This is a genomic window from Tenacibaculum sp. SZ-18, from assembly GCF_002813915.1.
Classification (GTDB): Bacteria; Bacteroidota; Bacteroidia; order Flavobacteriales; family Flavobacteriaceae; genus Polaribacter.
Genome location: NZ_CP019335.1, coordinates 604,388 through 835,073, shown reverse-complemented (window position 1 = coordinate 835,073; position 230,686 = coordinate 604,388). Strand labels below are relative to the sequence as shown.

Annotated in this window: 192 protein-coding genes, 9 tRNA genes and 2 rRNA genes (2 of these 203 cut by a window edge); 91 read left to right on the top strand and 112 right to left on the bottom strand. The window is 31.5% G+C overall.

What is annotated here, in order from left to right; genetic code table 11:
* Together BTO06_RS03745 and BTO06_RS03740 are read right to left on the bottom strand one after the other, a co-directional pair.
* On the bottom strand, window positions 1–1,133 hold the 5' portion of the coding sequence (locus tag BTO06_RS03745; protein ID WP_100924023.1) for a M36 family metallopeptidase. Its footprint begins 2,680 nt before the window's first position; 1,133 of the gene's 3,813 nt are visible here — the first part of the coding sequence; its start codon is at window positions 1,131–1,133; the stop codon falls past the left edge of the window.
* 160 nt (window positions 1,134–1,293) lie between these two features.
* Window positions 1,294–2,919, bottom strand: coding sequence for an ABC transporter substrate-binding protein (locus tag BTO06_RS03740; RefSeq protein ID WP_232731508.1), 1,626 nt, complete (start codon window positions 2,917–2,919; stop codon window positions 1,294–1,296).
* A 557-nt stretch (window positions 2,920–3,476) separates the two neighbouring features.
* Between BTO06_RS03740 and BTO06_RS03735 the strand changes: the two genes are divergently transcribed.
* Complete coding sequence (locus BTO06_RS03735; RefSeq protein ID WP_100924022.1) at window positions 3,477–4,742, top strand: S8 family serine peptidase; 1,266 nt, start codon at window positions 3,477–3,479, stop codon at window positions 4,740–4,742.
* 81 nt (window positions 4,743–4,823) lie between these two features.
* On the opposite strand, the gene BTO06_RS03730 is transcribed toward BTO06_RS03735, so the two are convergent.
* On the bottom strand, window positions 4,824–5,324 hold the full coding sequence (locus BTO06_RS03730; protein WP_100924021.1) for a GNAT family N-acetyltransferase: 501 nt from the start codon (window positions 5,322–5,324) through the stop codon (window positions 4,824–4,826).
* A 40-nt stretch (window positions 5,325–5,364) separates the two neighbouring features.
* Between BTO06_RS03730 and mtaB the strand changes: the two genes are divergently transcribed.
* The 4 genes from mtaB to BTO06_RS03710 are packed head-to-tail and all read left to right on the top strand — an operon-like array spanning window position 5,365 to window position 9,101.
* Window positions 5,365–6,699, top strand: coding sequence for a tRNA (N(6)-L-threonylcarbamoyladenosine(37)-C(2))-methylthiotransferase MtaB (gene mtaB / locus BTO06_RS03725; protein ID WP_100924020.1), 1,335 nt, complete (start codon window positions 5,365–5,367; stop codon window positions 6,697–6,699).
* A gap of 38 nt (window positions 6,700–6,737) precedes the next feature.
* A complete protein-coding gene (locus BTO06_RS03720; RefSeq protein WP_100924019.1) occupies window positions 6,738–7,472 on the top strand; it encodes a DUF6438 domain-containing protein in 735 nt (244 codons plus the stop codon).
* A gap of 3 nt (window positions 7,473–7,475) precedes the next feature.
* Window positions 7,476–8,138 carry an alpha/beta hydrolase gene (locus BTO06_RS03715; protein WP_100924018.1) on the top strand — a complete coding sequence of 221 codons (663 nt, stop codon included), beginning with the start codon at window positions 7,476–7,478 and terminating at the stop codon, window positions 8,136–8,138.
* A gap of 21 nt (window positions 8,139–8,159) precedes the next feature.
* Window positions 8,160–9,101, top strand: coding sequence for a lytic transglycosylase domain-containing protein (locus tag BTO06_RS03710; protein ID WP_100924017.1), 942 nt, complete (start codon window positions 8,160–8,162; stop codon window positions 9,099–9,101).
* A gap of 65 nt (window positions 9,102–9,166) precedes the next feature.
* Here the strand turns inward: BTO06_RS03710 and BTO06_RS03705 are convergent, their stop codons facing one another.
* The 5 genes from BTO06_RS03705 to BTO06_RS03685 form a co-directional block, all read right to left on the bottom strand.
* Window positions 9,167–11,020, bottom strand: a complete 1,854-nt coding sequence (locus tag BTO06_RS03705) for a DUF349 domain-containing protein (RefSeq protein WP_100924016.1) — start codon at window positions 11,018–11,020, stop codon at window positions 9,167–9,169.
* Window positions 11,021–11,131: 111 nt separating this feature from the next.
* Window positions 11,132–11,890 (bottom strand): shikimate dehydrogenase family protein, encoded by a 759-nt coding sequence (locus tag BTO06_RS03700; RefSeq protein ID WP_100924015.1) that lies wholly within the window; start codon window positions 11,888–11,890, stop codon window positions 11,132–11,134.
* Window positions 11,868–12,878, bottom strand: coding sequence for a DUF368 domain-containing protein (locus BTO06_RS03695; protein WP_100924014.1), 1,011 nt, complete (start codon window positions 12,876–12,878; stop codon window positions 11,868–11,870). The genes BTO06_RS03700 and BTO06_RS03695 overlap by 23 nt, the downstream gene beginning before the upstream one ends.
* Window positions 12,879–12,900: 22 nt before the next feature.
* Complete coding sequence (locus tag BTO06_RS03690; protein ID WP_100924013.1) at window positions 12,901–13,830, bottom strand: DUF368 domain-containing protein; 930 nt, start codon at window positions 13,828–13,830, stop codon at window positions 12,901–12,903.
* Window positions 13,814–18,235: a translocation/assembly module TamB domain-containing protein gene (locus BTO06_RS03685; protein ID WP_232731507.1), complete on the bottom strand. Its 4,422-nt coding sequence runs from the start codon at window positions 18,233–18,235 to the stop codon at window positions 13,814–13,816. The genes BTO06_RS03690 and BTO06_RS03685 overlap by 17 nt, the downstream gene beginning before the upstream one ends.
* Before the next feature lie 187 nt (window positions 18,236–18,422).
* Between BTO06_RS03685 and tsaD the strand changes: the two genes are divergently transcribed.
* Window positions 18,423–19,451 (top strand): tRNA (adenosine(37)-N6)-threonylcarbamoyltransferase complex transferase subunit TsaD, encoded by a 1,029-nt coding sequence (gene tsaD, locus BTO06_RS03680; protein WP_198517128.1) that lies wholly within the window; start codon window positions 18,423–18,425, stop codon window positions 19,449–19,451.
* 54 nt (window positions 19,452–19,505) lie between these two features.
* Here the strand turns inward: tsaD and BTO06_RS03675 are convergent, their stop codons facing one another.
* The 3 genes from BTO06_RS03675 to BTO06_RS03665 all read right to left on the bottom strand — a co-directional run bounded on the left by BTO06_RS03675 (window position 19,506) and on the right by BTO06_RS03665 (window position 21,572).
* Complete coding sequence (locus BTO06_RS03675) at window positions 19,506–20,120, bottom strand: thioredoxin family protein (protein WP_100924011.1); 615 nt, start codon at window positions 20,118–20,120, stop codon at window positions 19,506–19,508.
* Between the two features lie 6 nt (window positions 20,121–20,126).
* Window positions 20,127–20,690, bottom strand: a complete 564-nt coding sequence (locus tag BTO06_RS03670; RefSeq protein ID WP_232731506.1) for a TlpA family protein disulfide reductase — start codon at window positions 20,688–20,690, stop codon at window positions 20,127–20,129.
* A 99-nt stretch (window positions 20,691–20,789) separates the two neighbouring features.
* Window positions 20,790–21,572 carry a S1/P1 nuclease gene (locus BTO06_RS03665; RefSeq protein ID WP_100924010.1) on the bottom strand — a complete coding sequence of 261 codons (783 nt, stop codon included), beginning with the start codon at window positions 21,570–21,572 and terminating at the stop codon, window positions 20,790–20,792.
* A 116-nt stretch (window positions 21,573–21,688) separates the two neighbouring features.
* Here BTO06_RS03665 and BTO06_RS03660 point away from each other — a divergent pair, with 116 nt between their 5' ends.
* The 10 genes from BTO06_RS03660 (at window position 21,689) to BTO06_RS03615 (ending at window position 32,172) form a co-directional block, all read left to right on the top strand.
* Entirely contained in the window at window positions 21,689–22,549 is an 861-nt protein-coding gene (locus BTO06_RS03660; RefSeq protein WP_100924009.1) for an SPFH domain-containing protein, read from the top strand.
* Window positions 22,550–22,557: 8 nt separating this feature from the next.
* Window positions 22,558–23,025 (top strand): hypothetical protein, encoded by a 468-nt coding sequence (locus tag BTO06_RS03655; RefSeq protein ID WP_100924008.1) that lies wholly within the window; start codon window positions 22,558–22,560, stop codon window positions 23,023–23,025.
* A 2-nt stretch (window positions 23,026–23,027) separates the two neighbouring features.
* The gene (locus BTO06_RS03650) at window positions 23,028–23,186 is read left to right on the top strand and encodes a DUF4177 domain-containing protein (RefSeq protein WP_100924007.1); all 159 of its coding nucleotides are present in this window, start codon (window positions 23,028–23,030) and stop codon (window positions 23,184–23,186) included.
* Between the two features lie 10 nt (window positions 23,187–23,196).
* A complete protein-coding gene (locus BTO06_RS03645) occupies window positions 23,197–23,703 on the top strand; it encodes a hypothetical protein (protein ID WP_198517127.1) in 507 nt (168 codons plus the stop codon).
* 79 nt (window positions 23,704–23,782) lie between these two features.
* Complete coding sequence (locus BTO06_RS03640) at window positions 23,783–23,950, top strand: Arc family DNA binding domain-containing protein (protein WP_100924006.1); 168 nt, start codon at window positions 23,783–23,785, stop codon at window positions 23,948–23,950.
* Window positions 23,951–24,035: 85 nt separating this feature from the next.
* Window positions 24,036–27,242, top strand: a complete 3,207-nt coding sequence (locus tag BTO06_RS03635) for a VPS10 domain-containing protein (RefSeq protein WP_100924005.1) — start codon at window positions 24,036–24,038, stop codon at window positions 27,240–27,242.
* A 53-nt stretch (window positions 27,243–27,295) separates the two neighbouring features.
* Complete coding sequence (locus BTO06_RS03630; protein ID WP_100924004.1) at window positions 27,296–29,218, top strand: S9 family peptidase; 1,923 nt, start codon at window positions 27,296–27,298, stop codon at window positions 29,216–29,218.
* A gap of 80 nt (window positions 29,219–29,298) precedes the next feature.
* Entirely contained in the window at window positions 29,299–29,958 is a 660-nt protein-coding gene (locus BTO06_RS03625) for a DUF2490 domain-containing protein (RefSeq protein WP_100924003.1), read from the top strand.
* Between the two features lie 36 nt (window positions 29,959–29,994).
* On the top strand, window positions 29,995–31,389 hold the full coding sequence (locus BTO06_RS03620) for a DUF819 family protein (RefSeq protein ID WP_100924002.1): 1,395 nt from the start codon (window positions 29,995–29,997) through the stop codon (window positions 31,387–31,389).
* A 66-nt stretch (window positions 31,390–31,455) separates the two neighbouring features.
* Window positions 31,456–32,172 (top strand): DUF4369 domain-containing protein, encoded by a 717-nt coding sequence (locus BTO06_RS03615; protein WP_100924001.1) that lies wholly within the window; start codon window positions 31,456–31,458, stop codon window positions 32,170–32,172.
* A 950-nt stretch (window positions 32,173–33,122) separates the two neighbouring features.
* Here the strand turns inward: BTO06_RS03615 and BTO06_RS03610 are convergent.
* The 5 genes from BTO06_RS03610 to BTO06_RS03585 all read right to left on the bottom strand — a co-directional run bounded on the left by BTO06_RS03610 (window position 33,123) and on the right by BTO06_RS03585 (window position 39,825).
* Window positions 33,123–33,737: a hypothetical protein gene (locus BTO06_RS03610; RefSeq protein WP_100924000.1), complete on the bottom strand. Its 615-nt coding sequence runs from the start codon at window positions 33,735–33,737 to the stop codon at window positions 33,123–33,125.
* Window positions 33,738–34,136: 399 nt separating this feature from the next.
* Window positions 34,137–35,507: an RHS repeat domain-containing protein gene (locus BTO06_RS03600; protein WP_100923998.1), complete on the bottom strand. Its 1,371-nt coding sequence runs from the start codon at window positions 35,505–35,507 to the stop codon at window positions 34,137–34,139.
* An 892-nt stretch (window positions 35,508–36,399) separates the two neighbouring features.
* A complete protein-coding gene (locus tag BTO06_RS03595; RefSeq protein ID WP_100923997.1) occupies window positions 36,400–37,287 on the bottom strand; it encodes a tyrosine-type recombinase/integrase in 888 nt (295 codons plus the stop codon).
* Window positions 37,284–38,210, bottom strand: a complete 927-nt coding sequence (locus BTO06_RS03590; protein ID WP_100923996.1) for a tyrosine-type recombinase/integrase — start codon at window positions 38,208–38,210, stop codon at window positions 37,284–37,286. Before BTO06_RS03590 ends, BTO06_RS03595 begins: the two co-directional genes overlap by 4 nt.
* A gap of 88 nt (window positions 38,211–38,298) precedes the next feature.
* Window positions 38,299–39,825, bottom strand: coding sequence for a hypothetical protein (locus tag BTO06_RS03585; protein ID WP_100923995.1), 1,527 nt, complete (start codon window positions 39,823–39,825; stop codon window positions 38,299–38,301).
* 143 nt (window positions 39,826–39,968) lie between these two features.
* On the opposite strand from BTO06_RS03585, the gene BTO06_RS03580 reads away from it, so the two are divergent.
* The gene (locus tag BTO06_RS03580) at window positions 39,969–40,304 is read left to right on the top strand and encodes a helix-turn-helix domain-containing protein (protein ID WP_198517101.1); all 336 of its coding nucleotides are present in this window, start codon (window positions 39,969–39,971) and stop codon (window positions 40,302–40,304) included.
* Between the two features lie 466 nt (window positions 40,305–40,770).
* Here BTO06_RS03580 and BTO06_RS03570 read toward each other — a convergent pair whose 3' ends face one another.
* From BTO06_RS03570 to BTO06_RS03555, 4 genes are all read right to left on the bottom strand, one after another.
* A complete protein-coding gene (locus tag BTO06_RS03570; RefSeq protein ID WP_100923993.1) occupies window positions 40,771–41,952 on the bottom strand; it encodes an RHS repeat-associated core domain-containing protein in 1,182 nt (393 codons plus the stop codon).
* Between the two features lie 946 nt (window positions 41,953–42,898).
* A complete protein-coding gene (locus BTO06_RS03565) occupies window positions 42,899–43,786 on the bottom strand; it encodes a tyrosine-type recombinase/integrase (RefSeq protein WP_100923997.1) in 888 nt (295 codons plus the stop codon).
* A complete protein-coding gene (locus tag BTO06_RS03560; protein WP_100923996.1) occupies window positions 43,783–44,709 on the bottom strand; it encodes a tyrosine-type recombinase/integrase in 927 nt (308 codons plus the stop codon). The genes BTO06_RS03565 and BTO06_RS03560 overlap by 4 nt, the downstream gene beginning before the upstream one ends.
* Window positions 44,710–44,797: 88 nt before the next feature.
* Entirely contained in the window at window positions 44,798–46,324 is a 1,527-nt protein-coding gene (locus BTO06_RS03555) for a hypothetical protein (protein WP_100923995.1), read from the bottom strand.
* A gap of 143 nt (window positions 46,325–46,467) precedes the next feature.
* On the opposite strand from BTO06_RS03555, the gene BTO06_RS03550 reads away from it, so the two are divergent.
* Window positions 46,468–46,803, top strand: a complete 336-nt coding sequence (locus tag BTO06_RS03550) for a helix-turn-helix domain-containing protein (protein WP_198517101.1) — start codon at window positions 46,468–46,470, stop codon at window positions 46,801–46,803.
* Between the two features lie 466 nt (window positions 46,804–47,269).
* Here BTO06_RS03550 and BTO06_RS03540 read toward each other — a convergent pair whose 3' ends face one another.
* The 26 genes from BTO06_RS03540 to BTO06_RS03415 all read right to left on the bottom strand — a co-directional run bounded on the left by BTO06_RS03540 (window position 47,270) and on the right by BTO06_RS03415 (window position 72,743).
* Window positions 47,270–48,451, bottom strand: a complete 1,182-nt coding sequence (locus tag BTO06_RS03540) for an RHS repeat-associated core domain-containing protein (RefSeq protein ID WP_100923993.1) — start codon at window positions 48,449–48,451, stop codon at window positions 47,270–47,272.
* Window positions 48,452–49,080: 629 nt separating this feature from the next.
* Window positions 49,081–50,910: a DUF885 domain-containing protein gene (locus tag BTO06_RS03535; RefSeq protein ID WP_100923992.1), complete on the bottom strand. Its 1,830-nt coding sequence runs from the start codon at window positions 50,908–50,910 to the stop codon at window positions 49,081–49,083.
* A gap of 72 nt (window positions 50,911–50,982) precedes the next feature.
* Window positions 50,983–51,291 (bottom strand): DUF3467 domain-containing protein, encoded by a 309-nt coding sequence (locus BTO06_RS03530; RefSeq protein ID WP_443081486.1) that lies wholly within the window; start codon window positions 51,289–51,291, stop codon window positions 50,983–50,985.
* Between the two features lie 55 nt (window positions 51,292–51,346).
* Window positions 51,347–55,618: a DNA-directed RNA polymerase subunit beta' gene (rpoC, locus tag BTO06_RS03525; protein ID WP_100923990.1), complete on the bottom strand. Its 4,272-nt coding sequence runs from the start codon at window positions 55,616–55,618 to the stop codon at window positions 51,347–51,349.
* 100 nt (window positions 55,619–55,718) lie between these two features.
* Complete coding sequence (gene rpoB, locus BTO06_RS03520; RefSeq protein WP_100923989.1) at window positions 55,719–59,528, bottom strand: DNA-directed RNA polymerase subunit beta; 3,810 nt, start codon at window positions 59,526–59,528, stop codon at window positions 55,719–55,721.
* Between the two features lie 245 nt (window positions 59,529–59,773).
* Window positions 59,774–60,148 (bottom strand): 50S ribosomal protein L7/L12, encoded by a 375-nt coding sequence (rplL, locus tag BTO06_RS03515; RefSeq protein WP_100923988.1) that lies wholly within the window; start codon window positions 60,146–60,148, stop codon window positions 59,774–59,776.
* A 46-nt stretch (window positions 60,149–60,194) separates the two neighbouring features.
* A complete protein-coding gene (gene rplJ, locus BTO06_RS03510) occupies window positions 60,195–60,710 on the bottom strand; it encodes a 50S ribosomal protein L10 (RefSeq protein ID WP_100923987.1) in 516 nt (171 codons plus the stop codon).
* A gap of 21 nt (window positions 60,711–60,731) precedes the next feature.
* Window positions 60,732–61,424 carry a 50S ribosomal protein L1 gene (rplA, locus tag BTO06_RS03505; protein ID WP_100923986.1) on the bottom strand — a complete coding sequence of 231 codons (693 nt, stop codon included), beginning with the start codon at window positions 61,422–61,424 and terminating at the stop codon, window positions 60,732–60,734.
* Window positions 61,425–61,442: 18 nt separating this feature from the next.
* Complete coding sequence (rplK, locus tag BTO06_RS03500; RefSeq protein ID WP_100923985.1) at window positions 61,443–61,880, bottom strand: 50S ribosomal protein L11; 438 nt, start codon at window positions 61,878–61,880, stop codon at window positions 61,443–61,445.
* 68 nt (window positions 61,881–61,948) lie between these two features.
* Window positions 61,949–62,497, bottom strand: coding sequence for a transcription termination/antitermination protein NusG (gene nusG, locus BTO06_RS03495; protein ID WP_100923984.1), 549 nt, complete (start codon window positions 62,495–62,497; stop codon window positions 61,949–61,951).
* A 3-nt stretch (window positions 62,498–62,500) separates the two neighbouring features.
* Entirely contained in the window at window positions 62,501–62,692 is a 192-nt protein-coding gene (secE, locus tag BTO06_RS03490) for a preprotein translocase subunit SecE (protein WP_100923983.1), read from the bottom strand.
* A gap of 17 nt (window positions 62,693–62,709) precedes the next feature.
* Window positions 62,710–62,782: transfer RNA gene (locus BTO06_RS03485), tRNA-Trp, on the bottom strand.
* 61 nt (window positions 62,783–62,843) lie between these two features.
* The gene (tuf, locus tag BTO06_RS03480) at window positions 62,844–64,031 is read right to left on the bottom strand and encodes an elongation factor Tu (protein ID WP_100923982.1); all 1,188 of its coding nucleotides are present in this window, start codon (window positions 64,029–64,031) and stop codon (window positions 62,844–62,846) included.
* Window positions 64,032–64,094: 63 nt separating this feature from the next.
* Window positions 64,095–64,167: transfer RNA gene (locus tag BTO06_RS03475), tRNA-Thr, on the bottom strand.
* Window positions 64,168–64,180: 13 nt separating this feature from the next.
* Window positions 64,181–64,253 (bottom strand) — tRNA-Gly (locus BTO06_RS03470).
* Window positions 64,254–64,276: 23 nt separating this feature from the next.
* Window positions 64,277–64,359, bottom strand: a tRNA-Tyr gene (locus BTO06_RS03465).
* Window positions 64,360–64,397: 38 nt separating this feature from the next.
* Window positions 64,398–64,471, bottom strand: a tRNA-Thr gene (locus BTO06_RS03460).
* Window positions 64,472–64,565: 94 nt separating this feature from the next.
* The gene (locus BTO06_RS03455; RefSeq protein WP_100926699.1) at window positions 64,566–64,874 is read right to left on the bottom strand and encodes an HPF/RaiA family ribosome-associated protein; all 309 of its coding nucleotides are present in this window, start codon (window positions 64,872–64,874) and stop codon (window positions 64,566–64,568) included.
* A 5-nt stretch (window positions 64,875–64,879) separates the two neighbouring features.
* Window positions 64,880–65,767, bottom strand: coding sequence for a tyrosine-type recombinase/integrase (locus BTO06_RS03450; protein WP_100923981.1), 888 nt, complete (start codon window positions 65,765–65,767; stop codon window positions 64,880–64,882).
* Between the two features lie 79 nt (window positions 65,768–65,846).
* Complete coding sequence (rpsU, locus tag BTO06_RS03445) at window positions 65,847–66,044, bottom strand: 30S ribosomal protein S21 (RefSeq protein ID WP_100923980.1); 198 nt, start codon at window positions 66,042–66,044, stop codon at window positions 65,847–65,849.
* Between the two features lie 137 nt (window positions 66,045–66,181).
* Entirely contained in the window at window positions 66,182–67,558 is a 1,377-nt protein-coding gene (locus BTO06_RS03440; protein WP_100926698.1) for an alpha-amylase, read from the bottom strand.
* A gap of 184 nt (window positions 67,559–67,742) precedes the next feature.
* Window positions 67,743–68,900 carry an acyl-CoA dehydrogenase family protein gene (locus BTO06_RS03435; RefSeq protein WP_100923979.1) on the bottom strand — a complete coding sequence of 386 codons (1,158 nt, stop codon included), beginning with the start codon at window positions 68,898–68,900 and terminating at the stop codon, window positions 67,743–67,745.
* Window positions 68,901–68,930: 30 nt separating this feature from the next.
* Window positions 68,931–69,806: a helix-hairpin-helix domain-containing protein gene (locus BTO06_RS03430; RefSeq protein ID WP_100923978.1), complete on the bottom strand. Its 876-nt coding sequence runs from the start codon at window positions 69,804–69,806 to the stop codon at window positions 68,931–68,933.
* Between the two features lie 11 nt (window positions 69,807–69,817).
* Entirely contained in the window at window positions 69,818–71,422 is a 1,605-nt protein-coding gene (locus tag BTO06_RS03425) for an alanine/glycine:cation symporter family protein (protein WP_100923977.1), read from the bottom strand.
* Window positions 71,423–71,520: 98 nt separating this feature from the next.
* Window positions 71,521–72,525 carry a potassium channel family protein gene (locus BTO06_RS03420; protein WP_100923976.1) on the bottom strand — a complete coding sequence of 335 codons (1,005 nt, stop codon included), beginning with the start codon at window positions 72,523–72,525 and terminating at the stop codon, window positions 71,521–71,523.
* Window positions 72,522–72,743, bottom strand: a complete 222-nt coding sequence (locus BTO06_RS03415) for a PspC family transcriptional regulator (RefSeq protein ID WP_100923975.1) — start codon at window positions 72,741–72,743, stop codon at window positions 72,522–72,524. The genes BTO06_RS03420 and BTO06_RS03415 overlap by 4 nt, the downstream gene beginning before the upstream one ends.
* A 117-nt stretch (window positions 72,744–72,860) precedes the next feature.
* Between BTO06_RS03415 and uvrA the strand changes: the two genes are divergently transcribed.
* Complete coding sequence (gene uvrA / locus BTO06_RS03410) at window positions 72,861–75,683, top strand: excinuclease ABC subunit UvrA (protein WP_100923974.1); 2,823 nt, start codon at window positions 72,861–72,863, stop codon at window positions 75,681–75,683.
* Window positions 75,684–75,809: 126 nt separating this feature from the next.
* Here uvrA and BTO06_RS03405 read toward each other — a convergent pair whose 3' ends face one another.
* A complete protein-coding gene (locus BTO06_RS03405; RefSeq protein WP_100923973.1) occupies window positions 75,810–76,607 on the bottom strand; it encodes a tetratricopeptide repeat protein in 798 nt (265 codons plus the stop codon).
* Window positions 76,604–77,164 (bottom strand): RNA polymerase sigma factor, encoded by a 561-nt coding sequence (locus BTO06_RS03400; RefSeq protein ID WP_100923972.1) that lies wholly within the window; start codon window positions 77,162–77,164, stop codon window positions 76,604–76,606. The genes BTO06_RS03405 and BTO06_RS03400 overlap by 4 nt, the downstream gene beginning before the upstream one ends.
* A 103-nt stretch (window positions 77,165–77,267) precedes the next feature.
* Here BTO06_RS03400 and BTO06_RS03395 point away from each other — a divergent pair, with 103 nt between their 5' ends.
* The 3 genes from BTO06_RS03395 to BTO06_RS03385 all read left to right on the top strand — a co-directional run bounded on the left by BTO06_RS03395 (window position 77,268) and on the right by BTO06_RS03385 (window position 83,266).
* Entirely contained in the window at window positions 77,268–77,687 is a 420-nt protein-coding gene (locus BTO06_RS03395) for a hypothetical protein (RefSeq protein WP_100923971.1), read from the top strand.
* A 2-nt stretch (window positions 77,688–77,689) separates the two neighbouring features.
* Window positions 77,690–80,383, top strand: coding sequence for a CHAT domain-containing protein (locus BTO06_RS03390; protein ID WP_100923970.1), 2,694 nt, complete (start codon window positions 77,690–77,692; stop codon window positions 80,381–80,383).
* 180 nt (window positions 80,384–80,563) lie between these two features.
* Complete coding sequence (locus BTO06_RS03385) at window positions 80,564–83,266, top strand: CHAT domain-containing protein (RefSeq protein WP_100923969.1); 2,703 nt, start codon at window positions 80,564–80,566, stop codon at window positions 83,264–83,266.
* 272 nt (window positions 83,267–83,538) lie between these two features.
* Here the strand turns inward: BTO06_RS03385 and BTO06_RS03380 are convergent, their stop codons facing one another.
* Entirely contained in the window at window positions 83,539–86,001 is a 2,463-nt protein-coding gene (locus tag BTO06_RS03380) for a hypothetical protein (protein WP_157811720.1), read from the bottom strand.
* Window positions 86,002–86,272: 271 nt separating this feature from the next.
* Between BTO06_RS03380 and BTO06_RS03375 the strand changes: the two genes are divergently transcribed.
* The 3 genes from BTO06_RS03375 (at window position 86,273) to BTO06_RS03365 (ending at window position 92,432) form a co-directional block, all read left to right on the top strand.
* Window positions 86,273–86,980, top strand: a complete 708-nt coding sequence (locus BTO06_RS03375; RefSeq protein WP_100923967.1) for a TIGR00730 family Rossman fold protein — start codon at window positions 86,273–86,275, stop codon at window positions 86,978–86,980.
* A gap of 304 nt (window positions 86,981–87,284) precedes the next feature.
* Window positions 87,285–89,861: an aminopeptidase gene (locus BTO06_RS03370; RefSeq protein WP_232731505.1), complete on the top strand. Its 2,577-nt coding sequence runs from the start codon at window positions 87,285–87,287 to the stop codon at window positions 89,859–89,861.
* Between the two features lie 117 nt (window positions 89,862–89,978).
* Window positions 89,979–92,432, top strand: coding sequence for an alpha-ketoacid dehydrogenase subunit alpha/beta (locus BTO06_RS03365; protein ID WP_100923966.1), 2,454 nt, complete (start codon window positions 89,979–89,981; stop codon window positions 92,430–92,432).
* Window positions 92,433–92,511: 79 nt separating this feature from the next.
* On the opposite strand, the gene BTO06_RS03360 is transcribed toward BTO06_RS03365, so the two are convergent.
* Both BTO06_RS03360 and BTO06_RS03355 read right to left on the bottom strand, forming a co-directional pair.
* A complete protein-coding gene (locus BTO06_RS03360; RefSeq protein ID WP_100923965.1) occupies window positions 92,512–93,273 on the bottom strand; it encodes an SH3 domain-containing protein in 762 nt (253 codons plus the stop codon).
* A 66-nt stretch (window positions 93,274–93,339) separates the two neighbouring features.
* Entirely contained in the window at window positions 93,340–94,632 is a 1,293-nt protein-coding gene (locus BTO06_RS03355; protein WP_100923964.1) for a DUF2851 family protein, read from the bottom strand.
* 212 nt (window positions 94,633–94,844) lie between these two features.
* Here BTO06_RS03355 and BTO06_RS03350 point away from each other — a divergent pair, with 212 nt between their 5' ends.
* The 4 genes from BTO06_RS03350 (at window position 94,845) to BTO06_RS03340 (ending at window position 97,657) form a co-directional block, all read left to right on the top strand.
* Window positions 94,845–95,477, top strand: a complete 633-nt coding sequence (locus BTO06_RS03350) for an NAD(P)H-dependent oxidoreductase (RefSeq protein ID WP_100923963.1) — start codon at window positions 94,845–94,847, stop codon at window positions 95,475–95,477.
* A 93-nt stretch (window positions 95,478–95,570) separates the two neighbouring features.
* Entirely contained in the window at window positions 95,571–97,013 is a 1,443-nt protein-coding gene (locus tag BTO06_RS03345) for a sodium:solute symporter (protein ID WP_100923962.1), read from the top strand.
* Complete coding sequence (locus BTO06_RS18650; RefSeq protein ID WP_198517126.1) at window positions 97,006–97,170, top strand: hypothetical protein; 165 nt, start codon at window positions 97,006–97,008, stop codon at window positions 97,168–97,170. Before BTO06_RS03345 ends, BTO06_RS18650 begins: the two co-directional genes overlap by 8 nt.
* Window positions 97,160–97,657 (top strand): cupin domain-containing protein, encoded by a 498-nt coding sequence (locus BTO06_RS03340; protein ID WP_100923961.1) that lies wholly within the window; start codon window positions 97,160–97,162, stop codon window positions 97,655–97,657. The genes BTO06_RS18650 and BTO06_RS03340 overlap by 11 nt, the downstream gene beginning before the upstream one ends.
* A 34-nt stretch (window positions 97,658–97,691) precedes the next feature.
* Here the strand turns inward: BTO06_RS03340 and BTO06_RS03335 are convergent, their stop codons facing one another.
* From BTO06_RS03335 to BTO06_RS03325, 3 genes are all read right to left on the bottom strand, one after another.
* Window positions 97,692–97,949, bottom strand: coding sequence for a DUF6952 family protein (locus BTO06_RS03335; RefSeq protein WP_100923960.1), 258 nt, complete (start codon window positions 97,947–97,949; stop codon window positions 97,692–97,694).
* A 1-nt stretch (window position 97,950) separates the two neighbouring features.
* Window positions 97,951–98,259: a thioredoxin family protein gene (locus BTO06_RS03330; protein WP_100923959.1), complete on the bottom strand. Its 309-nt coding sequence runs from the start codon at window positions 98,257–98,259 to the stop codon at window positions 97,951–97,953.
* An 85-nt stretch (window positions 98,260–98,344) separates the two neighbouring features.
* Window positions 98,345–98,986 carry a peroxiredoxin gene (locus tag BTO06_RS03325; protein ID WP_100923958.1) on the bottom strand — a complete coding sequence of 214 codons (642 nt, stop codon included), beginning with the start codon at window positions 98,984–98,986 and terminating at the stop codon, window positions 98,345–98,347.
* A gap of 291 nt (window positions 98,987–99,277) precedes the next feature.
* On the opposite strand from BTO06_RS03325, the gene katG reads away from it, so the two are divergent.
* The 9 genes from katG (at window position 99,278) to BTO06_RS03275 (ending at window position 109,779) form a co-directional block, all read left to right on the top strand.
* Window positions 99,278–101,482 carry a catalase/peroxidase HPI gene (gene katG, locus BTO06_RS03320; protein WP_100923957.1) on the top strand — a complete coding sequence of 735 codons (2,205 nt, stop codon included), beginning with the start codon at window positions 99,278–99,280 and terminating at the stop codon, window positions 101,480–101,482.
* A 626-nt stretch (window positions 101,483–102,108) separates the two neighbouring features.
* Window positions 102,109–102,798 carry an ATP-binding cassette domain-containing protein gene (locus BTO06_RS03315; RefSeq protein ID WP_100923956.1) on the top strand — a complete coding sequence of 230 codons (690 nt, stop codon included), beginning with the start codon at window positions 102,109–102,111 and terminating at the stop codon, window positions 102,796–102,798.
* A gap of 19 nt (window positions 102,799–102,817) precedes the next feature.
* Window positions 102,818–103,324: a DUF6702 family protein gene (locus BTO06_RS03310; protein WP_157811719.1), complete on the top strand. Its 507-nt coding sequence runs from the start codon at window positions 102,818–102,820 to the stop codon at window positions 103,322–103,324.
* Between the two features lie 12 nt (window positions 103,325–103,336).
* Entirely contained in the window at window positions 103,337–103,915 is a 579-nt protein-coding gene (locus BTO06_RS03305) for a HupE/UreJ family protein (protein WP_100923954.1), read from the top strand.
* Between the two features lie 225 nt (window positions 103,916–104,140).
* On the top strand, window positions 104,141–105,820 hold the full coding sequence (locus BTO06_RS03300) for a PhoX family protein (RefSeq protein WP_100923953.1): 1,680 nt from the start codon (window positions 104,141–104,143) through the stop codon (window positions 105,818–105,820).
* A gap of 15 nt (window positions 105,821–105,835) precedes the next feature.
* Window positions 105,836–107,038: a GTP-binding protein gene (locus BTO06_RS03295; RefSeq protein WP_100923952.1), complete on the top strand. Its 1,203-nt coding sequence runs from the start codon at window positions 105,836–105,838 to the stop codon at window positions 107,036–107,038.
* A gap of 17 nt (window positions 107,039–107,055) precedes the next feature.
* On the top strand, window positions 107,056–107,685 hold the full coding sequence (locus tag BTO06_RS03290) for an ABC transporter ATP-binding protein (RefSeq protein ID WP_100923951.1): 630 nt from the start codon (window positions 107,056–107,058) through the stop codon (window positions 107,683–107,685).
* Window positions 107,682–109,352, top strand: a complete 1,671-nt coding sequence (locus tag BTO06_RS03285; protein WP_232731504.1) for an ABC transporter permease — start codon at window positions 107,682–107,684, stop codon at window positions 109,350–109,352. Before BTO06_RS03290 ends, BTO06_RS03285 begins: the two co-directional genes overlap by 4 nt.
* Complete coding sequence (locus BTO06_RS03275; protein ID WP_100923949.1) at window positions 109,342–109,779, top strand: hypothetical protein; 438 nt, start codon at window positions 109,342–109,344, stop codon at window positions 109,777–109,779. Before BTO06_RS03285 ends, BTO06_RS03275 begins: the two co-directional genes overlap by 11 nt.
* A gap of 2 nt (window positions 109,780–109,781) precedes the next feature.
* Here the strand turns inward: BTO06_RS03275 and BTO06_RS03270 are convergent, their stop codons facing one another.
* The 5 genes from BTO06_RS03270 to BTO06_RS03250 all read right to left on the bottom strand — a co-directional run bounded on the left by BTO06_RS03270 (window position 109,782) and on the right by BTO06_RS03250 (window position 114,869).
* Window positions 109,782–110,945, bottom strand: coding sequence for a sigma-54-dependent transcriptional regulator (locus tag BTO06_RS03270; RefSeq protein ID WP_100923948.1), 1,164 nt, complete (start codon window positions 110,943–110,945; stop codon window positions 109,782–109,784).
* Between the two features lie 92 nt (window positions 110,946–111,037).
* Window positions 111,038–111,502 carry a hypothetical protein gene (locus tag BTO06_RS03265; RefSeq protein WP_157811718.1) on the bottom strand — a complete coding sequence of 155 codons (465 nt, stop codon included), beginning with the start codon at window positions 111,500–111,502 and terminating at the stop codon, window positions 111,038–111,040.
* A 264-nt stretch (window positions 111,503–111,766) separates the two neighbouring features.
* On the bottom strand, window positions 111,767–112,591 hold the full coding sequence (locus tag BTO06_RS03260; protein ID WP_100923946.1) for a mechanosensitive ion channel family protein: 825 nt from the start codon (window positions 112,589–112,591) through the stop codon (window positions 111,767–111,769).
* A gap of 18 nt (window positions 112,592–112,609) precedes the next feature.
* A complete protein-coding gene (locus BTO06_RS03255) occupies window positions 112,610–113,935 on the bottom strand; it encodes an ABC transporter permease (RefSeq protein ID WP_100923945.1) in 1,326 nt (441 codons plus the stop codon).
* Window positions 113,936–113,939: 4 nt separating this feature from the next.
* Window positions 113,940–114,869: an ABC transporter ATP-binding protein gene (locus BTO06_RS03250; RefSeq protein ID WP_100923944.1), complete on the bottom strand. Its 930-nt coding sequence runs from the start codon at window positions 114,867–114,869 to the stop codon at window positions 113,940–113,942.
* A gap of 298 nt (window positions 114,870–115,167) precedes the next feature.
* On the opposite strand from BTO06_RS03250, the gene BTO06_RS03245 reads away from it, so the two are divergent.
* The 6 genes from BTO06_RS03245 to BTO06_RS03220 all read left to right on the top strand — a co-directional run bounded on the left by BTO06_RS03245 (window position 115,168) and on the right by BTO06_RS03220 (window position 124,265).
* A complete protein-coding gene (locus BTO06_RS03245; RefSeq protein ID WP_100923943.1) occupies window positions 115,168–115,626 on the top strand; it encodes a MarR family winged helix-turn-helix transcriptional regulator in 459 nt (152 codons plus the stop codon).
* 19 nt (window positions 115,627–115,645) lie between these two features.
* Window positions 115,646–118,054 (top strand): 3-hydroxyacyl-CoA dehydrogenase/enoyl-CoA hydratase family protein, encoded by a 2,409-nt coding sequence (locus BTO06_RS03240; RefSeq protein WP_100923942.1) that lies wholly within the window; start codon window positions 115,646–115,648, stop codon window positions 118,052–118,054.
* A 3-nt stretch (window positions 118,055–118,057) separates the two neighbouring features.
* On the top strand, window positions 118,058–119,248 hold the full coding sequence (locus BTO06_RS03235) for an acetyl-CoA C-acyltransferase (RefSeq protein ID WP_100923941.1): 1,191 nt from the start codon (window positions 118,058–118,060) through the stop codon (window positions 119,246–119,248).
* A gap of 28 nt (window positions 119,249–119,276) precedes the next feature.
* Entirely contained in the window at window positions 119,277–121,088 is a 1,812-nt protein-coding gene (locus BTO06_RS03230; protein ID WP_100923940.1) for an acyl-CoA dehydrogenase family protein, read from the top strand.
* Window positions 121,089–121,282: 194 nt separating this feature from the next.
* Window positions 121,283–122,029 (top strand): LytTR family DNA-binding domain-containing protein, encoded by a 747-nt coding sequence (locus BTO06_RS03225; RefSeq protein WP_100923939.1) that lies wholly within the window; start codon window positions 121,283–121,285, stop codon window positions 122,027–122,029.
* 148 nt (window positions 122,030–122,177) lie between these two features.
* Complete coding sequence (locus BTO06_RS03220) at window positions 122,178–124,265, top strand: DUF2306 domain-containing protein (protein WP_100923938.1); 2,088 nt, start codon at window positions 122,178–122,180, stop codon at window positions 124,263–124,265.
* A 98-nt stretch (window positions 124,266–124,363) separates the two neighbouring features.
* Here the strand turns inward: BTO06_RS03220 and BTO06_RS03215 are convergent, their stop codons facing one another.
* Window positions 124,364–124,822, bottom strand: a complete 459-nt coding sequence (locus BTO06_RS03215; RefSeq protein ID WP_100923937.1) for an Lrp/AsnC family transcriptional regulator — start codon at window positions 124,820–124,822, stop codon at window positions 124,364–124,366.
* A 159-nt stretch (window positions 124,823–124,981) separates the two neighbouring features.
* Here BTO06_RS03215 and BTO06_RS03210 point away from each other — a divergent pair, with 159 nt between their 5' ends.
* Window positions 124,982–126,130, top strand: a complete 1,149-nt coding sequence (locus tag BTO06_RS03210) for a histidine decarboxylase (RefSeq protein ID WP_100923936.1) — start codon at window positions 124,982–124,984, stop codon at window positions 126,128–126,130.
* A gap of 83 nt (window positions 126,131–126,213) precedes the next feature.
* On the opposite strand, the gene BTO06_RS03205 is transcribed toward BTO06_RS03210, so the two are convergent.
* The 5 genes from BTO06_RS03205 to trxB all read right to left on the bottom strand — a co-directional run bounded on the left by BTO06_RS03205 (window position 126,214) and on the right by trxB (window position 130,490).
* Window positions 126,214–127,035 carry a DUF4097 family beta strand repeat-containing protein gene (locus BTO06_RS03205; RefSeq protein WP_100923935.1) on the bottom strand — a complete coding sequence of 274 codons (822 nt, stop codon included), beginning with the start codon at window positions 127,033–127,035 and terminating at the stop codon, window positions 126,214–126,216.
* A gap of 4 nt (window positions 127,036–127,039) precedes the next feature.
* Window positions 127,040–127,954 carry a hypothetical protein gene (locus BTO06_RS03200; protein WP_100923934.1) on the bottom strand — a complete coding sequence of 305 codons (915 nt, stop codon included), beginning with the start codon at window positions 127,952–127,954 and terminating at the stop codon, window positions 127,040–127,042.
* 90 nt (window positions 127,955–128,044) lie between these two features.
* Complete coding sequence (locus tag BTO06_RS03195; RefSeq protein ID WP_100923933.1) at window positions 128,045–128,836, bottom strand: HEAT repeat domain-containing protein; 792 nt, start codon at window positions 128,834–128,836, stop codon at window positions 128,045–128,047.
* A 3-nt stretch (window positions 128,837–128,839) separates the two neighbouring features.
* Window positions 128,840–129,388: an RNA polymerase sigma factor gene (locus BTO06_RS03190; RefSeq protein ID WP_157811717.1), complete on the bottom strand. Its 549-nt coding sequence runs from the start codon at window positions 129,386–129,388 to the stop codon at window positions 128,840–128,842.
* A gap of 154 nt (window positions 129,389–129,542) precedes the next feature.
* A complete protein-coding gene (gene trxB / locus BTO06_RS03185; protein ID WP_100923931.1) occupies window positions 129,543–130,490 on the bottom strand; it encodes a thioredoxin-disulfide reductase in 948 nt (315 codons plus the stop codon).
* Window positions 130,491–130,641: 151 nt separating this feature from the next.
* Here trxB and BTO06_RS03180 point away from each other — a divergent pair.
* Window positions 130,642–130,716, top strand: a tRNA-Pro gene (locus tag BTO06_RS03180).
* 81 nt (window positions 130,717–130,797) lie between these two features.
* Here the strand turns inward: BTO06_RS03180 and BTO06_RS03175 are convergent.
* A complete protein-coding gene (locus tag BTO06_RS03175; protein WP_100923930.1) occupies window positions 130,798–131,151 on the bottom strand; it encodes a winged helix-turn-helix transcriptional regulator in 354 nt (117 codons plus the stop codon).
* 100 nt (window positions 131,152–131,251) lie between these two features.
* Between BTO06_RS03175 and BTO06_RS03170 the strand changes: the two genes are divergently transcribed.
* From BTO06_RS03170 to BTO06_RS03055, 24 genes are all read left to right on the top strand, one after another.
* Window positions 131,252–131,845, top strand: coding sequence for an NAD(P)H-dependent oxidoreductase (locus BTO06_RS03170; protein ID WP_100923929.1), 594 nt, complete (start codon window positions 131,252–131,254; stop codon window positions 131,843–131,845).
* A gap of 4 nt (window positions 131,846–131,849) precedes the next feature.
* Window positions 131,850–132,488: a peroxiredoxin-like family protein gene (locus tag BTO06_RS03165; RefSeq protein ID WP_100923928.1), complete on the top strand. Its 639-nt coding sequence runs from the start codon at window positions 131,850–131,852 to the stop codon at window positions 132,486–132,488.
* Window positions 132,489–132,610: 122 nt separating this feature from the next.
* Complete coding sequence (locus tag BTO06_RS03160) at window positions 132,611–132,988, top strand: hypothetical protein (protein ID WP_100923927.1); 378 nt, start codon at window positions 132,611–132,613, stop codon at window positions 132,986–132,988.
* A 949-nt stretch (window positions 132,989–133,937) separates the two neighbouring features.
* A complete protein-coding gene (locus BTO06_RS18370; RefSeq protein ID WP_157811716.1) occupies window positions 133,938–134,087 on the top strand; it encodes a helix-turn-helix transcriptional regulator in 150 nt (49 codons plus the stop codon).
* Window positions 134,088–134,300: 213 nt separating this feature from the next.
* On the top strand, window positions 134,301–134,846 hold the full coding sequence (locus tag BTO06_RS03150; protein WP_232731503.1) for a phytase: 546 nt from the start codon (window positions 134,301–134,303) through the stop codon (window positions 134,844–134,846).
* A 387-nt stretch (window positions 134,847–135,233) separates the two neighbouring features.
* Entirely contained in the window at window positions 135,234–135,458 is a 225-nt protein-coding gene (locus BTO06_RS03145; protein WP_100926696.1) for a hypothetical protein, read from the top strand.
* Between the two features lie 43 nt (window positions 135,459–135,501).
* The gene (locus tag BTO06_RS03140) at window positions 135,502–135,975 is read left to right on the top strand and encodes a glutathione peroxidase (RefSeq protein WP_100923924.1); all 474 of its coding nucleotides are present in this window, start codon (window positions 135,502–135,504) and stop codon (window positions 135,973–135,975) included.
* Window positions 135,972–136,433, top strand: a complete 462-nt coding sequence (locus tag BTO06_RS03135) for a TspO/MBR family protein (RefSeq protein ID WP_100923923.1) — start codon at window positions 135,972–135,974, stop codon at window positions 136,431–136,433. Before BTO06_RS03140 ends, BTO06_RS03135 begins: the two co-directional genes overlap by 4 nt.
* A 1-nt stretch (window position 136,434) precedes the next feature.
* Window positions 136,435–136,902 carry an SRPBCC family protein gene (locus BTO06_RS03130; protein ID WP_100923922.1) on the top strand — a complete coding sequence of 156 codons (468 nt, stop codon included), beginning with the start codon at window positions 136,435–136,437 and terminating at the stop codon, window positions 136,900–136,902.
* Complete coding sequence (locus BTO06_RS03125) at window positions 136,895–138,193, top strand: cryptochrome/photolyase family protein (RefSeq protein WP_100923921.1); 1,299 nt, start codon at window positions 136,895–136,897, stop codon at window positions 138,191–138,193. The genes BTO06_RS03130 and BTO06_RS03125 overlap by 8 nt, the downstream gene beginning before the upstream one ends.
* A 134-nt stretch (window positions 138,194–138,327) precedes the next feature.
* The gene (locus tag BTO06_RS03120) at window positions 138,328–139,158 is read left to right on the top strand and encodes a universal stress protein (RefSeq protein ID WP_100923920.1); all 831 of its coding nucleotides are present in this window, start codon (window positions 138,328–138,330) and stop codon (window positions 139,156–139,158) included.
* Window positions 139,159–139,232: 74 nt separating this feature from the next.
* A tRNA-Thr gene (locus BTO06_RS03115) sits at window positions 139,233–139,306 on the top strand.
* An 89-nt stretch (window positions 139,307–139,395) separates the two neighbouring features.
* The gene (gene udk / locus BTO06_RS03110) at window positions 139,396–140,001 is read left to right on the top strand and encodes a uridine kinase (protein ID WP_100926695.1); all 606 of its coding nucleotides are present in this window, start codon (window positions 139,396–139,398) and stop codon (window positions 139,999–140,001) included.
* A gap of 2 nt (window positions 140,002–140,003) precedes the next feature.
* The gene (locus BTO06_RS03105; RefSeq protein ID WP_100923919.1) at window positions 140,004–140,321 is read left to right on the top strand and encodes an FtsB family cell division protein; all 318 of its coding nucleotides are present in this window, start codon (window positions 140,004–140,006) and stop codon (window positions 140,319–140,321) included.
* The gene (locus tag BTO06_RS03100) at window positions 140,321–141,667 is read left to right on the top strand and encodes a methylmalonyl-CoA mutase subunit beta (protein ID WP_100923918.1); all 1,347 of its coding nucleotides are present in this window, start codon (window positions 140,321–140,323) and stop codon (window positions 141,665–141,667) included. The genes BTO06_RS03105 and BTO06_RS03100 overlap by 1 nt, the downstream gene beginning before the upstream one ends.
* Window positions 141,660–142,337 carry a hypothetical protein gene (locus BTO06_RS03095; RefSeq protein WP_100923917.1) on the top strand — a complete coding sequence of 226 codons (678 nt, stop codon included), beginning with the start codon at window positions 141,660–141,662 and terminating at the stop codon, window positions 142,335–142,337. The genes BTO06_RS03100 and BTO06_RS03095 overlap by 8 nt, the downstream gene beginning before the upstream one ends.
* On the top strand, window positions 142,330–142,992 hold the full coding sequence (locus BTO06_RS03090) for a hypothetical protein (RefSeq protein ID WP_100923916.1): 663 nt from the start codon (window positions 142,330–142,332) through the stop codon (window positions 142,990–142,992). Before BTO06_RS03095 ends, BTO06_RS03090 begins: the two co-directional genes overlap by 8 nt.
* The gene (gene scpA / locus BTO06_RS03085; RefSeq protein ID WP_100923915.1) at window positions 142,985–145,048 is read left to right on the top strand and encodes a methylmalonyl-CoA mutase; all 2,064 of its coding nucleotides are present in this window, start codon (window positions 142,985–142,987) and stop codon (window positions 145,046–145,048) included. Before BTO06_RS03090 ends, scpA begins: the two co-directional genes overlap by 8 nt.
* A 2-nt stretch (window positions 145,049–145,050) precedes the next feature.
* Window positions 145,051–145,929: a phosphatidylserine decarboxylase gene (locus BTO06_RS03080; protein ID WP_100923914.1), complete on the top strand. Its 879-nt coding sequence runs from the start codon at window positions 145,051–145,053 to the stop codon at window positions 145,927–145,929.
* Window positions 145,930–146,037: 108 nt separating this feature from the next.
* Window positions 146,038–149,196: a cytochrome c biogenesis protein CcsA gene (gene ccsA, locus BTO06_RS03075; protein WP_100923913.1), complete on the top strand. Its 3,159-nt coding sequence runs from the start codon at window positions 146,038–146,040 to the stop codon at window positions 149,194–149,196.
* Window positions 149,197–149,244: 48 nt separating this feature from the next.
* Window positions 149,245–149,760, top strand: coding sequence for a hypothetical protein (locus BTO06_RS03070; protein ID WP_100923912.1), 516 nt, complete (start codon window positions 149,245–149,247; stop codon window positions 149,758–149,760).
* A 59-nt stretch (window positions 149,761–149,819) separates the two neighbouring features.
* The gene (locus tag BTO06_RS03065) at window positions 149,820–151,712 is read left to right on the top strand and encodes a polysaccharide biosynthesis protein (protein WP_100923911.1); all 1,893 of its coding nucleotides are present in this window, start codon (window positions 149,820–149,822) and stop codon (window positions 151,710–151,712) included.
* 41 nt (window positions 151,713–151,753) lie between these two features.
* The gene (locus BTO06_RS03060) at window positions 151,754–152,524 is read left to right on the top strand and encodes a polysaccharide biosynthesis/export family protein (protein ID WP_100923910.1); all 771 of its coding nucleotides are present in this window, start codon (window positions 151,754–151,756) and stop codon (window positions 152,522–152,524) included.
* A gap of 10 nt (window positions 152,525–152,534) precedes the next feature.
* Window positions 152,535–154,946 carry a GumC family protein gene (locus BTO06_RS03055; RefSeq protein ID WP_100923909.1) on the top strand — a complete coding sequence of 804 codons (2,412 nt, stop codon included), beginning with the start codon at window positions 152,535–152,537 and terminating at the stop codon, window positions 154,944–154,946.
* Between the two features lie 47 nt (window positions 154,947–154,993).
* On the opposite strand, the gene BTO06_RS03050 is transcribed toward BTO06_RS03055, so the two are convergent.
* Window positions 154,994–155,737: a tyrosine-protein phosphatase gene (locus tag BTO06_RS03050; protein ID WP_100926694.1), complete on the bottom strand. Its 744-nt coding sequence runs from the start codon at window positions 155,735–155,737 to the stop codon at window positions 154,994–154,996.
* Window positions 155,738–155,882: 145 nt separating this feature from the next.
* On the opposite strand from BTO06_RS03050, the gene BTO06_RS03045 reads away from it, so the two are divergent.
* Entirely contained in the window at window positions 155,883–156,734 is an 852-nt protein-coding gene (locus BTO06_RS03045; protein ID WP_100923908.1) for an N-acetylglucosamine kinase, read from the top strand.
* Here BTO06_RS03045 and BTO06_RS03040 read toward each other — a convergent pair.
* Together BTO06_RS03040 and gldJ are read right to left on the bottom strand one after the other, a co-directional pair.
* Window positions 156,727–157,986, bottom strand: coding sequence for a UDP-N-acetylmuramoyl-tripeptide--D-alanyl-D-alanine ligase (locus BTO06_RS03040; protein WP_100923907.1), 1,260 nt, complete (start codon window positions 157,984–157,986; stop codon window positions 156,727–156,729). The two genes, BTO06_RS03045 and BTO06_RS03040, sit on opposite strands and share 8 nt — an antisense overlap.
* Before the next feature lie 87 nt (window positions 157,987–158,073).
* A complete protein-coding gene (gldJ, locus tag BTO06_RS03035; RefSeq protein WP_100923906.1) occupies window positions 158,074–159,783 on the bottom strand; it encodes a gliding motility lipoprotein GldJ in 1,710 nt (569 codons plus the stop codon).
* Between the two features lie 184 nt (window positions 159,784–159,967).
* Between gldJ and porU the strand changes: the two genes are divergently transcribed.
* From porU to BTO06_RS03005, 6 genes are all read left to right on the top strand, one after another.
* Entirely contained in the window at window positions 159,968–163,348 is a 3,381-nt protein-coding gene (porU, locus tag BTO06_RS03030) for a type IX secretion system sortase PorU (protein ID WP_100923905.1), read from the top strand.
* A gap of 39 nt (window positions 163,349–163,387) precedes the next feature.
* Window positions 163,388–164,485, top strand: coding sequence for a type IX secretion system outer membrane channel protein PorV (gene porV / locus BTO06_RS03025; RefSeq protein WP_100926693.1), 1,098 nt, complete (start codon window positions 163,388–163,390; stop codon window positions 164,483–164,485).
* 69 nt (window positions 164,486–164,554) lie between these two features.
* Window positions 164,555–165,037 (top strand): cytidine deaminase, encoded by a 483-nt coding sequence (gene cdd, locus BTO06_RS03020; RefSeq protein WP_100923904.1) that lies wholly within the window; start codon window positions 164,555–164,557, stop codon window positions 165,035–165,037.
* 226 nt (window positions 165,038–165,263) lie between these two features.
* On the top strand, window positions 165,264–166,325 hold the full coding sequence (locus tag BTO06_RS03015; RefSeq protein WP_100923903.1) for a 3-oxoacyl-ACP synthase III family protein: 1,062 nt from the start codon (window positions 165,264–165,266) through the stop codon (window positions 166,323–166,325).
* A 49-nt stretch (window positions 166,326–166,374) separates the two neighbouring features.
* Entirely contained in the window at window positions 166,375–167,910 is a 1,536-nt protein-coding gene (gene guaA, locus BTO06_RS03010; RefSeq protein WP_100923902.1) for a glutamine-hydrolyzing GMP synthase, read from the top strand.
* Window positions 167,911–167,959: 49 nt separating this feature from the next.
* Entirely contained in the window at window positions 167,960–169,825 is a 1,866-nt protein-coding gene (locus BTO06_RS03005) for a LysM peptidoglycan-binding domain-containing protein (protein WP_100923901.1), read from the top strand.
* Between the two features lie 59 nt (window positions 169,826–169,884).
* Here the strand turns inward: BTO06_RS03005 and rfbB are convergent, their stop codons facing one another.
* The 34 genes from rfbB to BTO06_RS02835 all read right to left on the bottom strand — a co-directional run bounded on the left by rfbB (window position 169,885) and on the right by BTO06_RS02835 (window position 201,777).
* On the bottom strand, window positions 169,885–170,934 hold the full coding sequence (gene rfbB / locus BTO06_RS03000; protein WP_100923900.1) for a dTDP-glucose 4,6-dehydratase: 1,050 nt from the start codon (window positions 170,932–170,934) through the stop codon (window positions 169,885–169,887).
* Between the two features lie 4 nt (window positions 170,935–170,938).
* Window positions 170,939–171,790, bottom strand: coding sequence for a dTDP-4-dehydrorhamnose reductase (gene rfbD / locus BTO06_RS02995; RefSeq protein WP_100923899.1), 852 nt, complete (start codon window positions 171,788–171,790; stop codon window positions 170,939–170,941).
* Window position 171,791: 1 nt separating this feature from the next.
* Window positions 171,792–172,346, bottom strand: a complete 555-nt coding sequence (rfbC, locus tag BTO06_RS02990; protein WP_100923898.1) for a dTDP-4-dehydrorhamnose 3,5-epimerase — start codon at window positions 172,344–172,346, stop codon at window positions 171,792–171,794.
* A gap of 2 nt (window positions 172,347–172,348) precedes the next feature.
* Window positions 172,349–173,224 (bottom strand): glucose-1-phosphate thymidylyltransferase RfbA, encoded by an 876-nt coding sequence (gene rfbA, locus BTO06_RS02985; RefSeq protein ID WP_100923897.1) that lies wholly within the window; start codon window positions 173,222–173,224, stop codon window positions 172,349–172,351.
* Between the two features lie 65 nt (window positions 173,225–173,289).
* Window positions 173,290–174,426: an aminotransferase class I/II-fold pyridoxal phosphate-dependent enzyme gene (locus tag BTO06_RS02980; RefSeq protein ID WP_100923896.1), complete on the bottom strand. Its 1,137-nt coding sequence runs from the start codon at window positions 174,424–174,426 to the stop codon at window positions 173,290–173,292.
* Window positions 174,416–175,180, bottom strand: coding sequence for a formyltransferase family protein (locus BTO06_RS02975; protein ID WP_100923895.1), 765 nt, complete (start codon window positions 175,178–175,180; stop codon window positions 174,416–174,418). The genes BTO06_RS02980 and BTO06_RS02975 overlap by 11 nt, the downstream gene beginning before the upstream one ends.
* 2 nt (window positions 175,181–175,182) lie before the next feature.
* The gene (locus BTO06_RS02970; RefSeq protein WP_100923894.1) at window positions 175,183–175,512 is read right to left on the bottom strand and encodes a hypothetical protein; all 330 of its coding nucleotides are present in this window, start codon (window positions 175,510–175,512) and stop codon (window positions 175,183–175,185) included.
* Window positions 175,499–176,104: a sugar transferase gene (locus BTO06_RS02965; RefSeq protein WP_100923893.1), complete on the bottom strand. Its 606-nt coding sequence runs from the start codon at window positions 176,102–176,104 to the stop codon at window positions 175,499–175,501. The genes BTO06_RS02970 and BTO06_RS02965 overlap by 14 nt, the downstream gene beginning before the upstream one ends.
* Before the next feature lie 12 nt (window positions 176,105–176,116).
* Window positions 176,117–177,322: a glycosyltransferase family 4 protein gene (locus BTO06_RS02960; RefSeq protein ID WP_100923892.1), complete on the bottom strand. Its 1,206-nt coding sequence runs from the start codon at window positions 177,320–177,322 to the stop codon at window positions 176,117–176,119.
* Between the two features lie 29 nt (window positions 177,323–177,351).
* Complete coding sequence (locus tag BTO06_RS02955) at window positions 177,352–178,215, bottom strand: glycosyltransferase family 2 protein (protein ID WP_100923891.1); 864 nt, start codon at window positions 178,213–178,215, stop codon at window positions 177,352–177,354.
* The gene (locus BTO06_RS02950; RefSeq protein ID WP_100923890.1) at window positions 178,208–179,476 is read right to left on the bottom strand and encodes an oligosaccharide repeat unit polymerase; all 1,269 of its coding nucleotides are present in this window, start codon (window positions 179,474–179,476) and stop codon (window positions 178,208–178,210) included. Before BTO06_RS02950 ends, BTO06_RS02955 begins: the two co-directional genes overlap by 8 nt.
* A gap of 83 nt (window positions 179,477–179,559) precedes the next feature.
* Window positions 179,560–180,690: a hypothetical protein gene (locus tag BTO06_RS02945; protein WP_100923889.1), complete on the bottom strand. Its 1,131-nt coding sequence runs from the start codon at window positions 180,688–180,690 to the stop codon at window positions 179,560–179,562.
* A 4-nt stretch (window positions 180,691–180,694) separates the two neighbouring features.
* Window positions 180,695–181,819: a hypothetical protein gene (locus BTO06_RS02940; protein WP_100923888.1), complete on the bottom strand. Its 1,125-nt coding sequence runs from the start codon at window positions 181,817–181,819 to the stop codon at window positions 180,695–180,697.
* On the bottom strand, window positions 181,816–183,006 hold the full coding sequence (locus tag BTO06_RS02935) for an oligosaccharide flippase family protein (RefSeq protein ID WP_100923887.1): 1,191 nt from the start codon (window positions 183,004–183,006) through the stop codon (window positions 181,816–181,818). Before BTO06_RS02935 ends, BTO06_RS02940 begins: the two co-directional genes overlap by 4 nt.
* A complete protein-coding gene (locus BTO06_RS02930; protein ID WP_100923886.1) occupies window positions 182,990–183,529 on the bottom strand; it encodes an acyltransferase in 540 nt (179 codons plus the stop codon). Before BTO06_RS02930 ends, BTO06_RS02935 begins: the two co-directional genes overlap by 17 nt.
* Window positions 183,526–184,581 (bottom strand): nucleotidyltransferase family protein, encoded by a 1,056-nt coding sequence (locus tag BTO06_RS02925; RefSeq protein ID WP_198517125.1) that lies wholly within the window; start codon window positions 184,579–184,581, stop codon window positions 183,526–183,528. The genes BTO06_RS02930 and BTO06_RS02925 overlap by 4 nt, the downstream gene beginning before the upstream one ends.
* Window positions 184,582–184,589: 8 nt before the next feature.
* Window positions 184,590–185,492: a methionyl-tRNA formyltransferase gene (locus BTO06_RS02920; RefSeq protein ID WP_232731502.1), complete on the bottom strand. Its 903-nt coding sequence runs from the start codon at window positions 185,490–185,492 to the stop codon at window positions 184,590–184,592.
* A 5-nt stretch (window positions 185,493–185,497) separates the two neighbouring features.
* Window positions 185,498–186,652 (bottom strand): LegC family aminotransferase, encoded by a 1,155-nt coding sequence (locus BTO06_RS02915; RefSeq protein ID WP_100923884.1) that lies wholly within the window; start codon window positions 186,650–186,652, stop codon window positions 185,498–185,500.
* 1 nt (window position 186,653) lies between these two features.
* Window positions 186,654–187,841 carry a UDP-N-acetylglucosamine 4,6-dehydratase gene (locus BTO06_RS02910; protein WP_100923883.1) on the bottom strand — a complete coding sequence of 396 codons (1,188 nt, stop codon included), beginning with the start codon at window positions 187,839–187,841 and terminating at the stop codon, window positions 186,654–186,656.
* A 4-nt stretch (window positions 187,842–187,845) separates the two neighbouring features.
* Entirely contained in the window at window positions 187,846–189,168 is a 1,323-nt protein-coding gene (locus BTO06_RS02905; protein ID WP_100923882.1) for a UDP-glucose dehydrogenase family protein, read from the bottom strand.
* A gap of 3 nt (window positions 189,169–189,171) precedes the next feature.
* Window positions 189,172–189,603 carry an adenylyltransferase/cytidyltransferase family protein gene (locus tag BTO06_RS02900; protein WP_100923881.1) on the bottom strand — a complete coding sequence of 144 codons (432 nt, stop codon included), beginning with the start codon at window positions 189,601–189,603 and terminating at the stop codon, window positions 189,172–189,174.
* 83 nt (window positions 189,604–189,686) lie between these two features.
* Window positions 189,687–190,727 carry a non-hydrolyzing UDP-N-acetylglucosamine 2-epimerase gene (wecB, locus tag BTO06_RS02895; RefSeq protein WP_100923880.1) on the bottom strand — a complete coding sequence of 347 codons (1,041 nt, stop codon included), beginning with the start codon at window positions 190,725–190,727 and terminating at the stop codon, window positions 189,687–189,689.
* Window positions 190,728–190,731: 4 nt separating this feature from the next.
* Window positions 190,732–191,700: a Gfo/Idh/MocA family protein gene (locus BTO06_RS02890; RefSeq protein ID WP_100923879.1), complete on the bottom strand. Its 969-nt coding sequence runs from the start codon at window positions 191,698–191,700 to the stop codon at window positions 190,732–190,734.
* Window positions 191,701–192,981 carry a nucleotide sugar dehydrogenase gene (locus BTO06_RS02885; RefSeq protein WP_100923878.1) on the bottom strand — a complete coding sequence of 427 codons (1,281 nt, stop codon included), beginning with the start codon at window positions 192,979–192,981 and terminating at the stop codon, window positions 191,701–191,703.
* Window positions 192,982–192,990: 9 nt separating this feature from the next.
* Complete coding sequence (locus tag BTO06_RS02880) at window positions 192,991–193,974, bottom strand: SDR family oxidoreductase (RefSeq protein ID WP_100923877.1); 984 nt, start codon at window positions 193,972–193,974, stop codon at window positions 192,991–192,993.
* 98 nt (window positions 193,975–194,072) lie between these two features.
* Window positions 194,073–194,150: transfer RNA gene (locus tag BTO06_RS02875), tRNA-Val, on the bottom strand.
* Between the two features lie 55 nt (window positions 194,151–194,205).
* Window positions 194,206–194,280 (bottom strand) — tRNA-Val (locus BTO06_RS02870).
* 70 nt (window positions 194,281–194,350) lie between these two features.
* Complete coding sequence (locus tag BTO06_RS02865) at window positions 194,351–195,562, bottom strand: bifunctional folylpolyglutamate synthase/dihydrofolate synthase (RefSeq protein WP_100923876.1); 1,212 nt, start codon at window positions 195,560–195,562, stop codon at window positions 194,351–194,353.
* Window positions 195,563–195,566: 4 nt separating this feature from the next.
* Window positions 195,567–196,436, bottom strand: coding sequence for an energy transducer TonB (locus BTO06_RS02860; protein ID WP_100923875.1), 870 nt, complete (start codon window positions 196,434–196,436; stop codon window positions 195,567–195,569).
* 3 nt (window positions 196,437–196,439) lie between these two features.
* Window positions 196,440–196,835, bottom strand: a complete 396-nt coding sequence (locus tag BTO06_RS02855) for an ExbD/TolR family protein (RefSeq protein ID WP_100923874.1) — start codon at window positions 196,833–196,835, stop codon at window positions 196,440–196,442.
* Entirely contained in the window at window positions 196,835–197,536 is a 702-nt protein-coding gene (locus tag BTO06_RS02850) for a MotA/TolQ/ExbB proton channel family protein (protein WP_100923873.1), read from the bottom strand. Before BTO06_RS02850 ends, BTO06_RS02855 begins: the two co-directional genes overlap by 1 nt.
* Before the next feature lie 110 nt (window positions 197,537–197,646).
* Window positions 197,647–199,179 (bottom strand): sodium/proton antiporter NhaB, encoded by a 1,533-nt coding sequence (nhaB, locus tag BTO06_RS02845; protein ID WP_100923872.1) that lies wholly within the window; start codon window positions 199,177–199,179, stop codon window positions 197,647–197,649.
* 14 nt (window positions 199,180–199,193) lie between these two features.
* Complete coding sequence (locus BTO06_RS02840) at window positions 199,194–200,420, bottom strand: Glu/Leu/Phe/Val dehydrogenase dimerization domain-containing protein (protein WP_100923871.1); 1,227 nt, start codon at window positions 200,418–200,420, stop codon at window positions 199,194–199,196.
* A gap of 271 nt (window positions 200,421–200,691) precedes the next feature.
* Window positions 200,692–201,777: an anhydro-N-acetylmuramic acid kinase gene (locus tag BTO06_RS02835; protein WP_100923870.1), complete on the bottom strand. Its 1,086-nt coding sequence runs from the start codon at window positions 201,775–201,777 to the stop codon at window positions 200,692–200,694.
* A gap of 94 nt (window positions 201,778–201,871) precedes the next feature.
* Here BTO06_RS02835 and BTO06_RS02830 point away from each other — a divergent pair, with 94 nt between their 5' ends.
* The 13 genes from BTO06_RS02830 (at window position 201,872) to BTO06_RS02770 (ending at window position 215,845) form a co-directional block, all read left to right on the top strand.
* Window positions 201,872–203,014 carry an acyl-CoA dehydrogenase gene (locus BTO06_RS02830; protein ID WP_100923869.1) on the top strand — a complete coding sequence of 381 codons (1,143 nt, stop codon included), beginning with the start codon at window positions 201,872–201,874 and terminating at the stop codon, window positions 203,012–203,014.
* Between the two features lie 403 nt (window positions 203,015–203,417).
* Complete coding sequence (locus BTO06_RS02825; protein ID WP_100923868.1) at window positions 203,418–205,244, top strand: phospholipid carrier-dependent glycosyltransferase; 1,827 nt, start codon at window positions 203,418–203,420, stop codon at window positions 205,242–205,244.
* Window positions 205,231–205,956, top strand: coding sequence for a glycosyltransferase family 2 protein (locus tag BTO06_RS02820; protein ID WP_100923867.1), 726 nt, complete (start codon window positions 205,231–205,233; stop codon window positions 205,954–205,956). The genes BTO06_RS02825 and BTO06_RS02820 overlap by 14 nt, the downstream gene beginning before the upstream one ends.
* Window positions 205,957–205,997: 41 nt before the next feature.
* Window positions 205,998–206,420, top strand: a complete 423-nt coding sequence (locus tag BTO06_RS02815) for a hypothetical protein (protein ID WP_100923866.1) — start codon at window positions 205,998–206,000, stop codon at window positions 206,418–206,420.
* 139 nt (window positions 206,421–206,559) lie between these two features.
* Window positions 206,560–209,700, top strand: coding sequence for a VPS10 domain-containing protein (locus BTO06_RS02810; protein ID WP_100923865.1), 3,141 nt, complete (start codon window positions 206,560–206,562; stop codon window positions 209,698–209,700).
* A 16-nt stretch (window positions 209,701–209,716) separates the two neighbouring features.
* Window positions 209,717–210,286 carry a hypothetical protein gene (locus BTO06_RS02805; RefSeq protein WP_100923864.1) on the top strand — a complete coding sequence of 190 codons (570 nt, stop codon included), beginning with the start codon at window positions 209,717–209,719 and terminating at the stop codon, window positions 210,284–210,286.
* A 611-nt stretch (window positions 210,287–210,897) separates the two neighbouring features.
* Window positions 210,898–211,977, top strand: a complete 1,080-nt coding sequence (locus tag BTO06_RS02800; protein WP_100923863.1) for a glycoside hydrolase family 53 protein — start codon at window positions 210,898–210,900, stop codon at window positions 211,975–211,977.
* A gap of 112 nt (window positions 211,978–212,089) precedes the next feature.
* Window positions 212,090–212,620 carry a molybdopterin adenylyltransferase gene (mog, locus tag BTO06_RS02795; RefSeq protein ID WP_100923862.1) on the top strand — a complete coding sequence of 177 codons (531 nt, stop codon included), beginning with the start codon at window positions 212,090–212,092 and terminating at the stop codon, window positions 212,618–212,620.
* 1 nt (window position 212,621) lies between these two features.
* Window positions 212,622–213,137, top strand: coding sequence for a GNAT family N-acetyltransferase (locus BTO06_RS02790; RefSeq protein ID WP_232731501.1), 516 nt, complete (start codon window positions 212,622–212,624; stop codon window positions 213,135–213,137).
* A gap of 13 nt (window positions 213,138–213,150) precedes the next feature.
* Window positions 213,151–213,840: a hypothetical protein gene (locus BTO06_RS02785; protein ID WP_100923861.1), complete on the top strand. Its 690-nt coding sequence runs from the start codon at window positions 213,151–213,153 to the stop codon at window positions 213,838–213,840.
* 129 nt (window positions 213,841–213,969) lie between these two features.
* Window positions 213,970–214,815, top strand: a complete 846-nt coding sequence (locus BTO06_RS02780; RefSeq protein WP_100923860.1) for an alpha/beta fold hydrolase — start codon at window positions 213,970–213,972, stop codon at window positions 214,813–214,815.
* Window positions 214,816–215,310, top strand: coding sequence for an RNA polymerase sigma factor (locus BTO06_RS02775; protein ID WP_100923859.1), 495 nt, complete (start codon window positions 214,816–214,818; stop codon window positions 215,308–215,310).
* Window positions 215,300–215,845 carry a hypothetical protein gene (locus BTO06_RS02770; protein WP_100923858.1) on the top strand — a complete coding sequence of 182 codons (546 nt, stop codon included), beginning with the start codon at window positions 215,300–215,302 and terminating at the stop codon, window positions 215,843–215,845. Before BTO06_RS02775 ends, BTO06_RS02770 begins: the two co-directional genes overlap by 11 nt.
* A 46-nt stretch (window positions 215,846–215,891) precedes the next feature.
* On the opposite strand, the gene BTO06_RS02765 is transcribed toward BTO06_RS02770, so the two are convergent.
* Window positions 215,892–216,674 carry a tRNA pseudouridine synthase A gene (locus BTO06_RS02765; RefSeq protein ID WP_100923857.1) on the bottom strand — a complete coding sequence of 261 codons (783 nt, stop codon included), beginning with the start codon at window positions 216,672–216,674 and terminating at the stop codon, window positions 215,892–215,894.
* A 182-nt stretch (window positions 216,675–216,856) separates the two neighbouring features.
* Between BTO06_RS02765 and BTO06_RS02760 the strand changes: the two genes are divergently transcribed.
* Window positions 216,857–218,020, top strand: coding sequence for a pyridoxal-phosphate-dependent aminotransferase family protein (locus BTO06_RS02760; protein ID WP_100923856.1), 1,164 nt, complete (start codon window positions 216,857–216,859; stop codon window positions 218,018–218,020).
* A 212-nt stretch (window positions 218,021–218,232) separates the two neighbouring features.
* Here BTO06_RS02760 and BTO06_RS02755 read toward each other — a convergent pair whose 3' ends face one another.
* The 8 genes from BTO06_RS02755 to BTO06_RS02720 all read right to left on the bottom strand — a co-directional run.
* Window positions 218,233–219,411, bottom strand: a complete 1,179-nt coding sequence (locus BTO06_RS02755) for an acetate/propionate family kinase (protein WP_100923855.1) — start codon at window positions 219,409–219,411, stop codon at window positions 218,233–218,235.
* A gap of 3 nt (window positions 219,412–219,414) precedes the next feature.
* Window positions 219,415–221,511, bottom strand: a complete 2,097-nt coding sequence (pta, locus tag BTO06_RS02750) for a phosphate acetyltransferase (protein WP_100923854.1) — start codon at window positions 221,509–221,511, stop codon at window positions 219,415–219,417.
* A gap of 60 nt (window positions 221,512–221,571) precedes the next feature.
* Complete coding sequence (locus BTO06_RS02745; RefSeq protein WP_100923853.1) at window positions 221,572–223,974, bottom strand: glycoside hydrolase family 31 protein; 2,403 nt, start codon at window positions 223,972–223,974, stop codon at window positions 221,572–221,574.
* 111 nt (window positions 223,975–224,085) lie between these two features.
* Window positions 224,086–225,999, bottom strand: a complete 1,914-nt coding sequence (gene glgB, locus BTO06_RS02740; RefSeq protein ID WP_100923852.1) for a 1,4-alpha-glucan branching protein GlgB — start codon at window positions 225,997–225,999, stop codon at window positions 224,086–224,088.
* 15 nt (window positions 226,000–226,014) lie between these two features.
* Window positions 226,015–227,289 carry a glucose-1-phosphate adenylyltransferase gene (locus BTO06_RS02735; protein WP_100926690.1) on the bottom strand — a complete coding sequence of 425 codons (1,275 nt, stop codon included), beginning with the start codon at window positions 227,287–227,289 and terminating at the stop codon, window positions 226,015–226,017.
* 10 nt (window positions 227,290–227,299) lie between these two features.
* Window positions 227,300–228,706 (bottom strand): glycogen synthase, encoded by a 1,407-nt coding sequence (locus BTO06_RS02730; RefSeq protein ID WP_100923851.1) that lies wholly within the window; start codon window positions 228,704–228,706, stop codon window positions 227,300–227,302.
* A 218-nt stretch (window positions 228,707–228,924) separates the two neighbouring features.
* Window positions 228,925–229,033 (bottom strand): 5S ribosomal RNA (gene rrf / locus BTO06_RS02725).
* A gap of 99 nt (window positions 229,034–229,132) precedes the next feature.
* A 23S ribosomal RNA gene (locus tag BTO06_RS02720) occupies window positions 229,133–230,686 on the bottom strand; it runs 1,234 nt beyond the window's last position.

Below are 230,686 nucleotides of genomic sequence, written 5' to 3'. Positions count from 1 at the left end.
TGAAAGTTACCACTTGCCTCATCAAACCCGTATTGATACCAAACATCATGCATAATATTATTCCAATAGAATAAATTAGTAGTAGATGCATTTCTATAGTTCGCAGGAGACTGGTTTAGGTTAACTGGAAAATCAAAATCTAAACCAGCGCCTCCGCTTGGAGAAGCTCCGGTTCCGTTATTTCCATTTGCATCTTCTTGTGCCCAAACATTATTACCTCTTGTAATATTATATTCAGCACCAGAAGCACCATTTGTATCGTGCCACCCGAAAGGAGACGCCGTTAAATTAGCTGGATCATTAACAATTGTTCTTCCTCCGTCATCTGGATCAGATAAAGGCATCGCATAAACATTGTAAGAATCAGGAGCAACCATGATTGATTTAGGACCAAATGGAATTCTAGTATTTTTTTCTACATAGTTTGTAACTTCTTTGTGATTATTACTTTCTCCTTTAACATGAGTGTGTTCTACTTCTCCAAAATTACAAGAGATTACCCAGTTGTCCTCTGCAATTATTTCACCTGAAGAAATATCAATATAACTATGCCACCAATTTTGCCCACCTTGTTCATAAAGGTTAATATTCCAACATAACTTTAATTTATTATCCTGAAATATGTAGACCTTCTGAGCTGTGATTGGTTCATTATCCTCGGTAATTCCAGAATTCATGAATTGTATCATATCATCTCCACTATTCGACTTCTTAGAACTACGTATTAAATTTGCAGAAGCCTTTAATCGATGTTTAGCTATGACAGATTGAATAGCTGCTTCGGGAGTAATACCAGATGTTTTCGCTGAATTAAGCTTTGTTTTAATTGCTGGAACAAATTGATCCAACTTAAAATTTACTTTTCCATTGAAAACAGACATATTATACGTACCGTTAATAATTGGAATATTATTATGATACTGAGTAATATAATAATGTGTAAGACCTTTTTTCAAAGAGGAAGCCGTACTCGTAACTTTCCACTCTGAAAAATCAATAGAAGCATCAGTACTTCTTTTTTTCAGACCGTTAAAATGATTGTTAATAACACCCATGTCTTTGGGTGTTGAAATTTGACATAAGATTGATTGTGACAACAGAAAAGCTGCCATCAGTAGGAAGGGTTTTTTCATAATAGATTGATTTTTAATGGTTTTTGGAAAGTTAAAAAAATCTTAAATTATACAATATTTAACTTAAAAAATTAACAAAAACATAAATAATGTTAATATTTATAACAAAAACACAAAAAAAACATTAAAAAAGTTTAAAAAAATAAGTTTTACTCATTCTCTATTTTTTTACGTATTTTAATGTTAGTAAATCAATTGGATTAATTCCTAAGCCTTTTACATTCTTTTGAGTGAACCTAATAACTTGATCATAATACAAAGGAATTACCGGAGCTTCATTTATAAGAATACTATCCATTTTTTGATACAATGCAACTCGGATATCTCGATTTACTTCTTGTATCGACTTTTCGTATAATTTATCAAATAGATCATTGGAGAAATGCGTATAGTTAGGTCCATTTGGTGTGAAGTTCTTAGAATAAAAAAGTGATAAATAATTTTCACCATCAGGATAGTCTGCAATCCAACTCGCTCTAAATATCGGCAGCTTTCCATTTGCTTTTCCTTGACGCAATGTTGATGGAGGTATTACATCCACTTTCACTTTTAAACCAACAATTGCTAATTCTCTCTGCATAAATTCACATAAATCTAAATAACTACTATTTGTTGTAATATTTACCTCCACTTTATCCAAGTTATTGTCTTTTTTATATTTCTCAACTAAAATTTTAGCCTTTTCTGGTTGGTACGTATAACCTGACTGACCATTAAATGAAGGCAATCCTTTTGGGATAAAACCATTATTTGCTGGTGTTCCAATGTTGTTCCTGAGGAAGGTGATCATCTTATTACGATCAAAACCATAATTAATAGCTTGTCGAATTTCTTTTGATTTAATCACATTATTTTCCTGTCCTCCTAAAAAGAAGCCCAAATATTCTGTATTCAAATAAGCACCTTTTTGCATCACAATATCATTACTGTATTTTTCAACTAAATCACCTGATGTAGTTAGTAGTTCATCCTTATAGGAGGGATCAACGCTTTTCATAAAGTCAAGATTACCCTGTATAAACTGAAGAAATTCACTCTGTTTATCAGGGAGAAATGTAATTGCAACAGATTCCAAATACGGTAAATAATTATCTAAATCATCTTTTTCGAAATAATTATTATTTTTTCTAAAAACAAGTTTTGTGTTCTCCACCCATAGTTTAAACTTAAATGGACCAGTTCCTACAGGGTTTGATCTAAAGTCTTTGCCATAGAATTCTACTACCTCTCTGGGGACCACTGAACAATATTTCATACTTAATAATCCTAAGAATGCTGGAAATGGACGTTTTAAATCCATAACAAATATTGAATCATTCTCTGCTTTAAAAGTTTCAACATTCTGAAGAACCCAAGCTCCAGGAGATGCAACACTTTCACTTATTAATCTCTCGAAAGAATATTCAAAATCATAAGCCGTAACCTTTCTTGTTTTTTTCTTACCAAATAACTTATGCTTATGAAAAAACACATCTTTCCTCAAATAAAACTTATATCGCCTTCCATCGCTACTTACCTTCCAATTCTGTGCTATACTTGGTTGAACATTCAATGAATCATCTAATTGAACTAAACCATCATATAACTGATTTACAGCCCATATATTTCTTTGATCACGTGCAAAAGCAGGATCTAGAGAAGTAATATTGGAATGTTCATTGTACCTAAAAACTTTATCATCAGCAAATTCAGTTTTCCTTGAACTACACGAATTAAAAATAACCATGAGTAGTAATGCTATTTTAAAAATAGAATTTTCAGCTTGAGGCTTCATAATATAACCCATAAACAGTCTTCTTTTAACCGACTGATGTAAATATAATGGTTTAATAAATGAATTTAAATATCCATATCCATGACAGAATACCTTTTAAAACATATTTACAAAAAACGGGATATCTGAAAAACATAAATCCTTAATATTTATGTTAATTTTTTAACAAAAATTAAAATACTGTTAAAAAAACAACAAATTGAAATAAAACTAACATAATGTTAAAAAAATACACTTTAATCAAAAAAATAGCAATTAAATAAAAAATTAAACAAAAAATAAACGGTTTTACCACTAAAAAAAACTGTTAACAGCACTTGTTTTTTGTTAAATTTATGTTAATTTATGTTAAAATATTTAAATTATTTTATTTAACTTTACCTAAAAAAAGTAACCATCAAAATATTCTGAAGCATGGGACTTTACTAAAGCAACAGTGTTGCTTTTATTTTTATAAACCATTCTTTTTATCACTTTTATGACACTAAAAAACAAACACTTACAAAATCAGACATGTTTTTTATATGTTCTAAATCTCTAAATTTGCCCTAACAAATAATTAATCAACCATGAAAAATTTAATTAAATTAACATTGAGTGCATTAACTGCTGCACTAGTAATTACCTCTTGTCAAAACGAGAGTAATGATGTCAACACTGATCAAAATATCGAGGCTACAGCCAGCGATGGAAGTATTATTCCAGGTCAGTATATCGTTGTTTTCAACGAAGGAAAAGTTACACCCGCTTCACGATCATTGTCACAAACGAAATTTGTTAGTAGAGAATCGAAAGCAAAATCTGTTGATAACCTTTCCGAGGTATCTATTCGAAAAATGAATGATGTTTTAAGTACACATAGTTTAGATTCAAAAAAAGTTCTTCACTATTACACTACTAAAATTTCAGGAATGGCAATAAAATTATCGGATGCAGAGTTTGAAGAATTAGCCAAAGATCCGAACGTTGATTTCATTGAACATGACAGAGTTGTAGAACTTCCTAAATTTAAAATTGAAGGAACATTACAACACAGTGATGCGCAAAAAATGGCACAACAAACACCATGTGGAGTCTCTAGAGCCGGAGGTTTTGCAAATGGATCTGGAAAAAATCAATGGATTTGGGTAATTGATAGTGGAATTGACTTAGATCATCCAGATTTAAATGTAGTAACAAACTCAACTTACGCGAGATCTTTTGTAGGAGGAAGTGCAAACGATTGTAATGGTCACGGAACACATGTTGCTGGAACTGCTGCAGCAATTAACAACGGAACTGGCGTTGTTGGAGTTTCTGCGGGAGCTAGTGTAGTGCCTGTTAGAGTTTTCGGATGTAGCGGAGGAAGTAGTACATCTACAATTTTAGCTGGAATAAATCACGTTGGTAGATATGATATTCCTGGCGATGTTGCCAACCTTAGTTTAGGTGGATATTTTGGTTCAGGTTGCTCTAGTCGTTCATCTTACAGAAGCGCACTACAAAGTTTAGGTAATGCAGGAACGTATGTTGCCATTGCTGCTGGAAATAGTAGATCTAATGCTGCTTTTTATGATCCTGCTTGTATTAATGGAAGTAGAATTTATACAGTTGCTTCAATGACTTGTAATCGTTCTTTCTCTTCGTTCTCTAATTACAATATGAATCCGATTGATGTTATAGCAACTGGAAGTAGTGTATTAAGTACATACTTAAATGGTGGTTACGCAACATTGAGTGGGACATCTATGGCTTCTCCGCACGTTGCTGGTATTATGCATGCCAGAGGAAGCGGACCACGATCATCAGGATCAGTTTCTTATCGAGGTGAATCTTATCCAATAGCTGTAAGATAATTTAGGGTTATCGAATTGATATTTAATTAACATTATACCACTTACTCTACGGAGTGAGTGGTTTTAATATTTTAATTTTCACTAAAGGTTTAAAACATATTTTGTTTCAGGTAAACCAATATCATGACTCACGAATTCTTTTATTTTTTGAAAACCATATTTTAATAGAATTTTCTCCGAAGCTTTATTCTCTTTAACCACGTTTCCTATTAATTTTTTTATTCCAATTTCTTGGCAATAATTAATTAATCCACCGCATGCCTCTGTTGCATATCCATTACCCCAGTATCGTTCGATAAATCTATATCCTATTTCATCATTTCCTTCTTCATCTTTAACTAATGCCACAGTTCCAATAAACCTAGAGTTTTCTTTAATTACTATAGCATAAATCCAAAAATCATTAATTGACTTATCATACTTATTAATTAATTTCTGCAACTCATTTTCACATTCTGATAGTGTTTTTACATCACCTGTCGCATATTGTAATACTTTTGGATTACTTTCTAACTCAAAAAAAGATTCTAAATCTTTCATTAACAACTTTCTAATAACTAATCTTTCTGTTTCAAAAATCATTTTCAATATTGTACTTTTGCATTTGGTTAAATGTACAAGAATGAATGCGGATAAAAAAGTAGCTTTTTACACATTAGGATGCAAATTAAACTTTTCAGAAACATCAACAATCGCTCGAAATTTTGTTAACGAAGGCTTTAGCCGTGTTGAATTTGAGGAAAAGGCAGATATATATGTTATAAATACATGTTCAGTTACGGATAATGCTGACAAAAGGTTTAAAACAATCGTAAAATCAGCTTTAAAACAAAACCAAGAAGCCTTCTTAATTGCTGTTGGCTGTTACGCCCAATTAAAACCAGAAGAATTAGCTGCTGTTGATGGTGTAGATTTAGTACTTGGAGCAACTGAAAAGTTTAATGTAACAAGTTACATTAACGACTTAGCTAAAAATAGTATCGGGGAAGTTCACTCGTGTGAAATTGAAGATGCTGATTTTTATGTTGGTTCCTATTCTATTGGAGATAGAACACGTGCATTTTTAAAAGTACAAGACGGATGTGACTATAAATGTACCTATTGTACAATTCCTTTAGCACGTGGAATTTCTCGTAGCGATACACTTGAAAACGTTTTAAAAAACGCCAAAGAAATTTCTGAGAAAGGAATTAAAGAAATTGTTCTTACGGGAGTGAACATTGGTGACTATGGAAAAGGGGAATTTGGAAACAAAAAACATGAGCATACATTCTTAGAATTAGTTCAAAACTTAGATAAAGTAGAAGGTATTCATAGGCTTCGAATTTCTTCCATCGAGCCTAATTTATTAAAAGACGAAACTATAGACTTTGTTTCTAATTCAGAAACTTTTGTTCCACACTTTCATATTCCACTGCAGTCAGGAAGTGACGAACTTTTAAAGAAAATGAAGCGTCGTTATCTTAGAAAAATTTACACAAATCGAGTTACGAAAATAAAAGAGGTTATGCCAAACGCATGTATTGGTGTAGACGTGATTGTTGGTTTTCCTGGTGAAACAGATGAATTATTTTTAGATACTTACAACTACCTATCTGAATTAGATATTTCGTATTTACACGTTTTTACTTATTCTGAAAGAGCAAACACTGAAGCTGTTTTAATGGATGGTGTTGTTCCTAAAAATGTAAGAGCAAAACGTAGTAAAATGCTACGTGGTTTATCGGTTAAAAAGAGAAGAGCATTTTATGAAAGTCAAATAGGTAACACGCTAACTGTATTATTTGAAAGTGAAAATAAAGAGGGGTATATACATGGCTTCACTGAAAATTATGTAAAAGTAAAAACTCCTTGGAATCCGAAATTAGTCAATACCTTACATAAGGTGACATTAACTAAAATTGATGAAGATGGTTCAGTTCGCTTCAACTTTGTTGATGTAAAAGTAATTGCTTAACTTAACGTTATCATTAATCACCTCTTAAAAAATTAAGTATGAAATTCATTTATCTATCTATTTTGTTGCTGGCTTTGAGCTGTGAAGCTCCAAAGGAAAAAAAAATAAATACAGGAACCAATGCAGAAATACCAGTTAAAAAAAACATAAAAGAAGAACCAAAAAATCAACTTCTTGGAGTATTAAATAACCCTAAAAGCCTAAATGAGGTTAAAGCATTAGTAACAAATAGCGGTTTAAAATGGAAGAACATGTTAGTTGATAACGATGCCTCTAAGATTGTGGTGATTGAAATTCCGGATGGAAAACTCCAAGAATGGACTGAACGTTTAAATAACTCGAAAGAATTCAGAAATATTGATGTTCATACAAATGCGAATGCCGAAAAATTTATTGCACGAGAGAAAAACACATTGCTTTCAATAATAAAAACTCCTTGTATGGGTGACTGCCCTACATATAGTGTGTTCATTGACAAAAAAGGTAATGTTTCATATGAAGGAAAAGAATTTGTTTTAGAAAAAGGAACTAAAGCTTTTAAACTTTCAGAAAAGGAACTTACCACTATTACTTCTCTATTGAATAAAAAGAATTTCTCTTCATATAAAGATGTATACGACAATCCACAAATTATGGATTTACCGAGCACATATTTAACTCATGATGGAAAACAAGTTCAAGTTCGATTATGGAATGATGACGTTCCTGAAGAGTTGATGGAACTTAATGAATATATCGAAGGAATTTTACTAGATAAAAAATACTTTGAATAATTCATGAATCGTAAAACTCATCTGTACTTTGTTCCAGGATTAGCAGCCAATACTAAGATATTTGAGCATTTAACCTTTGATGAGTATTTATTTGAAGCACACTATTTAGATTGGATTATTCCTCTATCTATAGATGAAAGTATGGAAAGTTATGCAAATCGAATGTGTGAATTAATTAAACATGAAAATCCTGTTTTAGTTGGTGTTTCATTTGGAGGAGTTATGGTTCAAGAAATGAGTAAAATCATCACTTGCCAAAAAATTATTATTATCTCCAGTATAAAAAGTAACAAAGAGTTACCAAATCGATTAAAATTTGCTCAGAAAACGAAGGCCTATAGATTATTTCCAACTAAAATTGTAGAAAATTTTGAAAACTACGAATATTTGTTTTTTGGTGATTATTTAAGAAAACGAGCAGAATTGTATAAAATGTACTTATCAATTCGTAATGGCACTTATTTAGATTGGGCAATACACAATGTTTTAAACTGGAAACAAGACACAGAATTAGAAGGAATCATACATATTCATGGAAATAAAGATGAAATATTTCCTTCTAAGCATATAAAAAACTATATTGAAGTAAGTAATGGTACACACATTATGATTTTGAATAAAGCAAGAGTTATCTCAAAAATTCTTGAAGAGCAATGTACCTATTAATACCACAAAAAATAATAGCATATGAAAGTCAATTTTATACGAATATCACTATTGGCAATAGTAGTGATTGTAGGATTTTTCTTACTAAATTTAACAGAAGTAAAACCTAATAAACGTATCGTAGAAAACGTAAAAAAAGACTCTATAATAATATCAAAAAGCGTAAGTGAAACCTATGAAGTGAAAGCTGTTAAAGTACCCGAAAGTCTCGAGTTCGCAGGTGAAAAAGTTCCACTTGAGGAAGCTGATATTTTTGAAAGATTGGATAGAGAATTACTAGTTAATACATATTGGCAATCAAATGCTTTATTATTAATTAAAAGAGCGAATAAATTCTTTCCTTTAATAGAACCCTTGCTAAAAAAATATAATATACCAGATGATTTTAAATATTTATGTGTCGCTGAAAGTGCTTTGATTCAAGTACCTTCTTATAAAGGAGCTGCTGGATACTGGCATTTTCTTCCAGGTACTGGACGTGATTATGGATTAGAAGTAAATAACAATGTTGACGAACGCTATAACTTAGAACTATCTACAAAGGCTGCTGCAAAATATTTAAACAATTCAAGGAAAAAGTTTGGAAGTTGGACATTAGCTGCCGCTGGTTACAATGCAGGGAATGCAAGAATCTCAAAGCGATTAAATGAACAGAAAGTCACAAATTATTATGACTTGTTACTAAATGTTGAGACTGGAAGATATGTATTTAGAATCTTAGCTCTAAAGGAAATAATGTCTAACCCAAAGAAGTATGGGTTTCATTATGAAAAAACGGATTTATATACATATCCTAAAGTAAAAGAAATAATAATTGACAAACCAATTGAGAACATCCCAGACTTCGCTAAGCAATATAATCTTACTTATAAAGAATTAAAATTAGTGAACCCTTGGTTAAGAGAAACAAAACTGAATAATAAAAGTAGAAAGAAATATAAAATAAAAATACCTGTTAAGTAGTAATTAATTAACAATAAAAAAGCTTGCCGATTGGCAAGCTTTTTTATTGTTGGTTTTTATTTTTCTTAATAATCTAATTTCTTTAAATAATCTAGTTTTAATTGCCAAATATCAAGCTGTTCTTTAAACTCTTGAATTCCCTTTCTTACATTCTGAACTAAAGGATTATCCTCAGTTGCATTCGAAATAAAGCTTAAATTATTTTCTAACTGTTGCATTTCTCTTACGGTCTCTGTTATTTTCTTTCTGATAAAGAATTGTTCACTATCTAACTTTCTATAATCCTCTTGAGCCAATAAATTATCTACAACGTTCCTAAACTTAATCATTTCAATTTCTTCTTTATCTAGATTCAATGAAGCCAATTTAGCATCAACTTCTTTATTGAATTTACCATCTAAATGACGAGCATTTCTTGGTAAAGAACCAATTTCTCTCCACTCTAGAATTGCAGTCTTTACATCTTCTACTGTTAGTTTATCGTTATTCTTAAAGTTGTCAATAAAGGTCTTTTTTGCTCCAACAACTGCTTCCTGTTCTTGAGACACTCCATCTCTATGAGAGTTTAAACGATCAAAATAATAGTTACATGCCGATTTAAACCGATTCCAAATTTCGTCAGAAAACTTTCTAGGAACATGACCAATTTTTTTCCAATCTGATTGAATACGTTTCATTGTATTCGTTGTAGTTTCCCAATCTTCACTATCTTTTAAATTTTCTGCAAGTTCTACCAACTCCATCTTTTTCTTAAGATTATCTGTTTGAGAAGATTTCTCTTTTTTGTAAAACGTATTTTTAGCAGAATTAAATCGTTTTGTAGCCTCTTTTAATTTTTGCCATACTGCCTCGCTCTTGTTATAAGGTAGTTTACCGGCAGCGAAATATTTTTGGCGTAATGCTTCAATTTCCTTGATACTTTTTTGCCAATCTTTATGTGTTTTATTACCCGAAAAATCAAAACTAGCAATTCGTTCAACTATAGCTAATTTTTCATTTATAATTTCCTGATGTTTCGACTTTAAATCACGATAGAAATCATGCCTTCTGTCGTGTAATTTCTTGGTTGCGTTACTAAACTTACTCCAAACATCCTCTCTAAACTCGCGACTTACAGGTCCCACCTCTTCTTTCCACAAACGATGTAGCTCTTGTAATTCTTTGAAGGCAACGTTAACGTCTTCTAATTCAGCTAAAGCTTCCGCTCTTTGAATTAACTTTAGCTTTTCTTCTAAATTATGTTTGAAATCAAGCTCTCTAAAATCCTGATTTAAATGTAATAAATCGTAAAAGCGTTCTACATGATGGTGATATGTTTTCCAAGTATCGTTGTATTTTGTTCTTGGGACTGGACCAATCACTTTCCACTGCTCTTGGATCTTTTGAAAATCGTTATACATTGTTTTTGGCTCAGCATTTACAATTAAATTCTTAAGCTCATCTATCAATGTGAACCTCTTTTCTAAATTTCCTTTTAATTGATCATCAAGTTGCTTATAATAACGATCTCGTTTTTCTTTATATTCCTTAAGTAACTTGTTGTACTCCGATTTAATTGGACTAGAAAATTGAAAATCTATTGAATTACCGCCCTCAGCTAAGAACTTTTCTTTCTTTTGAGATAAAAGTTTTCCAAACTTTAAATTAAATGCATTTTTAATTTCATCTGCATTTTTCTTTATAAGTTGAACTGGATTATTATTTAAAAGCTCTTCTAATTCTGAAACCAATGAATCTAACTCCATTTTACTGTAGTCTTTGATTGGTATTTCGCGACTCTCTTCCTTTTCAGAATTTTCAGCTACTACATTCTCTACTTCGTTTACAGCTGCCTCTGTTTTTTGAGTTTCTTGTCTAATTTGGTCTTGTAATGCTTCGTTAGTATTTTCTTCTAAGCGGTTATCGTTATTTTCTAACATCGAGATAATGTTTAAGTTCCAATTTTAATTACCATAAAGATAAGGAATATTTATTAGCCCTAAATACAATTTAAATAACTTTGAAAGAGTTATGAATTTGATAAACGTAGATCATTCTTTTTGCCAAATCTCCCAAGCTTTTTCAGCCTGAATTTCCAACATTTCTAATCCGTTTTTAATTTGTGCACCTTTTAACTCACCTTTTTGAAGGAAAAGAGTTTTCGATGGATTATAAATGAGATCATAAAGAATATGTGATTCACCAATAAAATTATATGGAATATCTGGAGTTTGATCTACATTAGGGTGTGTACCTAACGGCGTACAATTTATAATTACCAGATTGTCTTTAATTAATTCTTCATTTAAATCCTGATAAGTAATAACATTATCAGACGTATTTCTTGAGACGAAAGTTGGCTTAATATCTAAAGAACTAAGTGCAAAGGCTACTGCCTTGGAAGCACCACCTGTTCCTAAAATTAATGCTTTTTTATGTTCTTTTCTCAAAAAAGGCCTTAAGGAGTTCTTAAATCCTAAGTAATCTGTGTTATACCCCTTCAATTTCCCATTCTTGAATACTTTAACTGTATTTACTGCGCCAATTGCAGCAGCTTTGTTGTCAATTTTATCTAGGAAAGGAATTACTGCTTCTTTATACGGAATAGTTACATTAAATCCTCTTAATGAATTCTTTTCTTTTATAATTATCTTGCCTAATTTATTGATATCCTGAAGATCAAAATTTACATAAGAATGATCTTTCAGGTCTAACTCTTTAAATTTTTCCCCAAAATACCCACGTGAAAATGAATATGAAATATTCTTACCTAATAAACCAAAAAGATTACTTTTTTCTTCTATTCCCATAATAATCTATACCTAATATTAACAATACTCCAAATACTATAAAACCAATAGAAATTAAAGTTTCTTGTTCTTGAATATTTGGCAAGTATCGTTCATAACTTTCTATTATCTTATTACCTTTAGTATCTAACAAAAAGTTACCTTCTACATTTTTATAAATAGTTTCTTTCCACGGCCAGACAATTCCTAAAGAACCCGTTATAAAACCAATAATAATTGCCGTTACTTGTTGTTTCCTTTTTTTAAATACATATCCTAATATATGAGATATAGAAACTAGGCCAAATGCTGAACCAAGTGTGAAAACAGTAATAATTTTAAGATAACGAACTTTAACAGGATCACTTAAATCAGAAAAATCACCTGTAAACATAGACGTAACTACTCCACCTAAAACGTTGACACTATCTACCAAAAGGAGCACATAATTGCCCAATAAGATTAAAATAAAAGATCCTGATAAGCCGGGTAGTGTCATGCCAGAAACACCTATTATTCCACAGACAAACACAAACCAAAGATTATCATTTTCTTTAGCTGGAGACATAAAACTTATGGTAATTCCGATAGAAGCACCGATAAATAACCACATAACATTTTTTACTCTCCAGTCTCCAAAATCTTTGGATATATAATAAATTGAACCAATGATCATTCCAAAAAACCATGACCAAACATAAAGTTCATAATTTTTCAAAAAATAATTTAGAACAAGGGAAACACTAAAGTAACTAAATGCGCTTCCTAACATTACCCAAACTATAAATTGTAAATTTGTATAGCTTGCAAAACTTTTAAATCTTCCGTTAAAAAGCAATTTAAAAGCTTTGAGATTTACTCTTCTAAAGGTATAAATAAGTTCTTCGTAAAATCCCATCACGAATGCTACCATTCCACCAGAAACACCTGGAACTTTATTGGCTCCACCCATCACCAACCCTCTTAAAAAAAGACTCACTTTTTGGCCGAATGTCCTTTCTTTATACACTCTATTAAACAGTATTAATTTGCTAACTAGGTTTAGAAGATACAGCTAATTTTTCTAACAATAAAATAACTCCGAATCCAATCAAAGCTAAAACAACAGCATATAGCATTTGTGGATTTCCTTCGTAAGATGTTGGTAAAATTGATTCTTCATTAAATGGCACCTTCTCTCCGTGAGAATTTGTTCTAAAAGTTAAAACTCTCTTCCAAGGCCAAATTTTATTTAATGAACCTATAATGAATCCTGTTAAAGCTGCAAGCGTAAAGTTTTTATAATTCGCGAATAGCCATTTTAATACTCTTGAAAACGACAACAAACCTGTAATTGCCCCTAACATAAAGACAACAACAACTGGAATATCTTTATTCGTTAAAGCATTTAAAACAGGTTTATAAGCTCCTAAAAGTACTAAAATAAAAGAACCTGAAATACCTGGTAAAATCATCGCACAAATTGCAATTGCTCCTGCCAAGAATATAAAAGGCATTGATGAATCTTCTGAAACTAATGGCGGTAATGTTGTTATTATATAAGCTGTCGCTGTAGTTATAATTAATAAAAGAATTGATATTATATTCCACTTTTCAATTTGTTTTGCGACGTAGATTATACTTGCTAAAACTAATCCAAAGAAAAAAGACCAAAGTAAAATTGGATGAGTTTCCAACAACCAAGAAATGACTTTTGCTAATGAAAGAAAACTAACAATGATTCCAATAAAAAGCGCTAATAAAAAATTACCATTCAATTCGGTCCAAGCTGATTTAAACCCTTCCTTTTTCAGTGTTTTTAACAATCCTAATTTAATATTACTTATCGAATGAAGAAGCTCTTCATAAATTCCTGAAATAAATGCTACTGTTCCACCTGATACCCCTGGCACAACATCAGCTGCTCCCATGGCAATACCTTTTAACGAAATTAAAAGGTAGTCCTTAATTTTTCTGCTCATCTTTAGTTTTTATAGAATCTTGTTTGGTTTTAAAGCTTATAAGCTTTTTTTTCTTTACAATAATACTATCTTTTTTTTCTACAATATTCTTTTTTTTCTTTTTAAAACCAAGCTTTTCTCCTAATTCAGAAATATTATTGAAATTTACTTGATAAGATAATCCCAATCCTTGAGTATACCCTTCATTATCGATATCAAACTGGACATCATTAGGTTTATTAAAAAATGTACTTCTTAGAGTTCCTTCTTCATTTAATAAAACCTCAACCTTCACTTCACCCACTACACTTGTTTGTGTATTTCCTCCAACAGGAACCCCTACTCGACCGTTTACTAAAACTCTATCAGAAATTTGAGTTGAAACGGAGACGTCTACTTGATCATCTATAGCATTTTGTAATTGATCAATATTATTTCTGTCGCCTTGAACGTACCCTAAACCAACTTGAAACTTTCCGTCTTCATTATTAATTACACTAGATAAAATACTGGTTGCTACCTGAGCTGCAGTTCCTGTAAGACCTTGAGATGCACTACTACCAATCGTCTCTTCGTCATAAAATGTTCCGAATGCCATTAAAAAAGTAAAGTGTTGCATTTTAGTATTAACATCATTCTCATTCAAAATGAACTCTAACTCTGACGCTACGGTTGAGTTTGCATTTGGAATTTTAATATCAAACTCTTGTTTAGAATCAAATAAACCTCCAGTAATTTTAGTATATAAATCTATCGGAATTTTTCTTGTAGAGTTAATGTTGTCAAGAAGTTGAGCAGGATTTGCTTTGGTTTGATAAATGGCAGTTAAATCCAATTGTGCATTTAGTGGATCACCTGTCCAAGAAATAGTTCCACCTCGCTGCACTGTAAACGGCTTACTTATAATTCCTCCATATTTAAAATTATAAGTCCCTTTTTCAATGGTAATACCTCCATCCATAATAAACTTTCCTCGTGTATCAATTTCAATATTCAAATTACCATTTCCACTTCCTTTTAAATCACTTCCTGAAACTTTATCAATAACTACTTGAGCAACTGCATCTTTTGTTACTGATAAGTTAAAATTCAGATTCAATCCTTTAACTTTTTCCAAACTCAAATCTTCAGAACTTTTGCTATTTTCTTCTGTTTTAAATCGAATTAATTTATAATTGTTTACGGTTGAAATATCATTCAATGGAATAACAAAAATAGTTCCTGGCTGAGTGGTAGCATTTACATTAATACTTAAATTACTCGTTAAGCCTCTAATTTGAGCATTTCCATTAATTAATCCTTTTCCATAATATGGAACCTCTTCAGCCTCTTTTGTATCGAGTACCAATAAATTCTCAGAGTCAATATCAAGTTTCATATACCATTTTTGAAAATCTTGATGTGTTATACTTCCAGACAAATATCCTTTTGTATCATACTTGGTATCTTCAAGAACCATTTTATCGATAATAAATGACTGATCAAATAACCGAATATCTGTATTATCAATAAAATCAAAATCAATATTTAAGTAGGGAAAAGTAAGCCCTGCATCTGCTAAAGAAATTCCACCTCTAAAAGCCGGATTAATCGCTGGACCTTTTGCTGTAAAATTTCCTGAAAGTCTTCCTCTTATATTGGAAATTACATCACCGCCAAAATCACTAAAACCATTTAATTCGTATTCTTTAAACTTAACTTTTAAATCTATTTCAGCCGCTCTTTTGGAAAAATCTAGACCTCCAGCAATATTCACATTATCAAACTCATAGTCACGTAATGAAATATCAACTTGATACTTATTTAAAGAGTTATCCCCTTCTATTTTCATTTTTAATGTTCCTTGAGAGAAATCATTTACTATAATGTCGTTTACTGTAATATCGGCAATTGGCTCAATTAACTCTTCTGTTTCCTTTAAAGAAACTTTCCCATTCAATAAACCTGAAAGTGTTAAATCTTCTGTTTCTGGGAGAATCCCTAATAGCTGAACATTTGTAAAATTAGCTTTTAAATCTTTCTGCTTATCTCCAAGCATACTACCTTGAAATTCTATTTTTTGCTCATTTGACACGAGTTCAAACGGACTGAATTCAAAATGATTATTGGTAAGATTAAAAGTAACTTTATTATTCTTATCGTTCTTCGGATTGATTTCCCAATCGTAATTATTATGGTTAAAACTAGATTTAAGCATTCCAATAACAGATTCATGATTCGAATCAATCGTGTAGAAAAAATCTAAATTGAAATTTTCTGTTAAATTTGAACCTCCTTTGAATGTCGATTTAAAAAATAAGGTATCGTTAACAGTTCTATTTAGCAAATTAATTTCTCCCAAGTCATAGTATTTATTCCTTACCTCCTTAGCTGTTAAATGGGTGCTGTATAATTTATTTTTATTATCAATTCGAAGAACAATATTTTCAATTGAATTATCATAAGCATTAACATTGGGGGAGCTAAAAGTAAATTTAACTTTATTTTTATTAGCATCTACCCTTCCTTTTATTCTCGTATTATTTCCAATAGAGATTTCTGGTAAAAAAACATCTACAATTTGATTATAGATTGTGAAATCAAATTTCATAAATTGATTTCCATCAACCTGCAACGGTTCGTAATTCGTATAAACACTTCCCAATGCATTTTGAAAAACAGGTAACACTTCTTCAAAAGAAAATTTTCCTTCTAGTTTTCCTTGAACAATATCTTTTGAATTTACTTCAATAGTTTTAATACTATCCTTTAATGATGAGTTGATCTGAAAATCTTTAAAAGAGAACGTTTTATTTTCATTTTTGTAGACTAAATTTTTGAAGGCTGCTTTTCCTACAATATTATCTAACGTATTTCCGACAACATCTATTTTAATATCTCCTTTAATAATTGCAATACTATCTCTATCAAAAAGATTTGTTTTACGCAAATCTAGTTTAGCAATGTCTGCACTAAAATCGAACTTATTTACCTCATTTGAAAAATCGGCTAAACCAGTAAACTCTAATTTAAAATTTTCATCGTTCGACTTCAAATACCCATCAAACTTTTTATTCTGGAATTGTCCATTTACCATTAAATTTTCATAAGAATACCCTTTGTAGTTTAACTTTGAAACGTTTCCTATAATAGTAGAATTGATATTATCCACAGAAAATCCTTTCCCACTAACATCTGCTTTTAAAGAAATTTCACCAAGATCTTCATCTCCCGTGATTTTAGCTAAATCCAAATCTATAAATTCTATTTCGCCACTATAAACTGCGTTATCAATATTTTCAATATTTGTTACTTGTAAATCAGAATATGTATTTCCAACATCTGATGTCATAGATAAAGTGGCGTCCATAAAATCAGGGGTTAATTTTATCAATCCCGCTAAAGAAAATTGACCTAATCTTTTGAAACTTGTTGGAAGTGTTTTTCCAAGAACATTCGGAAGTAAACTTTTAAGCTGATTATAATCTGAAGAAACTTTATCCAAATCGCCATCAAAAATAAAACCTCTCTCTGAATTAAATACATTTACAAACCCCATATCTCCTTTAATAAATAAACCATTTTTGGAATATAAATTTAAGTTTGGTGTACTGAAATTATTTAAAGTTCCATTGAAATTTCCAGTAAAAAACATTTTATCATTTCCACTAATTTCAGAATAAAACTTCTTCATATCCTTTACCGAAAGCTCACTCTTTTGAAAGGCTGCTGATAACCTAACTTTATCTGTAAAATAGGCTAAATCTTGTCTTCTGTAATTAAACTCTAATTCTCCTTTTAATTCTGAACCATTATCTGTATTTAGAGACAGCTTTTTAAATAACATTTGAGTTTTCGTATATGTAAAGTCAGTAGTAAGATTTGTTACATATAGTTTCCTATTGTCTTTTAAAAATAATCCACGAATATTCGCATAAACATTAGGCCCGACTACTGAAAAATCTTGGACATTTCCACCTGCATTGTAGGCAGCATATTGCAGAGGTACTTCCCTATCAAAATCATACAATTTAAAATTCAAGTTATCGATATAGATATTCTTTGTTCCTAAAACGAAAGGAGTCTTACTTTTGATGGTGTCATTATCTTTATCAAAAGTGTTTATAAAAACCGCTAAATTATCCTCATCTTCTTCTTTATATTTTTTCATGTGAAAATTAACCCCACGAAGAGTTATGTCTCCTAAATCAACTTCATTATCAACAATCTTTTTAACATTTATTAAGGAGGTTTTTAAACTTTGCACAAAAATTAAGGTATCTTTATGATGATCCCTAATTTCAATACCCTTTAAATTGACATTTCCTAACAAAGAAAGGTCTAGTTTTTTTACTATTATACTGGTGTTAAACTGTTGGTTGATTTTATTTGTTGCTATTTCAGCTAACTTACTCTGAACAAAAGGAGTAGATAAAACTAAAATCAAAAGCAATAGTAGAATCAGAATGACTCTAAGAACACGAAACACTATTTTACCTGCTTTTTTTATGATTTTAAGTGAGAATATTAGAATACGAAAAACTACAAAAATTTTGCCTTAGTACAAAGAAACTGCAATTTTAACGAATATCTAACGTATTATGGATATTTTTGTATTTCAAAACCATATAAAATTGGAAAAAAAAGAGATATACATTTTAGGTATAGAAAGTTCGTGTGATGATACCAGTGCTGCTGTTTTACGCAACAATGAAGTTCTTAGTAATGTTATCGCTAATCAAGATGTTCATGCCAAATACGGAGGAGTTGTTCCTGAGTTAGCTTCAAGAGCGCATCAACAAAATATTGTTCCTGTTGTACAACAAGCTTTAGAACGTGCCGGTATTGCAAAAGAACAATTAAACGCTATCGCTTTTACTTGTGGTCCTGGATTAATGGGATCGCTTTTAGTTGGTACATCTTTCGCTAAATCTTTAGCAGTTGGATTAAATATTCCAATAATAGATGTCAATCATATGCAAGCTCACATTTTAGCTCATTTCATCAAAGAAGATGGATGTGAGATTCCTCCTTTTCCATTTATTTGTTTAACTATTAGTGGTGGACATACACAGATTGTTAAGATTACCGATTATTTTGAGATGGAAGTTTTGGGAGAAACTATTGACGATGCCGTAGGAGAAGCCTATGATAAATCTGCTAAAATTCTAGGACTTCCTTATCCTGGAGGACCTTTAGTTGATAAATATGCACAACAAGGAAATCCAAAAGCATTTCAATTTACGCAGCCTAAAGTTGGAGATTTAGAATTTAGCTTTAGTGGATTGAAAACACAAATCTTATATTTTATCCAGAAGAATGTTAAAGAAAACCCTAAATTTATTGAGGAAAATCTTTATGACATTTGTGCTTCTATTCAACATACAATTGTTGAAATTTTAATGAAAAAAATTAAGAATGCCGTAAAACAAACAGGAATAAAAGATATCGCTATTGCTGGTGGAGTTTCTGCTAATTCTGAAATCAGAAAACGATTAACAGAAGCGGATAAACATTGGGGATGGAATACTTATATTCCTAAATTTCAATACACAACGGACAATGCTGGAATGATTGCTATCGCAGGCTATTTAAAGTATCTTAATAAAGATTACGCCGACATATCTGTAGCAGCTAAAGCAAGATTAAAAGTTTCAGAATAAAAAAGCGAACTATCCTAGTTCGCCTTTTATATAATAGAATTCATTAAAAATCGATTACTTCGCTACTTTAATTGAACAACCGATAGCCTTTGTCTCTGTTTTTCTAGGTGATTTTCCTGCTAATAAATCATCTACAGCATTTTCTACATACAAGTCATTGACACCTGAAGCGTCTCTTGCGTTGTCATCAATCGCTCCGATGTACGATAAAACAAAATTTTTCTTTGTATTTTTCAAAATGAATACGTGTGGAGTTCTAGTTGCACCGAACTTAGGAAAAACTTTTTGTCCATCATCGAAAAGATAAGGGAAAGTAAATCCTTTAGACTTTGCTCTTACTTTCATAGAATCGAAATCATCTCCATTAGAAACTGCTGGATCATTTGGGTTAATTGCCACTACTGGATAACCTTTCGATTTATATTTCTTGTCTAAAGCGATAATTCTATCTTCATACATTTTTGAATAAGGACAATGATTACAAGTGAATACTACAATTACACCTTTATCGCTTTCATAATCGTTAAGAGAAACCATTTTACCATCGATATTTTTCAAGGTAAAATTCTCTACTTTATCTCCAATGTCATATCCTTTTTTCGCTTTTGTAGTAAATGCTACAGTTACGGCAACAACCGCTAAAACTAATATTGATTTTAAAGCTTTCATTTTTATTTAATTTAAGAATTTTTGTAGTTCTGATTTTAACTCATCATAAGTAAACGATCTTTCAAAAAAGCCTCGTTCATTTTTATTATATATGATAGTTGCTGGAATTGCTCCTGACCAACTATTGTCTACTCCGTTAATCCATTTATTTTGATTTGAATCATCTAAAACAACCACTTCTGGAGCCAACTTATTATCTTGAATAAAAGGAACCAATTGACTTTCAATTTCGTTCGGGAAATCTAAACTCACTAACAATACTTCAACATTATTGTCTGTATTTTCTGCATGCAATTTTTCAAAAGCAGGCAGTTCTTCAACACAAGGCTTACACCAAGTAGCCCAAAAATTTATTACATGAGTTTTATCATCTTGCTCCTCCAAGTATGGTTTAAGTGCTTCGAAGTTTAACACTTTTAAGTCACCAATCATTTTTATTTTAGGCTGAACTTTTACTTCGACTCTTTTGTCTACAACTTCTTTTTTCGTCTGATTATTGATAACTTCCTTGCAAGAATGAAGTAAACTCGCAGCAAGAGTCATTAAGGTAATTATTTTAAATTTCATCATGTTAAAATTAAGAAATGGAATACTCATGACAGAAACATTAACTTTTTTTAACTAAAAAAAGCCTCTTTAATAAGAGGCTTTTATACTGTTCATATTTTTTTATCGAAATATTTCATTTAAAATTTTTGCCAATCTAATTCCGCCTTTTTGAAGTTGCTCTCTCACAATTGGAAAGTTTACATACGAATATCTGTAGCGAAGCTTCTCACCTGTTTTAGCCGATTTATAAACCTCTTTTGCTAAACTATGTGATTCCTTCACCCAGTCTAAAACTGTACCTTTTTGTATTGCTCTTACTTGATGTTTTGATAAAGATTTTACGTTATCAGCCAATTCAAAATAGCTCATTCCCCAACTAGCTAACATATTCGAATCCCATACTCGATGTAGATTAGAACCTTTACCATGCCATTGTACTTGAATTTTATTTCCTCCTTTATCCTTTTTTCTACCTACATGTAATGGTTGATGTAAATCACCAATTAAATGAACTAACATTTTCAAGTGAAATCTCTTATCTTGAATTGAAGCGTTATCATCTTTTAATACCTGAACACAAAAGTTGATTCCTGTTATTAAATCGCCTTTAGGATTTTTATCTGAAGATTCATAATCTCCATCTTCAGAAATATTCACGTAATGCCAACTTGAGTATTTTCTGAAATCTCTATCGGATTTAATCTCATCTGCATACGTTGATACAAATGCTAAACTTTCTCCTTGCAATAACTTATTGATTTTTCTTTTTGCTCTTCTAGTCAGATGCTTTTCTGCAATCTTCCCTGTAGTTCTATGACCAACAGCTCCCCAATCGTTATTTAAAGAAAAAACTGATTGTGAAACCGTTACAATTACTGATAATATAACAGCTTTTAACCTCATTTCTTACATATTTTCCATGCTAAAGTAGAAAATATTTATTTCAAAACTTTGTTAAATCAGAAAAAATTATAATATATTTGTGATATCAAATTAATATCATAATAAAATTAATAAATATGGAATCAGAAAAAATTATCAAACCTGCTAATGGATATTTAATGTTAACTGTCTTCTTTTTATCATTCTTCGGAAGTATCGTAGCGGCGATTAAATATGAGAATCCAGTTTTCTTAATTATTACCTTTATAGCCTTAGTATTATCTTTTGGTTTTATTCTTGTAAATCCAAATACCTCGAAAGTAGTATTGCTTTTCGGAAAATATATTGGAACTATCAAACAAAATGGACTTTACTGGGCAAATCCATTTTACACCAAAAGAAAGATTTCTTTAAGAGCTAGTAATTTTGATAGTGAACGATTGAAAGTAAATGACAAGCTTGGAAATCCAGTAATGATTAGTACTATTTTAGTTTGGAGAGTAACAGATACATATAAAGCTGCTTTCGATGTTGATAATTATGAGAATTTTGTAAGAGTTCAAACAGATGCAGCTGTAAGAAAATTAGCGAGTATGTACCCATATGATAATTTTGCTGATGACGGTCATGAAGAAGATATTACGTTAAGATCAAGCGTAAATGAAGTAAGCGAAACATTAGAAAAAGAATTAGAAGAAAGATTGGCCATTGCAGGAATAGAAGTACTAGAAGCTAGAATTGGCTATTTAGCATACGCACAAGAAATTGCAAATGCCATGTTAAAAAGACAACAGGCAACTGCTATTGTTGCTGCCAGACATAAAATTGTTGAAGGTGCTGTAAGTATGGTTGAAATGGCTTTGGAAGAATTAAACAAAAAAGACATTGTTGATTTAGATGAAGAAAGAAAAGCTGCAATGGTTAGCAATTTGATGGTAATTCTTTGTGGTGATAAAGATGCATCGCCAGTTTTAAATACGGGAACTTTAAATCATTAATCGATTAAATGAAAGAATATAAATTCAATTTTTTTCTTGTTGATGGACAAGCAGTTGTGGATAGTGAACAAATTAAAATACTTAAAAACGGAGGTTTCCTTAAAGAATTAAAAACAAAAGGTTGGTTCATTATTGTATCTGCTCTCATAATCTACAGAATACAACAAAGTATTTTTTCTGAAGACTTTGACTCTCCAATGGATTATGTGGGATTCGGATTAAGATTAGTGGTAATTTTAATTATTGTTGCACTTGTATTTTATTACTCACTGAGGTTCAACTGGAAAAACACAATTAAAATTAATGATATAGAAAGTATCATCGTTGAGGAGGATGAAATTGAAACGGAGTTAACAATTCTCACCTCAAATAAGAGAGAGAAGCTTTTAGAATTTAGAACATTAGAAAATCAATCTTCCAATTTTATAGAAGCTTTACAAAAACGTAACTCCAGAATTGTAATTAAAAATAGATAACTATGAAAGAATACAAAGTAGTTCAAATGAAACTGGGATTAAGAAATCGTGTAAAAAATTTAGAAGACTTACTCAATCAATATGCGAGAGAAGGTTGGCGTGTTGTTGAAATTCCGTCTGGATGGCAAATAGTCTTATTTGAAAGAGATAAAAACAGATAGAATAAAATAAATGAGAGTATTTAAAGAAGAACAAAGGTTTAGTCAATTATGGATTATTGTGCTTTTAGTAACAAGTTCAATAATTCCTATGATACTTTTCATTAAAGCTTATATCAACAATGAAATGTCATTGCAAGATTTGATTATCGCCTCTTCATTATTATTATTAAGCTGCTTATTAATATTTATATTTAAACTTACGACGAAGATAGATCAGCAAGGAATCTATTATAAATTCTTTCCAATACATTTATCCTTTAAGTTGATTAAATGGTCTGAGATTTCAGAAGTTTATACACGAAAATATGACGCAATTAGTGAATACGGTGGCTGGGGTTGTAAAGGTGGAATTTTCTGGAAAAAATCAAACGGAGTTGCTTATAACGTTTCTGGTGAAGAAGGTTTACAAATTATAACCAAAAATGGTAAAAAAATTTTGATTGGAACAAAACAGATTCACCAAGTTGATCAATGTGTTCATCACTATTTCAGTGACAATAAAGAAACCAATGTTTAAAATATTACTCTACTTATGTATTTATGTCACTTATTTTGTGATTACTTTAATTTAAATCAAACGATCTGTTGAAGATATTATGGCTAAGAAAAAAGCATTTGCACTTAGAATAAATGAAGACATGCTTAAAGCAATTGAAAAATGGGCATCTGACGAGTTTAGATCGACTAACGGTCAAATAGAATGGATGCTTATGAAAGCTTTAAAAGAAGCCAAAAGGGAACCTAAAAAGAAAGATCAACAATAAAGTTAACCCGTTAACACTTTTTTAAGAATTGTGAAGATGAATTAACTGTATTTTTAGATTTTCTTAATCAACTAATTCACTTTACATGAAAAAATCTATTTCACTACTACTTTTCTTAGTAGCATTTGTTGCATTTGGACAAGAATTTTCTATGGATTTGGTTAAAAATATGAAACCAAGAAATATAGGTCCAGGTGGAATGAGCGGAAGAGTCACCGCTATTGATGTTGTACTTAAAAATCCGAATGTTATGTATATTGGAACTGCTTCTGGAGGTTTATGGAAATCTACATCTGGAGGAATAAAATGGGAACCTCTATTCGATAAAGAAGTTACTGCATCAATTGGAGCCGTAGCTATTCAGCAATCAAACCCAAGTGTTATTTGGATTGGAACAGGTGAAGGGAATCCGCGTAATAGTTTAAACGGTGGTTATGGAGTTTATAAGTCACTCGATGGGGGGAAAACATGGAAGTCTATGGGATTACAAAAAACACGTCATATTCATCGTGTTATAATTCATCCTAATAACCCTAACATTGTTTATGTTGCTGCTATTGGTTCTCCATGGGGAGAACATCCTGAAAGAGGTATTTTTAGAACAACTGACGGAGGTATAACTTGGAAGAAAATTTTATTTAACAATAACAAAACTGGAGCTGCTGATTTAGTAATTGATCCATCAAATCCTAATAAGTTAATCGCAGCGATGTGGGAACACAAACGTGATCCTTGGTTCTTTAAATCTGGTGGAAAAGGAAGTGGATTATACATAACGCATGATGGTGGTGATAATTGGAAAAAAGTAACAGATAAAGAAGGCTTTCCAAAAGGTGATTTAGGTCGAATTGGTATTTCAATTTCAAGAAGTAATCCTGACGTTGTTTATGCTTTAGTAGAAGCTAAAAAGAATGCTTTATACAGAAGTGATGATGGTGGATTTAAATGGAAAATGATTAACAATAAATCAGGAACTAACGGAATAGGAAATAGACCTTTCTATTATTCTGAAATTTATACTGATCCTCAGAACGAAAATAGAGTTTACAGTATTTACACTTATGTAAATGTTTCTCAAGATGGAGGAAAAAGTTTTAGAATGTTAATGCCTGCCTATGGTGCCAATAATGGTGTTCACCCTGATCATCACGCTTGGTGGATTCATCCAGAAAATGGAAAATTCATGATTGACGGAAACGATGGTGGTTTAAACATTACCAAAGATGGTGGTAAAACTTGGCGTTTTATTGGAAATTTACCGGTAGCTCAATTTTATCATATAAATGCAGATAACGAATACCCTTATAATGTATACGGTGGAATGCAAGATAATGGTTCCTGGAGAGGACCTGCATATGTGTGGAAAGCGCAAGGAATTCGCAATTCTTATTGGCAAGAAATTAGTTTTGGAGATGGATTTGATGTTGTTCCTGACAAAGATGATTCTCGCTATGGATGGTCGATGAGTCAGCAAGGTTTTGTTTCTAGATATGATTATAAAACTGGTAACAACTACACAGTACGCCCAACCCATCCAGATATTAATATAAAATTACGCTTCAACTGGAATTCTGCAATCAATATTGATCCTTTTGATAATTCTACTATTTACTTCGGTAGTCAATTTGTACATAAATCAACTGATAAAGGATTAACTTGGGAACTTATATCTCCCGATTTAACAACCAACGATAAATCTAAACAAAAACAACATGAAAGTGGCGGTTTAACGATGGATGCAACTGGCGCAGAAAACCATTGTACCATCTTAGTCATTGAACCTTCTCCTGTTGAAAAAGATATGCTTTGGGCAGCAACGGATGATGGACAAGTTCATGTTACAAAAAATGGTGGTGCAAGTTGGACTAATGTTTCGAAAAATATAAAAGGTTTACCAGCAAATAGCTGGATTGTACAAGTAAAAGCTTCTAATAAAAATAAAGGAGAAGCATTATTAATTGCCAACGATTATCGTCGTTTCAATTACACTCCTTATGCTTATCGAACAACTAATTACGGTAAAACATGGGAACGTATTGTTGATGAAAACGATGTTAAGAGTTATACTTTAAGTATCGTCGAAGACCCCGTAGAGCGTAACTTATTATTCTTAGGAACGGATGATGGATTATATATTTCTTTTAACGCTGGTAAAAAATGGACGAAATGGACACAAGGTTTTCCAACTGTATCTGTAAAAGATTTAGTCATTCAACCACGGGAACATGACTTAGTTATTGGAACATTCGGAAGAGCGGCTTGGGTATTAGACGATATTAGACCTTTAAGAGCAATTGCTGCCAACCAAAATATTTTAACTAAGAACTTTGAATTATTTGATCCTCCAACTGCATACCAAGCAAATTATCAACAACCAACCGGAAGTAGATTTGGAGCTGATGCATTATTTAATGGAACAAATAGACCAGGTGGTGCCAGAATTAAGTACTTTATAAATAAACCTAAAAAAGAAGCTACTAACAAAGAGGAAAAATCTTCTAAAAAAGCAAGTAAAAAAGAGGAGAATAAAGTGAAGTGGGACTCAATTAAATTAGAAATTTATGATGGTGCTCGTTTAATTAGAACTTTAAAAAGAAAAGCTCCTAAAGAAAATGGTATTCATACGTTTACTTGGTATATGAACGAAAAAGGTGTGGCTAGAGCTTCTAGAAACATTAGAAAATCTAAATTCGAACCTTCAGGAGTTTCAGTAAAACCAGGAACTTATAAGATTAAAGCTAGTTTTGGAGATCAAGTTGCAGAGCAAAATATCACCGTTGAATATGATCCAAGGCTTACTATTTCTAAAGAAGCGATTGATCAAAAATATAATACTTCTAAAGAATTAGAAAAACATCAAGAGGTTATGGCAAACGCTGTAAGACAATTGGTAGAAAGTAAGAACATTGCAGAAGGTTATAAAAAAGAATTAGCTTCAAAAGACAAGAAAAAGTATAAGGATCAAATTAAATCTTCCAAAGATATTATTAAGAAAATTGATACTTTACTAACTGTTTATTTAGGAAAAGTAGATAAACGTCAAGGAATTGTTCGAAGCCCAGACCCAAATGTTAGTTCAAGATTAGGAACTGCTAGCTGGTATATTGATAGTAGATTCGGAAATCAAACTGCAACTGAAACTCGTTTAATTGAACAGTTTAAGACTTCTTTGAAAGAAGCTCTAGGCCAAACCAATGCATTTTTTAATAACGACTGGCCTGTTTATAAAGGCGAGGTTGAAAAAATTATTATTTCACCATTTAAGGAAACTAAGATTTTTCAATTGAATTAATCCGTAACTTATTGACCATTAAATCGTCTTAATGAAAATCTAAATTTCTAAAAATGAAAAATATACTATTACTAACTTTCTTCACAGGACTCTTATTAGTTTCGTGCAAAGAAAGTAAAAAAGAAGAATTAAGTTCTTCCGAAAAAATCAAACAATACTCCATTAAGCAAATGATGGATAATGAAAGTGTTTTTGGTGGTAGTTTCTCATCTGACAATTCAAAATTATTAGTTACTAGTAACAAATCTGGTATCTATAACATGTATACCGTCAACACAAAAGATGGGACTTATACTCCAATAACCCAATCCGATAGTTCATCTGTTTACGCTACATCCTATTTTCCAAAAGATGATAGAATGTTATTTAGAATGGACGATAACGGAGATGAAATATATCATATTTATAAACGTGATTTAGACGGAACTATAACCGAACTTACACCAGGAAAAGGTGTAAGATCAAATTTTTATGGATGGTCAAAAGATGAAAAAAGCTTCTTTTACGGATCAAACAAAAGAGACCCTAAATACATGGATATTTATGAAATGGATTTAAAAACATTCACTCCTAACATGATTTATGAAAATAAAGAAGGCTACGATGTTTCTGCCATCTCTAACAATAAGCAGTTATTTGCATTAAATAAAACTGTAAACACCAATGATAGTGACTTATTCCTTTACAATGTTTCTACCAAAGAAACTATAAAAATTAATGAAACTATAAGTGGTAATTCTGCAGAAGATTTTTCTAATGATGATAAATTCTTGTACTACACTACTGATGCAAACGGAGAATTTACTTCATTAATGAAATACGATCTTCAAACTAAAGAATCAACCCAAGTTTTAAAGAAAGATTGGGATATCAGCGGAAGCTATTTTACCAACAAAGGAAATTATAGAGTAACATACATTAATGAAGACGCAAAAAATGTGATTGAAGTACAAAATGTAGCTACTGGTAAGAATATTGAATTACCAAGTGTTAACGGAAAAAGTATTACTAATGTTGGTTTTTCTAGAGACGAAACTAAGCTACGCTTTTATGCTGGGGGATCAAACTCACCCTCAAATCTCTATGTTTATGATTTAAAATCGAAGGAACAAAAACAATTAACAAATGTTTTAAATGATGAAATTAACGAAGAAGATTTAGTAAGTGCCAAAGTCATTCGTTACCCTTCTTTCGATGGTGTCACTATTCCTGCAATTTACTATTTACCACATCAAGCTTCTGCGGATAATAAAGTTCCTGCACTAGTTTGGGTACACGGAGGACCTGGAGGTCAATCACGTCAAAATTTTAACTCTCGAATTCAGTATTTAGTAAATCATGGTTATGCAGTATTAGCTGTTAATAATAGAGGAAGTAGTGGTTACGGAAAAACTTTCTATAAAATGGATGATAAAAATCACGGTGAAAAAGATTTACAAGACTGCGTAGAAGGTAAAAAATGGTTGGCAAAACAAGCAGAAATAGATGACAAGAAAATCGGAATTATTGGAGGTTCTTATGGCGGTTACATGACTATGGCTGCTCTTACTTATACGCCTGAGGAGTTTGCTGTTGGTGTTAATATTTATGGTGTTACAAACTGGATGCGCACTTTAAAAAGTATTCCACCATGGTGGGAATCATTCAGAGAAGCTTTATACAAAGAGTTAGGAAATCCACACTCTGCTGATTCTGTAAGACTAAAAAAGATTTCTCCATTGTTCCATACAGATAAAGTAACTAAACCACTAATGGTATTACAAGGAGCAAAAGACCCAAGAGTTTTACAAGTAGAATCTGATGAAATTGTTGCAGGAGTGAAGAAAAATGGTGTTCCTGTAGAATATGTTTTATTTGAAGATGAAGGACATGGCTTTGCTAAAAAAGAAAATCAGATTGAGGCCAACAGTAAAATTTTAAAATTTTTGGATGAATATCTCAAAAAGAATAAGCCCCTTGAAAAATCGGCTTTATAAAATATAACCAATTTTAAAATAGAATCTCTAGTTTATTTAATTAGAGATTCTATTTTTGTTTACTAACATATTTAAAGAGAATGAAAAAAATAGTAGTACTTCTAACATTACTTGTCTTTTTTCAAGTAAATGCACAGGAAAATCCAGAAAAGGAACTTGGTATCTGGTACATGTACAATGGATCCCATAAACTTACTGATAAATTCAGCATAAAATCAATGGCTCATTTTCGCTTCTTTGAAATTGGTGACGATCTACAACAATATATTTTACGTTTTGGCGCAAATTATAAATTCAACAAAAACTTTAGTGCAACTTTAGGTTATGCTTTTTTAGATACTGATACTTCTTATGGAATTCAAGGAGGAACTTTTGGTGATCATCGTATTTACGAGGATTTATTAGCAAATCATAAACTTGGTGAATTAAGTTTTGCTCACCGTTTACGAGCAGAACATCGTTTTTTTAACTCACAAACGGGTCATTTATTAAGATATCAACTAGGATTAGGCTATCCAATATCGAAAAAGTGGTCAAGTTATATATATGATGAAATCTTTTTTGACTTTGACGGGGGTGATGCATACAATCAAAACTGGTTTGGATTGGGAGTTAAATACCAATTATCTAAAGTTGTAAAACTACAATTAGGTTACATGAGTATTAATATCAATAATCAAAACTTAGATAGAATTCAATTAGGAATTGCTATCAGTACTGACCATAGAAAAAAGAAATAATAATAGAATTCTTACTTTTAGCCAAAATTAACTTTTATGAATATTTCTGAAATCAATAACGATATACCTGTTTTTGCAAGTGATACCATTATTTTTGGTATCCTTTGTTTAATACTTGCTGGGATTTTTTATACTTCAAAACATCACAAATTTTATAAGTTTTATAAAGTTATTCCTGCATTACTATTATGTTATTTCCTACCCTCTATTTTTAGTTCTTTAGGAATTATCGCTGACAAATGGATTGATGTTAAAGCTACCATTACTCACTTACAATCTGTTTATCATAACTTAGAAGGGGTTACTAACTTGACTTCATTAAAAGCTTATATTACTACTAATAATATTCCATCGAGTGAGTATTCACAGTTTATTGGTGGAAGTAAAATTTATTATATTTCTTCAAGATTTTTATTACCGGCCTCTTTAGTTTTACTTACACTAAGTATCGATTTAAAAGGAGTTTTTAATTTAGGTCCGAAAGCCTTAATCATGTTTTTAACGGCTACTTTAGGTGTAATGATTGGTGGACCCTTAGCTATTTTATTTTTCAATTTCGTTGCTCCAGATATTTTGACAAATGTACAAGGAACAGAGTTATGGAAAGGATTGAGTACGGTTGCTGGAAGCTGGATTGGTGGTGGTGCAAACCAACTTGCGATGAAAGAGCAATGGCAAGTAAGCGATAGTTTATTTAGCATAATGGCTGTTGTAGATGTTCTAGTCGCAGAAGTTTGGATGGTCTTTTTACTTTTAGGAGTTGCTAAATCGGATGTTATTGACAAATGGCTCAAAGCCGATAATAGTGCTATTACCACATTAAAAAATAAGATGGAAAAGTTTACGGTTGAAACTGCACGTGTTCCCTCTTTTAACGATTTAATTATTTTAACAGGAATTGCATTTGGAGTAACCTCATTAGGACATTTTGTAGGTGATAACCTAGGCGAATGGATTAAAGATAACGTCCCTGCACTTGTTGATTTTGGATTAGGAAGTTCATTTTTCTGGTTAATAATTACAGCAACAACTATTGGAGTATTCTTATCGTTTACAAAAATCAGAAATTACGAAGGCGCTGGAGCCAGTAAAATCGGTTCAGTTTTTATTTATTTATTAGTTGCTTCTATTGGAATGAAAATGAATTTAAACGCTATTGTTGAAAACATTAGCTTATTTGCTATTGGTTTTGTGTGGATTATTATTCATGTTGGTTTGTTATTTTTAGTAGCAAAACTTATTAAAGCTCCTTATTTCTTTTTGGCAGTTGGGTCGAAAGCCAATATTGGTGGAGCTGCATCTGCACCTGTTGTTGCCGGAGCATTTCATCCTTCATTAGCTCCAGTTGGTGTACTACTAGCAGTGCTTGGCTACGCATTAGGTACTTATGGTGCATTTGCCTGTGCATTACTAATGAAATGGGTAAGTTAAATGTTATTCGATTCTAGAGAATCCATAAAATTTACGCATATTTGCAATCGAAAATTTAAGACATTTATGAGAAATATTATCGCATTAGTATTGGTTTCTTTTATTACTTTTTCTTGTTCATCTGATAAGAAAATGGGAAATATGATCATTACAGGTCAAATTAAAGGATTAAAAAAAGGAACATTATATCTTCAAAAAATGAAAGATACAGTAATTGTTTCAGTAGATTCTCTTCAGTTATTAGGAGATGATAGATTCACACTTACAGATAATGTTGATTCTCCTGTAATGTATTACTTAACTTTTGATGGAAATACACAACCAAAAAAAATTATGTTTTTTGGGGAAAAAGGAAACATTACTATAGACGACAATGTTGAAAACTTCGGAGTAAATCCAACGATTACAGGATCTTTGAATCAAGCAATTATGACGAATTTCAACGAAATTGATAATCAATTTAAATCAAAACGTTTAGATTTCATTGCTAAAGAATTAGAAGCTCGTTCTAAAAATGATACAATCAAAGTTGATAGCCTAGCAAAAGCATTTAATCAATTGATTCGTCGTCGTTTCTTATTTGCCACTAATTTTGCAGTCTCTAATAGTGATAGTGAAGTAGCTCCATATATTGCATTAACTGAGCTATATGACGCTAATTTATATTTATTAGATACCATTAACAATAGTTTATCAGAAAAAGTAAAAAATTCAGATTACGGAAAGCGTTTGAACAAATTTGTAAATGAAATTAAAGAAGCGGAAAAGAAAAAAGACGAATAAGATTCTCTTGCCTTTATCTTAAAAAATATAAAGCCTTTCTTAAAAGAAAGGCTTTTTTTGGTCTTTTTAGTTTAAGTTCAGTAGCATTCCCCCAAATTTTACTTTCCCTTAAAACATAGGATAGACCTATTGAACGAAGATATGAAATTATTATTAAATTACTATCATAAAATGACAAAAAAGTATTAAAAACGAATACTTTCACTTATAAATTTCTGGTAGTTACAATTAATAAAAAGACACAGACACAATGGAAAGGATTGCTTCGCAAAGCTCGCAATGACGAATAAATAACCGTCATTCCGAGTAGCGAAACGACGAAGGAACTTTTCTAATCAAAATATAATTATTTATATGAAACAATATCGCTCAACATTATTGATAAAACAAAGACTTAACTTAAAGAGATTGCTTCGTAAAGCTCGCAATGACGAATAAATAACCGTCATTCCGAGGAGCGTAGCGACGAAGGAATCTTTCCCTTCAATATATTATTATTTACATGAAACAGTATCGCTCAAAATTATTGATAAAAGAGGGTAAACCTAAAGAGATTGCTTCGCTAGGCTCGCAATGACGAACAAAAACAAACGTCATTCCGAGGAGCGAAACGACGAAGGAATCTTTAATTTCGGCAGTACATTACAAACTTGATATGAAAGTTAATTAAAACTTACTAAAAATAAGATTCCCGACTCCTCTAGAATGACAACCTAATTAAAAAAAGATAGCTCGGAAATGATTTCCGAGCCATTATAAATAGTAAATAGTTTAAAGTTAAGTTATTGCATGGATTACAAATCCGCTCTATCGGGGTTAACAAACATCATTGGACAAAACTCATTCAAAATCTCCTCTAAAAACAAAAAGATGCACCTAAGTACATCTTCTTGCATTATTATTTACTCTATAAAACCTTTTTTTTGTGGTTTTAAAATAGCGTGTTTTGCTTACTCATACTCGCCACCAGTTACAAACTGGCGGGAGCTGGGCTCATTTGATCCATTACTAGTTTCTCTTACATAATTAATTGTTAAATTAGGAACAGATAATTTAACTTTCAACGAGTCATTTGAAATTGAAATAATATTAAAATATTGAAAATCCAATCTATCGTTTTCAATAAAAATTTTATTCTTGAAAGGGCTCATAAGTATGTTTTGACTAATAATTGAATTATCTGTATTTCTAATGAATCTAAAGTCTTCTGTAAACTGAATATTTCTATAATCTAAAAACTTAGAAATTGAATCCTTTGATCGTGTATATTCAAAATTATTTACACCATTAGAATTATAATAAAAGTAAGTTTTATAATTTAATATTTCGTAATCATCAAGAGCTTTCCATTTACCTATTAAATCAACATCAAACTTAGTGCTTTTTATTCTATTAAAACTAACTATCTCAGAAGAATCATCAACAAAGTTAATATTTAGGAAGTGAAAATTATTCTTATCCAAGTTAAAAGGAATAACAATTGAATATCCTTCATAAGCATGAAATAAATCAAAAAAACGACCTTTATATTCATATTTAAAACTCTCTAAATAATCTTTATTCATTTCAGTTTCATATGAACTATACAAATTGTTAATACTCTCATAATAAAAAAAACGATTAACACTATTGTTGATTTAATAAACCAATTTTCATTTAAAGAAAAATCAAAATTATTGTGAAAATTAATTTTTTTCAAATAAGAGTATTTACCATTCTCTAAAAAATTAACAATAAGGATAGAATCATTAGTGGAATCAATAATACTATACTCTTTTGAAAGTAATCTATTCTTTTTAATTATTGATGTTGAATCTATCAAGTTATATATTATGAAATGATTTCTTTTAAAACTGTAAATTTTAGAAGATTCATTTTCAATATAAAAGCCTTCTTCAACATTTTTTTTACAAGAAAAAATACTTAACGCAATAATTAAAATTAATAAAGTGTTAAATTTCATACTATTTTAAAGTTTTTTTAAAATTTTCTTTAATCTTTTTCATAACATTCCAAAATTTTATTCTTAACTCATTAGTTTTAAAAGAAAACCTATTAATTGTAGGTATATCCGCTTTAGTAAATTTAATTCCCCATGGATTTGAATTAGTAATAGTATCTTGACCCGTTTCCCAAACATTTTGACCAGTAGGATCACCATTTTCATCTCTAGCCATGCTGAAACCGTCTAGGTACCCTGTGCCAAAACCATAAAAAACCATAATATCACCTCTTAAAGCATAATCAACCTTTAATAAACCATTATTTTCATCAAGTTCAACTGAACCATAGAAAGATGACCAAGGTTTCTTTCCTATCATTTTATCTATATCGGCAAAATTACGTTTTGTATCCTTGTATTGAGAGTATATCTGTTTATAATTATTAATATTTATTTTCCCTTTATATTTTTCGTCAATAGCTTCATTCCACATTTTATCTCTTAGAATAGAATTATATCTATCGACTATAGCTTTAAAGATATCTTGCACATCTCTGGCTGATAAAAATGTAGATGTTCCATCTTCATAATCAATTCTTGAACGACCTCCATCCTCTGTACTATTAAATTGTTTATTAACAATATCAGAAGTATTTACATTTGATCCCTTATACTCTCTACCTTCATCAATAGCTACCTGTCTATTAAAATATTCTTCAACTGTTTCACTATCTGCACCAGAAGGATCAGCCCAAAACACAGGGTTGTTATCAAAAGCGCTATAGGTAGAAAAATTGTGATGCGTTACAGGGTCAATACCAGTCCATCTAGCAATAGTAGCATCATATTGACGCATATCCATTTCGTGTAAGTTTAATCCTAAACTTTCTTCTAATTCCTTTCCGTTTAAACTAAACTTCTCCGCAATTGAATTCCCAATACCAGAATAATCATTATTATACCCTTCATGTTGTAGACCAAAAGGATAGTAATTCTTTTCTTCAATGATTTCTGTACTTGCAGTAATTACACCATCACCATTTACATCAGTATATGATAAACGAATATTTCCTAAATGATCCTTGTATTGGTAAACGTACTCAAATGATGAGATTGCCGCGCTACCGCTCGCAATAGCAGGTTGTGTGTAACCTTCTGCGTGGTTGAAGAATTGTAAAGCTCCGTTCTCATAGATATAATTACCTGCGTAATCGGTAGTAATAGGGACATTATTATTATCTACTGAATATACTTTTTTAGATAATTTACTTCCTGCAGCATCATAAACATACTCTATATATCCTTCCGCATCGTAATCTATAGTAACTCTAGTTGGTAGGTTTAAGTGATTGTATTCAATACTAGTGATACCTCTATTAGCATCGGATATCATATTCCCATTGTAGTCTTACTTTACACATTTTTTTTAACAACGGTCGCATTTTTCTAATACTCAACAACAAATTTTTATATAAATGAACGTTCTATCTTCATTAATCTTTCCTTTTGTAAAAATAAAAAATTACGTTAGATATTCCCAAGCTATTGTAACATAATGTGCTGTTATACTAACATTCATTTGGATTTCTGTACTATAACGCCACTATGTTAAATAGCCGGCTTCAGCCAGCGCACTTGGTAAGTTTCTGCATTACTTCGTAAAATGTTGGATTCTAAAAGCAAGTCATTTTAAATCATAACTTAAATCCACAGCTTCAGCAACCTCTTTTAAGTTATGATGTAAAACGTTTTAAAAACTTGGTGTTTTGCTTGGATGATGCGGCGGATAATTCCAAGGTTTTAAAATGACTTGTTTTTCATTCAGATTTGTAAAAAGTTATGGTGCCTACAGCCAAGCTGCGTGCAACGCAAAACCAAGGCGAAGCTACAGCGAGCGCCGAACTTGACAGACAAATAATAGCAAGCAACGCATTGCGATTTGTGTGCCACAAGGTTTTTAAAATCCAATTTCTAATCAATATTAAATTCCTTTAAAAACCGCAGTAGAGTGAGGCAAAAGCGGCGAGCCTTAATGAAGCAACGGTTATTTTTTTGTGGCGATATTTTTGATTAAAAATAGTGACACTAAAAAAGAAGAGTAGTTGCGAGTGAACGGAACAGAAGTGATGGCAAAAATATTTTTACTGGAACTGGAGTTTACGGAAGATTACAGTAATAAATGTTTTTAATAGTTGGCGTGAAGAGAACACCTTATAACCGTTTTTACTAGAGTGTAAACGGAAGTAAAAAACATTAAACCCTGAGCAAAAGCGAAGAACACTTGGTTAATTAATCGGATGATACGTATTTACAATATCGTGTAGCTTCTCTAAATTATCTTGTACATATTTTTCTGTAGAACTAATATATCTATGTCCTGCTAAGTATTGTACTTTTCGTAAATTATAATGTTGTAACCAATTGATTATAATACTACTTCTTAGTTGTGAGTAACTAGTAACTTTATTATTATATCTTTTTAACTTTTTTATAATTCTTCCTGTGATAGCATTTATTTGATGACTACTTCCATAAATTAATTGTTCATTATTACTTGTTTGTATTCGATTGGTTAAATAATTTCTTGTTGTATTTATATACTCTAATATTGTCAACATTTGTAAAGGTTGTAGTTTGTGAGTTCTTGGATTGCTTCTTCTTGTTCTTGGGATTTCTATAATACCTTTTTGTAATTGTAAATGATATTCCTGTAAACTATAAATTTCTATTGCTGTTAATCCTTGAAACAACATTAAACCTAATACTACTTTATCTCTTAATTTGGTAGCTTTAAAAAATGTATCGTGATGATCTATATTGTAACTATAATATAAATCTTCTAATTCTTCTTCTGTTAGTGTTTCTTTTATAACTTTAATATACTTTCCTCTTATAACTATATTTTCTGCTGGATTGTACATTGTGTGTTTTTCCTCGATAAGATAATCGTAATACAGTTTTACTGCACGTAATTCATTATTGATTGACGCTCTTTGATATTGCTTCTTTTCCTGTAAATATTTCACATATTGTAACAACTCATTGTACTGTATTTCTACACTATGTTTACCATACCATTCTAACCAATCTGTGTATCTTTTTACTCTTAATAAATGTACTGTTATTGTTGATTTACTATACTTGTTATCTTCTAAATACTTTCTAAAATTCATATACTAATTTCTTTTAATAAATGTGTGTACACTTGAGTAGATTCTAAAGAACCATGACCTAAGAACTGACTAACAGATTCTATAGCTGCACCTTGTTCTAATAAATGAGTAGCGATACTGTGACGTAATTTATGCGGTGTGATTTTCTTTTCCTGTAATTCTTTATTATTAGTTGCTTTTAATATTGCTCTTAAACGAAGTTTAAAGCTTTGTCCTCCCATTCTACCTCCTTGCTGATTGATAAATAAAGCTTCATGAGCTTTTGAGTTATAGAACTGTGGACGAGATTCGTAAATGTACTGTTCTAAAATATCCAGGTTATACAAATTTAATGGTACATAACGCTCTTTATAATTTTTACCTTTTCTTACTAAGATTCGTTCTTTATCAAAAAGCACATCATTTAAGTTTAATTGTACTGCTTCATTCCTTCTTAATCCACAACTATACAACACCACTAACATTGCTTTATCTCGCAAACATATATGTTCTACTCTACTGCTATATGCCGTTGCTTTAAAAAGTTCTTTTATTTCGGATTGCGTAACAATATCTGTACTACATAACTTTTCTGTTTTTTCAAAACGTAAGTGTATTGATAGTCCTTTACTTTGATGTTTCTTTAAATACTCATTAAGTTGTTTTAATGCTCCAATATGACTATTTAAACTTGCTTTACTTAATGCTCCTCCATAACTCTCATTAGGTCTTTGTTTTAAGTAGCTATAATAATTTGTAATATCTTCTCTTCTTATGCTTCTTATATCATTAATACTTTTACTTTCTAACCAATAAAAAAATTCTTGTAAGTAAATAGGTGAGTGATAAATTGTACTAGTGCTGTAACCTAAGATAGATAACCATTCTTTAAAACTTTGTAATACTACCTTATAGCTATGATTTGTTAACTTTAATTTTTTCATGCCTTTTATCCTTTTTTAGATTCCTAAACGAAGTGATATAATTATTTGATTATTATATTTTTAAGTTCGCTATTAAGTAGTGGCGAACCTATGGCGAAGTAGCGAGGTTGATGTGACTAACACAGTTTTGTAATACGGTACTTATTTGCTCTTTTAGATTTGTATATTCTTGTAAATCAGTAATTTCATAATGATACATTTGCCCTTTTTTACCTTTTACTTTTCTAATATATCCTTCGTCTAATAATTGTTTATGATATCTTCTTAGTGTCGTTTCTTTTACTCTTAGATTTCTTCTAATTTCTGTACTTGTATACGTAGTTTGGTTTTCGATATATAAATACCTTTTTAACTTCTCTAAGTAATTTCTACAAGCTCCCGTTATAGTATCAGATTTTCGTAATAATACTTCTGTAATTATCTCGTTTGCTTCTTCTATATCTTCTATTGTAGTTTCGATATATTCTTCTCCTGTTTCTTTATTGTATAGCTTCTCTCTTTGATATTGTTTATAAAATGTAATTGCTTCTATAAATTGTAAGTAGTGAGAGTTGGTACGTCTCGGTTTAAAAACTGATTTCGGAAGTGTTAAGTGTTCTGCAAAAGGATTGATAACTTTAATTGGTTTTAGTACTCTCTGCACGTCTTTTAGTAACTCAGCAGCTTTGTGTTGCTCTTCTTCATTTAACTTTCCTGCACTTACTAATCTTTGATATTCCATAATTCTATTATCCTGTTCTTCACTTTCATCGATGTAGAGTAAAAAACTACGATTGCTATTATCTTCATAAATAGATTCCTGTGTAGTACAGCCTGCAACACTAACAGGACCTTCAACCGTTAAATGGATTGTTTTGGTAGTTCCTTTACTATCCTTGTGTACAACCGTTTTAGTAATTCTCTTTTTAGATTGTAATTCTCTTAATGGATATAACACCGATTCTGCTCCGTCTAAATCTTCGATTAAAATCAACTTGTATTGTAATTCGGTACGATTGAAGTAATAAAATGCATTTGCTGAGAGAACAGTAATTTCTACTTTATCTTCTTCGGGTATCAATTCCGCAACCTTACTTTGTAAATGAGTTTTTCCGACTCCACTACTTCCTAAACTTATACAGTGTAACGGATTGTTTGTTTTTCTGCTCGTAAAAATGAGATACATCAGTAAGCGATTATTGATTTCACCAATAACTCCACTCTTACCAATGTACTCATTTGTTCTACTTAGCAACTTTCCCTTTTTTAAAAAATCGATAGCAGTTTTCTCTTCTGTAGCATTTAGGGTTTTATATTTTGACTTTCCTTCTTCTGCTTGTTTATCTAATAATATGAAGCGGTAATTCTCTAACTCTTTCGTTAATTCTTGTAGTGTTTTACGAACAATATTGATTCCTATTTCTAACTGTTCTGCTATTCTTCGTACAAACTTTTCTAACTGTGTATCATTGTATAAATCAATATTATGACGGATAATATTTTGTGATTTTACTTTTTGTACCGATACCGTTACTCGTAAACTCTCTAACTTATTAATCTTTAAACCTCCTAAAACATGGATTTCTAAGTGTTTTGTTTCGTAACTGTAGTTATTTGGATTGGAAGTATTAAACATTGTTAAAAATATTTTATTGGTCTTATTAGACGCAAATGTAGATTTTATTTCCAATTTTCGCAAGTCTTTTAAGTTTTAATTACGTCTATTAATTACATATATTTGTGCTTTTACAGTATTATTGTACGCAAAACAGGCTTATAGTGGATAAAATAGCAGTAATTATAGCTAACCTTAGAAAAGAAAAAAGTTGGTCGCAAACAGATTTAGCGAACGAGAGTAAAGTTTCTCGTGAGATGATTAGTAAGTATGAAAGAGGGATTGCAATTCCGTCTGTAGATGCTGCTAAAAAAATTGCTGATGCTTTTGGTGTATCGCTTGATTACTTAGTTGGCGAAGGTATAAATGCTTCTTTCGATAAAAAAACATTACAACGTTTACAAGCTATTGAAGAGATGTCTAGTGAGTTTAAAACTCACTTATTTTCTATTATTGATTCTGTTATTAGAGATTACAAAACACAACAAGCTTATAAATAAAAATCACAAAACACAAGCTATCCTAAAGTAATTTGTTCCATTAATATTAAAGACAAAATGAAAATAAAAAACCTCAAAGAGTTTATACCATTAATTATCATCATAGCAACAATATTATACTCTGTAATAAAAGTATTAACATCAAATGTTATTTTTACCTTACCTCACTATTTGGGCTTTTTTTTAATCTTAATTTCATTAGTAAGCTTATTTTTTAGTAGAAAAGTTTATGAATATATTATGGGAGGTATATTGATTCTTGGAACTCTTGGATTAATTGCTTTTACCCCCTCTATTCTAAGTATTAACATTCTTGGAATAAAATTCCAGCCCTATTCTTTAATTTTACTATTCATCTTTTTATTAATATTAAAAGATAAATATGATATCAGTAGCAATAATTAGTCTATTAAAAATCAATAAAGACCTTTATATAAAGGTCTTTATTGATTAAATTATTAAATAACTATTCATTTTCTAAAACGGTATGAGATATACCAAGTGTAAAACCTAAAGTAGTTTTTTTATCAACCTTAACACTCGCTTCTACACCACCTTTTACATTAACACTGCCATTAGAAGAGCTTTTAGTAGACGCAAATAAACCCGCTTTATTATCTCCCGCGCTTACAACTAAGCTTACTTTTCCAGTTACGGAAGTTTCTCCTGTTTCTAAATTTGTTGAAACTTTAACATCACCCGTAGCTTTCGCTGGTCCTTTTAACTTTACTTCTTCTTTGACCACTTTGGTACTAACTGTTTTAGTTGAAGACTTATCTACTTTTACCATAGGGGTGTTTGTAACAATTATTGTACCATCAGAACTAGGTCTCATACCATTCATAAAAAAGTCCTCTAAATTAGGTGAAACAGTGGTTGTTTCAACATTAGTAATAGTAACTGGTGTCTCTTTACTACCTGTTTCTTCTGTAGTTGTAACTGTAAAACTAGCAAAAAATTTATCCACATACGAACCTATAGAAGCCAAAAGTCCTTGACCTTCTTTACTCATTTGAAGGTATTGCTGCTGTTCCCAAGTAAGGGATTGCTGCTGTTCCCAAGTAAGGTTCTCTAAACCTTCTAATTCAATTCCAGAACCTAATTTGTTTTCTTGAAAAGCGTATACAGAATTATAAGTATATTTTTCCGCCAATGGATCTATTTGCCAAAACCTTCCAATTGCTGGGTCAGAAACCCTATATCTCCATTCATGAGTGTTTAAATCTAAATCCTCTGTAAATTCTTGACCTTGATATTGCTTTAAATTATTCTTAACACCTATAATATTGGTGTTATATCCTCGATGCTCTAAACCAAAAGGATAATAATTCTGCTCTCGTAAGATTTCAGTACTTGGAGTAATTACACCATCTTTATTGACATCTGAATACGTAATTCTAGTATTTCTCCATATGTCTCTATATTGATACACATAATCAAATCCACTTGAACTACTATATCTTACATAACCTTCAGGTTGACTAAGCTGTTTAAATGTATTGTTTTCATAAACAAAACTTCCTGCATAATCTGTAGTTGTAATTGCTCCGTTATTATTTGTTGTCTTTCTAAGCTTTACACCAGTAGCATCATAAGTATAATTAATCTTTTTAGTATTCGAGTTATTAAACTTAATCTCTGTTGGCATATTCAAGTGATTATATAAAACACTTGTTATCTGCTTATTAGCATCGGATATCATATTACCATTGTAGTCTTACTTTACACATTTTTTTTAACAACGGTCGCATTTTTCTAATACTCAACAACAAATTTTTATATAAATGAACGTTCTATCTTCATTAATCTTTCCTTTTGTAAAAATAAAAAATTACGTTAGATATTCCCAAGCTATTGTAACATAATGTGCTGTTATACTAACATTCATTTGGATTTCTGTACTATAACGCCACTATGTTAAATAGCCGGCTTCAGCCAGCGCACTTGGTAAGTTTCTGCATTACTTCGTAAAATGTTGGATTCTAAAAGCAAGTCATTTTAAATCATAACTTAAATCCACAGCTTCAGCAACCTCTTTTAAGTTATGATGTAAAACGTTTTAAAAACTTGGTGTTTTGCTTGGATGATGCGGCGGATAATTCCAAGGTTTTAAAATGACTTGTTTTTCATTCAGATTTGTAAAAAGTTATGGTGCCTACAGCCAAGCTGCGTGCAACGCAAAACCAAGGCGAAGCTACAGCGAGCGCCGAACTTGACAGACAAATAATAGCAAGCAACGCATTGCGATTTGTGTGCCACAAGGTTTTTAAAATCCAATTTCTAATCAATATTAAATTCCTTTAAAAACCGCAGTAGAGTGAGGCAAAAGCGGCGAGCCTTAATGAAGCAACGGTTATTTTTTTGTGGCGATATTTTTGATTAAAAATAGTGACACTAAAAAAGAAGAGTAGTTGCGAGTGAACGGAACAGAAGTGATGGCAAAAATATTTTTACTGGAACTGGAGTTTACGGAAGATTACAGTAATAAATGTTTTTAATAGTTGGCGTGAAGAGAACACCTTATAACCGTTTTTACTAGAGTGTAAACGGAAGTAAAAAACATTAAACCCTGAGCAAAAGCGAAGAACACTTGGTTAATTAATCGGATGATACGTATTTACAATATCGTGTAGCTTCTCTAAATTATCTTGTACATATTTTTCTGTAGAACTAATATATCTATGTCCTGCTAAGTATTGTACTTTTCGTAAATTATAATGTTGTAACCAATTGATTATAATACTACTTCTTAGTTGTGAGTAACTAGTAACTTTATTATTATATCTTTTTAACTTTTTTATAATTCTTCCTGTGATAGCATTTATTTGATGACTACTTCCATAAATTAATTGTTCATTATTACTTGTTTGTATTCGATTGGTTAAATAATTTCTTGTTGTATTTATATACTCTAATATTGTCAACATTTGTAAAGGTTGTAGTTTGTGAGTTCTTGGATTGCTTCTTCTTGTTCTTGGGATTTCTATAATACCTTTTTGTAATTGTAAATGATATTCCTGTAAACTATAAATTTCTATTGCTGTTAATCCTTGAAACAACATTAAACCTAATACTACTTTATCTCTTAATTTGGTAGCTTTAAAAAATGTATCGTGATGATCTATATTGTAACTATAATATAAATCTTCTAATTCTTCTTCTGTTAGTGTTTCTTTTATAACTTTAATATACTTTCCTCTTATAACTATATTTTCTGCTGGATTGTACATTGTGTGTTTTTCCTCGATAAGATAATCGTAATACAGTTTTACTGCACGTAATTCATTATTGATTGACGCTCTTTGATATTGCTTCTTTTCCTGTAAATATTTCACATATTGTAACAACTCATTGTACTGTATTTCTACACTATGTTTACCATACCATTCTAACCAATCTGTGTATCTTTTTACTCTTAATAAATGTACTGTTATTGTTGATTTACTATACTTGTTATCTTCTAAATACTTTCTAAAATTCATATACTAATTTCTTTTAATAAATGTGTGTACACTTGAGTAGATTCTAAAGAACCATGACCTAAGAACTGACTAACAGATTCTATAGCTGCACCTTGTTCTAATAAATGAGTAGCGATACTGTGACGTAATTTATGCGGTGTGATTTTCTTTTCCTGTAATTCTTTATTATTAGTTGCTTTTAATATTGCTCTTAAACGAAGTTTAAAGCTTTGTCCTCCCATTCTACCTCCTTGCTGATTGATAAATAAAGCTTCATGAGCTTTTGAGTTATAGAACTGTGGACGAGATTCGTAAATGTACTGTTCTAAAATATCCAGGTTATACAAATTTAATGGTACATAACGCTCTTTATAATTTTTACCTTTTCTTACTAAGATTCGTTCTTTATCAAAAAGCACATCATTTAAGTTTAATTGTACTGCTTCATTCCTTCTTAATCCACAACTATACAACACCACTAACATTGCTTTATCTCGCAAACATATATGTTCTACTCTACTGCTATATGCCGTTGCTTTAAAAAGTTCTTTTATTTCGGATTGCGTAACAATATCTGTACTACATAACTTTTCTGTTTTTTCAAAACGTAAGTGTATTGATAGTCCTTTACTTTGATGTTTCTTTAAATACTCATTAAGTTGTTTTAATGCTCCAATATGACTATTTAAACTTGCTTTACTTAATGCTCCTCCATAACTCTCATTAGGTCTTTGTTTTAAGTAGCTATAATAATTTGTAATATCTTCTCTTCTTATGCTTCTTATATCATTAATACTTTTACTTTCTAACCAATAAAAAAATTCTTGTAAGTAAATAGGTGAGTGATAAATTGTACTAGTGCTGTAACCTAAGATAGATAACCATTCTTTAAAACTTTGTAATACTACCTTATAGCTATGATTTGTTAACTTTAATTTTTTCATGCCTTTTATCCTTTTTTAGATTCCTAAACGAAGTGATATAATTATTTGATTATTATATTTTTAAGTTCGCTATTAAGTAGTGGCGAACCTATGGCGAAGTAGCGAGGTTGATGTGACTAACACAGTTTTGTAATACGGTACTTATTTGCTCTTTTAGATTTGTATATTCTTGTAAATCAGTAATTTCATAATGATACATTTGCCCTTTTTTACCTTTTACTTTTCTAATATATCCTTCGTCTAATAATTGTTTATGATATCTTCTTAGTGTCGTTTCTTTTACTCTTAGATTTCTTCTAATTTCTGTACTTGTATACGTAGTTTGGTTTTCGATATATAAATACCTTTTTAACTTCTCTAAGTAATTTCTACAAGCTCCCGTTATAGTATCAGATTTTCGTAATAATACTTCTGTAATTATCTCGTTTGCTTCTTCTATATCTTCTATTGTAGTTTCGATATATTCTTCTCCTGTTTCTTTATTGTATAGCTTCTCTCTTTGATATTGTTTATAAAATGTAATTGCTTCTATAAATTGTAAGTAGTGAGAGTTGGTACGTCTCGGTTTAAAAACTGATTTCGGAAGTGTTAAGTGTTCTGCAAAAGGATTGATAACTTTAATTGGTTTTAGTACTCTCTGCACGTCTTTTAGTAACTCAGCAGCTTTGTGTTGCTCTTCTTCATTTAACTTTCCTGCACTTACTAATCTTTGATATTCCATAATTCTATTATCCTGTTCTTCACTTTCATCGATGTAGAGTAAAAAACTACGATTGCTATTATCTTCATAAATAGATTCCTGTGTAGTACAGCCTGCAACACTAACAGGACCTTCAACCGTTAAATGGATTGTTTTGGTAGTTCCTTTACTATCCTTGTGTACAACCGTTTTAGTAATTCTCTTTTTAGATTGTAATTCTCTTAATGGATATAACACCGATTCTGCTCCGTCTAAATCTTCGATTAAAATCAACTTGTATTGTAATTCGGTACGATTGAAGTAATAAAATGCATTTGCTGAGAGAACAGTAATTTCTACTTTATCTTCTTCGGGTATCAATTCCGCAACCTTACTTTGTAAATGAGTTTTTCCGACTCCACTACTTCCTAAACTTATACAGTGTAACGGATTGTTTGTTTTTCTGCTCGTAAAAATGAGATACATCAGTAAGCGATTATTGATTTCACCAATAACTCCACTCTTACCAATGTACTCATTTGTTCTACTTAGCAACTTTCCCTTTTTTAAAAAATCGATAGCAGTTTTCTCTTCTGTAGCATTTAGGGTTTTATATTTTGACTTTCCTTCTTCTGCTTGTTTATCTAATAATATGAAGCGGTAATTCTCTAACTCTTTCGTTAATTCTTGTAGTGTTTTACGAACAATATTGATTCCTATTTCTAACTGTTCTGCTATTCTTCGTACAAACTTTTCTAACTGTGTATCATTGTATAAATCAATATTATGACGGATAATATTTTGTGATTTTACTTTTTGTACCGATACCGTTACTCGTAAACTCTCTAACTTATTAATCTTTAAACCTCCTAAAACATGGATTTCTAAGTGTTTTGTTTCGTAACTGTAGTTATTTGGATTGGAAGTATTAAACATTGTTAAAAATATTTTATTGGTCTTATTAGACGCAAATGTAGATTTTATTTCCAATTTTCGCAAGTCTTTTAAGTTTTAATTACGTCTATTAATTACATATATTTGTGCTTTTACAGTATTATTGTACGCAAAACAGGCTTATAGTGGATAAAATAGCAGTAATTATAGCTAACCTTAGAAAAGAAAAAAGTTGGTCGCAAACAGATTTAGCGAACGAGAGTAAAGTTTCTCGTGAGATGATTAGTAAGTATGAAAGAGGGATTGCAATTCCGTCTGTAGATGCTGCTAAAAAAATTGCTGATGCTTTTGGTGTATCGCTTGATTACTTAGTTGGCGAAGGTATAAATGCTTCTTTCGATAAAAAAACATTACAACGTTTACAAGCTATTGAAGAGATGTCTAGTGAGTTTAAAACTCACTTATTTTCTATTATTGATTCTGTTATTAGAGATTACAAAACACAACAAGCTTATAAATAAAAATCACAAAACACAAGCTATCCTAAAGTAATTTGTTCCATTAATATTAAAGACAAAATGAAAATAAAAAACCTCAAAGAGTTTATACCATTAATTATCATCATAGCAACAATATTATACTCTGTAATAAAAGTATTAACATCAAATGTTATTTTTACCTTACCTCACTATTTGGGCTTTTTTTTAATCTTAATTTCATTAGTAAGCTTATTTTTTAGTAGAAAAGTTTATGAATATATTATGGGAGGTATATTGATTCTTGGAACTCTTGGATTAATTGCTTTTACCCCCTCTATTCTAAGTATTAACATTCTTGGAATAAAATTCCAGCCCTATTCTTTAATTTTACTATTCATCTTTTTATTAATATTAAAAGATAAATATGATATCAGTAGCAATAATTAGTCTATTAAAAATCAATAAAGACCTTTATATAAAGGTCTTTATTGATTAAATTATTAAATAACTATTCATTTTCTAAAACGGTATGAGATATACCAAGTGTAAAACCTAAAGTAGTTTTTTTATCAACCTTAACACTCGCTTCTACACCACCTTTTACATTAACACTGCCATTAGAAGAGCTTTTAGTAGACGCAAATAAACCCGCTTTATTATCTCCCGCGCTTACAACTAAGCTTACTTTTCCAGTTACGGAAGTTTCTCCTGTTTCTAAATTTGTTGAAACTTTAACATCACCCGTAGCTTTCGCTGGTCCTTTTAACTTTACTTCTTCTTTGACCACTTTGGTACTAACTGTTTTAGTTGAAGACTTATCTACTTTTACCATAGGGGTGTTTGTAACAATTATTGTACCATCAGAACTAGGTCTCATACCATTCATAAAAAAGTCCTCTAAATTAGGTGAAACAGTGGTTGTTTCAACATTAGTAATAGTAACTGGTGTCTCTTTACTACCTGTTTCTTCTGTAGTTGTAACTGTAAAACTAGCAAAAAATTTATCCACATACGAACCTATAGAAGCCAAAAGTCCTTGACCTTCTTTACTCATTTGAAGGTATTGCTGCTGTTCCCAAGTAAGGGATTGCTGCTGTTCCCAAGTAAGGTTCTCTAAACCTTCTAATTCAATTCCAGAACCTAATTTGTTTTCTTGAAAAGCGTATACAGAATTATAAGTATATTTTTCCGCCAATGGATCTATTTGCCAAAACCTTCCAATTGCTGGGTCAGAAACCCTATATCTCCATTCATGAGTGTTTAAATCTAAATCCTCTGTAAATTCTTGACCTTGATATTGCTTTAAATTATTCTTAACACCTATAATATTGGTGTTATATCCTCGATGCTCTAAACCAAAAGGATAATAATTCTGCTCTCGTAAGATTTCAGTACTTGGAGTAATTACACCATCTTTATTGACATCTGAATACGTAATTCTAGTATTTCTCCATATGTCTCTATATTGATACACATAATCAAATCCACTTGAACTACTATATCTTACATAACCTTCAGGTTGACTAAGCTGTTTAAATGTATTGTTTTCATAAACAAAACTTCCTGCATAATCTGTAGTTGTAATTGCTCCGTTATTATTTGTTGTCTTTCTAAGCTTTACACCAGTAGCATCATAAGTATAATTAATCTTTTTAGTATTCGAGTTATTAAACTTAATCTCTGTTGGCATATTCAAGTGATTATATAAAACACTTGTTATCTGCTTATTAGCATCGGATATCATATTACCATTATCATCATAAGTTATTGATTCATTAGCGTTAAAAAAATACTTTAGAAATTAACTTAAATTCGGAAATAAAAAGTATGAGACCCAATGTAATCCCGAAAACGTTCAAAGCATCATAACCATATAACAATCCTATATTACCAATGAAATGAGAAAGAAAATTTCTATCTATCAATAGAAAATATTGTTCATTTAAATTAATCTTATAACTATGATCGTTAAAAGAAGATCTATAATTTTTAAACCTATAATAGATTAAATATATAAATAAAGGATATACCAATAATTTCATAATTTTAATTTTATGATCAATTTAAACCTTTGTATCAATCTAACCTTCAAACCAGCTGTTATGATTAATAATTCTTCTAATTATTTTACCGGATGACACCTCAAAAGCAAAATATTTATAAACTATGCGACTTAAAGTCCTAACATACAATCCTAGAAAGGAACTTGCCATAAAAAAAATCAAAACTACCTAATATAAAGCTAAAATCATTAGTCGTTTCAGTATAATTCTTATTTACATTAAAGGGATTGCGCTCTAATCATCAATTTAGCGGTTTCTAACTCATAGAAGCAATATACTCATCAACTAAATTCTCTAGTATATCCAATGGTAAAGGCCCATTTGTTAAAACAACATCATGAAATTTTCTAATATCAAACTTTTCACCTAAGACTTTTTTAGCCTTTTCTCGTAGTTCAATAATTTTAATCATTCCAATTTTGTAAGCTGTTGCTTGACCTGGCATCACAATATGGCGCTCAACCATTTTAATAGCGTCGGCTTCGGCATTTGGTGTGTTGTCGGTGTAGTATTTAATTCCTTCTTCTCTTGTCCATTTATTAGCGTGAATTCCAGTATCTACAACTAAACGACATGCTCTCCACAATTCCATTGCTAATCTTCCAAAATCAGAATATGGATCAGAATAGAACCCCATTTCTTTAGGAATAAACTCTGAGTATAATCCCCAACCTTCAACATATGCTGTATAACGACCAAATTTTCTAAACATCGGTATATCCTTTAATTCTTGAGCAATTGCAATTTGCATATGATGCCCAGGAATTCCTTCATGATATGCTAATGCTTCCATTTGATAAGAAGGCATACTAGCCATGTCATACATATTTGCATAATAAGTTCCTGGTCTGGATCCGTCTATAGCAGGTTGTTGGTAAAACGCTTTTCCTGCAGACTTTTCTCTAAACGCTTCTACAGCTTTTACCTGTAAATCAGCTTTGGGTTTGGTGATAAACAATTCATCTAAACGACCCTTCATTGTATTAATAATCTCAGCGGCTTTATCCATATATTCCTTTCTACCTTCTTCAGTTGCCCCAAAATAGAATTGCTTATCAGTTTTCATAAATTGAAAAAACTCTTGTAGAGAACCTTTAAAATCAACTTTATTCATGATTTCTTTCATGTCACCATGAATTCTTTCAACTTCAGCTAAACCTATCTTATGTATTTCTTCTGCAGTTAAATTAGTAGTTGTTGTTCTTTGTAACGCATTATTATAAAACGCTTCACCATTTGCAAATTTCCAAGCACCATCATCAGTTGAAGCAACTTTTTCTTGTTCCTCTAAGGTGTTAATTAAAGTTGTATAACCTGCTAAAACATGATTTTTTAAAGCTTTTTTAGCAGAGTCAATTAATTGATTTTTCCCGTCTTCACTAATTTCTAATTTTGATATTTTCGATTTAAAATCATTTAGCAACGTACTTTTTTTGTTTGATGTATCAAATGGTTGACCTTTAATCAAATTTCTAGAATCCTCTAAAACTTTTGCAAAAACGAACTTAGGAATCATAATTCCAGCTTTTTGTCTTTTCTTTAGATTTTCTGATAATTCCTCAAACATGGGTTTGATTCCTTTCAATCTACTGATATAATTTTCAGCATCCTTCTTATCAGAAATTTGATGCATGTTAATTAAAAATGCAGGAATTTCAGCCTGAGCTCCATGCATTTGATTTACAGGGTAAGTGTACAATCTGTATGTATCATCAGCAATTGTGTTCTCTAAGTTTTGTTTGAACAAATCGTAACTTAGCTTTGTACTCTTATCTAAAGCTTGGATATTGACTGAATCATTAATCCAATTTAGCGCCTCTTTCGTTAAAGCTAGTTCTTTATCCAAAAAAGCATCAGACAAATCGTCCCATTTATCGGCATCTTTTTTAATTCCTAAATATGTTTGATACATAGGCTTCGAGTCTAATGACTGTTGAAATTGCTTTTCAAAAAAGGCATTTACTTTCGCCGATTCCCTTTGAATTTCCTCGGCACTCAGTAGTACATCTTTCTGATCAGTTTTACAAGCTGTATTCATTAATAACAATGATAAAGCAACCTGCTTAATTATGTTTGTAAATTTCATTATTGATTTATATTTGGTTGATAAAAATAGATAAATAAAAAACCGAAACAAATTTGTTTCGGTTTGTAATTTTTAAGCTTCACCTGTTGTGCCGCCAAAATTCATTGGAATTGGTGGTTGGTCGTAATCTTTAATTTCTCCATGCACTTGCTCAAATTTTCTAACATTATCGGCTAAAGCTTTTGTTAAACGTTTCGCATGTTGTGGCGTTAAAATAATTCTTGATTTTACTTTAGCCTTAGGTACACCAGGCATTATATTAATAAAATCAACTATAAACTCCGAAACAGAGTGATTGATAATTGCTAAATTAGAATATGTTCCTTCTGCAACATCTTGATCTAATTCAATATTTATTTGTGGGTCTTTATTTTCTTCCATTTCAATATATTATAAACTAAAAAGACCTCGATTTGAGGTCTTTTTAAATTGAATATTATAAACTTTTTTCTATCTCTTCTTTTGGACCAACGATGATGTTCTCGTAAGTTCTAAGACCAGTTCCAGCTGGTATACGCTTACCTACAATTACATTTTCTTTTAATCCTTCAAGAGTGTCAATCTTACCATTAACGGCTGCCTCGTTTAATACTTTCGTAGTTTCCTGGAAAGAAGCTGCAGAGATAAATGACTTCGTTTGTAAAGATGCTCTAGTAATACCTTGTAATACTTGCTCTGCTGTCGCAGGTTGTGCATCTCTTGCTACTACTAACTCTTTATCTTGTCTACGTAAAATTGAATTTTCATCTCTTAACTGACGAGAAGTAACTAACTGACCTTCTCTTAAGTTTTCAGAATCTCCAGCATTTTCAACTACTTTCATTCCGTAGATCTTGTCGTTTTCTTCGATGAAATCATTCTTATGAGCTAATTGATTTTCTAAGAATAATGTATCTCCTGAGTCAATAATCTTAACCTTACGCATCATTTGACGTACGACCACCTCAAAGTGCTTATCGTTAATTTTCACTCCTTGTAAACGGTAAACTTCTTGAATTTCATTTACTAAATACTCTTGTACAGCAGAAGGCCCTTTAATTCTTAAGATATCAGCAGGAGTTGTAGCTCCGTCTGATAATGGCATACCTGCTTTGATAAAATCATTCTCTTGAACTAGGATCTGGTTCGACAACTTCACTAAGTATTTCTTAACATCTCCAGTTTTTGATTCTACGATAATTTCACGGTTACCACGCTTAATTTTTCCGAAAGAAACAACACCATCAATTTCAGCAACAACCGCAGGGTTAGAAGGATTACGTGCTTCGAATAATTCCGTTACACGAGGTAAACCTCCCGTAATATCCCCAGCCTTTCCAGACTTACGAGGAATCTTAACTAAGGTTTGACCTTCATCTACTTTGTCGCCATTGTCTATCATTAAGTGAGCACCTACTGGTAAACTGTATGAACGTAAGGCGTTACCATCAGCATCTTCAATAATTAAAGATGGAATGATTTTTTTATTCTTAGAATCAGTAATTACTTTTTCTTGGAAACCTGTTTGTTCATCAACTTCAACAGAGTAGTTAATACCTTGTTCTAAATTGTCAAACTTAACTTTTCCTCCAAACTCTGAAACAATCACTCCATTGAATGGATCCCACTGACATACAGCGTCACCTTTCTTAATCGATTTTCTATCTTTTTCAAAAATAATCGATCCGTAAGGAATGTTGTTCGTACTTAAAGTAATTCCAGTTTTCTTATCTAATACTTTGATTTCAGCAGTTCGAGAAATTACAATATCAACTTCTTCTCCGTTAGTATCTTTACCGCGAACAGTTCTTAAATCTTCAATCTTAACATTACCATCAAACTTAGCGATTAACTTATTGTCTTCTGAAATGTTTCCTGCAACCCCTCCAACGTGGAATGTACGTAATGTTAACTGGGTACCAGGCTCTCCAATAGATTGTGCAGCAATTACACCAACAGCTTCACCTCTTTGAACCTTTTTGGCAGTAGATAAACTCTTACCATAACATTGAGCACAAATACCTCGTTTAGACTCACAAGTTAATGGAGAACGAACCTCCACTCTATCAATTCCTGATTCCTGTACTTTAGAAGCTAAAGCGTAAGTAATTAATTCTCCAGCTTTAACTAATACTTCATCAGAAGTTGGGTGATATACATCGTGTAATGAAACTCTACCTTCAATTCTATCTGCTAAAGATTCAACGATTTCATCATTTTTCTTTAATGGAGTAATTTCTAACCCTCTTAACGTACCACAATCCTCTTCATTAACAATAACATCTTGAGATACATCTACTAAACGACGAGTTAGGTAACCAGCATCGGCGGTTTTTAATGCGGTATCAGCTAATCCTTTACGCGCACCGTGCGTAGAAATAAAGTATTCTAAAATTGAAAGACCTTCTTTAAAGTTAGAAAGAATCGGGTTTTCAATAATCTCTCCACCACCAGCTGTAGATTTTTTAGGCTTTGCCATTAATCCACGCATACCAGTTAACTGACGAATCTGTTCTTTCGATCCACGGGCTCCAGAATCTAACATCATAAATACAGAGTTAAATCCTTGTTGATCCTCACGTAAACGCTTCATAGATAATTCTGTTAATCTGTTGTTCGTAGAACCCCAAACATCAATTACCTGATTATAACGTTCTTTTTGAGTTAACATACCCATGTTATAGTTCATAACGATGCCATCAACTTCTTTATTAGCTTCAGCAATCATTGTATGCTTTTCTTCAGGAATAATAATATCTCCTAATGAGAATGACAAACCTCCTTGGAAAGCAAACTTATATCCCATTCCTTTAATAGCATCTAAGAATCTACCAACTGCTGGAATATCCGTAACTTTTAAGATATTACCGATAATTCCTCTTAACGATTTCTTCGTTAATACTTCATTGATATATCCAGCTGCTTCAGGAACAACTTCGTTAAATAATACTCTACCTACTGTTGTTTGAATAATCTTCGTAATTCGTTCTCCATTTTCAACATCTTGAGTACGAACTTTAATTCCAGCATTTAAGTCTACCTTACCTTCATTGAAAGCAATTGTCACTTCTTCAGGTGAGTAGAAAGTTAAACCTTCTCCTTTGATCACTAATTCTGGAGTAGACTTACGCTCTTTTGTCATGTAGTAAAGACCTAATACCATATCCTGAGATGGTACTGTAATTGGCGCACCGTTCGCAGGGTTTAAGATATTATGTGAAGCCAACATTAAAAGTTGTGCTTCTAAAATAGCCTCTGGTCCTAAAGGTAAATGTACCGCCATCTGATCCCCATCGAAATCGGCGTTAAATGCCGTACACACTAATGGGTGAAGACGAATTGCCTTTCCTTCGATTAATTTAGGTTGGAATGCTTGAATTCCTAAACGGTGTAACGTAGGGGCACGGTTTAATAATACTGGGTGACCTTTGATTACATTTTCAAGAATATCCCAAACTACAGGCTCTTTTCTATCTATAATTTTCTTTGCAGATTTAACCGTCTTTACAATACCTCTTTCGATTAACTTACGAATTACGAAAGGCTTATATAATTCAGCTGCCATATCTTTTGGCAATCCACATTCATATAATTTTAATTCTGGTCCAACAACAATTACAGAACGAGCGGAATAATCCACACGCTTACCTAATAAGTTTTGACGGAAACGCCCTTGTTTACCTTTTAAACTATCAGATAAAGACTTTAATGGTCTGTTAGATTCTGTTTTTACAGCTGATGACTTACGTGTGTTATCAAACAATGAATCTACAGATTCTTGTAACATACGTTTTTCATTACGCAAAATTACTTCAGGAGCTTTAATCTCCATTAATCTCTTTAAACGATTGTTACGAATAATTACACGTCGATATAAATCATTTAAATCAGAAGTAGCGAAGCGCCCTCCATCCAATGGAACTAATGGACGTAATTCTGGTGGAATGACAGGAACTACCTTCATAATCATCCACTCTGGGTTATTTTCTCTATTTTTTTGAGACTCTCTAAATGCTTCTACTACGTTTAATCTTTTTAACGCTTCATTCTTACGTTGCTTCGACGTTTCAGTATTTGCTTTGTGCCTTAATTGATAAGATAACTCATCTAAATCGATACGCGCTAATAAGTCTATTAAACACTCAGCTCCCATTTTAGCAATAAACTTATTCGGGTCTGAATCTTCTAGATATTGATTATCCTGTGGTAAAGAATCAGCTATATCTAAGTACTCTTCCTCGGTTAAGAAATCGAGTTTTTGTAATGGTTCACCTTCAGCATTTTTTGCGATACCTGGTTGGATCACAACGTAACGCTCATAATAGATGATCATATCTAACTTTTTTGATGGTAATCCTAATAAATATCCCATCTTGTTAGGTAATGATCTGAAATACCAAATATGCGCAACTGGTACTACTAGATTAATATGACCAACTCTATCTCTACGAACTTTTTTCTCCGTTACTTCAACACCACATCGATCACAAACAATCCCTTTATATCGAATTCTTTTGTATTTACCACATGCACACTCATAATCTTTAACAGGACCAAAAATTCTTTCACAGAATAGTCCATCTCTCTCTGGTTTGTGCGTACGGTAGTTAATTGTTTCTGGTTTTAAAACCTCTCCTCTAGATGCTTCTAAAATAGACTCTGGAGAAGCTAAACCAATTGAAATTTTGTTAAACTTCTTAACAGTGTATTTTTCGTTTTTTCTTGCCATAATATTTGCAAAATGCTTTAAGCAATGTAGCTTAACTTATAAAATTATATAAACACTGAAATCAAGATTGACAAAAAATTATCAATCTTGATTATCTTTTTTACTCTTCTAACTTAACGTCCAATCCTAAACCTTTCAGTTCATGCATTAATACATTAAATGATTCTGGTAATCCAGGTTCTGGCATTGATTCACCTTTTACAATGCTTTCGTAGGCCTTCGCTCTACCTAATACATCATCTGATTTTATCGTTAAGATTTCACGTAAAATACTAGACGCACCATAGGCTTCAAGTGCCCATACTTCCATTTCTCCAAAACGCTGACCACCAAACTGTGCTTTACCTCCTAATGGTTGCTGTGTAATCAATGAATAAGGTCCAATAGAACGAGCATGCATCTTATCTTCAATCATGTGTCCTAACTTAATCATATAAATAACACCTACGGTTGCTGGTTGATCAAAACGCTCACCGGTTCCTCCATCATATAAGTATGTATGACCGAACCTTGGGATACTTGCCTCATCCGTTAATTTATTAATCTCATCTAAAGACGCTCCATCAAAAATTGGTGTAGCATACTTCTGATTTAATTTTTGTCCTGCCCATCCAAGAACAGTTTCATAAATCTGACCGATGTTCATACGCGATGGTACCCCTAGTGGATTTAACACGATATCAACTGGAGTTCCATCTTCTAAGAATGGCATATCTTCTTGACGAACAATTCTTGCAACAATACCCTTGTTACCGTGACGTCCTGCCATTTTATCTCCTACTTTAAGCTTGCGCTTTTTAGCAATATAAATCTTAGCTAACTTTAAAATACCTGCTGGTAATTCATCCCCTACAGAAATAGTGAACTTCTCACGACGTAAAACACCTTGTAAGTCGTTAACTTTAATTTTGTAGTTGTGAATTAACTCTCCAACTAGTTTATTCAAGTCTTTATCGGTAGTCCAAGTTCCACTTAAATGGGTAAAGTCATCAACTGAATTTAACATTTTCTGAGTGAACTTCTTCCCTTTTGGTAAAACTTCTTCTCCCAAATCATTATGGATTCCTTGAGAGGTCTTTCCTGTTACTAATCCGAATAACTTGTCTATTAGATGATCTTTTAAATCCTCAAACTTAGATACAAACGATGCTTCTAAAGTAGCCACAGCTTCTTTATCTCTTGCTCTTTTATTTTTGTCTTTAACCGCTCTTCTAAATAATTTTTTGTTAATTACAACACCTTTTAATGAAGGTGACGCTTTTAAAGACGCATCTTTTACATCTCCAGCTTTGTCTCCAAAGATTGCTCTTAATAATTTTTCTTCTGGAGTTGGATCAGATTCACCTTTTGGTGTGATCTTACCAATTAAAATATCTCCAGGTTTAACTTCAGCTCCAATACGAATCATTCCATTTTCATCTAAGTCTTTAGTAGCCTCTTCTGAAACGTTTGGAATATCATTTGTTAATTCTTCAGCTCCTAATTTAGTATCACGAACATCTAAAGAATACTCATCAATATGTATAGAAGTAAATATATCTTCACGTACAACTTTTTCAGAAATTACAATTGCATCCTCAAAGTTATATCCTTTCCAAGGCATGAAGGCCACTTTCATATTTCTACCTAAAGCTAACTCCCCTTGTTGTGTTGCATATCCTTCACAAAGAACCTGACCTTCTTCAACTCTATCTCCTTTTCTAACAATAGGCTTTAAGTTGATATTAGTTCCTTGATTTGTTTTTCTAAACTTAATTAAGTTGTAAGATTTATCATCCGGATCGAAACTAACTAAACGCTCTTCTTCAGTTCTATCATACTTGATGGTAATCATATTGGCATCAACATACTCTACAACTCCGTCTCCTTCAGCGTTTATTAAAATACGTGAATCTTTAGCTACTCTGCGCTCCAATCCAGTTCCTACAATTGGCGATTCAGGTCTTAATAATGGCACTGCCTGACGCATCATATTCGATCCCATTAATGCACGGTTGGCATCATCATGTTCTAAAAACGGGATTAGTGATGCAGAAATTGAAGCGATCTGATTAGGTGCAACATCCATGTAATTAACTACATTTGGCGTTACAACAGGGAAATCTCCTTCTTCTCTAGCAATGACCTTTTCTCTATCGATTGTTCCATCTGTTTTTACCTCGATATTTGATTGAGCAAATTTCATTCCTTCTTCCTCCTCTGCACTCAAATAAACAGGTTCCTCAGATAAAACTTGACCTTCTTCAACCTTTTTGTACGGAGTTTCGATGAATCCCATATTATTTACTTTAGCATAAACTGCTAAAGAAGAAATCAGTCCAATGTTTGGTCCCTCTGGGGTTTCGATTGGACATAAACGACCGTAATGTGTATAATGAACATCACGCACCTCAAATCCTGCTCTTTCTCTTGATAAACCACCTGGACCTAATGCTGATAAACGACGTTTATGTGTAATCTCCGCTAATGGATTCGTCTGATCCATAAACTGAGATAACTGGTTGGTTCCAAAGAATGAATTAATCACCGAAGATAACGTCTTTGCGTTAATCAAGTCGATTGGAGTGAACACCTCATTGTCACGAACATTCATACGTTCTCGAATTGTACGGGCCATACGTGCTAAACCTACACCAAACTGGCCAGCTAGCTGTTCTCCAACAGTTCGTACACGACGGTTGGATAAGTGATCAATATCATCCACTTCCGCCTTTGAGTTAATCAACTCGATTAGGTATTTAACAATAGTAATGATATCATTCTTCGTCAATACTTTCTGATCTATATCTTCATTTAACTGAAGTTTAGTATTCATTCTAAAACGACCAACTTCACCTAAATTATAACGTTGTTCTGAAAAGAATAATTTATCAATAATACCTCTTGCAGTCTCTTCATCTGGCGGTTCAGCATTACGTAATTGACGATAAATATGTTCAACAGCCTCTTTTTCTGAGTTTGTAGGATCTTTTTGTAATGTATTGTGGATGATAGCATAATCACCCATTTGGTGATCTTCTTTGTGAAGTAAAATTGTTTTAGCACCGCTTTCTATAATCTCATCAACATGTTCCTTTTCTAAAATTGTATCGCGATCAAAAATAATTTCGTTACGCTCGATAGATACAACTTCACCAGTATCTTCATCTACGAAATCTTCATGCCATGTCTTTAATACTCTCGCAGCTAATTTTCTACCTAATACTTTTTTTAACCCAGCCTTAGAAACCTTAATCTCTTCAGCTAAATCAAAAATCTCAAGTATATCCTTATCTCTTTCAAATCCTATCGCACGGAATAAAGTAGTTACAGGTAACTTCTTCTTTCTGTCAATGTAAGCATACATTACTTGATTAATATCTGTTGCAAATTCAATCCATGAACCCTTGAACGGAATCACTCTCGCAGAATATAATTTAGTTCCATTTGCATGGAAAGACTGCCCAAAAAACACTCCTGGTGAACGGTGTAATTGTGATACGACAACTCGCTCTGCACCATTAATAATAAATGTTCCTGAGCCAGACATATAAGGAATCGTACCTAAATACACATCTTGAACAATGGTTTCAAAATCTTCATGTTCAGGGTCTGTACAGTATAACTTAAGTCTTGCTTTTAATGGAACACTGTATGTTAATCCTCTTTCAATACATTCTTGAATGCTATATCTAGGTGGATCAACAAAATAATCTAAAAATTCTAGTACGAATTGGTTTCTAGTATCAGTAATTGGAAAATTATCCATGAAGGTCTTATACAAACCCTCTTCACCTCGCTCCTCAGCTTTTGTTTGTAATTGGAAAAAATCTTGGAAAGACTTAATTTGGATATCCAGAAAATCCGGATAATCTGATCCAATACGTGATGAAGCGAAATTGATTCTTTCAGTAGTGTTTATCGTTGCCAAAAGAGTATCTATTTTTAATTAAAAATATTTTATTAAAAAACTTTTATAGTTTTCCTTGCAATTTTACCCACTCTAAATTGAAAATTTAAATTTTTAATAATCAATTTAAAGAAGTTTAAAAAAACACAAAAACAATTGTGAATTTATAAGAACAAATATATACACAAAATGGTTTAGGACTAAAGCAAAACGCTCTAGCACCTAAACCTTTATTTTGTTATCCCACTTTCTTGTGGGGAGTTATATTACTTTAACTCTACTTCAGCTCCTGCTTCTTCTAAAGATTTTTTAAGACCCTCAGCCTCATCTTTAGAAACACCTTCTTTAATTGGTGCTGGAGCGCTATCTACGATTCCTTTAGCTTCTTTTAATCCTAAACCAGTTAATTCCTTAACTAATTTCACAACTGCTAATTTAGAACCTCCTGCTGCTTTTAAGATAACGTCAAATTCTGTCTTCTCTTCTACTGCATCTCCTCCACCAGTAGCAGGTCCAGCTACTGCTACTGCTGCTGCCGCAGGCTCAATACCATACTCATCTTTTAAAATATCAGCTAATTCATTAACCTCTTTTACTGTTAAGTTAACTAATTGTTCTGCGAATTCTTTTAAATCTGCCATTTTAAATTGTTTTAAATTTTTTATTATAGTTTATTAGTGCGCTTAATTATTTCTCTGATAACGTCTTTAAGATACCAGATAATTTACCTCCACCTGATTGTAATGCAGAAACAACACTCTTCGCTGGTGATTGTAATAATCCGATGATATCTCCAATAAGCTCTTCTCTTGATTTGATGTTAACAAGAGCATCTAATTGGTCATCTCCAACGTAAACTGACTCTTCAACATAAGCTCCTTTTAATAAAGGTTTATCAGATTTCTTTCTAAATTCTTTAATTACTTTTGCAGGAGCATTACCAGCTTCAGCAATCATTAAAGAAGTGTTTCCTTTTAATACTCCAGGTAATTCTCCGAAGTCTTTATCAGAAGCTTCCATTGCCTTCTCTAACAATGTATTCTTCACAACAGCCAATTTTACGTTAGCTTTAAAACAAGCCCTACGTAGGTTCGTTGTAGTTAACGCATCTAAACCAGAAATATCTGCTAAATAGATTGTACTTGTATCTGCTAATTGTGCTGTTAAATCTTGTATTACTTGTGATTTTTCTTCTCTAGTCATGATTGATACATTTTAACTGCCTTATGATACAGATTTTACATCTACAGGAACACTAGGACTCATAGTTGAAGAGATAAAGATACTCTTTATGTATGTTCCTTTTGCTGCTGTTGGCTTTAATTTAATAAGTGTTTGAACTAATTCGTTTGCATTGTCAGCAATCTTATCAGCATCAAAAGACGCCTTACCGATAGCAGCGTGAACGATTCCTGTTTTGTCGACCTTGAAATCAATCTTACCTGCTTTAACTTCTTTTACCGCTTTTGCAACATCCATAGTTACTGTACCTGTTTTAGGGTTTGGCATTAAACCTCTTGGTCCTAAAACACGACCTAAAGGACCTAATTTACCCATAACACTAGGCATTGTTATAATAACGTCAACATCAGTCCAACCTCCTTTTATTTTTTGAAGATATTCATCTAATCCAACATAATCCGCACCTGCTGCCTGAGCTTCTGCTTCTTTATCTGGAGTAACTAATGCTAAAACTTTAACATCTTTACCAGTTCCGTGAGGTAATGTTACAACACCACGAACCATCTGATTAGCTTTACGAGGATCTACTCCTAAACGCACAGCCAAATCAACAGACGCATCAAATTTAACGTTTGTAATTTCTTTAATTAATGCTGATGCCTCTTTTAAGTCATAAACTTTAGAGCTGTCAATCTTAGCCTGAGCTTCTTTTTGCTTTCTTGTTAATCTTGCCATTATAAATCTCTTTTAAGTTTATGCAGGTGCATCACCTGTTACTGTTAATCCCATAGAACGAGCAGTACCAGCGATCATTCTCATTGCAGATTCTACTTCGAAGGCATTCATATCAACCATCTTGTCTTCTGCAATAGATCTAACTTGATCCCAAGTAACACTTGCTACTTTCTTTCTATTAGGCTCTCCTGAACCTTTCTTAATCTTGGCCGCTTCTAATAATTGCACTGCAGCTGGAGGTGTTTTAACAACAAATTCAAATGATTTATCAGTATATACTGTAATCACAACTGGTAAAACCTTACCTTGTTTGTCCTGCGTACGAGCATTAAACTGTTTACAGAACTCCATGATGTTAACTCCGGCAGCACCTAAAGCGGGTCCAACTGGTGGCGACGGATTCGCAGCACCTCCCCTAACTTGTAGTTTAACTAATTTACTTACTTCTTTTGCCATTGTTTAAGATTTAATAGTGTGTTTACTTTTTGGAAGCGTCAAACACACATAAAATATATATGTAACAGTTATATTTTCTCTACTTGCATGTAACTTAATTCTAATGGAGTTTTTCTACCGAAAATCTTAACCATTACTTCAAGCTTACGTTTCTCTTCATTTACCTTCTCTACGATACCATCAAAACCATTAAATGGTCCATCAACAACCTTTACAGTTTCTCCAACCGTGTAAGGAATTGCAACTGTTTCCTCATTTACTGAAAGCTCATCCACCTTACCTAACATACGGTTAACTTCTGATTTTCTCATTGGTACAGGATCTCCTCCCTTAGTCTCACCTAAAAAACCAATTACACCAGTAACCGCTTTTATTACGTGAGGAACTTCACCAGCCAAATTAGCCTCAACCATAATGTATCCAGGAAAATAAACACGTTCTCTGTTTATCTTTTTACCATTTCTTATCTGAACAACCTTTTCCGTAGGAACAATTACTTGATTAACATAATCCGAAAGACCATGTCGAGCGATTTCTGTCTCGATGTAAGTTTTAACCTTATTCTCTTGACCACCAATAGCCCTCACTACATACCATTTCATCACCGTCTCAGCCATGTTTTAGAATAAATTGAAGAAGTTATCTAAACCTGTTTGAAAAACCTTATCTATTACAGCTACTGCTAACGCGAAGATAATAGTAAAAACTGCTACAACCACTGTGGACTTCTGAGCCTCTTCACGAGATATCCAAGTCATATTAGTATTTAACTCCTCGAAAGAGTCTTTGATGTATTGTACAAAGTTATTCATTGTTTCTAGAAAATTTGCACGGGTTGAGAGGCTCGAACTCCCGACACCTGGTTTTGGAGACCAGTGCTCTACCAACTGAGCTAAACCCGTTTATTGAAAGGTATCCCTACTAACCGAGGGATACCTCTAATTTTATTTATAAACTATATAATTAGTCTAAAATTTCAGTTACCTGACCAGCTCCAACTGTTCTACCCCCTTCACGGATAGCGAACTGTAAACCGATATTTAATGCGATTGGCTGAATTAAATCAACTGTAATAGTTAAGTTATCACCAGGCATTACCATTTCAACACCATCAGGTAGGTTAATGTTACCCGTTACGTCAGTTGTACGTACGTAGAACTGTGGACGGTAGTTATTATGGAAAGGAGTGTGACGACCACCTTCTTCTTTCTTTAAGATATACACCTCAGCTTTGAACTTAGCGTGTGGAGTTACTGATCCAGGCTTAGTAATTACCATACCTCTCTTGATATCAGTTTTATCAATACCTCTTAATAAGATACCAGCGTTATCTCCAGCCTCACCTCTATCTAAGATTTGACGGAACATCTCGATTCCAGTTACTGTAGAAGTTAACTTCTCAGAACCCATACCGATAATCTCAACAGGATCTCCAGAATTGATGATACCAGTTTCGATACGACCTGTAGCAACAGTACCACGACCAGTAATAGAGAACACATCCTCAATTGGCATTAAGAAATCTTTTTCAGTATCTCTTGGTGGCTCCTCAATCCAAGTATCTACAGCCTCCATTAAAGACAATACTGTATCTACCCATTTTTGCTCTCCATTTAAAGCTCCTAAAGCAGAACCCATGATTACAGGACTGTTATCTCCATCATACTCGTAGAAAGATAATAAATCTCTCACTTCCATCTCTACTAACTCTAATAACTCCTCATCATCAACCATATCCACTTTATTCATGAATACAACGATTCTTGGTATACCTACCTGACGACCTAATAAGATGTGTTCACGAGTTTGTGGCATTGGACCATCAGTTGCAGCTACTACTAAAATAGCACCATCCATTTGAGCAGCACCAGTTACCATGTTCTTTACATAATCGGCGTGACCTGGACAGTCAACGTGTGCATAGTGACGGTTAGCAGTTGCATATTCTACGTGAGAAGAGTTAATTGTAATACCTCTTTCTTTCTCTTCTGGAGCGTTATCGATTTGATCGAAAGCTCTCTGCTCAGAATAACCTGCGTCAGCTAATACTTTTGTAATAGCAGCAGTTAATGTAGTTTTACCGTGATCTACGTGACCGATTGTACCTACGTTTAAGTGCGGTTTCGAACGATCGTAAGTTCCTTTTGCCATGATTATTAATTTTAATTCTTAGTTAAATATATTTAGTGTTATTTACAAACTCTTTAAAAAAAGAGCCAATGACGGGATTTGAACCCGTGACCTCATCCCTACCAAGGATGCGCTCTACCAACTGAGCTACACCGGCGTGGATAATTTAGAGCGGGAGACCGGGTTCGAACCGGCGACATTCAGCTTGGAAGGCTGACGCTCTACCAACTGAGCTACTCCCGCAATAATTAAATCTTTAAAATTTGTGGGGAGAGCAGGATTCGAACCTGCGAAGTCGAAAGACAACGGAGTTACAGTCCGTCCCATTTGGCCGCTCTGGAATCTCCCCTGGAAACTTTAATATTTTAATGAACTTCTTTTATTTTGAGCCGATAGAGGGACTCGAACCCACGACCTGCTGATTACAAATCAGCTGCTCTAGCCAGCTGAGCTATATCGGCTTTTGCCATAAAAAAACAATCCGTTATTTCTAACGGACTGCAAATGTAAAAAGTTATTTCGAATATGTAAAACTTTTTTAGGTTTTTTTTTGTTTTATAAAACTATAACATCTCTTTGCTTCTCTTTAGACTTTCGTAACTGTCTTTTTAAAGAATCAACCCCAAGACTTACCCCTTCCTCAAATGTTTTTGTCGTCTTTTTAACAATTAATTCGTTTCCAGGAATATTTATTTTTACTTCTGTTATTTTATTTTCTTTTTCACTTGTTTTTTGAACCTTCATAAAAACTTCAGCATCTACGATCTTGTCGTGAAACTTATCTAAGTTCCCGACTTTTTTTTCAATAAACTTTACTAAATCAATGTCAGCTTTGAAATTTACAGATTGTGTGAATACCTTCATAATTTTCAATCTTTTTTTTGGCTCCTAGGATGAGCCCTATTAAACACTTGTTTTAATTGTTCCAAGTTATTGTGAGTATAAACTTGGGTTGAGGCTAAACTTGAATGTCCTAGCAATTCTTTAACCGAATTTAAATCAGCTCCTTTGTTGAGTAATTCTGTAGCAAAAGTATGTCTTAGTATGTGGGGACTACATTTTACTTTTGAGGAGACCTTACTAAAGTAAGAATTTATTACCCGATAAACAAGTGTTTCATATATTTTATTCCCTTTGGATGTTACCAATAAAAATTCATTATTAAGATTCAGTTTATTTCGAAAAGACACATACTTTTCTACAACTCGAATCGTATCAGACAATAAAGGTACTATCCTTTCTTTATTTCTTTTACCTAATACTTTAACGCTTTCTGAACTAAGATTTACATCTTTTACTCTCAAATTTGTGAGCTCACTGCGTCTAATTCCAGTGGAGAATAGGAAATCGATTATTACTTTATCTCGGAGAGCTTCAAAACTTCCTTCTTCTAAATTCATAAGAACCTCTTTAACTTCTTTCATACTAAAAGGGGTTTGTGGTTCTATTTTAACCTTTAAAGATTTATGTTTTGACAAAGGGTTCATCGAAATTACTTCGATTTCTTGCAAAAATTTGTAATAACTTTTTAAAGAACTAACTTTTCTATTAACTGTTCTATTAGAAACATTAGACTCCACAAGTTTTACAATCCAACTTCTTATAATATTGTATTCGAGTTTATCAATTGAATCAATTTGGTATACACTAGAGCAAAAACTCGCCAATGCCTCTAAATCTGTTCTGTAAGCTTTTACAGTATTCAAAGAATAGTTTCTTTCATGTATTAAATATTCAAAAAAAGATTCAATATGCATAGGGTATAAATATATTAAAAAAAACAGCCCATACATGGAGTATGAGCTGTCTATATTCATTTTTGGAATTTTCGAGGACCTATCCTACCTCCTCTTCCGTCCTTAATCTTTGCACATAAGAAGCTTTAATCTTTTGAGCTCTTTTTGCTACAGATGGCTTAGTAAATTGCTTACGAGCACGCAACTTCCTCATGGTCTTAGTACGATCGAATTTACGCTTATAACGTTTTAAAGCTCTATCGATATTCTCACCTTCTTTTACCGGAATAATTAACATGTATTAGCACCTCCTTCCATTGTATCTTCTATATTTGCTTATCTACAAATCGCTAAACAACTGTAAATAAAATTTTTATTTTTTTTATTGGGCTGCAAATATACACATTAATATCTATTTTCCTACTAGTTGAAATTTTATTTAGGAGCCCACACAGAATAGCTCTTTGGTGGAACCTGAATCTTAACCCATTTACCACCTTGTGTAACCGGCTCCCAATTTGAATGACCAGTATAATCTTTAATTCTTGTATTAGACCAATTAGTTTCTATCCAACGTTCTTGCCAATTATTTGAGCTATTAATATACACAACTAATCCAGCATTATTATGACCATTTCTTTTAGCCACATACTCGTCATTATCCGTGTATAAGATATTAGTTGAACCTCCTGCTAGGTTATTATGAATCCATATCAAATTATTCAAACGTTCTTTATTTAACCATTCTTCGTAATCTCTGTAGAAAATAGTAGGATATCCTTCATGAGTTAAAATATAAGCATAAGCTAACAGCTTATTGTTAATAATTTCATCTGTATCATGGTTAGCAACGAATGTAACTGCTTTTGAAGGATTTCTTTTCCATAGCATATCATCATTCAATCTATTTAAATTATTTCCCATAAAAGCATCACGCATTCTGTAATAACATGTAAAATCAAAAGCTGAAGCCTGGGCTTCACCGGTCCACCAATCTAATGTTCCAACATTACCATCCCAATACTCTCCAACTGAAAATCCTCCAACTGAATTATTCCATTCTCTAACAACCCAAGGTGCGAATCCTTTTACATAATCAAATCTCCATCCATCAAATCCCATTACATTTTTATAATATTTAGCAACAGATTCTTCTCGTTTCCATAACCAATCTTGCACATAAGGTTGGCAATGACTTAAATCTGGAAATCCACCGAACACACCCGAATCATTATTACATGTTCCATTTGGATGGAAATCTGAGTTACTTCTGTAAAACTTTCCTGAAAGAGGATTAAAATCCGTATAATAAGGTATTCCTGTATATGGATTTGGTTCTAGATCGCCACCACTGTTATGATTAATAACAATATCGGCAATAACACTTAATCGTGCGTTATGAGCTTCACTAATCAAACTTTCTAGTTCGGTTTTAGAGCCGAATCTTGTTTCCGTACTTCCCATTTGATTATACTGTCCGAAATCATAATAATCAAAAGGATCATATCCCATGGAGAAAGCCCCATTTTGTGCTTTTGACACTGGTGGTAACCAAATCGCATCAATTCCAGCGTTACTCCAATCTTGTACTTTTCCTTCTAAAACTTGCCACCAAGTTCCTCCTGCAGGAACATCCCAATAAAACGCCTGCATCATAACACCAGTCCCAATTTGTTTTAAACTACTTCTTGAAGCTACATTTTCATTAACATCTATTTTCCCGATTTCTTCATTAGTTTGAATTACGGTTTCATCCGAACAAGAATAATGAACAAATAGGATAATTATTAATAATTTGTGAAAGGTTTTCATCTTAAATTTATTTTTGTTTTCAGTGAAGTTATACATTGTAAACTGAACGACGAAATCGGTGTAGAAACGAAATCGATTTCGTGTTAATAAATTGATTCTTTACCAATAAAAAACATCAAATTTTATCAAAAAAAAAATGAGAACCGTAAAGGATTCTCATTTTCTAAATTATTTAATATCAAATTTATGTTGCTGGTTTATATTCTTTTTTATCAATTACCATTTTTGCGATAATCTCTTTTAATATCTCAGAAGTTCCACCTCCAATAGGTCCTAATCGACTATCTCTAAACATTCTTGCCAATGGATAATCTTCCATATAACCATAACCACCTAACAACTGTAAAGCATCATAAATAACTTCGTCTGCTATTTTAGTAGAAAGTAATTTACTCATACTTGCTTCTTTAACCACATAAATTCCGTCATTTAATCTTTTAGTGATAGAATAGTTATACTCCTTACACATATCAACTTTCGAAGCCATTTCAGCTACTTTATGACGTAAAGCCTGGAAATTATTAATCTTTCTACCGAAAGCCTCACGCTCATCCATATATTGAATTGCATATTCTACAGCATATTCAGCCCTTGCGTGAGCATTAACACCCATTATTAAACGTTCTAAAGCAAAATGCTGCATAATATATGGAAAACCTTTTCCTTCTTCACCCATAAGGTTTTCCTTTGGAATAATCACATTGTCAAAAGCAATCTCTCCAGTATCAGAAGCTCTCCATCCCAATTTGTTTAATTTCGTAGAAGAAACACCTGGGGTATCTCTATCAACTAAGAAAATACTCATTCCTTTATGCTTATCATCTGGATTTGTTTTAGCTGCTACAATCAAATAATCAGAGTAAACTCCATTTGTAATAAATGTCTTTGAACCATTTAATACGTATGTATTTCCATCCTCTATTGCTGTTGTTCTCATCCCAGCAACATCACTTCCTCCGAAAGGCTCTGAAATACATAAACAACCTATCATCTTTCCTTCGATACTTGGCGTTAAATATTCTCTTTTTATTCTTTCGTCACCTTCTTTGTTTAAATGAGTCATTGCTAAATAAGCATGCGCCCACATTGCGGCAGCAAAACCACCTGAATTAATTCTTTGCAATTCTTCAAGAAATATAACGGTATAAAATAAATCAAGGTTTAAACCACCATATTCTTCAGGTTGATTTAAACCAAAATATCCCATTTCTCCGAATTTCTCCCAGATAAAACGATCAATTGTTCCGGTTTCTTCCCATTTCTCGATGTGCGGAACTACCTCCTTCTGTAAAAAGTCTCTAAAGCTTTTACGAAAAAAATCATGCTCTTCAGTAAAGTACATACTGTATAAAATTTAATTTTGGTTGTTTGTTTATTCTGCCTTCAAATATAAGACTATTCTGTGGTATTTATTTTGAGGAAAATCTCGAATATTTCTTAATTCTGAAATATCTTGAAGCTCGGCAACCTCATCTCTGTAGTCAAAAATTTTCTTACACAAATCATAATCTACATATGGTGTTCCCAGTACCTGCTTGAAGTTAGCAGTGTTTACATTCACCTTTTCGATCACGGGTTGTTCCTTAATTACAAAAACATTTAAGATTCTTTTAACAACTTTATCCTCTAATCCCCAAATTTCATTTAACTGATCATCAAAAGAGAAACCTTGTAATTTAGAACGATACTTAATAATTCTTTCGGACAACTTCTCTCCTACACCATGGATGGTTTTAAAATCATTTTGAGTGGCAAGGTTTATATCACTTGTAGAAATACTAATTTCTTCTTTCAGTTTACTAGAATAAGTTTTTTGCTTTTTAGATTTATTATTCACCCAAGAAGGGAATTTAAAATAAGGAGAAATCTTTTTAAGAAGCGAATCGGATACTTTTGTAATAGTTTGAAACTCTTTGGACGAGTTAACATACTTGTTTTGCCTCCTAAATTCTTTTAGTCTGTCAATCTCTTCTACAGTCATCCCTAATTGATAACCTTTAAAATCTGTTATAAAATTAGGATTGAATGGAAATATTTTTGGTTTTCTTTTATCTAAATCAATTTTTCTTAAACTATCTATTTCTTTCTCAAAAGCCAAGATTTCTGTAGTGTTAACAATCTCTTTTTTAGGAGATGAAAAATCAACAAAAATATAAATTAGTTGCAATACAATAATCAGTACAACTAAAAACAAAACCCCATTTCTTTGGCTTTTGGTATACCAGAAATGGGATTTAAAATTATTCATATTGAAAAATATTATAAGCTTTTAATAGCTTCTAAATACCTCTTTAATTGCTTTTTCACAACTGGCATTAAAAAGTATAATCCTACCATATTAGGGAACACCATTGCAAAAATCATTGCATCAGAGAAAGCCCAAATAGAGCCCATACTAGCAGCAGCTCCGATTACGACGAAAGTCAAGAACAATAATTTATAAGTTAAATCCGCTTTCTTTCCTCTACCAAATAAAAATTTCCAAGATTGTAATCCATAGTAAGACCAAGAAATCATTGTTGATACTGCAAATAACACAACTGCAATCGTTAAGAATATATTAGAATAAGGAATATACTGAGCAAACGCCTGTGAAGTGATTCCCGCTCCTTCGTAACGAAGACCATCAATTAAAACGCCTCCCGTTCCATCTCCTCCGTATTCAAAAACTCCACCAGTATTAAAAATAATAATCACTAAAGCAGTCATCGTACAAATAACCACTGTATCAATAAATGGCTCTAATAATGCTACCAATCCTTCAGAAGCCGAATATTTTGTCTTAACAGCTGAATGAGCAATCGAAGCCGAACCAGCTCCAGCTTCATTTGAGAAAGCAGCTCTTTTAAATCCGACCAATAATACACCTATAATTCCTCCAACACCAATTGCTTTTGGATTAAATGCCTCACTGAAAATTAAACCAAAGGCATCATCAACTAAAGAAACATTGCTTAAAATAATATATAAACACGCAATGATATATAATACTGCCATAAAAGGAACAACCTTTTCTGTTACAGTAGCAATACGCTTTATTCCCCCAATTATAATAATACCAACTAGAATCGCTAAAATAAGGCCTATAATCGCTCCGGCTCCGGTACTTTCTAACCCTAATAATTCTTTCAGAACAATTGTCGCCTGATTAGACTGAGCAGCATTTCCTCCTCCGAAAGAACCACCAATACAAAAAACTGCAAATAACACAGCTGTTATTCTACCTAATATTGTAAAACCCTTATCCTTTAATCCTTTTGATAAGTAATACATTGGACCTCCATAAACTGTTCCTTCCTCATCCACATCTCTATATTGAACACCTAAAGTACACTCCACGAATTTTGTAGACATTCCTAATAAACCACAGATAATCATCCAGAAAGTAGCACCCGGACCTCCTAATGCAATAGCTAAAGCTACTCCTGCAATATTACCATTACCGACGGTACCTGAAACTGCGGTGGCTAAAGCCTGAAAATGTGTAACTTCTCCTTCTTGACTTTCATTTTTAATTGTTTCGATAGAATCGCCACCTGGAGTAGAATCACCATAAGCTGTTTCAACAACACCCTTATCAACCTCGTCATATTTTCCCCTCACAACATTGACAGCTGTTAAAAAATGACGAATATTTGGAAATCCAAAATAAATTGTAAAAAATACAGCACTGAAAACTAATAATACAAGTACAAATGGAATTTTAACAGTACCATTGTCATATACTAAAAAGAAAATCATATCGCTGAAAAATTCAGAAAATGGTTTAAATGCTTCATCTATCTTTTGATCTAAACCTTTCTCTTGAGCGAAGGTTAACATCGGTACTATAGCACATAGTAACGTTAAAAGTTTTTTGTTCATAATAGTGTAAATAATAGTTTTTTTGAATTAGTGGTGCGCAATATCTTAAAAAACTGATCTTTTGGCAAGTTTTTCTAGTTAAAACTGATGTTTCTTTACTAAAATAACGCTCGTAATTCGTTGATTTGCTCGGGTCTTCCGAGTACGATTAAATTCCCTCCAGCCTCTAGTTTCAAAGAAGCTTCAGGGTTGATAATATACTCATTATCTGATGTTTTATATCCAATAACAGTACATCCCGTTTTTCTTCTCAAGTCTAAATCTAAAATTGTTTTGTTTAGATATTCTTTTGGTAAATCGTTAATTTCAATGTCTTCTAAATTTGCAGTTGCACCTCCCTCAATAGTTAAACGATCAACAAACTCGATAACATCTGGAGTAACAACAAGTGACGCCATGTGAGCGCCACCTAACTTATCTGGCATAATTACGTTACTCGCACCTGCAATTTTAAGTTTACTATACGTAGTTTCCTTGCTTGCCCTGCTTATGATTTTGCATTCTTTGTGCAGCTGATTAGCCGTAAGAACAACAAATAAATTATCAGCATCTGAAGGTAAAGCAGTTATTAAAAACTTCGCTTTTTTAATCCCTGCCCTTAAAAGAGTTTCGTCTGAAGTTCCATCACCTTCTATATTCAACACACCCTGTTCATCTAATTCTTTGATCAACTCCTTGTCTTTTTCAATAATTACCACCTTTCGCTTATAACTTTTTAATTTAGCCAAGGCTTGTTTTCCATTTCTACCGTAACCACAAACAATAGTGTGACCATCAAGTTGTTCAATTTGTTTTTGCACTCGCTTTATTTTAAGTTGTTCAAAAAAATCGCCACTTATTAAGTATTCCGAAAAAGAAGATACTGCGTATCCAAAAGTAAAGAGGCTTGATAAAATTAAAAATATTGTAAAAACTTTTTCCTCTGAAGTGAAAGGATGTACTTCACCAAACCCAACAGTAGTTATCGTAATTACCGTCATGTAAAACGCATCAACAAAAGAATAACCGAATAAAGCTAAATATCCTACTATTCCAATTAAAAAAGTTAACGAGGTAAAAAAAATAGCTTTGTAAAGACGTGATTTCAGTACTATTCGAATCATAAATCAAAAACAGAAGTTCTTTTTGTGTAGATTCTATCTTTTAACCTGAGTAAAAAGGCAATTACAAGATATAATGCAAAGGATAAACCAACAGTAACAAATGAAATGTAAATGAAAAACAATCTTACATTCACAGCTCTCATGCCTAGGCGATCTGCTAATCTCGATGAAACATCAAAACCATTTCTTTCAAAAAAATATCTAATACCATTAATCATACCCTCAATGTTTACTTTACTGCAAGATACATTTTAATTTTAATAATCAATTATCCGAGCAACTGATAAAAATAAATTAGTATTTGGTATTTTTGCATTTCTCGCAAAATCACAAAATTGAAAGAAGAATTCATTGAAGTTTACGGAGCCAGAGCTCACAACTTAAAAAACATAGACGTTAAAATTCCAAGAGAAAAACTTGTTGTTATAACTGGTTTAAGTGGAAGTGGTAAATCATCATTAGCTTTTGATACTATTTATGCAGAAGGTCAAAGAAGATATATAGAAACATTTTCAGCTTATGCTCGTCAGTTTTTAGGTGGACTGGAACGACCAGATGTTGATAAAATTGAAGGACTGTCACCGGTAATTTCTATTGAACAAAAAACTACTAACAAAAGTCCACGATCAACGGTAGGAACCATTACTGAGATTTATGATTTCTTACGTTTATTATTTGCTCGTGCTTCTGATGCATACTCCTACAATACCGGCGAGAAAATGGTGAGTTATTCAGACGAACAAATTAAAGAACTGATTCTTAAAGATTTTGATAAAAAAAGAATTGCAGTTTTAGCCCCTTTAATTAAATCAAGAAAAGGACATTATCGTGAGTTATTTGAACAAATCTCTAAGCAAGGATTCTTAAGAGTCCGTGTGGATGGAGAAATTCGCGAGATTGAAAAAGGAATGAAATTAGATCGATACAAAACACACGATATCGAAGTTGTTATTGATCGATTAGTAGTTGACTCTAAATCTGAAAAAAGACTAGAAGAAACTATTAAAACTGCACTTTACACAGGAGATAATATTTTAATGGTAATTGATGTAGATGATGCAAAACCAAGATATTTCTCGAGAGAATTAATGTGTCCTACTTCTGGAATTGCATACCCGAATCCCGAGCCAAATACTTTTTCGTTTAACTCGCCAAAAGGTGCTTGTGAAAAATGTAACGGTTTAGGAATTACAAATGAAGTGAATTTAAAAAAAGTAATTCCTGACGATTCTATTTCAATAAAAAATGGAGGAATTGTTCCTTTAGGAGAACAAAAAAATAGTTGGATTTTTAAACAACTACAAACAATTGCAGAACGTTATAAGTTCAAACTAACGGATCCTATTGCTGCGATTCCAAAAGAAGCACTCGAAATAATTCTTCACGGAGGAAAAGAAACTTTTAAAGTACAATCAAAAGCAGCTGGTGTTACTAGAAGTTACCAGATTGACTTTGAAGGAATTGTATCTTTTATTGAAAACCAATTTAAAAATACCGACAGCTCTTCAATAAAAAGGTGGGCAAAAGGGTTTATGGACGAAATTAAATGTTCTTCTTGTGAAGGTAAACGCTTAAAAAAAGAAGCATTACATTTTAAATTCATTGAGAAAAACATTAGTGATTTAGCTCAAATGGATGTTAAAGAGTTGGCGGAATGGTTTTCTAAAGTTGATAAAAAACTTTCTAAAAAGCAACAAAAAATTGCTTCTGAAATTCTAAAAGAAATTAGAACTCGTATTCAATTTTTATTAGATGTAGGTTTAGATTATTTAACTCTCGATAGAACTTCAAAATCCTTATCCGGTGGAGAAGCTCAACGAATCCGTTTAGCAACTCAAATTGGTTCACAACTAGTTGGTGTTCTTTACATTCTTGACGAACCTAGTATTGGTTTACATCAAAGAGATAATCAAAAATTAATTGATTCTTTAATTAAGCTACGTGATGTTGGAAACTCCGTTTTAGTTGTTGAACATGATGAAGACATGATTAAAAATGCAGATTACGTTCTAGATATTGGTCCTGGTGCTGGTAGACATGGTGGTGAAATTGTAAGTAATGGAACTTTTAAGGAAATGATTTCAGAATCTACATTAACCTCTGATTATCTTTCTAGAAGAAAAACTATCGAAATTCCGAAGGAGCGAAGAAAAGGTAATGGACATAAAATTAAGTTAACAGGAGCCAATGGAAACAATCTGAAAAATGTTTCGGTTGAATTTCCATTAGGTAAAATGATTTGTGTTACTGGAGTTTCTGGAAGTGGAAAATCTACTTTAATAAACGAAACTTTGTATCCAATTTTAAATGCTCACATTTATCGCGGTGTAAAAGAACCAATGCCTTATAAAAAAATCACTGGTTTAGAACATATCGATAAGGTTATCGATATTGATCAATCTCCAATTGGGCGAACACCACGCTCAAACCCTGCAACTTACACTGGTGTATTTAGTGAAATTAGAAGTTTATTTTCTAAAACTCCAGAAGCTTCAATTCGCGGATATAAACCTGGAAGATTTAGCTTTAATGTTAAAGGTGGAAGATGTGAAACTTGTCAGGGTGGTGGATTACGAGTAATTGAAATGAACTTCCTTCCAGATGTTCATGTAGAATGTGAAACCTGTCAAGGAAAAAGATTCAATAGGGAAACATTAGAAATACGATATAAAGGAAAATCAATTTCTGATGTTTTAGAAATGACTATTAATCAAGCTGTTGACTTTTTTGAACATATTCCTAAAATTTATAGAAAATTAAAAACGATACAAGATGTTGGCTTAGGTTATATAACACTCGGACAACAATCGACAACACTTTCTGGTGGAGAAGCCCAACGAATTAAACTAGCTTCTGAACTTTCTAAAAGGGATACAGGAAATACATTTTATATTCTTGATGAACCAACAACTGGATTACATTTTGAAGATATTCGTGTTTTGATGGAGGTCTTAAACAAACTTGCCGACAAAGGGAACACAGTTTTAATTATAGAACACAATTTGGATGTGATAAAATTAGCAGATTACATTATTGATGTTGGTATGGAAGGTGGTAAAGGCGGTGGAACAATCGTAACAACTGGTTCTCCTGAAAAAGTGGCAAAACATAAAACCAGCTACACAGCGAAGTTTCTTAAATTAGAGCTTCATAAATAAGGAAGATTCTAAAACTACAGACGCGATAAATGTAAAGATTCATATTAATTTTACATCGGTGGTAGACAATGTAGTCAAATCATTTTTATGTAGTACATAAAAAAGGAAGCAATGCTTCCTTTCTTTTTATAGTTTATCTAACAATTCTTTGGCTTCTTTACTCTTATAAAAATTATTCTTTATAATCTTTTCCAATAACTCTTTCGAGTCATCAATTTTATTTTTCTTCAAACTAATAAGAGCTTTATACCAGTACGCTTTTTCTGCATCAATTAAATTACTTGTTGCTAATTCATTTAAAATACCAATGGCATTATCATAATTTTTTAACTCAGTCTCAGCTAATGCAGCATAAATATAGGCTCCGCTAACTTCTTTATTGGCATCTAAAAACCTATTAAAAACAGCTAGAGATTCTCTAAACTTCTTTTCTCTAAATAATTTCTCACCTTCGTTCAAAATAGCACCAAAATTATTTGTTCCTCTTTCAACAAAACTGGGTAAACTCTCTAGTGAAGCATATTCGGTATATAATCCATTTGTATCTAATACATTCGGTTCAAACATTGGTTTTAACAAAAAGAAACCAATAAGAACGGATGCTGCGAATCCAGAAATGAAACTAATTATTCTACCTCTACCAACATTATTCGTTTTATGAGATGCCTTTTTGATAACAGCCTTCAAATCTTGAATTTCATCACTTTTAAATAAAGCTTCATATTCGTTGAACTCTTTATTATCAATCTGATCAGCAAAACTCCAACTTTCCTCATTCAAAGCTTCAGAAAGTTGTTTTTCTAATAAATAATGTTGTTTAAAATCGGCGTCACTTTCCAACCTTTCAAGGAAAGCGTTCTGATCTTCTTTCGAAAGCTCGTTACGAAGGAATTTTTCAATTAAAATATCATCTTCTAGTTTCATAGTTCTCGTAATGAATTAAATCTTTGATCCTCTTTAATTAAATCCGTTAATTTCTTTTTACATTTAAAAACACGTTGACGAACCACAGTCTCCGATGTATAATCGGTACTAGCTACAATTTCTGCATACGATAATTTTGCAAAAAACATAGATAAAATCATTTTACAATTTTCAGAAATTCTATCAAGCATTTCAACAAATAATTCTTGTCTTTTTTGCTCAATAATTGCTCTGGCGCTATCATGAGCTTCACTTACTTGTTCAACCACTTCACTGTTTGTTACCCGACTTTTACGACTATTTAATTCTCTTCGCCATAAATTCTTGCAAACTGTGAATAAAAAACCTTCAAAAGTAGATTTTATTCTAATACCTTCCTTTTTATGACGAACTGCTATTTGCAAAAGGGCTTTTTGAAAAATATCTTCAGCATCCTCGGTATTTCCTTTGTTTTGCAAAATAAATCGTTTTACTTGTTTAAAGTTGTTTTCATAAATCTTTGAGATTATTTTAGAATCACCATTGACAAGTGCATCGAGGTAAAAATTTCCATCCATAAAATACTGTTGTTGTGCAAAAATAAAATTTTATATTTTTGCGCGGGGTAACATTTTAGATTTTTAATAACTAAGGTGTAAGGAACATATAAAAATTTAATTTATGAAAATTTTAAAATCAATTTTTTTTGTATTACTAGTGGGTATAACTTTTAGCTTTAGTCATTACTTTCCGGAGCGTAGTATCATAAGCGATAATACAATCTTAATTAATAAAACGACAAACCAAGAGAATCTTGTAACGTTACACTTTCTTCCTGGCACAGATGAATTCCAGAAGGCAACAGAAAGAGATTGGACTTGTTGCAAGTATGGTATTACATTAGGGACAATGATAGAAAAAAATGCCAACTACGAAATTTGGACTTACACGCCCCCTCCTTCTACTACTGGAACCAATAATAACAATTTAGGAGGCACAGGTTCAGATGGTCAAATGCCACCACTACCGTGTAATGGAGGAAATAGAGTAAGTGTACAATTTAATATCGACCGAAACTCTCCTGTATTAACATTTGATTAATTATGAGATTTAGAAGAGCTTTTATAACTTTAATTTCAATGTCCTTTTGCTCTCTCATGACGGCATTAGGGCAAAGCTCTTTTAATTATAATTTATCAACAACTTCAGCAGTTAATTTGAACGAAAAAAAATGTGACAGCACACTAAATTACAGCAATTTAGACGTTCGAGAAAAAATAATATTAGCATTCAATTACTCAAGAGTTTATTACAAAAAACGAAATTTAACATCAGCAATAAAATATGCAAAAATTCAAAATAAATTATCAAACGATGGTTTATACTTTCCTAAACATTATCATAATTCATTTTATCTAATAGGTAAATATTTTATGGAAATGAACGATTTAGATTCCTCCATAGTTTATTTTAACAAAGCACTTAAACTTAATTTTTACCCAAAAAAAATAGGTCAGTCATTATGCCTTTTAGCAAATTGCTATAGGATGAGAGGAGAATTGCATAAGTCGGCTAACTATTACACTAATGGTATTGATTTACTCACAAAAAAAGGTTATTTCTATGATGCTCTAAATTATTCTCTTAGTTTCTCGGCAACATGTAATCAAATTAAAACAAAAGAGTATGCATTACTAGGAATCAAATATTTAGAAAAATCCGACAGTATATTAAATACCAATATTGATTTATCTAATATTATAGAAAAGAGCTACCTGTTTAACAACCTTGGGAACTTTTACTTTTTAAAGGAAAATTACTCATACGAAAAAGCTAGAAAAAATTATCTTAAAGGATTGAAAATTGGGCTTCGAAAAGACAATCACTACTCTTTAGCAGTTTCATGCGGTAATTTAGGAGAACTATATTTAAACGAAGGCTGTGATAGCTCTTTACATTATTTAAATAAAGGTTTAATGCATAGTAATAAGTTGATAAATTATGATAAGAAAGCAATCAAATCTGATATATATAAAGTTATTTCCGAATACCATCGAAAAAACAACGATTTAAAACTGGCTTTAAAAAATGTAAACTATGCTATTAATACGTGTTTTGAAATACCTCTTGAAAAGAATATTGGAATTAAACTTAGCCATTTCAAAAATGCAATTTCCAGAAGAAACATAGTACTAGCTTTTGAGGAAAAACTTAATATTCTAAATTTTCTATATAATAAAACTAAAGATTCCAAATATTTAAAAGAAAGCATCGAAACCGTTAGCACTTGTGACGCCTTTAATAATTATACCATACAAAATAGCACAGAAATAAACACTAAGTTCTTGTGGCGAGATGATGTTTCAGAAATTTATAACTATGGTGTTTTAGCAGCCTATAATTTAAACGATAATGAATTGATGAATTCCATTATCGAAAAAAACAAAGCTTTCCTACTTACTCAAAGTATTAAGGAAAATAACAACCAACTAAATTTACCATATCGAATAAAAACTCAATTAAAAAACTATAAAGAAACTATATTAGAATTAGAAAGCAGAAATAATCAAACTTTAAGAGATTCAATTTTTGAGATTAAACTTTCCTACGATCGCTTTCAAGATTCTATAAAAATCATATATCCTGAGTATTTTGCAAAAAGAAATGACATTCAACCAGTATCACTGAAAAAAGTTAAAAATAATTTAAGTAATAATTCGGTGGTATTGTCATATCATATCGATACTCAGAACAATAATTTATTTGGATTATTTAATTCAAAAAAGGGAAACTATTCTTTTAAAAAGGAAATAGATTCAACGTTTTACAAATTAGCTGAAAATTACAAACAACTAATTTCCAAGCCGCTTACTCAAAAATCAAAATTGCAAGAATTCTATACAACCTCAAACTCTTTATATAGCTATCTTTTCCCTACTAAAGAATCTGAGCAATTCATTGAAAAGAAAAATATTATAGTTATTGCAAATGATATTTTACAGAACATTCCTTTTGAAGCTTTAAATATCAATACTTCTGGTTTAAAATATTTAATTGAAGATCATAACATTAGCTATGCGTATTCTGCTTCGTTTTTAGATTTTAATAATTCACTAGAAAGAAAAACTTCAAAAAATATTGCCGCCTTTGCTCCTATTTCTTTTCAGAATTCAAATTTAAAATCTCTAGATGCAACATCCTCTGAAATCAAAGCAATCGACAACGAAATTGCTACTGATGTTTTTACTCAAACCAACGCTACGAAGAATAACTTTTTAAATACTAGTGGTGATTATAAAATTTTACATTTAGCAACACATGCAACTTCTTCGAATAATCCAGCTATTTATTTTTCGAAGGACACCTTAAAACTTCACGAATTATACACTCACAAAACGAATGCTGACTTAGTAGTTTTAAGTGCTTGTGAAAGTAATTTAGGTGAAATAAAAAAAGGAGAAGGTGTGTTTAGTTTATCACGTGGATTTTTCTACTCTGGAACAAAATCTGTAATTTCATCTCTATGGAATGTTAATGATGTTTCTACTGCTGACATCATGAAAAATTTCTATAAAAATTTAAATAATAACCAATCTAAATCGGAAGCTTTAAATAATGCAAAACGTACTTATTTAAAAGAGCATTCTTTATCAGAGAAATCGCCTTATTACTGGGCTTCTTTCGTGTTAATTGGTGACACCGCTCCAACTTATCCAAGTCCTAATTATCTTATTTATATTTTAAGTTTCATCGGACTTTTTTCAATTATTTTGTTTTTTTTCCAAAAAAGAGGGTAACATATTACTTCTTTATGAACAGTAAGATGAATAATCATAAGGTATTGGTTATTTTAAATTGCTATACGTTCAAAAAAAAATACTATGAAGTTTTGAAAATGAAAAACATAGAAGGTAGTAACTAAGTTGCTACCTTTTTTTATAAATAAAAACTAAATTTGGCAACCATAAACCTATATCTTGAAGAGTTTAAAACAATTTATTTTATTACTTGGGTTACTATTTTTTTCATTCAAAGTAAATAGTCAGGATTTTTCATTTCAAAAATTAATTAAATCAAACTCTTTAACAGAATCAAAAGCAGACAGCATACTAGCTTCTTATAATGATCCATATATTAAAGCTAATACAGCTAAGAAACTTTCTCGAATATTTTATAAAAAAGATTTACCCGATTTTAACCTTGCATATAAATATGGTAAAATTGAAGTTGATATTATAGAAAACAGATCTTTAGAAAAAAATAAAAACTACCATACCTCGGTATATCGATTAGGAATTTACAGCATAAAAAATAGTAAAATCAAAAGAGCTATTCTACATTTTACTCAGGCAAGTAAACTCAACATTGATAAAAAAAGAAAAGGTCAAGCCTTCTGCCAACTAGGAGAACAATTCTATCAGAAAGGTCTTTACCACAAATCAGTTAATTACTACGCTAAAGGATTAAGATTACTAAAAAAACATGGAAAACCTATAAGTTATATTGTCCACAGTATAAATCTAGCAAAAAACGCTAATCGTTTAAACAATCTTTTAGATATAAACATCTGTTTAAAACATCTTAAAACAGCAGAAAAAATATTAGAAGAATCACCTTTAATTGGTTCTTATACAATCAGAGTCTTATTAAATATGGCTTTAGGAAACATCTATCATAAAACTCTTTTCTTTTCTAAAGCTTTACACTACTACAATAAAGTTCTGAAAGAATCAAATAAAAAAGAAGATAAGTTTTATGACGCTCTTACTATTTTGAATATTACTGAGATGAAATTAAAGAGTAAAGCGGATAGCATCCCTTATTATATTGAAACTAGTTTAAAAAAATCAGGTGAATTAATTTATAACGATGAAAATAGCTTCATAATTAACGCAACCTACCTTAATACTTCTAAATACTATTTAAATCAAAAAGATTTTGAATTGTCTATGGAGTATTCAGAAAAAGCAATTAAAAACTATTGTAAGGTTAGTAATGGAGAGCATATTAAAACCAAACACTTAACCTTTAACAAAAACAAAAACAACACCTTAACAGCATTAAAATTGAAAATAAATGCGCTATTTAAACTATATAAGAAAGAACATAAACAAGAATATTTATCTCAAATCATAAAATCTGTAAATATTTCAAATCAATTGGTTGATTTAATTCTAAGCGAGAGTACCGAAACTGTTACCCAACTTTTTTGGAAGAATGATGTCTCTGAAATTTACTCATTTGGAGCACTAGCAGCATATTATTTAAAAGACGATTCTTTGATGCTTAATTATTTAGAGAAAAACAAAGCTTTTCTTCTTACTCAGAGTATTAAACAAAATAATTTAGCCTCACAACTATCCTACAAAATAAAATCAGAAGATCTTTCATTCAGAAAGAATATTATAGAGCTAGAGAACAAAAAATTAGCTAATAATAAGAAGTTACAAGATTCTCTTTTCGACTTAAAATTAAGATATGAAAAATTCCAAGACTCTATAAAAATTGTTTCTCCGGAATATTTCGAGGAAAGAAATAATATTCAACCTATTTCTCTTAAAAATTTATCTTCTAAGTTAAATGAGAAATCCTTAATTATATCGTACGACTTAGTAGAACAATACAATTCTAAGAAATATGATTTATTAGGATTATTTATATCTAAGGACAAATCAACTTCTTTCAAATTAGAATTGGAAGATGAACAATTAAAATTGTTCTCTAAATACAAGCAATTAATTTCAAGACCACTAACAAGAAGAGAAGAATTAGATAAATTCAAAAAGGTATCAAGTAAACTTTATAGTTTCTTATTCCCAAATAAAGAAGTTCTCGATTTAATAAATGATAAAGACTTAGTGTTTATAACAAATGGAGAATTACAAAACATCCCATTTGAGTCTTTGAACACTCAAAAAGACTCACTGAAATATTTAATAGAAGATCATAATATAAGCTACGCATATTCTTCTTCTTTTTTAGATTTTAATAATTCACTAGAAAGAAAAACTTCAAAAAATATAGCAGCTTTTGCTCCTATTTCTTTTCAGAAATCAAATTTAAAATCTCTAGATGCAACGTCCTCTGAAATTGAAGCAATCAACAAAGAAATTTCTACTGATATTTATTCGCAGACCAACGCTACGAAGAATAACTTTTTAAATACTAGTGGCGATTATAAAATTTTACACTTAGCTACACATGCAACTTCTTCGGATAATCCTGCTATTTATTTCTCAAAAGATACTCTAAAACTTCACGAATTATATACTCACAAAACTAATGCAGATTTAGTAGTTTTAAGTGCTTGTGAAAGTAATTTAGGTGAAATTAAAAAAGGAGAAGGTGTATTTAGTTTATCACGCGGATTTTTCTATTCTGGAACAAAATCTGTAATTTCTTCTCTATGGAATGTAAATGATGTTTCTACTGCTGAAATCATGAAAAATTTCTATATAAATTTAATTAATCATCAATCTAAATCAGAAGCTTTAAATAATGCAAAACGTACTTATTTAAAAGAGCATTCTTTATCAGAGAAATCGCCTTATTACTGGGCTTCTTTCGTGTTAATTGGTGACACCGCTCCAACTTATCCAAGTCCTAATTATCTTATTTATATTTTAAGTTTCATCGGACTTTTTTCAATTATTTTGTTTTTTTTCAAAAAAAGAGGGTAACATATTACTTCTTCATGAACAGTAAGGTAAATAATCAATAATCATAAGGTATTGGTTATTTTAAATTGCTATACGTTCAAAAAAATTGCTATGAAGTTTTGAATGTGAAAATTAATAATGATTTTATTTTTTGACCTTAAAAATCATTATAATAAATCGTAAGGTCGGGGGAGAATTTTTATGGAAAAGTAAGGGTAATAAGAGTTGGGTGGCTCTTATTCGTGGAGTGAGGCAGCAACGTGAGTTGCTGCTTTTTACTTTACTGATTTTTTTCAATCATTAACGAAACTTCCTTCATATTTTACTCGAATATAATCCACCGCTATTTCTTGATTATTATGAACAACAAATCCTAAGTCATTTCCGAAGAAGCCTTGAAATGCAGTTTGAAAAACAAAAGCACCGTTTATGTAAAACTTATAAAATCCCTTTTGCTTTTTTACTTTTAATATATTCGATTTATTATTTCCTTTATTTATATAAGAACTACTAGTCCAATCTTTAATTGGAACTTCTATATTACTTATTCTTTTAGAAATCTTGTAAGAACCATTTGAAGAAATATAAAATCTGAAATCGTTCAAATCTTGTTTTCCAAAAATTAAACCATATCCATAATTATTTTTTCCCGCAATCTTATCTAATTTTGTTTGAATTTCAAAATCCTTGTTTGTATCAATGTAATTGTAATCAGAGGTTGCCGCTTCCTTAAAACTACCTTTATGTTTTAAATAATACTTCCCGTTTTTAATTCGGAAGTTTCTTTTATCATCATTTTTTACAAACCAACTATTTCCATTATTATTAAATTGATCACTAAAATGATAACCTGTGCTATCGTAGGTATAACTCTCAACTTTATCAGTTACGGAAGTCGAATTTAACGTAGAAGATGAAATCGTAGAAGTCGTCTTTTTATCCAAATAACCAACACTTAAATAATCAATTGATACTTTTTGACGATTATAAACAACATACCCAAAACGATCTCCAAAAAACTTCGGATAATAATCCGTATATACTTTTTTATCATTGATATAATATTCCAATTTACTTCCTATTTTGACGACTTTTAAAACATTATATCCTCCATTTCCCTTTCTAATTATATCATCTTTTACCCATTTTTTTAAGAAATTATTCTTACCGTCTTTCATTTTATTAATCGAATAAGAACCATTTCCATTTACATAGAATAAATTCTGGTTATTAGAATCTTTTCTTCCGAATAAAATTCCATATCCGTTATTTAAAATTCCGCTTTCTTTTTTCATGTCAGCAAGAATTTTAAAATCTCTTGATGTATCAATGTATTTATCAATAGTGGAAGACCAACCTCCTTTATCTCTTAAATGATCAAAAAAATAGTTTCCATTCTTCAACTCAAATTTCACACTTTCATTACTATCTAAAGACCAGTTATTTTTGTTATTGTAATAACCATCAAATAAGATGATTTCGTTTACAACATGTTTATTAATTGAATTTGATGAACCAGTGCCTCCCCGTACATTTTCTTTACTAGCAGTTGTTGAATTAGCTTTTGCGTAAAAAATACTTAAATATCCTATTTTAACAGTTTGTTTATCATAGACTGTAAATCCGACTCGATTTCCGTAAAATTTGGTTGAAAAACTCGTAAAAACCAAACTATTATTAATGTAAAACTTATAAGCGTCCTTCTTTTTTTGAATTTTAAGATAGTTAACGACATTATCTCCAGTTTTAATAAACGATGATTTTGTCCAGTTCTTGGGATAGGTTCTAACGCCATTCTTATATTGAACAATTTTATAAGATCCATTACTAGAAATTAAAAAATGATTTTGATTATCATTATCTTTTTTTCCGAAAGTAATTCCAAATCCATTATTACTAATTCCAGCAACTTTTTTAATCTGTGCTGAAATTCTAAAATCTCTCGAAGTATTAATATATTTATTAATTGTTGAAGACCATCCTCCAGAACTTCTTCTATGATTCATTACGTAATTACCTCCTTCAACTGCTAACCTAGCGTTTGAATCATCTTGTTCAGACCAATCATTTACATTACTATTATATCCTTCAAATAAAATAGTTTTTCCCTTTGGAGTTGAATTTAATGAAGTTGTTGAAGAACTATTATTATACTTTACTCTTAAGTAATCCACCGCTATCTTTTGATTTCTATACACACGAATAGCCATTTTTCTTCCCTTAAGCGACTTAAAATCCATCATGTAAACGCGAGTATCATTAATGTAAAAAGTAATCATACTTCCTGTCTTCTTGACCTTTAAATCATTGGTTTTAACTCCTTTTGCTATCGCAGAAGATCTGGTCCAAGACTTTATGTTTTTGAACTTCGATTGGGTTGTTGATTCTGCCACACGGTAATATCCTGTTGATGTAAATGCAAATTCTGAATAATTGCTCTCATCTTCATAATCATACAAAAAAGAAATTCCATAATCCGTTTCTCCGAAAACCTTTTTAATTGAAGTTGTAAATTCAAAATCTCTGGATGTATTTATCGTGAAACTCCTTGTAGTAAACTCTCGAAATCCTGTCTGCTTTTTGTGTTCAAAATAGTACATTCCATTGGACACATATAGCGCTCGAATATCATTGTTATCTCTAGTCCAATTTCCTTGACTATTAAAATCTTCCTGATAAATTTGAGCCATTACCGAAGTGGTCAAAACAAAGAAAAGGGCACAAAATAATTGTCGATGTAAAGTAGTACTTCTCATATAATTTTACTGATATTCCCTCACTAAATTTAGATAATCCTCAAGTAATTAACAAATCAAATTACTTACAAACAACAATTTAATCACAGCAATACCAAAAGGTATAATAGTATTTTTCTTTTTATGGGAATAGATGATTCTTTTTCTAAAAAAAGAAGTAAATTAGCAGGCTTGTTTTTTAACACCCAATTAAATTAACTTTAATAGGTATTTCGAAAAAGAAGAAATTGTATTAATAACCGCTATTAACGAAGGCGAAAAAATTTAGATTATGACAAACGACGATAGAAAGATTCGCGAGAAACTACAACAAAAAACCTGGAACGAGATTAAAACAAATGACTCGTGGGCTATTTTTAAAATAATGGCAGAGTTTGTAGACGGTTATGAGCGCTTAAGTAAAATTGGACCATGTGTTTCTATTTTTGGATCTGCGAGAACAAAACCTGAACATAAATATTATAAGTTAGCCGAAGAAGTGGCTTACCAATTAACACAAAGCGGATTTGGAGTCATTACTGGTGGTGGACCAGGTATTATGGAGGCAGGTAATAAAGGTGCTAATCGTGGAAAAGGAACCTCTGTTGGATTAAATATTGAATTACCATTCGAACAACATGATAATCCTTGGATTGATCCTGGTAAAAGTTTAGATTTTGATTATTTCTTTGTTAGAAAAGTAATGTTCGTAAAATACTCACAAGGTTTTGTAGTAATGCCAGGTGGTTTTGGAACATTAGATGAACTTTTTGAAGCAATCACTTTAATACAAACACATAAAATTGGACGTTTCCCAATTGTTTTAGTGGGAAAAAGTTTCTGGGGAGGTTTATTAGACTGGATTAAAAACACATTATTAGAAGAAGGAAATATTAGCGCGGAAGACCTCAATTTATTTAGAGTGGTTGATACTGCCGAAGAGGCTGTAGAACATTTCAATAAATTCTATGCTAAATATCAATTAAAGCCAAACTTCTAATTAATAAAAAAATAAAGTTATCTTTCAACTCGTTGTTAAAAGCAACGAGTTTTTTATTTTGAAAATTAACAAAGCACTACATATAATATTAATCCTAGTACCGTTTTTTGTAATTTCACAAGAACATCTTGTTCAAATAAAAGCCAATCTAGACACACTAGACCACACTTTACATATAGAACAAAAGATCACCTTTTATAACAAGACAAATAATAATCTTAAGAAAATTTACCTTCATAATTGGGCCAATAGCTTTAAAGGAAATGAAACTCCACTTGGTAAACGGTTAATAGAAGACTATAAGATGAACTTCTATTTTGCAGAAGACAGTGAGAGAGGATTTTCTAAAATTTATTCACTTAAAAGTGATTCAAGGGATTTGAATTGGCAAACACTAAAAAAACAAGGCGATATACTTGAAATTAATCTTAATTCTGAATTAAAACCTAAAGAAAGTATTCAAATAAATGCTAATTATGCGGTAAAAATACCAAAAGTTCAATATACTGGATATGGTAGAACTAAAAATGGCTATCACTTACGATTTTGGTATCTAACACCAGCAGTATATCAGAACGGTTGGCAATTAATGAGTAATTTAAACATGGATGACTTATTTGAAGATGTTGCCAATTACACTCTTGAATTATCTATTCCAAAAAAGTTTCACCTACAAAGTAATCTGTATCAATACCTTACAATAAATCATGAAACTCATGATTATTATTTAATTGGAAACCAGCGTAAAGACATTATACTTAATATAAATTCAAACCAAAAAAAATTTAAAACTTTTAAGTTAAAAGAAAGAGTTATAAAAACAGACATTTATAACAATAAAATAACGTATAATACGACTAATGAAATTATAAAGCGTCAAATTTCATTTATTGAAAATTATATAGGAAAACATCCACATACTGAAATATTAGTTGATGCAAATACCGTTAATAAAAATTCGTTACGTGATTTATATGGTATCCCTGACTGGCTGAAACCTTATCCTGAAAACTTTAAGTGGGAATCACGATTTTTCAAAGCTTTAGTAAGTAAATATATAGATGATGTATTATTATTTAACAAGAGAAATGATTACTGGTTAACTGAAGGAATCCAAACATTTTTGATGATGGAATACATTAATAAGTATTATCCAGATGTTACTGTTTTCGGTCGATTTTCTAATTTATGGGGATTTAGAGGGTACAACCTAGCTAAGCTAAAACAAAACGATAAATATCCTTTCTTATATCAGTTTAGTGCTCGTCGATTTTTCGATCAAGCTTTAACTACTCCAGCAGATTCCCTTTCAAACTTTAATAGAAAAGTTGTAAGTCCATATAAAGCAGGTTTAGGAATGCGATACTTACAAGATTTTATTGGAGACAGCTCTTTAATAAGTTCTTTTAAAGAGTTTTATAAAAACTATAGATTAAAAATTACCAATTCTACGGCTTTTAAAAAAGTTATTATAAATAACACAGATAAAAATTTAGAATGGTTTTTTAACGACTACATAAAAACGAGTAAAAAAATTGACTATAAAATCAAGAAAGTTAAGTTTTTAAAAAATGAAGACTCCGTTGAAGTTACGATTAAAAACAAGCGAAATATTACTGCTCCGATATCATTATACACTGTGAAAGACAAACAGTTTAAAACTAAAATTTGGGTTACAGGGGTGGATAGTACAAAAACCATAAAATTCAAAGCAGATGGCTATGACAAACTTGCCTTAAATTACGAACAAATTTATCCTGAATATAATTCGTTAAACAACTTTAAAAACATTAATAATTCTATTATCAGCAAACCTCTTCAGTTTAGATTTTTAAAAGACATTGAGGATCCGTATTATAATCAGATATTTTACAATCCAAACATAAAGTATAATTTATATGACGGAATTATTCTGGGAGTAAATTTCAATAATCGCCCTGTAATTAAACACAATTTTGAATTTAGTTTAACTCCTAATTACGCATTTAAAAGTCAAAATTTAACTGGCTCTTTCTCCTTTGCATATGATCAATTCTTCGAGAAAACTAAAATTTATAAAATTAGATATGGTATTGCAGGAAGCAATTTTCACTACGCTCCAGAATTATCGTACAATACGTTTTACCCTTTTGTAAGCATTCAATTTAAAAGAAATACCTTACGTGATGTTGGTACAAAATCCATTTTATCAAGGATTGTTTATGTTAATAGAGAAATTCAGCCAAACCAGCAAGCCATAGAAAGTGATAGATATAACATTTTAAATTTCAGATATATTTACAGTAAACCAAATGTTATAAGACGATTACAATATGCTATAAACGCTGAATTAGGTAACAACTTTACAAAACTATCTACAGACATTAGATACCTAAAATTTTTTGATAAAAAACGTAGTTTTAACCTACGGTTTTTTGGAGGTTTTTTTCTTACTAATAATTCTGATGGTGATTATTTTAGTTTTGGATTAAATCGTAGTTCGGATTATTTATTTGAACAAACCCTATTCGGACGTTCTGAAAGCACAGGTTTATTTAGTCAGCAATTTGTAATTTCCGATGGAGGTTTTAAATCTTTTTATAATCAACCATCATTCGCTAATCAATTAATGTTATCTGCCAATACAAGTGTTAGTATTTGGCGTTGGGTGGAAGCTTATAATGATGCCGCAATACTTAAAAGCAAAAACGAAAACCCAAGGTTCTTTTATGAAAACGGAATTCGTTTAAACTTCGTTCCCAACATTTTAGAGTTATATTTCCCTGTTTATACAAACGAAGGATTTGAAGTTACGGATAACGCTTATCCTAGTAAAATTCGTTTTGTAATTACCTCAAGCTTAGACAGGATTTACAATTTTATCCGCCGAGGATTATTGTAGAAAATTCAATGGAATCCTAAAAAACACTTTTTTTTTACGATTTTATCAATAAAAACATCGATTTTTAAAATTCATTTAAAAAAACTATCTTTGTTGAAACCAACAAAAAGTTTATTTATGAGCCAAAGTGTAGGAATTTCAAATCCACAAAAATTATCGTTTGAAGACTTTAAAAATGAAGTATTAAATGATTATAAAATCGCCAGATTGAGCAGAGAATGTAGTTTGCTTGGAAGAAGAGAGGTTTTAACTGGTAAAGCTAAATTTGGAATTTTTGGTGATGGTAAAGAAGTCCCTCAATTAGCGATGGCTAAAGCCTTTAAAAATGGAGACTTCAGATCTGGTTACTACAGAGATCAAACTTTTATGATGGCAATTGGTGAGTTAAATGCTCAACAATTTTTTGCTGGTTTGTATGCGCATACTGATATTGTGCAAGAACCAATGTCAGCTGGAAGACAAATGGGGGGGCATTTTGCCACACATTCTTTAGATGAAAATGGAAACTGGAAGAATTTAACTGCTCAAAAGAATTCATCTTCTGACATCTCTCCTACTGCAGGACAAATGCCTAGATTACTAGGTTTAGCACAAGCATCTAAAATTTACCGCAATGTAGAAGAATTAAAAGATTTTACTAATTTTTCTGAAAAAGGAAATGAAGTAGCTTGGGGTACCATTGGAAATGCAAGTACAAGTGAAGGTCTATTCTTCGAAACAATAAATGCTGCTGGTGTATTACAAGTACCAATGGTTATGAGTGTTTGGGATGATGAATACGGTATTTCTGTTCATGCACGACACCAAACAACAAAGGAAAGTATCTCTGAAATTCTGAAAGGTTTCCAAAGAGAAAATGATACAAATGGTTATGAAATTTTCGTAGTTAATGGTTGGGACTACGTAAAATTAATTGACACCTATAATAAAGCTGCTGAAATTGCAAGAGAACAACACGTTCCTGTTTTAATTCATGTTAAAGAATTAACACAACCACAAGGACATTCAACTTCGGGATCTCACGAAAGGTATAAGTCTAAAGAGAGATTGGAATGGGAAAAAGAGTTTGATTGTATTTCGCAAATGAGAAAATGGATTCTTGAGTTTGAATTAACAGATGATCAAGGTGATGTTTTACGTTTTGTTGAAAGCGAAGATGAATTAACAGCACTAGATAAAAAAATTAAAAAAGAAGTAAGTACAGCAAAGCGCGATGCTTGGAATAGCTTCATTAATGAAATTAAATCTGAAGTTGTTTCTGCAACTACTCTTTTAGAGAAAGTTGCTTCAAAAAGTAGTAACAGTTCTTTCATTACAAAATATAAGAATGATTTAGCAGGAGTTTCTGAGCCTATCCGAAAAGATATTTTAACGGCTTGTAGAAAAACATTACGATTAATTCGTGATGAGAACTTCATTGAGAAAATTGCATTACAAAACTTTATTAAAGAAAGTATTGAAAATGCTTACACTAAATATTCTTCTCATTTATTAAATGACAACACAAATTCTGTTGTTAACAAGGCGGCAGTAGAACCAACCTACGATTCAGAAAAAAACATTGTTGATGCTCGTATTATTATGAGAGATAACTTTGATGCTATATTGGAAAAATATCCTGAAGTTCTTGTTTTTGGTGAAGATGCAGGTTATATCGGAGATGTAAATCAAGGATTGGAAGGATTACAAGAAAAGTTCGGAGAACTAAGAGTTACTGACACAGGAATTAGAGAAGCTACAATTATAGGTCAAGGAATTGGAATGGCTATGAGAGGATTACGTCCTATTGCAGAAATCCAATATTTAGATTATTTACTGTACGCATTACAAATCATGAGTGATGATTTAGCTACCTTACGTTATAGAACTTTCGGAAAACAAAAAGCTCCATTAATCATTCGTACTCGTGGTCATCGTTTAGAAGGAATTTGGCATGCTGGTTCTCCAATGGGAGGAATTATTAATAATGTTAGAGGAATTCATGTTTTAGTTCCTAGAAACATGACAAAAGCTGCTGGTTTTTACAATACTTTATTAGAAGGTGATGATCCTGCTTTAGTTGTGGAATGTTTAAACGGTTACCGTTTAAAAGAAGAATTACCAAACAATTTAGGTGAATTTAAAACTCCAATTGGTGAAGTTGAAGTAATTAAAGAAGGAACTGATATCACCATATTGTCTTATGGATCAACGTTAAGATTAGTAGAGGAAGCTGCTAAGGATTTACAACAAGTTGGAATTAATGCTGAAATAGTAGATGCTCAGAGTTTATTACCTTTCGATAAAAATCACGACACTGTAAAATCACTAGCTAAAACGAATAGATTATTAGTGGTTGATGAAGATGTTCCTGGTGGAGCTTCAGCTTACTTATTACAACAAGTTCTTGAAAATCAAAATGGATATGTTCATTTAGATAGTAAACCAGAAACCTTAAGTGCCAAAGCACATAGACCTGCGTACGGAACTGATGGAGATTACTTCTCGAAGCCTTCAACGGAAGATATCTTCGAAAAAGTATATGAAATTATGCATGAAGCAAATCCGACGCAATTTAAAAGTTTATATTAGAAGAAAGTCATCAAAAAATAATCAAATAAAAAAGCCAGTTTTTAACTGGCTTTTTTATTTGATTATGCAGAGAATTAAATTATTCCTCAACTTTTACATCTTGAACATCAATCTCTTTATTCTTTGATTCGTAATCTTGAATTTTTTGCTTTAATAAATCCATAAAAGAAGCACCAGCAAAATCAGAGTTATCTACGATCTCTTTCAATGCGACGATTCTATCACTCATTGTTTCTTGAACCATTGCTTGACCCGCAAATTTCGCCACAGCAATATCAACTTGCTTCTCAGAAATATTAGCAGACTTCACCCATACCTCTTCGATATATTTTCCTTCGGCTCTTTTTCCTTTTACTTGAGCCCAGTCGTCTTGAGTAGAAACTACTGCAACAATATCCATTGGACTATATTTAGTATCCGTTTTAGTTAATAAGTCTGGACGCTTATATACATTCGCATCTTGTAACATAACTCCCACTTTACTATCAACTGCTAAAAAAGTAGCACGTGACCATCCTTCTTTACCATCGATTAACTTAATTTTAAAATACTCCTTTTTAGAAACTGAATCCATTGTAGATTCACCAGTGAAGTAAACCTTCTCTCCTAAACTCATAGAAGTAACCCACTTTCCTTTTGCATTAGGTGTTTCTCTCACTGATAACTTATCTAAAACGCAAATAGCATCTCCACTTTTGTCCTCAGTTTCAACTACAGGAGCCTCTTCTTTATTAAATTCATTTAACTGATCTTCAGTAGTTTTTTTTGATTTTTCACCTTCAGCACCACAACTTACAAGAATTGTTGAAAGTGAAATGATAGCAACGATTATTTTTTTCATTTTAAATTGATTTAAGTAACAAATATATAATTTAATTCTTAAGTTAATTTTTAGCAAAAGATAAACTTATGTACCATAACTAGAATTATTGAACCTAATAAGTTTATCTCCAATAGCACATTCAAAACATTTTTTATCATCACAATAATTATTCTTCAATTGTAATAATGCTTGTGACTTCAATGCATTATCTGATTGAATTTTTATATTTTCAAACTGAGAAATAATTGAATTTTTTTCTGATTTCATCGATCTTACTAAATTCAAAATTTCTTCATCTATAAATTCACCTCGTTTTTTGTAATAAACGAATTTTAAAGGAATAATTGTATTTATTATTAAAAGATCAATAAAATTTCTAGATAATTTTTTCAAGGAGAACTTTGATTCTTTCTCAAATGTATAATGCGTATTCCAAAAAGAATTCAACTCTACTGTAAAGAATGTATAAATAGATTCAATTGTAGTTTTATTCAAAAGTTCACTAAAAAGATTTTGATGTCGTATGTACAATGCTCCAAGTTGCGCTATTCTAATTGTTGGAAAATTATTTGGCCGCATTCTAAAAAATTGGAAATGATTTTTTGAAATCGATCGTAGTTTAAATTTGTGTCTTAAATAATGATACTCCTGTTTTAGGGACTTAAAATAGTTATCTGGTACATCATCCTGTAAAAACCCAGCCTGACCGAATAATAAAGCAAATAAGGCTAACTCATTATCACTTGTTTTTCGTATAATTTTAAAATCAAAAGATTTTGATAATCTTAAAAAAGCCTCACTATTTACTTTCAGTCCAAAATTCTTAGCCAACATTTGAAACAAAACAGCTTCATAATCATTCTTCGAATCTTCCAATAATTGTACAATAAACATTAACTTCTCCTCTAACCTTTCAAAAAACAATCTTTCTAACCAATTATCTATTAGAAATGAATCAATTTGTCCAATTTGATTTTCACAAGGGATCCAATTCAAGTTACAGGCATACAACGCTGAATAATTGTTTATTATGTCAGAATGAATTTTATTTTTCAATTCTAAAGTTGGAATAGGTCGATTATTTTTCATGTAAATATTAGCATCATTTTCCCAAACAACATGAAGAATTACGGCATCATAATTAACGTCATTTTCATGGCAGTGCAAGTACCAATCAGAAGCTTTTACATGAATTTCAATATTACCATACCAAAGCTGACCATCGATTTCAATTTTGGCGTTTAAAAAATCTGGACCAGAATTCGAATTGTAAACTCCTGAATTGATTACAGAGATTTTTTCTCTTTGAGAACTTTCCAGTTTAGAATGGAGCAATAGTTTATATCGCCACAAATAGTGGAGAAATTTTTCTTTCATAGCATATAATTTTCTTTCAATTTTTCGAATATAAAGTTACATAAAAATTAATAAAGTTAATTTAAAAAGAATTGTGATTATTTTGTTTATTTCTCAATTTTAGTGGATTAAAGTACATATTTAAAATTTAAATATGAGCTTATAAGTTTTTTCAATAATAGCCTGTATGAACAAGACCGTTATATGCGTAACTTAGCGTCAAAATTTAATCAATGAACACAATAAAGAGTTTACAATGGCGGTACGCTGTTAAGAAATTTGACGAAAATAAAACATTAACTAACGAACAAATAAACACATTAAAAGAGGCCTTTAATTTAACCGCAACTTCTTATGGTTTACAACCAATTACATTGTTGGTTATTCAAAATAAAGAAATACAAAAACAATTAGTTGAACATAGCTGGAATCAACAACAAGTTGCTCAGGCATCGCATGTTTTAGTATTATGTGTTCCCGCAGAGCATACCGAAAAGGATATCGAATACTATTTCAACTTGGTGAAAGAAATACGAAATACCCCAGAAGAAATTTTAAATCCATTTAAGGAGTTCTTAATGGGAAATTTCAAACAAAAAACACAAGAAGAATTATATCAATGGAATAAAAATCAAGCATATATCGCATTAGGTAATTTAATGACAGTTTGTGCAATTGAACAAATTGATTCTTGTCCGATGGAAGGTTTTGTTCCAGAAAAATATGACCAAATATTAGATCTTGCTTCTAAAAATCTTAAATCTGTTTTAGTATTACCAGTGGGATACAGAGCTGAAGACGATTTTATGAAAGATTTGAAAAAAGTACGAAAAGAAACTGACGAAACGGTTTTACACATTAATTAAGATTTAATTTTATAATAACACATAAGGGCGTTGTGAGATACATTATCTTTCGCCCTTTTTTCTTTTTATATTAGTGGCTGAAAAATATAAAAAATGCATCCAGTTTATATTCTATTGCTCATTGTAGTGTACTTCAGCGTACTTGTTTTTATTTCTTACATCACAGGAAAGTCTGCAAACAACCAAACCTTTTTTAAAGCTAATAATTCATCTCCTTGGTATTTAGTTGCTTTTGGAATGATTGGAGCTTCTTTATCGGGAGTTACCCTTATTTCTGTCCCAGGTTGGATAGAAAATCAACAGATGAGTTATATGCAAATGGTCTTAGGATATACCGTTGGTTACGCTGTTATTGGTTTAATTTTGCTTCCATTATATTACAAGTTAAACCTGACTTCTATTTACACTTATTTAAAAGATAGGTTTGGGAAATTTTCCTACAAAACAGGAGCTTCATTCTTTTTAATTTCTCGTACTGTAGGCGCTGCTTTTCGTTTATTTTTAGTAGCCAAAGTATTACAATTAATTCTTTTTGACGAATATGGAATCCCTTTCTGGGTTACGGTCACAATAACTATTTTATTAATTTGGTTGTATACTTTTAAAGGAGGAATAAAAACTATCGTATGGACAGACACTTTGCAAACTTTATTTATGCTCATTGCTGTTGGAGTTTGTATTGTAATGATTAAAGATGCCTTACAAATTGAAAGTTTATTCAGTTATATTTCTGACAACAAACTTTCAAAAATATTCTTTTTTGAAGATGTAAAAGCTGGTAATTATTTCTGGAAACAATTTTTCTCTGGGGCTTTTATAGCTATTGTAATGACGGGGTTAGATCAAGACATGATGCAAAAAAATCTTACTTGTAGAAATTTGAAAGATGCTCAAAAAAATATGTTTTGGTTTACAATTGTTTTGGTAATTGTAAACTTTTTCTTCTTAGCATTAGGAGTATTACTTACTGATTATGCAACTGTAAATGAAATCAACGCACACAAAGACAATTTATTCCCAACAATTGCAATGAGTGGAAATTTAGGTTTAGCAACTTCCTTATTCTTTTTATTAGGATTAATAGCGGCGGCCTATTCCAGTGCAGACAGTGCTTTAACCTCTTTAACTACTTCATTCAGTATTGATATTTTAGAGATTGATAAAAAAGAAAATGAGCAAGAAAAAGAACAAATACGAAAGAAAATTCATGTGTTATTCTCCGTCATTTTAATTGCCACAATTTTAGTCTTTAAATATTTTATTGCCAATGATAGTGTTATCGCTAAGATATTTCAATTCGCAGGATATACTTACGGTCCATTATTAGGTTTATATGCATTTGGATTATTCACTAAATTAAATGTGAAAGACAAACTAGTTCCTTATATATGTGTTATTGCACCGGTTCTAACCTATTTAATAAGTGATTACAGTAAAACTAATTTAGGTTTCGACTTTGGATTTTTCGTGTTAATTTTGAACGGTTTCCTAACATTCATTGGACTATTAAGTATTAAAGAAAAAGGACATGCCTAAAAAAGGAAAAGCCAAAAACACCATTAACAAAGCGAAACACACCCGCTTAATGAAACAGAAGGAAAATAAACTTCGGTTAGAAAAACAGCGAACTAAGGAAAGACTAAAAGCTATTATTAAAAAAGCAAACGAAGCTAAAGAACAAAATGAAGATTAACGATATAATTGAAAAGTTTGATTTAAATCAACATCCAGAAGGTGGATATTTTAAAGAAACTTACAGAAGTTCAGGAAGTATTACCAATGAAAATTTAAGTACCGATTTTACAGGCGATAGAAACTATGCTACTGGAATTTACTTTTTACTAACTTCAGATAGTTTTTCTGCATTTCATAAGATTAATCAAGATGAGATGTGGCATTTTTACCTTGGAACAACTTTAAAACTACATATGATTTCTCCAAAAGGTGAGTATTCTTATGTGTTAATTGGTAACAAAATTATTGATAATGAAGTACCTCAATTTGTAGTCCCAGCACAATATTGGTTTGCCGCTGAAGTTTTAGAAAAAAACTCCTACGCATTTACAGGTTGTACGGTAGCTCCTGGTTTCGATTTCAAAGACTTTGTTTTACCTGAAAGAAAAGGGTTAATTGATTTATTTCCACAACACGAGGAAATCATTACGAGACTAACACATTAATAAAAAAAAGTCCTAAGTTTAAAACTTAGGACTTTTATTTATCTATAGAACCCAATACGCGTTGCATAAAATTATTTAGTGCTTCTTTTCTTGGTGTTCCCTCTTTTATCATTTTATCAACTTCGATAGCTCCGTACATATTAGAAATTAATTCTCCAATAACGTCTAATTCCTCATCTTTCAATGATGGTACTTCAGTTAAAGCTTCTAAAGTTTCAATTGTTTCTATGATATAATCTTGATCATTTTCTTCAATAAAAGAGGTCAAATGTTTAATTACTGGTAATTTCATTTTACATTACTTCGTTAACTAGTTCTTTTAAAACATCAAACTTATTTGTTTGAACTTGATTTACAAATTTACCATCAACAAAAGTTGCAAATGTTGGCAGATTGTCTACTGTTGCTAACTGTCTACTTTCCGGAAATTTTTCAGCGTCTGCAACTACGAAAGAAACATCGCTATTTTCTGTAGCTAATTTTTTGAATTTTGGTTTCATAATTCTACAATTTCCACACCAAGTTGCAGAATATTGAACCACTACTTTTTTATTGTCTGCTACAATATTTTCTAAATTATCTTGAGCTAATTCTTGAACCATAATAAATGTAATTTTTAAAATGAAGAATTACGAATTATAATAAGATACACTTAACTCGTAATTCAACATTTATAATATAAATTGATTAGTTTACTGCTAAATACTCTGCAGTTGCCTTAGCGTTAGGTTGCATTGCTGCTTTACCTTCTTCCCAGTTAGCAGGACAAACCTCACCTTTTTCTTGTACGTGCGTGTAAGCATCGATTAAACGCAAATATTCATTTACATTACGTCCAATTGGCATATGGTTTACTCCTTCGTGTACAACTGTACCTTCTTCGTCAATAATATAAGTAGCTCTGTAGGTAACATTATCTCCTTCAACTTGAACAGTACCTGTAGCTTCGTCGTATGTTTCGTTAGTAATATCTAAAATTCCTAAGATAGAAGATAAGTTACGGTTACTATCAGCTAATAAAGGATAAGTAACTCCTTCAATACCTCCATTATCTTTAGATTGGTTTAACCAAGCAAAGTGCACTTCTGGGGTATCACATGATGCTCCAATTACGATAGTATTCCTTTTATCAAATTCTGGTAAAGCTGCCTGAAAAGCGTGTAATTCAGTTGGACATACAAAAGTAAAGTCTTTTGGATACCAGAATAAAACTACTTTTTTCTTGTTGTTCATTGCTTCTTCTAAAACATTTAACTTAAACGTATCACCCATTTCGTTCATTGCATCTACGTTTAAGTTTGGAAACTTCTTACCAACTAATGTTGCCATTCTTTTTTATTTTTAAATTGAATTAATATTTATTTTGTTCCTTAAAACAGACACAAAAGTATGAGGTTTTATGCACTCTACAAGCTTTCGTCAACAAGAAATTCTTATCTCATCATAAGAAAATTCAATACTAATTAATGTAGAAATATTGTATATTTATAATAACCTATAAGACAACAAACTAAATCTATAAGATCAGTTTTTACTATTTTAAAATAAATTTTATAGATAAAAACAATCTTGTATTTTATTTTAGATTTGAATTGAAACTAACATTAAAATTCTCATATAATGAATTACAGTATTAACCATTCAGGGGATATCACAAAATGCCCTTTTCATAGTGCTCAAAAAAAAACAGCTGGTAGGGGAACCACCAACCGAGATTGGTGGCCAAATGAACTAAAACTAAATATCTTACGCCAAAATGCAAGCAAAAACGATCCATTCGGTAAAGACTTTAATTATTCAGAAGCATTTAAAAGTTTAGATTTTGCTGCATTAAAACAAGATGTAATTGATTTAATGACCGACTCTCAAGATTGGTGGCCAGCCGATTACGGACATTATGGAGGTTTCATGATCAGAATGGCCTGGCATAGTGCAGGAACATATCGAGTTGGTGATGGTCGAGGCGGTGCAGCCTCAGGATCACATCGCTTTGCTCCTTTAAATAGTTGGCCAGACAATGGAAATTTAGACAAGGCTCGCCTCTTACTTTGGCCAATAAAGAAAAAATATGGTAACAAAATTTCTTGGGCTGATTTAATGATTTTAGCTGGAAACTGTGCACTAGAATCTATGGGTTTTAAGACATTCGGTTTCGCTGGCGGAAGAGAAGATATCTGGGAACCTGAACAAGACATTTATTGGGGAAGCGAAAATAAATGGTTAGACAATGATGAGCGTTACGATACCAGCGACGGGGAATTAGAGGGATATTTAGGGGCAGTTCATATGGGATTGATATATGTAAATCCGGAAGGACCGAACGGAGAACCGGATCCTTTAAAATCAGCACATGATATAAAGATCACTTTTGGTCGTATGGCAATGAATAATGAAGAAACTGTCGCGTTGGTTGCAGGAGGACATACATTCGGAAAAGCTCACGGTGCTGCTGACCCTGATAAATATGTAGGGGTCGAACCACATGGAGCTTCTATTGAACAAATGAGTACAGGTTGGAAAAATACTTTCCAAAGCGGTGTGTTAGATGATACAATTACAAGTGGTTTAGAAGGAGCCTGGACTCCAAACCCAACACAATGGGATCATGATTATTTCGATGTTTTACTAAACTATGACTGGGAATTAACTAAAAGCCCTGCAGGTGCACACCAATGGACTCCAACTGCAGCATCAAATGCTAGAATGGCTCCAAAAGCTGGAAACCCTAATGAGAAGCAAGCTTTAATGATGTCAACTGCCGATATGGCTTTAAAAATGGATCCAGATTACAGAGAAATTTCAGAACGTTTCCATAAGGATCATGCTGCTTTTGAAGATGCTTTTGCAAGAGCGTGGTTTAAATTAACACATCGTGATATGGGACCAATTGACCGCTATTTAGGCCCTGAAGTACCAAAAGAAGAGCTTATTTGGCAAGATCCAATTCCTAAAGTAGATTATACTCTAAGTACTTCTGATATTCAACTTTTAAAGAAAATGATTGGTACATCTGGTTTGACCGTTTCTGAAATGATAAAAACTGCTTGGGCTTCTGCTTCAACTTTTAGAGGATCTGATAAACGAGGTGGTGCGAACGGAGCAAGAATTAGGTTGGAACCACAAATAAACTGGGAAGTTAATAATCCTAATGAACTAAAGAAAGTATTGAATGTTTTAGTAGGAGTACAAAAAGATTTTAAAAAAACTATTTCTATGGCAGATTTAATCGTACTAGCCGGTAATGTTGGAGTTGAAGAAGCAGCAAGTAAAATTGGTCTTGATATCAATGTTCCATTTTATCAAGGGAGAGGAGATGCTTCTCAAGAAAGAACTGATATCGAATCTTTTAGTCACTTAGAACCACTTGCAGACGGTTTTAGAAATTACATGAGTGATAAACTTGATGGTGTCGCAGCTGAGGACTTGTTAATCGATAGAGCAAACTTATTAACACTTACTATTCCTGAAATGACTGTTTTAACAGGAGGACTAAGAGTATTAGGAGCTAATCATAACAATTCTAATCACGGCGTTTTTACCGAGAGAGTTGGTAGCCTTACGAATGATTTCTTCACTAATATTCTTGATTTTTCTATCACTTGGAGTGCTACGTCTTCTGAAGAAATAGTATTTGAAGGGAGAGATAGAAAAACTGGGGCAATTAAATTTACTGGTACGAGAGCTGACTTAATTTTTGGCTCTAATACTGAATTAAGAGCAATTTGTGAAGTTTATGGAGCAGACGACGGACAAGAGAAATTTGTTACTGACTTTGTTAAAGCTTGGAATAAAGTCATGAATTTAGACAGGTTCGACTTACAATAATAATTGAACTAAAAAGGACTAGATTTAAATCTTGTCCTTTTTTGTTATTTATCACAAAAAACTCAAATTAAAAAAAAAAGTTATATTTGCTACACTGATGCAATAAAGGGTATTGGTTTGACAATTGAAGAAAATTCAAAGACTATATTGTTTGATATTAGCATGTGTCCTACTTCAGACTCACGCTTTATCCTTAGTTCATAGCTTCAATCATTCTGAAAAATATTCTGAACCATTATTTAATAAATCCCTTTCATATTGTGAATCACAAAATTTGGATAAATGCAACCTATGCTCGATTTATATCTATGATGACATATTAGCATTCATAGAAACTAAATTTAGTTTACCTCCTATTGTGGATTTAAACAAGGTTGTAATACTGACTAAAAATCAGCTAACCTCTACTGAAATATATCGAAGACAATCTAGATCTCCCCCATTACTATTTTCTTAGATTTTATATCTAACTAATTATTAAGATCACTAAAACCTCTCCTCTTATACATTTAAATATGAAAATGTGTACACTGGATTTGTGGATTCCTATTTCTGCCTAGGATTATAAGATAAATCTACAATAAAGAGGAATAGTGTTTATCAATCGCTTTATAAAACCCAAAGTTATGATAAGAGCTAGAAAGCTTAGTATGAGTTATAATGATAAATTAGCGTTAAAAGACTTGAATTTTGCAGTTGCGCCTGGAGAGATATTCTGTTTATTGGGACAAAACGTAGAAGGAAAGAAAACAACAATTAATGTTTTTCTGAACGTTACAGAAACAACTTACAGTGAAGCTCTAAACGATAGTAAAGAAGCAACTAAAAACCATAGTACAAAGACTATAAGTTATGCACCTGAAATAATTAAGTTAAATAGTAACTTATCAGGAGTTGAAAATTTGGATTTCTTTAGTCGGGTTGCTGGATTTAATTATTCCGAAAATGAATTATTTCAGTATTTAAAGAAGGTAAACTTACGAGAAAAGGCATTTAAGAAAAAAATATCCGCATATTCTAAGTGTATGAGACAAAAGATAGGCATTGCCCTGGCTTTAGCGAAAAAAGCTTCTTACATATTAATGGATGAACCTACTTGTGATTTAGATCCTAAGACATATTTAGAATTTACTAAAACATGTAAAAAATTATCTGAATATGGCGTAGGTATTTTAATGGCAAGTCATGACATATTCAATGCGGTAAACATTTGTACTAGAATTGGTACGAGAAAAAAAGGTACTCTAGTCCATATAGCTGAAACGAGAAATATTTCAGCACGACAATTAAAAGAACTATATATAAAAACAATTTAACAACGATTATTAACAGACCATGAAACGACCTGCACAAATAGGAATTTTAGTCTTAATCGTCATAATGACTTTCTCATCATTTACACACCCTTTAAAAGTTACTTCCTCTCTTATTAATTATGATACCGATACTCAAAAAATAAAAGTAGAATGTAGGGTATTCGTGGATGATTTTTTATTGAGTTTAGGAAGAGATATGAATTGCCATAAATTAACAAATAAGGATAAAAGTGTAATTGAAAACTACTTTAATAAATACTTTATCATCGAACTAAATAATAAAAAGCTCCCATTTAAATTTGAAACATCGGATTACAACGAAAATTTTAATGTTTTAAACATTCAGTTTCTAGAGAATGATGCTTCAATTAAAAAAGGAGACATTTTAAAAGTTAGTAACAAATTACTTTTTGACGAATTCGAATTCGTACAATCAAATAGAATGGAATTAAGGTTTAAACCTTTTTTCAAAGTAGCATATTTTGAAAGTACAAATATTCAAGACTCATTCTCACACACATTTTAAATTTTTTAATTAATGAACAGCTTTAGTACTTTTTTTATTAGTGGTTGGCACCACATTGTTGATATAAATGCCTATGATCATCTTTTATTTGTAATGACATTATGTGCTGCATTTAAACTTAAAGAATGGAGACAAATTTTAATAATTATTACAGCATTTACAATCGGCCATAGTGTAACCCTTATAATAAGCGCACTGGGTTTTATCCCAGATAACCCTTCTGTGATAGATTTACTTATTCCATTTACCATAATGATAACTGCAGTTAGCAACATAAGAAATTATGGTAAAGAAGGCATGTTTTCAAATAAGAATGTTAAATATATTATAGCTTTAGTTTTTGGGTTAATCCACGGATTAGCATTTGCTTCTAATTTTAAAGTTATGATGTTTAGTAGTAATGTGATTAAACCGCTTTTTGCTTTTAATTTAGGTATTGAAGTTGGTCAACTTTTTATAGTAGCCATTTTCATGTCAATGCTATTTATCTATTCAAAAATTCTAAAAGGAGAACATTTGAAATGGAATGTATTCGTTTCAGGAGCAGGATTTGGAATTGCTGCAACTATTTTCATAGGTGCGTTACAATAATAAATCATACCAAAACAAAAATCAACTAATTAATCTTAAATACCTTTATACCTTCGGGTTGCGAGGTATTTTTCTTTCTAATTATTATTTTGTTAAATAAAAAGCAACTGTGTTGCAATAAAATAAATTATAGCTAAATTTGTCAACCAAAATTTATCTCACATATCTTTTTAATAAAGTCTACGTGATTTAATTAACAATAGAATTCAATTAAAACTAATTATTTTGGAATATAACAGAAGAAAGTTCATATCATTTCTAGGGAAAGTAAGTGTTGGGATGGTTGTTGCTCCTCCTTTTCTTGTAGGCTGTGGAAATACAACAACACCTTCTCAATCAGAATCTATTTCTGATACAACTTATGAAGCACTTAAAAACCTCAAATTGGTTAATTTATCTCCTTCCGATAAAGACGATTTGCTTTTAACTCAAGGACTGAATTATCATCCGATAGTGAAATGGGGAGAATCAATTTCAGATAAAGATACTTTTGGCTTTAATAATGATTTTACTTGTTTTATTCCTTTTGATAAAAACAATCCTAAAGACGGTTTACTTTGGGTAAATCATGAATATACAAATCCTTTATTTGTATCAAATTTTGATTACCGAGCTTTTGATGTGCCAGAGAAACATAGAACTATCGAACAAATCGACAAAGAAATGTATAGTGTCGGTGGAACAATTGTGAGAATTAAAGAAGTAAACGGAAAATGGGAAGTGGTAAAGAACGATCCATTAAATCGTCGTATTACTGCTCAAACACAGATTAAGTTAAATTGGGACACACCTATCAAAGGAGCTACAACTGTAAAAGGAACGTTAGCGAATTGTTCAGGAGGAATTACTCCTTGGAATACTTTTATTACGTGTGAAGAAAATTATGATGGTTTTTATGGAGAGACTGAATATGATATATATAACAATTCTACACATAAACCTAGTTGGTATGGTTGGGAAAAATTTTATGAATATCCACCTGAACACTATGGTTGGGTAGTTGAAATAGATCCAAAAACTGGAACAGCTCAAAAACACATTGCTTTAGGAAGGTTTGCTCATGAATGCTGTACTTTATTTGAACTAAAAGATAAACGCGTTGTTGCTTATACTGGAGATGATAAAAACAGTGAGCATTTATATAAATTCATCTCTTCAAAACAAGGTTCATTGAAAGAAGGTACTTTATATGTAGCTGATACGGATAATGGAAAATGGTTAGCACTAGATTGGAAAAACCAACCAGTTTTAAAAGAAAAATTTAAAGACCAAACCGAAGTATTAATCAGAGCAAGAGAAGCTGCTAAATTACTAGGCGCAACTGAATTAAATCGTCCAGAAGACATTGAAATTGATCCAATTACTGGAAATATAATTGTAACGCTCACAAATAATAAAGATAAAGGAGATTTCCACGGATCTATTTTAAAAATTGAAGAAACTGAAGGAGCTTTTGATTCATTAACTTTTAAAGCTTCAACTTACATAGCAGGTGGTGAAGAAAATGGATTTTCTTGTCCGGATAATCTTGCTTTTGACTTGGCTGGTAACTTGTGGATGACCTCAGACATGTCTGGTAGTTCAATGAACAGAGAAGACAAACCGTATATGCCATTTAAAAACAATAGTTTGTTTGTTATTCCTAGATATGGTGCTGATGCTGGAAAAGTTATTCGTGTTGCATCTGCTCCTAGAGATGCCGAATTAACTGGACCTTGGTTCTCTCCTGACGGAAAAACATTATTCTTAAGTGTTCAACATCCTGGTGAGCAAACCAAAGACCTCAACAATCCAACAAGTAAATGGCCTTTCGATTCTGATAATATTCCTAAATCTGCGGTTGTGGCTATACAAGGCGATTTAATTGAAAAAATGAACAACTTAAACAAAATAGAAGCTTTATAATAACCATTATTTACAATGAAAAAATTACCTGTTACCGTATTAAGTGGTTTCCTCGGCGCAGGAAAAACAACTTTACTAAATCATATTTTACACAATAAACAAGGCTTAAAAGTAGCCGTAATTGTGAATGACATGAGTGAAGTAAACATTGATGCTCAATTTATAGAAAGTGAAAATACACTTTCAAGAACTGAAGAAAAATTAGTGGAAATGTCTAATGGATGTATCTGTTGTACGCTGCGTGAAGATTTAATGGTGGAAGTAGAACGATTAGCTGCTCAAAATAAATTTGACTATTTAATTATAGAAAGTACTGGAATTAGTGAACCAATTCCTGTGGCTCAAACTTTCAGTTTTGAAAGTGAAGATGGTAATATTGATTTAAGTCGTTTTAGTTATGTAGATACTATGGTAACTGTAGTTGACGCATTTAACTTCTTGAAGGATTTTTCAAGCTCTGACTATTTAGTTACCAGAGAGTTGACCAATATTGAAGGTGATGATCGAACTATTGTAAATCTACTTACCGATCAAATAGAATTTGCTAATGTTATTCTACTTAACAAAACAGATTTAGTTTCTAAGGAAAACCTTAAGGAATTGAAAGCAATAATTCAAAAATTAAATCCTGAAGCTAAAATAATTATGACAGATCATTCGAATGTAGATTTGAATGAAGTTATAAACACCAATCTTTTCGATTATGAAAAAGCAGAAGCTTCTGCAGGTTGGATTAAAGAATTAGAAAACGAACACACACCGGAAACAGAAGAGTATGGTATTGGCTCTTTTGTTTTTAGAAGTGCTAAACCATTTCACCCAGAACGTTTTTTACAGTATCTTAACCAAAAATTTCCTCAAAACATTATTAGAAGTAAGGGATTATTCTGGTTAGCATCTCGAAAAAACCAAGCTTTAATATGGAGTTCTGCAGGTGGATCATGCAAGGCAGATAATGCTGGAGTTTGGTGGGCAAGTATGCCTTTTGCTGAACGAATTAATTATGCTGCATTCATGGAAAATCGTGAACAAATTGAGGGAAATTGGGATACAGAATTTGGTGACCGTAAAATAGAACTTGTTTTTATTGGTCAAGGAATCCAAAAAGAAGAAATGATTGATGATTTAAATGATTGCTTACTCACAGATGAGGAAGTAGAATTATGGAAAACTCAATTATTCCCGCAAGAAGATCAATGGCCAATTCAATATGCCTAATTAAAGTAAAATTATAAATGATTCGAACCGAAAATCTAACTTTTCAATATCAAAGTACATCTAAAGAATTTAAATTCCCAGATATAAACATTAATCAAAATAATGATTTATTGATTTTAGGAAAATCTGGAATTGGTAAAACAACATTTTTACATTTATTGGCAGGATTACTTAAACCTCAAAATGGAAAAGTAATTATTGACAATACCGAAACTCAATTGTTATCAAATGCCAAATTAGATAAATTTAGAGGACAAAACATTGGGTTAGTTTTTCAAAAGAAACATGCGATACAGTCACTAACTGTATATAAAAACTTACAAGCTAGATTATTCTTTAGCGGCTCTAAATCTTCTGATTCAGATATCGATTCATTATTAGATCAGCTTGATATCTTGGCTCAAAAACATCAAAAAGTAAATGAACTAAGTGAAGGACAGTTGCAAAGATTAAGTATTGCTATGGCTGTAATTCATAAACCAAAAATTTTATTAGCTGATGAACCAACATCTAGTTTAGATGACGAATCTTGTAAAATTGTAATTGACCTTTTAAAAACTCAGGCTCAACGAACAGAAGCGAACCTGATTGTTATTACTCATGATCAAAGAATAAAATCATTCTTCCAAAACCAAATTACGTTATGATGAATGTATGGAAGATTAGTTTAGAGAATATAAAATCTAAACCACTATATACCTTTTTAAGTGTTTTTACACTAGCACTCAGTATTGCCTTACTTTTAGGAATACAACAATTAAAATCATCTTTTAAGTATCAAACCGACAATAATTTAGGAGGAATAGATTTAGTTTTAGGTGCAAAAGGTAGTCCGTTGCAATTAGTACTCGCTTCCATTTTACATATGGATGACCCAACAGGAAACATTAAGTACTCTGAAGCCAAAAAGGTCGCCAAAAATAGGATGATTAAAACTGCAGTACCTATTTCTTATGGTGATAACTTTAAAGGTTACAGAATTGTTGGGACTACGAATGAATTCCTTTCTTTATACGATGCTAAAATTAGTAACGGTAAAGGAGTTCAAAAGAGTTTAGACGCTATAATTGGAGCAACTGTTGCTGAAAAACTCGGTCTATCTGTTGGCGACACTTTTTTAAGTTCTCATGGTTTAGTTGAAAATGATATTGATGTGCATGACGATAAGTTCACGGTTGTTGGTATTTTAGAACCAACCTATAAAGTCATTGACAGATTAATTGTTACAAAACTTGAGAGTATTTGGGATGTACATGCCAATCATGACCATGAAGAAGAATCACATTCTGAACATAAGAATGATGAGAAACATGACGACCACGCTGAGGAACAACATGCCGATGAACATCACGATCATGACCATGATAAACATGAGAGTCATGAAAATCATGAAGAACATGCTGAAGAACATCACGACCATGATAAACATGAGAGTCATGAAAATCATGAAGAACATCATGACCATGATAAACATGACGGGCATAAAAATCACGAAGAACATGTGGATGAACATCATGACCATGATAAAAACGAAAGTCATGAAAATCACGAAGAACATGCTGACGAACATCATGACCATGATAAACATGAGAGTCATGGAAATCACGAAGAACATGCTGACGAACATCATGACCATGATAAAAACGAAAGTCATGAAAATCACGAAGAACATGCTGATGAACATCATGACCATGATAAAAACGAAAGTCATGAAAATCATGAAGAGCATGCGGATGAACATCATGACCATGAGGAAAATAATGAAAATCGAGAAATCACTTCTTTATTAATTTCATTTAAAACTCCTCGAGCATTATTAACTTTACCAAGAAGAATTAACGATCAAACTAATATGCAAGCCGCACTGCCAAAGTTTGAGCTTGATAAATTATACTCATATACTGGAATTGGTTTCAAAACCATAACATGGATAGCATACCTAATCTTGTTGATTTCAGGAATGATCATTTTTATTAGTCTATATAAAATGGTAAAAGAACGTTCTTTTGATTTAGCACTTTTAAGAACTTTTGGAGCAAGTAACTTTCAATTGATAAAATTAGTTACTTATGAAGGACTCATGATAGTTTTATCTGCTTTTGCATTAGGATTTGGATTAATAAGAATTTTACTTCATTTTCTATTTCAATATATGCAATCAGATTATTTAAAAGGTGTCTTACAACCACTAAGTTTTAATGAAATAGTTCCTACAGCAGTATTGGTATTAATAATTATCTTTGTATCGATTGCGGTAGCCATTTACCCAATTTTAAAAATGAAAGTTTCAACAATTTTGAGTAATGAGAAATAGTATTCTACTTATATGCTTTTTGGTTTCATCTGTAATGTCTTTTGGACAAAAGGATGTTACCTGGGATGATTTATCAGATGTAAAATTCACCAATAAGTATTTTCCAAAATATGAAGAGTATTATTTACATCCAGAGTTCGCTGAATCTATAAAAGAGTTAAATGGACAACAAATTAGTATAACAGGATATTTTTTAAGCTTAGACCCTAAAGGACAAATTTACATTCTTTCTAAAGGGCCTATGGCTTCTTGTTATTTTTGTGGAGTTGGTGGACCTGAAACGGCTATTGAATTGTTATTTTCAGAAAAACAGAAATACAAAACTGATACAATAGTAACAGTAACGGGTACATTAACCTTGAACGATTCCGATGTAGATCATTTTAATTACATCTTGTCCAACTGCACCGTTACTGTTGTAAAGTAATATTATTTACTCGCAAATAATTTAACATCATTATCTGAAACTGTTTTTTCACCAAGAATAATCAAACGTTCTACTACGTTTCTCAATTCTCTAATATTTCCAGTCCAGTCATATTCTTGAAGCAATTTAACTGCTTGATGAGAAAACTTTTTACTCGGCGTTCCTTGCTCTTGTGCAATTTTATTTGCGAAGAAATCTACTAGCAACGGAATATCTTCCCTCCTATCATTTAAAGCAGGTACTTTAACTAAAATAACTGCTAATCTATGATATAAATCTTCTCTAAACCTTCCTTCTTCAATCTCTTTTTTCAAGTCTTTATTTGTTGCAGCAACAACACGTACATTTACTTTAATATCTTTATCAGAACCTACTCTCTGAATTTTATTTTCTTGTAAAGCACGTAATACTTTTGCCTGTGCAGACAAACTCATATCACCAATTTCATCTAAGAAAATAGTTCCTGCATTTGCTGCTTCAAATTTTCCAGCTCTATCCTTATTAGCTCCTGTAAAACTACCTTTAACATGCCCAAAAAGCTCACTTTCAATTAATTCAGCAGGAATAGCAGCACAATTAACTTCAATCATCGGACCTTTAGATCTTTCTGATTTTTCGTGTAACCAGTGAGCTACAAGTTCTTTTCCAGTTCCATTCGGACCAGTAATTAATACTCGTGCATCAGTAGCCGCAACTTTTTCAATCATGTCTTTAATATGAGTAATTGCTTCGCTTTCACCTATCATTTCGTAGTTCTTACTCACTTTCTTCTTCAATCGCTTATTCTCAACAACCAATTCTTTTCTATCCAAAGCATTCCGAACAGTATTTAATAAACGATTTAAGTCTGGTGGTTTTGATATATAATCAAAAGCTCCAAGCCGCATTGTATTTACGGCTGTGTCTAAATCACCATGACCAGAAATCATAACAATTGGTGTTTCAGGTTTAATTTTCTTAGCTTTTTCTAATACTTCAACACCATCCATTTTTGGCATTTTAATATCACATAAAACCAAATCGTAATCGTTATTCTTTATTGCTTCGATTCCTGCTAAACCATCTTCAGCTTCTTCAACTTGATAGCTATCACTTTCCTCTGATATGATTTTCTTTAAAACTCTACGAATTGCTGCTTCGTCTTCTATGATTAATATTTTACTCATCTACATTAAGATTGTTTGATTCTTGATTCATTTTCATTGATAGTATCATATTTTATGCCATAAGTAAATTTCTAAAATATGTTTCAATAAAATTAGTATTTATAACTTAAAGAATAAAAATAAGCTTTTGAATTATTGTCATTAGAAACAATTTTAAAGAAGATTTCATCTTCTTTAATATAATAATCTTCAATATTAAAATTCGATAGCTCAAAACTCAATACCTTGTTGGTTTTTCTATTGAAGTAATAAAAAACTCCCTCTCCATAATAATCTGACACGACCAAATATTCATTACTGTTAATAAAAACAGGATCATCGGGAAAAGAATATACTTCCTTCTCTTCAATATTCACAACAATAATCTCCCAAATTTCATAACCTGCAACATGGAAAAATAAATGATTACGATATTCGCTAACCGATTCAACAAATCGGAAATCTCGATCATCAAATTTAGAAATATAATTATGGATTAATATATTTTGATTTTTACCCTTAACCAAAATAGAGTCTTTCGAATAAACATTGAACATATCAGAATCGAAACCTTTCAAAGTTTTAATTAGATTCTGGTTTTTTGGAAAGTAATGATAATCTTGATTACCATCATCCTCCTTTAAAATTATATCTGATTTATTCTCGGCATAGTTCTTTTCAGAAACTCCCTTTAAATATTTTTTTAAATTTTCTGAATCACGAAAAATAAATGGCTCATTATTTTGAGCTTCAAAATTTTTACCAAAAAAAAAAAACTATCAGTAATAATAAAGATTTAACATAATCCTTTCTCATAATTTTACTTCAACTAATTCTTACAACTATTTCCCTATAATATGCACATCTCTTTGAGGAAAAGGAATAGTCACATTATTCTCTCTGAACAATTCATCAATTCTAAAACGTAAATCACTCTTAATAATTGCTAACTGAAAACTATTATGAATACTAAAAACTAGTTCGAAATTCAATGAGCTATCACCAAACTCATCAAATAAAACAAAAGGTTCAGGATATGACAAAATGCTTTTATGCTCATTTGCTGTTTGCAACAACAAGGTTTTCACCAATTGAGTATCTGAACCATAAGCAACACCAACACTAACATAATCTTTAGTAACACTTCCATTTTGAGTCCAGTTGTATAAACTATTTTTTAGATACATATGATTCGGAATAATCAATACCTTATTGTCGATAGTAACGGCTCTAGTGGTTCTCAATTTTATTTCTTCAACACGACCAATTTTTTTATCTATTTCGATATAATCTCCGACATGAACACTTTGATCCATTATGATGAAAATTCCTGAGATAATATCTTGAAAGAAAGTTTGTAAAGCCAAACCAACACCAATTAATAAAGCTGTTGATGCCGCGAAAATAGCTGTAATTTGAACTCCTGAACTTTGAAGAGTAATCAAGAATATAATAATGTAAAGAAGCCATTTTCCGAAAGAAAAAACAGTATCAAATTTGTTTTTATCTTGCTCTCTTAACTTCTTCTGAATATATTTTCTAAATAGTTTCAATAAAAAAGAAACTAATAAAATAACCACAATAAGTATTAGCAAAGACTTTACGCTAATACTTATGTGGTCGTTATATCTTAAAGAATAATTTAAAATTTTATTGATTTGCTCCATTCTTTAGTAATCGACTTGTTATGAACTATAACGAATCCATTTCCATAGATCTTTATAGTTCGCCTTTTTACCGTACATTAAAATTCCTACTCGGTAGATTTTAGCAGCAATCCAAACGGCACTAATAAAGGTAACTATTAAAATTAAAAGAGACAGTGCTATCTCCCACCAAGCAACTCCGAACGGAACACGCATTAACATAACAATTGGTGAAGTAAATGGAATGTAAGAGAATATCACAGAAATTGGACCATGTGGATCGTTAATTACAGTAAAGAATCCGACGTATACACCTAAAATTAATGGCAACATAATTGGAGTCATAAATTGCTGTGTATCTGTTTCATTATCTACAGCAGCTCCAATAGCTGCGAATAATGAGCTATATAACATATAACCTCCGAAGAAATATAAAATAAATAGCACAAACATTTTCAATAACGGTAATGTTAAAACTTCTAGAAATAATTTTTCGATTTTTCCTCCGCCTGCTGCTTGTTTCATAGCTTCTACTTGATCAGGAGAAACACTTGCTGACTGCATTTCAGTCATATCAATTCCAAACACTAAAGGTAAAATCATACTCAATATAAAAATTATGATTCCCCACACGAAAAACTGAACTAAACCTGCTGAAGCATTTCCTATTATTTTACCCAACATTAATTGGAAGGGTTTCACTGAAGAAATAATTACTTCAATAATTCTACTTGTTTTTTCTTCAATAACACTTCTCATTACCGAAGTTCCATAGATTAGTACAAACATGAATAATAAATATCCAGCAGCTCCACCTGCGATAATACTCGCAACATTTTTTGCTTTCGAAGACTCCTCTCCCGAAAAATTAAACATTTTAATATCTGAAGATATTTTAGAAGCCTTGATTTTTGCCAAGTCGATACCAAATTGGGTTAGTTTCAGGTTTTTTAATCTTGTTTCAATTTTCCCTTCTATTTCTGCCATTAAGGATAAACCTGGAGAATCTTTCGAATAAAATTCGATAGAATTAGCTAAAATTTCTAAACTATCTTTTTTAGGAATTATTAAAGCACCATAATAATTTCCTTCTTCTACTTTCTTCTTTGTTTCCTCTGCTCCTAACTTTGTGTAATCTTCATATACTACCGTATTGGAGTCTTTAAATGTTTCTTTAGAAAATATCCCTGAATCATCGACGAAAACAATTTTTTTAACTTTTTCTTCATTTTTCTTCATTAAAAAATAAACCAAAGCTCCCATACCTACCATTAGTAATGGACTTAAGAATGTCATTATTATAAATGATCTATTTTTTATTTTAGCAAGAAACTCACGTTGAATAATTAACTTTAACTTGTCCATAAGATTATAGGTTTTTATTTACAGCCTGAATAAAAATATCGTTTGCACTTGGCACTAATTCCACAAAATGATTTACTTCTCCTTTATTCGTTAAATACGATAAAAGATCATTGGAAGTTTTACCATTGATTAATTTGACCTTCAATTTTAATCCTTCGTTAAGCGATTTAAAATCTGCCATGCTAACTTTAAAATTTTCTTTTAGCTCTTTTTGAACTGATTCAGGTGCTTCTGTTTTTAAACCAACCTCAAAAATATTGGTTCTATATTGCCTTTTAATATCTTCTAACTTACCATCTAATATTTTATTAGACTTATTAATTAAAGCTATATGGTCACACATTTCTTCAACACTTTCCATTCTATGAGTTGAAAAAATAATAGTAGAACCTTCATCTCTTAATTGTAAAATTTCTTTTGCAATTAATTGTGCGTTAATTGGATCAAATCCAGAAAATGGTTCATCAAAAATTAAAAGTTTTGGTGAATGAAGAACAGTAACAACAAACTGAACTTTTTGCGCCATCCCTTTTGAAAGTTCTTCTATTTTTTTATTCCACCAAGCTCCTATATCAAATTTTTCAAACCAATACTTCAGTTTCTTTTTAGCTTCTGACTTACTCATTCCTTTTAACTGAGCTAAATACAAAGCTTGCTCTCCAACTTTCATTGATTTATACAATCCTCTTTCCTCTGGTAAATACCCGATATGAGCGATATGTTTAGGTGCCAATTTTTCCCCATCTAAAATAACCTCCCCACTATCGGGCATTGTTATTTGATTTATAATTCTAATTAATGAAGTCTTCCCTGCTCCATTCGGACCTAAAAGTCCAAAGACACTTCCTTTTGGAATATGCATAGAAACATCGTTTAATGCGGTGTAGTCTCCATAACGTTTTACCACATTATTAATTTCTAATAAGTTATTCATAGGCTTAAGTTGATTATTATTTTAGTAGTTGTACCAGTACAAACATACATACTTTCCTAAGATTAGTATAAATCAAATCAAAGATGTTACAACTTTTTAGTTAAAGCATGCAAAATTAATTCCTACCCAATTTTACAATTTTCTAAAAAAATTACTAATCCCCTAAAATTATTGTAGTTATAATCTCATAATCTCAGTTTTCAGATTAATTATTTGTTATTATTTATTATGCGTGCATAATTTTTTTGAATTTATTATGCGCGCATAATAAATTTCTGTATATTTGGAATCGTTAAATATGGATAAAAGTAAAACAATAGATCATCAATTAAGAGCAACATGGCAAGCCGTGGCTAAAATGTATAATGAGCAAGCCTCAAAGCATGATAGTACAATGGCAATGGCATTTGTATTACTTAATATAGATTTCGAAGAAGGAACTCCCTCTACAGCACTAGGACCTTTAATGGGAATGGAACCAACAAGTCTTTCAAGGATTTTAAAATCAATGGAAGATAAAGGTTTAATTGTTCGAGTGAAGAACCCTGATGATGGAAGAAGTGTGATTATAAAACTTACCGAGTTTGGTAAGGAAAAAAGAGAAATCTCAAAAGGTCACGTATTTCAGTTCAATAATAAAATTCGTGAAAACCTTACAGAAAGTGAAATCAATTCATTTTTTAAAGTAACCGAAATCATAAATAAACTTATAGCTGACAAACAGATTTATGGAGACATGTCATCTGAGGCTGTATAAAAACAAACCTATTCAAGTAATGAGCAAAAGAAGAATTAAAAAAGTAGCAATCATCGGATCTGGAATTATGGGATCAGGTATTGCTTGTCACTTTGCGAATATCGGTGTTGATGTATTACTTTTGGATATCGTTCCAAGAGAATTAACCGATAAAGAAAAAGCAAAAGGACTAACTTTAGAAGACAAAGCTGTTCGTAATCGATTAGTAAACGATGCTTTAACAGCTTCTTTGAAGTCTAAACCATCTCCTATCTACAACAAGAAATTCGCAGATAGAATTACAACCGGTAATATTGATGACGATTTACACAAGATTAAAGATGTAGATTGGGTAATGGAAGTTGTTGTTGAACGTTTGGATATAAAACAAAGCGTATTTGAAAAGGTAGAAAAATATCGTACTCCAGGAACTATTATTTCTTCTAATACTTCAGGAATTCCTATTAAATTTATGAACGAAGGTCGCAGTGAAGACTTCAGAAAGCATTTTGCAGTTACTCACTTCTTCAATCCTCCTCGTTACTTAAAATTATTTGAAGTTGTTCCAGGACCAGATTGTAAACAAGAAGTTACTGATTTCTTAATGGAATATGGAGATAAGTTCTTAGGTAAAACTTCGGTTTTAGCAAAAGATACTCCAGCATTTATTGGAAACCGTATTGGTATCTTCGGAATTCAATCTTTATTCCACCAAGTAAAAGAATTAGGTTTAACTGTTGAAGAAGTTGATAAATTAACTGGACCAGTAATTGGTCGTCCGAAATCAGCTACTTTCCGTACTGTAGATGTTGTAGGATTAGACACTTTAGTGCACGTTGCTAATGGTATTTATGAAAACTGTCCTAATGATGAAGCTCATGACTTATTTAAGTTACCAGATTTCATCAATACGATGATGGAAAACAAATGGTTAGGAAGCAAGACTAAACAAGGTTTCTATAAAAAATCTGTAAATGCAGAGGGTAAAAAAGAAATCTTAACTCTTGATTTAGATACGATGGAATATCGTTCTAAGAAAAGAGCTTCTTTCGCTACTTTAGAATTAACGAAAACGATTGACAAACCAATTGATAGATTTAAAGTATTAGTTGCAGGTAAAGATAAAGCGGGTGAATTCTACCGTAAGAACTTTGCAGCAATGTTTGCTTATGTTCAAAATAGAATTCCTGAAATTTCAGATGAATTATACAGAATTGATGATGCCATGAAAGCTGGATTTGGATGGGAAAATGGACCATTCGAAATTTGGGATGCTGTAGGTGTTGAAAAAGGTATCGAATTAATGAAAGCTGAAGGTAAAGAACCTGCTGCTTGGGTAACTGAAATGGTTGCTAAAGGAGAAACTGCTTTCTATACTGTTAAAGACGGTGCTACTTATTATTATGATGTAAATGAAAAGGCTCAAGTTAAAAAACCTGGACAAGATTCATTTATTATCTTAGATAACATAAGAAAATCTAATGAAGTATTCAAAAACTCAGGAGTTGTAATTGAAGATTTAGGAGACGGAATCTTAAACTGTGAGTTCCAATCGAAAATGAATACTATCGGTGGAGATGTTTTAGCTGGATTAAACAAAGCAGTTGATTTAGCTGAAAAAGATTTTGATGGATTAGTAGTAGGAAATCAAGGTGCAAACTTCTCTGTAGGAGCAAACATCGGTATGATTTTCATGATGGCTGTTGAACAAGAATATGACGAGTTAAATATGGCTATCAAATACTTCCAAGACACAATGATGCGTATGCGTTATTCTTCCATTCCAGTTATAGCTGCACCTCATGGAATGGCTTTAGGTGGAGGATGTGAATTATCATTACACGCAGATAAAGTTGTAGCTGCAGCTGAAACTTACATGGGATTAGTAGAATTTGGTGTTGGAGTTATCCCTGGTGGTGGTGGTTCAAAAGAAATGGCATTAAGAGCGTCTGATACTTTCCGTAAAGGAGATGTTCAATTAAACGTTTTACAAGAGTATTTCTTAACTATCGGTATGGCTAAAGTATCTACTTCTGCATACGAAGCTTTTGATTTAGGTTTATTACAACAAGGAAAAGATGTTGTTGTCGTAAATAGAGATCGTCAAATTGCAGAAGCCAAGAAACATGCATTATTATTAGCTGATGCTGGTTATACACAACCAGTAGAACGTAAGGATGTATTAGTACTTGGTAAACAAGCTTTAGGTGCATTTATGGTAGCTACTGACTCTATGAAAGCAAGTAAGTTTATCTCTGGACATGATCAAAAGATTGCTAACAAACTAGCTTATGTAATGGCTGGTGGAGATTTATCAGAACCAACAAAAGTTTCTGAACAGTATTTATTAGACATTGAGCGTGAAGCGTTCTTAAGTCTAACTACAGAACGTAAAACATTAGAGCGTATTCAGCACATGTTAAAAACTGGTAAACCATTAAGAAACTAAACAATGAAAACAGCATATATAGTAAAAGGATATAGAACTGCCGTAGGAAAGTCAAAAAGAGGTGGTTTTAGATTTAAAAGAGCAGATGAATTAGCTGCTGAGACAATTCAATACATGATGGGAAAACTTCCTGAGTTTGACGTGAAGCGTATTGATGATGTAATTGTAGGAAATGCAATGCCAGAAGGATCTCAAGGATTAAACATGGCACGTATCATTTCATTAATTGGATTAGATTCTGTTGATGTACCAGGTGTTACTGTAAATCGTTTTTGTTCGTCAGGATTAGAAACTATTGGAATGGCAGTTGCAAAAATTCAATCAGGAATGGCAGAATGTATTATTGCGGGTGGTGCGGAAAGTATGACCTCTGTTCCTATGACAGGTTTCAAACCAGAATTAAACTACAATATTGTGAATGCTGGTCATGAAGATTATTACTGGGGGATGGGAAATACTGCTGAAGCTGTTGCTCAGGAGTATAATATCTCTCGTGCTGATCAAGACGAATTTGCTTTAAATTCACACTTAAAAGCACTAAAAGCACAGTCTGAAGATCGTTTCCAGGATCAAATCGTTCCTATCGAAGTTGAAGAAACTTATGTGGATGCTAAAGGAAAAAAAGCTACACGTAAATTTACTGTAACTAAAGATGAAGGACCTCGTAAAGGTTCTACAATTGAAGGATTACAAAGATTACGTCCAGTTTTTGCTGCTAACGGTTCGGTCACTGCAGGAAACTCTTCTCAAACAAGTGATGGTGCTGCATTCGTAATGGTAATGAGCGAAAACATGGTTAAAGAACTAAACTTAGAACCAATTGCTCGTATGGTAAGTTATGCTGCTGCTGGTGTACCGCCAAGAATTATGGGAATCGGACCAGTTGCTGCTATTCCGAAGGCATTAAAGCAAGCAGGATTACAACAAAACGATATAGACTTAATAGAATTGAATGAAGCTTTCGCTTCTCAATCATTAGCAGTAATAAGAGAGTTAGGATTAAATCCTGATATCATAAACGTAAATGGAGGGGCTATTGCATTAGGTCACCCATTAGGTTGTACAGGAGCGAAGTTATCGGTACAGTTATTCGATGAAATGCGTAAACGTGAAATGAAGAATAAGTACGGAATGGTAACTATGTGTGTAGGTACTGGTCAGGGAGCTGCTGGTATTTTTGAATTTTTAAACTAACATTTAAACGAATAAAAGATTTATTAAGATGGCTGAAACATTAAATAAAGAAATTATTAGAGGAGGACAGTTTCTAGTAAAAGAGACTCAATGTGAGGATATATTTACTCCAGAAGATTTTACTGAAGAGCAAACTATGATGCGTGATGCGGTAATGGAATTCAACGAGCGTGAGATTATTCCTCACAAAACTCGCTTTGAATCTAAAGACTATGCATTAACTGAAGAAACTATGCGTAAAGCAGGTGAATTAGGGTTCTTAGGAGTCGCTGTTCCTGAAGCTTATGGAGGATTAGGAATGGGATTTGTATCAACTATGTTAACTTGTGATTACATTTCTAGTGGAACAGGATCTTTTAGTACAGCTTTTGGTGCTCATACTGGTATTGGTACGATGCCAATTACCTTATACGGAACTGAAGAGCAAAAACAAAAATATGTACCAGCTTTAGCAATGGGTGAAAGATTTGGAGCTTATTGTTTAACTGAGCCAGGTGCAGGATCTGATGCTAACTCTGGAAAAACTACTGCTGAGTTAACTGAAGATGGTAAACATTACAAAATTAACGGACAAAAAATGTGGATCTCGAATGCAGGATTTGCTGAGATTTTCATCGTTTTTGCTCGTATCGAAGATGATAAAAACATTACTGGGTTTATTTTAGAATATGATAAAGATAATCCAAACGGAGTAACTTTAGGTGAAGAGGAGCATAAACTAGGTATTAGAGCTTCTTCTACTCGCCAAGTATTCTTTAACGATACATTAATCCCAGTTGAAAACATGTTATCTGAGCGTGGTGGAGGATTCAAAATCGCAATGAATGCATTAAATGTTGGTCGTATTAAATTAGCTGCTGCTTGTTTAGATTCACAAAGAAGGGTTATTACTGATGCGGTAAAATATGCCAACGAACGTAAGCAATTTAAAACTCCTATTTCTGAATTTGGAGCAATTAAAATGAAGTTAGCTGAAATGGCTGCTAGTGCTTATGCTGGTGAATCTGCTTCTTACAGAGCTGCAAAGGATATTGAAGACAGAATCGCGATTCGTGAATCTGAAGGAAACTCTCATCAAGAAGCTGAATTAAAAGGTGTTGAAGAATTCGCTATCGAATGTTCTATCTTAAAAGTAGCTGTTTCTGAAGATATTCAAAACTGTGCTGACGAAGGTATCCAAATTTTTGGAGGTATGGGATTCTCTGAAGAAACTCCAATGGAAGCTGCCTGGAGAGATGCACGTATTGCACGTATTTATGAAGGAACAAACGAAATTAACCGTATGTTATCTGTAGGTATGTTAGTTAAGAAAGCAATGAAAGGTCATGTTGATTTATTAGGACCTGCAACTGCTGTTGGGAATGAATTAATAGGAATTCCTTCTTTTGATGCTCCAGATTTTTCTGAATTATTTTCTGAAGAAAAAGATATCATCGCTCGTTTAAAGAAAGTATTCTTAATGGTAGCGGGTTCGGCAGTTCAAAAATTTGGTCCAGCTTTAGAGGAACACCAACAATTATTAACTGCTGCTTCGAACATTTTAATTGAGATTTACATGGCTGAATCAACAATTTTAAGAACTGAAAAGAATGTAATACGTTTTGGTGAGGCTGCTCAAAAAGAGCAAATCGCGATGGCTAAATTATACTTATATAATGCTGTTGAAATTATCAATCAAAGTGGTAGAGAAGGAATAATTTCATTCGCTGAAGGAGATGAGCAACGTATGATGTTGATGGGATTAAAGCGTTTTACTAAATATACCAACTACCCAAACGTAGTTGAATTACGTAATACTATAGCAGAGAAATTAAAAGCAGAAAATAAATACTGCTTCTAACAATATTAGACTGTTTTTGGAAATCATTAAAGGCAGTCTGAAAAAATTTCTTCAACTTTTATAGGTTTTAGAATTTAGTTGTTTGTTTAGAGATCACTGATTTAATTCAGTGATCTTTTTTTTGTAAAAAAGAATTATTTTAGCACTTAGTAAATCAAGTATGATAATTAATTTAAAGCAAATTTCAACTTTTAATGAAGCTTAAAATAAATCCTTCAATTGAACATCATACTTTAGTCGCTATCGTTATTGCTTTGTGGGCATTTCTGTTCGGTATTTTAGGGCGACCATTTGAACATGGATACATGGATTTAAAGATTTGGCTTAAGGTAAGTACTCTTTTCAGTGTATCTTTTTTTATAACTTATTTTATTCTAGCTGTTATACAAAATAGACTTTATCAAGTTATTCAAAGATGGAATATCCTTTACGAAGTTTTAATGTATTTGTTATTACATACTACGTATATCGCTTTAACTTATTTCTTATATCGAAGTACTTTAATAAAAGGAATCTATGACTTTTCTGAATACTTCTTTAAAATAAGCATTAACATCATTTTCATTGTTACTCCCATTATTATAATAGCTAGAAAATACACCATTAAGTTATTGAATAAAACTAAAGAAGAAAAAATAACAATTAAAGGAGATAATAAACTTGACATTTTCATAATTAAACCTTCGGATTTAATTTGTATCTCCAATGCTCAAAATTATGTTGAAATCTTTTACTTAGAAAAAGACGAGTTACATTCCAAATTAATTCGTAGTTCTTTAAAGAAAATTTTGAATGATTTTAATTTTTTAATGCAAATACATCGATCTCATTTGATCAACCCGTATCATTTTAAATCTTGGAAAGATTCGAATACAATTACACTTTCAAAAATTGACCTTCCTGTTTCAAAAAGCTATAAAAATAATCTTCTAGACCTATAAATTTCATACCAAAAAACACATATTTTATACCTAGCGCTTTCATTTAAACCTTTAATAGATTCTTTTATACCCTAGTGTAAGCTATAAATGGTTACTCAATTTATTGAGATTACATTTCCATCATCTTTATATAAAAAACAAAATTAGAATGAAAAGATTGATTGGAATTGTATTAATTAGTTTGGCATTATTTATTGGTATAAATAGACCATTAAAATATATACTAGCTGATGGACCAATAGACTTATTATCTATGAAACCAGAAAAAGTATTGGATAGTTTAACGTATAATTTAGCGTTCTACATTCATATAATATTTGGAGGTCTTGCTTTAATAATTGGGTGGATTCAATTTATAAAACCAATTAGAGAAAAATACCCTAAACTACATAAAATTGTAGGTAAACTTTATATTTCATCAATTTTTATTGCTGCACCTGTTGCTTTTTATATTAGTTTTTTCGTACGCGGTGGTTTACCTACCGAAATTGGATTTACTTTTGGTTCTTTGGTATGGTTAACTGCAACTTATTTAGGTTATCGCGCTATTAGGAAAGGAAATCTAAAAGCACATATTCAATACATGTCCTACAGTTACGCAGGAACATTCGCCGCAATAACTTTAAGGTTCTGGTTACCATTTCTTATCTCAATAATTGGTAACTTTGATCTCGCCTATGGAATTTCCGTATGGTTAAGTTGGATTCCAAATGTGATTATAGCGCACTTAATTATGCATAAAAAACAAAATCTACTAGATTATTACAGAAAATATAAAATTGAACTTTTATTAAGGGCTGTAGCCATAATTTTCGTGGTGTTTTTACTTGTTTCATACACAACTATTCAAACTTGGTTCTACAAAGAACCACAATTTAAAGGAACTCCATTTGCAAAAAAAACCAACTTGACAACATCTTATTTTAGTAAAGAAAAATTCATTGAAATTGACACATATTTAAATGAGGAAGCCGAAACAACTAGTATGATCGTTTTAGAGAATGGAAAAGTTGTATATGAATATGGAGATGTTTCTGAAATATATAAATTAAATCATTCAACTAAAGGAATCACCAGTTTGTTATTAGGAAAATACCTAGATGACAATAAACTACACGAAACACTTCAGAGTAATAATGTGAATGAATATTACAATTTGCTTCCAGTAGAACAAAAAGCAACAACCAAAGACATTCTAACTTCATCATCAGGAGTTCTTTACCTTAAAAATGAGCGTTCATATTATACAATACCTAGGGTTAGAGAAAGAGGAAAAGTTAAACCAGGGGATTATTTTTCATGGAATAATTGGGATTACAATGTTGCTGCTTACCTATTAGAACAAAAGTCTGGTAATAAATTTCATAAAGAATTAGAGCAACAATTAGCAATTCCTCTTGGTTTTCAAGATTGGAATATTGAGAATCAAAAAGTTGTTTTTAACAAAAAAAAATCGATTTTTGGATTTAATGAAGTTCATATTTCTACACGAGACATGGCGAAAATTGGTCAATTACTTTTACAAAAAGGTGTTTGGAACGGAAAAGAACTTATTAATAAAGATTGGATAGAAAGAATTACCTCGACAGCTGTTTCCCGAGATTCGGTAACCGTAAGAATTAATCGTGATCTTTCTAGTCCTCTCCAACAATCTTATGGATATTTATGGTGGATTATAGAACGTTTTTATGATAATCCAGATTTTGAAGGAGCTTACACATCTTGGGACGAATCAGGACAATTCATAACAGTAATTCCTAAAAGAAGGGTAGTTGTAGCACACAAAACCAAATTAGATTACTTGACCCACATCAATCTTTCTGAAAGAACAAAGTTAGCATCTTACAAGTATTGGTGGGTTCTTCGAACACTAATGCTTAACAGAAAGCTTATCGCTGAATATGCTCAAAACAAAACAACTGATGAAGTAATAGAATTCTTAAAACGTACGTATAACAAAGAATCAGAATATGCTATTTCTGAAAGATTAATCAACGAATATGCTTTAAGTCTGGCCAAAGATAACAGACATGAAGAAGCTTTAAAGTTTTATGAATTAAATCTAAAACTATATCCAATTCATGGGTATTATACTCATAGAATTTATAATTATTATGCAGAGAGCTTACTAGCATTAAAAAGAAAAGAAGATGCCATATCAGCTTATGAAAAGTCATTACAATGGAATCCAATTAATGCTGATGTAGAGAAGATACTTAAAAAGTTAAAATCGTGAAAAGCTGATTAATTTCAATTGGTCAGTCTGAGCTGAAATTAGACTAAAACAATGGTACATCAAAATTCAAAAGAATACAGAATTATTATATAACATTTTCATACTGATAAATGGTAAACTGTAGACTCCTTGAAAGAATCCAAAACAAAAGAACTATGAATTGTAGAAATTCCCTCAACAACCGAAAGCTTTTCATTTATAAAAACCTGAAAACTATTCATGTCATTTACTGCTACTTTGATTAAAAAATCGAAATTTCCAGAAACATGATGACATTCCATAACCTCTACTAAATCAAACATTTTTTGTTTAAATTCATCTATCAAAGTCTTTTGATGTTTGAATAATGTAATTTGACAATAAGCTATAATCTGTATCCCAATTACCTCACGATCTACTAAAGCGACATACTTTTTAATAACACCATTATTCTCTAATCTTTTAATTCTTTCATACGTTGGAGTCACCGATAATCCAACCTTTGTAGCTATTTCTTTAGTGTTTTGCTTAGCGTTTTGCTGTAACTCGAACATTATTTTTTTGTCAACTGCATCCATATTCAGAAGATATTTCTAAAACATATATTTTCACTCTACTTAAACAGAACAAAATATATTAAAAACAAGTAAATATAGTTTATTTTTCTTAATTTAATAAATTAATAGTTTGTATTTCTATAAAAATATACATTTGGGAAAATTTTATTTATTAGAATAATGAACAGAGATAATTCTTTAAATGATCGTTTAGTTAACTTATTAGATAAAGTTAAAAATGCCAGAGATGCTTTTTTAGGATACCCAGTATCTAAGGATTTTGATTACTCACCATTATATGATTTCCTAAAATACCCAATTAATAATTTAGGAGATCCGTTTGAAGATAGTACCTATAAAGTTCATACGCATGAGATTGAGCGGGAAGTTGTTGATTTTTTTGCCAAATTATTCAGAGCAAATCCAAAAGATTACTGGGGTTACGTCACAAATGGTGGATCCGAAAGTAATTTATATGGTTTATACATTGCTAGAGAAATGTATCCAAAGGCAATGGTGTATTATTCAGAATCTACACATTATAGTGTTAAGAAGAATATTCATTTATTAAATATTCCAAGTATTGTAATTCGATCTCAGGAAAATGGTGAAATTGACTATGAAGATTTAGAGGATACTTTGCGTTTTAACAGACATAAGCCAGCTATTATTTTAGCAACTCATGGAACAACCATGAAAGAAGCTAAAGATGATGTTTCTACAATTAAAGGAATCTTAAAAAAACTCGCAATTCAAGATCATTATATACATTGTGATGGTGCATTGTCTGGAACATTTGGTGCGTTTGCAGAACCTCGTAGTCCGTTTGATTTTTTAGATGGTGCGGATAGTATTTCAATAAGTGGACATAAATTTATTGGTTCACCGATTCCGGCTGGAGTAATTGTTACCAAGCGTTCATTACGTGATCGAGTATCAAAAGGGATTTCTTATATCGGTTCGTTGGATACAACAATTACCGGATCAAGAAATGGTCATAGTCCATTATTCTTATGGCATGCTATTCAAAAAATGGGAGTTAAAGGATTAAGAGCTCGTTATGAACATAGTTTAGAAGTTGCAAGTTATTGTAGACAACAATTACAAAACATAGGAATAAATGCATGGAGTAATCCAGGTTCCATAACTGTTGTTTTTCCAAAAGTAACAGACGATTTAAAGAACAAATGGCAATTGGCAACTGAAGATGGAATTACACATATCATTTGTATGCCTAATGTTACTAAAGATCAAATTGATCTATTCATTGAAGATATAAAAAATGAAATGGAAACAACTCCATTGGAAGAAGAGTTACTTTATTACTAGTAAATCATTTATTAGATATATTTAAGAAAAAGCTGTGGAGTTTTAACAATCTACAGCTTTAAAATTTCTATGATTTAATCAAACTATTTTGATCTCATAATTACATCTCCATTATAATTTTTAAAAATAATTTCTTGACCTCCTCCATTTATAGATCCTGAAATCCATTTTTCAATCTTTAAACGATACCCACTATTTTTATATTGACTTTTAGTAAAGTTTGGTTTTTCCTTCTTCATTTTTAAATCAAAATCAGTGTAAATTTCTCCTCGTTCTGATTTAATCTTAACATCTGCTTTCATGCTTTTTGGAAAAGTAATATCAATATCCCCATTTAAACTGCTAAATGCCATTGGAGTATCAGGATCAACTTTAACAAAGTTAACCGTAATATCTTTATTTAACGCATCAGCGATGACAGCTCCACTGATATCTTGTAAGGTAATTTTTCCATTGGCATTACTAACATCCATTTGTCCATTTACATTTTGGACAAAAATATCACCACTATTATACGTTGATAATTTAAGGGAAAAGTTTCTTGGAATTTCGATTTCAAAATCTGTGATACCATTTCTATCAGAATCGATATCTATTGCATTATTAAATTCTTTCACACTAAAATCTAACCCTTCGTTCGAAATACGTTTTAAGCCTTCCAATTTTTTACTCGATTTTCTTCTTTTCTTATAGCTTTTTTTCTCAGTTCTCAGAATCGCTTTTACGATTACCTCTTTCGTATTTGTTCCTTTTACTCTAATTGCTCCATTCAAAATTTTAACTTTCAAAAAACCTGGTTTTGATGGATCAGATAATGGAACATTTACTGTTTCTTGTGCTGATATTTTACATACGATAAAAAACATCAAACTATACACTACTATTTTTAAAATTCTACTTCTCATGATTTTATTTTTTTACAATTGCATCTCCATTTAATTGATCGAAATGTAAATGCACATTCCCATTCCCAATTTTAAAATGCTTGTTTGAATCTATTTTATATTTTGTTCCCTTTTTTACGCGCTTCGTTTGTTTTACAACTTTTGGTGAAGTGCTCTCTACAGGAAAGTTTGTATAAAACTTCCCATTCATAGTTTTATAACTAATAGCTGCATCCAATCCATCTTTAAATTTCACATTGATATCGCCATTCAGAGATCGATACCAACTTTCTTCTGTAGGATTTTTAGCATAAGTGATATTAATATCTTTATTCAAAGCATTTACATCTGTTTTACCAGAAACATTATTTAAATCTATCGGACCATTTATATTATGAGCTATCAATAATTTCCCGTGAACGTTTTCTACAATAATTTCTCCATCATTAATTGCCTGTATATCAATACTTGTATTTTTTGGAATTTTAACTTTAAAGTCTAAACGATACTTATATAGTCTTTTTTCACGATTTTTATAACTGCGTCTTGAGTTAAAATTGAATTCTCTATGTTCAAATAATCCAGTTTCTAAATCGAACTTTGAATAAGGAGAACTTAAATATGCATAAATAGCTCCATCTTTTTGAGCTGTCTTCACTCCTATTTCTTGTTTACCTCTTTCTAATTCTTCTTGTGAATCGGCATATACATGTTTTACAACTTCAAAGATTACTTTTGTCCCGCCATATCCTTCTATTTGAATAGATCCATATACATTATCTACAACTAAAATGTTATCTGAACTATTGGTTGAAAATTGTAATTCTTTCTGAATTACCTCTTTACTTTTTAATTTATTATCCGTCCTGTACTTTTGTGCATATCCAATACTACTCGCACAAATTAAAATAGTTAATAACTTGATTTTTAAATTTTTCATGACTTACCTTTTTGATGAATGACTTAATTTTCTTTTCAGTAAAAAGCGACCTAGGACTTGCCAATTACATCAAAACCTTGTGACTCTTATTTAAATAATACGTTCAATACTTTCTTCTATTTTTTGTTTTACACTTTCATTTGTGTCTTCTTCGTATAAAATCTTTTCGAAAGATTTTATTGCAGCTTTTTCTTGTAGTAACACCATTAAATCTGCTAATGCAATTTGAACCAATGGTGATTCTTGTTTTAAAATAGATGCTATTAAACCTTCTCTTACAAGCGGGTATTCTGTATAATTACCAAGCGCTTCAATTGCTGAAAGTCTCACATTTACATTTTCGTCGTAATTCAACGTTTTAAACAATGCTTGTAAAATGGTTTCTGTTACTTTATTTAGTTTATTCACTTCACTTACAGCTTGCAATCTCTTATTTGCTGAAGGCTGATCTAACAAAGTTAAAACTAATTGAGATCGAACAGTTTCAGTTTCCTCTTTAACTTTTTCAATATTAGGACTAGAAATACCTGCATCTTTACTCAATCCTTTTCCTAAGAAAACTCCTATTGCTAGTATGAATAATGAGTAAGCAACTTTCTTAAATGTATTTCCGAGAAATAACGATTCTAATTTTTTTACGAAAGAAACTTTCTCATCCTTCTGTTTCTGCGAATTCAACATCGTGTAAAACTTAATATCCATTGCTGCTGTTGGTTCTGGAACTTCTTCATGCGTGCTCTCCAAAAAGAAACTCGTTTCTTCAAGTTCTGTATTATACTCCGGGTTTTCCTTTAAGAAAAGTTCCAATTCTTGGTTTTTACTATTCGATAGATTCCCAAGTACATAATCCGTAAGCAATTCTTTAAACTCTAAATATTTCATTATCTATCTTTTTTCTAAGGTTAAATAAATTTGCTTCAAATCAAGTAATGCTCTATGTACTCTTGTTCTTGCATTTCCTTCTGAACAGCCAACTATCTCACCTAATTCTTTATACTTTAGTTCTTTTAATTTACTCAGTACAATCAATTCTTTCTTTTTTGCTGGAAGTTGATTCATAGCCTCTTTTAATAATGACACCTTTTCGTTTTTCTCGATATCACTCTCCACATTTCCAACAATAAAGAGATTATTAACCTCATCTAAATCAGTTGTTCTATTGTTCGAGTTTACTTTAAACTGATCGTAATAAACATTACGAGCAATTCGAAAAAGCCAGGACAAAAAATTACTTTCTTCATTATACGTATGTTTGTATTTAAGAACTCTTATGAATACATTTTGAACAAGATCTTCCGACAAATTAGCATCTTTACACATTTGATAGAAAAAACCAAACAATCGTTTCTTATATCGCTCGTAAAGTAAACCCAATGTCTGACTTTCTCCAGCTTTAACTTTTAACATTAAGGCACTATCTGATAGTGTATTCAATTTCTTAAAGTATTAATTAGTTATTTCTATACAGACTAACTTAAGGTTTTATAAAACGTTACATTTTTTTTTCTTTTTTTATCAAAAGAAATAAAAAAAGAGATTACCTAAGTAATCTCTTTTAATATATGCTTTATTTTAAAATTCTTTACTCTTATTCTAAAGCTCCTAAATAACGTTCTGCATCTAAAGCTGCCATACAACCCGTACCTGCCGCAGTTACCGCCTGACGATACTCTTTGTCCTGAACATCTCCTGCCGCGAAAACACCTGGAATATTTGTTTTAGTTGATTTTTCATTAGTGATTAAATACCCAGTTTCATCCATTGTTAAAACATCTTTAAATAAGTCAGTGTTTGGAGTATGACCGATAGCGATAAATACTCCTGTTACAGGAATATCATTTTTAACACCAGTTTGATTGTTTACCATACGAACACCTTCAACAACATTCTCCCCTAAAACCTCGTCGATTTCAGTATTGAATAATACTTCAATATTTTCAGTTTTGTTAACTCTATGTTGCATCGCTTTAGAAGCTCTCATATAATCTTTTCGAACTAACATAGTAACCTTACTACAAATATTTGCTAAATAAGTTGCTTCCTCGGCTGCGGTATCTCCTGCTCCTACTACAACAACATCTTGACCTTTATAAAAGAATCCATCACATGTTGCGCAAGCAGAAACACCACCACCAATTAAACGTTGCTCACTTTCTAATCCTAAATATTTTGCTGTAGCTCCTGTAGAAATAATTACTGTTTCAGCTTCTAATTCTGTACTTTCATCTACTACTACTTTATGAATACCTCCAACTTCAGTAGAAAAATCAACTTTAGTAACCATTCCAAAACGTACCTCAGTTCCAAAACGTTCTGCCTGATTCTTCAAATCTTCCATCATTGCTGTTCCATCGGTTCCATTGGGATATCCTGGAAAATTATCAACTTCCGTAGTCGTCGTTAACTGACCTCCCATTTGTATTCCTGTATACATTACGGGCTTCATATCTGCCCTAGCCGCATATATAGCCGCAGTGTAACCAGCTGGTCCAGATCCTATTATTAAACATTTAATTCTTTCAACAGTATTTGACATAGGGTATTAATTTTTTCGAGTTACAAATGTAATTTTTTTTTAAAAATTATGAGCTATTGCAAATACGTTTTATCAATTAATGAATAATGAAAAAAAATACTAAAAACTTTCATTATCTTTTAAAAAACATTTATATTTGCAGTCCGAAAAACGGGGTGTAGCGTAGCCCGGTCATCGCGCCTGCTTTGGGAGCAGGAGGTCGCAGGTTCGAATCCTGCCACCCCGACGAAAGCCTTGCAACATTTGCAAGGCTTTTTCTTTTTCTAATATTGAAGGATTTTATTTAGTCTATACTGCATCAAATAGATTATAAAATTTTACATGTTTCAAATTCTATATCCTGATAATTATTCACCGCCCAATTACTAAGTTCTCTTAAAACAGGTAGTAATTTTACTCCTTTTTCAGACAAAGAATACTCTACTCTTGGAGGAGTTTCTGCAAATTTCCTCCTTATTAACAAACCATCCTCTTCTAATTCTCGAAGCTGCTGTGTTAATACTTTCTTGGAAATATTTGGGATAAACAAAAGTAATTTACCAAATCGTAAACCTCCATTTCCTAAGAGGTATAGGATAATCGGTTTCCACTTATTCCCAATAATATTCATGGTGTGAACTAAACTACAACTATTTGGATTTTCTATAATTTTTCTAGACATGGTTACTTTTTAGTTACCACAAATTTAAGCAAAATCACTTTAATAGTATCTAAAATAAACCATTAATAGTATCTTTGTGAAACAATTAATTAAAACAAGAATGAAGAAAATATTTATAATCAACGGACATGAAGAATATGAATTCTCAAAAGGGGAATTAAATAAAAGCTTAGTGGAACGTTTAACTTATTTGGTTTTAGGAGAAGGATTTGAAATTAAGACTACAACTATGAAAGATAAATATAACATCGATGAAGAAATTGAAAAACATCAATGGGCTGATGTAATAGTGTTACAAATGCCAGTAAACTGGATGGCTACACCTTGGAGTTTAAAAAAATACCAAGACTATGTATATAGTTTTGGAATGGATGGCCGTCTTTGTGCTGGGGACGGAAGAACTCGACAAGATACTACTAAGCAATATGGATCAGGAGGAACCTTAAATGGCAAAAAATACATGCTTTCTTTAACATTTAATGCTCCAAAAGAAGCTTTTGAAAACAGAGATCAAGTATTTTTTGAAGGAAAAAGTGTTGACGATTTATTTCTACCAACTCATTTAAACTTCAAGTTTTTTGGAATGGATAAGCTACCTACATTTGCTGCATATGATGTTATGAAAAACCCAGACATTGAAAATGATTTCGTTAAATTTGAAGAACATATCAAGGCGAACATACTAAATAACTAGAGTCATGGCAGATTTACAAAAAAGTTTAGACAAACTTAAAGAGCGAATTGAAAGTAACATGCCGAAGGAAGCTGTTGCTGTAATGCATCAAGCCACAAAAGAGTTACAAGAAAGTGGTATTTCAAACGAAATTCTAAAAACTGGTAGCAAAGCTCCAGAATTTAGTTTACAAAACCAGAATGGTGATGCTATCAAAAGCGCTGACTTATTAAAAAGTGGCCCTTTAATAATTACATTTTATAGAGGTGTTTGGTGCCCATACTGTAACAAAGATCTCTCTTACTTAAATAAGTTTACAAAAACATTTGAAGAAAAAGGCGCTACAACAATCAGTATCTCACCTCAACTACCAGAATTCAACAAACAAATTGTAGAACAACAACACTTGAGTTATGACTTACTTAGTGATTTTCAAAATAATGTTGCCGCCTCTTTTGGTTTGAAATGGACCATGAAAGACCCATTAAAATCACTTTACAATTCTTTTGGCATTAATTTATCAAAATATAATGGTGACAAAAGTTGGACATTACCAATACCAGCTAGATTTATTATTAATCAGGATGGAAAAATAGTTTACTCCGAATTTTCAATAGACTATACCCAACGTCCAAATCCAGATGTTTTATTAGAATACTTATAGTAATATAACATGAAAACCTAGATCATACTTTAGTTCAATATTTTATTGAAAAATCAATAATTCTTTATTTCATAACTTTTTAATAACCTATAGTTTTCAATCATTTTTAAATTTTGTTGATTATGTTTAAAATTATAGGTTTTTTACTCAGTTTTACCCTGATTAACGCACAAAAAGACATTGATAATTCAATTGATTTAAATCACTCTGACCCAAAATCAAGTCATCACTATTACTCACAAGGAAAAAACTTCGCTAAAAATGGACTTCATTTAAAGGCTATAGAAAACTTCAATTCAGCATTAGAACTAACAACAAAATCTGACACCTTAGCTATACTCATTAAAAATGAAATTGGAAATGTATATTTTTCAATGAAAAACTATGCTGATTCCAAGAAACTTAAATTCCTTCGTGGCAAAGGAATTAGACTTGAACTTTTAGGAAATGTAGAAGAAAAAGCAGGCAATTATTTAGAGGCTTTGAAACTTCAAAAATAGAGTTTAGAGATATTTACAAAAATTAAAGATAAACAAGGAATTGCTAACGTAAAATTAAACATTGGGAGCATTTATGTAGATTTAAATCAATTCCCCAGCGCACATGAATATTTTCTGTCGGCATACCAACTCTTAAAAGAGAAAAACAACTATACTGAAGCAGATCTACTTACAATCTTGGTGATATTTTCAGAAAACAAAACCAAACTGATAGCGCTCTCTTTTATTCTCACAAATCTCTAGAACTTGCAAAAAAAATAAATCAACCTAAACTTTTAGAAAGCGCCTATAAAGATTTAGCTAAAACTTATTCAATCATTGAAGATTACAAGAAAGCATATGAGTATCGCTTAAAATCAAACGAATACAAAGAGATTGTTTTAAAGAACCAAAACGCTCGTCAATTAAACATTCTACAAATTGTTTATGATTCACATCGGAAAGAAGCAGAAATAAAATTATTGAAAGAACAAAATAAAGTAAATCTTGTCAATCAAAAATTACTGATTGTAATTGTATTGTGCATCATATTAGTATCTACTATTCTTGGATATATTTACCAAAAGAGAATAAAAACTCAGCAAAAAATACAAAAATATAAGCAACCTATTTTGAAGGCTAAACTAGAAAAAAACAAGCTTTAGAAAAAACATTACAAAACGACATCCAACTAAAAACAGCTTCTCTTACGAAATACAGTATACACCTATCACAAAAAAACAAAATTCTAACTGATATTTCTTCTGATTTAAAAAAGATATCAATTCGAAGCAACATAGATTATAAGAGTAAATTAAAAGACAATTCCAAAGACATTGACTTCAAACTCAAACACGATGATCAATGGATTGATTTTAATAATCTCTTCAACGAAATACACCCAGACTTCAGCAAACAACTCACTCAAATTTCTGCTGAAAAATTATCTTCTTCAGAAATTAAACTAGCAATGCTTTTAAGACTGAATTTAACATCGAAAGAAATTGCCGAAATTTTAAATGTTACTCCAGACAGTGTTCGTGTAGCTCGCTATCGATTACGAAAGAAATTACCCATTTCTCCGAAAGAAGACTTGGTAAATTTCATGTTACATCAATAAATATTTACAGAACATTTCCTCAATGTAAATTTAAGTTAAATGTTGCCTTTTTGTTTCTATTGTTTTTACAGTTTGTTACCATCTAAAATTACCCAAAACAACAGTAACCATATAGCTTTGCAGAAAAAACAAAACTAAAACTAATGAACAATCAAGCTTTTTAAAATTGCTTTTTGTAACGCTAATCGGTATGCTTTAAATAATTTACCAATTTTGAACAAAACATACGCCATAGTAAGCAGAAAAGAAGGACCTAATTCAGATTATTTATACCAATATGAGTTGGTATCTGATTCTGGTGAAATTACATCAAAACTTGTAAGGAAATACGGGAATTTTAGTGGTAAAATAGAAATTAAAGCGATTGTCGTTGATAATGAACTTGGCTTTATTTATTCTTATGATGAACAACATTACATCAGAAAATATTATGCTAAACCACAAAAAGAAAATGAAGAAGTTGCATGTTTTGCTCAGGATAAATTCAAACCTGACATTGAAGGAATTGCCATTGCAAAAACTGGAAAAAATTCAGGTTATATAATTGTCTCTGACCAGCAAAGAGGAACATTCAATATTTTCGACAGAGAGTCAGATAGGTTTATAAAAGCAGAAAATCTTACCACACTTGAAACTGATGGATGTGATGTTACTACAATTTCATTAAACTCAAAATTCTCTAGTGGACTTTTCGTAGCAATGAATGACGAAAAAAACTTTTTCTTTTATGATTTTGACAAGCTGTTAAACCAAGAGTAATAAATCCCAAAATTTTACTAAAAAAAGGCTTTTCTCAGATGAAAAAGCCTTTTTTTATGATAAGATTCTACCAAACAGCCGAATTAGCTTGTACAGTAAAATTTATTTTTTTGAAAAAGTTAGAATTAAAAAGGTTTTTTATATATTTGTTTAACTTAATTTGATTTTAGATAAACAAAACATTGCGATATAAGAAAAATATATCATTAAATTGTCTAAAACAATCGATTTTGTAACGTAAAATATTAAAGTTATATATACATTTGTTGCCCCAAGATTATAAATTAGGTGTAAATAATGAAAGTACTTCTAAGCTTACACGTCTAATTTTTACGATTTAACAATCCAAACTGTGGTTTGGAAAAACCCTATAATTATTTAATAGTTATGACATTAATAGAGAAAGCATCAGAATTCGAGAACAGAAAGTTCAAATTCATCACAACAAGCGATAGAATTTTAGCTTCTAGAGAAGCTAAAGCTTTAATCTTAGAAATTAATGAAGAATACAAAAAGAGCAAAGATAGTAATCTAATGGAAATCATGAAAAGATTAACTACTGTAAAACAACGTATTGAGAAAAGATTAAAAGGAAAACCTTTAACTGCATAAACCTAACTAAACTTCTCCACTGATAAACTAGTGGTTCCACAATATGTCTTTCTACCAAATAAAAATAAACAACCTTCAGGGTAAAGAATTAAATCTTTCTGAATTTGAGGGGAAGAAAATTTTATTCGTAAATGTAGCTTCTAAATGCGGATTAACCCCTCAATATCGAGAGCTTCAGGAGCTTCAGGATGAATATTACAATACTCTAGTAGTTATTGGTGTTCCTTGTAATCAATTTGGTGGACAAGAACCAGGTAATTCTGACGAAATCCAAGAATTTTGTTCGATTAACTACGGTGTTTCATTCCCTATTACAGAAAAAATTAAAGTAAAGGGAAGCGAGAAACACCCTCTTTATTCTTATTTAACAGACAAAAAACTGAACGGAAAAAAGAATTCGTCCGTGAAGTGGAATTTTCAAAAATATTTAGTTGATGAGAACGGTAATTTAATTGACTATTGGTATTCGATAACGAAACCAAAAAGCAAAAAAATAACCAAACATTTAACCTCATGAACAAATTAAAATACATCTTTCTGTTTTTAGTTATTAATTTCGGTACCTTATGGGTTGGTAGCTTATTAATGGGAGTTGGACCAAGAGATGATTGGTATGTATCATTAAATAAAGCTCCATGGACACCACCTGGGTGGGTTTTTGGTGCAGCATGGACATTGATAATGGTTTGCTTCTCGATTTACCTAGGATACTTATTTAATAAATCAAACACTAAAGAAACACAAATCACCTATTTAATACAGCTTGTATTAAACATTAGCTGGAACTTTATATTTTTCAATCAGAAATTAGTGATTTTAGGAGTGTTAGTTTTATTTCTTTTGATCGTTTCATTATTATATTTCTTTTTCAATTTGAGTAATGACATTAAAAAGGCCAGACTTTTACTACTACCATATATTATTTGGCTTTGTATTGCCACTTCACTGAATTTATATATTCTAATCCATAATTAAAATGAAAATCTACCGTCTTCACAAAAAACAAAACTTACCGATAACAGTCGATGAAGCATGGGAATTTTTATCCAGTCCTAAAAACTTAAAAACAATTACTCCTGATTACATGAGTTTTAAAATTTTATCAGGAGCGGAAAAACCAATGTATCCCGGACAAATCATACAGTATATCGTAACTCCTGTTTTGGGAATAAAAACTAAATGGGTAACGGAGATTACTCACGTTATGGATAAAAAATACTTTGTTGATGAACAACGTTATGGACCTTATGCTTTATGGCATCATAAACATTTTATACATCCAATTAAAGGTGGTGTAGAAATGGAAGATATTATTGACTACAAAATTCCTTTAGGATTTCTTGGAAGACTAGCACATCCATTACTAGTAAAACCTAAACTGGACGAGATATTTGAATACAGACAGAAAAAATTAATCGAACTATTTGGAGAATTTAATGGATAAAATATCAATTTTTTGGTTTAGAAGAGATTTAAGGCTCAATGACAATCACGGATTATTCGAAGCTCTGAACAATAACAAAACAGTCCTACCAATATTTATTTTTGATAAAAACATACTCGACAAACTTCCTAAAAACGATGCTCGAGTAAATTTTATTCACACACAGCTACTTAAAATAAATCTTCAATTAAAAGAAGTAAACAGTTCACTTCATGTTTTTTATGGAAATCCTATAGACATATACCAAGAATTACTAAAAAAATACGATATCATTTCCGTGTACACAAATCGTGATTATGAACCATATGCTTCTGAACGTGATCAAGCCATTCTTGAATTATTAGACAAAAACAATATATCATTCAAATCTTTTAAAGATCAAGTAATTTTTGAAGAAAAAGAAATCACTAAAGATGATGGAAATCCATATAAAGTGTATACTCCTTATTCCAAAAAGTGGTTAAGTACATTTACTCCCGAGCACTCAAAACCATATACTTCAGAAAAACTACTGGATAATTTCGTTAAAATCGACAATCAGGAAATTATGAGCCTAGATGAAATGGGGTTTGAAAATTCAACAATACAAATTCCAGATTACAAAATATCAACTACTCTAATTAATGAATACGAAGCTAAACGAAATTTTCCCGCTATCAATGCTACATCTAAATTGGGAATTCATCTTAGATTTGGAACAATATCTGTGAGAGAAGCGGTTAATAAATCTCTAAAAAGCGACAACATTACCTTTTTAAAGGAATTAATATGGCGTGAATTCTTCATGCAAATTCTTTGGCATTTCCCACATACAATTACAAAAGCTTTCAAGCCTAAGTATGACAATATCGAATGGCGAAACAACAAAGAAGATTTCAAAAATTGGTGCGAAGGTAAAACTGGATACCCTCTTGTAGATGCAGGTATGAGAGAGTTAAATAAGACAGGATTCATGCATAACCGAGTAAGAATGCTGGTTGGTAGCTTTTTGTGCAAACATTTACTTATTGACTGGAGGTTAGGAGAAGCCTATTTCGCTGAAAAACTTTTAGATTTTGAGCTATCTAGTAATATAGGAAATTGGCAATGGGTAGCTGGTTGTGGTGTTGATGCTTCTCCATATTTTAGAATCTTCAACCCAACAACACAAATACAAAAATTCGATAAGCAATTAGAATATATTAAAAAGTGGGTACCTGAATTTCAAGAATTAACATACCCTGCACAAATAGTCGATCATAAATTTGCAAGAGAACGTTGTCTTGAGACTTATAAAAAAGCTTTGGACTAAAAAAAGCTTTTCTTATTTATCATCAGAAATGATCTTTCTAGCCATAGATAAAGGTAAATCGAAAGCCAACTAACTGATAAATGAGTTATTTTTTTCGTACATTAAGAAGTATAACATCCAAAACTTCCGCAATTATGAAAAAAGTTTTAGTACCTATCGATTTCTCAGAGCAGTCTGAAAATGCTCTGATAACAGCAGCCAATTTTGCAAAAAAATTCAAATTTGAATTAGTTGTACTTCATATGCTTGAATTATCAAACGCAATAGCAACTAATACCGTTACAACACAAGAAACTATTTTTTACCTCAAACTAATAGAAAAAAAACTTAATGAATTTTTAGATAAAAAATATCTTAAAGACATTAAAATTACTCCTATCATTAAACATTATAAAATATTCAGTGAACTTAATGATTTATGCAAAGAAGAGAATATAAATCTCGTCTTCATGGGTTCTCAGGGAGCAACCGGATTTAAAGAATTATTCATAGGTTCCAACGCACAAAAAGTAATTCGAAATTCTGATATTCCAGTTTTGGTTGTAAAAAACAACCCCATGGAAAATTTCGAAAACGCAGTATTTGCCTGTGATTTTTCTAAAGACTCGATTGAAGCATATAAACAAGCTAGAAAATTTGCAGAAAAAATCAATTGTAAAATGAAAATGATTTACGTAAACACTCCTTCTAAATCATTTAAAAGTTCCTCTGAAATGCGAGAAATTGTAAAGAACTTTTTTGAAAAAGCTGAAACAAAAGCTGACTATATAAAAGACGTACAATATGTTTCTGATTATACTATCGAAGCTGGAATTATAAACTTCGCTCAAAATCACAATGCTGATATTATAGCAATGGCAACCCACGGAAGAAAGGGTCTTCTACATTTTTTTGATGGAAGTATTACAGAAGATGTAGCCAATCATTCTCCAGTTCCTGTTTTATCGTTTAAAATAGGATCGTAGAAAATTTAAAAAAAAATCAAAAATATTTGCCAGTATTAAAAAACATAGTATATTTGCCACGCTTTAAAGCAAAGGCCGATATAGCTCAGCTGGCTAGAGCAGCTGATTTGTAATCAGCAGGTCGTGGGTTCGAGTCCCTCTATCGGCTCTAAAAGCATATAAGACATCAGAAATGATGTCTTTTTTTGTGCTCTATTTTTTCTAAATTTGCTCACACAAACTACAACAATGAAAAATATATTTATAATCGGTATTGCAGGAGGAACGGGAAGTGGTAAAACGACTGTAGTAAATCAGATAATTAATGAACTTCCACCAGATGAAGTTTGTGTGATCTCTCAAGATTCTTATTACAACGCAACAGATGATCTTACTTACGACCAGAGATCAAAAATAAACTTCGACCATCCCAGAGCTATTGATTTTGAATTATTAGTAGATCATTTAAAAAAACTTAAAAGCGCTGATATTATTGAACAACCTGTCTATTCATTTGTAACTCATAATAGAACTAAAGACACTATAAAAACACATCCACGAAAAGTTATTATTGTTGAAGGAATTCTTATCTTTAACAATAAAGAATTGCGAGATTTATGTGATATTAAAATATTTGTTCATGCAGATGCAGACGAAAGATTGATTAGAAGGGTTAAGAGAGATATTTCTGAAAGAGGTAGAGATATAAATGAGGTACTTAGTAGATATCAAGACACACTAAAACCAATGCATCAGGAATTTATCGAACCAACAAAGAATTTTGCGGATATTATCATCCCCAATGATCGTTATAACACTGTAGCAATTGATGTAGTAAGATCTGTAATTAGCGAACGCCTGTAGCAATGAATTTAAAATCAATTCAAAACAAACCTGTAGTTAAAATAGTAACAAATATTTATGTTATTATACTTACTGTATTTGTGGTATGGATGCTTTTCTTTGATGAAAATTCATATTTGACGCACCGAGAATTTAACAATGATATTAAGGAACTACAAACTTGGATTGATTATCATAAGAAGAAAACTGCAGAAGACAAACAAACCATAAAGAATCTTCAGGATACTCTCGAACTAGAAAGGTTCGCTAGAGAAAAGTATTTAATGAAAAAGAAAAATGAAGATATTTATATAATCGAATTTGATACTATAGAAAAATAATGGGAACATATTTATTTGATGAATTTGAAGGTATATCAGAAAAAGCTTGGAAACAAAAAATTCAAGCTGACTTAAAAGGTTTAGATTATAACGAAACACTTTTATGGAATACAAACGAAGGAATTACTGTAAAACCTTTTTACACAAAAGAAGATAGCACTCATCAAACTCCTGATCTCCCAAAAGCCAATTTTTCAATCTGCCAATCTATATATATTGACAATGAAAATGTAGCAAACAAATTAGCTGTTGATGCTTTAAACCGAGGAGCAAATGCTATTGAATTTGTTTCCGATAACGATTTCAATTTTGCTAAGGTTCTTAATAACATTGATATTACCATTACAAAAGTTTATTTTAAACTAAACTTTTTAAACGTCGAATTCATTAAAAAACTTGCTGAGAAGACAAACTCCACAAACTGTTTTTTAAACATTGATATCATTGGTAACTTAGCGAAAACTGGAAACTGGTTTGAAAACCTAAACAGTGATTATAAAAAACTAGAAGAACTTAAAGAGCTAAAAAATTGCATTGCAGTAAACGCTTCTCTCTATCAAAATGCAGGAGCCAATACAATTCAACAACTAGCATACGCGTTAAGTCATGCCAACGAATATTTAAATAATTTTGGCGCAGATATCGCAAGTAAAATTCATTTTAATTTTTCTGTAGGAACTAATTACTTCTTTGAAATCGCAAAACTAAGAGCCTTTAGAGTCTTATGGAACGCTTTACTAAAAGAATATAATACTTCTGTGAATGAAGCACATATTTTCGCACAACCTACTTTAAGAAACAAAACCTTATATGATTACAATACAAATATGCTAAGAACAACATCTGAATGTATGAGTGCTGTTTTAGGAGGAGCGAATACGGTTACTAACGTTTCTTATGATGAAATTTTTCATAAATCAAATGAATTTGGAGAACGCATTTCAAGAAATCAATTATTAATTCTTAAAGAAGAAAGCGGTTTTAAAAATTCACAAAACTTTGCAAATGGGAGCTATTATATTGAAAGCTTAACAGAACAATTAGCGGAAAAAGCATTGGAGATCTTCAAGCAAATTGAAGAAGGTGGTGGTTTTATGAAGCAGCTAAAAGAAGGAGTTATTCAACGTAAAATTTCTGAATCGGCACAGAAGGAACAAGAACTTTTTGACAAAGGCGAACTGGTTTTACTAGGAACCAATAAAGTTCAAAACGAATCCGACAAAATGAAGAATGATTTAGAGCTATATCCTTTTGTAAAAAAGCGTTCTCAAAAAACATTAATACAACCCATAATAACAAAAAGATTGGCAGAACAAACTGAACAAGAACGATTAGGAAATGAATAAGCTTTATCTTTTAATTATATTTATCTTCTTTCACGAGTTGAGTTTTTCACAATATGACTTTTATCAGAATTTCAGTGACAATTCGGATGATAATTACATCAAGACAATGGTGTCCACTTTCGAAGAATTAATTTGTGATTATTATAGTATTGAAAAAGATAAATCACAAAAAGCTTATAAATTATATCTTCAAGAAATATCAAAAGAAAAGGTGAACTTCCCTTCTCTTCTAGCTAAACTTTCATCGGAAAAATCCTTACAATTACTCAAACAATCTTATGAAGAACTTGCTGATTACGTTTGGCTCAAAAGTTCTGATAATAGACATAAGTTTTCTCATTTTAGTTTTACACTATTCACACCTGAAGAACTGAAAAAATTTAAAGACGAACAGTTTTTCGAAAAATATATTAACAAAATCAAATCGAAAAAATTTGTCTACATCATAAATTACGAAGAAGAGTTCTCTGATAAACTCATATCCATTAGTAACAACAACGACATTAAAGATTTTATCCTAACTTTTAGAGAAGATTATATAAGCACCCCTCTTTTAATAGCTCCGATGTTAAATTTAAAAGAGCAGGATTTTAAAAATCAAGCGATAAAAACATTTATTGCATTTGAACTCTTTTACACCTGCCTTAACTCTAAAATAGATAATGAATAGAAAAATAGCAATCTTGTTTTGTCTTCTATTGACTTTTTCTTTAAACAGTCAAAGTAATTCCCTTTTAAAAGAAAGCAGAAGCGACTTGATTGAAGTTATGGTTGATCATTTCGAAAACATAGTATGTAAGTATTACAACATTTATAAGGAAGAATCATTTAAGGCAATTAAAAAGTTTACGAATGACTCCGATGAGGTTTTCAAAGGCTTTAAGAATCTAGAACAAATTGTAACTCAAGAATCAATTGAATTATTGAATCAATCGAAAATCGAACTAAAGAATTACCTTTGGATAACTAAGAAACAAAGACAACAAAAATCAAAATATTTAAGTTATTCTGAGCTTTCAACTCAAGTAAAAGAAGTACTAGACAGCACAACCACTAAATACTACAAAAATCTTGAAAGGAAAGATTCTGAACTCACCATAAATTATTTTGGTGAATATGGTAAAAATATTTCCGTTAATAGCAATGATGATATTGCCGACTTAATTACAACATTTAAAGAGTTACATGGAAATAGTGACTCAGGATTAATAGCTGCAGCTTTAGTGAATCTTACCAGTGAAGATTATAAAAACAAAGCTACTAAAACCTTTATTGCATTTGAATTATTCTATGCATGCTTAAATTCACACGTCGAAAATGAGTAGAAAAGATATATCAAACATACAACTAGAAAAGAACGTTTCTACAACAAATCAAAGATTAAAACACGAGGATTTTGTTGCTGGTTTAGCGCCAAATTTAAGAGGTCCTTACTCTACAATGTACGTAAGACGACCTTGGACAATTAGACAATATGCCGGTTTTTCAACTGCTGAAGAAAGCAATGCTTTTTATAGAAGAAATTTAGCTGCAGGACAAAAAGGATTATCAGTTGCTTTTGATTTAGCAACCCACAGAGGTTACGATTCAGATCATGAACGTGTACAAGGCGATGTAGGAAAAGCTGGTGTAGCTATTGATTCTGTTGAAGACATGAAGGTCCTTTTTGATCAGATTCCATTAGATAAAATGTCTGTTTCCATGACAATGAACGGAGCTGTACTACCAATTCTTGCATTTTATATTATCGCTGCGGAAGAACAGGGTGTTACTCCTGAAAAGTTATCAGGAACTATTCAAAATGATATTTTAAAGGAATTTATGGTGCGAAACACTTATATCTATCCACCTACTCCATCAATGAAAATTATTGCGGATATTTTTGAATACACCAGTAACAACATGCCTAAATTCAATTCGATTTCTATTTCAGGATATCACATGCAGGAGGCAGGTGCTACACCAGAAATTGAATTAGCTTACACCTTGGCAGATGGATTAGAATATATAAAAACTGGATTAGCAGCAGGAATGGATATTGATACTTTCGCACCTCGATTATCTTTTTTCTGGGCAATCGGAATGGATCACTTTAGAGAAATTGCAAAAATGAGAGCAGCCAGAATGCTTTGGGCGAAACTTGTAAAGCAATTTAACCCGAAAAACCCGAAATCACTAGCATTAAGAACGCACTGTCAAACTAGCGGATGGAGTTTAACTGAACAAGACCCATTTAATAATGTTGCCAGAACAACCATCGAAGCAATGGCAGCTGCTTTCGGAGGAACACAAAGCTTGCATACAAATGCGTTAGACGAAGCAATTGCTTTACCTACAGATTTCTCTGCAAGAATTGCGAGAAATACTCAAATTTATTTACAACAAGAAACAAACATTACAAAAACAGTAGATCCATGGGCTGGAAGTTATCATTTGGAACAATTAACCGAAGAAATAGCCAATAAAGCTTGGGAGTTAATTCAAGAAACAGAAGAACTTGGAGGAATGACTAAAGCAATTGAAAAAGGAATTCCAAAGATGCGTATTGAAGAAGCCGCAGCAATTAAGCAGGCGAAAATAGATAGTGGTCAAGATATTATTGTTGGTGTAAATAAATATCAATTAGAACAAGAAGATCCTTTACATATCTTAGAAGTAGACAATGAAGCTGTTCGTAAATCTCAAATTGAACGATTAGAATACTTAAAATCAAAAAGAGATACATTTAAAGTTGAAGCTTGCTTGAAAGATTTAACAGAATGCGCTAAAACAGGTAATGGAAATTTACTAGATTTAGCAGTAAAAGCAGCAAGAAACAGGGCATCTTTAGGAGAAATATCTGATGCTCTAGAAGCCGTTTTTGGAAGACACAAAGCTGTTCATAAAACAATATCTGGAGTGTATAGTAAAGAAATAAAAGACGATTCATTATTTAAAAAAGCGAGTGAACTGGCTGATGAGTTTGCGAACCTAGAAGGTCGTAGACCAAGAATAATGATTGCAAAACTTGGTCAAGATGGTCATGATCGAGGTGCTAAAGTTGTTGCAACAGGTTATGCTGACTTAGGTTTTGATGTCGATGTTGGACCATTATTTCAAACGCCAAAAGAAGCCGCAAAGCAAGCAATTGAAAACGATGTTCATATTATTGGTATTTCATCATTAGCAGCAGGACACAAAACATTGGTTCCTCAAGTAATTGAAGAATTAAAAGGGTATGGTCGTGAGGATATTATGGTAATTGTAGGCGGTGTAATTCCTGCTCAAGATTATCAATTTTTATTTGATTCGGGAGCAGTTGGAGTTTTCGGTCCTGGTACAAAAATTGCCCAAGCGGCAATTGATATGTTAGAGATTTTAATTGACAGTATAGACGAATAAACATGCAAATTAAATTCATCAACAGAGAAAGTGGAGAAACTCAAATTGAAACTCCACCAGGAGAAGGTTTTTTAAAAATGTTATACAGTAATCCTTTTGGAAAACTAGCATTACTTCCATTGGTAAAACGTAAGTTTTTATCGGAATGGTATGGGAGACAAATGAACAAAACATCTTCTGTTTCTAAAATTGAAAAGTTTGTTGATGAATTAAATATTGATTTAAATGAAGCTAAAAAATCGATTAGTGAATTCACTTCATTTAATGACTTTTTCTACCGTAAATTAAAACCAGAAGCTAGACCAATTGGAGATGATTTCGTCTCACCAGGGGATGGGAAACTACTAGCATTCGAGAATATTGAAGATGTGCACAACTTCTTTATAAAAGGAAGAAAATTTACACTCCAAGAATTTTTAGGAAATAAAGATCTTGCTAATAAATATAAAAACGCGTCACTCTTAATTTTAAGATTAGCTCCAAATGACTATCATCGGTATCATTTCCCATATAGCGGAATACCGAGTGAAATGGTAAAAATAAAAGGTAGTTACTTATCTGTTTCTCCCTATGCTTTAGCCGAAAACTTTACCAAAGTATTTTGTGAAAACAAACGCGAATATTGTATTTTAAAAACTACAGATAAAGGAAATATATTGCTCGCACCAGTTGGAGCAACCATGGTTGGAACGATTATAGACACATACATTCCAAATCAACAACTAAATAAAGGAGACGAAATGGGGTATTTCGCTTTTGGTGGATCAACTGTTGTTTTATTGGTAGATAAAGATAAAATCAAAATAGATAAAGATATCTTGGATAATACCAAAGACAAGATTGAAACTTTTGTTAAAATGGGTGAAAAGATTGGCTCATAATTACGCTCCAATTTTAACTTAATCTAAACACCAAAAAACAGTTCATTTCTAAAGTGAGTTAGTTTAACTTTCCGTAAATTTGCAAAGTTTTCATCTACTCATTTTACAATGAAAAAATTCTTAAATATATTTTATTCAACACGATTAATGGCTATACTTTTTATAGTATTTGCAATAGCCATGGGAATAGCAACTTTTATAGAAAATGACTTCGGAACACAAACGGCAAAAAAACTAGTCTATAACGCATGGTGGTTCGAAATAATCATGCTTTTATTTGTCGTAAACTTTTTCGGAAATATTTTTAGATATAGATTATTTAGAAAAGAGAAATGGACCGTACTAATGTTTCATATTTCTTTCCTTTTCATTTTAATTGGAGCTGGAATTACTAGATATATTGGTTATGAAGGTATGATGATTCTTGATGAAGGAGAATCAACTAACGTATTTTTATCAGAGACTAATTACCTAAATGTAATTATTGACGATAATGCTTCTCAAAAATCTTATGAAGAAAAATTACTTTTATCTGCATGGGGGAAAAATTCAAAAGACTTTTCTTTTGTTTTTCAACCAAATAAGAACAAACCTAAACAAGAAATAGACTTTAAATTAGTCGATTATATTCCTTGGGCAGAAGAAAAATTGATTCTGGATGAAAACGGAGTTGAGTATTTACATTTTGTAGAAAGCTCAAGCGGAACAAGAAACGATCACTACATCAAAAGAGGTACAATTCAAAATATTCACAATATTTTAGTGGGCTTTGATGCACCAAATCGTAACGCCACCGTTAACTTATTTTATGTTAATGGAAGTTTAAAGATGACGTCGAAACAAGGTGGACAATGGTTACGAATGGCTGATCAAAAACAAGGACAAATTGTACAAGACAGCATTCAACACTTTCAATATAGAACATTACACACTTTAAATGGCTTTCAATTTGTAGTTCCTGAACCAGCAGAAAAAGGAGAAATGAAAACTATTAGAGGTGTGAAAGATGATAAAAAATTCGACTTAGTTGTGTTTGATGTTACCACCAATGGTAAAACAGAAAGAGTAGAATTTACTGGTGGTCAATTCAATACGAAAGGCAAAAAAGAATTCACTATAGACAATTTAAACTTTAGAGCTTGGTATGGATCTAAATTACTTCAAACTCCTTTTAATGTGAAATTAAACGATTTCCAATTAGAAAAATATCCTGGATCGGAAAGCGCTTCTTCATATGCAAGCGAAGTGACTGTTGTTGATACGGAAGAAACCTTTGATTATAGAATTTTTATGAACCATATTTTAGATCATAAAGGATATAAATTTTTCCAGGCGAGTTATCAAAATGCTGGAGAAGCTATTGAGCAATCTCATCTTTCAGTTAATCATGATTTCTGGGGAACTCTAATAACATATATCGGATACTCGTTATTATATATTGGACTTATTTCTGCTATGTTCGCTAGGCATACGCGCTTTGACGATCTAAAGAAAGGGTTAAGAAAAATTAGAAAGAAAAAAGCTACTTTTATTATTCCTTTCTTATTCGCCTCTACCTTTTCTTTTGCTCAGCATAATTCTGATCATGGTAACGATCTCAAGTCAAAAATAAGTAATGAGAAAATCGATAGTATCCTTAAATCAAACCTTGTGAGTGTTGAACACGCGGAGAAGTTTAGTCGTTTGGTAATTCAAGATGCTGGCGGAAGAATGAAACCGGCACATACATTTGCTTCAGAATTGGTAAGAAAAGTAGCTCAAACTAACAAATTTAATGGTATGACTCCTAGTCAAGTGTTACTTTCAATTACAGAGAACCCAACTTTCTGGTTACAAGTTCCTTTCATTTATTTAGAAAAAGGGAATACTGAAATCAGAAAAATATTAGGACTTCCGAAAGAAGCAACGCATGCTAGATTTATTGATTTCTACGATAAACGAGGAAACTCCGTAATTGGTAATTTAGTTGTACAAGCGCAAAAGAAAAAAATCCAAAATAAATTTGAAAAAGACTTAATAAAAATTGAAAGAAGAATTTGGTTATTATCTCAAGCCTTGGGAGGAGGAATTTTAAAAATTTATCCAATTCCAGGAGATGATGAAAATAAGTGGGTTTCACAACCAGAAACAGCTACAGCAGGATTTAGAGCAACGGATTCAGTTTTTGTTCGTCAGTCTTTACCTGTTTACATGCAATTATTACAAGCTTCTAAAAAAAGTGGAGACTATAAAGAGCCAGATCAAATATTGGACGGAATTAAAAAATTTCAGAAAAAATATGGAAATCAAATTATGCCGTCTGATGATCAAATTAATCTAGAGATTGCTTATAATAAAATCAACATCTTTAAAAAACTTTTTTTATACTACGGATTATTTGGTTTCCTTTTAATAGCTTTTGAAGTTCTGAGTATTTTCTCTCAGAAAAAAACATTCAAATATATTGTAAAAGGATTAATTGGGGTTATAATTATGTTATTCATAGTCCATAGTATAGGACTTATATCTAGATGGTATATCAGTGGGAATGCTCCATGGAGTAATGCATACGAGAGTATTATTTATGTTGCATGGGCAACTATGCTATTTGGTTTATATTTAGGACGAAAGTCTTCTTTAACCATTGGAGCAGCTACTTTTGTTTCTTGTGTAATTTTAATGATTGCCATGGGAAATTGGTTAGATCCAGAAATTGCCAATTTACAACCAGTATTAAATTCATGGTGGTTACTAGTACACGTGTCAATCATTGTAGCTAGTTACGGACCCTTTTCTTTAGGAATGGTTTTAGGAGTTGTTGCTTTATTCTTAATCATTTTCACCAATGAAAAGAATAAGAAAAAAATGGATACACATATAAAAGAGCTCACCATAATTAATGAAATGGCTCTAACAGTAGGTTTAGTAATGCTTACCGTTGGAAACTTTTTAGGAGGAATGTGGGCCAATGAGAGTTGGGGGCGTTACTGGGGATGGGATCCAAAAGAAACTTGGGCACTTATATCAATCATGATTTATGCTTTTGTTCTTCATATGAGACTTATTCCAGGACTAAGAGGAAAATACACTTTTAATCTTTGGTCGATCATTGCATATGCCTCAATCATGATGACTTACTTTGGTGTAAATTTCTACTTGTCGGGATTACATTCTTATGCTAGTGGAGATAAAGTAATTACCCCTAATTCGGTCTATTTATCAGTATTATTTGTATCAATATTAGGAACTATAGCTTGGTTTAGAAACAAAAAAGTTTATCACAAGTAATACAATTAGGTTTAAAAATGTACATTTGCGCTTCAAAGAAGAAATAACATGTTTAATAAAAAGATAAAATTAGTTCTCGCAGTATTAATAACGATTTGGGCCTTTTATAATTTTTACCAAGGAGATATTGGAAATGGTATTTTCTTATTATTGTTAGCAGGTATCTTTGTCTTTTTTTACTTTAAAAATGAGTTTATACTCCTGGCATTTTTACAACTTAGAAAACAAAACTTCTCTGGGGCTCAGAAATGGCTTGGTTATATAAAAAATCCTGAAGGATCTTTAACAATAAAACAACAAGGTTACTTTAATTACCTCCATGGGATTATGTTATCTCAAACAAATATTACTCAAGCAGAAAAATTTTTGAAAAAAGCGGTAAAATTAGGATTATCAATGGATCATGATCTAGCTATGGCCAAATTGCAACTTGCTGGAATAGCAATGACCAAAAGAAGAAAAAGGGAAGCTACAACATTAATGAATGAGGCGAAAAAACTTGATAAACACGGAATGCTTAAAGAACAGATACAAAGTTTAAAACAGCAAATGAAGAAAATTTAAGTTACAAATTTGCTCAAGTCAAATATATTGTATCTTTAACTCAGCTGTAATCTATAAAAATGATCAGAAATTTTCTTTTAAAAGCGTTAAATAAGCATGCCTCTCATTGGGTTGTTTTATTTATTGATAACATACTTGTTATCTTATCTTTTATTTTGGCTTATACAATTCGCTTTAATGCTTCTTTAAATTTTAACACTAATAACTTAACTTACCAAATACCTTTTATCTCGGTAGTATTTTTGGTATCTTTTTGGTTAGTTGGATCAAATAGAGGTATAATAAGGCACACGGGAACAAGAGATGCCTTTAATGTTTTTATAGGTGTTACCCTCGCGTCTATTAGTATAATATTTATTGTGGCCATAAATAACGTCTACAAAGTATTCCCAAACTATACAATACCCAAGACCATTATTCTGATTCACTATTTCATTACAGTTTTTATACTTGTTGTTAGCAGATTCATTTTCAAAGCTTTTTACGAAATCATCTCATCTGAACTAAAAGACATTACTAATGTAATGATCTATGGGGCTGGAGATTCTGGTTTAATTACTTATGGCGCTTTAAATAGGGATACAAAAAACAACTATGAAGTAATTGGTTTTATAGATGATGATAAGACTAAAGTTGGTAAAAAGATAGACCGAGTAAAAATTTATAGCCGCCTCGAAATAGATAAAGATTTTATAGAGAAACAGCAAGTCGATGAAATCATTTTCTCAATCCAGAATATTAAATCAGAACGTTTACTTTTTCTAACTGATAAAACACTTGAACTTGGAGTAAAACCTAAAATAGTTCCAGCTCTTTCTAATTGGATTGGAGGTGATTTTGAAGCCAATCAAATCAAACAAGTGAAAATTGAAGACTTGTTAGATCGTCAACCAATTTCAATTGACAATCCAATTGTAAAAAGAGACGTTAACGGTAAAGTTATCCTCGTTACAGGGGCGGCAGGATCAATTGGAAGTGAAATTTCTCGTCAAATAAGCAAATACAATCATAAACATTTAATTTTAATAGATCAAGCCGAATCTCCTTTATACGAAATTCAACAGGAATTAATTCGTCAAGGTATAGTAAACTTTACTTCCCTTGTTGCAGACGTTCGCGATCTAAAGAGAATGGAGGACGTATTTCAAGAATTTAATCCTGACAAAGTTTATCACGCAGCAGCCTACAAACATGTGCCTTTGATGGAAGAAAGTCCATATGAAGCAATTAAAATCAATGTTGCTGGAACTAAAAACATAGCAGATTTATCAGTGAAATATAACGTAGAACGATTCGTCATGGTCTCTACAGATAAAGCTGTAAACCCAACAAATGTTATGGGAGCTACTAAACGAGTAGCAGAAATGTATATTTCATGTTTAAGTTCATGCTTCAACACAACAAAGTTTACGACAACTCGTTTTGGAAATGTATTAGGTTCAAATGGATCCGTAATACCTCTTTTTAAAAAACAAATTGAAGATGGTGGACCATTAACAGTAACTCATAAAAATATTACAAGATATTTTATGACGATACCAGAAGCTTGTCAATTAGTTCTAGAAGCAGGAACAATGGGAGAAGGAGGCGAAATTTACATTTTTGATATGGGTAAATCTGTTAAAATTTATGACATAGCAAAACGGATGATTCATTTATCAGGTTTAAAATACCCTGATGACATAAATATTAAAATTACTGGACTCAGACCTGGAGAAAAACTATATGAAGAATTATTAGCCAACGGAGAAAATACTACTCCTACTTATCACGAAAAAATAATGATTGCCAAAAACCAATCGATAGATTTTAAAAAAATTAAGTCACAAATTGAATCGTTATGTAAAGAAAACAATCTTAACCAAAATAACCATACTGTTAAGTTAATAAAAGAAATAGTATCAGAATATAAATCAAATAATTCTGTTTTCGAAAAACTTGACACTCTCTAAGTCCAAAATAAATTAGTTATTTTCGCAACAAAATTTTTCAAATGCTAGAAATAAAAAAACTTGTTCTTTTTTTCTTACTTTCAACATTGTGTTCTTGTGTATCAAAAAAAGACATTACTTACTTCCAATATGATGAGATAGAACAAGCCAAAGTTTCCAACTCATACAACACAATTTTAAAGTCAGACGATTTAATACAAATTACCATTTCTGCTCTAGATTTAGAAGCTGTAAAATCATTTAATCTACCCGCAGTTAACTTTGCAACAACAACGAATAGTGCTGTTGGGGCTCCTCAACAACAATCCTATTTAATAGATAATGAAGGTTTTATTGATTTTCCAGTTCTAGGAAGACTTAAAATTGGAGGTCTCACTAGGCAACAAACAATTCAATTATTGAGAAACAAATTGGACCCAGACTATATCAAAAATCCAACTATTAATATTCGAATAGCCAACTATACAATAACAGTTTTAGGTGATGTAAGAAGCCCAGGTACTTACACTATCCCTAATGAAAGAATTACTATTCTTGAAGCTATTGGTTTAGCTGGAGATTTAAATATTACAGGTAAGCGTAACTCTTTGAAAGTATTTAGAGAAATTAATGGAAAGAAAGTAAAATATGATGTTGATTTAAGATCAAATAAACTATTCACGTCTCCCGTATACTATTTACAACAAAATGATCTAGTATATGTTGACCCCAATAAATCCTCTTCACAAGACGCAGCTTTTAATCGCAATACAGGCTTATTTGTTTCTATTGGATCTATTTTAGTTTCCTTAATTGCTGTTTTAACCAGATAAAAAATTCTTAATGAATACTAATATAAATTCGCACCAAATACAACAGCAAGACACAATTAATGTAAGAGCTGAACTAGAAAAGTATTTAATTCACTGGAAGTGGTTTTCTTTAGGAGTTATTATAAGTATAGCTTTAGCTTTTTTATACTTAAGATATAGCACTCCCAAATATATAGCGTCAACTACTATAATGATTAAGGATAATAATAAATCTGGTATCTCTGCAGAATTAGAAGCCTTTAGTGATCTTGGTATTGTTGGTGGGGGATCAAGTAATAACCCCGATAATGAAATTGAAATATTAAAATCTAGAAAAATACTTGGCCAAGTTGTTAAAAACCTAAAACTTAATGTGAAGTATATTTCTGAGGGAAGAGTTAAAAACTCTGAGATCTACGAGAAAAAACCAATTCTATTAAATATAACAGACTCAATAACAATAAAAGAAATTACTAAACCTTTCTCGTTTTCAATCTTTATAAAAAATGACAACGAGTTTAGTTTAATGGATAATGAAGATAACCTATTGTATGAAAATATCTCTTTTGGATGTAAGTTTAATTTACAACTAGACAACCAACTAAAACCTCTAGAATTAAAGAATATTTCTATTACTAAAAACTCATTTTACACACATGAGGATGTTAATGAAAAAATAATAATAAACATTTATTCAGATGATTCGATTATAGATGGATTAATTGATGGAGTATCTATAAAACAAATAAATGTAAACTCAAGTGTATTAAGATTATCCCTGAAATCCGCAGTATTACAAAAAGCAGAAGATGTACTTGACGAAATTATTAAACAATATAATTTAGACGCTAAAAAAGATAAAAGTGAAGTATCTAGAAAAACTGTTGAATTTATAGATGAAAGATTAGATAATGTTGGAGGAGAACTAGCCATTGTAGATGACAATGTTAAGAACTTTAAAAAGAAAAACAATGTTACGGATATAGAATCTGAAGCCCAATTAGTTTTAGAAACAAGTACGGCAAATAGGCAGAAGCTTATAGATATTAATATTCAATTAAGCATAGTGAAATCATTAAAAGAAGAACTAATAGCTTCTGAAGATATCCTTCCGGTTAACCTTGGACTCCAAGATCCTAATATCGCCAATTATATTTCTCAGTATAATGAATTACTAAGTAAGAAAAATAGACTATTAAAAAGTGCAGGTAAAAAAAACACTATAATTCTTGAACTTCAAAATAACATAGATGATCTACGAAAATCTTTAATTAACAGTTTAGAAAACCAGGAAAGAGCAATTCAACTTAACGTAAATAATCTTAATAGAGAAGCTAATAGGTTTAACTCAAAAATTTCATCTATACCAACAAAAGAAAGAGAATTTTTAGATATTACTCGACAACAAGAAATTATTGCTGCTTTATATACCTATTTATTAAGAAAAAAAGAAGAAACGGCTATCTCCCTCGCAGTTACTGTCCCTAATGCAAAAATTATAGATAGAGCTTATGGACCAGATATCCCTGTTTCTCCCAAAAAGAAAATTATTTTTATTGCTGCTTTATTACTAGGTCTTATTATTCCTTTTATTATAATATATATTAGAGACCTACTTGATACCAAAGTCCACACTAAAAAAGATATTCAGGATTTAACATCTGTTCCTTTCATTGGAGATATTCCCCATTCTGATACCAAAGAAAAAATTGTAGTAGGTACAGATGCAAGATCTAGTGCTGCGGAAGCTTTTAGATTAATTCGAACGAATTTAGATTTCATGCTAACAGCTAATGAGCAATCAACTGGAGGTAAAACAATTTTTGTTACATCTACTACCAGCGGTGAGGGGAAATCATTTATTTCCATTAACCTAGCTGCTACATTAGCTTTATCTGACAAAAAAGTCATTCTTGTTGGAATGGATTTACGTGCACCCAAAGTAACAGAATATTTAAATATTTCTGAACGAAAAGGAATTACTAATTTTATAACTAATAATAATATAACTATTGACTCTTTGAAGTTCAGAGTTCCAGAGTTAAAGAATTTAGATATTATTGCTTCGGGTGTTATTCCTCCAAACCCTGCTGAATTATTAATGTCTTCTCGAGTAAAAGAACTTTTTGAAACACTTCGCATGGAATATGACTATGTTCTTATAGATACTGCTCCAGTTAATTTAGTTACAGATACATTATTAATTTCAAAATATGCTGACGTGTTTTTATATGTAAGTAGAGCTAATTATTTAGATAAAAGACTTTTATCTGTACCTGATACCCTTTATAGAGAAAAAAAATTACCAAACATGGCTATCATACTAAACGACACGGATATGAAAAGAGGTTACGGATACGGTTATGGATATGGTTATGGTTATGGTTATGGTAACGTAAAAGAAGAAGCAACTAAACCATGGTATAAAAAATTGATTGGATAAACAATAATTATAAAACTAAAAAAAGGAGCTTTTTAGAGGCTCCTTTTTTAGTTATTAAACTTACTATTATTTTTTACAAGATCTACAATAGTATTTTTAATTCTTTTAGTACCGACTTTTTCCAACAATCGTAAATGATTCTTATGATGAGTATCGGTGCCAACAAAATCGTATAAATTTTCCTTAATTAATTTCTCGGCAGTTTTTTTTACCCCACTTCCATACTGTTCAGTTAATGATAGTAAGTTTAACTGAAATAAACATCCGGCTTTTTTGAGTTTATAATAATTTTGAAAATCATTGTGATAGAAATTATAACGTTCTGGATGAGCTAAAATAGGTTTATAACCTTTTAACTGAATCTCAAATAGAATATCGTACAAATTCATCGGTGCATTAAAATAGGACATTTCAACTAGGATAAAATTATCCTGTAAGGTTAAAATATCGTCTTGTTCTAATCTCTTAACAAACTGTTCATCCATCATATACTCTGCAGCAGCTCTTATACTTACATCTTCAAAACCTTCCCTAAGTGTCAATTCATGTTTCAACTCTTCTAGTTTATGCAGAATAGTTCCTGTTGTATTGGGGTAAACCTCTCCCAACACATGGGGTGTTGTGATAAAATTCTTAATCCCAAAACTATACATTTTAGTTATTAAGGATATTGAATCTTCTATAGTCTTCGCTCCGTCATCTATACCCGGCAGCAAATGAGAATGAATATCTACAAACTTATCATTAAATATTTCTGTAAGTGAAATAGACTTTTCCTTTAAAAAAAACATAATTCTATACATGATTAGCGAAACAAAATTAAACTTTTTTCAATAAAAATCTACTTTATTTCTTTCGAAAACGATTGAGTTTTCGTCAGCTATTGTATAGTAGAAGCCGATAATATATATTTGAATCAAACATTTAACAACAAACATGATTTTAATCGCAGACGGAGGATCTACAAAAGCAGACTGGATTGCTTTAGACAAGAATAAAAATGAGGTTTTCAGAGCCAGAACTTTAGGTTTAAATCCTGCAGTAGTTCCGGCAGAAGAATTAAAAAATAGAATCATAAATATGTTTCAACTTATCAATATCAAAGATGAAGTTGAAGAAATTCACTTTTATGGAGCAGGTTGTGGTACTCCTAAGCCTGTACAAATTCTCCATGGTGTAATGGCAGAAATTTTCACCAAAGCTGATATTAGTATTGCAGAAGATATGTTAGCCGCTGTTTACGCTACAAGTGGAAATGATCCTGCTATTGTTTGTATTCTAGGAACGGGCTCAAACAGTTGTTATTTTAATGGCACTGATATGGAAATGTTAGCTGCCTCTTTGGGCTACTCAATTATGGACGAAGCTAGTGGTAACTATTTCGGAAGGCTTTTAATTCGAGATTACTATTATAAACAGATGCCAAAAAAAATCGCACAAAGTTTTGAAAGCGAGTTTAATTTAGACGCAGATTATATTAAGCAACATCTCTACAGAGAACCTAACCCAAATATGTATCTTGCATCTTTCGCTAAGTTTATGTTTGAATTTAAAAGCGAAAAATATATAAAGAAACTTATTCGTAAAGGCTTTAAAGAATTCTTTAAATACAGAATTTTACCCTACAAAAAGGATAGCTCTACTCCTATTTATTTCATAGGTTCTATTGCATATTACTTTAATGACATACTTGAAAAAGTTGCTAATAAGCATGGATTATCAGTTACTGGAATCGTTCAACGCCCAATAGATAATTTGCTAGAATATCATAAACAACATATTACTTAATATATTCTAGGGATCGCTCAAGAGCCATAGCACGAGAGCCTTTTATCAAAATCTTACTGTTTTCAAATTTCTTATTCTCCAAGTACTTTGCAAGTAAATCGAAATTTGAAAACTGTTTTCCGTGCAGGACAGTAGACTTAGCGAAATTATCTCCAACAAAAATTATTTCTTCAAAACCTAACTCTTCCACAAGATCAACAATATTCTGGTGTTCCTCACTACTATTATCGCCTAACTCAAACATATCCCCTATAATAACTACTTTTTCTCCCTTTCCAAATTCTTTGAAATTTTCAATGGAAGCCTTCATACTTGTTGGATTAGCATTATATGCATCTAAAATAATCTCATTTGAACCTTTGGAAATTATTTGAGATCTATTATTCGTTGGTACATATCCTTCAATTGCATTAATTATAGACTCTTCGTCTAATTCAAAATATTTACCAATTGTAACCGCCGCAACAATATTAAAGTAATTATATGCCCCAATTAAATTACTTTTCATCTTATTACCATTTAGTCTCATTCTTACAAATGGATCTACCTTTATTAATCCTATATTCTCGGTAAATAAATAGGTATTAGCTCCTTCTGATTTTTCTATTTGAATTGAATCATTCGGATTTATTATTAAAGTACCACCACTACTAATAATATATCTATATAATTCTGATTTACCCTGAATCACTCCTTCTACTCCACCAAAACCTTCTAAATGAGCTTTACCAAAATTAGTAATATACCCAATTGTTGGTTCAGCTATTTCAGAAAGCATTTTTATTTCTTCTTTATGGTTAGCTCCCATCTCCACAATTCCTATTTCAGTTTCATTGGTCATGGATAACAATGTTAATGGGACACCAATATGATTGTTATAGTTACCTTGAGTTGCAGTAGTTCTATATTTTGAAGACAACACACAATTGATTAACTCTTTAGTCGTAGTTTTACCATTACTTCCAGTAAGACCAATAATTGGAATATTAAGCGCCTTCCTATGGTAATTTGCTAGTTTTTGAAGAGTTGACAAAACATCATCTACTAAAATAACTCTTTCATTAATTTTATACTCTTCTTCATCTACCACAGAAAATTCAGCACCTCTTTCTAAGGCATCAATAGCGAATTTATTTCCATTGAAATTCTCTCCCTTCAATGCAAAAAAAATGGTTCCTTTTCTAATTTTCCTTGTATCAGTATCTACTAGATAATTCTTTCTATATAACTCGTAAAGTTCCCTAATTTTCATTTTGTAAAAATAAAAAACCTCACTGAATGAAGCGAGGTTTTATGTATGTGCATTTCTTATATAGCACTTAATCTATTTTAATTCCTTCTATTTTTTAGAATAAATATATCTTGGTGTAGCAGTTTTCTTTTGATTACGTACCATTGGCCCGACTTTGTCTGTTGCACATCTAAACCCGATATAATTAGTAGATATATACTCTGGGAAATATCTTCTCTGTGCAGGATCTAACCAGTATTCTCTATCAGCCCAAGAACCTCCTTTGTAAACTCTAGTTTTATTACTCACCAACGTAGTTCTATTCTTCTTATCATATTCTAACTTTACTATCGCATTTCCCAAAGAATCTCTCTCTGCCTCAGGTCTGACAGGTGAATTATACATTCGAGGGGTTCCTGCCAATTGATCCTCTTCTAAATTAAAGAATTGAGAGGACTTTTGGTCACCGTCATTCAAGTCGGAATTGTCAGCAACAGAATAATTTCTTCTCATGTAAGTATCATCCTTTGTAATCGGTATATATTTAAAAGAACCAGGTAATGCCTTTGGCATTACTTTTCCATTTACTAAAGTATCTAATTCAACTTGACTATCGTCTACGATTACCACCTTACCGTCTGCGTCTATTAATTTTTTCGTAAATACATTACCTCTAAAGTAGTTAAAATCATTCGCCTCTGAATCAACTATAGGGCGATAAACATCTGATACCCACTCTGCTACATTACCAGACATATCATAAAGACCAAATGCATTTGGTGGATAACTCTTAACTGAGTTCGGGATATCAGCACCATCACTACTCCATCCAGCAATACCACTATAATTACCTTTCCCTTGTTTGAAGTTAGCTAATTGATCTCCTCTTCTGGATTTAACTCTATTTCTTGTATACTTTCCAGTCCAAGCATACTTTTTTCTACCACGAATATTATTATATTCTCTATTTTCAAAAATTGCTTTTGCTGCATATTCCCATTCTACTTCAGTTGGTAATCTAAACTTCTGTGATAAAATACCATCAGATGAAGTTACTTGCCTTCCAGTAAAAGAACCCTTAGGAGGTCTTGCTTCTCCCTTTTTTCTTGGGACAGGAATACCTCTCTTATAGATAGTAGAATCACCATCGAATAATGCATATGGTTGATCTAAATATACATCTGTATCGAAATTATTCTTCCCACGGAAACTCAAAGAGTCCTCCTTGAAAATATTTGTGATAACTCCCTTATCCATTAATATCTTCAAATTAACTGCATTGGTTCTCCATTTACAGTACTGATTTGCCTGTAACCAGGTTACACCAACAACAGGATATTCAGAATAAGCTGGATGTCTCAGATAACTTTCAGAAAGCAGGTTTGTATTTCCTAGACCTTTTCTCCACACTAATGTGTCCGGTAGAATTGACGAGTAAATATGTTTGAACTGTGCTTCTTCAGGAGGAAAAACATCCTTTGTATATTGAAGAAATAGTCCGTATTCAGCATTTGTTACTTCAGCCTCATCCATGTAGAAAGAACGAACATGCATTTGTTTAGGAGTTGTATTCCAGTCAAACATCACATCATCCTGAACTAGCCCCATAGTATATGTACCTCCTTCAATGTGAACCATTCCTGGAGGAACATTACCATCCTTAAATTCTCCTTTCAAATAATTACCATAACTCGGATCATTAAAGTTCCAGCCTGTAAGAGAAGAAGAAGAACCAGAGCCTTTTCTTGAACTTTGACACGAACTTAAAATCACTAAAGAAATTGTTAGTAAGCTAAATAACTTAAATGTACTTTTCATGTATTTACTTATTTTTAGGGTGCGGCAATTTACAACATTTATCATTGAATATGAATATATAAATATAATAATTTTATTATAGGTTCTAAATACTATTTCAAAACGATTGTTTTTTCATTTTATTATAAGTAATCTTGCAAAACATATACTAACGTAATAACCAATTCGTTATTATAATGAATTTATGAAAAGACTATTAACTCTTACCATATTAATCATTAGTTTTATCGGGGTTAGCCAAACTACCAACTCTGTTCTATCAAGTGGAACTTGGTTTAAATTTGCCATTGATACAACAGGTGTTTTCAGAATTGACATGAATTTTTTGCGAGACTTGGGTATTAACACGAATAACATTGATCCACGAAACATAAAAATTTATGGAAATGGAGGTAAAACTTTACCTGAATTTGCTTCTGCTTTAAGGTATAATGATTTACAGGAAAATGCCATCATTGTTCGAGGTGAAAACGATGGCTCTTTTAATAGTGACGATTATATTTTATTTTATGGTGTTGGACCTCATAGTTGGGAGATAGATATATCCAACGAAACTGCATCACATATTCAAAATATTTATAATGAGGAAGCTTTTTATTTTATCACTGTAGGAGATACACCAGGAAAAAGAATTACTAATAGTCCCTTACTAACTGGAAATTCAGTAACTTCAATAGATACTTTTGATGACTTTGTTTTTTATGAAAGAGAGAACACGAACCTCTTAGCAGTAGGAAGATTATGGTTTGGTGAAAACTTTTCGGTAGAAAGAAATCAAACTTTTACAATCCCTTTTGAAAATGCTCTAGCACAATCTAATATAAATGTTAAAGTGACGGCTGTAGCCCAATCTACGATATCGTCAAATATGAATATTTTGGTAAATGGAACAAATTCTTCATCTATTAGCTTCCCTCCTGTTTCGAGCTCAACCTCTTCTGGACTAGCACGATATGGACAAAGTACAATTACGAGTACCTCTTCTAATTCAGTAAGTGTACAAATTGATTATAATAACAATGGAAATCCTTCTGCAAAATCATTTTTAGATTATATTGAAATCATAGGAAAGAAAAATTTAACATCTTCTGGAAAACAATTTAGCTTCAGAAGTTTTGCAGAAGCAAAAACAGTAGGTATTGTTGAATACAATATTTCAAACTCAACAGACATATTCCAAGTTTGGAATGTTTCTGATCCTCTTAATATTAAAAATATTCAAAACGAATCTCCTTCAACAGACCTATTTTCGTTCAGAGCTAACGGTGGTAATTTAAACGAGTATGTTGTTCTTAATGAAAATGATCTCTATAGTCCTAAACAAATACAAGAAAAAACTGTTCCTAATCAAAATTTACACGCACTTTCTAATATTGAATATTTGGTAATCACTAATCAAGAATTATTGAGTGAAGCAAAGAGGTTAGCAGATTTTCATCAAGTAAATAGTAATCTTAATTCTAGAGTTATTTTATTATCAGAAATTTACAATGAGTTTTCTTCAGGTAGTAAAGATATTACTGGGATAAGGGATTTTATAAAATACCTTCACGATAACTCCTCAGTAAATATGTTGAAGTATGTGTGTTTTTTTGGAGATTCTTCCTATGATTTTAAAGATAGAATTTCAAGCAACAATAATATAGTCCCAACATTTCATGCCGTTCAAAGTTTTGATTTAGTATCTTCCTATGTTACAGATGATTATTTTGTAATGATTGATGATAATGATGGAAGGATGTTAGGAAGTGACGACATTGATATTAGTTCTGGAAGAATTCCTGTTACCACTGTTCAGCAAGCAAATCAGGTTGTCAATAAAATTTTAAAATATTATGATAGTTCTTCTTTTGGTGATTGGAGAAACACTGTAACTTTGGTCGCAGATGATATAGATGTTTCCACGGATGCTACTTTACAATCAGGATTAGAAGAAGTAGCAGACAGTATAAAAAAGTACAAACCTATATTAAACGTAAATAAAATATACGCAGATGCGTTCAAACAAGAAAACTCATCAGGTGGTGAACGTTACCCACAAGTTAAAAATGCCATAACAAATGCTATTGAAAAGGGAACTTTAGTATTAGATTATTTTGGTCATGGTGGTGAAGATGGGTTGGCTGCGGAAAGAATCCTTGAAATCCCACAAATACAAGAGTTTAATAATAATAATTTACCACTATTTATAACAGTAACCTGTGAATTTTCAAGATTTGACAACCCTTTGCGTGACACTGCAGGAGAACAATTATTTTTAAATCCAAATGGTGGAGCTGTTAGCATGATTACAACTACTAGGGATGTTTTTATCTCACTTGGAGAAACTTTCAATAAAGAATTAACTCAATATGTACTAAATTTTGATAATACTGACGACACTATTTCTACAAATCTCATCAAAACTAAAAACGAAACCTCAAGTAGCCAGCGATTTTTCATTTATTACTTCGGTGATCCTGCTATGAAATTGGCTATTCCAAAACCAGACATCAGAGTAAGCCGAATCAATGATGTTCCAATTTCTCAACCAGTTGACACTTTAAAAGCTTTATCTAGAATTAAAATTGATGGGATTATTACAGATACTTCTGGTACTCCTCTTAACGACTTTAATGGAACGGTATTTACTACTATATTTGATAAACCTATTGATAAAAATACTTTAGATAATGATGGTTTTGGGATTATCAACACGTTTGATTCACAAGAAAGTAAAATCTTCAGAGGAAAGTCATCTGTTCAAAATGGAACATTTAGTTTTGAATTTATAGTTCCAAAAGATATTAAAATTACTTATGGAAACGCCAAAATGAGTTTCTACGGAGAGAATCAAATTATTGATAAATCAGGAATAAATTTGGACGCTATTGTTGGAGGTATAAATGACAATGCTCCCACCGATGTCATTGGACCAGAAATTCAACTTTTCATGAACGATGAGGCTTTCATTGATGGAGGTACAACGAATACTTCACCTAATTTAATAGTAAAACTATCTGATATTAGCGGAATCAATACCTCCATAACTGCGGTTGATCATGATATTGTAGCCATTATAGATGACAATCAATCAGAACCAATCATATTAAACGACTTTTATGAAACCGAACTAGATGATTTTACAAAAGGTATTGTTAATTATCCACTTAGAGATTTATCGGTGGGAACACATACTATTAAAATAAAAGCTTGGGATACATATAATAATTCGTCTGAAGCCACGTTAACCTTTGAGGTTGTAAGCGATACAAAATTAGTTTTGGAGAATGTTCTAAATTACCCAAATCCCTTCACAAACTATACTGAGTTTTGGTTCAACCATAATAAACCAAACGAACCGCTGGAAGTCCAAGTTCAAATATTTACAATCTCTGGAAAATTAATCAAAACAATTAATCAGACAGTTCAAACCACGGGTGGTTTATCTAGAACAATTAACTGGAATGGATTAGATGATTTTGGAAATAAAATCGGAAAGGGTGTTTATTTGTATAAGTTAAAAGTAAAATCAACAGTCAGTAATTTGACATCTGAAAAATATGAGAAACTCGTATTACTGTAATAAAATTATATATTTGCCAAAACAATGTTAAAATCTAAAATGAAAAAATCAACAACATTAACCTTATTATTGTTCACTTTTTTAGGATTCAATTTAAGAGGACAAGTTAATGAAGGATCAATAACAACTTCTGTTCCTTTCCTTCAAATTAGTTCAGATGCAAGAGCCGGTGGTATGGGTGAAATTGGGGTAGCATCATCTCCAGACGCATTTTCTTTATTTCATAATCCTGCCAAAATCGCATTTAATGATAGCAAATTAAGCGTAGGAGTTAGTTATGTGCCTTGGTTACGTAATTTAACAGATGATATCTTTGCAGGGAATCTATCTGTAATAAACAGATTTAGTGAAAATAGTGCTTGGGGAGTAGACTTTAAATATTTCTCTTTAGGAAGAATTGATTTAACTGATAATAGTGGAAATAGTACAGGAACTATCAACCCAAGTGAATTTGCATTATCAGGGTATTATTCTTTAAAATTGAGCGAACGCTTTTCAATGGCTGTTGGTTTAAAATATATTAACTCTAATTTAGATGTTGATAATAACTCACTAGAAGCGGTAAACTCTTTTGCAGTTGATATAGGTGCTTATTATCAATCAGATGAAGAGAATTACGGTACTTTCAACGGACGATACAGAATTGGAGTTAATGTTGCTAACATTGGACCAAAAGTTGAATACACACCAGGAGAAGAGAACTTTATTCCTACCATAGCAAAAATTGGTGGTGGATTCGATTTTATTTTTGATGACTACAACACTTTAGGAGTTAATCTTGAATTCAGAAAACTTTTAGTACCATCAAGCGGATCTAGATCTTCTAGAGGATGGTTCGAAGGAATGTTTACATCTTTAGGAGACAGAAGCTTTAGTGAAGAATTACAAGAGGTTAACTGGTCACTTGGAGCGGAATACATGTACAATAATGCTTTTGCATTAAGAGCTGGTTATTTTAATGAAAGTGAAAATAAAGGAAATAGAAAATTCTTTACAATGGGTGCTGGATTTACTGCTCAAGCTTTCTCAGTTGATTTATCTTACTTAATTAATACTTCTGATGTAAATAATCCGTTAGAAAACACATTACGCTTTTCATTAGCCTTTGACATAGGAGAAATTTACGATAACTATTAAAGGTGTTTTTCGTATATTAGTCAAAAAAAGCAGTCTATAGACTGCTTTTTTTGACTAAATATCTTAAGAATGGAAAAGGTAAATATCTCAATTGATGCCATAGTTTATGAAAACCTTAGCGAACTTACGAAAGAGGATAAAATGTTATTTGATAAAGCTATTGAAGCAAGAGAGAAAGCCTATGCACCATATTCAAAATTTAAGGTTGGAGCGGCCTTATTACTAGAAACAGGAATAGTTGTTACTGGTAATAACCAAGAAAATGCTGCCTATCCGTCAGGTATGTGTGCTGAAAGAATTGCTATCTGGAAAGCTGCTTCTGACTACCCGGGGGTTTCAGTAAAAAAACTAGTACTAACAGCAGCTTCCAAAGAAACCCAAGTAAAAACACCTGTACCGCCTTGTGGAGCCTGCAGACAAGTTTTATATGAATATGAGTTTAACCAAAAAGAACCAATTCAAATTTATTTCATGGGTGAAACTGGTAAAATCATAAAAGTAGAGTCTTTGAATTCATTATTACCTTTTTCATTTGACAGCACTTTTCTTTAATTGATAAATTTTTATCATTTTTACTATTTTAACTAAAAAAGTTTGTTAAAGACATTTTAAAAGTTATAAAAACACAATAAAAATGGTTTTATTTTGAAAATATATTAATTTAAAAGCCTTTAATTTTATAATTTCATAAAAATCAAATATCTATTTAGTTATTTATAGGTTATACACACGAAATCCTTTTTATTTGTTGTTATCGTAGGCCCTAACATTTATTTAGATGACAGCAGAAATAATTGGTACTGGAAGTTACATTCCAAACATTAAGAAGGAAAATAAACAATTCAGTGGTAATAGATTTTTAAATGCCGATGGTTCATCCTTTGAATCTAATAATACGGTTATAATTGAAAAATTTAAAATAATTACTGGAATTGAAGAAAGGCGATATGCAGAGGATCATTTTAACACTTCAGATTTAGGGTATCTTGCTGCAGAAAAAGCTATTGAAAACGCCGGTATCAATTCAGAAGACATAGACTATATCATCTTTGCTCATAATTTCGGAGATGTCAAAAACAATGCAATTCAAAGCGATATCTTACCTAGTTTAGCAACACGTGTTAAGCATTTACTTAAAATTGATAATCCAAATTGTGTTGCTTATGACATTTTATTTGGTTGTCCTGGTTGGATAGAAGGTGTTATTCAAGCGAAAGCATTCATTAAAGCAGAAATTGCAAAAACTGTATTGGTTATTGGTTCTGAAACTTTATCGAGAGTTATAGATAAACATGATCGAGATTCAATGATTTATAGTGACGGAGCCGGGGCATGTATTGTTCAGGCTTCTAACAATAATGAAAGTGGTATTTTAAGTCATGCTTCTCAAACCTTTGCGAAGAAAGAGGCTTATCATCTATTCTTCGGTAACTCCTATGACAAAAACGAAGATCCTAACGTGCGTTATATAAAAATGTATGGTAGAAAAATTTATGAATTTGCTTTAACTCATGTTCCTAACGCGATGAAAATTGCGCTAGATAAAAGCAATGTCGATATTTCAGAAGTAAAAAAAGTGTTCATTCATCAAGCTAACGAAAAAATGGATGAAGCCATTATCAAACGTTTTTATAGATTATATAAAAAGCCAGTACCGGAATTTATTATGCCAATGAGCATCCATAAATTAGGAAATAGTTCTGTTGCAACTGTACCTACCTTACTAGATCTAGTTTTGAATAATAAAATTGAAAATCATATTGTAAATAAAGGTGATGTAATCATCTTAGCATCAGTAGGTGCGGGTATGAATATTAACGCAATTGTATATCGATATTAAATTCTAAAAAAATACAAGCGAAAATAAAATCAAACTATTATTTTTGCGGATGCAACAACACAACGTACTTATTTTAGATTTCGGTTCGCAATACACGCAATTAATTGCGCGCCGTGTAAGAGAATTAAATATTTATTGTGAGATTCACCCTTTCAATAAAATTCCAAACAGTATAGATAATTTTAAAGCTGTTATCTTATCGGGTAGTCCATACTCTGTAAGATCAGAAGAAGCTCCACATCCAGACTTATCTGAGATTAAAGGAAAAAAACCTTTATTAGCAGTTTGTTACGGAGCTCAGTATCTAGCGCATTTTTCTGGAGGATTAGTGGCGCCATCGAATACTCGCGAATATGGTAGAGCTCACCTTTCTTTTGTAAAGGACAATGAAATTTTCTTTAAAAATATTTCTACAGGTAGTCAAGTTTGGATGAGTCACTCAGACACCATTAAAAATTTACCAGAAAATGGAGTTTTACTAGCTAGTACTCATGATGTAGAAAATGCCGCATATAAAATTGAAGGTGAAACTACTTATGCTATTCAATTCCATCCAGAAGTATATCATTCAACTGATGGTACACAATTATTAAAGAATTTTTTAGTTGATATAGCAGGTTTAGAACAGCAATGGACACCAAATTCCTTTGTAGAGTCAACAGTTAATGGGTTAAAAGAAAAAATTGGTGACGATAAAGTTATTTTAGGTTTATCTGGTGGTGTAGATTCTACAGTAGCAGGTGTTTTACTTCATAAGGCTATTGGACAAAATTTACACTGTATTTTTGTTAATAATGGTCTTCTAAGAAAAAATGAGTATGAAAATGTGCTTAAGCAATACGAAGGAATGGGATTAAACGTTGAAGGTGTAGATGCATCTGAACGTTTTTTATCAGCTTTAGACGGAATTAGTGACCCAGAAACAAAAAGAAAAACAATTGGAAGAGTATTTATCGAAGTTTTTGATGATGAAGCCGCTAAAGTAGAAAATGCCAAATGGTTAGCTCAAGGAACAATTTATCCTGATGTGATTGAATCAGTTTCAGTTAACGGAGGACCTTCGGCTACAATTAAAAGTCATCATAATGTAGGTGGTTTACCTGACTTTATGAAGCTTGAAGTTGTTGAGCCACTACGTATGATTTTTAAAGATGAAGTGAGACGTGTAGGAGCCTCAATGGGAATTGATAAGGAGTTACTGGGAAGACATCCGTTTCCAGGACCAGGTTTAGCAATCCGAATTTTAGGAGATATCACTTCAGAAAAAGTTCGTATTTTGCAAGAGGTGGATGCTATTTTTATAGATGGTTTAAAAGAAAGCGGATTATACAACGACGTATGGCAAGCTGGTGCAATTTTACTGCCAGTGAACTCAGTTGGTGTCATGGGAGATGAAAGAACTTATGAAAAAGTCGTTGCTTTGAGAGCAGTTGAAAGTACTGATGGTATGACTGCAGATTGGGTAAATTTACCTTATGAGTTTTTACAAAAAACATCTAATAAAATAATTAATAATGTTAAAGGAGTGAATAGAGTTGTTTACGATATTAGTTCTAAACCTCCTGCAACTATTGAATGGGAATAATAATCTAATTAAAAATACATCATCTCATTTTTAGTTTAAAAAAAGTTATATGAGTAAAATAAAATTTTGGGCTATTACATTTGTCTTGGCGATTCTAGTTTCTTGTAGTCAACAAAAGAGATATATTTCTTACCAGGTAAAAGAGGGAGAAACGATGAGAGACATTGCTGAAAGAATTAATGTAAAAACGGAAGATTTAGAAAGGTTAAATCCTGATGTTGGTACAAACCCTGCATCAAATAGCACAATAGTAATTCCGAATCCAGAATTTAAGAAAACTATACCTTTAATTCAGGAAACTGATGAAGACAAAGGTAAAGTTACAGAAACTGATAATACACAAGATGAACCAACTACTGATGTGGATGAAGTGAAAACAGCACCAGATTCTACTCAAATTGTAAGAACAGTGTATGAGTACAAAACTCATATTGTTAAACCAGGCGAAACAGTTTATAGATTAACTAAAACTTATAACATTAGTAAAGATGAATTAATCGAGTTAAATCCAGAGTTTCCTAAAATTAAAGACAACTTACTAAGTGTTGGTCAAGAAGTAAAGGTAAAAGTTACTGAGAAAAAAATTGTTTATATTTCACGAGAAGAAGACTTAAAAAATCATGTTACTCATATTGTTAAACCAAAAGAAACAGTTTACAGCTTAACTAGGTTTTATAATATCACAAAACAGGAAATGATGGATTTAAATCCTGAGTTTCCTGAAATAGCTGATAATAATCTTTCAATCGGGCAGATCTTAAGAATTCGTCCAATTGAAGAAAAGATGACTTCTGATAATTCAACAATGTACATAGACACGATTGCTGTAACCGAACCAATTAAATTGGCTTTTCTATTACCATTCAAAGCTCAAGAATACGATAGCATTGCTAGCGAAGATATTTTTGATACTAAAAACGGGGGTAGCGCAAGAGTTGCTAACATGGTAACAGACTTTTATCTTGGTGCGGAAATGGCCTTAGATTCTATTAAAAAAAGTGGAATACAAATAGATGTCTCTGTATTCGATACTGGAAACAGAGGAAAGGAAGTACAGAAAATTTTAGCCGAAGATAAACTGGCAAATGTAGATGTTGTTATCGGTCCTTTTTACTCAGGTCAAGCAGATAAGGTTGCTAATGATGTGAATGTGCCTGTTATTTTTCCTCACTTTTCAAATAATCAAGACGAATTTTCATCACCTAGAATTATAAAATCTGCTCCTGATAAAGATACTCATAGCGCTTTTCTAGTAGAATATTTAAATGAAATTTATAGCGGTGAAACAATTTTTATTGTAAGTGATGGTTCGAAACAATCAGATGAACAATTAGCATTTTTAGAAAAACAACTCAAAAAAAATGATTCAATTAAAAATATCATTACTCTAAAACCAGAAAAAGACTATATTAAGAAAAAGCGTTTTACAGATAAAATGAAGCCTAATGTTCATAATTGGATTATTTTAACTTCAGATGAAAAGTCTTACATTGCTGATGCCATAAATAGTATGGTTGTTTTACCAGAAGATGTTACTGCACAAGTATTCACAATTGACAAAACTCCAGCGTACGATTACATAAACAATAATACGTTGGCTAGAATCGACTTTACATATGTAACAGATAATTACTCTGAAGAGAACGATCAAAATCTAAAGAAATTCTTTAAACATTACAAGAAAAGAAATAAAGATATTCCTTCTGAATATGCCATAAGAGGTTTTGATTTAACTTATGATGTTTTAATCAGAATGGCATCTGGAGAAAATTTAACTGATACTTATAGGGAAGGTGTTTCGATGAGATTAGAAAATAAATTCGACTTCAATAAAAAGTTATTTGGATCCTACGGTAATAGAGGCTTATTTATTGTTAGATATAAAGATGATCTTACTTTGGAACGACTGAAATAATATATTTTTCACTAGTATAAAAACAAAAAACCGATATAAAATTTATATCGGTTTTTTGTTTATTGCTCATACATTTCTTTGTAATATTTTAAATAATCTCCACTAGTAACATTTTTAACCCAGTCTTGATTATTTAGATACCATTTTACAGTTTTCTCAATTCCTTCTTCAAACTGTAATGAAGGTTCCCATCCCAATTCATCTTTTAATTTTGAAGAGTCTATAGCATATCTATAATCATGCCCAGCTCTGTCCTTCACAAAAGTTATTAATTTATCCGAAGTTCCTTCAAGATTACCTAAAAGTTTATCAACGGTTTTAATTAAAACTTTAACAATGTCAATATTCTTCCATTCATTAAAACCACCAATATTATAAGTCTCTCCCAATTTTCCTTCATGAAAAATTAAATCAATAGCTCTAGCGTGATCCTCTACAAATAACCAATCTCTTACATTTTTGCCCTCACCATAAACCGGTAATTCTTTCTGTGTACAAATATTATTTATAAAAAGAGGTATTAATTTTTCAGGAAATTGAAATGAACCATAATTGTTCGAACAATTCGAAATTACCATTGGTAATTTATATGTATCATGAAAAGATCTCACAAAATGATCTGAAGAAGCTTTCGATGCAGAATATGGAGAATGCGGATCATAAGGAGTTTTCTCAGTAAAAAAACCATCATCTCCTAAACTTCCATAAACCTCATCTGTAGAAACATGATAAAACAACTTTCCTTTTAAATCATCATTCCAGTTCGTTTTCGCTGCTTGTAATAAACTTAAGGTTCCCATAACATTGGTTCTCGCAAATGATAAAGGATCTTTAATTGATCTATCAACATGAGATTCAGCAGCTAAATGTATTACACTATCAATTTCATATTGTTTAAAAATTGAGTCAATAGTTTCAAAATCACAAATATCTGCCTTAACAAAAGTATAATTTTCTGATGTTTCGATATCTTTAAGGTTCTCTAAATTACCTGCATACGTTAAAGCATCTAGATTTATAATATTTTTATCCGGATATTTAGTTACAAATAATCGAACAACATGTGATCCAATAAAACCAGCACCTCCTGTAATTAATATGTTATTCATCTATTTAATTTTGACAGTTATTTATACATTCTCTTAATGAATCTTTCCAAAATGGAATATTCAAATTAAAATCTTCCTTAATTCTTGTGGTATCCATTACTGAAAAACATGGTCTTTTAGCCAGTGTTTTATAATCTTCAGATTTTATTGGTAATACCTCACAATCCAGATTTGCTATAGTCATGATTTCTTTTGCAAATTCAAACCATGATGTAACTCCAGAGTTTGAATAATGGTAAACTCTTTTTTTATCCGAAAAGTCACACTCTACTAATTTTAAGCAAACATTCGCTAAATCTCTAGCATATGTTGGAGAACCTATTTGATCTGATACCACTTGTAATTCTGATTTTTCCTTCCCTAATCTCATCATAGTTTTAACGAAGTTACTTCCAAAACTAGAGTACAACCATGATGTTCTTATAATTATTCCGGACACATTAGATGCTATAAAAAACTTCTCTCCTATACTTTTAGAGATTCCGTAAGCGTTTATTGGATCAGTAGTATCTGTTTCCTTTAATGGCATTTTTGCATTACCATCAAAAACATAATCCGTCGAAATATGAATCATTTTTCCACTATTCCCCAAGGCTAACACTAAATTCTCTACACCTTGAGCATTGACCAAGTTTGCTCTTTCCAACTCCTCCTCCGCTTTATCAACCGCAGTATAAGCCGCACAGTTAATCACGAAATCAATTTTATGGTTTTTAATATAACTCTTAACGTCTTCCTGAATTGTTATGTCTAATTCCTTAGAATTTTCAAAGAAAAAAGTATGACTACTCTTTTTTGATTGGTGTTGAATTTCTGTACCTAATTGACCAGATGCACCTGTGACTAATATATTCATACTAATAAGTAAATGGAGTGTCTAGATTTTCAAATACCTGAAGTACTTTATCTTTTTCAGAAAGTAAAACTTCTTCAGGGTTAATTCGCCAATCAATATTTAAACTTGAATCATTCCATAATATACCTGAATCATGTTCTGGTGAATACCAATTATCAACTTTGTAAGAAAAAACAGCTTCATCGGAAATCACCACGAATCCATGAGCAAAACCTCTAGGTACAAAAAGCTGCCTTTTATTATCTTCTGACAATTCAACTATTTCAAACTCTCCATATGTTGGTGATCCTTTTCTGATATCAACCGCTACGTCCAACACTTTTCCTTTTACACATCTGACTAATTTTGATTGAGCAAAAGGAGGTTTTTGAAAATGTAATCCACGTAATACACCTCTTGATGATTTTGATTCATTATCCTGAACAAAGTTAACTTCGTAAATATTATTTTTAAACTCATTATAATTAAATGATTCAAAAAAATAACCCCTATTATCACCAAATACTTTTGGTTCTATAATCGTTAAGTCAGGGATTCTAGTTTTAATAAAATTCATTGTTATTCCTGGACTAAGCTTAGTAAATATTGTCCGTAATTATTCTTTTTAAGTGGTTCAGCTAATTTTCTAACCTGTTCTTTTGAAATATATCCCATATAAAGCGCTATTTCTTCTAAACATGCTACTTTAAGACCTTGCCTTTTTTCTATTGTTTCTATAAACTGTCCAGCTTCCATTAATGATTCATGCGTTCCAGTGTCCAACCAAGCATAACCTCTTCCCATTAATTCCACCTTTAACTGATCCTTTTCTAAATAATATTGATTTACAGAAGTGATTTCAAGTTCACCTCTCTCCGATGGTTTTACTTCTTTGGCTATTTCAATTACTGAATTTGGATAATAATATAAACCAACGACAGCATAATTAGATTTAGGTTCTTTAGGTTTTTCAACTATAGAAATAACATTCTCATTATTATCAAACTCAACAACACCATATCGTTCTGGATCTTTTACATAATATCCGAAAACAGTTGCTTTTCCTTCTTTTTGAACATTATGAATTGCTTTTTGAAATAATTCAGGTAAACCATGCCCATAAAAAATATTATCTCCAAGCAACATACAAACATCATCATTCCCAATAAATTTTTCACCGATAATAAATGCTTGCGCCAAGCCATCTGGTGAAGGCTGTTCTGCGTAACTTAATTCTATACCCAAATCTTCACCTGTTCCTAATAATTTCTTGAAGTTTGTTAGGTCATAAGGAGTAGAAATTATTAAAATTTCTCTAATTCCAGAAAGCATCAAAACAGATAGTGGATAATATATCATAGGCTTATCGTAAACAGGTAATAACTGTTTAGAAATGCCTTTTGTGATTGGGTATAGTCGAGTACCTGAACCTCCCGCTAGAATTATTCCTTTCATTATAATAAATCTATAAAAGTCTAAATTAAAAAAAGTTCAGATATAAATCTGAACTTTACTTACTTCTATTTTTTCAATAGTTTTTGTATCGAAAGATTAATTCTTTCCTTATCTCCCTGAGTTAAATTAGATCCCGAAGGAAGACATAATCCATCATCAAATAATTTTTCTGAAACGTTACTACCGTAATATAAACAATCCTTAAAAATAGGTTGTATATGCATTGGTTTCCATAATGGCCTAGATTCAATATTATCCTCTAACATTGATAATCTTAAATCTTCTCTGCTAAAACCAGCTTTATCAGGATCAACTAATATAGAACTTAACCAATGATTAGAATGGCAATCTGATGTAGGTTCAGTAAACACCTCTACTCCATCAACATTTTTAAACACTTCTTTATAGAAATCATTATTAGCTCTACGATAATTTATATGTTTTTCTAAAACTTCCATTTGCCCTCTTCCTATACCAGCAGTAATATTACTCATTCTATAATTATATCCTATGTGAGAGTGCTGATAGTGAGGAGCATTATCTCTAGCTTGGGTTGCTAAGAAGATCGTTTTCTGTTTGTCTTCATCATTTTTACATACTAAAGCTCCTCCACCTGATGTTGTAATTATTTTATTTCCATTAAAAGAAAGAACTCCAAAATCTCCAAATGTTCCACACTTCTGGCCTTTATATGTAGAACCAAGAGCTTCAGCTGCATCTTCAATTAACGCTATGTTATATTCTTCAGAGATAGCTTTTATTTTATCGATTTTTGCTGGCATTCCATATAAATGCACTACAATAATTGCATTTGGTTTTTTTCCCTTAGATAATCTATCTTCAATAGCTTCCTTTAATGCTTCTGGACACATATTCCATGTATCTTTTTCGCTATCTACAAATATAGGTTTTCCTCCTTGATAAACAATTGGGTTTGCTGAAGCTGAAAACGTCATACTCTGGCAAATCACTTCGTCTCCATGAGAAACACCAGACAACACTAAAGCTAAATGTAACGCAGAAGTACCTGACGCTAAACATGCAACTTTTGAATCTTCTCCAACAAAACTTTCTAAATCTTCTTCAAATCCATTTACATTTGGTCCTAATGGTGCTACCCAATTAGTATCAAATGCTTCTTGAACATACTTTTGTTCTCCTCCTCCCATGTGAGGTGATGACAACCAGATTTTACTTTTCATCATTTTCTGGTATTATATTAATTTGAATGTATTGTTTTTTGCCATTTTCAACGAAATACGCTGATTCCTTAATATTATTTGTAGTCAAACCTCGAAGCAAATTTATTATATCTTTACCCTTATAATTTTTATCTACGTTAATTTCTTGAATACTTTCTAAATCTTTTCTAACATGTGATGTCCCTTCCGACAATTGCTCTATCCGAGTAGGTTTAAGACTTCTAATACCATCAAAAGCTTTAACAAAAACCTCGTACTCTTTTTTTAACACCTTAGCATATAATGAATTTGCCGTGTCTGTACTAGAAACTACTATTTCCTCTTGCAATATTATATCTCCAGCATCGAGTTTTTCAGACATGAAATGTAAAGTGGCTCCATAAGGAGTCCCGTCTATTATAGCCCAGCTCGGAGTATGCCATCCTTTGTTAAAAGGAAGGTATGCTGGATGCAAATTTAAAAAACCAATTTTAGGAACGTTCAATAACTTATTTGAAATTATATAAGGAAAATGAATTCCTATAATATAATCTACGTTTAAAGAATTAATATTTTGAACTATTTCATCATAATTAACTTCTTTACCCTTAAATATTTTATCTCGAGATAATCCTGATAATTTTATCAACTCATTTGCATGAGACTGTTGGGCATCACTAGGAACAAAAAGTGCTAATGGTTTATATCCTTTTGATATGATAAAGCTTAAAATATTTACACTTATTTCTCTATCTCCTGCAAAAATATATTTCATTGCTATAATTCATTTAATTTATTAAAAAACTCAGATGGAAACTCAAAAGAATATTCAAGTCTAGTAAAGACAAAGTCTTCATCTAAGTTATGAATCCCACTCTCCAATTTTTCGAATTGTAAAAACCAATCTTCTAAATGAAAAATACATCGATAAAGATCCTCTATAATATTATTATCGCAGAGAAATTGAAACTCTTTTAGTATAGCCATTAATTCGGTATTCGCATTGTAAATTCTTTTGGCTTGATAATATTTTTTATTTTTCAAATATTCTTGATATGCAAATTCACTTCGATCTTTTATTATCTTGATTTTATTAATTATTCCCATTAAAATACTCTGTTGTTAGACTTCCCGTTTTATTAATACCTTCGGATTTAAAGACCTTAGTAAAAGTTTTGAAAAATATAGTTAAGTCAAGCATAAAACTAATATTATTAACATACCAAACATCCAATTGAAATTTCTTTTTCCAGGTTATATCATTACGTCCATTGATTTGTGCCCAACCTGTTATTCCCGGCTTAACATTATGTCGTTTTTTTTGTTCTTCATCATAAAGTTCAAGATATTGAGGTAATAATGGTCTTGGACCTATCAAACTCATGTCTCCTTTGAGTACATTAATTAATTGAGGGATTTCATCCAAAGAACTTTTTCTTACAAATAATCCAACATTCGTTAATCTTTCTTCATCAGGGAGTAAATTTCCATCTTTATCTTTCTTGTCATTCATGGTTTTGAATTTAATGATATAGAAAAAAACTTCATTTTTCCCAGGTCTTTTCTGAAAGAAGAAAGGTTTTCCATTATTGTATATTATTAATAAAACTAAAACAATTATAAAGATTGGACTAAGTAGGACTAAAGCCAAAAATGATATTGAAAAATCCAAAAATCTTTTAAAAAAAACTTTATACATAGTTTTACAGTATTATATAATATGTTTTTTTACTTCTTGAAAAACTCTTAGCGACAGTAAATCTTTATTATATAGAGATATTGATATTTTTCTAGAGTTATCTCCCATTTCTTTAAGAACATTCTTGTTTTCATTTAAAAATGTTATTTTCTCAATCAAATCTTTCGGCTCTCTAGGACTTACATACATACCGCAACGATGCTCTTCAACTAAATCTTTAGTCCATCCCGATGAATTAACAATTATCGGTTTACCTGCTGATAAACTATCAAACAATTTGTTTGGTGAATTAGTTCTTAGTATTGGTAAATCTTTAAAGGTTACCAAAGATAAATTACAAGCATTTACAAAATGAGATAATGATTCCATTGGATGAGCACCATGAAAATGGACATTGTCTAATTTTTTTTTAGCTTTTATTTCTTTTAATTCTTCTTCTACTTTTCCTTTACCTAAAAAATGAAACTGTATTAAATCATTACCTATTGTTTTACTGTGTATAGCTGCATTAGTTATGTAATCTAAGCCATTTGCAATACCCATAGCCCCAAAATGAACTACATTGAATTTTTTAATATCAATTTTAAAGTCGCTAATTTTCTCTTTCTCAATTTTTCTTGGGAAGAAGATATCTGGCTTAGACATATTAGGAATCATTGATGTTTTACCTTCCATAAATTTGTATCTAAGCACACCTTTTTCCATTCCTGGTGATAAAGTTATTACATGTCTTGCATTTTTATATATTATCTTTTCCAATTTTAAACCTATGCTTTTTAAAATTGGATTTTTAAGGGCTCCCATTTGGATTGGTACTTCAGGCCATAAATCTCTCACTTCAAAAACGAAATCAACTTTCTGAAACCATTTTTTCACTAAAGCAGGTACTCCTACTGTTAATGGGGTAGAAGTAGCAAAAACTAAATCGACATTCTTTTCTTTTAATGAATAATAAGTTGCCCTGAACATAAACTTTAAAAAAGAAATTAACCTTTTAATAAAACCCATTTTGTTATCATAAGGGTTAGGAATGTAAATAACATCTATACCATCTATATTTATTCTTTTTACTTTTCTACTTTTCGGATTAGAATCTGATGTTATCATTGTTACTCCAAACCCATTCTCTATCATTTTTTTTGCTATCCAATATGACCTTGTTCCTCCTGGTTGTTTCGGCGTTAAAAAATATTGATGTATATATAAAATACGTTTCATTTCTAATTCTTTATAAATATTTTTTTCTTCTATCTAAAGTGTCTTAAGGCTTTAAACATATGTCCAATACTATAAAAAATAGGATATTTTTTATATTTACAATAAAAGAAACGGTATAAAGTTTTGTATAGTCCAAAGTGTCTTGTATTCCACAAATGGCCAGACATGGCCACCTGTATATCTTTTAATCCTTTTTCTTTTAAAAAGTCATTATATCGTGCCAATGCATCAAAACGACTATCTAAAACACTTTCTTTTCTTTGCTTAGTAAGTGAATTATTTGATTCAGTTACACAATAAATAGTTTGCTTTAAACAGAGGATGTTTTGTGCATAGTAAATAGACTTTAAAGAGAAGTTAACATCATTTGATGCTATAATCTCTTCAAAATAAACTCCTTTATTCTTAACCAAATCTAAACTTATTAATTTACTCCAAGGTACATAAAATTTAAACAGAACATGTTTATTATTACTTTTTAAAAAATCATCAATTAGGAAGGAATAAGGTTTATGTCTAGTTCCAACCTCATTATTACTAGTATTTAAACTAGTAGGATCAAAAAAAATCATATCATATTCTTCTTCTATATTAGCTTTTATTAATTCAAACGAATTCTCTAAAAAATAATCATCTGCATCGGCAAAAAGAAGATACTTACCTTCTGCTTTCTGTATTCCTATATTTCTTGCTGCTCCTGCTCCTTTTTTTCCTTCTGGCACTTTTAAAAAGAGCACATGACTAAAGGAATTCTTTACCGCTGAAATGTCTTGGGCGCTACCATCATCAACAACAATAGTTTTTATCCAGCCTTCATTTGGAATGGACTCTAGTAACCTTTTTAAGGTTTTTATAGAATTATAATGAGGAATTATAATTGATATTTTAACCATACTTTTTTGTTTTTATGTAAAACTTATAAACTATAGCAGAACATATATAAAACATGAAAGCTATTTTAGGCATTTCATGTGATGGAGATGCTATTAGTGCTATAGGAGATATTAGATAAAAAATACTACAAGCAGAGAAAAAAGAATAATATGTTACATGATCTTTATATTTCACTGCCATTTTAGATGCCATTTTAAAGAAGTAAAAAAATAACAAAATGTAAGCAATTAAATAAATTATTCCAAACCTATACATGTAATACGCATATATTGATTCCAAAGCTACTTCAGTACTTCGTCCTAATCCATAACCGATCAGTTTATATTTATTCTCCTCCCAAGCCCACCAGAATTGGTTAATTCTTACATTTACTGATCCAGAGTCTCCCCCTTGAAGTTCTACACCTTGCTCAAAAAGTCTTGTGATACCAATATAAGCATATCCTAATCTTTCTTGTAACAAATCACTATATCGTAATCCTAGATATACAACTAATAAAAGTGCTAAGGCATAAAAAATATAAACAGATTTATTCTTAAAACTTTGTTTTAGAAATGGAAGAATTAAAAATCCTGCAATCAAGGCAAGAATTAAAGTTCTACTTTGAGTTAAGAAAATAGTTATCAAAGAAAAACAAAACAATAAAAAGTAAAAAATACTTTTCCTCTTTGTTAACATAAAGAAAGAATAAAAACATAACAAAGACATAAAATATGAAAAGTAATATGTAACCCCAAACCAACCAGTAGCTTTATCTATTAAAATTAATCTTTCTTTCCTTTTGTATAAGAAATATATTAATCCTCTAAATTGATCAAGAAAAAATGTTTCTACAATTGCTAGTAAGAAACTAAAAACAATTAAAATTTCAAAAAAACGGCATAGCGAATTAATCTTTTTCTCATCATCCATTATTGATACATAACCTACCAGAAAAAACAAATATGAATAGAATGGTTTTATCGTTCCAATAAAGTCTTTTACTTGTACTTCAGCAATAAAAAAAGATTCATTAATAAGAGATAATAATAATATTACAAAAGTCATAAAGAAAAAAATAGTAGGTCTTACAATTCCTTTATCCAATTTAAACTTATTCCTTCTTTTAAGCAATAGTAATAAACTCAAAAAGATTGTTAATGGAATAATATGAAAACTATTATTACCAAAATAGTCTGGAAATAACGGAAAAACAATTACTAGAATCAAAGACAATAAAAATAATATATCTTCTTGCCTCTTATTTTTTTTTAAAATCATTATGAATTCATTAACCCAAATAAAGTTATAATTATACTTTACTTTAAATAATTTTCACTTTGTATTAACTATTACGCATTTTTTTAATCAACCAAACAAAAACTTAACTCATAAACTCTTAATAAAAGATTTATTTCATCTTCCGTTTTCATTTTTTCGACAAATTTATTCTTCTCGTCTTTATAACCATAAACTTCTTTTTGTTTTTTAAAGTACTTATTAGCTAATACATCTTTTTTGAGATTAAAAATTTTATTAACATATAGAAATTCAAAACCAGAAACATTATATGGAAAGCCGTATCTATTATAATTCAGACATGAAGAAAGTGCTATAGAATAGTAATCCGTTTCTTCTAAATTAGAGCTTAATTCATTATACAAATGATCTCCTGAAGAGTAAATTAAAGCTTTTCTTATTTTTCTTGAGTCTTTAAATAGATAACCATACCCTAAAGATTCTATTCTAGAAAAAGCAAACATATTGAATAAATGATATCCGTTCTCCTTATATTTAGTTGTTGTACCTTTAATTCTGGATTTCACATATACCTTTATGCTTTTTAATAAATCTTTTAATTTATTTTTTAAGCCAATTCTATTTTTAAGAGAATGAACTATTAATCCTTCCTTATGAATTCTCAAGTTAACATCTAACTTTATAAAAAATTCTTTTACATCATCTGAAACTTCTTTATTTGCAACTTTAAAATAGTATATAATTGCATATGCTAACCAAAGCTGGTGGTTAAAGGTTTCGTCAATTCCTGATTTATCTGTTACTAAATGTGTTGGCCTTTCCCATAAGCCTCTTTCTTTATTAAAATTTAAGGATTCTACAATATTTTCTAAAAATATTAAAATCTTTTCTTCCTTTAGCACCTCATATGCTGCACATAAACCCTCCATCACCCATGCTATACCAATAACACCATTCACCTCATCTTTACCTGGTTTATTCCTAGATTTAAAGTAAGCCTTTCCTTTATAATACTCTGAATTAATAAGAGCTTCTTTTAACTCTTCTATTTTAAGGCGCGCCTCTATGTCTAATCCAGATTTTAGCGCATTAGCATATAGAACTAAAAGATGAGAAATCTTTCTAACATCAGTTTCTTCATCTTTATAAGGACCATTATGGCCATTTTGTAATTCTTGGTTGACCAATAAATCATCTATTTTATTTATAGCCTCCTCAAAAAAAATTGTAATCATAAATCTATTCTGTCAAATTCTTATATACCCTTAATGTATTCTTAAATCTATTTCTAAATAAAAAATTTTCCTCTGCTTTAATACGATCTTCGTTCAAAATATTATTATCCTTTTTGGGTAAACTCTTAAGTAAATTATCTACACTTTCTTTAGAAATATCTTGCAAATAAGTATGTGATTTAAATTGTAACTCATCTAATTCTGAATAATTTTCTAGTGGAGATAACACATTTAAACTTTTTCTTAAATAACCATATACAATACTTACCGTTAATTGATCTGTAGAACCTATACAAAAGTTATAATCACAAAGATCATAATAATATCTCAACTCTTCATCACTTATCCATTCTCCAACTCTAGCAATAATATTATTGTAATTTTTTATTTTTTCCATTACGGCATTTTTCTCATCTTCATCCCAACCATAACCATTTACTAAATACAACTCAAACTTAGGGTTACCTCCATAAATCTCTATAAATGAATCTACTAAAAAACTAACGTTATTATAAAAATACATGCCTCGAGCTGATAAAATTCTTATAACATTATCGTTAGATGATTTTTCATTATAAGCTTTTGACCAAAAATCACTAACTCCCATACAACCAACACTAACTTTTTCAGAGCAATTAATTTCTTTTAAAAAATCATTCTTCAATGTTTCAAAGTTGAATAGAACATGATCCGATTGTTTGATTACTTCCTCAAAGTTACTTTTTGATTTCTCATTTCCATTAATATATTTCTGGTAAAAATCACTACCATAAATATGCATGACTTTTTTCGCCTTAACTACATTCATCAATGATAAGTTAAATTTCGGTGCATAATTTCCTTGTATATGAATTACATCATATTTATAAAAAACATCTAATAATTTAATTATTATTGGGAAGATATATGAAGACATTATTTTTATCCAAATTTTTTCTAACAGTCCCCAACCTTTAAAATAATTATAAAGCTTAAAAACTTTTTGATTTTTAGTTTTTAGTTTAAAATCAGCTTGAGAATAATTTCTGCATACATAATGTATTAGATCTAATTCTGTGTAATTATTTAAAAAACCTTCCCATGTTTTTGCATTACCTCCTTGACACTGACCAATTATTAATACTCTCATATTTTAAATAATTTTATAAATTGAATTGTAGTTAAAAATAAAACAACGGCTCCGAAATAGAATATTAACTCTTTAAGTGACAGTTCTAATGGAATTATAAATAACAATCCTAAGAACAATGTTTGTAAGACTGTCATTATAGAATTGAAACCAGCATAACCTAATGCATTAAGTATTTGCCCTACTGGTGAGCGTAACAAGATTATAAGTGCAATAAATAAGAAATAGTAAAACATTAAACTTGAATACTGCACATATTTAACTCCGAATAGTAGATTGATTATTTCTGTATGAAAAAAGAATAATATTACACCTGTAGGAACTAAAAACGTTATTCCTTTTTTCCAATAACTTAACAAATACTTTAGAATATCTTTTCGTTTAAAATTTACAAAAGCTCCAAAATCAACTATTAGAATTGAATTCGCTACTAAAATTAAGTTGAAGGGTAAAAGAGTTATTACTTTGTATCCTGCTAAACCCTCTGTATTATTTAACATATTAGCAATGTAAATAACATCTAGAACAAAAATCCCTTTGTTTAGTAAACCTCCAATCCCTATATTAACTCCATATTTTAATTGCTCTTTCGTTATTTTATATAATGAACTAGCTCTAAAATTGATCTTAATAGGGTTAGTAAGATAATATACTAAATAGGCTAGAGTAGCTAATAATGCCATTGTTTCAACATTTATAAAAGCACCTATTATTAATGCCATACTAACATAAAGAGAAGTAGCAAAGATAATTTTTGAGTATTTATAAAAATCATCTACAATCCTAAAAAAGTACTGATAAAATAAATTAAAAGACACTGATATTAATTGTAAAAAAACAAAAATCAACAAAAGTGTATTCTGAAAATTCTTAGGTCTTATTAAAAAAACTACTAAAACTCCAATAAAAATAACAAGACTCGAACTAACAATCCCTATGCTAAATGTTTGAGTCTTTAACTTTTTTTTATCTACTCCTTTTAAGTACGCATATCTCAGCAAAACTTGCTCCATACCTAAAAAAGAAATTGGTAATAAAAAAACTATGAATGTTTTATAATAGGACCATTCTGCAAAATCTTTAGTGGGCAACAAACGTACAATAAGAACCGAGGCTAATAATCCTAATAATTTACTTCCTACACTTGATGATAAAACTAAAAGTTTATCCTTAAGTAATCTTCTCATTTACTAAAAATTCAATCTCTCCTCTATCTTCAAAAGATAATTTAGCTTTTTCCATCTTTTGTAATAATTCTTCAGGAATATTAATAAAATTAGTCCCATTTTTTGTTTTGGATAACAATTCTTGGACTGTCATTATTTTTTTAGCTGGATTACCTACGATAACTGAATTAGCTTCAAATGTTCCTTTTACAACTGCTCCAGCACCAATTATACAATTATCTCCAATAAAAGATTCTCCTAAAATCACACTATTAGCCCCTAAAAAAACGTGATCTCCTATAGTTACTTTACCAAATCTTAATATCCCATGAGAAGATACCAAACTAGAATCGTGAGATATTATTTTAGATCCTGGTGCTGATATGAAGTTTTTACCTATTTTTATTAAAGAAGGTGTTAATGCATCAATTTGAGAATTATGGGTACGAAAAGGAATATTTAGCTTATCTAAATAATTTTGAAACTTTACTGTATCAGTTTTAATAACACCAAGTTTTCCTAGTATCTTTTTTAACAAGCTCATATCCCTATATTTTTAAGATACTCACTCCAAACTCCAATATCTTTCCAAGAACCAGATGAAACAGGGAAAACTCCTATTTTTCTTTCTTCTTTAAGTAATTTCTCCATTAAATGAGTAATATGAAAGAATTCGTTTTCTGGTATCTCATCAATCAAATGTGGTTCTACTATATAAAATCCTGTATTAATTTGGAAGTTAAAATTTGGTTTTTCTTCAATTTTTTCTAAAACACCGTCTTCTTTTGTTACTAATGTTCCATATGGTATATTATAGTTCTTTACAGCGGAAACAATTGTCAATTCATTTTTATTTCTTTTATGATAATCATAAATTTCACAGTAATCTTCTTCTATAAAAATATCACAATTAGACACAAAAAAAGTACTGTTAATTTTTCCTTTTAATAAACTTAAACTTCCTGCTGTTCCTAAAGGCTTATCTTCCTTGAAAAATTCAATTTTATAGGTTTTGTCTTTAATCTCATTGAAATAGAACTCAATCATTCTTGCCTTATAGTTTACAGACGTGTAAAATTCATTACACCCTATATCTTGAAATCTCCCAATGATATGTTCAATCATACTTTCTTCGCCAATTGGTATCAATGGTTTCGGTATAATATGAGTAAGAGGTCTTAATCTTGTTCCAAACCCTCCTGCCATAATAACAACTGGTAAATTAAGGGCTCTTTTTTCTCTTCTTTGATTTTTCAAAAAAACATCTTCCCAAAAGTAAACGTCAACTAAATTATTGTTATCATCTACAACTGGCATCAGTTCAGTTCTAAACTCCTTCATTATTTCTTTAATAGATTCAAAAGGAGTATCTTCGGCAACAATTCTTGTAGTACTTCTCAATACATTGAAAACTGACGCATTGATGTCTACATTTTTAATGATTGCTCTTTGTATGTCTCCTATACTGATAATGTTTAAGAACTTTTCTTGATTAAAGACTAGTAACGATTTTTTATCGAGCCTATCCATTTGCTTCATAGCATCTATTAGTGAAGCATCGTGATTTATCTTTAATAATTCTACTTTCTTTGACATCTTACTCATTATAATTCGTTTTTAAACCTATCTCCAACCTTTAACTTCACATTTGTTTCTATATCAAAAATTTCTATAAAAGAATCCTTGGTTTTAACAAGATAGCCTAATTTTGCTTTTGATAAAATTTGCCCCGGAATACCTTTGTAAGATGGTGCCTCATTTACCATTTTTGCACAATTAATTTTCACTTCTTCTCCATTCAAAAAAGTAACTGATATCGGCCCAGGTCTACATATTGATCGAATAAAATTAAAGAGTTCTCTAGAAGTTTGATTCCAATTAATGATTTCATCACCAACCCCTCTTCTTCCACAATAAAAACCTACCGAATGAATTGTATTTTGTTTTATTCTTTTCGCTGTTCCTAATTGAATCTCTTTTATTGCATCGAATAAAATGTTAGCACATTCAGAATAAGCTATATTCAATAGTGTCTGATAGTTGTCCTCTTCTTTAATTGGATATATATTTTGTTTTATTATATCTCCAGTATCTATACCTTCATCAACATAGTGGACTGTGATTCCAAAGTCCTTTTCATCATTAATCAAAGCCCAACTTAAGATATTTCTCCCTCTGTAAAATGGTAATTTACCTGCATGACAGTTAATTACTCCTAATTTAGGAACACTAATAATTTGTTTTCTAAAAATCTGATTAAAACTCATTGAAACAAATAAATCACATCCATAAGATGAAGATTTTTCAATAAAATCTGTATCATTAATTTTTACTGGATACAGATAATCAATGCCATACTTTTCAGAAAATTTTTTTAAGGTCTCATCTTTTGTATCTGACCTAGGCACTATAAACTTTATATCTATTGTTTCATCTTTTATTAACTTCTCAAAAGCCAAATGTGACCATGGTCCATCTGCAAAATAACCAATTTTTATTTTTTTCATATTTATTATTTTAGTGCTCTAACACTACTTGGTATATTAACAACCCTTTCTTCTAACCATTCTGAATTTGTAAGATCTCCTTTGAAATTGTCTTTATACATAGGAAGTTTATTCATTAATTGCCATATAGGCCTCGTCATGATTCCTTTTTTATTACTTTCTTCTAAGAAAGAATCTCGTTCTTCTTTATTATTTAGAATAATAGCATTTAACCAAAAGTTACATTGTTCAGATTCTCGCTCTTCGAAAAAATCAACAGAACTATTCTTAAAAAAAGTTGAATATTCTTTTGCGAGCTTTCTTTTATTCTCAAGGAAAAAATCTAAATTCTCTAGCTGTGCTAACCCTAACGCAGCATTAATATTGGGCATTCTGTAATTAAAGCCTATATCATCGTGAACATACTCCCACTTGTGTGGTACTTTGGACTGTGTTGACAGATGCTTCGCTTTTGCGGCTAACTTATTATCATTTGTTAAAATTATCCCTCCTCCACCAGTAGTCATTATCTTATTTCCATTAAAAGAAATAGCAGATATTCTTCCAAAAGTACCTAAATGTTTACCTTTATAAATACTACCCATTGCCTCAGCAGCATCTTCTACTAATTCAATGTTATATTTTTTACAAACATCAACTATTTCTTCTATTCTACAGGCATGACCAAAAGTATGCATAGGCATACAGGCCTTGATTCTATTTTTAGTGATCTTATTATAACATACTCCATCTCTCAATTCTGCGTTTTCTTCTAAAAATTCTATTAGTGATTTAGGAGACATCCCCATAGTATCTTTATCCACATCAACAAAAACAGGAGTTGCATTAGCATAAGTAATTGAATTTGTAGTAGCTATAAAGGTTAAAGGCTGCGTAATTACTTCATCTCCTTTTTCAACCCCAACAAGTAATAAAGAAAGATGTAATGCATTTGTACCATTAACACACACTATCGCGTGATTAGCTTTTGTGTATTCAGCTATTTTATCTTCAAATAAATTCACGAACTTACCTACACTAGAAACAAAAGTCGAGTCAATACACTCATTCAAATAATTTTTTTCATTTCCGTTTAAATAAGGTACATGTAATGGTATGAAATCTTCCTTAACATCAAATAAATCACGTACTAATGTTAAAATATTTTTTGTTTGATCCATTTTACATCTTAGAATCTAAATATACACCAATGTCTTTATGACCAAAATTTGGAATCATTTTGTGAAAGAGGTTAACAATATCTTCTTTATCCCAAAATTTATTTTTTCGTAAATTGTTAATAACATCTAAAAAATATATTAGTTTCTCTTCATCAAATTCTGGCTCGTTCTTTACAATTCCGAGATTAATATGTTTTTTTAAGTCTAATGTTTCTTTTTCCGTAAAAAACTCTTCAAAACTTTTCTCTCCAGTTGTATTACTTTTACCAAACAAACATGGCCATTTTCCATCAGCTAATAAAGTGTTTATAGATGCTCTAGCCTCCTCTTCACTTTTAACTAAATAAGGATCGTAACCTTTGTCTTTCAGAAATTTTTCTGCTATTTCAGAGAAAGTAATTAGGTGTAACCCTTGGTCTAATTTAGGAAAATATATATCTCTATTCTCTCCAAAGATACATGACATTAAGCATAATTCTCCTGACTCTTGGGGAACAACGAAATATCTTTTAATATCGGATGGTGCAGCAATTGGTTGTCTTTTTTTTATTCTTTGTTCAAAACCATGTAATAATGATCCATCGGAAAAAGCTACATTAGCAAACCGAGCTGTGGAAATATTTATGTACCTGCTCTTCTCCATTAAGAACATCTCCATAATACGTTTAGACCCTCCCATCATATTTACAGGGTTTGCGGCCTTGTCAGTAGAAACACAAAAATACTTTTTTGTATTCATTTTTATGGATTGATCTATAGTTTTAATTGTGTTAAGGATGTTCACCTTAATCATTCTCATCAAAGTGTATGGATCCTTCTCACTCCTAACATGTTTTAATGCAGATAAATTTAACACATAATCATACCTATCTTGATTAATTATGAAAGCGTCATACTCTAAAGAACCAATATCAAGTGCAAATGTTCTAAAATCGCCTTCAATGTACCCATGAGAACTTCTAATATCTCTAACCAGTTCGACTAAATTATTTTCACTTATATCTACAACATGTAATTTCTCAGGATTCCTTTTAAAAATCTCCTTGGTAACTGCCTGACCAATTGTACCTGCTCCTCCTAAAACGAGAAAACTAGACTTTGACACTTCATTTAATAGCTCTTGTTGGTTTTTAGAAACATCTGCATTAAAGAGAAGTTTATCTCTATTTATCAGTTTTAAATAATCCATAAAATCACTTTCCTATTCTGTAATACTCAAATCCCTTTTCTTCTATATTGTAGGCTATATACTGATTTCTACCGTCAAAGATTATGGGTTCAATCAATTCTTTTTTTATCTCATCAAAATCTGGCGATCTAAATTCCTTCCATTCTGTTAAAAGAATTAAAGCGTTTGAATCACGTAACACATCGTATTTCCTTTCACAATATTCAACATTCTTAATATCTTTCAAATAAAAATGTTTCGCTTCTTCAATTGCCTTAGGATCATACGCCTTCACTACGGCTCCTCTCTTTACCAGCTCCTTTATTACATATATTGCCGGTGCTTCACGCATATCATCTGTTCCTGGCTTAAAAGACAGTCCCCATATACCAAAAGTTTTTGCAGATAGATCATTTCCGAATAATTTGATTATCTTTTCAGATATCACAAACTTTTGACGATTATTTACATCTTCAACTGACTCTATTAACTGAGCCTTATAATTATTCTCTTCTGCTATTTTTTTTAAAGCTTTAACGTCTTTAGGAAAACAAGATCCTCCATAACCACAACCAGGATATATAAAACTATAACCGATTCTAGAATCAGAACCAATACCTAAACGTACATTATCTACATCGGCTCCAACCCTCTCACATATGTTGGCCATCTCGTTCATGAAAGAAATTTTAGTAGCTAACATTGCATTAGCTGCATACTTAGTCATTTCAGCCGAACGAACATCCATTGTAATAAAACGATCGCGTGTTCTAAAGAAGGGACTATAAAGCTCTTTCATTTTATCAAATGCAGTTTTAGATTCAGCTCCAATAACTACCCTATCTGGTTTCATGAAATCATTAATAGCATCCCCTTCTTTTAAAAATTCAGGGTTAGAAACAACATGAAACTCAAGATCACTTGATCTTTTATCTAGTTCTTCCTGGATGGTTGCTTTCACCTTATCGGCGGTACCTACAGGAACTGTCGATTTGTCAACTACGATCAAAGACTTTTTCATTTTTTGACCAATCTCCCTTGCAACAGCTATAACATATTGAAGATCTGCAGAACCATCTTCCCCCATTGGAGTACCAACTGCTATAAAAACTACTTGAGCATCTTCAATGGCTTCCTCTAATTTTGTTGTAAAAAACAGATTTTTCTTTTCAACATTTTTAAGAACCATTTTCTCTAGACCTGGCTCGTAGATTGGAATAATTCCTTTTTGTAATTTATCTATTTTATCTTGATTAATATCTACACAGGTTACTTTATTACCCATTTCAGAAAAACATGTTCCTGAAACTAGACCTACATAACCAGATCCAATTACTGCTATATTCATAAATTATTTATCCTTGGCTTTTAAACTTTCTTTTTGATGCACTTCTTTTCTAAGTCCACTACTGGAAAATCTGTGTTCTCTTTTATTAAAATACAAATCTATCCCCTTTTTTTCACAATAATCTCTTCCAGTAAACTTTTTATTAGCATATTCATCTCCGATAATTCGAACGTCTATATGGAATGATCTTAAAACATCTTCCAAATCTTGTTCAGTGGCATAAGGGACTATTTCATCAACATATTTACATCCTTTTAGCTGGATATACCTTTCTACTACTGACTGTACAGGTCTATTTTTTTCAGGTCTATCTATTGTTGGGTCTGTTTGTAATCCGCAAATTAGAAAGTCACATTGACGTTTTGCTTCTTCCAACATCTTGATATGGCCTGCATGAAGTAAATCAAATGCACTAAATGTTATACCTACTTTCATATTCTTTTCTTTTTTGATGGACAAATATATTAAGTTATTCTATAATAGAAAGCTTTTTTTACTTTATTAATGTTTCATTTACATTAACAATTCAATATTCCATGGACTATTTTTTTAGAACTATCACCATTGCCGTAAAGCTCATCATTCCAGTCTGATTTAAACTTTAGTAGTTCTATATTTAAACTTGATAAATCTTTAAACATTAACTTATTGTTACCTCCTTTTAATGTCTCAATCCATTCTGTCTCTGTTCTAATAGTTACACATTTCTTATGTAACCAGTATGCTTCTTTTTGCATTCCTCCACTATCTGTTATCAAACCTTTAGATTCTTTTAGATAAGATAAATTATCTAAATATGATTGTGGATCAATAAATTTTATATTCCTAAAGTTGTCAAACTTTAAATTAAATATCTCAATGTTTTTTCTAGTCCTAGGATGTATTGCCATTATTACAGATTTATCCAAATCATTTAAAACTTGTAATATATAATCTAATCTTAATTTATCGTCAGTATTATATGGCCTATGAATTGTGGCATAATAAAACTCTTCTACCACGTTAATACTTTTAAAGAGTTTGTTTTCTTTTACATAAAAAACTAAATCCTTCATTATATCTCCGACTTCATGTACATTTTTTACGATGCCTTCATCTTGTAAGTTTTTTGTAGCTTTACTTGAAGGAGTGAAAAGACAGGTTGAAATATGATCTGTTAATATTCTATTTATTTCTTCAGGCATTTCTTTGTTAAAACTTCTAAGCCCAGCTTCAATGTGAAAAATAGGTATATGGATTTTTGACGCAACTAACGCCCCAGCTAGAGTAGAGTTTGTATCCCCGTAAACAACAATTCCATCTGGTTTTTCTTGAACTAGAATTTCTTCTATCTCAATCATCATTTTTGCTGTTTGTGCTCCGTGACTATCACTCCCTATATTCAACTTATAATCAGGTTTTTTCATACCTAATTGTTCAAAAAAAACCGCACTCATATTTTCATCATAGTGCTGCCCCGTATGAATCGTCTTTAAATCTATTTTTCCTTCGCAAGCTTTTTCAAATGGAAAATGCTTTATGAATTGAGGCCTAGCTCCTATAATCGCAATAATTCTCATAAAGTTATCTATTAAAGGGATGTGGCTCCAAACCTTGAGAAGCAAAGGGATGATATTCTCCAATCAAACCTTTTGGTTGTGTATTTCGTATTTCATGAACTATTTCAATGGCTTGTCTAGCATCTTCCAAACCATATCCTTTCCCTTCAAGAATACCTTCATATACTTTGGTATGCAAATCCTTAAATCCACCAGAAAACTCCAACTCTTCTCCTTCTATCATTATGGAACGATACGTTCGTTGCCCCTTTTCCTTAATTTCCTCTGGTAATGCATTGCTATTAATTGACAAGAACCATCTAACTCGAGCTCTTTCAAATTCAAGATAGCCAGCTGCTCTATCATGAGAATGAACATGGACTGTATTCTCTTTTACATCTCCAAAAACCCAGGAAAGCATATCGTAAAAATGTACTCCGATATTAGTTGCAATTCCGCCTGATTTCGACTCATCTCCTTTCCATGAAGTATAATACCAATGCCCTCTAGAGGTAATATAAGTTAAATCAATATCAAAGACTTTATCCTTTGGAGCATTTTTAACTTTGTCTTTCAAGTCTAAAATACTTGGATGCATCCTTAATTGTAAAATATTCCAAATTCTTCTACCTGATTCATTTTCCATTTTTCGTAGAGCATCAATATTCCAAGGATTCAACACTAATGGTTTTTCACATATTGCATCTGCTCCTCTTCTTAACGCCATTCTAATATGAGAATCGTGTAAATAATTAGGAGTACAAATACTCATATAATCCAACACTTTATTCTTCTCATATTTAAGCTTTTCCAAGTATCTATCAAAACGTTCAATTTCGACAAAAAAATCTGCATTAGGAAAATAACTATCCATAACACCTACACTATCAAATTTATCAAGTGCAGCTATTAAATCATTATTCGTGTCTTTTATAGCTTTCAAATGCCTTGGCGCAACATATCCCGCCAAACCAATCAACGCAAATTTCTTCATCTATAAAGTTTTATCTTTTAATTCTTTCGATAGTACATTTTTCACATCATATACAATCGCTTTATCATTTTTCAATGAATCAAAATCCAAGGTCTTAAATTCATTATGAGCAACCGCTAAAACTACGGCATCAAACTTATTGTTTGGAACGTCTTTTACTGAAGATAACCCATACTCTTTCTTGACCTCATCTGGCTCTGCCCATGGATCAAATAAAGAAACATTCATTTCGTAATCTTCTAATGCTTGAATCACATCAACAACCTTTGTATTTCGAACGTCAGGACAATTTTCTTTGAAAGTAATACCTAAAACTAAAACCTCCGCATTTTTAATCCTGATGTCATTTTTAATCATCAACTTCAAAACATCAGAAGCTACATAATCTCCCATACTATCATTTAATCTTCTTCCTGCTAAAATAATCTCTGGATGATAACCAAATTCTTGAGCTTTCTGTGCTAAATAGTAAGGATCAACACCAATACAATGTCCACCAACTAAACCTGGTTTAAACGGAAGGAAATTCCATTTTGTACCTGCAGCTTCCAAGACATCATACGTATTAATATCCATTAAATTGAAGATTTTAGCCAACTCATTTACAAACGCAATATTAATATCCCGTTGAGAATTTTCTATGACTTTAGCAGCCTCTGCCACTTTAATTGTTGGGGCCAAATGTGTTCCTACAGAAATTACAGAGCGATATAATTCATCAACTTTTTTCCCTATTTCAGGTGTTGAACCAGAAGTAACTTTTAGAATCTTTTCAACTGTATGTTCCTTATCACCAGGATTAATTCTTTCTGGAGAATAACCAGCAAAGAAATCTTCATTAAACACTAAACCTGAAACTCTTTCTAATACAGGAATACAGTCCTCTTCTGTAGCTCCTGGATAAACTGTAGATTCATAAACCACTACATCTCCTTTATTCAATACTGAACCAACAGTCTCACTTGCTTTAATAAGTGGAGTTAAAATCGGTCGATTATTTTTATCAACAGGTGTTGGAACGGTAACAATAAAGTAATTACAATCCGATAATGAATTTATATCTGTAGAACAAAACAGTCCAACTTTAGAATCATCATTAACCAGAACCTCTTGTAATAAACTATTTTCAACTTCAAGAGTAGAATCAACTCCTGTCATTAACTCATCAACTCTACTTTGATTTATATCAAATCCAACTACCGAATATTTTGTTGCGAACAATCTAGCTAGGGGTAAGCCTACGTATCCTAAACCGATTATTCCTATTTTAATCTCACTCATAAAATTTAATTATAAATTTTCCCAGTACCATTTCACTGCCTCTTTCAAACCTTTTTCTAAAGAATATTCAGGCTTGTAACCCAACAATTCTTTCGCTTTATCAATACTTGCAAGAGAATGAGGAATGTCTCCTAGTCTATTCGGACCATAATTAATATCAATATTATCTATACTTTTATCAAATTCAGATAAATACTTCTTTAAATATTGAACTAAATCGTTCAATGTGTTCCTCTCTCCAAAGGCTACATTATAAATAGTATTAATTGCCTCTGGATTATCGGACGCTAAACAAAGTAAATTAGCTTGAATTACATTGTCAATGTATGTAAAATCTCTTGAATAATTACCATCACCATTAATTACAGGAGATTCCCCTTTCATAAACTGACCTACAAATTTTGGAATTACAGCTGCGTAAGCTCCATTTGGATCTTGTTTCCTGCCAAAGACATTAAAATACCTTAAACCAATCGTTTCTAAACCATAGGTTTTTGAAAAAACATCAGCATACAGCTCATTTACATATTTTGTTATAGCATAAGGTGATAAAGGTTTCCCAATTTTGTCTTCAACTTTTGGTAAAGAATCGGAATCACCATAAGTTGAAGAACTAGCTGCATATACAAATCGATTCACTCCTTCGTCTCTAGCAGCCACTAACGTATTTAAAAAACCACTCACATTAACATCATTAGAAGTTATTGGATCTTTAATTGATCTTGGCACAGAACCTAACGCTGCTTGATGTAAAACATAATCAACTCCGATTACTGCCTTTTGACAATCATCAATATTGCGAATATCTCCTTCAATTAATTCAAATTTCGAATCCTTCATAAGCTCCTCAATATTTTCTCTTTTCCCTGTAGCAAAGTTATCAAGACAAACCACATAATTATCCCGTTTTAAAAGTTCTTCGCACAGATTAGAACCAATAAACCCAGCGCCACCGGTAACCAAAATCTTCTTATTTGAAAGATTAATATTCATAAAAATCGAACCATTTATTCTATTAGGCAAACCTACAAAATCTAAAGCAAAGTATAGAGTAAAGTAAAATAAAAAAGCCCTCAGTTCCCTGAAGGCTTTGGTGGGCGCGAAGGGATTCGAACCCCTGACCCCTTGGGTGTAAACCAAGTGCTCTGAACCAACTGAGCTACGCGCCCGAAATTTTTGTCAGGATTCGGTAAACCTGTATGCAATTTAGCTTTTGAGTTTTTGTGGGCGCGAAGGGATTCGAACCCCTGACCCCTTGGGTGTAAACCAAGTGCTCTGAACCAACTGAGCTACGCGCCCTCGTTTGCTATTGCGGATGCAAATATAACACAGTTTTGAATTCTGACAATGTTTTTTTTGCTTTTTTTTGCTATAAAATTTCCGCTACCGTAAATGTGCTACCTCCTACAAAAACTAAATCCGCAGAAGAAGAAACCTTAACAGCCTCATCATAGGCACACAACACACTTTCATACTGTTCTCCTAACAATTCGAACTTTTTTGATTCTTTTTTTAAAATTTCAGCAGAAAGTCCTCTCGGTAGATTTGGTTTTGAGAAATAATAAATTGCTTCTTTTGGAAATAACGGTAAAATCTCGTCTAAATTTTTATCTGAAACAACACCTAATACGATGTGTAAATTGTCATATTTTTCCTTTTTAAGCTGCTCCATCACATAAGTTAACCCTTCTTTATTATGCGCCGTATCACAAATCACCTTAGGAGAATGTTCCAAAATTTCCCACCTTCCTCTTAATTTGGTATTCGTTTTTACATTAAGTAAACCTTTTTCAATTACATCCGGAGTAACTTTAAAATTTCTCAAGTTTTGAACTGTGCAAATTGCAGTTTTCATATTATGTCGTTGATAACTACCTAATAAATCAGTCCCATATACTTCCTGAACTACTTCAGAAGCAAAGGTAATTTTAGCATCAAGTTCATTAGCCTTTTCAACAAATACATGTTCTATCTCTAATTGCTTTTCTCCAATAACTACAGGAACAATAGATTTAATGATACCCGCTTTTTCACTAGCAATTTTCTCTAATGTATTTCCTAAAATCTGAACGTGATCTAACCCTATATTAGTTATTACCGACATTTCAGGAGTAATAATATTTGTAGAATCTAATCTTCCTCCTAAACCAACTTCTATAACTGCAACATCAACCTTCTCTTTAGCAAAATAATCAAAGGCCATCCCTACAGTCATTTCAAAAAATGATAATTGATGCTTTTTAAAAAAAAACTTATGACTATTGACAAAATCTAAAACCTTCCCCTCAGGAATCTCTTCTCCGTTTATTTTAATCCTTTCAGTAAAACTCTTTAAATGTGGAGAAGTATACAACCCGACTTTATATCCAGCTTCTTGTAAAATAGAGGCTATCATATGACTTGTTGAACCCTTACCATTTGTTCCACCTACGTGTATAGATTTAAATTTATTTTCTGGATTCTTTAAATAATTGGCAAGTTGTATTGAATTAGATAGGTCATCTTTATAGGCACTTTTACCTTCATTCTGATACACAGGAAATTGATTAAACATCCAATTGACTGCTTCTTTATAAGTCATAAATTTATTTAGATAAAGAAAATTTGTAAATTATAGTTCCCACTTGAGTTGAAGGAGCCTTTCCATCAGCATTCCATTTGGTTTTAAGCGCTGCTTTTTTAGCTGCTTCAAACAAACATGATGCAGAGTTTGTCGTTCCTTTTGCCCCTGGCTTTGCTTCAACAACATTCCCATTCTGATTAACTTTAATTGAAACTACAACAATGCCTTCTTCTTCACAATCTGGATTTTCTCTTGGCTTAGATAAAGCTTTTCTTCCTGACAAATTGTATTTTCCGCCAGAACCACCGCCTATTTGTCCATAATATTTATTGGAATTTGGATCGCCTTTTTGATCTCCTTTAACACCAGGATCCGCATTATCCCCTTCTCCTTTTGCATTATCCCCATCTGATGGTGATCCATTTAACAAACTATTTAGAGCATCCGTTGCGGCTTTTGATGGTTTTGGCCTTGGTTTTGGCTCAGACTTATTCTCTTTTATCACCTCTTCTTTTTTCTCTTCTTCTTTTTTCTCTTCTTCAACAACTTCTTTCTTTTGATCTGACTTTTCAACAACTGGTACGTCTTCATTGGAATCATCTGTCAGCACATCCTCATTAGTTGGATTTGATGTAGTCTCTTCAACAATTTCTTCTTGAACCTCTTCCTTTACCTCTTCAATTTCTTCAACTTTTGGTTCAGTAATTTTAACTTTTTCCACAGGAGAACCGTCTCCTACATCAGAATCACCAAAATTTATTGCCACTCCATATTCAATAGGAGGATCCATGTATTTCATACCGAAACCATACATCACAAAAATCAATAACAGCAGTATAACCGAAGTTAATATTGCAGATTTTCTCTTGTGTATAGTGTCAAATAATTGCATAATTTAATTTCCTTTTACGGCCAAAACCATTTTCAATTTATTTCTATGCGCAATATCGATGATCTTTACCACCTCTTCGTAGTTCACTTTCTTATCTCCTCTAATCACTAAGCTTTTAGTTCCTTCTACACCACTTGTTGCCTCAACAAGTTTTCTTTCCAAATTAGCAGCTGAAACTTTTGTTTTATTAATATAAAATACTCCTTCCTTTGTTACTGAAACAGCGACTTTTGTTTTATTCTCAGTCTTCCCATTTCCATTCGGTAAAAACAAATCAATCGCATTAATAGTAACCAAAGTAGATGTCAACATGAAAAATATCAACAACAAAAAGACAATATCCGTCATTGATGACATATTAAAATTGGGATCTACTTTATTTCTACCTCTTAAATTCATTACACAGGTTCATTTAATAAATCTAAAAATTCAACTGATTTAGCTTCCATCTGATAAACAACCTTATCCGTTCTTACCACTAAATGGTTGTAAGCTATATAGGCCACAATACCAACAATTAATCCAGCTACTGTAGTAGTCATAGCAGTATATAAACCATCGGAAAGCATTTTAATATCAATTTGCCCTCCAGAATTCGCAATCTCGTGAATTGCAACAATCATACCGATTACTGTTCCTAAGAACCCAATCATTGGAGCTGCTCCTGAAATAGTTGCAACAACAGAAACATTCTTTTCTAGTTTATAAATTTCAAGCTTACCCGCATTCTCAATTGCTGTATTAATATCTTCTAGAGGTTTTCCTATTCTTGAAATACCCTTTCCAATTAATCGAGAAGTTGGACTATCTGTATTTTGACACAAAGCCTTTGCCGCGTCTAATTGTCCATTAACAACAAAATCACGAATTTGGTTCATAAAATCTTTATCTACATGCGAAGCGGATTTTATCGCAAAGAATCTCTCAAAATAGATATAAAGGGCCACTCCTAATAACACAAATAACAAAGCGATAATTATTTGTCCACCAAGACCACCATCCTTAATTAATTGGATGATTGATAATGTCTTTTCTTGTGTAGCCTCGTTTAAAGCTCCTTCGGTAATTTCTTTTTCGACTTTTTGAATAAATAAAAGCATAAAACAGATTTGATGTTTTTCGTAAAACGTTTTCTTTTGATTAAAAGTATAAAAAATAAATCCTGAATTCTAAAAATTCAGGATTTTAATATTTCTTTAGAATTTAGTTCTTAAAGCATAATTTTCACCATTAAATAACCCAAACCACCTAAAACTATCGTGTAAGGTAAAGCCATTTTAACCATTTTACCATACGATAAATTGATTAATGGAGCTAAAGATGATGTTAATAAGAATAAAAATGCAGCTTGACCATTTGGTGTTGCAACACTTGGCAAATTAGTACCTGTGTTAATCGCCACAGCTAACTTCTCGAAATGCTCTCTATTGATAACACCACTTTTAAAAGCACTTTCTACTTCTCCTACGTAGACAGTTGCAACGAACACATTGTCACTAATTGCTGATAAAAATCCATTTGCAATATAAAATAGACCTGGCTGTGATTCAATATCTTGTTGTAATGCCCAATCAATAATTGGCTTGAACAAATGCTGATCATGTATCATCGCAACAATAACAAAAAAGACAACTAATAAACCTGTAAATGGTAATGCCTCTTCAAAAGCGTGACCTAATTTATGTTCATCAACAATCCCCATAAACGCTGTTTGTACTATGATTAATGCTAATCCGATAAATCCAACTGGTGCAATGTGTAAAGCTAAACCTAAAATTAATAACACTGCTGAAACACCTTGAACAACAAGCCCGTACTTCTCTTTATCCGTTCGCTTCTTATCTTCTTCAATTGTATAATTTTCAATAATTTCTGCTGCAACCTTTGGTAACTTAGCTCCAAAACCGAACCAGCCTGTTGTTTCCAACACAACCGTTGTTAACAAACCTGCCGCCAATACTGGAATTGTAATAGGGGCCATCATTAAGAAAAATTCCACGAAATCCCAACCTAATCGTTCACCAATTAATAGATTTTGAGGCTCTCCAACTAGTGTACATACTCCACCAAGAGCGGTACCTACAACACCATGCATAATTAAACTTCGCAAAAAACTTCGGAATTGTTCTAATGTTTCTCCACTTAATTCTTTTCGATCTAAAACACGATCGTCGTCATAATCAGCAGAAGCACTTGAATGTATTTTATGATATACTCCATAAAACCCAACAGCAACGCTAATTAAAACGGCTGTTACTGTTAAGGCATCTAAAAATGCAGATAATACTGCTGCCAAAAAAACAAAAAGTAAAGATAAAATCAGCTTTGAACGTATTTTAGTAAAAACCTTGCTGAAAATAAACATTAATAAAGGTTTCATAAAATAAATGCCTGCCACCATGAACACTAAAAGAAGAATCACTTCAAGATTATGTTCAACTTCAAGTAAAACTCCTCCTTTAATAGGTTCTCCTAAAGTATCTTTTACAACATTTCCACTATCATCTAATTTATACATTGGGTGAGTAAGACCTAAAATTAAAGCTTCAACAGCTAAAATCCCTCCTGATTGCAAAGGATAACACTTTAATGCCATGGCTAAAGTGAAAATAAACTCACCAATAAACAACCAAGCCGTAATGGTTTTACCTAATACAAAAAAGGAAAACACATTGAAAATTAAGAAACCAATCATGGTCATTTTAAACCATTTGGGGCTATTTCCTAAGAAATGTTTCAACATAATTAAATTTAATTTTAAGTTAACTCTTTTAGCGCTATTTCAAACGCTGTTTCACTAATGCTAGTCTTTGATGAATTTTTAGCATGAGCGACTTCTAAAGCTTTTCGAATTGTGTTTGATGTATCTTGAAAAATTGCTTCATCATCCATAGAAACTCTTTTTTCCATGAAATAAGCAAAAACTCTTGCCATTCCACAATTCGAAATAAAATCAGGAATTAAACTCACTTTTTTATCAGTTTCTTCCATTATTGGACCAAAGAAAATTTCTTTATCTGCAAACGGTACATTTGCTCCACAAGAAATAACTTCCAATCCTGAATTTATCATTTGATTAATTTGCTTTTCTGTAATTAAACGAGATGCGGCACAAGGAGCAAAAATCTCACAAGGTAAATTCCACACTCTTTCATTCATCTCTTCAAATGGAATCATTTGTTCAGCTACTAAAGTATTACCATCTTTAGTTAAAAACAACTCCTTAATTTCTTCAAAAGAAAACCCTTCTTCATTAATAACTCCTCCTACTCTATCTATAATTCCAACAACTTTTGCTCCCATTTGAGCCAAATAATATGCAGCAGCTGAACCAACATTTCCGAATCCTTGAACAACAGCTCTTTTCCCAGCTACGTTACCTCCGTAAATAGAGTAAAAATGTTTCACTGCTTCCGCAACTCCGTAACCAGTAATCATATCTGCTACGGTATACTTTTTTTGAACTGACGGAGAATAATGCTCGTCTTCTAGAACTTTTATTACACCATGACGTAATTGTCCAATGCGATTAATTTTATCTGCTTCTGTTGGTTTAAAGTGACCATTAAAAACACCTTCTTGCGGATGCCAAACTCCACTTTCTTCGGTAATTGGAATTACTTCATGAATTTCATCCACGTTTAAATCACCACCAGTACCATAATAATTTTTTAATAAAGGGGCTACAGCATTATACCATCTTCTCAAGACTCCTTCTTTTCGTGGATCCTGTGGATCGAAGTTGATACCTGATTTTGCACCTCCAATAGCTGGACCAGAAACAGTAAATTTAACTTCCATTGTTTTTGCAAGCGACATTACTTCATATTTATCTAATCCTTTACGCATTCTTGTTCCACCTCCTGCAGCTCCTCCACGTAATGAATTGATTACCGTCCATCCTTCGGCCTCTGTTTCTGAGTCTTTCCAATTAAAAACTATTTCTGGTTGTTTTTCTTCGTATTTTTTTAATAATTCTTTCATGATTTAAAATAAATTAAGGTTTGTTTAATCGTTAGTTCGTGTGTTTTATTATTTTTAAATCATGTAAGCTAAAGTTGCGTCATTTCTATTTTTTTTAAATTTTTATCTTATCTGGCAAACTTACCAAAAAAAAAGTCGTTAAGTATTACAAATATCAATACATTATTAATGAAATGGTATGAATTATTATTTCTTATTATTTTGGTGACAGTTTACTGTAGAAACTTTTTTTAAAAAAACTTTCCATAGTTTTTAATTTCATTCATATTTACTATTCATTCTGAACACTTTTTATGCTTTGTGGCAAGAAAACTTCACCTGAGGAATGATCTTTTACAGCTCCAGTAACCGAACTCAAGCAATTAATTTCATTGTTCTCCTTCAGTAAACCCAAAAATGCGAATATTAAAGCTTCTTTAAACTCAATAATATCTGCATCAGCCATTTTAATTCTCTTATTATAAAATCGTTCAATTTCCATTATCAAAAAACTATTATAAGCTCCTCCACCTGTCGCTAAAACCTTTTCTGACTTATCAAAAACCTTACCAATTTGTTCCGCAGCATGTGCGATAAATGTTCTTAAAATTGAAGGAATATCTGTTTCCAATTTGTTTATTGTAGGGAATACAATTTGTTGAACCCATTCTAAACCTAAAGACTTAGGAGGATTTTTTTTATAATACGCTAAGGAATTTAATTCCTTTAATAATTCCTCATTAATTTTTCCTCTAGCAGCTATTTTTCCTCCTTTATCATACTCTAAACCAATTTTCTTGGTGTAGTGATTCATCACAATGTTTACAGGGCAAATATCAAAAGCGATTCTTTTATTATCTCGTTTAAAAGAAACATTTGCAAAACCCCCTAGATTTAAACAAATATCATAATCTGAAAATAACAGCTCGTCACCAATTGGCACTAAAGGAGCTCCTTGTCCTTTTAATTGAACGTCTTGAGTTCTAAAATCACAGATTACTTTACAACTTGTAACATCAGCTATTTTTTGTCCATCTCCTATTTGAAATGTGATTCCTTTATCTGGTTGATGAAAAACTGTATGTCCATGTGAAGCAATAAAATCAACAACACTAATATTATGTTTATTAATGAACTCATTTGTCATTTCTCCTAGAAGATGACCATATTCAATATCTATCCGATCTAAATCCTCTTTTGACTTATAAATTGCATGTTGTAATGTTTCCTTCCAATAAACTGAATATGATTTTGTTGAACTCTGAAGAATTTGAAAATCTTTGTAGTTTTTTTGATTAAATTTCACGTAAACTAAATCTAATCCATCAAGCGAAGTTCCAGACATTAATCCGATCACATATTTATACTGATTCTGCATAATGTAAAATTATAAAAGCTTTTGAAAAAATCATATGAAAGGACTATCTTTGGGGACGTTTTTTAAGAATAATTTATAACTACAACGATTTAGAATGGATTTTAATCTTACAGAAGAGCATTTAATGATACGTGATGCAGCTCGCGACTTTGCACAAAATGAATTACTACCAGGTGTTATTGAAAGAGATGAAAAACAAGAATTTCCAGACGAATTAGTTCGTAAAATGGGAGAACTTGGATTTATGGGTATAATGGTAGATCCAAAATATGGAGGAAGCGGAATGGATACTATTTCTTACGTATTAATTATGGAAGAGCTTTCTAAAATAGACGCTTCTGCTTCTGTAATGGTATCTGTAAACAACTCTTTAGTATGTTACGGTATAGAAGCATATGGAACTGAAGAACAAAAACAAAAATATTTAACAAAGTTAGCTACTGGTGAATCTATTGGTGCCTTTTGTTTAAGTGAACCAGAAGCTGGATCTGATGCAACATCACAAGCAACTACGGCTGAAGATAAAGGAGATTACTATTTATTAAACGGAACTAAAAACTGGATTACAAATGGAGGACGCTCTGATGTATACTTAGTAATTGCTCAAACAGATAGAGCAAAAGGACACAGAGGAATTAACGCTTTTATCGTTGAAAAAGGTATGGAAGGATTCCATATTGGCCCTAAAGAAGATAAGTTAGGAATTCGTGGTTCTGACACACATACTTTACAGTTTAATGATGTAAAAGTTCCTAAAGAAAATAGAATTGGTGAAGATGGATTTGGATTTAAATTCGCAATGAAAACTTTATCAGGGGGACGTATTGGTATTGCTGCTCAAGCACTCGGTATTGCCTCAGGAGCATACGAATTAGCATTAAAATATTCTAAAGAGCGTAAAGCTTTTGGAACGGAGATTTGCAATCATCAAGCAATCGCGTTTAAATTAGCAGATATGTATACTGATATTACAGCTGCTCGTCATTTAGTAATGCAATCTGCTTGTGATAAAGACGCTGGTAACAATTACGATCGTTCGGGAGCTATGGCAAAATTATATGCTTCTAAAGTAGCCATGGAACACACTGTTGAAGCTGTACAAATTCACGGTGGAAATGGTTTCGTTAAAGAATACCACGTTGAGCGTTTAATGCGTGATGCAAAAATTACTCAGATTTATGAGGGAACTTCTGAAATTCAAAAAATTGTAATTTCCAGAAGTTTAATTAAAGAATAGTGCTCAAAACTATATGTATATACAAGCTCATTGATATATCGATGAGCTTTTCTGGTTTTATCCAGGTGTAAATATGAATAGGATTATGAGGTAATAACAAGTGCATAGAAATAAATCCTCTTTCACTAAAAACAATTCGATACGTAGTTCTCTACTTTTTAAATAAAATAATGACTATTATCTATCAAAGATTTTTTTAAATCCATAAATTTCTATTTGAAATTTTCTTGTATTGTAATTTTACAAATTGAGTAGATTTTTTGCCTGACAATAATAGTATTTATTTTAGTTTAACTTTTTTTAATAAAAATAACAACGCTACCAATGGTCTATTTTTAAATTATTTCTAATTGAAATTATATTGATTACATTTATCACAACAAACTGATAGTGTTTCAAAACCATGAGGAATTTAATTAGTAAGTATAAAAAGTATCATAATTATATTTACTTACTTTCTTTACTTTTTTGTTTTTCAACCGTATACAATTCTATTTTTGACAGTAAAATTAGCTTAGGTGGAGATAACGCAAGCTACTATATTCTAGGTAATTCGATTGCGGATGGAGAAGGGTACAAAAACATTCATAATAAATCGAAATCAGAACACTTTCATTTTCCTCCTGGTTATCCCACGATTATCGCTGCTACAATTAAAACTTTTTCAAATCGGATTTCAGTAATTAAAATCACCAATGGTTTGTTCTTTCTTGGTAGTATTTACGTCCTGTTTTTCCTTATAATTAGTTTTACAAATAATAATTTCATTGCATGGATAAGTAGCCTAATTGTCCTATTCAATTATCATTTACTACAATACTCAACAATAATGATGAGTGAAATTCCTTTTACTTTCTTTTCACTTTTATCATTATTCTTATTTATAAAAATTGATTTTGAAAAATACATTTTAAGAAACTATACATTCTTACTGTTTCTAGGCTGTTTGGTATTTTCATTTTACATAAGAACAATTGGAATAGCTCTTTTATTGAGTTTTACTTTTGTTCTGATTATTCAAAAAAAGTGGAAATATAGTTTGGTTACAGTTTTAAGCTTTACGCTTCTTTATTTACCTTGGTTTTTAAGAAATAAAAGCTCACATAATTCCTACACGAGCCAATTCTTTTTAAAAAACCCTTATCAACCAGAGTTAGGAACCATAAATTTTTATGATATTCTTGAAAGAATAATCATTAATATTCACAGGTATATTACGAAAGAAATTCCATCTGCATTAACTCACACCAAAGAGGTATTGTATGTCGATTCTTCTAATATTCAAGAATGGATTATAGGTGTAACTTGTATTGCCTTTATTTTATTGGGTTTATGTAAACTTACCAAACACAGAAACCTAGTTATTATTTATATTTTCTCATTTTTTGGAATACTCATGCTATGGCCATATGTTTGGTATGGAACACGATTTTTACTTCCTTTAGTTCCTTTTTTGATTTTCTTATTTGCTTATGGGATATTTCATATGATTAAACTCATTTTAAAAAAAGTGAATTCCTCAAAGAGAAAATTAATTCAAAACTTAACTATGTGTTTTTTATTAATCGCTTGGCTGTCATTTTATGGTTATAGCTCCATTCAAAAGCTCAATAAAAAAGCAAAATCGGGTTACGCTAATAATTATACCAATTATTTTGAATTCGCTAAATGGATCAAAAATAATTCTTCACAAAACTCCGTAACATGTTCCCGTAAAGGCGCATTATTTTATTTATTTTCTAGGAAACATGTAACTGGCTATCTCAATACGACAAACAGAGAAAAACAAATAGAATACCTTAAAAATAAAAATGTCGATTATGTTGTCCTCGAACAATTAGGGTATTCTTCAACTTCAAAATATTTACTTCCAGCGATTGATCGGTATCCCCAAAAGTTTAAAATCATTAAACAACTTTCAAATCCCAATACATATTTAATGAAATTTAATTCCGAATTAGGTTATTGGGGCGATTGGAAAAATGAAAAAAGAAATGGTTATGGAACATATACTTGGGAGGATGGTCAAAAATACGCTGGACAATGGAAAAATAATCTTCGTCATGGTGATGGAGAGCTAAGCTTCAAAAATGGAGAAATTCTTTATGGTGCTTGGACCAATGGAAAACTAAATGGAGAAGTAATAAAGAAAAATAAAGCTGGACAAATCATAGAGAAATCCAGATATGAAAATAATATAAAAGTAGACTCTGTAAATGTTAATCAATAAACTTTCAATCTTAATCCCTGTATATAACGAAGAAAACACCTTGTTAAAACTTCTTACTAAGGTAAAGAACGTTGAGTTAATCAATAATATTCAAAAAGAATTTATAATTGTCGATGATGGATCAAAAGATAACTCAATTGCAATTGTAAAAGAATTTATATCTGACAGTCCTGATTTAGATGTAAAGTTTTTTCCAATGAAAAAAAACATTGGGAAAGGTGGTGCCATACACGAAGGAATATCTCATGCTTCTGGAGAATATTTAATTATTCAGGATGCTGATTTAGAATATGATCCAAATGAATACAATAAACTGTTACAACCCATTCTAAACGAAGAAGCTGATATTGTATATGGCTCACGATTTTTGGGAAATCTACCTCATCAAAAATCCTATTTTACACATCATTTTGCTAATAAATTTCTAACCTTCTTATCCAACCTATTTTCCAATTTGAAATTAACAGACATGGAAACATGTTACAAATTATTAAAGACAGACATTATTCAATCTATTCCATTAACCGAAAAACGTTTCGGATTTGAACCAGAGGTAACAGCTAAACTTTCTCGAATTAAAAATTTAAGATTGAAGGAAGTTGAAATTTCTTATTATGGAAGAAAATATGATGAAGGTAAAAAAATTGGATGGAAAGATGGTGTAAAAGCTATTTACTGCATATTAAAATATGGTATGTTCAAAAAAATATAATGGAATTCAACTTATCATTAAAAGAAACAACAATATAAAAAATGAAGAAATTTTACTTTCTACTTATCCCATTTTCATTTTTATCTTGCACTCAAAATCAAAAAAATAACTTACTCAAAGAAAACTCTCAGAATGTAGTTAATCAAGATAGCGAACTTGCTTTATTAATGAGAGAAATTTATGATGAAGCAATGATTAACAAAAAACATATTCAAAATAACGAGCCAATAGAAATCAACCTTGATCATGAAAAGATTTTTAGTGCTATCGCAACAGAACCTGAAAAGGCTGCTTCTTCTGAATTCAAAGCTTTCGCCACTTCATACTTACAAAGCATAAAAAACTTAAAATCTTCAAACACAAATCAAACAGCAAAAAACTATAAAAACATGGTAAACAATTGCTTGGCTTGCCATCAATCGTTATGCCCGGGTCCTATTGTCAGAATTAAAAAATTACAATAATTTATAGGAACCAAGTATAAATAAAACCCAACACATCCCTTTTCTTTGTTTCATGTGAATATTTAGGTTAAATTCACAGTGGTATATGCATTGATTTTGTAGCTACCAATAATTCAACCAACCAGATAATAATTATTACATGAAAACCCTTCAAATTATACTCGTTTGTCTTTTAATACTTCCTTTCAATTCTGAAGCTCAAAAAAGAAAAAAGAAAAACAACCAACCTGAAATTCAACTTACAGATTCTCTATTCCACGGATTAAAATGGAGAAATATTGGTCCATTTAGAGGAGGACGAAGTGTTGCTTCTTCTGGAGTTATTGGACAGCCACTTACCTATTATATGGGTTCTACTGGTGGTGGAGTTTATAAAACAACTGATGCTGGAATTACCTGGAAAAATATTTCTGATAAATTCTTTAAAACAGGATCAGTTGGAGCAATTGCGGTTTCAGAAAGTGATACTAATATTGTACTTGTTGGAATGGGAGAACACGCTGCTCGAGGTGTTATGACATCTATGGGAAATGGAGTTTATAAATCAATGGATGCAGGAAAAACTTGGACTCATTTAGGATTAGAAAAAACCAGACATATTTCTGATGTAATTATTCATCCAAAAAATCCGGATATTATATATGTCGCTGCTCAAGGAGCTCAATATGCACCGACAGAAGAAAGAGGTATTTATAAAACAATCGACGGAGGAAAAACTTGGGAAAGAATTTTATATACAAATACTACAACAGGTGCGTCTTCCTTATCAATGGATATGACGAATCCAAGGATTTTATATGCGTCGATGTGGGAACACAGAAGATATCCTTGGATTATAGAATCTGGCGGAAAACATTCTGCTCTCTATAAATCAATTGATGCCGGTGAAACTTGGACCAAACTAGCTACTGGATTACCAAAAGAATTTGGAAAATCAGGAATTTCTGTTTCTCGAGTAAACCCAGAAAGAGTTTTTGCTGTTATTGAGGCAGAAGGTAAAAAAGGTGGAGTGTATCGATCAGATGATGGAGGAAAAAAATGGAGACAAGTAAATGGTAATCGTGTTAATATAGCCAGATCTTGGTATTATATGGAGATTTTTGCCGATCCACAAAATGAAAATATTGTTTATGTTTTAAATGCTCCAGTAATGAAATCCATTGACGGCGGAAAAACATTTTCAAATATTCCTGTTCCTCACGGGGATAACCATCATTTATGGATTAATCCTTACGACAATTCAAACCTCATCAATTCAAATGATGGTGGTGCAAATATTTCTTTCAACGGGGGAAAAAGCTGGAGTACTCAGCAAAATCAATCTACTGCTCAATTCTACAGAGTCATTACAGACAATTTAGTTCCGTATAATGTATATGGCGGACAACAAGATAATTCTGCAATCACCATTGCAAGTAGAACTAATGATGGAGGAATTGATTGGAAAGATTGGTATTCTGTTGCTGGTGGAGAAAGTGCATTTATTGCTTTTGATCCAAATAATCCTGAAACTGTTTACGGTGGAACATATCAAGGAAATATAAGCAAATGGACTAAGGCTTCAAGAGAACAAAAAGCCATAAAAGAATATCCAGAATTAGGATTAAGTATTGCTCCTAAAGATTCTAAATATCGTTATAATTGGAATGCTCCAATTATTTCATCTCCACATAATAGAAAAACAATTTATCACGGAGGAAATGTTGTTTTTAAAACTACTGATGGTGGAATCAATTGGACAACTGTGAGTCCTGACTTAACTAAAAATGAAAAAGATAAACATGGCCCAGGTGGTGGACCTTTCACTAACGAAGCAGCTGGTGGAGAAAATTATAATACACTAACTGCATTAGTTGAATCTCAACATGAAGAAGGTGTTTTATACGCAGGAAGTGATGATGGACTTTTACATATTACAAGAAATGGAGGAGCCAATTGGGAAAATATTACTCCGAAAGAAATTAAGGACGGAATTATAAATAGCATTGATATCTCTGAACATAATCCTGCCGTTGCTTATGTAGTTGTAATGAGATACAAGACTTTAGATTTAAATTCTTATGTTTTTAAAACTAATAATTACGGAAAATCTTGGACTAAAATTGTAAATGGATTAGATGATCCAAATGGCTTTGTAAGAGTTGTTCGTGCTGATAAAAAGCGAAAAGGATTATTATATGCAGGAACCGAAACTGGTTTATATATTTCAAATGATGATGGAAAAAATTGGCAACGATTACATTTGAATTTACCAATTGTTACTATTAACGATCTTACCATTCAAGATAATGATTTAGTGGCAGCAACATCTGGAAGAGGATTTTGGATTTTAGACGATTTAGGCGTGTTGCAGAATATGACGAAAGAAAGAAAATCAGTTGAGATTTTTAAACCGAAAGATAGTTATAGAATATTCGGAGGAGTTTCAAAAGCTGTTGGACAAGGACAGAATCCGAAAAGTGGAGTTACATTCGATTATTATTTAGATAAAAATGCTGATACTTTAGATTTAAAATTAGAAGTTTTACAAAACTCGAAAGTTATAAGAACATACACTAATAAAAAACCAAAAGGATTTAAATCTTGGCCAGGCGGACCATCAAAACCTCAAATATTACCTTCTAAAAAAGGATATAACAGATTTACTTGGGATTTTAACAGAGAAGCAATTCCAGCGATTGATAAAGTTTTTGTTTTTGGAGGACTTTCAGGTTCTAGTGTTGCGCCAGGTAACTACACCTTACGATTGACATTAGATGGAACAACAGCAGAAACTCAAGCTAAAATTTTACCGAATCCAGCCATCAAATCAACTCCTCAAGATTTTAGAGAACAACAAAATATGTTAGTCCAAATTGAAGCTACTTTAAAGGACATGCATACATCTGTAAATCAAATGAGATCGGCTAAATCACAATTAAATACCTATAGCAAATTATTGAAAGGAAATGATACCGCTAAAAAGCTCCTAAAAACAGGAGATGAATTAAAAAAGCGAATTAATTCTTGGGAAGAAAATTTAATTCAACAAAAACAAAAAACCTTTCAAGATGTGATTAATTTCAATAATAAATTGAATTCGCAACTTATTCAACTCTCAAGCTACATAGACCAAGCAGATCCAAAAGTTACTCGTGGAGCAAAAGAAAGATTTCAAGATTTAATGCAAGATTGGCAAGTGTATAAAAATGAAAGAGATGCTATTATCAATACAGAAATGAATGCATATAATGAGTTATACAAATCTTTAAATATTCCTGCTTTAATTTTAGACAAATAAGAAATGGTATTTAATTATGACTAAATCAAAGTATCAATCGCAGGTAAAAAGAGGAAAATTAGGATGTATAATGGTGGTGATAACTTTTATTGGATTACTTACTTTTTTCTTAATTATTGTCTTTAATATTGGTCAAGGATTTGGAGAAGCTGCAAAAAATATTGCTACTGTTCTTCGAGGAAAGAATGATGAAAATTTCATGTTCTTAGAAGGAACGTATGAATATGTTTATGATTATAATACTGATATAAATGAAAATCATTATATAAAATTTAAAAACGATACAGGTACTTATTTCGGAACTAGTGATGATTTTGATGAAGCTCGTGAAGGATATTATGTTGGTTTTTTCAGAGCGAACATGGATTCGCTCAAAATAAGCAGAACCAATATATCGTTTAGTTTATATGTAAACGATTCTATGTTTTTTGACAAACCTATTACTCCATTTAGTGTAAAAAATAATAATAGTAATTGGATAAATGGCATTCAATATAATTGGCGTAAATATGAAGGTAAAATTAATGGAGATACTATTGAAATTGTAACTGATGGATTTGATAAAAGAAAGTTTATCAAAAAATAAACATTAACTACCAAATCCATATAGTTATAAAAAAATACATTCTATTCTCGAATGGAATACGGATCTTTTTTTTATGTTTGATTTAGCCCATAAATCCAGTTGCAATAAAAAAATGTTTAACATCCAATAATCTTTTCTTTTATGTTTGGAATCAACCCAAAAATATAAAACGTTGATTTTAAAATAGCTTCATTATTATTTAGAATTGAAATTCCACTCGATATACTACAATGTAAATCACTATGCTTACTCAGTAAGTTGTGCCTTTTATAAATTTTTAACCTTTTATTAAAAAAGAAAAGGAAAAACTCTACATGTCACTATTAATTTCTGGTTTCTAAATATTCAAGAACGAGACCCTGTAACGGATTTGTACTGTCTTTATTTTACAGAACATCTACAGTCTCAAAGTATTTTTTCAAAACTCTAAAAGATACTTATAAGTTAATAAATCCATTTTCTAGATAGCATATTTTTTGAAAAGGTGCATAATTTGAAGTTCTTCTTTTAAAGTTTAAAACTTTTACGATGAATTAATCAAATATTTTTAATCTAAAAAAAAGTATATTGTAGCAATATACCAACAACAAATAGTTCAGAAATAATTGTGCATGAATAAATTTCTTTTTCCAATCGTACTTCTTTTAACACTATGGTCTTGTTCTAAAGAGAATGGAACAAGTACAGTCTTGGAAAATCCTACATCAACGTTTGTAAGCGCTGTTGATATTTCCAGTTTTCCTGAAATACAAGCTTTCTCTCCGAAATTTTACAACGGTGACGGAACTCAAGAAGAATTTTTATCAATACTAAAAAAAAGTGGTGTTAATACAATACGGTTACGATTATGGGTACAACCAGAAAACAACCATTCTGGCTTTGAAGAAGTGAGACAATTTACATCTGAACTTAAAAATAAGGGATTTAAAATTTGGTTAACCTTACATTATTCAGATACTTGGGCAGATCCCTCTCAACAAGAAATCCCAAATGAATGGAAGAATCAAGATATTTCTGAGCTGCAGAAAAGCGTTTATGAATATACTAAAAAAGTTGTTTTAGAAATACAACCAGATTATATTCAAATAGGTAATGAAATTAACACTGGAATACTTCATCCAAGCGGTAATATTGAAGATAACACACAAAATTTTATTGATTTAATTAAACAAGGAGTTGCTGCCGTGCGAAATCATTCGTCAGACTGTAAAATTATACTTCATTTTGCAGGAATAGAAAATTCAACTTGGTTCTTTAATCAAGTAAAAACAATCGATTATGATATTATTGGTTTATCATATTATCCTAAATGGCATGGCAAATCTTTGAGTAATCTTAAATCTAAAATGCAAGAACTAAGTAATTCTTACAATAAAGAAATACTAATTGCTGAAACTGCGTATCCTTTTACTTTAGATTGGAACGACTGGACAAACAATATTGTAGGATTAGAAGAACATCTTATTTTACCTGATTATCCAGCAACCCCAAACGGACAACAGAAATTTGTTGGAGATTTGAAACAATTAATTAAAGAAGTTGAAATGGGAATTGGCTTTTGCTATTGGGGAGGTGAGCTTATTGCTTGGAAAGGTGAACAAGGAACTGAAGCATCTCCTTGGGAAAATCAAGCTTTATTTGATTTTAACAACCAAGCTTTACCTGTCCTCCTAGAATTTCAAATTGAATAAGCTAATTCTTGTTGATTAAGCTTTCTGTAAAATCTAAATTCATTTACCTTTATCCTAATCAAAATCAGCTACATTGTTTAGTTGAAGAAAAGAACAAATTAACCCAATACATATGAAAGCCAAAATTGGAATCGTAACAGTGAGCGATAGAGCTAGTGCTGGTGTTTATGAAGATTTAAGTGGAAAAGCAATTATCAACACATTGAATGATTATTTAATATCTGACTGGACAGAAGTTTATAAAATTATACCAGATGAGCAAGACTTGATTGAAAAAACAATTATTAATATGGTTGACCACGAGAACTGTTGTTTGGTAATTACAACAGGTGGAACTGGTCCAGCAAAACGCGATGTAACTCCAGAAGCGACAGAAGCTGTATGTGATAGAATGATGCCTGGATTTGGTGAACTTATGAGAGCGGAATCATTAAAATTTGTTCCTACAGCAATTCTATCGAGACAAACCGCTGGTTTAAGAAATAATAGTTTGGTGTTAAACTTACCAGGTAAACCAAAATCTATTCGAGAATGTTTAGATGCTGTTTTCCCAGCCATTCCGTATTGTATTGATTTAATGAATGGTCCTTATTTAGATTGTAATCAAAAAGTAATACAACCTTTTAGACCAAAAAAAAAGTAAGGTGTCAATTAATTCAGAAATCACTTTTCAAAAAATACAAATCGAAGATCTTAATTTGGTCTTAGGACTTTTTAAGACTGCAGCAGAGAAAATTGCTAAAAAAAATGTAGATCATTGGCAATACTGGAAAAATCCACCTGAAGAAAAAATTAAGTGGGTGAAAAACGGAATTGAAAATGATGAGTTTTACTTTATCAACGATTTAAATAATTATAACATTGGTATGGTACGAATTTTGAACGAAGATGAATTGTATTGGGGAAAACAAAATATAAAAGCTAAATACGTTCATTCACTCGTTATTAAAGAAGAGTTTAATGGTAAGGGAATTGGGAAGATAGTATTAGATGAAGTTGAGAAAAATGCAAAGGCAAATGGTTGTTTATATGTACGATTAGATGCCGTGGCAAAGAATACTAAACTATGTGAGTACTACGAAAGTTTAGGTTTTATAAAAGTTGGAATAAAAAAAATGCCTCAATCCATAAACAACTTGTATCAAAAGAAGATTTTATAAAAACCAAATTACAATGAAAAACTCAATACTACTGCTACTACTTTCTCTATTATTCGTGAATTGTAAAACAGAAAATACCATTGAAGGATTATGGATTGTTGAAACCGTAAAATCTGGTGAACACGAAGTTACTCCAAATGCAAGATGGATGAAATTTAATAATGATTTCACTCAAACATCAGGGAACGGTTGGTTCCAACATTCTGTAGGAACTTGGAATCTAAATAAAGACACCAACGAATTGTCTATGATAAATACCAATGGAATTAAGGATACTAATGATCCGTTTGTAATTAGTATTGATGGTGAAAGAATGACTTGGAAGAGAACAGAAGATGGTCAACCTCTTACGGTTTCATTAAAAAGAACCGATAAATTACCTACTACATATGGTGACCAAGTTCTAGGTTTATGGAAACTAAATAACGCTTCAGGAAAAGGAAATTTCTTTGAAAATAATAATGGTGTTTTATTTCTAAAATGGGACAGACGATTTAGTATTCGTTCAAGTTTGGGAAGGTTTAGCGGTGTTTATAATGTGCATGGACATAAATCTGAAATAGAACTAATTCCTTATGTTAAAGATTTAAAAAGAAGTTTTTGGAAAGTAGATTTTAAAGAAAATCAAATCGATTTAACACTATTGAATTCAGATAGTACTGTGACTAGATCATTTATTAGAATTCACGACTTTCCTAATTAATGTATAATCTCTTCTAATCGCATCAATCAAAAAATTATATGAAATATTGATATCTATGTTTTAGTTTTTAAAAATTAAAATGTAACATTTTTTAATTGTTGCATCTAAAGGAAAACAAACATAGAAATCATGAAAAATTTTATTTACGTTTTAACTTTCTTTTTAATTATTTCTGTACCAGCACAAAAAGATAATCAACCAATTTATGCACAAGTTTCAGGAAAAGGAAAACCCATTCTTTTACTTCCTGGATTTACTGTTCCAGGAGATAGTTGGTTACCAATTATAAAAGAACTTGAAGCAAATTATGAATGTCATGCAATTACTTTAGCTGGATTTGGTAGAAAAAAAGCTATAGATTTTCCTTGGTTGCCAAAAGTAAATGAAGCATTAGAAAATTATATTTCTAAGAATAATTTAAAAAGCATAACTGTTATTGGTCATAGTTTGGGTGGAACAATTGCAGCTTGGCTTGCTAGTAGAGAAAAAAATAATATTGAAAAAATTATTTTAGTTGATGCTTTGCCTGCCACTGGTGCTTTGATGATTCCGAATTACAATCCTGACTATTTGGTATATGAAAGTCCGTTTAATAAACAACAATTGAATATGAGTACTAAAGATTTTGAAAACTTAGCCAATTCAATGTCTAAAGGAATGAGCTTGAATAAAGATGCTCAAAATAATATCAAAAAATGGATGCTTCAAGCAGATCGAAAAACCTACGTGTATGGTTATACGGATTACTTAAAATTTGATATTCGTGAAAACCTGAAAAACATAAAAATACCGGTTACATTATTAGCTGCAGAGAAACCTTATGGAAAAGATATGGTAAAACAAACTTATGATAATCAATATAAAAACTTAGCTAATTACGATTTTGTAATAGCTGAAAACTCTGCTCACTTTATAATGTTCGATCAACCAGAATGGTTCTTAAAACAAATTAAAAAAAGTTTAGCTTTGAAATAAATGAATATAGAAAATCAATTTACAGAGTTATACAATACCTATGCACCAAAAGTATACAAGCTTTGTTTAGGTTATGCATCTGGAGTAGATGAAATCGCAAAGGAATGGCAACAGGAAACCTTTATAAAAGTTTGGAAACATAGAAATTCATTTAAAGGAGATGCCTCAATTAGTACTTGGATTTATAGAATTGCCATTAACACATGTTTGGGTGATTTAAGAAAATCTAAAAGAAAATTTCAGCCAATTAATGAAAGTATCTTAACTACTCCGATAGATTCAAATTCTAAAACCTCAACTGATAAGGATATTCAAAAGATGTATAGCTGTATTGATCAGTTAACTAAAAACAATAAGACTTTAATTTTATTAGAATTAGAAGAAATTCCTCAAGCAACTATTGCAGAAACAACTGGAATCTCTCATGGTGCTTTACGAACACGATTATCAAGAATTAGAAAAGCGCTTTTAAAATGTATCACCAATGGAAAATGATAAATTAAATCAACTTTGGAAAAGTCAAAAAGATAATTCCAATACTAATACACCAGAAAACATAATTAAACTGGCACAAAAACAACGTAACGGACAGTTTTTATCTATAACTATTTTATCAATTACGGTTATAATTTTGATCGCATATACAATTTACTGTTCGGTTTATAAATGGAACAATTTTACAATAGGATTATTGTTAATGATAGTGAGTTTGGTTTTTAGAATAGCCTTGGAAACAATTTCATTATACCGAAAAGAACAGCAGCTTATTGCATTAGATAGCAAAGCATTTCAAAATTATTTAGGAAAACATTTTAAAATTAGGAAGATTATAAACTATGGAGTTACTCCAATCTGTTTTATAATTTACACTTACGGTTTTACACTGCTTCTTCCCTATTTTAAACGAGAGTTCTCAGAAGGATTTTATACTTATATTTTAATTTCAGGTTTTCTATCGATATTCATAATTGCCATAATTGTAGCTTTCAGTATACGAAAAGAAAACAAATTTTATGAAGAATTAAAATAATACTGGTTATAGTGTCTTTTTTATAAAAATAAAGACACTTCTATTTTTAGTTAAATTTTATCTCGTGAAGATGTAAACCAGAAGCCGGAGCTATTGACTTTAAAAAGGTAATATCTGAATTATCATCTAAACTTTCTTTGATAAAATCTAAATCATAATTCCCTTTTCCTACCTCTGCTAGCGCTCCCATAATTAAACGAATCTGATTACGTAGAAATCCATGTCCTTTTATAATTAGCACGTAACTTTTTTTAGGAAAAAAAGATGCAGTTAATTCTGTATTTTCAACGATTTCACAACTCTCAATAGTACGTTCAACTTTAGTCTCCGCTGATGGTTTTGTACAATAATGTTTAAAATTATGGAAGCCTTCAAATAATTTAGCTGCCTCTTTCATTAACTTGATATCTAAAGTTTGTAAATATCCTACTAAAAACGGTGCACAATACGGATGATTCTTTTCACCATGTGAAAAGTAATACCGATACTCTTTTATTTTTGAATGCTGAATAATATTAAACTTTTCATCAGTTAATTCCTGGATTTCTAAAACCCGAATATCTGATGGAGAATTAATATTAAAACTTCTAATAAAACTACTTTCTTCTATTTTTTCATCAATAAATAATTGGTACGTATAATCTGTAGAAGAAACCTTTGCATCTGTTCTTCCTACTCCGATAGTTTTAAATCGAATTCCTTTACAAACAAACTTTAAGGTTTTATCCAACGCCCAATGAACAGTTTTTAAGTTGGGTTGTTTTTGCCATCCATGAAATCTAAAACCCAGATATTGAAATTTAACTAAATAAGAATGATTATAGTTCATACTACAAATCTAACAAACTTACATGGCTGTGAATACATAAAAATCACTATTTCAAAATTAGAATATTATAAAATAAATGCTTCATTTTTATCATTGTCGTAAACTTTTGGAACTATAAGGTTTTAGTAAAAACTATTCTGTAATTTCACAGCAATAACATTCATTTTTTAGACCATAATTTCATGAAAAATAGAAAATTATTAATGATTCCTGGCCCAATTGAAGTTGATCCTTCAGTATTAAGAGCCATGGGAGAAGTTACTACGAGTCATGTCGCTCCAAACTTTATAGAAAGTTTTGGAAACTCCATTGAATTAATGCGTAAAATTTGGTTAGCACCTAACGGACAACCATTTATTGTTGCAGGAAGCGGAACATTGGCAATGGATATGGCTGTAAGTAATTTACTTGAACCAGGAGATAATGCATTAGTAATTTCTACAGGATATTTTGGAGAACGTTATAAAAATATTTTAGCAACTTATGGAGCTAACGTAACTGTTTTACAAGCTGAAATTGGAGAGATTGTTTCTTTAGATAAAATTAAAGAAGAACTATCTTCTAAAAATTACAAGTTAGTTACGATTACTCATGTTGATACTTCGACCGGTGTATTAACCGATCCTAAATCTGTTGTAGATATTGCAAAAAAGTATGATACACTTACTGTTTTAGATGGTGTATGCGCAACTGCTGGAGAGAGCACTCCACAAGAAGCCTGGGAAATTGATGTTGTGTTAACTGGTTCTCAAAAAGCAATTGGAGTTCCTCCAGGTTTAGCTTTATTAGTAGTTTCTGAAAAAGCTATGACAGTTTGGAAAAATAGAAAAACTCCAGTTCAAAATTATTATGGAAGTTTTACCAATTGGTTACCAATTATGGAAGCTTATGAAGAAAGACGTCCTTCATACTTTGGTACGCCTCCAGTAAATTTAATTCGTGCATTAGAAGTTAGTTTGAACCTCATCAATACTGAAGGAATTGAAAAGAGAGTTGAATCTCACCTTATATATGCCAAAGCATTTAGAAAAGCTATTCAAAAAATAGGTTTACAGTTAGTTCCAAAAAGAGAAGAAATCGCCGCAAATACCATGAGTGCAATTTTTTATCCAGAAGGAATCGATGGAAACCAATTTAGAAAAGATATTAGTGAGTACGGTGTAATTTTAGCTGGTGGTTTGCATTCAGAAATAAAAACTCAATATTTTAGAGTTGGACATATGGGCGCGATTAATAAGAGTGATATTGTTGCTACTCTTAGTGCTATTGAATTTGCTCTTGCCAAACAAAATTACTCGTTTACTCTTGGAGAAAGTATTGGAACTTTCTTAGAGAATTTAAGGTAATTTCGATCTAAAAAAAAGAAAAACCATTAATAAATAAATTAAATACATCATTCCGATGAGGAGCGAAGAAGGAATCTTTCTTTTTTGATCTTGATTTTGTTCAGAATATAAAGATTGCCACAAAAAACTTCATTCTACTACGTTTTTTTCGCAATGACGCGTTTAATTTATAAAAGACTCAAATATTGAGTTAAGTAGAACTTACACAGAATTTATAAAGCAAAGGCCTGCTTTGCAATTTCTAATTCTTCATTAGTTGGAATCACTAATAGTTTTACTTTAGAATTTTCAGTATGAATTTCCGTTAATTCTTTAGCTCTAATACTATTTTTATCTGTGTCGATTTCTATTCCAAAAAACTCTAAATCTTCACAAACCTTTTCTCTAACTAATGAAGAGTTTTCGCCTATACCAGCTGTAAAAACAATGGTATCAATTCCATTCATTGCAGCAATGTATGATCCAATATATTTTTTAATTCGGTAGGTATTAATATCTAAAGCTAACTGGCAATCTTTATTTCCTTTAGACGCTTCTGCTTCTATATCTCGTAAATCGCTATATCCAGTTAATCCGAACATTCCGCTTTCTTTTTGCAACAACGTATTTACATCGTCTATTTTATATCCTAAAGAATTTACTAAGTAAAAAATCAGCGTATGATCAATATCTCCACTTCTTGTTCCCATCACCAAACCAGTAACTGGCCCAAACCCTAAACTGTGATCAATACTTTTACCATTTTCAATAGCCGAAATACTACATCCATTTCCTAAATGCACCGTAATAATTTTAGATTCATTATTGCCTAAATATTCGATAGCCTTTTCAGAAACATATTTATGACTCGTTCCGTGAAATCCATATAAACGAATTTTACTTTCCGTCACTAACTTTTTAGGAATTGCATACGTATATGCTTTCTCTGGAATACTTTGATGAAATGCCGTATCGAAAACGGCGACTTGTTTCGCTTTGGTAAATATCGCTTCAGCAACTTTAATTCCTTCTAGATTTGCTGGATTATGCTGAGGAGCTAAAGAAAATAAATCTTCGATTTTACTTTTCACTTCATCGGTAACTTTTGTTGTACTTGTGAAAGAACTTCCCCCATGCACAACTCTATGACCAACAATTTCAATTTCATCAGTTGATGAAATCACACCAATATTTTCATCTAAAAGTAAAGCAACAACCTTTTCTAAACCGACTCTATGATTTTCAATTTTTATACGTTCCGTAACATCATGATTATCTGATTCGTAATGAACTGCTCCTTCTTCTAAACCAATTCGTTCAATCAAACCAGAACAAATTACTTTTTCCTCTGGCATTGTAAATAATTGATATTTAATAGATGAACTTCCTGAGTTTAAAACTAATACTTTCATATACTAATTTTCTTGTGCTTGAATTGCGGTTAGAATAATAGTGTTATAAATGTCATCAATTGTACAACCTCTACTTAAATCATTTACTGGCTTTTTTAATCCTTGTAACATTGGTCCAATTGCTAATGCACCAGTTTCCCTTTGAACTGCTTTATAAGTATTATTTCCCGTATTCAAATCTGGGAAAATTAACACATTCGCCTGCCCTGCTACTTCAGAGTTTGGTAGTTTCTTTTTACCTACAGTTGGATCAACAGCTGCATCATATTGAATTGGTCCTTCCACTTTTAAATCAGGACGTTTTTGCTTTACAATTTCTGTAGCTTTTCTTACCGTATCCACATCTTCTCCTTTTCCAGAACTTCCTGAAGAATATGATAACATGGCAATCTTTGGATCTATTCCAAAGGCGATACTTGAATCTGCAGAAGAAATTGCAATTTCAGCTAATTGTTCGGAAGTTGGATTTGGGTTAATTGCACAATCTCCGAAAACAGAAACTCTATCTTCTAAGCACATAAAGAAAATTGAAGAAACCACTGAAAAACCAGGTTTTGTTTTTACAAATTGTAATGATGGTTTTATGGTATGTTGAGTTGTATGAGCAGCTCCAGATACCATCCCATCCGCTAATCCTTTATACACCATCATAGTTCCGAAATAAGAAACATCGGCTATAAGATCTTCAGCCATAGCTGGACTTAAGCCTTTGTGTTTTCTCAATTCATATAAAGTTTCAGAAAATTCCTCAAAATATTCAGAAGTACTCGGATTTATAATTTTAGTCTTTTCAAAATCGAAAGATATATTTAATCTTTTTACTGCTGCCTCAACATTTACTTGTTTCCCCAAAATCGTTAAATCTACAATATCTAACTTTTGTAATTGTGATGCTGCAGATAATATTCTATCATCATTTCCTTCCGGTAAAACTATATGTTTTCTAGCTTGTTTTGCTCTTTTCAATAAATTATACTGGAACATTCTTGGCGTTAACACATTTGTCCCTTTGTATGTAATTAGTTTATCGCTTAAAGCATCTACGTCAACATACTTTTCGAAAGTACTAATAGATAATTTGATTTTATTTTTATTCTCCGCATAAATATGAGAACGAATTGAACCTAGTTTTGAAGCGATTCCGAAAGTTCCTCCTTTTACTTTTAGAATAGGAACAATTTTTTCTAATCCAGTAATTAATTCAATCACAGACGGATTTAAACCCATATCTCCTGTAAGAATTATACCTGAAACTGTGGGGTAACGACTTGAAATATTGGCTTGCAATGTTCCTAGTAAAATATCTGAACGATCTGAGGGAGTAATAACAACTGCATCATCAGTAAGATGATTTAAAAAGTGAGAAAGTTGCATTGCTCCCACTTTTATTTCACCTGTTGTAGAATTTAAAGATTCCTCTCCAAATAATACTTCGGCTTCTAACGCCTGTGAGATCTCATGAATAGTCGGATTATTAAGTTTGCTGTTAACAGGAATTGCATTAATCAATAACGATTTGGGCAAATTCTCACCAATTCCATTAATAATTATATCTACATTTTTCTCTTGAACTTTATTCGCAATTACTGCGATGACTTCTACTTCTTTATTTGTAAAAGAATCGTACGTTAATCTTAATCCTTGAATAAATTCTTCTAATGATCTATCAATTCCACCTGAAACAATTATAACTGGGATTCCAAGATTTTTTGCAATCAAAACATTCAAATCCATTTCAATTACAGCACCATGATCAGAGAAATCTGTACCTTCTACAATAACAAAATCATTATTCTCTTCTAACTTTTTGTATTTGCTAAGAATCGAATTGATGACTTCATCTTCCTTATCATCATTTAATAAATCTAGTAACTCTGATCTTGTAAAAGCATACGTATCTTCATAATCACATTTTAGTTTGAAAAAATTTACAATGGTATTTACGTGATTATCTTTTTTTCCATCCACTGGATTATCAATAATTGGTCTGAAATATCCAACTTTTGGCTTATTCCTTAATAAAAGTTGCATTAGGCCTAAGCTTAACATCGACTTTCCAGAATTAGCACCACTTGCCGCTATATAAATTGCTTTATTCATATTCTAATTTTAAGCAAAATTAGTCTAAATTTAATAAAGCAAGCTATTCAAAAAAGAGTTTTACCCAACTAAATGAATTTCTGTAAAACCTTTAGGAATTCTAACTGTATTATTCTTGGAATCAAAGTCTACAGATTTTAAATCTACCACTACATTGTCAATTTCAACTTCCTTGATTTCAAAAGGTAATCCCACAAATTCAAAAAGAATAGTTTGATATTCCGTCACAAAAGTGCCGTATTTGTGCTGTTGAATAATGATCTCTTTTTCTTTACCAGTAAACGTAAATGTACGTAAGCTGTATCTACCTTTCATATAATCGTATCCATCTTGTGCATCTTCAAAAACTTTAGAAACTTCTTTCTCACCTAGTTTAAAATAAACCTCTAATTTCAGTTCATCTATTGTTTTCTCACCCACATATTGTTGAATAGGATATTTCGGAATAATCGCTCCTTCTTTTATGAACATTGGAATTGTATCAATATCTGCATCTACCCATTTTTCTAATCCTCCTTTTACATATTCTTTTGTCCAGTAGTTATACCAATGTCCTCGAGGAATATACATTCTTCTTCCCTTAGCATTAGGTTCTTGAATTGGACAAACTAAAATCTGATTTCCAAAAATAAACTCATCCGTTCGATAATGTGTTTGCGGGTCGTATTGATCATATAAAACTAACGACTTTAGCATTGGTACACCATATTCTGCATATTCCCAGAACATGGTATATAAGTATGGAAGCAGTTGATAACGTAACTCAACATATTTTCTTGTCACGTCGACAACTTCATCTCCGAATGTCCAAGGTTCTTGGTTTCCGTGATCTCCGGAAGAATGTGTTCTACAAAAAGGGTGAAATACTCCTAACTGAATCCATCTTGCATACAATTCTCCCGTTGGATGTTCTGCAAAACCACCAATATCACTTCCTGTAAATGACATTCCACTCATACTCATTCGTTGCGCTTGAATATTTGCAATCCATAAATGTTCCCAAGTTGCAATATTATCACCTGTCCAAGAAGATGTGAAACGTTGTGCTCCTGAATACGCTGAACGTGTTATAATAAAAGGACGTAGCGGATAAGCATATTTCTTTACTCCTTCATAAGTAGCTCTCGCCATTTGCGTTCCGTAAATATTATGGGCTTTTCTATGACTACAATGATGTCCATCATAATTATGACGAACATCATTTGGGAATGTTTTTCCAGGAACCTCCATTACGGCAGGTTCATTCATATCATTCCAAATTCCTTTGATTCCAATTTCATCGATAATCTCTTTGAATAATCCAGACCACCAATTTCTTACTTTTGGATTGGTAAAATCTGGAAAGAAACATTCACCTGGCCAAACTTTACCTCGCATATACGGGCCATCTGCTCTTTTACAGAAATAATCGTTGTCCATTGCTTCTTTATACACCCAATAATCATCGTCGATTTTAATTCCTGGATCAATAATAGCAATTGTTTTGAATCCGTCATCTGCAAGTTCCTTCACCATACGTTTTGGATCGGGGAAATAATCTTTATTCCAAGTGAAACAACGGAAACCGTCCATATAATCAATATCCAAGTATATTCCGTCACATGGAATTCTTAACTCTCTGAACTTGCTTGTTACTTCTTTTACTTTTGATTCTGGATAATAGCTCCATTTACATTGATGATAACCTAATGCCCATAATGGTGGTAATTCAGGTTTTCCTGTTAAATCAGTATACCGCGTAACCACGTCTTGCATTTCTGGTCCATAGAAAAAATAGTAATTCATTTCTCCACCGTGCGCCCAAAAACTAGTTACATTTCTACGTTCGTTACAAAAGTCAAAAAATGTTTTAAATGTATTATCGAAGAAAATTCCGTAAGCCCGTTCTTCGTGCATTCCTACATAAAAAGGAACACTCTTATACAAAGGATCTTGGTCTTTACCAAAAGCATATTGATCTGTTGCCCAGTTTTCTATTCTTTTTCCTTTCAAGTTTAAATGCATTGGTTTATCTCCTAAACCATAATAGCACTCACCCTGTGGAGCAGCTTTACTCATTTTTACAATGTTGCCACCAAATTCATAACTTTGTTCCCAGTGAAACCCCCAATCATCTTTACAAATAACATTTCCATTAATATCAAAAATTGAAACTTTTATATCAGCTTTATCAATTCTTATGATAATTTTTCTAGTTATTATTTTATAACAGTCGCCATGTTCTTCAACTTCCAATTTACTATACCCACGAGCGCCATCATCACTAATGGCATATGAAAAATCTTTTTCAAAATTATTATCAGTTGCATACCTAAAACGAATCACACTACCTCTTAATACGGTAACTTGAAGAATGACTCCGTTTTCTGTTTTAAAGTAGATTTTATCTACATCCTGAGAGAAAGAATTGATTTTTCCTGGAAACAAATTTCCTTTGTATTCTAGTTCAGTATTAATGATCATTTTACTTCAGTTTTAGGGTTATTTCTATGATTCAACTTATTTATAAAAAAACGATACAGTATTTGATTTTGAAACGATTATTTCTTGTTTTTAAGAAATCGTTTTATCAAATTATTTATCAATTTTAAATATTACTGCTCCTAAAGGAGGAAGTGTAATCTCAGCAGAATATTCTCTATGATTCCAATGTATTTTATCAATATCTATATGCTTTTTATTTGATACACCGCTACCGCCATATTTTTTATAATCACTATTAAATATTTGCGTAAGTTTTCCAGAGTGAGATAAACCAATTCTATAATTTGATCTTGGAATTGGCGTCATATTACATACCACAACCACAAGTTCATTTTCATTAGTTCCTTTTCTTATGTAGCTAATCACAGAATTTTCATGGTCATCGTAACTAATCCATTCAAATCCGTCTTGTTCAAACTGCTTTTCGTATAAAGCAGGAAATTTTCTGTATAAAGAATTTAAATCTTTTACCAGTTTTTGGACACCTGAATGAAAATCATATTCAAGAACATACCAATCTAAACTTTCTTGAAAATTCCATTCGCCATGTTGACCAAACTCACCACCCATAAACAATAATTTTGTTCCAGGATGTGTAAACATATAACTGTACAATAGTCTTAAGTTTGCGAACTTTTGCCATTCATCACCGGGCATTCTTCCAATGATACTTCGCTTACCATGAACTACTTCATCATGAGATAATGGCAACATAAAGTTCTCTGTAAAAGCATACGTCATACTAAACGTAAGATCGTTCTGATGATGTCTTCTATATATTGGTTCCTTGGCAAAATATTGTAAAGAATCGTGCATCCAACCCATCATCCATTTCATCCCAAATCCTAACCCACCTAAATACGTTGGTCTTGATATTTTTGGAAATGCTGTTGATTCTTCAGCAATTGTTTGAACATCAGGGAAACATTTATAGACTTCTTCATTTAATTCTTTTAGAAAATCAATTGCTTCTAGATATTCATTTCCACCGAATATATTTGGTTCCCATTCTCCATCGTTTCTAGAATAATCTAAAAATATCATCGAAGCTACAGCGTCAACTCTTAATCCATCTATATGGTATTGATCTAACCAAAAAATTGCATTGCTTATTAAAAAACTTTTGACTTCGTTTCTTCCATAATTAAAAATTAAACTTTTCCAATCTGGATGATATCCTTTTCTTCTATCAGGGTGTTCATATAAATGTGTTCCATCAAATAAGCCTAATCCATGATCATCTTCTGGAAAATGAGAGGGTACCCAATCTAAAATTACACCGATGTCATTTTGATGAAACTTATCAATCAAGAATTTAAAATCATCAGGATACCCAAAACGTGAAGTTGGCGCAAAATATCCAGTAATTTGATATCCCCAAGAAGGATCGTACGGATACTCCATTACGGGCATTAACTCTACATGTGTAAATTGCATTTCTTTTACATAAGAAACCAATTCATCCGCCATTTCTAAATATGATAATGATCTATTATTAACTTCAAATTTCTTTTTCCAAGAGGAAAGATGAACTTCATAAACAGAATAAGGAGCGTTATTAGCATTATTTTTATGACGTTTCTTCATCCATTTATTATCTCCCCAAATGAAAGGATCATCCCAAACTACTGAAGCAGTTTTCGGTGGATGTTCACATCGTCTAGCAAAAGGATCTGCTTTTTCAGTAATAATTCCATCATTATTTGAATGAATTTTATACTTATATAAATTTCCTTTACCCACTTTAGGTATAAAACCTTCCCAAATTCCAGACTCATCCCAACGAACATTCAAACGATGTTCTTCTTCATTCCAAAAATTAAAATCTCCAACAACGGAAACAGATTTAGCCGAAGGTGCCCAAACAGCAAAGTAAGTTCCTTCTTCGCCATTTACTGTAATAATATGAGCTCCTAATTTTTCATATAGTCGGTAATGTTTTCCTCCTTTAAATAAATTGATATCAAAATCTGTAAAAAAACTATGTGCAATAACGTTACTCATAAAAAAATAATAGACTTATTGAATTGTGAATCCTTCTGGTATAATAGCTCTTCTTCTCACAACTATTATTCCATCTTTGATTACATAAGCATCTTCCGTTACATTTTTCAAATGCTTACCCCCTTTTAATATAACATTGTTTCCTATTCTAGCATCTTTGTCAATAATTGCGTTTTCTATAACACAATTTTCGCCCACACCTATATATGGAATACCTTTTTCCTTGTCTTTTTCGATTTCATTTATTTCTTGATATACATTAGCACCAATTATGTAGGTACTTTTTATATCACAACCTTTTCCTATTCTGGAACGTATTCCAATAACGGAGTTTTCAATATTTTTTGCATTAATGATACAGCCATCTGCAATTATAGATTTATCTAGTAATGTTCCATAAATTTTAGATGGAGGAAGAATTCTTGGTCTTGTTAAAACATTTTTAGAAGCATTAAAGAGATCAAATTGAGGAACTTCTTCAGTCAGTCCTATATTAGCTTCAAAAAAAGAAGCAATTGTTCCAATATCTGTCCAGTAGCCTTTATATTGATAAGCAAGAACTTTATTTTTTCCAATAGACTGAGGAATGATTTCCTTTCCAAAATCAATCGTATCGGGATTCGACATTAATTCTACTAATAATTCACGACTAAAAATATAAATTCCCATAGAAGCCAAGTAATTTCTATCTTGAGACTTCATTTCATCATCAACTTCTGATTCCCATCCTTTCAATTCCTCCGACGAAGGCTTTTCAATAAAAGAAGTAATAAAACTTTCGTCATCCGTTTTCAAAATACCAAATCCAGTAGCGTCGGTTGCATTGACAGGAAGCGTTGCTATACTAATTTCGGCTTTCTTATTTATATGTTGATCAAGCATATCATCAAAATCCATTTGATACAATTGATCACCTGAAAGAATTAAAGCATATTCGAATTCGTGATTCAAAACATGATGCATTGATTGTCTCACTGCATCTGCTGTACCTTGAAACCAGGTTTTATTTTCAGGAGTTTGTTCAGCAGCCATTATATCTACAAAAGCTTCGCTAAATGTACTAAAGGTGTATGTATTTTTAATATGTCTATTTAAAGAAGCTGAGTTGAACTGTGTTAGAACAAACATTCTTTTAATATCGCAATGAATACAGTTGGAAATTGGAATATCTACCAAACGATATTTACCGGCTATAGAAACCGCTGGCTTTGATCTGTTGTCTGTTAGTGGAGAAAGACGAGTACCTTGTCCTCCTCCTAAAATAATAGCTATAACTTTTTTATTTATCATGGTCGGTCTGTTAAATTGATTTGTATAAGTCAATATATTCTTGAGCTGACTTGGCCCAAGAATTATCTATTTTCATTATTCGTTTTTGTATTTTTCTGAAAAGTTTTACATCTCTGAACAACTCAATAGCTCTACCAATAGAATAGCAGATATCCCAAACTGAAGCTTGGTCGTGACAAATCCCAAAACCACCATCCCCTATATCAATAACAGTATCTTTTAACCCACCCGTTCTTCTTACTATTGGTATTGTTCCATAACGTAAAGAATACATCTGATTTAAACCACAAGGTTCAACTCTTGATGGCATTAATAGAAAATCTGCAGCTGCATAAACTAAATGTGCAAGTTTTTCATTATAACCAATATGCACATTAAAATTACCTTTAAACTGATCTTTTAATTCAATTAATTGATCTTCTATTTCTTTATGTCCAGATCCTAAAATGAATAAACTAATTCCACTATTATCATTTATCGCCTGAAGAATTGCTTCAGGTAGTAAATCGGCAGATTTCTCACTTACCAAACGCCCTATAAAGCCAAATAAAGGAAACTCTGAATCAAATCCGTATTTCTCACATAATACCTTTTTGTTGGTTTTTTTCCCCGACACAACATTACTAACTTTATAATTCTTTGGTAACATCTTATCTGTCTCAGTATTCCAAAAATCAGTATCAATTCCGTTCAAAATTCCAGTGCACTTTGCCGACTCTGTTCGTAACAGTCCTTCTAAACCATTCGCATGACTTTTTAATTCATCCATGTATGAAGGAGAAACTGTATTTACTTTGGAAGCACATTTTATACCCGTTGCTAATGGATTAATTGAGCCATACCAATCCAAAAAACCAGCGTTACTAAAATCGAAATCTGGGATAATTTCCATTCTATTGTGTGAAAACTGGCCTTGATATTGGGCATTATGTATAGTTATAACGGTTGGAGTATTGCCTAGCCTTTGAAATTCATAACAATTATTAATCATAAACGGAATTAATGCAGTATGATGATCATGGCAATGTATTACATCATATTTTACTTTTTCTATTGTTAACCAATTTAAAACGGCTAATTGAAAACCTAAATACCTATCCGTTTCATCATCATATCCATAAACAGATTCACTATCCAATAATCCTTCTACAAATATTAAATAAACTCCATATTTAATTTTGTTATTAACTATATTGTATATCTTATATTCATATTCTTTACTCCCTAAAGATATATTACCTGAAAAAATTTCACTCTTTTTCTGCTTTTGTACAAATGTATTACTATAATATGGCATGACTACGTCAGCTTCTATTCCTAATTTTGTTTGGTAAGCAGGTAATGATCCAACTACGTCAGCTAAACCACCAACTTTCGCTATTGGATAACATTCAAAACTATTATGGAGAACTTTCATTAACGAGAGATTTAATTATCTGTTCTAAGTTAGTGATTAAGCTAAAAAAAAAGTTAAGATAATTATTAAAAAAAAGCTAGATAAAATAAAAATTTAATAAAAATAACAGTACTTTTTCATTAAATTTTACTTAGTCTTAACTATAACGATATATGGTTATTTCGGATTAGTGCAAAAAAAAACGTTCAATAAATTATTGAACGTTTTATTCTTAAAAAGAAAGGCGACGACCTACTCTCCCACCATTGGCAGTACCATCGGCGCTAATGGGCTTAACTTCTCTGTTCGGAATGGTAAGAGGTGAGCCCCATTGCTATAATCACCTTAAGCTGTTTCAGTATATTTCAACTGTATAAGTTAACATATAAGTAAAATGATATAATAAATTATCAAAGAGTTTGTTCCCGGTCTCAAGGACCGGGATACGTACATAAGCCTATGGGTTATTAGTACTACTCGGCTACATACATTACTGCACTTACACCTATAGCCTATCAACGTTGTCATCTTCAACGACCCTTTAAAGAAATCTCATCTTGTGGTGGGTTTCGCGCTTATATGCTTTCAGCGCTTATCCCTTCCGAACGTAGCTACCCAGCAGTGCCCCTGGCGAGACAACTGGTACACTAGAGGTTCGTCCAACTCGGTCCTCTCGTACTAAAGTCAGATCCACTCAAATTTCTAACGCCCACAGCAGATAGAGACCGAACTGTCTCACGACGTTCTGAACCCAGCTCGCGTGCCACTTTAATGGGCGAACAGCCCAACCCTTGGGACCTTCTCCAGCCCCAGGATGTGACGAGCCGACATCGAGGTGCCAAACCCCCCCGTCGATGTGAGCTCTTGGGGGAGATCAGCCTGTTATCCCCGGAGTACCTTTTATCCTTTGAGCGATGGCCCTTCCATGCGGAACCACCGGATCACTATGCTCTACTTTCGTACCTGATCGACCTGTATGTCTCTCAGTCAAGCTCCCTTATGCCATTGCACTCTACGCACGGTTACCAAGCGTGCTGAGGGAACCTTTAGAAGCCTCCGTTACTCTTTTGGAGGCGACCACCCCAGTCAAACTACCCACCACGCACTGTCCTCATCTCTGAGTTAGGCTCTAGATAAGCAAAGGGTGGTATTTCAAGGTTGACTCCACAACGCCTAGCGACGCTGCTTCAAAGTCTCCCACCTATCCTACACATTACTTATCCAAAGTCAATACGAAGCTATAGTAAAGGTTCACGGGGTCTTTTCGTCCCGCTGCGGGTAATCGGTATCTTCACCGATACTACAATTTCACCGAGCTCATGGCTGAGACAGTATCCAGATCGTTGCACCATTCGTGCAGGTCGGAACTTACCCGACAAGGAATTTCGCTACCTTAGGACCGTTATAGTTACGGCCGCCGTTTACTGGGGCTTCATTTTAGATCTTCGCCGAAGCTAAACCCTCCACTTAACCTTCCAGCACCGGGCAGGTGTCAGGCCTTATACATCATCTTTCAATTTAGCAAAGCCCTGTGTTTTTGATAAACAGTCGCCTGGATCTTTTCACTGCGGCCTACCGAAGTAGGCGACCTTTCTCCCGAAGTTACAGGTCGATTTTGCCTAGTTCCTTAGCCATGAATCTCTCGAGCACCTTAGAATTCTCATCCCAACTACCTGTGTCGGTTTACGGTACGGGCTGCTTCACTCGCTTTTCTTGGAACCTCTTACTTGCTTTCGCTTCGGCCGAAGCCTAGGCTCAACGGGGACTTCCGTCACCCCGTAAGCACCTGGGAGATCCGTCACTTTTAGTGTGAGCAGGTACAGGAATATTAACCTGTTGTCCATCGACTACCCCTTTCGGGTTCGCCTTAGGTCCCGACTAACCCTCAGCTGATTAGCATCGCTGAGGAAACCTTAGTCTTTCGGTGAGGGGGTTTCTCGCCCCCTTTATCGTTACTTATGCCTACATTTTCTTTTCTATGCGTTCCAACATGCCTCACAG

Bases quoted from the DNA above. Each gene is read 5' to 3' on its own strand.
- BTO06_RS03655 (WP_100924008.1), top strand. From the start codon at position 22,558: ATGAAAGAATATAAATTCAATTTTTTTCTTGTTGATGGACAAGCAGTT.
- BTO06_RS02745 (WP_100923853.1), bottom strand. From the start codon at position 223,974: ATGATCATTAATACTGAACTAGAATACAAAGGAAATTTGTTTCCAGGA.
- BTO06_RS02890 (WP_100923879.1), bottom strand. From the start codon at position 191,700: ATGAAGAAATTTGCGTTGATTGGTTTGGCGGGATATGTTGCGCCAAGG.
- BTO06_RS02950 (WP_100923890.1), bottom strand. From the start codon at position 179,476: ATGATTTTAAAAAAAAATAAGAGGCAAGAAGATATATTATTTTTATTG.
- BTO06_RS03400 (WP_100923972.1), bottom strand. From the start codon at position 77,164: ATGGATGGAAATTTTTACCTCGATGCACTTGTCAATGGTGATTCTAAA.
- BTO06_RS02765 (WP_100923857.1), bottom strand. From the start codon at position 216,674: ATGAACTATAATCATTCTTATTTAGTTAAATTTCAATATCTGGGTTTT.
- BTO06_RS02920 (WP_232731502.1), bottom strand. From the start codon at position 185,492: ATGAAAAAAATAAAAATTGGTTATTTTGCAGATGGACCATGGTCACAT.
- BTO06_RS03315 (WP_100923956.1), top strand. From the start codon at position 102,109: ATGATAAGAGCTAGAAAGCTTAGTATGAGTTATAATGATAAATTAGCG.
- BTO06_RS02935 (WP_100923887.1), bottom strand. From the start codon at position 183,006: ATGAGAAGATTACTTAAGGATAAACTTTTAGTTTTATCATCAAGTGTA.
- BTO06_RS03370 (WP_232731505.1), top strand. From the start codon at position 87,285: ATGAACTTCTATTTTGCAGAAGACAGTGAGAGAGGATTTTCTAAAATT.
- BTO06_RS02885 (WP_100923878.1), bottom strand. From the start codon at position 192,981: ATGAGTGAGATTAAAATAGGAATAATCGGTTTAGGATACGTAGGCTTA.
- BTO06_RS03350 (WP_100923963.1), top strand. From the start codon at position 94,845: ATGAACACAATAAAGAGTTTACAATGGCGGTACGCTGTTAAGAAATTT.
- BTO06_RS03200 (WP_100923934.1), bottom strand. From the start codon at position 127,954: ATGAAAAATTTAAAAATCAAGTTATTAACTATTTTAATTTGTGCGAGT.
- pta (WP_100923854.1), bottom strand. From the start codon at position 221,511: ATGAATAAAGCAATTTATATAGCGGCAAGTGGTGCTAATTCTGGAAAG.
- BTO06_RS03105 (WP_100923919.1), top strand. From the start codon at position 140,004: ATGAATTTAAAATCAATTCAAAACAAACCTGTAGTTAAAATAGTAACA.
- BTO06_RS03740 (WP_232731508.1), bottom strand. From the start codon at position 2,919: ATGGGTTATATTATGAAGCCTCAAGCTGAAAATTCTATTTTTAAAATA.
- BTO06_RS02975 (WP_100923895.1), bottom strand. From the start codon at position 175,180: ATGAAATATATTTTTGCAGGAGATAGAGAAATAAGTGTAAATATTTTA.
- BTO06_RS03690 (WP_100924013.1), bottom strand. From the start codon at position 13,830: ATGAGCAGAAAAATTAAGGACTACCTTTTAATTTCGTTAAAAGGTATT.
- BTO06_RS03650 (WP_100924007.1), top strand. From the start codon at position 23,028: ATGAAAGAATACAAAGTAGTTCAAATGAAACTGGGATTAAGAAATCGT.
- BTO06_RS03175 (WP_100923930.1), bottom strand. From the start codon at position 131,151: ATGTCTAGAAAAATTATAGAAAATCCAAATAGTTGTAGTTTAGTTCAC.
- BTO06_RS03140 (WP_100923924.1), top strand. From the start codon at position 135,502: ATGTCTTTCTACCAAATAAAAATAAACAACCTTCAGGGTAAAGAATTA.
- glgB (WP_100923852.1), bottom strand. From the start codon at position 225,999: ATGAGTAACGTTATTGCACATAGTTTTTTTACAGATTTTGATATCAAT.
- BTO06_RS03080 (WP_100923914.1), top strand. From the start codon at position 145,051: ATGCAAATTAAATTCATCAACAGAGAAAGTGGAGAAACTCAAATTGAA.
- BTO06_RS03230 (WP_100923940.1), top strand. From the start codon at position 119,277: ATGGCTGAAACATTAAATAAAGAAATTATTAGAGGAGGACAGTTTCTA.
- nusG (WP_100923984.1), bottom strand. From the start codon at position 62,497: ATGGCTGAGACGGTGATGAAATGGTATGTAGTGAGGGCTATTGGTGGT.
- trxB (WP_100923931.1), bottom strand. From the start codon at position 130,490: ATGTCAAATACTGTTGAAAGAATTAAATGTTTAATAATAGGATCTGGA.
- tuf (WP_100923982.1), bottom strand. From the start codon at position 64,031: ATGGCAAAAGGAACTTACGATCGTTCGAAACCGCACTTAAACGTAGGT.
- BTO06_RS02775 (WP_100923859.1), top strand. From the start codon at position 214,816: ATGAATATAGAAAATCAATTTACAGAGTTATACAATACCTATGCACCA.
- BTO06_RS03095 (WP_100923917.1), top strand. From the start codon at position 141,660: ATGAATAAGCTTTATCTTTTAATTATATTTATCTTCTTTCACGAGTTG.
- BTO06_RS03225 (WP_100923939.1), top strand. From the start codon at position 121,283: ATGAAGCTTAAAATAAATCCTTCAATTGAACATCATACTTTAGTCGCT.
- BTO06_RS03715 (WP_100924018.1), top strand. From the start codon at position 7,476: ATGAATCGTAAAACTCATCTGTACTTTGTTCCAGGATTAGCAGCCAAT.
- BTO06_RS03640 (WP_100924006.1), top strand. From the start codon at position 23,783: ATGGCTAAGAAAAAAGCATTTGCACTTAGAATAAATGAAGACATGCTT.
- BTO06_RS02815 (WP_100923866.1), top strand. From the start codon at position 205,998: ATGAAGAAATTTTACTTTCTACTTATCCCATTTTCATTTTTATCTTGC.
- cdd (WP_100923904.1), top strand. From the start codon at position 164,555: ATGGAAAAGGTAAATATCTCAATTGATGCCATAGTTTATGAAAACCTT.
- BTO06_RS02805 (WP_100923864.1), top strand. From the start codon at position 209,717: ATGACTAAATCAAAGTATCAATCGCAGGTAAAAAGAGGAAAATTAGGA.
- BTO06_RS03415 (WP_100923975.1), bottom strand. From the start codon at position 72,743: ATGATTAATGGTATTAGATATTTTTTTGAAAGAAATGGTTTTGATGTT.
- BTO06_RS03285 (WP_232731504.1), top strand. From the start codon at position 107,682: ATGATGAATGTATGGAAGATTAGTTTAGAGAATATAAAATCTAAACCA.
- BTO06_RS03665 (WP_100924010.1), bottom strand. From the start codon at position 21,572: ATGAGGTTAAAAGCTGTTATATTATCAGTAATTGTAACGGTTTCACAA.
- rplA (WP_100923986.1), bottom strand. From the start codon at position 61,424: ATGGCAAGATTAACAAGAAAGCAAAAAGAAGCTCAGGCTAAGATTGAC.
- BTO06_RS03135 (WP_100923923.1), top strand. From the start codon at position 135,972: ATGAACAAATTAAAATACATCTTTCTGTTTTTAGTTATTAATTTCGGT.
- BTO06_RS02980 (WP_100923896.1), bottom strand. From the start codon at position 174,426: ATGAAAAGTAAAATCTGGTTGTCATCACCTCACATGGGAGGAGGAGAA.
- BTO06_RS03595 (WP_100923997.1), bottom strand. From the start codon at position 37,287: ATGAATTTTAGAAAGTATTTAGAAGATAACAAGTATAGTAAATCAACA.
- BTO06_RS03710 (WP_100924017.1), top strand. From the start codon at position 8,160: ATGAAAGTCAATTTTATACGAATATCACTATTGGCAATAGTAGTGATT.
- BTO06_RS02930 (WP_100923886.1), bottom strand. From the start codon at position 183,529: ATGAGCTTGTTAAAAAAGATACTAGGAAAACTTGGTGTTATTAAAACT.
- gldJ (WP_100923906.1), bottom strand. From the start codon at position 159,783: ATGAAAAGTACATTTAAGTTATTTAGCTTACTAACAATTTCTTTAGTG.
- BTO06_RS02755 (WP_100923855.1), bottom strand. From the start codon at position 219,411: ATGAAAGTATTAGTTTTAAACTCAGGAAGTTCATCTATTAAATATCAA.
- BTO06_RS02880 (WP_100923877.1), bottom strand. From the start codon at position 193,974: ATGAATATTAATCTTTCAAATAAGAAGATTTTGGTTACCGGTGGCGCT.
- BTO06_RS03375 (WP_100923967.1), top strand. From the start codon at position 86,273: ATGACAAACGACGATAGAAAGATTCGCGAGAAACTACAACAAAAAACC.
- BTO06_RS03165 (WP_100923928.1), top strand. From the start codon at position 131,850: ATGGCAGATTTACAAAAAAGTTTAGACAAACTTAAAGAGCGAATTGAA.
- BTO06_RS02785 (WP_100923861.1), top strand. From the start codon at position 213,151: ATGAAAAACTCAATACTACTGCTACTACTTTCTCTATTATTCGTGAAT.
- ccsA (WP_100923913.1), top strand. From the start codon at position 146,038: ATGAAAAAATTCTTAAATATATTTTATTCAACACGATTAATGGCTATA.
- BTO06_RS03645 (WP_198517127.1), top strand. From the start codon at position 23,197: ATGAGAGTATTTAAAGAAGAACAAAGGTTTAGTCAATTATGGATTATT.
- BTO06_RS03345 (WP_100923962.1), top strand. From the start codon at position 95,571: ATGCATCCAGTTTATATTCTATTGCTCATTGTAGTGTACTTCAGCGTA.
- rfbB (WP_100923900.1), bottom strand. From the start codon at position 170,934: ATGAATAACATATTAATTACAGGAGGTGCTGGTTTTATTGGATCACAT.
- BTO06_RS03380 (WP_157811720.1), bottom strand. From the start codon at position 86,001: ATGAGAAGTACTACTTTACATCGACAATTATTTTGTGCCCTTTTCTTT.
- BTO06_RS03430 (WP_100923978.1), bottom strand. From the start codon at position 69,806: ATGAATAATTTTAAATCCCATTTCTGGTATACCAAAAGCCAAAGAAAT.
- BTO06_RS03270 (WP_100923948.1), bottom strand. From the start codon at position 110,945: ATGAGTAAAATATTAATCATAGAAGACGAAGCAGCAATTCGTAGAGTT.
- BTO06_RS02905 (WP_100923882.1), bottom strand. From the start codon at position 189,168: ATGAATATAGCAGTAATTGGATCTGGTTATGTAGGTCTAGTTTCAGGA.
- mog (WP_100923862.1), top strand. From the start codon at position 212,090: ATGAAAGCCAAAATTGGAATCGTAACAGTGAGCGATAGAGCTAGTGCT.
- BTO06_RS03050 (WP_100926694.1), bottom strand. From the start codon at position 155,737: ATGTTTTTTTTAAAGGAAAAGTCTATTTCACTTACAGAAATATTTAAT.
- BTO06_RS02770 (WP_100923858.1), top strand. From the start codon at position 215,300: ATGGAAAATGATAAATTAAATCAACTTTGGAAAAGTCAAAAAGATAAT.
- guaA (WP_100923902.1), top strand. From the start codon at position 166,375: ATGCAACAACACAACGTACTTATTTTAGATTTCGGTTCGCAATACACG.
- nhaB (WP_100923872.1), bottom strand. From the start codon at position 199,179: ATGTTGAAACATTTCTTAGGAAATAGCCCCAAATGGTTTAAAATGACC.
- BTO06_RS03125 (WP_100923921.1), top strand. From the start codon at position 136,895: ATGGATAAAATATCAATTTTTTGGTTTAGAAGAGATTTAAGGCTCAAT.
- BTO06_RS03340 (WP_100923961.1), top strand. From the start codon at position 97,160: ATGAAGATTAACGATATAATTGAAAAGTTTGATTTAAATCAACATCCA.
- BTO06_RS03335 (WP_100923960.1), bottom strand. From the start codon at position 97,949: ATGAAATTACCAGTAATTAAACATTTGACCTCTTTTATTGAAGAAAAT.
- rplJ (WP_100923987.1), bottom strand. From the start codon at position 60,710: ATGACTAGAGAAGAAAAATCACAAGTAATACAAGATTTAACAGCACAA.
- rfbC (WP_100923898.1), bottom strand. From the start codon at position 172,346: ATGAATTTTATTAAAACTAGAATCCCTGACTTAACGATTATAGAACCA.
- BTO06_RS03565 (WP_100923997.1), bottom strand. From the start codon at position 43,786: ATGAATTTTAGAAAGTATTTAGAAGATAACAAGTATAGTAAATCAACA.
- secE (WP_100923983.1), bottom strand. From the start codon at position 62,692: ATGAATAACTTTGTACAATACATCAAAGACTCTTTCGAGGAGTTAAAT.
- BTO06_RS03675 (WP_100924011.1), bottom strand. From the start codon at position 20,120: ATGAAAGCTTTAAAATCAATATTAGTTTTAGCGGTTGTTGCCGTAACT.
- BTO06_RS02735 (WP_100926690.1), bottom strand. From the start codon at position 227,289: ATGATAAATAAAAAAGTTATAGCTATTATTTTAGGAGGAGGACAAGGT.
- BTO06_RS03290 (WP_100923951.1), top strand. From the start codon at position 107,056: ATGATTCGAACCGAAAATCTAACTTTTCAATATCAAAGTACATCTAAA.
- BTO06_RS03100 (WP_100923918.1), top strand. From the start codon at position 140,321: ATGGGAACATATTTATTTGATGAATTTGAAGGTATATCAGAAAAAGCT.
- BTO06_RS03130 (WP_100923922.1), top strand. From the start codon at position 136,435: ATGAAAATCTACCGTCTTCACAAAAAACAAAACTTACCGATAACAGTC.
- BTO06_RS03600 (WP_100923998.1), bottom strand. From the start codon at position 35,507: ATGATATCCGATGCTAATAGAGGTATCACTAGTATTGAATACAATCAC.
- BTO06_RS03435 (WP_100923979.1), bottom strand. From the start codon at position 68,900: ATGTACTTTACTGAAGAGCATGATTTTTTTCGTAAAAGCTTTAGAGAC.
- BTO06_RS03255 (WP_100923945.1), bottom strand. From the start codon at position 113,935: ATGGACAAGTTAAAGTTAATTATTCAACGTGAGTTTCTTGCTAAAATA.
- BTO06_RS02800 (WP_100923863.1), top strand. From the start codon at position 210,898: ATGAATAAATTTCTTTTTCCAATCGTACTTCTTTTAACACTATGGTCT.
- rfbD (WP_100923899.1), bottom strand. From the start codon at position 171,790: ATGAATATATTAGTCACAGGTGCATCTGGTCAATTAGGTACAGAAATT.
- porV (WP_100926693.1), top strand. From the start codon at position 163,388: ATGAAAAAATCAACAACATTAACCTTATTATTGTTCACTTTTTTAGGA.
- BTO06_RS02810 (WP_100923865.1), top strand. From the start codon at position 206,560: ATGAAAACCCTTCAAATTATACTCGTTTGTCTTTTAATACTTCCTTTC.
- BTO06_RS03330 (WP_100923959.1), bottom strand. From the start codon at position 98,259: ATGGTTCAAGAATTAGCTCAAGATAATTTAGAAAATATTGTAGCAGAC.
- BTO06_RS02940 (WP_100923888.1), bottom strand. From the start codon at position 181,819: ATGAGAGTATTAATAATTGGTCAGTGTCAAGGAGGTAATGCAAAAACA.
- BTO06_RS03615 (WP_100924001.1), top strand. From the start codon at position 31,456: ATGAGAAATATTATCGCATTAGTATTGGTTTCTTTTATTACTTTTTCT.
- wecB (WP_100923880.1), bottom strand. From the start codon at position 190,727: ATGAGAATTATTGCGATTATAGGAGCTAGGCCTCAATTCATAAAGCAT.
- BTO06_RS03620 (WP_100924002.1), top strand. From the start codon at position 29,995: ATGAATATTTCTGAAATCAATAACGATATACCTGTTTTTGCAAGTGAT.
- BTO06_RS03015 (WP_100923903.1), top strand. From the start codon at position 165,264: ATGACAGCAGAAATAATTGGTACTGGAAGTTACATTCCAAACATTAAG.
- BTO06_RS03120 (WP_100923920.1), top strand. From the start codon at position 138,328: ATGAAAAAAGTTTTAGTACCTATCGATTTCTCAGAGCAGTCTGAAAAT.
- BTO06_RS03420 (WP_100923976.1), bottom strand. From the start codon at position 72,525: ATGATTCGAATAGTACTGAAATCACGTCTTTACAAAGCTATTTTTTTT.
- BTO06_RS03040 (WP_100923907.1), bottom strand. From the start codon at position 157,986: ATGAAAATTAGGGAACTTTACGAGTTATATAGAAAGAATTATCTAGTA.
- BTO06_RS03160 (WP_100923927.1), top strand. From the start codon at position 132,611: ATGTTTAAAATTATAGGTTTTTTACTCAGTTTTACCCTGATTAACGCA.
- BTO06_RS03700 (WP_100924015.1), bottom strand. From the start codon at position 11,890: ATGGGAATAGAAGAAAAAAGTAATCTTTTTGGTTTATTAGGTAAGAAT.
- katG (WP_100923957.1), top strand. From the start codon at position 99,278: ATGAATTACAGTATTAACCATTCAGGGGATATCACAAAATGCCCTTTT.
- BTO06_RS03610 (WP_100924000.1), bottom strand. From the start codon at position 33,737: ATGAATAAAGATTATTTAGAGAGTTTTAAATATGAATATAAAGGTCGT.
- BTO06_RS02865 (WP_100923876.1), bottom strand. From the start codon at position 195,562: ATGACTTATAAAGAAGCAGTCAATTGGATGTTTAATCAATTTCCTGTG.
- BTO06_RS02970 (WP_100923894.1), bottom strand. From the start codon at position 175,512: ATGGGAATAATTAATAAAATCAAGATAATAAAAGATCGAAGTGAATTT.
- BTO06_RS03005 (WP_100923901.1), top strand. From the start codon at position 167,960: ATGAGTAAAATAAAATTTTGGGCTATTACATTTGTCTTGGCGATTCTA.
- BTO06_RS03310 (WP_157811719.1), top strand. From the start codon at position 102,818: ATGAAACGACCTGCACAAATAGGAATTTTAGTCTTAATCGTCATAATG.
- BTO06_RS03235 (WP_100923941.1), top strand. From the start codon at position 118,058: ATGAAAACAGCATATATAGTAAAAGGATATAGAACTGCCGTAGGAAAG.
- BTO06_RS03630 (WP_100924004.1), top strand. From the start codon at position 27,296: ATGAAAAATATACTATTACTAACTTTCTTCACAGGACTCTTATTAGTT.
- rfbA (WP_100923897.1), bottom strand. From the start codon at position 173,224: ATGAAAGGAATAATTCTAGCGGGAGGTTCAGGTACTCGACTATACCCA.
- BTO06_RS03055 (WP_100923909.1), top strand. From the start codon at position 152,535: ATGAATACTAATATAAATTCGCACCAAATACAACAGCAAGACACAATT.
- BTO06_RS18650 (WP_198517126.1), top strand. From the start codon at position 97,006: ATGCCTAAAAAAGGAAAAGCCAAAAACACCATTAACAAAGCGAAACAC.
- BTO06_RS03065 (WP_100923911.1), top strand. From the start codon at position 149,820: ATGATCAGAAATTTTCTTTTAAAAGCGTTAAATAAGCATGCCTCTCAT.
- BTO06_RS03250 (WP_100923944.1), bottom strand. From the start codon at position 114,869: ATGAATAACTTATTAGAAATTAATAATGTGGTAAAACGTTATGGAGAC.
- BTO06_RS03070 (WP_100923912.1), top strand. From the start codon at position 149,245: ATGTTTAATAAAAAGATAAAATTAGTTCTCGCAGTATTAATAACGATT.
- BTO06_RS03390 (WP_100923970.1), top strand. From the start codon at position 77,690: ATGAGATTTAGAAGAGCTTTTATAACTTTAATTTCAATGTCCTTTTGC.
- BTO06_RS02830 (WP_100923869.1), top strand. From the start codon at position 201,872: ATGGATTTTAATCTTACAGAAGAGCATTTAATGATACGTGATGCAGCT.
- BTO06_RS02860 (WP_100923875.1), bottom strand. From the start codon at position 196,436: ATGCAATTATTTGACACTATACACAAGAGAAAATCTGCAATATTAACT.
- BTO06_RS03705 (WP_100924016.1), bottom strand. From the start codon at position 11,020: ATGTTAGAAAATAACGATAACCGCTTAGAAGAAAATACTAACGAAGCA.
- BTO06_RS02915 (WP_100923884.1), bottom strand. From the start codon at position 186,652: ATGGATCAAACAAAAAATATTTTAACATTAGTACGTGATTTATTTGAT.
- BTO06_RS03395 (WP_100923971.1), top strand. From the start codon at position 77,268: ATGAAAATTTTAAAATCAATTTTTTTTGTATTACTAGTGGGTATAACT.
- BTO06_RS03730 (WP_100924021.1), bottom strand. From the start codon at position 5,324: ATGATTTTTGAAACAGAAAGATTAGTTATTAGAAAGTTGTTAATGAAA.
- BTO06_RS03205 (WP_100923935.1), bottom strand. From the start codon at position 127,035: ATGAGAAGTAGAATTTTAAAAATAGTAGTGTATAGTTTGATGTTTTTT.
- porU (WP_100923905.1), top strand. From the start codon at position 159,968: ATGAAAAGACTATTAACTCTTACCATATTAATCATTAGTTTTATCGGG.
- BTO06_RS02850 (WP_100923873.1), bottom strand. From the start codon at position 197,536: ATGCTTTTATTTATTCAAAAAGTCGAAAAAGAAATTACCGAAGGAGCT.
- BTO06_RS03060 (WP_100923910.1), top strand. From the start codon at position 151,754: ATGCTAGAAATAAAAAAACTTGTTCTTTTTTTCTTACTTTCAACATTG.
- BTO06_RS03450 (WP_100923981.1), bottom strand. From the start codon at position 65,767: ATGCATATTGAATCTTTTTTTGAATATTTAATACATGAAAGAAACTAT.
- BTO06_RS03275 (WP_100923949.1), top strand. From the start codon at position 109,342: ATGAGAAATAGTATTCTACTTATATGCTTTTTGGTTTCATCTGTAATG.
- BTO06_RS02855 (WP_100923874.1), bottom strand. From the start codon at position 196,835: ATGAATTTAAGAGGTAGAAATAAAGTAGATCCCAATTTTAATATGTCA.
- BTO06_RS03240 (WP_100923942.1), top strand. From the start codon at position 115,646: ATGAGCAAAAGAAGAATTAAAAAAGTAGCAATCATCGGATCTGGAATT.
- BTO06_RS03570 (WP_100923993.1), bottom strand. From the start codon at position 41,952: ATGCCAACAGAGATTAAGTTTAATAACTCGAATACTAAAAAGATTAAT.
- BTO06_RS03535 (WP_100923992.1), bottom strand. From the start codon at position 50,910: ATGAAATTTACAAACATAATTAAGCAGGTTGCTTTATCATTGTTATTA.
- BTO06_RS02730 (WP_100923851.1), bottom strand. From the start codon at position 228,706: ATGAAAGTTCTCCATAATAGTTTTGAATGTTATCCAATAGCGAAAGTT.
- BTO06_RS03635 (WP_100924005.1), top strand. From the start codon at position 24,036: ATGAAAAAATCTATTTCACTACTACTTTTCTTAGTAGCATTTGTTGCA.
- BTO06_RS03585 (WP_100923995.1), bottom strand. From the start codon at position 39,825: ATGTTTAATACTTCCAATCCAAATAACTACAGTTACGAAACAAAACAC.
- BTO06_RS03590 (WP_100923996.1), bottom strand. From the start codon at position 38,210: ATGAAAAAATTAAAGTTAACAAATCATAGCTATAAGGTAGTATTACAA.
- BTO06_RS02965 (WP_100923893.1), bottom strand. From the start codon at position 176,104: ATGTATAAAGTTTTTTTTAAAAGATTTTTGGATTTTTCAATATCATTT.
- BTO06_RS02960 (WP_100923892.1), bottom strand. From the start codon at position 177,322: ATGAAACGTATTTTATATATACATCAATATTTTTTAACGCCGAAACAA.
- BTO06_RS03090 (WP_100923916.1), top strand. From the start codon at position 142,330: ATGAATAGAAAAATAGCAATCTTGTTTTGTCTTCTATTGACTTTTTCT.
- BTO06_RS03540 (WP_100923993.1), bottom strand. From the start codon at position 48,451: ATGCCAACAGAGATTAAGTTTAATAACTCGAATACTAAAAAGATTAAT.
- BTO06_RS02820 (WP_100923867.1), top strand. From the start codon at position 205,231: ATGTTAATCAATAAACTTTCAATCTTAATCCCTGTATATAACGAAGAA.
- BTO06_RS03735 (WP_100924022.1), top strand. From the start codon at position 3,477: ATGAAAAATTTAATTAAATTAACATTGAGTGCATTAACTGCTGCACTA.
- BTO06_RS03405 (WP_100923973.1), bottom strand. From the start codon at position 76,607: ATGAAACTAGAAGATGATATTTTAATTGAAAAATTCCTTCGTAACGAG.
- BTO06_RS03365 (WP_100923966.1), top strand. From the start codon at position 89,979: ATGAGCCAAAGTGTAGGAATTTCAAATCCACAAAAATTATCGTTTGAA.
- BTO06_RS03440 (WP_100926698.1), bottom strand. From the start codon at position 67,558: ATGAAAACCTTTCACAAATTATTAATAATTATCCTATTTGTTCATTAT.
- BTO06_RS03660 (WP_100924009.1), top strand. From the start codon at position 21,689: ATGGAATCAGAAAAAATTATCAAACCTGCTAATGGATATTTAATGTTA.
- rplL (WP_100923988.1), bottom strand. From the start codon at position 60,148: ATGGCAGATTTAAAAGAATTCGCAGAACAATTAGTTAACTTAACAGTA.
- BTO06_RS02825 (WP_100923868.1), top strand. From the start codon at position 203,418: ATGAGGAATTTAATTAGTAAGTATAAAAAGTATCATAATTATATTTAC.
- rplK (WP_100923985.1), bottom strand. From the start codon at position 61,880: ATGGCAAAAGAAGTAAGTAAATTAGTTAAACTACAAGTTAGGGGAGGT.
- mtaB (WP_100924020.1), top strand. From the start codon at position 5,365: ATGAATGCGGATAAAAAAGTAGCTTTTTACACATTAGGATGCAAATTA.
- BTO06_RS03045 (WP_100923908.1), top strand. From the start codon at position 155,883: ATGATTTTAATCGCAGACGGAGGATCTACAAAAGCAGACTGGATTGCT.
- BTO06_RS03530 (WP_443081486.1), bottom strand. From the start codon at position 51,291: ATGGAAGAAAATAAAGACCCACAAATAAATATTGAATTAGATCAAGAT.
- BTO06_RS03560 (WP_100923996.1), bottom strand. From the start codon at position 44,709: ATGAAAAAATTAAAGTTAACAAATCATAGCTATAAGGTAGTATTACAA.
- BTO06_RS03170 (WP_100923929.1), top strand. From the start codon at position 131,252: ATGAAGAAAATATTTATAATCAACGGACATGAAGAATATGAATTCTCA.
- BTO06_RS03145 (WP_100926696.1), top strand. From the start codon at position 135,234: ATGACATTAATAGAGAAAGCATCAGAATTCGAGAACAGAAAGTTCAAA.
- BTO06_RS03295 (WP_100923952.1), top strand. From the start codon at position 105,836: ATGAAAAAATTACCTGTTACCGTATTAAGTGGTTTCCTCGGCGCAGGA.
- BTO06_RS02840 (WP_100923871.1), bottom strand. From the start codon at position 200,420: ATGAAAGAATTATTAAAAAAATACGAAGAAAAACAACCAGAAATAGTT.
- BTO06_RS02955 (WP_100923891.1), bottom strand. From the start codon at position 178,215: ATGGTTAAAATATCAATTATAATTCCTCATTATAATTCTATAAAAACC.
- BTO06_RS03670 (WP_232731506.1), bottom strand. From the start codon at position 20,690: ATGATGAAATTTAAAATAATTACCTTAATGACTCTTGCTGCGAGTTTA.
- BTO06_RS18370 (WP_157811716.1), top strand. From the start codon at position 133,938: ATGCTTTTAAGACTGAATTTAACATCGAAAGAAATTGCCGAAATTTTA.
- BTO06_RS03360 (WP_100923965.1), bottom strand. From the start codon at position 93,273: ATGAAAAAAATAATCGTTGCTATCATTTCACTTTCAACAATTCTTGTA.
- BTO06_RS02760 (WP_100923856.1), top strand. From the start codon at position 216,857: ATGAAAAATAGAAAATTATTAATGATTCCTGGCCCAATTGAAGTTGAT.
- BTO06_RS03260 (WP_100923946.1), bottom strand. From the start codon at position 112,591: ATGGAGCAAATCAATAAAATTTTAAATTATTCTTTAAGATATAACGAC.
- BTO06_RS02910 (WP_100923883.1), bottom strand. From the start codon at position 187,841: ATGGATTATTTAAAACTGATAAATAGAGATAAACTTCTCTTTAATGCA.
- BTO06_RS03195 (WP_100923933.1), bottom strand. From the start codon at position 128,836: ATGAAATATTTAGAGTTTAAAGAATTGCTTACGGATTATGTACTTGGG.
- BTO06_RS02835 (WP_100923870.1), bottom strand. From the start codon at position 201,777: ATGCAGAATCAGTATAAATATGTGATCGGATTAATGTCTGGAACTTCG.
- BTO06_RS03720 (WP_100924019.1), top strand. From the start codon at position 6,738: ATGAAATTCATTTATCTATCTATTTTGTTGCTGGCTTTGAGCTGTGAA.
- BTO06_RS03305 (WP_100923954.1), top strand. From the start codon at position 103,337: ATGAACAGCTTTAGTACTTTTTTTATTAGTGGTTGGCACCACATTGTT.
- BTO06_RS03245 (WP_100923943.1), top strand. From the start codon at position 115,168: ATGGATAAAAGTAAAACAATAGATCATCAATTAAGAGCAACATGGCAA.
- BTO06_RS02780 (WP_100923860.1), top strand. From the start codon at position 213,970: ATGAAAAATTTTATTTACGTTTTAACTTTCTTTTTAATTATTTCTGTA.
- BTO06_RS03625 (WP_100924003.1), top strand. From the start codon at position 29,299: ATGAAAAAAATAGTAGTACTTCTAACATTACTTGTCTTTTTTCAAGTA.
- BTO06_RS03555 (WP_100923995.1), bottom strand. From the start codon at position 46,324: ATGTTTAATACTTCCAATCCAAATAACTACAGTTACGAAACAAAACAC.
- BTO06_RS03220 (WP_100923938.1), top strand. From the start codon at position 122,178: ATGAAAAGATTGATTGGAATTGTATTAATTAGTTTGGCATTATTTATT.
- BTO06_RS03210 (WP_100923936.1), top strand. From the start codon at position 124,982: ATGAACAGAGATAATTCTTTAAATGATCGTTTAGTTAACTTATTAGAT.
- BTO06_RS02900 (WP_100923881.1), bottom strand. From the start codon at position 189,603: ATGAAAGTAGGTATAACATTTAGTGCATTTGATTTACTTCATGCAGGC.
- BTO06_RS03455 (WP_100926699.1), bottom strand. From the start codon at position 64,874: ATGAAGGTATTCACACAATCTGTAAATTTCAAAGCTGACATTGATTTA.
- BTO06_RS03215 (WP_100923937.1), bottom strand. From the start codon at position 124,822: ATGGATGCAGTTGACAAAAAAATAATGTTCGAGTTACAGCAAAACGCT.
- BTO06_RS02945 (WP_100923889.1), bottom strand. From the start codon at position 180,690: ATGATTACAATTTTTTTTGAGGAGGCTATAAATAAAATAGATGATTTA.
- BTO06_RS03355 (WP_100923964.1), bottom strand. From the start codon at position 94,632: ATGAAAGAAAAATTTCTCCACTATTTGTGGCGATATAAACTATTGCTC.
- BTO06_RS03425 (WP_100923977.1), bottom strand. From the start codon at position 71,422: ATGAACAAAAAACTTTTAACGTTACTATGTGCTATAGTACCGATGTTA.
- scpA (WP_100923915.1), top strand. From the start codon at position 142,985: ATGAGTAGAAAAGATATATCAAACATACAACTAGAAAAGAACGTTTCT.
- BTO06_RS02925 (WP_198517125.1), bottom strand. From the start codon at position 184,581: ATGTCAAAGAAAGTAGAATTATTAAAGATAAATCACGATGCTTCACTA.
- BTO06_RS03325 (WP_100923958.1), bottom strand. From the start codon at position 98,986: ATGGCAACATTAGTTGGTAAGAAGTTTCCAAACTTAAACGTAGATGCA.
- rpsU (WP_100923980.1), bottom strand. From the start codon at position 66,044: ATGTTAATTATTCCGGTAAAAGAAGGTGAGAATATCGATAGAGCTTTA.
- rpoC (WP_100923990.1), bottom strand. From the start codon at position 55,618: ATGGCAAGAAAAAACGAAAAATACACTGTTAAGAAGTTTAACAAAATT.